Annotated in this window: 177 protein-coding genes, 2 tRNA genes, 3 rRNA genes and 5 pseudogenes (2 of these 187 running past the window's edge); 105 read left to right on the top strand and 82 right to left on the bottom strand. The window is 38.1% G+C overall.

Features of this window, described 5'->3' with window-relative positions:
- From prfA to IPP61_06725, 3 genes and pseudogenes are all read left to right on the top strand, one after another.
- Positions 1-156: the end of a peptide chain release factor 1 gene (gene prfA / locus IPP61_06735; GenBank protein ID MBL0324861.1), read on the top strand. Its footprint begins 915 nt before the window's first position; the window shows 156 of its 1,071 coding nt (coding positions 916-1,071); the start codon falls outside the window, past its left edge; the stop codon is at positions 154-156.
- 15 nt (positions 157-171) lie between these two features.
- The gene (gene rdgB / locus IPP61_06730; protein ID MBL0324860.1) at positions 172-753 is read left to right on the top strand and encodes an RdgB/HAM1 family non-canonical purine NTP pyrophosphatase; all 582 of its coding nucleotides are present in this window, start codon (positions 172-174) and stop codon (positions 751-753) included.
- Between the two features lie 191 nt (positions 754-944).
- Positions 945-1,786, top strand: a pseudogene (locus IPP61_06725) (helix-turn-helix domain-containing protein).
- Between the two features lie 27 nt (positions 1,787-1,813).
- Here the strand turns inward: IPP61_06725 and IPP61_06720 are convergent.
- From IPP61_06720 to IPP61_06705, 4 genes are all read right to left on the bottom strand, one after another.
- Entirely contained in the window at positions 1,814-2,755 is a 942-nt protein-coding gene (locus tag IPP61_06720; protein MBL0324859.1) for a M20/M25/M40 family metallo-hydrolase, read from the bottom strand.
- A 102-nt stretch (positions 2,756-2,857) separates the two neighbouring features.
- The gene (locus IPP61_06715) at positions 2,858-4,345 is read right to left on the bottom strand and encodes a hypothetical protein (protein ID MBL0324858.1); all 1,488 of its coding nucleotides are present in this window, start codon (positions 4,343-4,345) and stop codon (positions 2,858-2,860) included.
- A gap of 229 nt (positions 4,346-4,574) precedes the next feature.
- The gene (locus IPP61_06710; protein MBL0324857.1) at positions 4,575-5,108 is read right to left on the bottom strand and encodes a hypothetical protein; all 534 of its coding nucleotides are present in this window, start codon (positions 5,106-5,108) and stop codon (positions 4,575-4,577) included.
- Positions 5,109-5,195: 87 nt separating this feature from the next.
- On the bottom strand, positions 5,196-5,513 hold the full coding sequence (locus IPP61_06705) for a DUF3467 domain-containing protein (protein MBL0324856.1): 318 nt from the start codon (positions 5,511-5,513) through the stop codon (positions 5,196-5,198).
- A 313-nt stretch (positions 5,514-5,826) separates the two neighbouring features.
- Between IPP61_06705 and fusA the strand changes: the two genes are divergently transcribed.
- Positions 5,827-7,938, top strand: coding sequence for an elongation factor G (gene fusA, locus IPP61_06700; GenBank protein MBL0324855.1), 2,112 nt, complete (start codon positions 5,827-5,829; stop codon positions 7,936-7,938).
- Positions 7,939-8,129: 191 nt separating this feature from the next.
- Here fusA and uvrA read toward each other — a convergent pair whose 3' ends face one another.
- Both uvrA and IPP61_06690 read right to left on the bottom strand, forming a co-directional pair.
- Positions 8,130-10,985: an excinuclease ABC subunit UvrA gene (uvrA, locus tag IPP61_06695; GenBank protein MBL0324854.1), complete on the bottom strand. Its 2,856-nt coding sequence runs from the start codon at positions 10,983-10,985 to the stop codon at positions 8,130-8,132.
- 300 nt (positions 10,986-11,285) lie between these two features.
- Positions 11,286-12,911 carry a hypothetical protein gene (locus tag IPP61_06690; GenBank protein MBL0324853.1) on the bottom strand — a complete coding sequence of 542 codons (1,626 nt, stop codon included), beginning with the start codon at positions 12,909-12,911 and terminating at the stop codon, positions 11,286-11,288.
- A 124-nt stretch (positions 12,912-13,035) separates the two neighbouring features.
- Between IPP61_06690 and IPP61_06685 the strand changes: the two genes are divergently transcribed.
- The 3 genes from IPP61_06685 to IPP61_06675 all read left to right on the top strand — a co-directional run bounded on the left by IPP61_06685 (position 13,036) and on the right by IPP61_06675 (position 19,734).
- Complete coding sequence (locus tag IPP61_06685; protein MBL0324852.1) at positions 13,036-13,878, top strand: 1,4-dihydroxy-2-naphthoyl-CoA synthase; 843 nt, start codon at positions 13,036-13,038, stop codon at positions 13,876-13,878.
- Positions 13,879-14,061: 183 nt separating this feature from the next.
- On the top strand, positions 14,062-18,183 hold the full coding sequence (locus IPP61_06680) for a hypothetical protein (GenBank protein MBL0324851.1): 4,122 nt from the start codon (positions 14,062-14,064) through the stop codon (positions 18,181-18,183).
- A 642-nt stretch (positions 18,184-18,825) separates the two neighbouring features.
- The gene (locus IPP61_06675) at positions 18,826-19,734 is read left to right on the top strand and encodes a hypothetical protein (GenBank protein MBL0324850.1); all 909 of its coding nucleotides are present in this window, start codon (positions 18,826-18,828) and stop codon (positions 19,732-19,734) included.
- Positions 19,735-19,853: 119 nt separating this feature from the next.
- Here IPP61_06675 and IPP61_06670 read toward each other — a convergent pair whose 3' ends face one another.
- Complete coding sequence (locus tag IPP61_06670; GenBank protein ID MBL0324849.1) at positions 19,854-20,717, bottom strand: AraC family transcriptional regulator; 864 nt, start codon at positions 20,715-20,717, stop codon at positions 19,854-19,856.
- A 226-nt stretch (positions 20,718-20,943) separates the two neighbouring features.
- Between IPP61_06670 and IPP61_06665 the strand changes: the two genes are divergently transcribed.
- From IPP61_06665 to selD, 13 genes are all read left to right on the top strand, one after another.
- Entirely contained in the window at positions 20,944-22,098 is a 1,155-nt protein-coding gene (locus IPP61_06665) for a Gfo/Idh/MocA family oxidoreductase (protein ID MBL0324848.1), read from the top strand.
- Between the two features lie 13 nt (positions 22,099-22,111).
- Positions 22,112-23,494 carry a Gfo/Idh/MocA family oxidoreductase gene (locus IPP61_06660; GenBank protein MBL0324847.1) on the top strand — a complete coding sequence of 461 codons (1,383 nt, stop codon included), beginning with the start codon at positions 22,112-22,114 and terminating at the stop codon, positions 23,492-23,494.
- 253 nt (positions 23,495-23,747) lie between these two features.
- Positions 23,748-26,780: a TonB-dependent receptor gene (locus IPP61_06655; protein ID MBL0324846.1), complete on the top strand. Its 3,033-nt coding sequence runs from the start codon at positions 23,748-23,750 to the stop codon at positions 26,778-26,780.
- Between the two features lie 30 nt (positions 26,781-26,810).
- Positions 26,811-28,484: a RagB/SusD family nutrient uptake outer membrane protein gene (locus IPP61_06650; protein MBL0324845.1), complete on the top strand. Its 1,674-nt coding sequence runs from the start codon at positions 26,811-26,813 to the stop codon at positions 28,482-28,484.
- 95 nt (positions 28,485-28,579) lie between these two features.
- Positions 28,580-28,972, top strand: coding sequence for a hypothetical protein (locus IPP61_06645; GenBank protein ID MBL0324844.1), 393 nt, complete (start codon positions 28,580-28,582; stop codon positions 28,970-28,972).
- A gap of 63 nt (positions 28,973-29,035) precedes the next feature.
- Positions 29,036-29,275 (top strand): sugar phosphate isomerase/epimerase, encoded by a 240-nt coding sequence (locus IPP61_06640; GenBank protein MBL0324843.1) that lies wholly within the window; start codon positions 29,036-29,038, stop codon positions 29,273-29,275.
- A 114-nt stretch (positions 29,276-29,389) separates the two neighbouring features.
- On the top strand, positions 29,390-30,730 hold the full coding sequence (locus tag IPP61_06635; protein ID MBL0324842.1) for a DUF1080 domain-containing protein: 1,341 nt from the start codon (positions 29,390-29,392) through the stop codon (positions 30,728-30,730).
- A 35-nt stretch (positions 30,731-30,765) separates the two neighbouring features.
- Positions 30,766-31,776: a class 1 fructose-bisphosphatase gene (fbp, locus tag IPP61_06630; GenBank protein ID MBL0324841.1), complete on the top strand. Its 1,011-nt coding sequence runs from the start codon at positions 30,766-30,768 to the stop codon at positions 31,774-31,776.
- A complete protein-coding gene (locus IPP61_06625) occupies positions 31,769-32,746 on the top strand; it encodes an alpha/beta hydrolase (GenBank protein MBL0324840.1) in 978 nt (325 codons plus the stop codon). The genes fbp and IPP61_06625 overlap by 8 nt, the downstream gene beginning before the upstream one ends.
- 13 nt (positions 32,747-32,759) lie before the next feature.
- Positions 32,760-33,173 (top strand): VOC family protein, encoded by a 414-nt coding sequence (locus IPP61_06620; GenBank protein ID MBL0324839.1) that lies wholly within the window; start codon positions 32,760-32,762, stop codon positions 33,171-33,173.
- Between the two features lie 153 nt (positions 33,174-33,326).
- Entirely contained in the window at positions 33,327-34,664 is a 1,338-nt protein-coding gene (locus tag IPP61_06615; protein ID MBL0324838.1) for a Gfo/Idh/MocA family oxidoreductase, read from the top strand.
- A gap of 162 nt (positions 34,665-34,826) precedes the next feature.
- Complete coding sequence (mnmH, locus tag IPP61_06610; GenBank protein MBL0324837.1) at positions 34,827-35,891, top strand: tRNA 2-selenouridine(34) synthase MnmH; 1,065 nt, start codon at positions 34,827-34,829, stop codon at positions 35,889-35,891.
- Positions 35,888-36,934 (top strand): selenide, water dikinase SelD, encoded by a 1,047-nt coding sequence (selD, locus tag IPP61_06605; GenBank protein MBL0324836.1) that lies wholly within the window; start codon positions 35,888-35,890, stop codon positions 36,932-36,934. Before mnmH ends, selD begins: the two co-directional genes overlap by 4 nt.
- A gap of 8 nt (positions 36,935-36,942) precedes the next feature.
- Here the strand turns inward: selD and IPP61_06600 are convergent, their stop codons facing one another.
- Positions 36,943-37,410 (bottom strand): hypothetical protein, encoded by a 468-nt coding sequence (locus IPP61_06600; protein MBL0324835.1) that lies wholly within the window; start codon positions 37,408-37,410, stop codon positions 36,943-36,945.
- A gap of 112 nt (positions 37,411-37,522) precedes the next feature.
- On the opposite strand from IPP61_06600, the gene rlmF reads away from it, so the two are divergent.
- The 8 genes from rlmF to IPP61_06560 all read left to right on the top strand — a co-directional run bounded on the left by rlmF (position 37,523) and on the right by IPP61_06560 (position 51,221).
- Positions 37,523-38,440: a 23S rRNA (adenine(1618)-N(6))-methyltransferase RlmF gene (rlmF, locus tag IPP61_06595; GenBank protein MBL0324834.1), complete on the top strand. Its 918-nt coding sequence runs from the start codon at positions 37,523-37,525 to the stop codon at positions 38,438-38,440.
- A 90-nt stretch (positions 38,441-38,530) separates the two neighbouring features.
- Positions 38,531-40,432 (top strand): helix-turn-helix domain-containing protein, encoded by a 1,902-nt coding sequence (locus IPP61_06590; protein MBL0324833.1) that lies wholly within the window; start codon positions 38,531-38,533, stop codon positions 40,430-40,432.
- Positions 40,433-40,596: 164 nt separating this feature from the next.
- On the top strand, positions 40,597-41,721 hold the full coding sequence (locus tag IPP61_06585; GenBank protein MBL0324832.1) for a glycosyl hydrolase 53 family protein: 1,125 nt from the start codon (positions 40,597-40,599) through the stop codon (positions 41,719-41,721).
- A 36-nt stretch (positions 41,722-41,757) separates the two neighbouring features.
- Entirely contained in the window at positions 41,758-44,763 is a 3,006-nt protein-coding gene (locus IPP61_06580) for a SusC/RagA family TonB-linked outer membrane protein (GenBank protein MBL0324831.1), read from the top strand.
- Positions 44,764-44,783: 20 nt separating this feature from the next.
- The gene (locus IPP61_06575; protein ID MBL0324830.1) at positions 44,784-46,391 is read left to right on the top strand and encodes a RagB/SusD family nutrient uptake outer membrane protein; all 1,608 of its coding nucleotides are present in this window, start codon (positions 44,784-44,786) and stop codon (positions 46,389-46,391) included.
- 76 nt (positions 46,392-46,467) lie between these two features.
- Positions 46,468-47,775, top strand: a complete 1,308-nt coding sequence (locus IPP61_06570) for a SusF/SusE family outer membrane protein (protein ID MBL0324829.1) — start codon at positions 46,468-46,470, stop codon at positions 47,773-47,775.
- A 121-nt stretch (positions 47,776-47,896) separates the two neighbouring features.
- Positions 47,897-49,273 carry an alpha-amylase gene (locus IPP61_06565; GenBank protein ID MBL0324828.1) on the top strand — a complete coding sequence of 459 codons (1,377 nt, stop codon included), beginning with the start codon at positions 47,897-47,899 and terminating at the stop codon, positions 49,271-49,273.
- A 121-nt stretch (positions 49,274-49,394) separates the two neighbouring features.
- Positions 49,395-51,221 carry a glycoside hydrolase family 13 protein gene (locus IPP61_06560; protein ID MBL0324827.1) on the top strand — a complete coding sequence of 609 codons (1,827 nt, stop codon included), beginning with the start codon at positions 49,395-49,397 and terminating at the stop codon, positions 51,219-51,221.
- A 56-nt stretch (positions 51,222-51,277) separates the two neighbouring features.
- Here IPP61_06560 and IPP61_06555 read toward each other — a convergent pair whose 3' ends face one another.
- The 3 genes from IPP61_06555 to IPP61_06545 all read right to left on the bottom strand — a co-directional run bounded on the left by IPP61_06555 (position 51,278) and on the right by IPP61_06545 (position 57,325).
- Positions 51,278-52,138 carry a dienelactone hydrolase family protein gene (locus IPP61_06555; protein ID MBL0324826.1) on the bottom strand — a complete coding sequence of 287 codons (861 nt, stop codon included), beginning with the start codon at positions 52,136-52,138 and terminating at the stop codon, positions 51,278-51,280.
- A gap of 74 nt (positions 52,139-52,212) precedes the next feature.
- A complete protein-coding gene (tnpA, locus tag IPP61_06550; GenBank protein ID MBL0324825.1) occupies positions 52,213-52,647 on the bottom strand; it encodes an IS200/IS605 family transposase in 435 nt (144 codons plus the stop codon).
- Positions 52,648-52,798: 151 nt separating this feature from the next.
- Positions 52,799-57,325 (bottom strand): hypothetical protein, encoded by a 4,527-nt coding sequence (locus IPP61_06545; GenBank protein MBL0324824.1) that lies wholly within the window; start codon positions 57,323-57,325, stop codon positions 52,799-52,801.
- 335 nt (positions 57,326-57,660) lie between these two features.
- Between IPP61_06545 and IPP61_06540 the strand changes: the two genes are divergently transcribed.
- From IPP61_06540 to IPP61_06525, 4 genes are all read left to right on the top strand, one after another.
- Positions 57,661-60,402: a glycoside hydrolase family 2 gene (locus tag IPP61_06540; protein MBL0324823.1), complete on the top strand. Its 2,742-nt coding sequence runs from the start codon at positions 57,661-57,663 to the stop codon at positions 60,400-60,402.
- 145 nt (positions 60,403-60,547) lie between these two features.
- Entirely contained in the window at positions 60,548-60,739 is a 192-nt protein-coding gene (locus IPP61_06535; protein ID MBL0324822.1) for a type II toxin-antitoxin system VapB family antitoxin, read from the top strand.
- Positions 60,739-61,146, top strand: coding sequence for a PIN domain-containing protein (locus IPP61_06530; protein ID MBL0324821.1), 408 nt, complete (start codon positions 60,739-60,741; stop codon positions 61,144-61,146). The genes IPP61_06535 and IPP61_06530 overlap by 1 nt, the downstream gene beginning before the upstream one ends.
- Positions 61,147-61,231: 85 nt before the next feature.
- Positions 61,232-62,044, top strand: coding sequence for a metallophosphoesterase (locus IPP61_06525; protein MBL0324820.1), 813 nt, complete (start codon positions 61,232-61,234; stop codon positions 62,042-62,044).
- Between the two features lie 328 nt (positions 62,045-62,372).
- On the opposite strand, the gene IPP61_06520 is transcribed toward IPP61_06525, so the two are convergent.
- The 7 genes from IPP61_06520 to IPP61_06490 form a co-directional block, all read right to left on the bottom strand.
- Positions 62,373-62,627 (bottom strand): Txe/YoeB family addiction module toxin, encoded by a 255-nt coding sequence (locus IPP61_06520; protein ID MBL0324819.1) that lies wholly within the window; start codon positions 62,625-62,627, stop codon positions 62,373-62,375.
- On the bottom strand, positions 62,627-62,878 hold the full coding sequence (locus tag IPP61_06515) for a type II toxin-antitoxin system Phd/YefM family antitoxin (GenBank protein MBL0324818.1): 252 nt from the start codon (positions 62,876-62,878) through the stop codon (positions 62,627-62,629). Before IPP61_06515 ends, IPP61_06520 begins: the two co-directional genes overlap by 1 nt.
- Before the next feature lie 198 nt (positions 62,879-63,076).
- Positions 63,077-64,069, bottom strand: coding sequence for an SDR family oxidoreductase (locus tag IPP61_06510; protein ID MBL0324817.1), 993 nt, complete (start codon positions 64,067-64,069; stop codon positions 63,077-63,079).
- Positions 64,070-64,093: 24 nt separating this feature from the next.
- On the bottom strand, positions 64,094-65,152 hold the full coding sequence (locus IPP61_06505) for a hypothetical protein (protein ID MBL0324816.1): 1,059 nt from the start codon (positions 65,150-65,152) through the stop codon (positions 64,094-64,096).
- 217 nt (positions 65,153-65,369) lie between these two features.
- Entirely contained in the window at positions 65,370-66,038 is a 669-nt protein-coding gene (locus IPP61_06500; GenBank protein ID MBL0324815.1) for a DUF1080 domain-containing protein, read from the bottom strand.
- A 223-nt stretch (positions 66,039-66,261) separates the two neighbouring features.
- Positions 66,262-66,675: a hypothetical protein gene (locus tag IPP61_06495; GenBank protein ID MBL0324814.1), complete on the bottom strand. Its 414-nt coding sequence runs from the start codon at positions 66,673-66,675 to the stop codon at positions 66,262-66,264.
- A 69-nt stretch (positions 66,676-66,744) separates the two neighbouring features.
- Entirely contained in the window at positions 66,745-67,791 is a 1,047-nt protein-coding gene (locus tag IPP61_06490) for a hypothetical protein (GenBank protein MBL0324813.1), read from the bottom strand.
- A 156-nt stretch (positions 67,792-67,947) separates the two neighbouring features.
- Here IPP61_06490 and IPP61_06485 point away from each other — a divergent pair, with 156 nt between their 5' ends.
- The gene (locus tag IPP61_06485) at positions 67,948-68,778 is read left to right on the top strand and encodes a winged helix-turn-helix domain-containing protein (GenBank protein MBL0324812.1); all 831 of its coding nucleotides are present in this window, start codon (positions 67,948-67,950) and stop codon (positions 68,776-68,778) included.
- A 249-nt stretch (positions 68,779-69,027) separates the two neighbouring features.
- Here IPP61_06485 and IPP61_06480 read toward each other — a convergent pair whose 3' ends face one another.
- Entirely contained in the window at positions 69,028-69,222 is a 195-nt protein-coding gene (locus IPP61_06480) for a hypothetical protein (protein ID MBL0324811.1), read from the bottom strand.
- Positions 69,223-69,268: 46 nt separating this feature from the next.
- A complete protein-coding gene (locus IPP61_06475; protein ID MBL0324810.1) occupies positions 69,269-70,018 on the bottom strand; it encodes an NIPSNAP family protein in 750 nt (249 codons plus the stop codon).
- Positions 70,019-70,153: 135 nt separating this feature from the next.
- Between IPP61_06475 and IPP61_06470 the strand changes: the two genes are divergently transcribed.
- The 3 genes from IPP61_06470 to IPP61_06460 all read left to right on the top strand — a co-directional run bounded on the left by IPP61_06470 (position 70,154) and on the right by IPP61_06460 (position 75,925).
- Positions 70,154-71,041 (top strand): polyphosphate kinase 2 family protein, encoded by an 888-nt coding sequence (locus IPP61_06470; protein MBL0324809.1) that lies wholly within the window; start codon positions 70,154-70,156, stop codon positions 71,039-71,041.
- 189 nt (positions 71,042-71,230) lie between these two features.
- Positions 71,231-74,587, top strand: a complete 3,357-nt coding sequence (gene mfd / locus IPP61_06465; protein MBL0324808.1) for a transcription-repair coupling factor — start codon at positions 71,231-71,233, stop codon at positions 74,585-74,587.
- A gap of 66 nt (positions 74,588-74,653) precedes the next feature.
- Positions 74,654-75,925 carry an SUMF1/EgtB/PvdO family nonheme iron enzyme gene (locus tag IPP61_06460; GenBank protein MBL0324807.1) on the top strand — a complete coding sequence of 424 codons (1,272 nt, stop codon included), beginning with the start codon at positions 74,654-74,656 and terminating at the stop codon, positions 75,923-75,925.
- A 36-nt stretch (positions 75,926-75,961) separates the two neighbouring features.
- Here the strand turns inward: IPP61_06460 and IPP61_06455 are convergent, their stop codons facing one another.
- Positions 75,962-76,654, bottom strand: a complete 693-nt coding sequence (locus IPP61_06455) for a ComF family protein (GenBank protein MBL0324806.1) — start codon at positions 76,652-76,654, stop codon at positions 75,962-75,964.
- A 20-nt stretch (positions 76,655-76,674) separates the two neighbouring features.
- Here IPP61_06455 and IPP61_06450 point away from each other — a divergent pair, with 20 nt between their 5' ends.
- The 11 genes and pseudogenes from IPP61_06450 to IPP61_06400 all read left to right on the top strand — a co-directional run bounded on the left by IPP61_06450 (position 76,675) and on the right by IPP61_06400 (position 91,049).
- Positions 76,675-77,034: a hypothetical protein gene (locus IPP61_06450; GenBank protein MBL0324805.1), complete on the top strand. Its 360-nt coding sequence runs from the start codon at positions 76,675-76,677 to the stop codon at positions 77,032-77,034.
- A complete protein-coding gene (gene xth / locus IPP61_06445; protein ID MBL0324804.1) occupies positions 77,031-77,795 on the top strand; it encodes an exodeoxyribonuclease III in 765 nt (254 codons plus the stop codon). Before IPP61_06450 ends, xth begins: the two co-directional genes overlap by 4 nt.
- A 28-nt stretch (positions 77,796-77,823) precedes the next feature.
- A pseudogene (locus IPP61_06440) lies at positions 77,824-81,119 on the top strand (ATPase).
- Between the two features lie 55 nt (positions 81,120-81,174).
- The gene (gene mnmG, locus IPP61_06435; protein ID MBL0324803.1) at positions 81,175-83,037 is read left to right on the top strand and encodes a tRNA uridine-5-carboxymethylaminomethyl(34) synthesis enzyme MnmG; all 1,863 of its coding nucleotides are present in this window, start codon (positions 81,175-81,177) and stop codon (positions 83,035-83,037) included.
- A 3-nt stretch (positions 83,038-83,040) separates the two neighbouring features.
- The gene (locus tag IPP61_06430; protein ID MBL0324802.1) at positions 83,041-84,618 is read left to right on the top strand and encodes an Ig-like domain-containing protein; all 1,578 of its coding nucleotides are present in this window, start codon (positions 83,041-83,043) and stop codon (positions 84,616-84,618) included.
- Positions 84,619-84,993: 375 nt separating this feature from the next.
- On the top strand, positions 84,994-86,796 hold the full coding sequence (locus IPP61_06425) for a tetratricopeptide repeat protein (protein ID MBL0324801.1): 1,803 nt from the start codon (positions 84,994-84,996) through the stop codon (positions 86,794-86,796).
- A gap of 90 nt (positions 86,797-86,886) precedes the next feature.
- Positions 86,887-87,795 carry a hypothetical protein gene (locus IPP61_06420; protein MBL0324800.1) on the top strand — a complete coding sequence of 303 codons (909 nt, stop codon included), beginning with the start codon at positions 86,887-86,889 and terminating at the stop codon, positions 87,793-87,795.
- A 4-nt stretch (positions 87,796-87,799) separates the two neighbouring features.
- Positions 87,800-88,743, top strand: a pseudogene (gene nadA, locus IPP61_06415) (quinolinate synthase NadA).
- A gap of 23 nt (positions 88,744-88,766) precedes the next feature.
- A complete protein-coding gene (locus IPP61_06410; GenBank protein ID MBL0324799.1) occupies positions 88,767-89,486 on the top strand; it encodes a 3'-5' exonuclease in 720 nt (239 codons plus the stop codon).
- 137 nt (positions 89,487-89,623) lie between these two features.
- Positions 89,624-90,706, top strand: a complete 1,083-nt coding sequence (locus IPP61_06405) for a Gfo/Idh/MocA family oxidoreductase (GenBank protein ID MBL0324798.1) — start codon at positions 89,624-89,626, stop codon at positions 90,704-90,706.
- Positions 90,707-90,791: 85 nt separating this feature from the next.
- Positions 90,792-91,049, top strand: coding sequence for a hypothetical protein (locus IPP61_06400; GenBank protein MBL0324797.1), 258 nt, complete (start codon positions 90,792-90,794; stop codon positions 91,047-91,049).
- A gap of 409 nt (positions 91,050-91,458) precedes the next feature.
- On the opposite strand, the gene IPP61_06395 is transcribed toward IPP61_06400, so the two are convergent.
- Together IPP61_06395 and IPP61_06390 are read right to left on the bottom strand one after the other, a co-directional pair.
- Positions 91,459-92,475: a hypothetical protein gene (locus IPP61_06395; GenBank protein MBL0324796.1), complete on the bottom strand. Its 1,017-nt coding sequence runs from the start codon at positions 92,473-92,475 to the stop codon at positions 91,459-91,461.
- A gap of 9 nt (positions 92,476-92,484) precedes the next feature.
- Positions 92,485-94,566, bottom strand: a complete 2,082-nt coding sequence (locus IPP61_06390) for a PDZ domain-containing protein (protein MBL0324795.1) — start codon at positions 94,564-94,566, stop codon at positions 92,485-92,487.
- A gap of 159 nt (positions 94,567-94,725) precedes the next feature.
- On the opposite strand from IPP61_06390, the gene gcvT reads away from it, so the two are divergent.
- The gene (gene gcvT / locus IPP61_06385) at positions 94,726-95,820 is read left to right on the top strand and encodes a glycine cleavage system aminomethyltransferase GcvT (protein ID MBL0324794.1); all 1,095 of its coding nucleotides are present in this window, start codon (positions 94,726-94,728) and stop codon (positions 95,818-95,820) included.
- Positions 95,821-95,995: 175 nt separating this feature from the next.
- On the opposite strand, the gene IPP61_06380 is transcribed toward gcvT, so the two are convergent.
- The 6 genes from IPP61_06380 to IPP61_06355 form a co-directional block, all read right to left on the bottom strand.
- Positions 95,996-96,853 carry a hypothetical protein gene (locus IPP61_06380; GenBank protein MBL0324793.1) on the bottom strand — a complete coding sequence of 286 codons (858 nt, stop codon included), beginning with the start codon at positions 96,851-96,853 and terminating at the stop codon, positions 95,996-95,998.
- A gap of 343 nt (positions 96,854-97,196) precedes the next feature.
- A complete protein-coding gene (locus IPP61_06375; GenBank protein ID MBL0324792.1) occupies positions 97,197-97,478 on the bottom strand; it encodes a hypothetical protein in 282 nt (93 codons plus the stop codon).
- Between the two features lie 11 nt (positions 97,479-97,489).
- Complete coding sequence (locus tag IPP61_06370; GenBank protein ID MBL0324791.1) at positions 97,490-97,855, bottom strand: DUF2200 domain-containing protein; 366 nt, start codon at positions 97,853-97,855, stop codon at positions 97,490-97,492.
- Between the two features lie 160 nt (positions 97,856-98,015).
- Positions 98,016-98,588 (bottom strand): dihydrofolate reductase, encoded by a 573-nt coding sequence (locus IPP61_06365; protein MBL0324790.1) that lies wholly within the window; start codon positions 98,586-98,588, stop codon positions 98,016-98,018.
- 196 nt (positions 98,589-98,784) lie between these two features.
- Positions 98,785-100,035: a toll/interleukin-1 receptor domain-containing protein gene (locus IPP61_06360; protein ID MBL0324789.1), complete on the bottom strand. Its 1,251-nt coding sequence runs from the start codon at positions 100,033-100,035 to the stop codon at positions 98,785-98,787.
- Positions 100,036-100,266: 231 nt separating this feature from the next.
- The gene (locus tag IPP61_06355; protein ID MBL0324788.1) at positions 100,267-101,883 is read right to left on the bottom strand and encodes an ATP-binding cassette domain-containing protein; all 1,617 of its coding nucleotides are present in this window, start codon (positions 101,881-101,883) and stop codon (positions 100,267-100,269) included.
- Between the two features lie 193 nt (positions 101,884-102,076).
- Here IPP61_06355 and IPP61_06350 point away from each other — a divergent pair, with 193 nt between their 5' ends.
- The 6 genes from IPP61_06350 (at position 102,077) to IPP61_06325 (ending at position 111,622) form a co-directional block, all read left to right on the top strand.
- Entirely contained in the window at positions 102,077-102,553 is a 477-nt protein-coding gene (locus IPP61_06350; protein MBL0324787.1) for a hypothetical protein, read from the top strand.
- Between the two features lie 29 nt (positions 102,554-102,582).
- Positions 102,583-105,039: a serine hydrolase gene (locus IPP61_06345; protein MBL0324786.1), complete on the top strand. Its 2,457-nt coding sequence runs from the start codon at positions 102,583-102,585 to the stop codon at positions 105,037-105,039.
- 97 nt (positions 105,040-105,136) lie between these two features.
- Positions 105,137-107,836 carry a DUF1553 domain-containing protein gene (locus IPP61_06340; GenBank protein MBL0324785.1) on the top strand — a complete coding sequence of 900 codons (2,700 nt, stop codon included), beginning with the start codon at positions 105,137-105,139 and terminating at the stop codon, positions 107,834-107,836.
- On the top strand, positions 107,836-109,311 hold the full coding sequence (locus tag IPP61_06335) for a DUF1501 domain-containing protein (protein ID MBL0324784.1): 1,476 nt from the start codon (positions 107,836-107,838) through the stop codon (positions 109,309-109,311). Before IPP61_06340 ends, IPP61_06335 begins: the two co-directional genes overlap by 1 nt.
- Positions 109,312-109,363: 52 nt before the next feature.
- Positions 109,364-110,272 (top strand): sugar phosphate isomerase/epimerase, encoded by a 909-nt coding sequence (locus tag IPP61_06330; protein MBL0324783.1) that lies wholly within the window; start codon positions 109,364-109,366, stop codon positions 110,270-110,272.
- Positions 110,273-110,278: 6 nt separating this feature from the next.
- Positions 110,279-111,622: a hypothetical protein gene (locus tag IPP61_06325; protein MBL0324782.1), complete on the top strand. Its 1,344-nt coding sequence runs from the start codon at positions 110,279-110,281 to the stop codon at positions 111,620-111,622.
- Positions 111,623-111,714: 92 nt separating this feature from the next.
- Here IPP61_06325 and IPP61_06320 read toward each other — a convergent pair whose 3' ends face one another.
- The 6 genes from IPP61_06320 to IPP61_06295 all read right to left on the bottom strand — a co-directional run bounded on the left by IPP61_06320 (position 111,715) and on the right by IPP61_06295 (position 117,549).
- The gene (locus IPP61_06320; GenBank protein MBL0324781.1) at positions 111,715-112,182 is read right to left on the bottom strand and encodes a LytTR family transcriptional regulator; all 468 of its coding nucleotides are present in this window, start codon (positions 112,180-112,182) and stop codon (positions 111,715-111,717) included.
- A gap of 206 nt (positions 112,183-112,388) precedes the next feature.
- Positions 112,389-112,868, bottom strand: coding sequence for a hypothetical protein (locus tag IPP61_06315; GenBank protein ID MBL0324780.1), 480 nt, complete (start codon positions 112,866-112,868; stop codon positions 112,389-112,391).
- Positions 112,865-114,142 (bottom strand): adenylosuccinate synthase, encoded by a 1,278-nt coding sequence (locus IPP61_06310; GenBank protein MBL0324779.1) that lies wholly within the window; start codon positions 114,140-114,142, stop codon positions 112,865-112,867. Before IPP61_06310 ends, IPP61_06315 begins: the two co-directional genes overlap by 4 nt.
- 30 nt (positions 114,143-114,172) lie before the next feature.
- A complete protein-coding gene (locus tag IPP61_06305) occupies positions 114,173-114,637 on the bottom strand; it encodes a transcriptional repressor (protein MBL0324778.1) in 465 nt (154 codons plus the stop codon).
- Between the two features lie 82 nt (positions 114,638-114,719).
- Entirely contained in the window at positions 114,720-115,271 is a 552-nt protein-coding gene (locus IPP61_06300) for a hypothetical protein (GenBank protein ID MBL0324777.1), read from the bottom strand.
- 10 nt (positions 115,272-115,281) lie between these two features.
- Positions 115,282-117,549 (bottom strand): bifunctional (p)ppGpp synthetase/guanosine-3',5'-bis(diphosphate) 3'-pyrophosphohydrolase, encoded by a 2,268-nt coding sequence (locus IPP61_06295; GenBank protein ID MBL0324776.1) that lies wholly within the window; start codon positions 117,547-117,549, stop codon positions 115,282-115,284.
- Between the two features lie 317 nt (positions 117,550-117,866).
- Here IPP61_06295 and IPP61_06290 point away from each other — a divergent pair.
- The 5 genes from IPP61_06290 (at position 117,867) to IPP61_06270 (ending at position 121,484) form a co-directional block, all read left to right on the top strand.
- A tRNA-Leu gene (locus IPP61_06290) sits at positions 117,867-117,948 on the top strand.
- Between the two features lie 81 nt (positions 117,949-118,029).
- Positions 118,030-119,373 (top strand): trigger factor, encoded by a 1,344-nt coding sequence (locus tag IPP61_06285; protein ID MBL0324775.1) that lies wholly within the window; start codon positions 118,030-118,032, stop codon positions 119,371-119,373.
- A gap of 176 nt (positions 119,374-119,549) precedes the next feature.
- On the top strand, positions 119,550-120,173 hold the full coding sequence (locus tag IPP61_06280) for an ATP-dependent Clp protease proteolytic subunit (GenBank protein MBL0324774.1): 624 nt from the start codon (positions 119,550-119,552) through the stop codon (positions 120,171-120,173).
- A 259-nt stretch (positions 120,174-120,432) separates the two neighbouring features.
- Positions 120,433-120,765 (top strand): PadR family transcriptional regulator, encoded by a 333-nt coding sequence (locus IPP61_06275; GenBank protein ID MBL0324773.1) that lies wholly within the window; start codon positions 120,433-120,435, stop codon positions 120,763-120,765.
- Positions 120,762-121,484 carry a hypothetical protein gene (locus IPP61_06270; protein ID MBL0324772.1) on the top strand — a complete coding sequence of 241 codons (723 nt, stop codon included), beginning with the start codon at positions 120,762-120,764 and terminating at the stop codon, positions 121,482-121,484. The genes IPP61_06275 and IPP61_06270 overlap by 4 nt, the downstream gene beginning before the upstream one ends.
- A gap of 6 nt (positions 121,485-121,490) precedes the next feature.
- On the opposite strand, the gene IPP61_06265 is transcribed toward IPP61_06270, so the two are convergent.
- A complete protein-coding gene (locus IPP61_06265) occupies positions 121,491-121,934 on the bottom strand; it encodes a hypothetical protein (GenBank protein ID MBL0324771.1) in 444 nt (147 codons plus the stop codon).
- A gap of 336 nt (positions 121,935-122,270) precedes the next feature.
- Between IPP61_06265 and IPP61_06260 the strand changes: the two genes are divergently transcribed.
- Genes IPP61_06260 through IPP61_06245 form a run of 4 tightly spaced genes read left to right on the top strand, consistent with a single transcriptional unit; the run spans position 122,271 to position 126,157 of the window.
- Positions 122,271-123,437, top strand: coding sequence for a glycosyltransferase family 4 protein (locus IPP61_06260; protein ID MBL0324770.1), 1,167 nt, complete (start codon positions 122,271-122,273; stop codon positions 123,435-123,437).
- A 20-nt stretch (positions 123,438-123,457) separates the two neighbouring features.
- On the top strand, positions 123,458-124,663 hold the full coding sequence (locus IPP61_06255; protein MBL0324769.1) for a glycosyltransferase family 2 protein: 1,206 nt from the start codon (positions 123,458-123,460) through the stop codon (positions 124,661-124,663).
- A gap of 13 nt (positions 124,664-124,676) precedes the next feature.
- Positions 124,677-125,534, top strand: coding sequence for a glycosyltransferase family 2 protein (locus IPP61_06250; protein MBL0324768.1), 858 nt, complete (start codon positions 124,677-124,679; stop codon positions 125,532-125,534).
- On the top strand, positions 125,534-126,157 hold the full coding sequence (locus tag IPP61_06245) for an acyltransferase (GenBank protein ID MBL0324767.1): 624 nt from the start codon (positions 125,534-125,536) through the stop codon (positions 126,155-126,157). The genes IPP61_06250 and IPP61_06245 overlap by 1 nt, the downstream gene beginning before the upstream one ends.
- Here the strand turns inward: IPP61_06245 and IPP61_06240 are convergent.
- The 7 genes from IPP61_06240 to IPP61_06210 all read right to left on the bottom strand — a co-directional run bounded on the left by IPP61_06240 (position 126,149) and on the right by IPP61_06210 (position 135,234).
- On the bottom strand, positions 126,149-127,378 hold the full coding sequence (locus IPP61_06240; GenBank protein MBL0324766.1) for a glycosyltransferase: 1,230 nt from the start codon (positions 127,376-127,378) through the stop codon (positions 126,149-126,151). The two genes, IPP61_06245 and IPP61_06240, sit on opposite strands and share 9 nt — an antisense overlap.
- 117 nt (positions 127,379-127,495) lie before the next feature.
- Positions 127,496-128,680 (bottom strand): glycosyltransferase, encoded by a 1,185-nt coding sequence (locus IPP61_06235; protein MBL0324765.1) that lies wholly within the window; start codon positions 128,678-128,680, stop codon positions 127,496-127,498.
- A gap of 1 nt (position 128,681) precedes the next feature.
- Complete coding sequence (locus tag IPP61_06230; protein ID MBL0324764.1) at positions 128,682-129,620, bottom strand: glycosyltransferase family 2 protein; 939 nt, start codon at positions 129,618-129,620, stop codon at positions 128,682-128,684.
- Positions 129,617-131,065 (bottom strand): O-antigen ligase family protein, encoded by a 1,449-nt coding sequence (locus IPP61_06225; protein MBL0324763.1) that lies wholly within the window; start codon positions 131,063-131,065, stop codon positions 129,617-129,619. Before IPP61_06225 ends, IPP61_06230 begins: the two co-directional genes overlap by 4 nt.
- Positions 131,062-132,384, bottom strand: a complete 1,323-nt coding sequence (locus IPP61_06220) for an oligosaccharide flippase family protein (GenBank protein MBL0324762.1) — start codon at positions 132,382-132,384, stop codon at positions 131,062-131,064. The genes IPP61_06225 and IPP61_06220 overlap by 4 nt, the downstream gene beginning before the upstream one ends.
- 13 nt (positions 132,385-132,397) lie before the next feature.
- Entirely contained in the window at positions 132,398-134,491 is a 2,094-nt protein-coding gene (locus tag IPP61_06215) for a hypothetical protein (protein ID MBL0324761.1), read from the bottom strand.
- Positions 134,488-135,234: a TolC family protein gene (locus IPP61_06210; GenBank protein ID MBL0324760.1), complete on the bottom strand. Its 747-nt coding sequence runs from the start codon at positions 135,232-135,234 to the stop codon at positions 134,488-134,490. The genes IPP61_06215 and IPP61_06210 overlap by 4 nt, the downstream gene beginning before the upstream one ends.
- A 468-nt stretch (positions 135,235-135,702) precedes the next feature.
- On the opposite strand from IPP61_06210, the gene clpX reads away from it, so the two are divergent.
- The gene (gene clpX, locus IPP61_06205) at positions 135,703-136,962 is read left to right on the top strand and encodes an ATP-dependent Clp protease ATP-binding subunit ClpX (GenBank protein ID MBL0324759.1); all 1,260 of its coding nucleotides are present in this window, start codon (positions 135,703-135,705) and stop codon (positions 136,960-136,962) included.
- A 33-nt stretch (positions 136,963-136,995) separates the two neighbouring features.
- Complete coding sequence (locus IPP61_06200; protein ID MBL0324758.1) at positions 136,996-138,450, top strand: hypothetical protein; 1,455 nt, start codon at positions 136,996-136,998, stop codon at positions 138,448-138,450.
- A gap of 93 nt (positions 138,451-138,543) precedes the next feature.
- Here IPP61_06200 and IPP61_06195 read toward each other — a convergent pair whose 3' ends face one another.
- Positions 138,544-140,004: a tagaturonate reductase gene (locus tag IPP61_06195; GenBank protein ID MBL0324757.1), complete on the bottom strand. Its 1,461-nt coding sequence runs from the start codon at positions 140,002-140,004 to the stop codon at positions 138,544-138,546.
- A 238-nt stretch (positions 140,005-140,242) separates the two neighbouring features.
- Between IPP61_06195 and IPP61_06190 the strand changes: the two genes are divergently transcribed.
- From IPP61_06190 to IPP61_06155, 8 genes are all read left to right on the top strand, one after another.
- Positions 140,243-141,001: a (Fe-S)-binding protein gene (locus IPP61_06190; protein MBL0324756.1), complete on the top strand. Its 759-nt coding sequence runs from the start codon at positions 140,243-140,245 to the stop codon at positions 140,999-141,001.
- Positions 141,002-141,066: 65 nt separating this feature from the next.
- Complete coding sequence (locus tag IPP61_06185; protein MBL0324755.1) at positions 141,067-142,359, top strand: Gfo/Idh/MocA family oxidoreductase; 1,293 nt, start codon at positions 141,067-141,069, stop codon at positions 142,357-142,359.
- Between the two features lie 176 nt (positions 142,360-142,535).
- Entirely contained in the window at positions 142,536-144,497 is a 1,962-nt protein-coding gene (locus tag IPP61_06180) for a KUP/HAK/KT family potassium transporter (protein MBL0324754.1), read from the top strand.
- A gap of 123 nt (positions 144,498-144,620) precedes the next feature.
- Positions 144,621-145,577: a YitT family protein gene (locus IPP61_06175; protein ID MBL0324753.1), complete on the top strand. Its 957-nt coding sequence runs from the start codon at positions 144,621-144,623 to the stop codon at positions 145,575-145,577.
- A 301-nt stretch (positions 145,578-145,878) separates the two neighbouring features.
- Entirely contained in the window at positions 145,879-147,159 is a 1,281-nt protein-coding gene (nhaD, locus tag IPP61_06170; protein MBL0324752.1) for a sodium:proton antiporter NhaD, read from the top strand.
- 164 nt (positions 147,160-147,323) lie between these two features.
- On the top strand, positions 147,324-148,082 hold the full coding sequence (locus tag IPP61_06165; protein MBL0324751.1) for a ThuA domain-containing protein: 759 nt from the start codon (positions 147,324-147,326) through the stop codon (positions 148,080-148,082).
- A 63-nt stretch (positions 148,083-148,145) separates the two neighbouring features.
- Entirely contained in the window at positions 148,146-149,621 is a 1,476-nt protein-coding gene (locus IPP61_06160; GenBank protein MBL0324750.1) for an amino acid permease, read from the top strand.
- Between the two features lie 36 nt (positions 149,622-149,657).
- Positions 149,658-150,296 carry a GNAT family N-acetyltransferase gene (locus IPP61_06155; GenBank protein ID MBL0324749.1) on the top strand — a complete coding sequence of 213 codons (639 nt, stop codon included), beginning with the start codon at positions 149,658-149,660 and terminating at the stop codon, positions 150,294-150,296.
- Here IPP61_06155 and IPP61_06150 read toward each other — a convergent pair.
- On the bottom strand, positions 150,282-150,962 hold the full coding sequence (locus IPP61_06150) for a TetR/AcrR family transcriptional regulator (protein ID MBL0324748.1): 681 nt from the start codon (positions 150,960-150,962) through the stop codon (positions 150,282-150,284). The genes IPP61_06155 and IPP61_06150 overlap by 15 nt on opposite strands.
- 128 nt (positions 150,963-151,090) lie before the next feature.
- Here IPP61_06150 and IPP61_06145 point away from each other — a divergent pair, with 128 nt between their 5' ends.
- The 3 genes from IPP61_06145 to IPP61_06135 all read left to right on the top strand — a co-directional run bounded on the left by IPP61_06145 (position 151,091) and on the right by IPP61_06135 (position 155,540).
- Positions 151,091-152,722, top strand: coding sequence for an ABC transporter ATP-binding protein (locus tag IPP61_06145; protein MBL0324747.1), 1,632 nt, complete (start codon positions 151,091-151,093; stop codon positions 152,720-152,722).
- Between the two features lie 39 nt (positions 152,723-152,761).
- Positions 152,762-154,084, top strand: coding sequence for an HlyD family efflux transporter periplasmic adaptor subunit (locus IPP61_06140; GenBank protein MBL0324746.1), 1,323 nt, complete (start codon positions 152,762-152,764; stop codon positions 154,082-154,084).
- Positions 154,085-154,157: 73 nt separating this feature from the next.
- Complete coding sequence (locus tag IPP61_06135; protein ID MBL0324745.1) at positions 154,158-155,540, top strand: TolC family protein; 1,383 nt, start codon at positions 154,158-154,160, stop codon at positions 155,538-155,540.
- Positions 155,541-155,549: 9 nt separating this feature from the next.
- Here IPP61_06135 and IPP61_06130 read toward each other — a convergent pair whose 3' ends face one another.
- From IPP61_06130 to bglX, 4 genes are all read right to left on the bottom strand, one after another.
- Entirely contained in the window at positions 155,550-156,320 is a 771-nt protein-coding gene (locus IPP61_06130; GenBank protein MBL0324744.1) for a hypothetical protein, read from the bottom strand.
- A 58-nt stretch (positions 156,321-156,378) separates the two neighbouring features.
- On the bottom strand, positions 156,379-156,726 hold the full coding sequence (locus IPP61_06125; protein ID MBL0324743.1) for a HopJ type III effector protein: 348 nt from the start codon (positions 156,724-156,726) through the stop codon (positions 156,379-156,381).
- A gap of 10 nt (positions 156,727-156,736) precedes the next feature.
- The gene (locus IPP61_06120; protein MBL0324742.1) at positions 156,737-157,189 is read right to left on the bottom strand and encodes a thioredoxin family protein; all 453 of its coding nucleotides are present in this window, start codon (positions 157,187-157,189) and stop codon (positions 156,737-156,739) included.
- A gap of 129 nt (positions 157,190-157,318) precedes the next feature.
- Complete coding sequence (gene bglX, locus IPP61_06115) at positions 157,319-159,589, bottom strand: beta-glucosidase BglX (GenBank protein MBL0324741.1); 2,271 nt, start codon at positions 159,587-159,589, stop codon at positions 157,319-157,321.
- A 161-nt stretch (positions 159,590-159,750) separates the two neighbouring features.
- Between bglX and IPP61_06110 the strand changes: the two genes are divergently transcribed.
- From IPP61_06110 to IPP61_06090, 5 genes are all read left to right on the top strand, one after another.
- Complete coding sequence (locus IPP61_06110) at positions 159,751-162,543, top strand: hypothetical protein (GenBank protein ID MBL0324740.1); 2,793 nt, start codon at positions 159,751-159,753, stop codon at positions 162,541-162,543.
- A 263-nt stretch (positions 162,544-162,806) separates the two neighbouring features.
- Positions 162,807-164,792 carry a YgiQ family radical SAM protein gene (locus IPP61_06105; protein ID MBL0324739.1) on the top strand — a complete coding sequence of 662 codons (1,986 nt, stop codon included), beginning with the start codon at positions 162,807-162,809 and terminating at the stop codon, positions 164,790-164,792.
- Between the two features lie 51 nt (positions 164,793-164,843).
- Positions 164,844-165,071, top strand: a complete 228-nt coding sequence (locus tag IPP61_06100) for a hypothetical protein (protein MBL0324738.1) — start codon at positions 164,844-164,846, stop codon at positions 165,069-165,071.
- Entirely contained in the window at positions 165,068-165,472 is a 405-nt protein-coding gene (locus IPP61_06095) for a putative toxin-antitoxin system toxin component, PIN family (protein ID MBL0324737.1), read from the top strand. The genes IPP61_06100 and IPP61_06095 overlap by 4 nt, the downstream gene beginning before the upstream one ends.
- A gap of 111 nt (positions 165,473-165,583) precedes the next feature.
- Positions 165,584-166,708, top strand: coding sequence for a hypothetical protein (locus IPP61_06090; protein ID MBL0324736.1), 1,125 nt, complete (start codon positions 165,584-165,586; stop codon positions 166,706-166,708).
- 272 nt (positions 166,709-166,980) lie between these two features.
- Here the strand turns inward: IPP61_06090 and IPP61_06085 are convergent, their stop codons facing one another.
- The 8 genes from IPP61_06085 to IPP61_06050 form a co-directional block, all read right to left on the bottom strand.
- Entirely contained in the window at positions 166,981-168,294 is a 1,314-nt protein-coding gene (locus IPP61_06085) for a hypothetical protein (GenBank protein MBL0324735.1), read from the bottom strand.
- Positions 168,295-168,406: 112 nt separating this feature from the next.
- Complete coding sequence (locus IPP61_06080) at positions 168,407-169,168, bottom strand: hypothetical protein (GenBank protein MBL0324734.1); 762 nt, start codon at positions 169,166-169,168, stop codon at positions 168,407-168,409.
- A gap of 138 nt (positions 169,169-169,306) precedes the next feature.
- The gene (locus tag IPP61_06075) at positions 169,307-169,675 is read right to left on the bottom strand and encodes a hypothetical protein (protein MBL0324733.1); all 369 of its coding nucleotides are present in this window, start codon (positions 169,673-169,675) and stop codon (positions 169,307-169,309) included.
- A 208-nt stretch (positions 169,676-169,883) separates the two neighbouring features.
- The gene (locus tag IPP61_06070; GenBank protein MBL0324732.1) at positions 169,884-172,553 is read right to left on the bottom strand and encodes a family 78 glycoside hydrolase catalytic domain; all 2,670 of its coding nucleotides are present in this window, start codon (positions 172,551-172,553) and stop codon (positions 169,884-169,886) included.
- 190 nt (positions 172,554-172,743) lie between these two features.
- Positions 172,744-173,724 (bottom strand): polysaccharide deacetylase family protein, encoded by a 981-nt coding sequence (locus IPP61_06065; protein MBL0324731.1) that lies wholly within the window; start codon positions 173,722-173,724, stop codon positions 172,744-172,746.
- 71 nt (positions 173,725-173,795) lie between these two features.
- The gene (gene rnc / locus IPP61_06060) at positions 173,796-174,533 is read right to left on the bottom strand and encodes a ribonuclease III (protein ID MBL0324730.1); all 738 of its coding nucleotides are present in this window, start codon (positions 174,531-174,533) and stop codon (positions 173,796-173,798) included.
- A 9-nt stretch (positions 174,534-174,542) separates the two neighbouring features.
- A complete protein-coding gene (gene fabF / locus IPP61_06055) occupies positions 174,543-175,796 on the bottom strand; it encodes a beta-ketoacyl-ACP synthase II (GenBank protein ID MBL0324729.1) in 1,254 nt (417 codons plus the stop codon).
- Between the two features lie 89 nt (positions 175,797-175,885).
- Positions 175,886-176,122: an acyl carrier protein gene (locus IPP61_06050; GenBank protein MBL0324728.1), complete on the bottom strand. Its 237-nt coding sequence runs from the start codon at positions 176,120-176,122 to the stop codon at positions 175,886-175,888.
- 130 nt (positions 176,123-176,252) lie between these two features.
- Here IPP61_06050 and kdsA point away from each other — a divergent pair, with 130 nt between their 5' ends.
- Complete coding sequence (kdsA, locus tag IPP61_06045) at positions 176,253-177,068, top strand: 3-deoxy-8-phosphooctulonate synthase (GenBank protein MBL0324727.1); 816 nt, start codon at positions 176,253-176,255, stop codon at positions 177,066-177,068.
- On the opposite strand, the gene IPP61_06040 is transcribed toward kdsA, so the two are convergent.
- Entirely contained in the window at positions 177,069-177,614 is a 546-nt protein-coding gene (locus IPP61_06040) for a YqgE/AlgH family protein (GenBank protein ID MBL0324726.1), read from the bottom strand.
- 203 nt (positions 177,615-177,817) lie between these two features.
- On the opposite strand from IPP61_06040, the gene IPP61_06035 reads away from it, so the two are divergent.
- Complete coding sequence (locus tag IPP61_06035) at positions 177,818-178,249, top strand: hypothetical protein (GenBank protein MBL0324725.1); 432 nt, start codon at positions 177,818-177,820, stop codon at positions 178,247-178,249.
- Positions 178,250-178,273: 24 nt separating this feature from the next.
- On the opposite strand, the gene IPP61_06030 is transcribed toward IPP61_06035, so the two are convergent.
- The 6 genes from IPP61_06030 to IPP61_06005 form a co-directional block, all read right to left on the bottom strand.
- A complete protein-coding gene (locus IPP61_06030) occupies positions 178,274-179,977 on the bottom strand; it encodes a GMC family oxidoreductase (GenBank protein ID MBL0324724.1) in 1,704 nt (567 codons plus the stop codon).
- Positions 179,978-179,994: 17 nt separating this feature from the next.
- Positions 179,995-180,489 carry a gluconate 2-dehydrogenase subunit 3 family protein gene (locus IPP61_06025; GenBank protein MBL0324723.1) on the bottom strand — a complete coding sequence of 165 codons (495 nt, stop codon included), beginning with the start codon at positions 180,487-180,489 and terminating at the stop codon, positions 179,995-179,997.
- Between the two features lie 79 nt (positions 180,490-180,568).
- Entirely contained in the window at positions 180,569-183,028 is a 2,460-nt protein-coding gene (locus IPP61_06020) for a carbohydrate binding family 9 domain-containing protein (protein ID MBL0324722.1), read from the bottom strand.
- A 141-nt stretch (positions 183,029-183,169) separates the two neighbouring features.
- Positions 183,170-184,150 carry a GTP 3',8-cyclase MoaA gene (gene moaA / locus IPP61_06015; GenBank protein MBL0324721.1) on the bottom strand — a complete coding sequence of 327 codons (981 nt, stop codon included), beginning with the start codon at positions 184,148-184,150 and terminating at the stop codon, positions 183,170-183,172.
- Between the two features lie 181 nt (positions 184,151-184,331).
- Positions 184,332-185,060 (bottom strand): nucleotidyltransferase family protein, encoded by a 729-nt coding sequence (locus IPP61_06010; GenBank protein ID MBL0324720.1) that lies wholly within the window; start codon positions 185,058-185,060, stop codon positions 184,332-184,334.
- 127 nt (positions 185,061-185,187) lie between these two features.
- Entirely contained in the window at positions 185,188-186,636 is a 1,449-nt protein-coding gene (locus IPP61_06005; protein MBL0324719.1) for a phosphotransferase, read from the bottom strand.
- A gap of 174 nt (positions 186,637-186,810) precedes the next feature.
- Between IPP61_06005 and IPP61_06000 the strand changes: the two genes are divergently transcribed.
- The 4 genes from IPP61_06000 (at position 186,811) to IPP61_05985 (ending at position 190,988) form a co-directional block, all read left to right on the top strand.
- On the top strand, positions 186,811-187,398 hold the full coding sequence (locus tag IPP61_06000; protein MBL0324718.1) for a hypothetical protein: 588 nt from the start codon (positions 186,811-186,813) through the stop codon (positions 187,396-187,398).
- A 2-nt stretch (positions 187,399-187,400) separates the two neighbouring features.
- A complete protein-coding gene (locus tag IPP61_05995; protein ID MBL0324717.1) occupies positions 187,401-188,258 on the top strand; it encodes a hypothetical protein in 858 nt (285 codons plus the stop codon).
- Positions 188,259-188,332: 74 nt separating this feature from the next.
- The gene (locus tag IPP61_05990) at positions 188,333-189,184 is read left to right on the top strand and encodes a sugar phosphate isomerase/epimerase (GenBank protein MBL0324716.1); all 852 of its coding nucleotides are present in this window, start codon (positions 188,333-188,335) and stop codon (positions 189,182-189,184) included.
- A gap of 118 nt (positions 189,185-189,302) precedes the next feature.
- Positions 189,303-190,988 carry an FAD-dependent oxidoreductase gene (locus IPP61_05985; GenBank protein ID MBL0324715.1) on the top strand — a complete coding sequence of 562 codons (1,686 nt, stop codon included), beginning with the start codon at positions 189,303-189,305 and terminating at the stop codon, positions 190,986-190,988.
- A gap of 56 nt (positions 190,989-191,044) precedes the next feature.
- On the opposite strand, the gene IPP61_05980 is transcribed toward IPP61_05985, so the two are convergent.
- From IPP61_05980 to IPP61_05965, 4 genes and pseudogenes are all read right to left on the bottom strand, one after another.
- Positions 191,045-192,322: an amidohydrolase family protein gene (locus IPP61_05980; protein ID MBL0324714.1), complete on the bottom strand. Its 1,278-nt coding sequence runs from the start codon at positions 192,320-192,322 to the stop codon at positions 191,045-191,047.
- A gap of 113 nt (positions 192,323-192,435) precedes the next feature.
- Positions 192,436-192,852, bottom strand: a complete 417-nt coding sequence (gene arfB / locus IPP61_05975) for an aminoacyl-tRNA hydrolase (protein MBL0324713.1) — start codon at positions 192,850-192,852, stop codon at positions 192,436-192,438.
- Positions 192,849-193,568, bottom strand: a complete 720-nt coding sequence (locus tag IPP61_05970) for a glucosamine-6-phosphate deaminase (protein ID MBL0324712.1) — start codon at positions 193,566-193,568, stop codon at positions 192,849-192,851. Before IPP61_05970 ends, arfB begins: the two co-directional genes overlap by 4 nt.
- Before the next feature lie 39 nt (positions 193,569-193,607).
- A pseudogene (locus IPP61_05965) lies at positions 193,608-195,064 on the bottom strand (PLP-dependent aminotransferase family protein).
- A gap of 86 nt (positions 195,065-195,150) precedes the next feature.
- Here IPP61_05965 and IPP61_05960 point away from each other — a divergent pair.
- From IPP61_05960 to IPP61_05950, 3 genes are read left to right on the top strand one after another with little or no spacing between them, the layout of a single operon-like run.
- The gene (locus tag IPP61_05960; protein MBL0324711.1) at positions 195,151-195,576 is read left to right on the top strand and encodes a GNAT family N-acetyltransferase; all 426 of its coding nucleotides are present in this window, start codon (positions 195,151-195,153) and stop codon (positions 195,574-195,576) included.
- Positions 195,573-196,364, top strand: coding sequence for a GNAT family N-acetyltransferase (locus tag IPP61_05955; protein ID MBL0324710.1), 792 nt, complete (start codon positions 195,573-195,575; stop codon positions 196,362-196,364). Before IPP61_05960 ends, IPP61_05955 begins: the two co-directional genes overlap by 4 nt.
- On the top strand, positions 196,361-196,999 hold the full coding sequence (locus IPP61_05950) for a pyridoxamine 5'-phosphate oxidase family protein (GenBank protein MBL0324709.1): 639 nt from the start codon (positions 196,361-196,363) through the stop codon (positions 196,997-196,999). The genes IPP61_05955 and IPP61_05950 overlap by 4 nt, the downstream gene beginning before the upstream one ends.
- Here the strand turns inward: IPP61_05950 and IPP61_05945 are convergent.
- Together IPP61_05945 and IPP61_05940 are read right to left on the bottom strand one after the other, a co-directional pair.
- Positions 196,982-197,521 carry a hypothetical protein gene (locus IPP61_05945; protein ID MBL0324708.1) on the bottom strand — a complete coding sequence of 180 codons (540 nt, stop codon included), beginning with the start codon at positions 197,519-197,521 and terminating at the stop codon, positions 196,982-196,984. The genes IPP61_05950 and IPP61_05945 overlap by 18 nt on opposite strands.
- Positions 197,522-197,532: 11 nt before the next feature.
- Entirely contained in the window at positions 197,533-199,155 is a 1,623-nt protein-coding gene (locus IPP61_05940; GenBank protein MBL0324707.1) for a S41 family peptidase, read from the bottom strand.
- 265 nt (positions 199,156-199,420) lie between these two features.
- Here IPP61_05940 and IPP61_05935 point away from each other — a divergent pair, with 265 nt between their 5' ends.
- Genes IPP61_05935 through IPP61_05925 form a run of 3 tightly spaced genes read left to right on the top strand, consistent with a single transcriptional unit; the run spans position 199,421 to position 201,646 of the window.
- On the top strand, positions 199,421-200,017 hold the full coding sequence (locus IPP61_05935; GenBank protein ID MBL0324706.1) for a hypothetical protein: 597 nt from the start codon (positions 199,421-199,423) through the stop codon (positions 200,015-200,017).
- Positions 200,018-200,050: 33 nt separating this feature from the next.
- Positions 200,051-200,536: a cyclic pyranopterin monophosphate synthase MoaC gene (moaC, locus tag IPP61_05930; protein MBL0324705.1), complete on the top strand. Its 486-nt coding sequence runs from the start codon at positions 200,051-200,053 to the stop codon at positions 200,534-200,536.
- A 24-nt stretch (positions 200,537-200,560) separates the two neighbouring features.
- Complete coding sequence (locus tag IPP61_05925; protein ID MBL0324704.1) at positions 200,561-201,646, top strand: NTP transferase domain-containing protein; 1,086 nt, start codon at positions 200,561-200,563, stop codon at positions 201,644-201,646.
- 34 nt (positions 201,647-201,680) lie between these two features.
- Here IPP61_05925 and IPP61_05920 read toward each other — a convergent pair whose 3' ends face one another.
- Both IPP61_05920 and IPP61_05915 read right to left on the bottom strand, forming a co-directional pair.
- The gene (locus IPP61_05920; GenBank protein ID MBL0324703.1) at positions 201,681-203,213 is read right to left on the bottom strand and encodes a SusD/RagB family nutrient-binding outer membrane lipoprotein; all 1,533 of its coding nucleotides are present in this window, start codon (positions 203,211-203,213) and stop codon (positions 201,681-201,683) included.
- A 14-nt stretch (positions 203,214-203,227) separates the two neighbouring features.
- On the bottom strand, positions 203,228-206,326 hold the full coding sequence (locus IPP61_05915) for a SusC/RagA family TonB-linked outer membrane protein (GenBank protein ID MBL0324702.1): 3,099 nt from the start codon (positions 206,324-206,326) through the stop codon (positions 203,228-203,230).
- A 225-nt stretch (positions 206,327-206,551) separates the two neighbouring features.
- On the opposite strand from IPP61_05915, the gene IPP61_05910 reads away from it, so the two are divergent.
- The 3 genes from IPP61_05910 to IPP61_05900 are packed head-to-tail and all read left to right on the top strand — an operon-like array spanning position 206,552 to position 208,342.
- Positions 206,552-207,586 (top strand): molybdopterin molybdotransferase MoeA, encoded by a 1,035-nt coding sequence (locus tag IPP61_05910; protein MBL0324701.1) that lies wholly within the window; start codon positions 206,552-206,554, stop codon positions 207,584-207,586.
- A complete protein-coding gene (locus IPP61_05905; protein ID MBL0324700.1) occupies positions 207,529-207,744 on the top strand; it encodes a hypothetical protein in 216 nt (71 codons plus the stop codon). The genes IPP61_05910 and IPP61_05905 overlap by 58 nt, the downstream gene beginning before the upstream one ends.
- Positions 207,745-207,748: 4 nt before the next feature.
- The gene (locus IPP61_05900) at positions 207,749-208,342 is read left to right on the top strand and encodes a 5-formyltetrahydrofolate cyclo-ligase (GenBank protein MBL0324699.1); all 594 of its coding nucleotides are present in this window, start codon (positions 207,749-207,751) and stop codon (positions 208,340-208,342) included.
- A gap of 42 nt (positions 208,343-208,384) precedes the next feature.
- Here the strand turns inward: IPP61_05900 and IPP61_05895 are convergent, their stop codons facing one another.
- Positions 208,385-210,157, bottom strand: coding sequence for a glycoside hydrolase family 9 protein (locus IPP61_05895; GenBank protein MBL0324698.1), 1,773 nt, complete (start codon positions 210,155-210,157; stop codon positions 208,385-208,387).
- Positions 210,158-210,507: 350 nt separating this feature from the next.
- Between IPP61_05895 and IPP61_05890 the strand changes: the two genes are divergently transcribed.
- Positions 210,508-210,696 (top strand): hypothetical protein, encoded by a 189-nt coding sequence (locus tag IPP61_05890; protein MBL0324697.1) that lies wholly within the window; start codon positions 210,508-210,510, stop codon positions 210,694-210,696.
- 114 nt (positions 210,697-210,810) lie between these two features.
- Here IPP61_05890 and IPP61_05885 read toward each other — a convergent pair whose 3' ends face one another.
- On the bottom strand, positions 210,811-211,908 hold the full coding sequence (locus IPP61_05885) for a hypothetical protein (protein MBL0324696.1): 1,098 nt from the start codon (positions 211,906-211,908) through the stop codon (positions 210,811-210,813).
- Positions 211,909-212,162: 254 nt separating this feature from the next.
- Between IPP61_05885 and IPP61_05880 the strand changes: the two genes are divergently transcribed.
- Together IPP61_05880 and IPP61_05875 are read left to right on the top strand one after the other, a co-directional pair.
- Positions 212,163-213,155 (top strand): aspartate-semialdehyde dehydrogenase, encoded by a 993-nt coding sequence (locus IPP61_05880; protein MBL0324695.1) that lies wholly within the window; start codon positions 212,163-212,165, stop codon positions 213,153-213,155.
- A gap of 66 nt (positions 213,156-213,221) precedes the next feature.
- On the top strand, positions 213,222-214,103 hold the full coding sequence (locus IPP61_05875) for a DMT family transporter (protein ID MBL0324694.1): 882 nt from the start codon (positions 213,222-213,224) through the stop codon (positions 214,101-214,103).
- Positions 214,104-214,131: 28 nt separating this feature from the next.
- Here IPP61_05875 and uxuA read toward each other — a convergent pair whose 3' ends face one another.
- From uxuA to IPP61_05860, 3 genes are all read right to left on the bottom strand, one after another.
- Complete coding sequence (gene uxuA, locus IPP61_05870; protein MBL0324693.1) at positions 214,132-215,331, bottom strand: mannonate dehydratase; 1,200 nt, start codon at positions 215,329-215,331, stop codon at positions 214,132-214,134.
- A gap of 212 nt (positions 215,332-215,543) precedes the next feature.
- Positions 215,544-217,139, bottom strand: coding sequence for a Gfo/Idh/MocA family oxidoreductase (locus IPP61_05865; GenBank protein ID MBL0324692.1), 1,596 nt, complete (start codon positions 217,137-217,139; stop codon positions 215,544-215,546).
- Positions 217,140-217,167: 28 nt separating this feature from the next.
- Entirely contained in the window at positions 217,168-217,641 is a 474-nt protein-coding gene (locus IPP61_05860) for a DoxX family protein (GenBank protein MBL0324691.1), read from the bottom strand.
- A gap of 958 nt (positions 217,642-218,599) precedes the next feature.
- Here IPP61_05860 and IPP61_05855 point away from each other — a divergent pair.
- From IPP61_05855 to rrf, 4 genes are all read left to right on the top strand, one after another.
- Positions 218,600-220,103: ribosomal RNA gene (locus IPP61_05855) — 16S ribosomal RNA — on the top strand.
- Positions 220,104-220,247: 144 nt separating this feature from the next.
- Positions 220,248-220,321: transfer RNA gene (locus tag IPP61_05850), tRNA-Ile, on the top strand.
- 170 nt (positions 220,322-220,491) lie between these two features.
- Positions 220,492-223,306 (top strand): 23S ribosomal RNA (locus IPP61_05845).
- A gap of 196 nt (positions 223,307-223,502) precedes the next feature.
- Positions 223,503-223,614, top strand: a 5S ribosomal RNA gene (rrf, locus tag IPP61_05840).
- The 16S, 23S and 5S rRNA genes sit together here with 1 tRNA gene alongside, the layout of an rRNA operon.
- Positions 223,615-223,743: 129 nt before the next feature.
- On the opposite strand, the gene IPP61_05835 is transcribed toward rrf, so the two are convergent.
- Both IPP61_05835 and IPP61_05830 read right to left on the bottom strand, forming a co-directional pair.
- Positions 223,744-223,932: a hypothetical protein gene (locus tag IPP61_05835; protein ID MBL0324690.1), complete on the bottom strand. Its 189-nt coding sequence runs from the start codon at positions 223,930-223,932 to the stop codon at positions 223,744-223,746.
- Between the two features lie 220 nt (positions 223,933-224,152).
- Positions 224,153-225,070: an IS5 family transposase gene (locus IPP61_05830; protein MBL0324689.1), complete on the bottom strand. Its 918-nt coding sequence runs from the start codon at positions 225,068-225,070 to the stop codon at positions 224,153-224,155.
- 430 nt (positions 225,071-225,500) lie between these two features.
- On the opposite strand from IPP61_05830, the gene IPP61_05825 reads away from it, so the two are divergent.
- Complete coding sequence (locus tag IPP61_05825; GenBank protein ID MBL0324688.1) at positions 225,501-226,133, top strand: endonuclease III; 633 nt, start codon at positions 225,501-225,503, stop codon at positions 226,131-226,133.
- A 108-nt stretch (positions 226,134-226,241) separates the two neighbouring features.
- Here the strand turns inward: IPP61_05825 and IPP61_05820 are convergent, their stop codons facing one another.
- Positions 226,242-227,270: a hypothetical protein gene (locus IPP61_05820; GenBank protein MBL0324687.1), complete on the bottom strand. Its 1,029-nt coding sequence runs from the start codon at positions 227,268-227,270 to the stop codon at positions 226,242-226,244.
- A 194-nt stretch (positions 227,271-227,464) separates the two neighbouring features.
- On the opposite strand from IPP61_05820, the gene IPP61_05815 reads away from it, so the two are divergent.
- Positions 227,465-228,937, top strand: coding sequence for an ATP-binding protein (locus tag IPP61_05815; GenBank protein MBL0324686.1), 1,473 nt, complete (start codon positions 227,465-227,467; stop codon positions 228,935-228,937).
- 88 nt (positions 228,938-229,025) lie between these two features.
- Here IPP61_05815 and IPP61_05810 read toward each other — a convergent pair.
- Together IPP61_05810 and IPP61_05805 are read right to left on the bottom strand one after the other, a co-directional pair.
- Positions 229,026-229,834, bottom strand: a pseudogene (locus IPP61_05810) (ThuA domain-containing protein).
- Positions 229,835-229,864: 30 nt separating this feature from the next.
- Positions 229,865-230,686, bottom strand: the 3' portion of a protein-coding gene (locus tag IPP61_05805; protein MBL0324685.1) for a hypothetical protein. It continues 150 nt past the right edge of the window; only the last 822 of its 972 coding nucleotides appear in the window; its start codon lies off the right edge, out of view; the stop codon is at positions 229,865-229,867.

Genomic DNA, 230,686 nt, shown 5'->3' with positions numbered 1-230,686 from the left:
AGGACATATAATTATCCTCAGGGAAGGGTGACCGACCATCGTATTGGTTTCACGGTTTATAATCTTCCAACTGTGATGGAAGGCCAGATAGGAGAGTTTATCGAAAAACTCAGAATAGCCGAAAACGCTGAAAGAATGAAGGAAGGGGTGGCTTAATTTATTTTGCAAAATATGGAAATCTGTCTGGCATCAAACAATCAACATAAAATAGAAGAACTTAAACAGCTCCTTGGCAATCACATTTTGCTCAAAACCTTAAGTGAAATTGGTTGTAATGAAGACATAGAAGAAACAGGGAGTACTTTTGAAGAAAATTCCAAAATAAAATCTGATTTTGTATTTAACAAATTCAAAATTAACTGTTTGTCTGATGATTCCGGCTTGGAAATCGATGCCCTTGAAGGCAGGCCGGGTGTTTATTCAGCACGTTATTCCGGAATTCATGGAGATCATCCATCAAATATCAGGAAAGTATTGGAAGAATTGAAGGGAGTTGAAAACCGGGCAGCGAGGTTCAGAACGGTTATCTCTTTAAATCTTGAAGGAGAAACTATCCAATTTGATGGAGTAGTTGAAGGGAAAATAAATTTTGGGCCCGCAGGCACCGATGGATTCGGATATGACCCTATTTTTATTCCCTTGGGTTATGAAACTACATTTGCCCAGATGAGTTCTGATGAAAAGAACAAGATAAGTCATAGGGCCGAGGCAATCAAAAAACTTGTAGATTATTTAAAGGACAAAAAAAAATAGCCGGAATATATTTCCCGCTATTTTTATTATCAAGGTTACCTTAAGTATTATTCGTCATAGAAAGGCGAAGCTTTCTTTTTCAATGCAAAATTGCATCTATTTTTGTAAAAAAAATATTACTGCATTTTCCAATTTTTGTGTTATATTAACATCTTGATATTTTTATTTTTTACTTTAAGGGTAATTAAGGCGTGAAAATAGAATTTGAAAAAATAGCACCTGATCAGGGCAGCTCCTTCAAGGTAATACATTGGAAGTCAGAAAATGATCGTTTTTTTTGGCATCAACATCCTGAGCATGAGATTATTTTCGTAAAAAAAGGCTCCGGGAAACTTCATATTGGCAATCATTTAGGTGAATATGCCGAAGGAGAAGTAATGTTTTTAGGACCTAACCTTCCTCATACCGGATTGGGTTATGGAGTTATAGGTGAGCATGAAGAAATAATTGTACAGTTACACCAGAATTTTCTGGGTCAGGACTTTATGAATGTTCCTGAAATGGTTAAAGTAAAGAAGTTATTTGAAAAAGCCGCATTTGGTATTAGTTATGCCGGAAAAACCCAAAAAATGGTTTCGGAATTGATGGAAAACCTCTCTCAGCAAGCTGGCGTTCAAAGGTTAATTTCATTACTTGAAATCTTTAAAATCATGTCAGATTCTGAAGAATATCGGGTTTTGAATGACCCGCGGTCAAGATTTGATTTCAGGCACAAAGACGAAGACCGCATCAACCGCATTTATACTTTTGTAGAAGAGCACTATACTGATGAGATAAAAATCGAGACGGTTGCCGAAATCGCCAATCTTACCGTTCCATCTTTTTGCAGATATTTTAAAAAATGACTCACTTGACTTTTACTGACTTCCTTAACGAATTCAGGATTAACAACGCCTGCAAGCTTTTACACACGGGTGTACCTGTTTCAGATGTATGCTTCAGTAGTGGTTTCAATAGCATTTCGCACTTTAGCAAGACCTTTAAACAAATCAAAGGTCAAAGCCCAAGGGAATATAGGAGGGAACTTTTGTAATTATAATAATATGATAAAACTATTTTATCACTTTTTATCTGTACTTCTGAAATTCATTTTTCCGACATCAAAACTGCGGACAATTATTTCTTTTTCCAGTTCCAAAATACCTTTCAAAGATTCATAGTCCACTTTATTAGCATCGTCGGTGGGTTTGTGGTAATCTTCGTGCCCTCCCGTATGGAAAAACAGCACAGGAATGTCTTTTTCATAAAATGAAGTTTGGTCTGAGCCTCCCCGACCTTCATATCCCGTGTAATATTTCACATGATTTTCTTTGTTTATGCCCGAAAATATGGATTCAAATTGGGGCGAACTTCCATAACCAATAATTGCCACTCCACTTTCTTTGTTAAGCCGGCCAATCATATCCATATTGAGCATAAAATGTACTTTGGAAAGGTCAGTGGTAGGATGAGCCACAAAATATCTGGAGCCCACCAATCCCAACTCTTCGGCTCCAAATGAGATAAAGAGAAAATTAAAAGGTTCTTTTTCAATATTTTGTGTAAAATGTCTGGCCAATTCCAGTAAACCGGCTACTCCTGAGGCGTTGTCGTCGGCACCATTATGGATTTTACCATAGGCCGTGGAATCTTTCAGACTTCCTTGTTTGCCTTCACCTATATGGTCATAATGTGCCCCTATAACGATTGTATTTTGGCTACCATTGTCCAGAAAACCAATCACATTTCGGGAGTCACGTATGCTGTCAGGCACCACTACTTTTCTCACTTTGGCTTTGAAGTTTTGATAATAGCCATCGGTTCCAAGTGGTTTCAAACCATATTTTTTAAATTCCTTCTTCACATATTCTGAGGCCTTCATGGCTTGTTTGCTCCCTGTACCACGTCCTTTCATTTTGTCATCGGCCAGATAAAAGATGTGTTTTTTGAGGACTTTGATTTCTTGAGAATATGAGCCAAAAAATATCGTAAAAACCAGAAAAATAGAGAATAAATATTTCATTTAATAAGTGATAAAAATCGATGATACAAATGTAAATGTTATAATGCAAAAAGGTGGAGCATTATTTACTCCACCTCAAAAAATTAAATTATAAAACCAATTTTAACCAAAAACCAATGAAGCCGATTTTGTTATCACCGTGCCATCGGCGGTAGTGACGGTTACGGTTATTTCGTCTCTTACACCCTTATCTGCACCAGGAATCGCCAGACTAAAATTGCCGGAAGATTGTGACACATCACTTACGGTAAAAGTTTCAGAATCTGAATAACCGTCGCTACCTGCCATGCTGATGGTTACTGTGCTTCCCACTGGCAGGCAATAAACACCTGCAGTTATTGTATAGTCCTGACCTTCTGAAGGCGATGATGGCGACAGCTCAAGGTATTTGACCATTGGCTTTGCATTTTCAGACATTTCAGCTTTCAAGTTGGAAGGAACACCATCAGCAACATTAAATCCAACTATTTTAGTACCACTTGAAACACCTTCGGTAAATACTTTAAAGTAAACATGCATCCTTATTCCGCCTGTTAATTTGAAGTAATCCAAAAACTTCAATTCCAACATTTTATCCAAAACGGAGGCGGTTTCAGGTGGGCCTGACGCACCCAAAGTGGCACAATAAACAGCCATAGCAGATGTGATCCCCGTACAAGCAGCCCCAACTGTAGGTGCAACAGTAACACCAACTCCTGTCAAAGCCAGTTTCCCGGAAATATATGCACATGCACTAGTAGTAAGTAATATTTGTTCAGACACTCCACCTACAAGCCCAGCTGCATCACAATATTTTGAAAGAACTTTTGCAAGTGCTTCTGCTGTTTTTTGCGGATCTAATTCGGGGGCCAATCCCGATGGAACAGTTATGGTATATTTTCCTTTTCCAACCCAGACCGCGTTGAGTTCTTTCAGTACCGTAATTCCAGCCTGATCTACTATATTTACCCTTAGTACATCATAATTTGAAAGTGCACCACAAGAAGTGACGGTCAAATTATGCACCGTCCCATCCTCATAAACTTTTGCTGATTTGTTAAGTAAAGGTTTTTCTACCGGGCTTTCAATCGGTGAAAACCTTATTTTCGAATTAACCCCTGCATTACTTCTGATTTTTGCGGTAGTATTAATTTTTATGCTTTTGGGCTGAATTTCTGCCAAATCAATCTCTGTATCAATTTGGTTTTTGCCGTCGTTACAAATGATATTTAATGCTACCTTATTGTTTCCCAGCCATTTATAATTAAAGACAGTACCGTTGTCAGCTACTGCGGTAGTTAGTTTGCCGTCATTATTATAGAAAAAAGAATAATCCTCCCCTTTTGAGTCTTTAATATTGATTTGTTTAATTTTTGAAGGTAAGCCATTGGCATCTCTTACTCCAAAAACACTTACCTCTTCGTCTTTATCCGTAATGAGCTTAACAAACTGAGGGTCCGTAGGATTTGTACTAATAAATGAACCTTCTTTTACATCTTTATTTGATTTTTTGTTGAGAAAACCAAAAAGATTGCAACTGGTAAAAAGTAGAACAGAACCTAGTAAAACTAAAGCATAAAGAATAATTTTAGATAATTTGGCCGTTTTCATTTCAAAAACTTTAAAGTTTGAAAATGTCATTTATTTATCCAATCCCGGGCAAAATCTCCGACTAAATATTATTAATTATTTATCACTATTCTACTGATTTATATACAAGTGAATATATGATTTATTGCAGGTTTTTAGAGGATTAAGGAGTTTTGGAAGAAGGTTTTTGTGGAAAGAAAAAGGATTGTTATGAAACAAAGGACGGTTTTCATTTTTTAATTGTTACGAACTATTTTAACTTATATATTTTATTAAAGTCAATAGTATCTTTTTGAGGTAATAATATTAGTATGTTGCTATTTGGGTTAAAACTAAAAGTTTTTATTTCAGAATCCGAACCGAAATAAAATATTTTCTTTTCAAAGATTAAAAATCTATCTTCTACTAATTGATAGCTCCCTGCCGTCCCCATAAATCCCCGATATGGTATTTGAATTTTAAAGTTATCATTTGAAGATTGGGTTCTAGGTCCAATAATTGGCAATAACATTAATGCTAAAATCCCTGACAAAAAAACCCCTCCAATTGCAACGATAATAGCAGAAACCAAAAAATATCCAATACTTGCCCACCCAAAAGATTTTGTGATATCAATCGAAGTTTTTTTACCTGAATAAACAAAAGCAGCAATAAATGAACTTAAAAATAAAATGAAGGTAATTCTTATAAACCAAAAGTTAAACCGCCAACCATAAACTTCAAACAAGGAAAAGAATAAAAATGCCAGAAAAGAGTAGATGGATATTTTAAATGATTTTTTCATTAAAAAGTTGCTTTGTTTATTAATTAAAAAATGCCACAAATTCACAAATTGAGTTTCATGAATCCATGGCAAATAATTTAGAATCTCTTAAGCCTCACCCATAGGCCCGCCAAAATTCATTGGAAAGGGAATAGGGTCGTTGGACTGGCGTATTTCACCAAAATTGGCCTCGTATTTTCTGATATTATCTTGCAGAGCCAACAATAACCTTTGGGCATGCTCGGGTGTCAAGATTACCCTTGACTTCACCTTAGCTTTGGGTACTCCCGGCATCAAACGGATAAAATCCAGCACAAACTCTGAATTGGAGTGGGCAATCATGGCCAGATTGGCATAAACTCCCTCGGCCATTTCTTCAGAAAGTTCTATATTGATTTGATTTTCTTCTTCTTCTGATTCCTTCATAATGGATGGTCTTAAATATTTGGTAAAACTATAAAATGTTTAATGATTAACGAAAAAATATTTACAATTCTTATTCCATGGAAACCACTAAAACTCCATATTTTCAAATATTTAGGCTTAAAAACAAGGTTGGTTCACCAGAAAAATAGAAGCAAATCGTATTTATATCCAATATTTTACAATTTCTTAAACTATTAAGCCCCAATCTGTTTCGTTTTATGCATTTTTTTTATAATTTTGCAGCCCGAAACAAAAAGTCAATAAATTTCGAATAAAACTGAATAAAAGCAATTCAGAAAAAAACAATTAAAAAATGGCTCGCGATTTAAAATTTACAAGAAACATTGGTATTGCCGCCCACATTGATGCCGGTAAAACCACAACCACTGAGCGTATCCTTTACTACTCTGGTGTGAACCATAAAATAGGTGAGGTACACGATGGAGGAGCTACCATGGACTGGATGGAGCAGGAGCAGGAAAGAGGTATCACTATTACTTCGGCTGCTACTACCGTAAACTGGAAATACAGAGACAATAACTACCACATCAACATCATTGATACTCCGGGTCACGTGGACTTTACTGTAGAGGTAAACCGTTCTTTGAGAGTATTGGACGGTCTGGTATTCCTTTTCAGTGCTGTTGACGGTGTAGAGCCACAATCAGAGACTAACTGGCGTTTGGCCAATAACTATAATGTTGCTCGTTTGGGCTTCGTAAATAAAATGGATCGCTCTGGTGCCGACTTCCTTAACGTGTGCAAGCAGGTGAAAGAAATGTTGGGCTCAAATGCAGTGCCATTGCAGTTACCAATTGGTGCAGAAGAAAACTTCAAAGGGGTAGTTGACTTGATTAACAACCGCGGAATGGTTTGGAACGAAGCAGACAAAGGAATGACTTTTACCGAAGTGCCAATTCCTGACGATATGATAGAAGAAGTTGCAGAGTGGAGAGAAAAATTACTTGAAGCAGTAGCTGATTACGATGATACTTTGATGGAGAAATACTTCGAAGATCCAAACTCAATTACTGAAGATGAAATCCTTGCTGCTCTTCGTGCTGCTGTTATTGATATGAAAATCGTACCAATGTTGTGCGGTTCTTCTTTCAAAAACAAAGGGGTACAGACTATGCTTGACCTTGTGATGGCTCTATTGCCTTCACCGCTTGACAGAGACGGTATCAAAGGTACCAACCCTGATACCGGTGCTGAAATCATTCGTCAACCAGATTCTAAAGAGCCATTTGCCGCACTTGCTTTTAAAATTGCAACTGACCCTTACGTTGGTCGTCTTTGTTTTGTAAGATCTTATTCAGGAACACTTCCTTCCGGATCTTATGTATTGAACAACCGTTCGGGTAATAAAGAGCGTATTTCTCGTATCTTCCAGATGCACGCCAACAAGCAAAATCAAATCGACGTACTTGAAGCCGGTGACATCGCCGCTGTTGTAGGTTTTAAAGATATCAAAACAGGAGATACCCTTTCTGATGAAAAGAATCCAATTGTATTGGAATCTATGGTATTCCCGGATCCGGTAATTGGTTATGCCATTGAGCCTAAGAAAACTGCCGATCAGGACAACTTCTCTAAGGCTATCGGTAAACTTATCGAAGAAGATCCTACCCTTACAGTTGAAACTAATGAAGAAACGGGTCAAACTATCATGAGAGGTATGGGTGAGCTTCACCTTGAAATTATCATTGATCGTATGCGTCGTGAATTCAAAGTGGAAGTTAACCAGGGTGCTCCTCAGGTGGCTTACAAAGAGACTTTCACCAAGAATGTTGAACACCGTGAAGTTTACAAAAAACAATCAGGTGGTAAAGGTAAATTCGCTGATATCGTATTTGAATTTGGTCCAAGAGACGACGATGAGGAAGGAAAAGAGAAAAAAGTTGGTTTGCAGTTTGTAAACAATATCGTGGGTGGTGTTATTCCTCGTGAATTTATCCCGGCCATCGAAAAAGGTTTCAAAGAGGCTATGAAAAACGGACCTTTGGCTGGCTTCCCTGTTGACTCATTCAAAGTGAGATTGTATCATGGTTCCTTCCACGATGTCGATTCAGATTCATTGTCATTTGAATTGGCCGCTCGTATGGGCTTCCGTGAAGCCGGTAAATTGGCCGGAGCAAAATTACTTGAACCAATCATGGCTCTTGAGGTATTGACTCCAGACGAATACACCGGACCTATTACAGGTGACCTTAACCGTCGTAGAGGTATGATGAAAGGTATGGATACCAAAGCCGGTTCACAAGTAATCAAAGCTGACGTGCCTTTGTCAGAGATGTTTGGTTATGTGACTGACCTTCGTACTATGTCTTCAGGACGTGCTACGGCAAACTTAACATTCTCTCACTATGATTTTGTTCCAAACAACATAGCTGAAGAGGTGATTAAGAAAGAAAAAGGATCGTAAGTGTTTCTATATAGATTGTTATTAAGAGCAGCTCTCCGGCAACGGGGGGCTGTTTTTTTTATATGGAATAGGAAAAACTAACTCTTTTAAGATTTGTCAGTTCAAACAATTTTTTAGTTAATAAAAATTAAAATGATGACCTAATGATTAAATTTTCAACAAGTCATTAGGAAACCATCGCTGATTTTCATTTATCCTTTCATACTCAATTCCTTTTTCAAAAAGTAACCTGTATAGCTGGCTTTCACTTTGGCTACTTCTTCGGGGGTGCCTTCGGCTACCATATTTCCACCTTTGTTTCCTCCTTCGGGTCCCATGTCGATTACGTGGTCAGAAACCTTGATAACATCGAGATTGTGCTCAATAATCAAAATGGAATTACCTTTATCCGCAAGTTTCTGGAGTACATCGAGCAGTTTTTTGATATCCTGAAAATGCAGTCCGGTGGTAGGTTCATCCAGGATATAAAGCGTTTTTCCGGTGTCTTTTTTGGATAATTCCTCCGAAAGTTTTACCCGCTGGGCCTCTCCGCCAGAAAGCGTGGTGGCATGCTGCCCCAGGGTGATATATCCCAAGCCTACGTCGTTCAGAATCTGTACCTTACGGTTGATTTTTGGATGTGCCTCAAAAAACGGAATGGCTTCTTCCACGGTCATGTCCAGCACATCGGCAATCGATTTACCTTTATATCTTACCTCCAGGGTTTCACGGTTAAAGCGTTTTCCTTTACAGGTTTCACACTCTACATGCACGTCAGGCAGGAAGTCCATCTCTATTTTCTTCATACCCGCTCCTTCGCAGGTTTCGCAGCGACCGCCTTTAACGTTAAACGAAAAACGGCCGGGTTTATAACCTCTGATTTTGGATTCGGGGAGTTCAGAAAACAAGGTTCTTATATCAGAAAACATACCGGTATAAGTGGCAGGGTTGCTCCTTGGTGTACGGCCAATCGGGCTTTGGTCCACCTCGATCACTTTGTCGATATGCTCCAGACCTTCTACTTTTTTAAAAGGTAATGGTTCTTTTTTGGCTCTGAAAAAATGATGGTTTAAAATTGGAAACAGCGTTTCATGAATCAGGGATGATTTCCCGCTTCCACTCACGCCCGTTACGCACACGATTTTGCCCAATGGCAGTTTCATATTTACGTTTTTCAGGTTGTGGCCGGTTGCTCCCTTGATAGTCAAATGGTTACCATTACCAGCTCTTCTTTTTTTCGGAATCTCTATTTGTACCCTATCGCTCAAATAATCAGCAGTAATGCCTCCTTTTGCAATAAATTCGGCGGGCGATCCATGACTTACCACCCTGCCGCCATGCCTACCTGCACCAGGGCCAATATCAAGAATATAATCTGACTCCAGCATCATGTCTTTATCGTGCTCAACTACCAGTACAGTATTGCCCAGATCACGCAGATCTTTCAATGCCTGTATGAGCTTCACGTTGTCGCGTTGATGTAAACCTATACTCGGCTCATCCATGATGTAAAGCACTCCCACCAGCTGGGTACCGATCTGAGTGGCCAGACGAATACGTTGGGCTTCTCCCCCTGATAGCGTTCTGAGAGGACGGTTAAGCGTCAAATAATCCAGGCCTATTCCAAACAAAAATCCCAGACGTTTTCTTATTTCCTTCAGGATTTCGGCAGCAATTTGATTTTGCTTTTCATTAAGTCTGATTTCGATGTTTTCAAACCAGGCGGAAAGGTCTGCGATATCCATATCAGACAATTCGGCTATGTTTCTATTGTCAATTTTGAAATGCAGAGATTCTTTTCTGAGGCGTTGTCCGTTACACTCAGGGCAGGTTTTTATGAGCATAAAATCCTTGAGCCAATCCTGAATCTTGTCAGAGTCAGAATCCTGCTGGCGTTTCAGGAAATTCATGATACCCTCAAAACTAGTGTTCCACTCCGTCCCCGGGTATTTTTTGGAAGGCACCGCCACGGGGTCTTCAGAGCCGTAAAGTAGTATTTTCAGTGCTTCTTCAGGTATTTTTTCGATAGGAACACTGATAGAGGACTTATATTTTTTCAGAATAATCTCAATCTGCTTAAAAATCCAGAGGTCACGGTATTCGCCTAGCGGAGCTATTCCCCCACGGGTTATCGAAAGGCTTTTGTCGGGAATAATAGAATCTTCAGTGATTTCTTCAATGGTACCCATGCCGTTACAGCTAGGACATGCACCATAAGGCGAGTTAAACGAGAAGGAGTTGGGCGAAGGGTCTTCGTAGCTGATTCCGGCCTCGGGGTCGGTCAGGTTTTGAGACAAGTATTGTACGTTTCCTTTTTCATCAAGCAATAAAACCGAACCTTTGCCTAATTTTAAAGCCGTACCCACCGACTGACTTATACGATAGCGATCCTCTGCTTTGGGTATAACCCTGTCCACCACAATTTCAATGTCGTGGATTTTGTATCGGTCAAGCTGCATTTTAGGACTCACGTCGAGTACCTCACTGTCAACCCTGACTTTCTGATAACCCATTTTGGCTATTTGCACAAAAAGTTCGCGGTAATGTCCCTTGCGACCTTTTACCAATGGTGCCAAAATGCTCACTTTTTTGCCGTCAAACTGCTCAAAAATCTGTTCAATGATCTGATCCTGAGTTTGTTTGACCATCGGTTTACCGGTCACGTAGCTATAGGCTATACCTACTTTTGCGAAAAGCAAACGAAGGAAATCGTAAATCTCAGTAGTAGTGCCTACGGTGGAGCGGGGGTTTTTGGAAGTAGTCTTTTGCTCGATGCTGATTACGGGCGAAAGGCCGTTGATTTTGTCCACATCGGGTCGTTCCATGTCGCCGATAAAACTACGGGCATAGGAACTGAAGCTTTCCATATAGCGACGCTGACCTTCGGCATAGATGGTGTCAAATGCCAGTGACGATTTACCGCTACCGCTAATGCCGGTTATAACCACCAGTTTGTTGCGGGGAATCACGGCATCGATATTTTTGAGGTTGTGCTCCCGGGCACCGAAAACCTCTATTTGTTCATGTCCTGTAAGCTCTACGTCGTTGAGTTTTTTGTCTATCGCCACCGTTTTTTCGGAAAAAAATGTAAGAACCTCAAATTTAACTCAAAAAATGCCAGCGTGTTTTTTTTGTGAAAAAATAATGAAGAAAATGCTAAGGAAATTGGAACATCAAATACTTTTTCTTAAAAGTTAATGCTTCTATTTTTTTATTTATTTAAAAACCAAAACCAAGTAGCAATTTTAATCACAAAATAGACGATAAAATCTAGAACTTTTTAAAGTCCTATTTTTAATCTCAACCTATGTCAAGGTTCACATATATATTTTAGTGACTACCTTGAGACACCAAAATAATTTTAAAAACTACAGCTCTATACTATTCAAACCGTAAACTTCTGCACTTTGGGGGTCAAATCCTTCAAAAAAGTCAAAATAATAGGTGTGACTTAGGTAATTGTATTTTTTGGGATTTCCAGATATTTTCTGACGAAGCGACTTAATGGGAGGCATTAAAAAATAAATGCCATGTTTTCCATTTTTTAAGGTAAATTTTATAATATAATAATTATACCTGGGGAAACTTCCATTTACGGTGATTCTTTGTAAAGGAATTTCCATTTTTGCCCAATCCCCACGATTTAAAGGATCATCCAGTTTTTCCGATAAATTTATATCTTTAAATTCCAATTTTTGAGAATCATCAAGTAATTTCTGAATCTTATTTCTGCTATCATAAAAATCAAAAATCCCATTTTGTTTTAGTTCCAGGGCATGTTGATTGGTGGTTAAATATCTAATAGCAAAATCTTGTTTTAAGCTACCTTCTCCAATATTATATGTATCAGTGATTTGGGTTAATTGTTGGCCTTCAAGGAGAAATATTCCTTTATAAACTCCTGCAGCAAAAATCAAGACGCTTGTTACGACAATTAATCCATTAATAAATTTGGATTTAAATTTTTCGTAAAAAATTGAAAACGCGATAAGTATAATTGTAACGCCGTAAATTTTATATCGTGACTCAAAGATGCTGCTATACCCCGGAAGCCAATAATTATATCTTAGAGTCACTATTGCCGCTAAAGATAGGGCTGAAAATAAAAAAAGTAAGCTTTTAAAATTGACAAAATCAGGTCTTTTGATAAATAAATAGTAGGCGGTAAAAGAAAAGAAACCAAAACCCAAAATCGCAGAAATTATTTGAAAAATGAAAGAATGATTGAGGTTAAAAATGCCTCCCAAACTCATAAAAAATGCAATTACTAATTCATAATTATATCTTTTTATATTTTCAAATAAACTGATAGATTTACCTTCATCACTTAGAAAATAAAAAATAATTATCTGGGCTGAAAATAAGATTAATGAAATCCATAATGCCCTTTTTTCCTTTTTAATGCCCAAATAAATGATAACTAGACCATTTGCAATAAAACCATTAATACTTCCTGTTGGAGCCAGAAAAAAAACAACAAAAAACAAAAATTTCCAATAAATCGAGGAGTTTTTGTATAAAGTTGAGGCATATAAAACAAATACCGAAAGTCCGAATGTCGCCATTTGGTAGGTAGCAACATCAGTTCTGAAAAATAATTCATATAACAATAGGTTTAAAATCCAAAGCCCAAAAATTAGCCTGAAAGTTTTAGATTTTGACAAACCTCGAAAATATATCCACCAAACAATAACTATAAATACCCAACAGAATATCAAAATATGCTGGAAGTTTATTTCACCATCAATATAAGTTTGAAGAACTGACAAGGTCCTCATAAATATTGGATGACTCTCATTATCAGGTATTAAAATTGTTTGAAGTTTTGCTAAAAAAGTATCAGCTTTAAAATAATATTTTTGAAAACCAATAAATACCCTGTGGTCATCCCTTACGGGCAGGTTTAAAGAATATTTATAGAAAAAAAACACCAAGGTTAGCCAGGGAAATAATATACCAAGTCTGTAAAAAATCGGACCAATTTTTTTTTGCATAATTATTGAGAATTATATAATCATTAGATTTTTTGTTGTGTCATAATACAATTAGCTTGCAATTTAAAGGGTTTCGTTTAAAATTCTTATCGGTTTATTATAGTTTTGTAAAAAAACCGAATCAATGTCAAATATCGCCTGGGAAACCGCCAAAGTTTACGAAGACATCACCTATAAAAAATATATGGGCGTTGCACGTATCGCCTTCAACAGACCTGAAATCAGAAATGCCTTCCGACCTAAGACCACTTTTGAGCTACTTGATGCTTTCGACGACGCCACTCATGACCCCAAAATAGGTGTTGTATTACTTTCTGGTGAGGGCCCTTCACCCAAAGATGGCGGCTGGGCATTTTGTTCCGGTGGCGACCAAAATGCCAGAAAAAAAGGAGGCTATCGTGCTGAAGATGGTCGCGACAGGCTTAATATTTTGGAAGTTCAACGACAAATTCGGTTTATGACCAAACCGGTGATTGCAGTAGTGACCGGCTGGGCTGTTGGAGGGGGCCATAGTCTTCATGTGGTGTGTGACTTATCGCTAGCTAGTAAAGAACATGCTGTTTTTAAACAGACTGATGCCAACGTTGCAAGTTATGATGCAGGATATGGTTCTGCATATTTGGCTCGTCAAATAGGGCAAAAGCGTGCAAGAGAAATATTCTTTTTGGGCAGAAACTACTCAGCTCAGGAAGCTTTCGAGATGGGTATGGTCAATGCTGTTGTGCCTCATTCCGAGCTAGAAGAAACCGCATTTCAGTGGGCACAGGAGATTTTACAGAAAAGCCCAATGGCTATCAGAATGCTCAAGTTTGCTTTCAATCTCATTGATGATGGATTGGTGGGTCAACAAATTTTTGCCGGTGAGGCCACCCGACTAGGTTATATGACTGAAGAAGCAGAAGAGGGCCGCAATGCCTTCCTCGAAAAACGACCACCCAACTGGGATAAGTTTGAGAGGTATTCGTAAGGTTTAAACCACTTGTTTTAAGTTTAGTAGAACCTAAAAAATAAAACTTGGACTCTTCAAAATGTTTCACACACTTTTCTCTAGGTCATATTATTTTTTTGTTGTTTAAATTAAAAAAAAATTAAAAACTTCAAAATGAAATAGTACTTTTAATAAAAATTGAATCACCAAATTTTAAACAATATGAAAATCAAACATTCTTTTATCCTCCTAGTTCTGTTTTTTTCAATAATTAAGGCAAATGCCAAAACAGATACATTAATCAACCCAACACTTAAGTCTTTTAAATTAAATCAAGCAAGGGTTGCAACAAGCTGTTATAATGTGGTTAACTTAAGTACCACTCAAGAATCGTCAGTTAACACATTAAATTTAAGTAGCTATTTTAAAACTTATGATTACAGCAAGTTTATTGCAAATTATGGCTTTGGAGCACCAGTTTGGAAAGGTGACGGAAACACCCCAGTTGAACCATTAAAAGCTGGATGGAGTGTATGCGACATGGGTTCTCAATATCCTTTAAATCAAATTCCAGAGGTAAATAGTGGAGTTTTTGAAGGATTTAATTACACTTTGGGCGGAAACTTGGGTAGTGCAGGAAATACAGCGTTAAACAATGGATTCCCGAATGCTATAAATGTCATTAATGCAACCTCTGCGTCATTGGGAAACATCAATCAAGATTACGCTACACTTAATGCCATTGCTGAGTATTTTAAATCTTCAATAGTTACTATTGATGTTGGTGTTACAGCAAGAAATCCTCAACCTTCCTATAGGTCAGCTGGATATCTAATGCTTGATAGTGAAGGTCAGGGTGGAGTTAGGGATATTATTTTTGATATGAATTTTTTAACAGAAGTAAGTAAAAAAGCTCCAGATAAGAAAATTTTGCTATATGGAACTTCTCCTTCGCAATTTTCAACTTGGGATTATATTTATGGGTATTACTCTAGTCTTTCTGAGCAAGACATAAATGTATTAAAAAGGCCTTCGTCACCCGGAAGCGGATCATCAAGTAGTATTTTTTGGAATGAACATTTAAAAACTGGCAAATTGTATTTTGATGGGCAACCTGGGTATGTAAAATCTCCTTTGCCTACAACAGCAACTCTATACCAAAAGGACAATTTAGGAAATTACATATTAAATAACGGGAAAAGAATACTCAGAACTGATGAATTCTCAGAATTCCAATTTGGGATGAAAAACACTTGGCTTCCTATTGCTCATCCTTCAACTGATGGCTATAGTGATAATGTTTTGAGAAATATTTCTGATGTAAAATGGGCCATTGGAACACCTTATAGATTTATGACATTCTGGGAGTTTTGTCAAACCAACAATGCCAGTTTTAATAGCCCTGATGGCCTAAACGTGGATATTACACGTTGGAGAGATTACCCAAATAAATTTATATCTGTTAACTCATTGCTTACTGAGCATTATACTTTAGGTGGAAATTCCATCTACACAAGATGGCTGGGAGAAGAGCAAATAAAATTCAATGTAATGGCTCCGCTAATGTTGGGTTATGCTGGTGTGGAGTTATGGGAAAATGGGTGGCTTTCTGATCAATTTTATAATCCTGATTTTAATAACCCCATCCCATGGCATGGTAGACCTCTTCCATCTAAAGGGGGAAAACTATACGCACAGTGGACTAGAGAAGGGGGAGGCACTGATGTAAATACCACAGCCGATGATAACTGGACCAGATATAAATGGGCAACAGCTGCTGTTTCTACGATGCGTGATGTCATGAATTATTACACTTTAGACACAACTTTAAGATATTTTAATTTCACAAGATATGGAACAGCTGTGGGAGACAAAGAAATTATTATATTGGGAATGTACCAAAACTCTAACTTGCATTTGATGGCCTATTATCCATACCATGACCCCCAGGATAATACAAATGTCGACTTTTATATAAATAATAACAAACATACATTTACGGTAGAAGGGCGGAAGGTTTTGTTATTACATTTTAACGGTTTAACCACTACCAATTTAAGTCCTAATGACTTGATCGTTAGCTATCAGAATATCGATGGAGTTTCAAAAATTCTAAGAGGAAATTTGGAAAATCATACCGCATCTTCTGTACCTTCTAATCCAAATAGTTGTCAAACAGATCCATGTGCCTTTTCTGTTGCAGCAACAAGCTCAATCCCTACTCCAAATACGGGCCAATCAATTGAGCTAACTGCAGTTTGTACAGGGACAAATTGTACAGGTGTAAGCTATTCATGGAGTGGAAACGGAATAAGTGGTACAAGTTCTTTAATTACGATAAATGCACCTACAGCTGCTGGTAGTTACACATATACTATTACTGCCAGTAAAACAGGCTGTGCAAATAAAACGGCAGCTGTAACCATTAATGTTATTAATACAACATGTAACTTTACAGTGGCTGCAACAAATTCTAACGCAACACCAAATCCTGGGCAATCATTTCAGTTAAGTTCAAGTTGTACCGGGACAAATTGTTCGGGTGTAAGCTATTCATGGAGTGGAAACGGAATCAGTGGCACAAGTTCTTCAATAACGATAAATGCTCCAGCAACAGCAGGTAGTTACACATATACAATTACTGCCAGTAAATCAGGCTGTGCGAATAAAACAGCTACGACTACAATCAATGTTTTTGTTAACAATTGTCTTAATCTTACAAATGTAATTGTGCCTGCTAATTGCACAATTGAGGGTAATACTAAGAAACAAATAAAATTTGATATTTCCGGTGGCTCGGGTACTTACCAAATAGCTATTAATTCTGGATCATATTCTAATATAGGTCCAAGTTACGAGCTTTGGTGGCTTCCTGCTTGGGGAAATCCTGTACTTTCAGTCAGAGATGCTAACAATAATTCTCTTGCCAGAACTATAACTGTTACCTCAAATGCTTGTGGTGTGGCAGGTTCTTACTCTCTGAATACTTGTGGACCTTGTAGTGTAAATCCTCCTTCAACAATAAATGCAACCGTAAATCCTGTTGTTTCGGGTCAACCTACCACATTATCTACTTCTTGTCAGTCGGGTGCAACAGTTAAATGGAGTACAGGAGCAACCGGAAATTCAATTACTGTTAGTCCTACTATTACCACAACATATTCTGCATATTGTGACAATGGTTCCTGTTCAAGCACTTCAGTTTCCAAGACTATTTCCGTCCCTATTAATTGTCTTAATCTAACTAATGTAATTGTACCTGCTAATTGTACAATTGAAGGTAATACTAAAAAGCAAATAAAATTTGATATTTCCGGTGGCTCGGGTACTTACCAAGTAGCTATTAATTCTGGGGCATATTCAAATATTGGTGCCAGTTATGAACTTTGGTGGCTTCCAGCTTGGGGAAATCCTGTACTTTCTGTCAGAGATGCAAACAATAATGCTCTTGCCAGAACAATAACAGTTACCTCAAATGCTTGTGGTGTGGCTGGTTCTTACTCTATGAATACTTGTGACCCTTGTAGTGTAAATCCTCCTTCAACAATAAATGCAACGGTAAATCCTGTTGTTTTGGGTCAAGCTACCACATTATCTACTTCTTGTCAGTCGGGTGCAACAGTTAAATGGAGTACAGGAGCAACCGGAAATTCAATTTCTGTTAGTCCTACTAGTACCACAACATATTCTGCCTATTGCGAAAACGGCTCATGTACCAGTACAATAGTTTCCATGCCAATAACTGTTATTCCTCCTCCCAATTGTCTTAATTTAACCAATGTAATTGTTCCAACTAATTGTACTGTTGAAGGTAATACCAAAAAACAAATTAAATTTGATATCTCAGGAGGTTCAGGGACTTACGAGGTAGCAATAAATGGAGGTACATTTTCAAATACTGGAGCTAGTTCTGAATTTTGGTGGTTACCAGAATGGGGAAATCCAGTTTTTACAGTAAGAGATGCAAGCAATAATTCAAAAACAAGATCTTTAACTGTTACCTCTAATGCTTGTGGTGTGGCTGGTTCATATACCATTAATACCTGTGGAAATGGGGCTAGGATCTCAATGGAAGAACCTATCAATAATCTTAGTAGAGATAATGATAAGGAGAAAAGTATTGTTATTTTCCCTAATCCTGTATCAGAGAATACCTTTTCAATTAAAGCAGATTTTCGTATTAAAGATGTCATTATTTTAAATTCGCAAAATCAAATCGTAAGGAAAAATATAAAAAATCTCGAAAACATTGATGTAACAAATCTGATTTCAGGAGTTTATAATATTTGCTTTTTTAACGAAGAAGGCGAAGTGATTTTTAGAAAGATTGTTATTTCTAGATAAGTAGAAAATCCAAATACAGTAAATACTATTAATTTAATTTGCTGTATAACTAAATTGAAATAACAGCAATATCAAAAATCTTGATGTTGAAAAAATAAGAACCCCGACAAAGCCATTATAAGGAATAGTCGGGGTTTTTCGTTTATCCTGAAAAAAGAAGAGTTTGATGATTAATTAATTAATTGAGTTTTTTGTTGTTCAAAATAGAAAAACCTTAAAGGAGCTAACCCTTACTTTTTTGCTTGATACAAATTTTATTTAAATAATATACCCATACATTCAGCAGAAAAAACCACAATTACAAGTTCAATATTAAATGCTTTTGGTATCTTACTTTGATTAAAAACTTTTCTTGTTTGTTCAACTTCTCTTAATCCATTCTTATATAATATTTCTTTTTGCTTTTATCCAAATGCTGATTGGTTTAACATTTAGAAACGATAACCGGCAATTGACTTAATGGAATGATTCGATTTTTTAATTTATTAAAACATCGTACCTTCGGGTTTTATTATTCTTTATAAGAATTTAAACCATATTGAAGTCGGTTGGAATTAAGTTTTCAAAGCCTGACTGCAAATTTTCATTCTTCAAAAAAATTAATAAAGGTATTTAAGACAGATAATAATAGGTTATTTTACCATGTTACAGATAATTAACCAAGCAACAGATTTCGAAAGAGGAAAGGAAAAAACTGTTAATCTAAACTTAGCAATCTGTGGATTGGCAAGAAATGTTGAGCATTCCATTGGAAAAATCTTCGAAAAATTTGAGGAGGTAAAATCTTACTTTTCAGAGGTTTATGTAGTTATTGTTGAAAACGACAGCACCGATAATACAAAAAGTATATTAAAAAATTGGTCAAATACTAACGCCAGACATATTCTTATTTCTGAAGATCTTAATGAAAACCCCGTTAATAAAGGCCCTTTTTCCGAGCACAGGATCTCATTAATGTCAAGTTTTCGAAATAAATACTTAAAAGAAATAAATAAAATTCCTGGTCTTGATTATGTAATGATGGTTGACCTTGACATTTTTGATTTTTCAGTAAGAGAAATAATCTCAACTTTTAATCATACGGAAAACTGGGATGTAGTTTCTGCAAATGGTCAAAATTTGGTTTTACAATTTGCCTTTCCTGTGTACTTTGATGTTTTTGCGTTGAAAGAAATTGGCAAAAATCCAATCGAATATTTCGATGATATTGTCCCGATGCAAAAAAAGTATACAGCTTTATGTAAAAGAAACGAATGGATAAGAGTAGAGTCTGGTTTTAATGGATTGGCTATATACCGAGCTGCATGTTTTAATTTCGATATTAGATATGAAGCTAGGATATCAGAAAATGAAAGTGAGATTTCGGTATGGTGTGAGCATGTAAGCTTTAATCAGGATCTAATAAAAGCCGGATTTAACAGACAATTTATTAACCCAGGTTTAAAGGTTAAATACTTAGAAATTGACTCAAAAATATTTTGGTCTAATTTTTACAAATATTTCAAATACCTGGTAGGAACTCTTTTAAATAAAATCAAATCAAAATTCTAGACATCAAGTTTTTCATATTCATAAAATTTTTCGAAAACCAAATATCTCATTATAAGAACTATTAAAAATTTCAATTTGCTTAACAACAGCAAATTAATTCGAAATAACATCCTTTCAATTTAGTCAATATAATTCATCCTATATGCCAGTGGGGTAATTTTCTTGGTAGTTTTAAACTGACGGTTAAAGTTTGAAAGGTTGTAAAATCCACTGTCAAAAGCTATCTGCGAGATACTCAGTTTGTCATTTTGCAATAATTTACATGCAAATTCGATTCTGATATCGGTCAAAAAACTTGAGAATGTTTTTCTGGTTCTTTTTTTGAAATATCTGCTAAATGCCGACTCACTCATATTGGCCAGTTGTGCTACATCATCGAGTTTAATCGGATTTCGAAAGTTTTCACTTACATGTTCCAATACTTTTTTGATTCGATCGGAGTCCACCTCATTCCTGATTTGAATGGGGTCAGAAGACAAGAATTCAAGATTTTTGCTTTTTGCCAAATCGTCTAAGATTTCTAAAAACTTTACCAATCTTGGCATTCCTTCCAGGTCAAATACACTTAGCAACTTGGGATATATTAAGTCCGCGGTTTCTTTACAAAATTGTATTCCCCGTTTTGATCTTTCCAAAAGGTTTTTGATACCATAGCTCTCCGGCGAATCCCAAAATGCTGCTCCCAAAAAATCGTAATTAAAGTGAATCACCATTGAGCGAGCTTTGAGTGAACTATCGGGTTTTAAATACTCTTCGTCGTTTTTATAATAATGTGGAAGATAGCTTCCAATCATACATAAATCACCCGGTTCAAAATCGGTTATACTACTTCCAACATACTTTTTCCCGGTGCTTTCCTGAATCAAAACCAACTCTATTTCGGGATGATAATGCCAGGGAGTAGGGAAATTAGGACCTGATAATTTTAGTAAATTAAATGAGGTATCGGCTGGGTTTGAGATTTTAAGTAACTGAGGTTTCATCTAACTTATGATATTTTTTTTCCAAATTTATTTTATTTTAGGAATATTTGTATCACGTACTCTCATGTTTTTAAGACTTTTTTTACATATATAAGATTTTTGATGTCAAAATTTCACCAGAAATAGCATTTATAATTGCACCAATTCAATAATTTCAAATGTACTTTTGTTAAAATTCTTATAATAACTTGTAAGATTCATAGTCATTATTCAATCAAAAATTAAAATGTCGGACAAACTTCATCGCCGGAATTTCCTGATCGAAAGCGGCTTAAAACTTTCAGGTCTTGGGTTTTTACCCACTTTTGTTTCCAATACCTCTCCTTCATTTTACAAAGAAAAAGCCTCAACGCCTTTAATATATTCAGCACCCAGAATCAAATTCGGAGTAATCGGAATCAACCATAACCATATTTATGGAATGGCCGGCTCTGTGATTAGAGGAGGAGGCGAAATGGTAGCTTTTCATGCATTAGAAGACGATTTGGCTTCAGATTTTCAAAAAAGATTTCCAAACGCAAAAAGAGTCAGTGATAAAAAAGAAATTCTGGAAAATAAGGATATTGCCTTAGTATTAAGCTCCATCATCCCCAACCTACGCGGGCCTCTTGGTGTAGAAGTAATGAAGCATGATAAAGACTACATGGTCGATAAGCCAGGAATCACCGAACTGAAACAATTGAAAGAAATCAGAAAAGTGCAGAAAGAAACCGGTAGAATTTTTTCTATTTCTTATAGCGAACGTTTTGAAAACCGTGCAACAATGAGAGCATCTGAGTTGGTAAGATCCGGAGCCATTGGAAAAGTAATTCAGACCATTGGAATGGGGCCACACAGAATGAATCCTAAGTCGCGGCCAGCCTGGTTTTTTGAAAAGCAATATTTTGGTGGAATTATTACGGATATCGCTTCACATCAATTTGATCAGTTCCTGCATTTTACCGGCTCAAATCAGGCCAGAATATTATCTTCTCAGATCGGAAATTTTAATAATAAGAAATATCCCACATTTGAAGATTTTGGTGATGTGACACTTCAGGGAAATAAGGGTTCAGGGTATATCAGGGTAGATTGGTTTACGCCAGATGGGTTAAAAACCTGGGGCGATGGCCGCCTCACAATTCTTGGAACAGAGGGATTTATCGAGATCAGAAAGAACATAGATATTGCAAAATATGATACCGGAAACCATTTATATATGGCAAACAACAAGGAAACCGCTTATTTCGATTGTTCCGATTTTCCGCTTACTTACGGCACATTGCTTGTTGATGATGTAATAAACAGGACAGAAACGGCCATGTCTCAGCAGCATTGCTTTCTTGCTACAGAGCTAGCCCTTACCGCCCAGAAAAAAGCCAGAAATATCAGTGATTTTTAAATAATATTTGAAAATGAAAAGAAGAGATTTTATAAATAATTCGGTAAAAACAGTGGCAGCTGGCCTTGTATTTCCAACAATTGTGCCCTCTACTGTATTTGGAAAAAATGCTCCAAGCAATAAGATAAATATTGGACAAATAGGATGTGGTCGTATAGCACGTGACCACGATTTGCCAGGTACCTGGCAACATGAGCAGTCAAGAATTATAGCAGTTTGTGATCTGGACCGAAACCGCCTGGAAGACGGAAAGAGGCTGATTGATGGTTTTTATGCAAAAAAAACCGGAAATTCAGGATATATGGATACCAAAATGTATGACGATTACCGGGAATTATTACAAAACAAAGATATTGATGCCGTGATGATCAGCACGCCCGACCATTGGCATTCGCAACCGGCCATAGAGGCTGCTTTGGCCGGAAAACATATTTATTTACAAAAACCTACTTCTTTGACCATTTCCGAAGGCAGGTTGCTTAGTCAGATTGTTACAAAAAAAGGAATTGTATTTCAATGCGGCACTCAACAGCGGTCCTCTGACCAGTTTAGAATTGCTGCTGAGCTGGTAAGAAATGGCCGTATTGGAAAACTTCATACTGTAAAAATTGGCCTTCCCGGAGATCCGTCGGGCCCGGTAGCACCCGCTATGCCAGTTCCCAAAGGCTTGAACTATGATATGTGGTTAGGCTCAACGCCGATGGTTCCATATACCGAAATAGGCGTACATCCTCAAAAAGGATATGGCAGACCCGGTTGGTTAAGACTGGAACAATACGGTGCCGGAATGATCACCGGTTGGGGACAACACCATTTTGACTCTGCAGCATGGGGTATGGATACCGAATTGACCGGTCCGATTTCAGTAGAGGCTGTGGCTGAATTTCCAAAGTCAGGTCTTTGGAATGTACATGGTGACTTTATGGTCAAAGCTGAATATGCCAATGGAATCACAATGTACACAAGTGGTGGTTACCCCAACGGCATAAGATACGAAGGAACAGATGGTTGGATATTTGTATCGAGAGGCAATTATGTAGCCTCCTCAAGTGACCCTGTGGCAGCGGCACAAAGTGCCAAAGCATTGGATGCCAGCGATCCAAAAATCCTGAAATCAGAAATTAAAGAAAACGAAATAAAACTACAGGTAAGCAAAGAACACCACCTCAACTGGCTCGAAGGTATTCAGAATGGCACTCCGGTTTTATCTCCGGTTGAAATTGCTCATCGGGCTTGTTCGGTTTGTCTGGTAAGTCATATCGCCATGAAAATCCCGGGTAAGTTAAACTGGGATCCTGCAAAAGAGCGGTTTACGAATAATGATGCTGCCAACAAAATGCTAAAAAGAACCCAAAGGTCACCTTATGGCACTGAGCAATTTGCAAAGAAATTATAAAGTCTGCCCCATTTTTAAAATTATTTAACAACTGCCTTGCATTTGTTTATTACAAATTTTTATTGTCAAAATCCTATTAGAAATAGGCATTATTAAGGATGACAATTGTCTTTTGGGCAATTAATTTTGTATAAAATCTGTAAAAAACATACTTTTTACAAGATTGCTGGAGAATAAAAATTAATCTTAATCTATTTTTTTTATCACAATCGGGAATTCAAGGACCCGGAAAATTTAACCAATCTATTTTACTATGAAGAAAAATTTACTTTTTCTCTTTGCTATCCTTATGTGCGTAAATTCGTACGTATGGGCACAGTCACGTACTATTTCTGGAAAGGTGACAGATGCGAGTGGAACCGGCTTGCCGGGTGTTAGTGTAACAGTGAAAGGCTCTACACAAGGAGCAGTTTCTGATGGAGTTGGAGGATATTCGCTTAATGTACCTTCAAATAAGAACATTCTAGTGTTTTCTTACATTGGTTTTGTTGGTCAGGAAATTGAGATCGGAACTCAAAGTACAATTAATGTGTCGCTTCAGGAAGACGCAACTAACCTTTCAGAGGTCGTGGTTGTGGGCTATGGAACACTGAAAAAAAGTCAAACAACAGGTGCTATTTCACAAGTTACATCAAAGCAAATAAGCGAAATGCCTTTGACTAATCTTGGACAAGCTCTTCAAGGAAGAGCAGCAGGTGTTGATGTATCTCAGTCGGGTTCAAAACCTGGATCGACGCCCAAAATCTTAATTAGGGGTCGTCGTTCATTCAGGGCAAGTAATGACCCTCTTTATGTGGTTGATGGCATACCTCTTTCCGCTGGTTATGAAGACTTTAATCCCAATGATGTTCAATCTATGGAAGTATTAAAAGATGCAACTGCAACCGCAATCTATGGTGCCAGAGGTGCAAATGGAGTAATTTTAATAAGCACAAAAAGGGGAGCTGTAAAAGGAAAAACTACTGTGACCTATGATACTTATTACGGAAATTCAAAAGCGTTGAATCAAATCGAATTATTTTCGGGCCAAGAATTTGCAGAGTATGTAAGAGAAGCCTACAGGGCGACAGGTATATATAAAGATGCATCCGGTAATATTGTTGGGACAGGTAAATCTGATCCGGTTGCTGATTCTAAAGTAGCGGTATTAGGTGGAGACCCTAACGTTGTTGCCGGATTAGCGGCAGGTAGAAATACTCAATACCAGGACTTGCTATTGAAAAACGGTATTATCCAAAACCAAACTATAGGGGTTCAGGGTGGAAACAACAAAACTCAGTTTTATGTTTCTGGTGGTTTCTTCCAAGACAAAGGTATAACCGATGGACTTGACTATACAAGATACAATGTAAGAGCTAATATTGATCATGATATTAATAGCCGCTTAAAAATAGGTTTGTCATCATATGTTATGTATTCCGATAGAAATGGAGAAAACCTTAACCCTTACTCGTTCACGCTACAACAAAACCCTTTAGGTGCGGCTTATAAAGACGATGGCTCTATCAATTTTACCCCCACGAACGATGCACTATTGACAAACCCTCTTGCTGAAATTGTACCAGGGGCCCAGATAGATAATACAAAAAAATACAGAATTTTCAACAGTGTATTTGCTTCTGTAAAAATTATGGAAGGTCTTACATATAGAGTGAATTTTGGCCCCGACTTTACATTATCACGCTCTGGAAGGTTTGTGGGCGGTCAAACAAATGCAAGAAAAGGTGGGGATGCTCAAGCAAGTAGTACTTCCAGATTTGGGTTTGACTATACATTAGAGAACATTGTAAATTACACTAAATCTTTTGGATTGCACAATTTTAATGTTACTGCTTTACATTCCCTTCAAAAAGATACTTATGAAGAGTATGCAGTAAATACACAAGGTATCCCGGCGGAATCTCAAGTTTTCTATAACTTAGGAAATGCAAGCACAGTTACAGGAGTTTCCAGTAATTTAATTGAATGGACAATAAATTCTTACATGGGTAGAATAAACTATGACTTTAATGATAAGTATTTACTTACTGCTACTATTCGTCGTGACGGATCAAGTCGTTTTGGTGCAAATACAAAATATGGGAATTTTCCTGGTATTGCACTGGGGTGGAATGTAAGTAACGAAGGTTTTATGAAGGAAATCACTTGGTTGGATTTATTAAAACTTAGAGCTGGATGGGGAAGTGTTGGAAACCAGGCTGTAACCCCATATCAAACCCAAGGCTTGTTGGCCAGGACAGTTTACGCCTGGGATGCGACGGCTGCTTTTGGATACCGACCAAATACTATTGGCAATCCGGATCTGCAGTGGGAGAGCTCTGCTACAGCAAATATCGGTGTAGATTTTAGTTTATGGAGAGGCCGGCTACAAGGATCTCTAGAATTTTATCAAACCAATACTACCTCATTATTGCTGGCAGACCAATTACCAGGCTCAATAGGGTTCAGTCAGGTGACAAGAAACGTTGGAGAAACAAGAAATAGAGGTATCGAGCTCGGATTTACAACTGTCAATATGAATACATCTTCAGGATTTAGATGGTCTACCGATTTCCAGTTTACAAAAAATAAAGAAGCAATTGTGTCATTGTACAATGGCAAAATAGATGACCTGGGCAACAGGTGGTTTATTGGCCAGCCATTAAACTCTTTCTATGATTTTAAGAAAGCAGGAATCTGGCAATTGGGTGAAGAAGAATTGGCAAAATCTTTTGGTAGCCGTGTTGGTCAAATTAGAGTTCAAGATACAAACGGAGATGGTAAAACAACTGCGGATGATAGGGTATTGATAGGTTCTGATGTCCCTGATTTCAGTGCAGGTATGACTAACAGGTTCTCTTACAAGAACTTCGACTTGTCATTTTTCTTGTTTGGTCGTTTCGGAAACACTATTGTTTCAGGCTTCCACCAAAACAACAATGCATTGGCAGGTCGTTATCAACAAATAAAAGTTGACTATTGGACCCCACTGAACCCAACAAATGAGTTCCCCCAGCCATTGAGTACTCAAGAGTTCCCTGTATATAATACAACTATTATATACTACGATGGGTCGTTCATCAAACTTAGAAACATCAACTTTGGATATAGTTTTAATCCAAGAATTGCTAACAAATTGAAAATGGAATCGTTGCGATTATTCTCAAGCATACAACAACCAAAAATCTGGTCTCAATTTATCAGCAAATATAATGGCGTTGACCCTGAAACTTCAGGAACAGCTGTAAACAACGGAATAACACCTGCAACCAAGGTGTTCACTTTGGGCCTTAACGCTAAATTCTAATTGATAATTAAATTTTTAATTTTTGAAAAAATGAATCTAAGAAATATATTAAAACCAGTAAAAATTCTAGGAATTTCAGTTTTAATGCTGACTGGTCAATCTTGTAAAGATCTATTGAAAGAAACCGTAATCTCAGGTATACCAAATGATTACATGAATACTCCAAAAGGATTTGAAGATGCTGTAAATGCTGCATATTCTACTTTGAGATATTTTTATGGTACTCAACAAGGCCTAACCTTGACAGAGTATGGAACTGATATTTACGCAACCGGGGCAGATGGTGGTTATAAAGGATTCCACTTTTATGATACTCAGATGCAACCTACGGTTGACTATTTAGGTAATACATGGGATGAACTATACAGAGGTATAAACACCTGTAATGCCATTATTGAAAGAGCACCTGCATCTACTGTAGCTGATGCTACAAAAAAAGTAAGGGTGGCTGAAGCAAAGTTTCTAAGAGCTCAATATTATTTTATATTATTCCAGCAATGGGGTGGTGTAGATCTTAGATTAAATGAAACATTGGCTCCTACAAAAACTACAAAAAGAGCTTCTGACACCGAAATGTTTTCAGCAATTATCAAAGACTTTACTGAGGCTATTGCAGATTTACCCTCTACACAATCTCAATATGGAAGAGCCACGAAAGCCGCTGCAGAAATGGCTCTTGCCAAAGTGTACCTTGCAAAAGCCTATTCTACTTCCAAAGCTGCCGACGATTTCTCAAAGGCCGCTACATTGTCAGAAAGTGTAATCAAAAACTATGGTTTCAAATTGTTAGATGATTTTGCAAGTGTATTTGATGAAAACAATCAGAAAAATTCAGAAATAGTATTTGCTGTACAATATACTTCTGATTTGTTAACCAATCTTACAAATAATACTGGTAATGTAAACGGTGGAAATAATCTTCACTTGTTTTTTGGAATGCAATATGACGTTCAGGCTGGTATGCAACGTGATGTATTCTATGGAAGACCCTTCAAAAGGCTAAGGCCAACAGCATATTTGATAGATGTTTGTTTTGCAGATAGAGAAAACGATTCTCGTTATAAGAAAACATTCCGTGATACATGGAAATCAAACAAACCAGGCACCTATAATACTGCTTTCGATGATTCAAAAGCCAAAGTTACTTTTGCATCTGGAGATACAACAATTTTCATTCCTGGATATGAGATGTCAAAAGAAGAAAGGGCAAAAAGGCCATATCAGGTTTTGGTACCTAGCAAATATAATGAAGCCTTATTCCCAACTTTGACTAAGTTTTTTGACACAAAAAGACCAGATATGACTTATGAGTCTGGCAGCCGTGATTATTTCATGTTCCGTTTGGCTGATACATATTTAATGTTAGCTGAAGCACAATTAGGTGCAGGCAAAATACAAGAAGCCACTGATGCCTTAAATGTTGTGAGACAAAGGGCAGCATGGGCAGGTAAAAAAGATGCTATGAAAATAACATCTGACAAGATGAATATGGAAATGTTGATGCAGGAACGTGCACGTGAGCTAGCCGGAGAGCAAACCCGCTGGATGGATTTAAAACGTTGGGGTAACTTAGTAGAAAGAGTAAAACTTTACAACCCACAAGCTGCACCAAACGTTGCAAGTAAACACCTTGTAAGGCCAATTCCTCAAACTCAGATAGATAGATCTGAACCTGGTGCTTTTGCACAAAACCCAGGATTCTAAATATTCTCAAAACCACTTAAAAACCCCGGAGAAATTCGGGGTTTTTTTGAATTTGAAAAGATTAATTAATTAATTGTTAAATTATAATCCTTAACATGAACAGAAGAAAATGTACTCAATCTACGCCTAGCCTACTTTTGTCTTTTCAACTTGACACTTTCGCTGCAAAATACCATCAAAAAATGACTTATTTGGCCATCACCTGCAGTGGTAATAATCTGGTGGCCAACAAAGAAATTGCGGCTCAGGGTTTTAAAGGTAATCAGCTGAGAGCCACCACTTATCCTGTTTTCAAAGACAGTCTTCCAACAACTGAAGAGCCGAAAACTTACTCAAAAAACAAGTCAGCGGAAGTTAAAGCCGTTTTCGAAGAAACAGGAATACAACCCACATACCATAATCACATGCACCAGCTGGGCGAAACTCCTAAAGAAATCGACCTCATATTGCATGAAATGGATACAAGATACATCAAACTTTTACATTAGGTAGCACACTATCATCAGGGTGGTGACGTACCCGTTGAGCCAGTATTAAAATATAAAGATATTTTGTATGCTACTCATATAAAAGATACTAATCCCGATACTGAAAACAAGGCTGGCTACATGTTTGTAGAGTTGGGAAAGGGCAAAGTGGACATCCCTTTGATTTTTAAAAATCTTGAAAAAATTGGATTTAATGATTGGAATATTGTAGAACTCGATGCGTTCCCGGTCAAAGATCCCAAAGCATTGGAGTCGGTACAAATAAGTAAAAAGTACCTAAAAAAATTAAAGATGAAATTTTAACTCCTTTTTATTATTTATTGGAATATTTTCATCAAAAATTCAGGGTTTTTCGCCTTTTGTACATTATTTTGGAAAAATAATATTGGATACTTTTGTAGGTAAATTTTGATAAATATGAAAAAAATAATATTCGTTCTCATTTTAATCAGCTCACAGGTTTTTGCCCAAAAATGGATCAAACTTTTTGATGGAAAAAGCCTGAATGGCTGGACCCAAAAAGGTGGACAGGCAAAATATAAAGTTGAAAAGAAGGAAATTGTAGGAGAAACCGTAGCCAATACACCTAATTCTTTCCTTTGTACAGAAAAAGAATACGGCGATTTTATTTTGGAAATGGATCTGAAACTCGACGATGAAATGAATGGTGGGGTTCAGTTTAGAAGTCTTTCAAAACCAGACTATCAAAATGGCCGGGTACACGGCTACCAAATGGAAGTTGACCCATCTCCAAGAGCCTGGTCTGGAGGAATTTATGATGAAGGCCGCCGTGACTGGCTATACAATCTGAATCAAAACTCCGAGGGTCAAAAAGCTTTTAAAAAACTGGAATGGAATCATTACCGTATCGAGGCCATCGGCAGCACCATCCGTACGTTTATCAATGGTATTCCCACCGCTCATCTGATTGATGATATGACAGACAAGGGTTTCATTGCCCTGCAGGTACATAGCATATACGCCGACATGAAGCCCGGTATGAAGATTCGTTGGAAAAACATCAGGATTCAAACCGAAAACCTGATTCCTAGTCCGCTGGACGATTGCCCGGTTGTAAATTTGCTTACCAACAACATTTCGGAACAAGAAAAAGCCCAGGGGTATAAACTTCTTTTTAATGGCAAAAACTATGACGGATGGCATGGCCAGAGAAAATCGATAAGCCTCGAAAGCAGATGGAAAATAGAAGATGGCATTTTGGCAATTACAGCCAATACCGACAAAAAACCCGGCATTGATTTGTTGTCAGACAGCCTTTACAGTGCCTTTGAACTGCAGTTTGATTTTAAGTTAACCGATGTGGCCAATTCCGGAGTAAAATATTTTGTGGAAATGCTGGGAGAAGAGGGTAGAAAAACTGCTCTTGGACTGGAATATCAGGTACTTGACGACGAAAATCACCCCGATGCCAAGCAAGGCGTGGTAGGCAACCGCACCATGGCCAGTTTGTATGATTTGATTCCTTCTGATAAACTCGACAAACGTTTTCAACGTAAAACAGGAGAATGGAATCAGGCAAAAATCGTGGCCTTGCCTGACAATACCGTACAACACTGGCTCAATGGCTTCAAGGTTTTGGAATATAAACGAAAAAGTAATATTTATAAAGCACTGGTGGCCCGGTCAAAATATGCAGTAAATGAAGGTTTTGGTATGGGAGAGAAGGGGTATATTCTAATGCAGGATCATAGCGATTTGGTGTATTTTAAAAATATAAAAATTCGGGAATTGAAATAATATTCATTAAATTCACTCATTAATTTAATGAATATATGTACACACCTGATGAAGAAAAACTAGCCGTACCTGTAGGTACAACTTTAGACAGATTTATCAAGCAACATCAGCAGGCATTTCCGCATGCTTCGGGCGAGTTATCACAATTGTTGAGAGATATCGCACTGGCCGCTAAAGTGGTAAACCGGGAAATCAACCGGGCTGGTCTTGTCGATATTATCGGTGGTTTTGGTAGTGCCAATGTACAAGGTGAAAATCAGCAGAAACTCGACGTCATTGCCGACATCAGGTTTATCAGAGCCTTAAAAAATGGAGGGGAGGTTGCGGCGATAGTTTCTGAAGAAAAAGAAAACATTATTTTCACAGGCAATGATCACGGAAAATACGTAGTGGCCATTGACCCACTCGATGGTTCCTCCAACATTGACGTAAACGTATCCATTGGAACCATTTTCTCTATTTACCGCAGAATCTCACCGGTAGGTTCTCCACCTACAATTGATGATTTTTTGCAAGGCGGAAGAAAACAAGCAGCGGCTGGCTATATTTTGTATGGTTCTTCCACAATATTGGTTTTTGCTACGGGACATGGAGTAAACGCGTTCACTTATGAGCATTCATTGGGTGAATTTTTTCTTTCTCACAAAAACATGCAGATACCTCTTTCCGGAAATATTTACAGTTGCAACGAAGGCAATTTATATGATTTTCCTGAATATGTCCAAAAATATATAGCAGACTGTAAGACAAACAGATATGCTGCAAGATACATTGGCTCTTTAGTTGGTGATTTTCACCGAAACCTCCTTAAAGGTGGTGTATATCTTTATCCTCCCACTAAAAAAACACCCGGTGGAAAACTTAGATTACTTTATGAATGCTACCCACTGGCGTATCTGATAGAGCAAGCGGGTGGCCAGGCTTTTTCTGATAAAGATCGGGATATTTTGGATATTAAACCGACGGATGTTCATCAGAGAAGTCCATTGTATATCGGTTCAACCGAAATGCTTGATGATCTTCACAAAGAGATGCAGAATGATTAGGGCTTTATTAAAATATAAAATTTTTGCACTAATTATATTTTGCTTTTCGGCAAATGCCCAGAGTCTTTCAGGCATCACTAATGTACCTGATACCTCGTATTCCAATTGGTCGGCTTATATAAATTCTAAAAAGACCAATCCCGAAACTAAATGGGTTGGTGAATTCAAATTTAAAAATGTACAGGAAAGAAGAAACATTGTTTATCAGATGTTCCCCGACAAAAGTCTTTCTCTTGACGCATTTTACGATTCTTCAATAAAGCAAAAACCTGCAATTGTCATCATTCATGGCGGAGGCTGGCGGTCTGGCAATAGGTCCCAGCATATTCCCCTGGCTCAAAAGTTGGCCTCCAAGGGGTATGCTTGTTTCATGGTTGAATATAGACTTTCCACAGATGCCTTGTTTCCGGCGGCTGTTCAGGATTTAAAAGCAGCCATAAAAGGAATTAAAGCCCATTCCGTAGAGTTTGGTCTGGATACCAATAAAATTGCAGTTTGTGGTTTTTCGGCGGGTGGGCAATTAGCCGCTTTGATTGGAAATACCAATGGCAATTTGTTTTTTGAACCCACAAAATCGGAAAATCAGCCTTCAAGCACAGTGCAGGCAATTATAGATTTGGACGGCATCCTGGCTTTCATCCATCCCGAATCTGGAGAAGGTGATGATTCCAAAAGAATTTCAGCTGCAACTTACTGGTTTGGATATTCAAAATTTGAAAACCCCAACCTCTGGAAAAAAGGCTCAGCATTGACTTATGCAGGCAAAAATTCACCTCCAACCCTATTTATCAACAGTTCGGTTCCACGTATGCATGCCGGCCGTGAAGATTATTGTGCAATACTGAAAAGTCAGGGCATATATACAGAAATCAAAACTTTTGATGGATCTCCCCATTCTTTTGTGCAGTTTGAACCCTGGTTTTCACCCATGGTAACCACTATTGATAATTTTTTGAAAAAAATATTTTAACTTTTTATACCCTATGAATTTAAAAATCAACAGTTTGCAGCATATCGGTATACCGGTTTCAGACGTCGAAATTTCAGAAGTTTTTTATTCAAAATTAGGTTTTGAAAACGTAATGGAATCAACTTTTGAGCACAATGGTGAAAAAGGGGGTAGGGTGAAGATGATGAAATTGAATGAAATCATTGTCGAAATTTACCAGTTTCCGGCTTCTGAAATCCCTGCCATTAAAAACAGAAAAGATGGGCATATAGATCATATCGCATTTGATGTTTCGGATATCGACCAAACATTTAATTTACTCAAAATCAATGGTTATAATATTCTCGAAAATGAGCCGGTCTTTTTAAATTTTTGGGAAAAAGGCTGCAAATATTTCAATATTTTAGGCCCTGATGGAGAGCGACTGGAGTTTAATCAGATTTTATGAATATACCCAATTAAAGTCTGAGTCTTTGTATCCAACAAATTGATACTATTTTGTCTTTTTTCTTTACCACTTTGTCGAATATATATTTAATGATAGGATTCGAACACAATTATTTTTTAAATTGAGAAGTAATTTCAACCAAAATAAAAAGAAATGACAACAAGAAGAGAATTTGTAAAAAAATCAATAATGGCCGGCGTAGCTACCGGGTTTTCAGTAAAAAGTTACGGTAAAATAATTGGTGCCAATGACCGTGTCAGAGTAGCGTGCGTAGGTTTTTCTGACCGTTTCAGAGCGTCACATTTGCCTCCTTTCAAAGCATTGCACAAAGATATGAACTTCGAAATGGTAGCCCTTTCCGACATCTGGAATCGCCGACGTGAAGAAGGAAAAGCAGTAATTGACAAAGCATTAGGTTCTGATATTAAGGTATTTAGAAACAATGATGAATTATATGCTTCAAAAATGGTGGATGCCGTTTTTATGAGTACAGCCGATTTTCAACATGCCCTGCACACCATCGAAGCCGTAAAAGGGGGCTGTGATGTTTATGCCGAAAAACCCCTGTCAGAAACCATGGCCGACAACCGTGCCGTTTTGAAAGCAGTGAAGGCTTCAGGCAAAATTGTGCAGATAGGCTCTCAACGCCGCTCAGGAGGAAACTACCATGCTGCTGCAGATTTTATTAAGTCAGGAAAATTTGGCGATATAAAAATGGTAGAACTCATGTGGAACGTAAACCAGCCCGGTCGCTGGAGAAGGCCCGCATTGGTCAAAGACCTCAAAGAGTCAGATGTGGACTGGAAACGCTACCTAATGAACCGCCCAATGGTGCCATTTGACCCACGTAAATACCTGGAATACAGATTGTTCTGGCCGTATTCTTCAGGCATTCCCGGCCAATGGATGAGCCATCAAATTGATACTGTTCACTGGTTCTCTGGTTTGGAATATCCCCGCTCAGTGGTTGCCAATGGTGGTATTTATCAATGGCAAGATGGCCGCACCAATGCCGATACCCTTACGGTGGTGTTTGATTATGGTCCTGCTGACCAACCTCAAAATGGTTTCCAGGTGCAGTTTACTAGTAGATTTTCCAACTCTGCCGGAGACACCAAGGAACTGTATTATTCCAACGGCGGCATGATTAACCTCGACACCAATGAGATTTCGGACACCGGCGGACTAAGAGAAAGAGAAGCCGCAGCCATGGGATTGAAAGCCAACCTTTTGGCTCCCATGAAACTGGAAGGTGAAAAAGTAGCCACTGATGCCAATACTGGTGGTGACGCTCTTACATTTAACCATATCAAAAACTTTATGGAGTGTGTGCGTAGCCGCAAAACTCCTAATGCACCTATTGAAGCGGGTTATCAGCACTCTATTGCTACCATGATGTCAAATGCTGCTTATCGCACCGGACTTAAAGTGACCTTTGACCCGAAAGCTCAGGAGATTTTGGTGGGCGGTAAGCCTTGGAAGCCGTATTGAGAAAAATTTTAAATTATGATATAAAGGTCGTCTTTTTAGGCGGCCTTTTGTTTTTTAAGAAAATCAGAACCCAACTATTTTCCTTATCTTTGAATAGTTTTGACAATCGTCATAGGTATTTTCATATCTCTGGGATTATTTTCGAAACTTAATTCAGGATAAATGCCAATCACCTCCTTAAACATAGATTCTTTTCTCGAAAAAGCACAAAACCACCCTGTTTTTGATGTAAGGAGCCCGGGGGAATATCTGCATGCACATATTCCGGGTGCTGTGAGTTTTCCGCTTTTTTCTGATGAAGAAAGAGCAGTAATTGGCACTACCTATAAGCAAGTCAACCGCGAATCTGCCATTAAAATCGGACTGGATTACTTTGGGCCCAAAATGCGGTATATGGTCGAAACCGTGGAAAAGCACACCGAAAGCCTTTCTGAAAACCGAAGTAATTTCACCCCTGCTCCCAAACCTGTAGTATTGGTGCATTGCTGGCGTGGAGGCATGCGTAGTGGTGCGGTTGCATGGCTGCTTGACCTTTATGGGTTTGAGGTGTATCTCCTTCAGGGTGGATATAAAGCGTTCAGAAACAAGGTTTTGGATACTTTTCAAAAAGATTATTCTCTGAAAATAATTGGTGGATATACCGGCTCAGGTAAAACTTATATTTTGCAAAAACTTTCAGAAAAAGGCTTTCAAACGGTGGATCTGGAGCATTTGGCTTCACACCGGGGTTCGGCACTGGGTGGTATCAACTTGCCTCCTCAGCCTTCGCAGGAGATGTTTGAAAATCTACTGGCAATCGAATTGTTGAAATTGAACCCAGCTTCTGATATATTTTTGGAAGACGAAAGCCGTCGTATAGGACAACTGAACATTCCCGGGGATTTTTACGAAAAAATGAGCCCAAGTCCTTTATATTTTCTCAATGTACCATTCGAAAATAGACTTGATTTTTTAGTGTCAGAGTACGGCATCATGCCACAAGAAGCCTTGTCAGATTCTATAACCAGAATAAAAAAACGGCTGGGTGGATTGGAAGAAAAAAATGCACAACAGCATTTGGCAGAAGGGAACATTAAGGAGTGTTTCAGGATATTGCTTAGATATTATGACAAATTTTACAAAAAAGATCTGGAACATAAACAGGAAGTAGGCACTCCTACTGTATTAATAGAAACCCAGGATATGAATTTAAAGGAAAATACAAACTTTATAATCAGCAAATTATGATTGAAGAAGAAATAAAATTAACCCAGTATTCGCACGGTGCGGGTTGTGGTTGTAAGATTTCACCCAAAGTACTGGATGTAATCCTAAAAGGCAATTTCGCATTACCTGATAATCAGAAATTGATAGTAGGTAACTCAAGTCGTGATGACGCCGCAGTGCTTGACCTGGGTAACTGTCAGGCACTCATTTCTACCACAGATTTTTTTATGCCAATCGTCGATGACCCTTTTGACTTTGGCCGTATAGCCTCCTGTAACGCCATCAGTGACGTGTATGCCATGGGTGGCAAACCCATTTTGGCCATCGCGATTCTGGGCTGGCCTATCGATAAATTGTCGCCTGAAGTTGCTCAAAAAGTAATAGATGGTAGCCGAAGTATCTGTCTCGAAGCCGGAATAAGTCTGGCCGGTGGTCATAGTATTGATTCTCCCGAGCCTATTTTTGGTCTGGCGGTGAACGGTTTGGTGGATACTGATAAAATAAAACACAACGACAAAGCCAATGCCGGAGACCTTTTGTTTCTGACCAAACCACTCGGTGTGGGTATTTTGACTACCGCCGAAAAAAAGGGCATTTTGAAACCCGAACATAAAAACCTGGCAGCCGCACAAATGATGCGGCTCAACAAAGTCGGAGAATTTCTCGGCAAAATCAACGGGGTATCAGCCATGACCGACGTGACTGGCTTCGGGCTTTTGGGGCACCTTACCGAAATGGCAGAAGGATCGGGCCTGACGGGAGTAATTGACTATCAAAAAGTTCCCAAAATTTTGCCCGAACTATTAGATTATGTTTCGGCTAAGTCGGTACCTGGAGGTACCAAACGTAACCGTGACAGCTATGGACATAAAATCGCCCCGATTTCTGAGGAGCAATGGTCTCTCCTGGCCGACCCGCAAACCAGCGGAGGCTTATTGATTGCCGTAAACCCCAATCAGAAACAGGAAGTCATAGATATTTTGTCACAAAACCAACTTTCTGACTTTATTGAACCTATTGGTTATCTGAAAACAAAAAGTGAATTTGTGGTAGAGGTGATTTAGGCTTGGGTTTATTTCATAAAAGCAAAAATTCCGCCTCCGATAATTGCAAAAAGAATAGCAATACCATAAATGGCTAAAATCACTATGGTAAAAATTCCAAAGAATTTAAACATTGATTTCTGATTGAGAAATGCCTCCTCAAGGTCTGAAGCGTCAGAATCTTCAACAGCGGTTTTTGCTTTCTTTGAAAATTTAAACAAATAAAAACAAGGAATCAAATAAATGGCTGCAATGGCAACATACATGGCTCCCATAAAAAAGCCCATACCTTGAACTTGTGGAGCAGCCTGAGATTCGCCCAAGGCTCTGTTCATCATTCCATTATAGATTGTGCCAAAAAAAACTCCAAAAAGAACTAAAATACCAGATAAAATAAAGCCGGCAATTGCCAGAAACTTTCCCCATTTAGCGGTTTCCAGTAAATAACTTTTGGCAGAATCGTTGACTTCTAATTTTTCAAAATCGGAGAGACTCATGATATTAATTTTTTAAATGTGATAAATTCAGATATACTTATGCAAATTAAAAAAATGAAATCTTTAATCAAATATCCCGGAAAATTGTTTTTTACTTTTGTCACCAAGAATAATTGATGTTTTGATAAATAAAAAGGAAAAGATAAGCTTTCATCCCAGAAACAAACATAATGGGAATTATGATTTTGAATCTTTGAAAAAAGTCGTTCCTGATCTTGAAAGTCATGTTTTTACCAATGTTCACGGTACTCAAACTATCGACTTTTCGGATCCTGTTGCAGTAAAAATGCTCAATAAGGCACTTCTTTATCATTATTACAAAATTCCGTTTTGGGATATTCCTGCCGGTTATCTTTGTCCTCCTATTCCCGGTCGTGCTGATTACGTACATGTGGTAGCCGATATTTTAGCCGAAAGCAATGCTGGCCTTTTTCCCACCGGAAAAGCAATAAAGTGTCTTGATATAGGAGTAGGAGCCAACTGCATTTATCCTGTTTTAGGGCATGAAGAATACGGCTGGAGCTTTGTAGGAAGTGACATTGACCCGGTTTCGGTAAAATCAGCGAAGGCTATTGTCGGCTTTAATCCTAGCTTGAAAGGAGAAATTGAGATCAGACATCAGGTCAATTCAAAGCACTTTTTCGAAGGCATTATTTTACCAGAAGAATATTTCCAGGCCACTTTTTGCAACCCACCATTTTACGGTTCTGCGGAAGAGGCATTGGAGACCAATCTGAAGAAACAAAAAAACCTGAAAGACAAGAATATCAAGCATGCTGTCCGTAATTTCGGAGGAAATGCAAATGAACTTTGGTATGAAGGAGGAGAGTTGAAATTTGTTTTGGAAATGATCAGAGAAAGTCAAAAATTCGCCAATAACTGTCTATGGTTTACAACTTTAGTTTCGAAAAAAGAAAATCTGGAACGTATTAAAAAGGAATTTGAAAAACTTCAAATTTTAAATATTAAGATCATAGAAATGTCTCAGGGGCAAAAAGTTAGCAGGGTGGTGGCATGGTCTTTTTCGTAATAATATTTTTCACTATTCTCAATCATATAATATTCAGGATTAATAATTAAAAATCACATTTTTATTACCTTTGGCAAAACGTTTTCGTTTATGGTTATAATAAAATTCTTTGAGAGGCTTTTGAAAAAGTCTGGTAAGGCTTTATTTGGCTTTCTGATAGGAATCTCCATGACTTCGTTTTCGCAAACCAAAATCGAGGTAGAGGTGCTCCCCCCCCTACTCAACCCCGACAAGCCTATTTTCATAGCATTGGATTATAACAACTGGAATCCCGGAGATAGTAAATATATGCTGAAAAAGGAGTCTGAAAAAGTATATAGTATAGTTCTGGAAAATTCCCCTGCAAGTTTTGAATATAAGTTTACTCAAGGTACCTGGATGTACGTAGAAGGCACTCCTGACGGTCAAAGCTTGCCCAATCACAGTTTCGATCGGACGGTACAAAAAGGCAACTTTCAGAAAACCAGTATTTTGGGCTGGGAAAGACAGGTTTTATATGACATAATTATCGAACAAATTCCGGAAAATACTCCTCAGGATTCGAAAATATTTATCGCCGGAAATTTTAATAATTGGGATGCCGGAAACCCTGATTTTGAATTAAGAAAAAATATTAATGGCCAGTATGTTTTTAAGCTTTATACTGATTTACAAAAAATAGAATATAAGTTTACCAGGGGTAGCTGGGAAACAGTTGAAGCACGTGAGAGCGGTAAAGCCAGACCCAACCGCACTATTTTTCGCGATTCAAGCATTGACAATAAAGCTGTAACCTGCCAAATCGAAGGCTGGGAAGACCTGCTGGGCACATTACATGTATATTCTATCTTTGATTTTTTGCTTCTGTTTTCTGTTTTTCAAGGTATATTGTTATTGATAACAGTTCCTTTTACTCAAAAATCCAATACTGAAGCCAACAGATGGCTGCTAGGTTCAGTTGCAATTGCTTCATTGTCAATACTTTTATATCTGACTTCTAACTTTCAGGTATTTGTTAACCGATTCCCAAGAATGGTAGTCCTGGCTGACTTCGTTTATTTTCTTTATGGACCATTTTTTTATTTTTATCTGATTAAACTGCTTTTTCATAACAAAAAACTTCCGGGTCGCTGGTATTTGTTTTTTATACCTTTCCTACTCCAATTTTTTTCTTATCTCCCATTCATAATTCAGAATGACAAGACCTTCCTGCTTGAACTGATGGATCAAAAACCACTATTGCAGGAAATATTTGGTGGTGCCGGGATATTGGGACTATTTTGGAACATATTTTTCTGGATTTTATACAGGAAATTGATATCTGCTTATAAAAAGCAATTTGAAAACACCTTATCTTATGAGCAAAACCTCAATTATCTGAATGTAGTACTCGTTTTGCAATTTCTGGTGCTGTGTTTTTGGGCATTCTCCATGGTTTTGACACTAACCGGAAAAGTTACAAAGCTTGAAAATGTAATTTTGGTTGAAAACAGTACAGACCTCATCTGGTTAATGTTTTCATTTACCACTTTTATCGTTGGATTTTTTGCGATTCATCATAATGAAATTGAACAGGTACCCGGTCATGCAGCCGGAGTGGCTTTTGAAGACATGCTCGAAAGTCGCATTTCAAATACCCCTCAATTTAATATTCAGACCCAACAGGAAGATTTGAGTGAAGAAGTAGAAACGTTGGAAAAATATATTGAAAGTGAAAAACCCTATAAGAATCCGAAAATCAGCCTTTCAGAACTGGCCTCCGAGATTGGGATATCTTCGCACGTACTTTCAAAAATTATCAATGAACATTACAGCCAAAACTTCTTTGATTTTATCAATGGCTACAGAGTTGAAGAGTTTAAGAAAATGGTAAAAGATCCCAAAAATCAAAACTTCACTTTTCTGGGACTGGCATTTGAGGTTGGCTTTAACAGTAAGACCGCTTTTAACCGTGCATTTAAGAAAATCACCAATCTTACCCCTAGAGAATACCTCGATTCCTTCAAAAATTGATTAAAAAATTGGTGCCATTTTATAAATTGGCACTTTTGATTTCTGTAAAACACAGTAAATCAATCACTTGAAATTATTATTTTTTTTATTGGAAAAGTACAAGTGGGGCGATTGCTGCTTATGGCCGCCGTACTTTTGCATCTGAAAATACTTTAAAACTTTAGGTGCAAAATACAATTTCTAAAATATTGTTGTTGTTGGTCATTACCGGCTGGAGTTTCTCGGCTTGCTATAAAAAAGCATCTCCTGCACCTGATTTTTTTATGGGTGGTGACATGTCTTATGCCAATGAAATGGTTGACTGCGGCGGTATTTTCAGAGAAAAAGGTCAAAAAGTTGACCCCTATAAACTTTTTGCCGATAAAGGCTCCAATATTATCAGACTCAGGCTGTGGCATACCCCTGAATTTGGAAATTATTCCAACCTGAAAGATGTCATCAGGTCGATTCAAAAGGCCAAAAACAACAACCAATACGTTTTGCTGGATTTTCATTATTCTGACAATTGGGCTGACCCACACAAACAGATCATGCCACATGCCTGGAAAAAAATCAAAGATCTGGAAGTATTGGGTGATTCGGTTTATCTATATACCTACTCAGTTTTAACTACACTTTACTTACAGCAACTTACTCCGGATATGGTCCAGGTCGGTAACGAAACCAATATTGAAGTAATGCAACACCCCGATTCGGCATCTGATGGCCCTATTAACTGGAAACGCAATGTCTTTTTGTTAAATAAGGGATTATCAGCAGTAAAAGATTTCAATACAAAAAACAATACCAAAATCGAAACTATGCTCCATATCGCCCAACCCGAAAATGCAGGGTGGTGGTTTGAAGCAGCTCATAAAAATCAGATTGAAAACTACCAATGGATTGGGCTAAGTTATTATCCCAAATGGTCAAAGTACAATATGGATCAATTGAGTTCCACCATAAAAGACCTCAAAAACAAGTATAATAAACGGGTGATGATAGTAGAAACAGGTTATCCTTACACTTCTACCAACTTTGATGGAGCCAACAATGTGCTTGATTCAGGAGCTTCGCTCGACAAATATCCGGTTTCTCCGGAGGGGCAGTTGAGTTATATGCTCGATTTAAAAAATATATGTCAGAATGCCGGTTGTGAAGGTATAATATATTGGGAACCGGCATGGATTTCGACTTCTTGTCGTACACAGTGGGGTACTGGAAGTCATTGGGAAAATGCTACATTTTTCGATGCAGCCAATAACAATGAGGCCTTGCCCGTATTTAAATTTTTTCAAACCAAATTTTAATTTTTTATATACTTTAACTTTAAATTTTTTTTCCAGATGCAAAAAAACAAACGCTATCGAAATTTAAAGTCATCAATTACCGGTACCAGTAGGCTATGGCTGTGGATATTAGGTTTTGTGATTTTAGGAAACACTGCATTTGCACAAAAAACCATAACCGGTAAAGTGACAGATGCAACAGACAAATCTGAGATGATTGGAGTGACCGTATCGGTAAAAGGAACTACCATAGGTACCCAAACAGACCTCAGTGGTAACTACACCATCAAAGTACCCGAAGGGCCCGCTACATTGGTGTTTAGTTTTATTGGAAAACTATCTCAGGAAGTAATCCTGGGCAATCAGACCACTATCAATGTGGCTTTGGTTGACGATTCAAAACAATTGGAAGAAGTGGTAGTGGTGGCTTACGGTACCCGTAAAAAAGCCGACCTGACAGGTTCGGTTATCGCCATTAACTCAAAAGACTTCCAGAAAGGTAACATTCAGTCAGGCGAACAATTGCTACAAGGTAAAGTGGCCGGTTTGCAGGTAACGAGTGGCGGTGGACAAGCCGGTGGCGGTAGTACCATCCGTATTCGTGGTGCGGCTTCTTTGAATGCATCCAATGACCCACTAATCGTAATCGACGGTATTCCGGTAGAGGGTAATAGTATTTCGGGTTCTGCCAACTTGCTGAATACCATCAACCCTAACGACATCGAAAGTATGTCAGTATTGAAAGATGCCTCTGCTACAGCACTTTATGGTTCAAGAGCATCAAACGGTGTGATTATCATCACCACCAAAAAAGGTGCCGCTGGTAAGCCAACTTTCAATTTCAATACATCATTTTCTGCCAGTCAGATTTATAAAAAGGTAGAAATGTTGACAGGTGATCAGGTAAGAGAAATCATTACCGCCCAAGCCGCTCAAAATGGCGATAATACCTACAAAAATCTTTTGGGAACAGAAAACACCAACTGGCAAGATCAAATTTTCAGAACGGCCATTGGTACTGACAATAACCTGAGTGCAGGTGGTACATACAAAAAAATACCATTCAGGGTTTCTTTGGGTTATTCTAATCAAAATGGTCTCCTTAAAAAGAATAATTTTGCCCGTACTTCAGGTGCATTAAGTTTAAGTCCGAAATTCCTTGATAATGCATTAGCAGTAAATGTCAATCTGAAATTGGCCAATACTCAAAATAACTTTAGTAATGAGGATGCCATCGGTTCTGCCTTAAGATTTGACCCTACTCAGCCAGTTTATGCCAATAATGCTTACGGTGGATATTGGGAATGGCTTGATGCAACCGGAAAATACAAACAACTATCAGGTAACAACCCTGTTGGACTAATCGAGCTTCGCGATAATACTTCTTCTGTAAATCGTATGATTGGTAACATTGAATTGGATTATAAACTGCCTTTCCTTCCTGATTTACATCTAAAAACTAACCTTGGTCTTGATAATACAAAAGGAAGTGGATCAGACGTTTACAGTGCTCTTTCATCTACAAATTATCTTACAAACGGAAGATTGACTGATTACAACCAAAGCAAGTCAAACAAACTTTGGGACGTGTCTTTGTATTATGAAAAAGATTTGACCGCTATCAAAAGTAAAATTGATGTATTGGCACTTCATTCCTACCAGGATTTCGTAACAAACGTTTACAATTATCCTTCATATAGTGCCGATGGTAAAACAGTGGTACCGGGTACAGAGCCTATTTTTGCAACTGACAAACCACAATATCGTCTGGAATCGTACTTGGGTCGTGTAAACTACTCATTTATGGGCAAATATCTGGCTACTGCTTCTATTCGTCGTGATGCTTCATCCAAATTCTCACCAAGCACCAGAGTTGGTTTATTCCCAGCTGCAGCTTTGGCATGGAAAGTAAAAGAAGATTTGTTTAAAAATACTAAAGTGGTTTCTGATTTGAAACTTCGTGCAGGTTGGGGTGTAACGGGTCAGCAGGATTTCGGTCAATACTACCCATATATGGCCCGCTACAGTGTTAGTACTTCTACAGGTCAGTATCAGTTTGGTGATAAATACTATAATTTCTATCGTCCGGCTGCTTATGATGCCAATATCACCTGGGAAACTACCACAACTAAAAACCTTGGTCTGGACTTCGGATTTGCCGATAACCGTATCACAGGTACAGTTGAGTTATTCCAGAAAGACACCAAAGACCTTTTGGCAACCGTTCCTGTGGCTTATGGTTCTACATTTGACATTAATTTGTTTACCAATGTAGGTAGTCTTACCAATAAAGGTGTTGAAGTTGTACTGAACACTACTCCTATTAAAAAAGATAAATTCCGTTGGGATTTGGGTTTCAACTTTACAAAAAGCAATACAGAAATCACTGCTCTTCGTAAACAGGAAGATCCTAACTTTACAGGTATTCCGGTTAGTGGAATTTCCGGAGGAACAGGTAACACCATCGGTATGCATGCCATTGGTCAATGGCCTTATGCTTATTATGTATATCAGCAGGTATATGATGAAAACAATAATCCTATAGAAGGTGTGTACGTTGACAGAAACAAAGATGGACAAATCAACGACGCAGACAGGTATTTGTATCAAAAACCAGCTCCAAACATTTTATTTGGTATAAATACTGCATTGAATTACAAAAACTTTACCATCAGTGCTTCGGGTCATGCTATGGTTGGAAACTATCTGTATAACAACTTCCAATCTGAGCGTTCAGTGATGAGAAACCTGCTTAATCCTGTTCAGGTAATCAACAATGCCAGTGCATTGCTTCCTACTCTCAATTTCTTCAATAACCAATATTTGTCTGATTATTATGTTGAGAATGCTTCATTCTTCAGATTGGATAATATCAACGCAGGTTATTATGTAGGAAAAGTATTTGGAAATACTACTTTGAGCTTAAACGCCAGCGTAAACAACGTATTCTTCATTACCAAATATTCTGGTTTGGATCCTGAAAATTCGGGTGCAACAGGTGTGGACAACACTATTTATCCTCGTCCGCGTGTGTTTACATTTGGTTTAAACTTTGATTTTTAATTTTAAAGAAGAGAATAACAATGAAAAATATATTTAAGAAAATCTCAGTTGCTTTGCTCACGATGACGTTTATCACGTCGTGCTCAAACAAACTCGATTTGTTCCCTCAAAATGACTTCACTCCTGATAAGGCTTATGCCAATGCTGCCGGATATACTTCAGTATTAGCTAAAATCTACGGAACCTTATCATTGGGTGCCAATGCCGGAGGAAACGAAGGACAAAATGACATCACTGGTTTGGATGGTGGTTCTCAGATTTCGTTTATTCGTCCGTTTTTTAACATGCAGGAGCTTCCAACTGACGAAGCTGTGGTAGCATGGAATGACCAGACTATCAAAGACTTCCATGATATGAAATGGACAAGTACCGACCCATTTATTAAAGGTATCTATGCCCGTCCAATCTGGAATGTAGCTTTGATCAATGAGTTTATCAGAGAATCAACCGATGCTAAGCTTAGCGAAAGAGGAATCACTGGAGCTGATGCAACCAATATCAAAAATGCAGTTGCAGAGGTAAGATTCCTCCGTGCATTTAATTATTGGGCAGCAATGGATTTGTTTGGAAAATATTCATTCCTGACCGAAGCCGATGCTGTAGGTACTACTCCTGTAGAAAAATCTGCCTCAGAATTATTTACATATATCGAAAAAGAGCTTTTGGAAGTTGAAGGTCTATTGCCAGCAGCCAAATCTGCAATTTACGGTAGAGTAGATAAAGCAGCAGCACAGGCACTTTTGGCAAGATTATATCTCAATGCCAAAACTTATACAGGTACTGAGAAAAATACAGAAGCTGCCACTTATGCCAAAAAAGTGATTGATACTGGCTATACTTTGAGCTCGAATTACAAAACTCTTTTCCAGGCTGATAACCATACTCAAACCAATGAGGTGATTTGGGCTATCAACTGTGATGGTCTTAAAACTCAAGGTTACGGTAACACCTCATTCCTTGTTCATGCAGCTGCCGGTGATGATTTCGCCGACTTCAACGTTGGTGGTGGATGGTACGGTTACAGAGCCACTAAAGGGCTATCGAGTAAGTTTTATGCAGGAAATGCAACAACAACTCCGGATAAAAGAGCTCTTTTCACTACTTCAAAATTTAAGATTGATCCAGTTGAAAACGAAATCGATGATATCAGTTTCTTTGGAAACGGAGTGCATGTTGCCAAATGGACAAACAACTACACTAACGGACAAAAAGGAAATGATGTAAGCGGCGTATTTGTGGATACCGATTTTCCTGTATTCAGAATTGCTGAAATGTATTTGATTTACGCAGAAGCAGTTTTGAGAGGTGGCACAGGCGACAAAGCCACTGCGGTTTCTTATATTAACAAATTGAGAGAAAGAGCCTATGCGGGTACTTCAGGAAACATCACTTCCAGTGACCTTACATTGCAGTTTATTCTTGATGAGCGTGCAAGAGAGTTGTATTGGGAAGGACACCGTCGTACTGACCTGATTCGCTTTGACCTATTCCATACAGGTACATATTTGTGGCCCTGGAAAGGTGGCGTAGCTGCTGGTAGAGCTGTTGATGCAAAATACAAATTGTATCCAGTCCCTGCCGAAGCTCGTACAGTGAATACCAATTTATCTCAAAATACTGGTTATTAAATAATATTTCCGCCTGAAAGTCCCTCTCCTCTGGAGAGGGATTTAGGGTGAGGTAAAACTTTAAAAACATTTCAAAATGAAAAAAATAAAATTATTAATAGCTCTGCTGGCCACTGTGAGCCTTTGGTCATGCGAAAAAGATGAAATCAGAGCTATCCTCAATACTGCGGCAACTCCTGCGGTGTCATTTTCTACCCCATCGGTAGTATTGACCAAGGATACCGAAAACAACAATGTGCTCACAATTACCTGGGCTAAGCCCGACTTTGGTGTAGATGTTGCCCCTTCATATACGCTTTATATCGATAAAAAAGGCGGCGGATTTACAAAAGGTTATACTGTAAATATGGGTTCGGCTTTGCAAAAAGTTTTCAAAGGAACAGAACTTAACAACATGCTCCTTAACCTGGGTTTAAAACCAGCCGAAGTTGCAAGCCTTGATGTAAAAGTAGTAGCACAATTGGGTGCAAAATCAATGTTCAGCTCAGTGGTTTCTCCTTTGTCGGCTACTCCATTTTTGGACAAAATCGACAGAACCACCACCTGGGGTGTAGTAGGAAGTGCTACCCCGGGATCCTGGGATGGTCCGGATATTCCTTTCTTTAAAACTGACCAAAACAACGTATTGGTAGCTTATGCCAAATTGGTTGACGGCGAAATCAAATTCCGTGAAAATAACGCATGGGATAATAACGTAGGTGACAACGGTGCTGATGGTACTGTAGAAAAAGACGGAGCCAACATCGTTGCAAAAGCCGGAAATTATAAAATCACGTATAACCTCAATACCAAAACCTACAAACTGGAGAAATTCATGTGGGGTATTGTAGGTAGTGCTACTCCAAGTGGTTGGGGTGCTCCTGATGTATATCTTGATTACGATCCATTAAATAATGTATTTAAAGCAATTGCTCCTTTGATTGTAGGTGAAATCAAGTTCCGCAAAAATGAAGACTGGGCTGAAAACTATGGTGATACCGGTGCAAATGGTACACTAGACGCTGGTGGAGACAATATAGCTGTAGCCAAAGCCGGAAATTATCTTGTTACTTTTGACCCTGCAAATGGTAAATATAAAGTTGAGAAAATCGACGTTTACGGGATAGTGGGAAGTGCAACTAAAAATGGCTGGAACGGCCCTGATGATAAGTTTAAACTTGATTTTACTCAGGAAAATGCATGGGTCCTTAATGGAGTTGCATTGGTAGATGGAGAAATCAAGTTCCGTACCAACGACGATTGGGGTCTTAACTATGGTGACAACGGAGCCGACGGAACCCTTGAAAAAGACGGTGCAAACATAGCAGTGAAAGCAGGTACTTATAACATCACCTTGAATTTCAAGGATGCCAATAAGATTACCTACAAACTGGTTAAAAAATAAGATAGCGAATTCATTATAGGTAAATCAAAATCTGCATGGAGTATCTCTGTGCAGATTTTTTTGAAAATTTATTTCATTTTTCTCTCAAAAATTCTTTTTGAATGTTCTTAAACATCACAAAATGACCAAATCAACCTTGCTCCTTATATTATCATTTCTGATTTTGGCCTGTACCAAATCAGACCAAACTCCCGATGCAGGGGCTCCGATGGATTTGTCAAAAATCGAAAAAACCGGCGGAGTAATGATGCAGGGGTTTTATTGGGATGTAGAACCCAAAGGTGACTGGTGGAATACGATAAATTCGAAAATAGAATCCTGGAAGAAAATCGGTGTGAACAGAATTTGGCTTCCTCCAGCATCAAAAGGTGCTTCGGGAGCATTTTCGATGGGCTACGATCCAATTGATTACTTTGATTTTGGGGACTATGACCAGATGGGCACCACTGAGACCCGATTTGGTTCTAAATCTGAATTACAAACGCTCATTACCACCGCTCATAATGCCGGCATACAGGTCATTGCCGATATCATTCTTAATCATAACAGTGGTGGGCAGATTCAATTTAATCCTTACCGCAACAAAAACACCTACACCTTATTTCAACCGAAATCGGGAAGATTTTTCCGCACATATAAAGATTTTCATCCCAACGACATTCATTCCAGAGATGCAGAAGCCTTGTTTTTTGAAGAACAGGATCTGTGCCATGATCAGCCTAATGTCCAGAAATGGTTCTGGAAATCAGATTCTTCCGTGGCTAAATATTATAAAAATGTGTTGAAGTTTGATGGTTGCAGATTTGACTATGTAAAAGGATTTGACCCCTCAGTCATCAAATCATGGATGACAGAAGTGGGAGGTTTTGGAGTAATAGAAGCATGGGACGGCAATGCCGATTATCTCAAAACTTGGGTCGATAAAACCGGAGCAAAGGCCTTTGATTTTGCGGCATTTTACAACATGGAACAGGCCATTGAAGGCAATAATCTTAAAATTTTACGCGACAGAAGTGCATTATTTAAACTTTCTCCTGAAAATGCAGTGACCTTCGTGACCAATCACGATACCGAAAAGGACACCAACCAGGGCAACCGAATTGGCACTGCGGAAAACAAATTGCTGGCATACGCTTACATTCTTACGCATCCCGGTTATCCCTGCATTTTTTATTTGGATTATGAACAGCAGCTGGCCAAATGGAAACTGGAAAGGTTGATTCTAATCAATCAGACTCTGGCCAAAGGCGACCTTTCGGTACTTTTTGCTGATACTGAATATTATGTAGCCCAAAGATTAGGCTCACCGGGTTTAGTAGTAGCTATTAATAACAGTACAGTTACCAAGTCCCAACAAGTGTTTACCAATTATAAAAACGTCACACTATATGATTACTCTGAAAATACGGCAAAAGCTATCCAGACCGACGCAAAAGGTCTGGCAACGATAGAAACACCAGCCAAAAGTTATACAGTTTGGTCTTTAAAGAAATTTTGATTAATCTCTGTCAAACTGAGCTTGTCAAAGTTCAATTAGCGGTAATTTCTCTGATGATGTAAAAAACTAATATTAATTATCTGTGATTCCATTTTGAAGGAAAATAACGATACATATACCTATGAAAAGAATAATTTTAATTCTATTGACATTAAGCCTGAACACTTTTGCTCAGGAAATTCAGCATTTTGAGCCTTCTTCCTGGTGGATAGGCATGAAAAACCCCAAACTTCAGGTTTTGATTCATGGAAAAGATATTTCTACTTTCAGCCTAAATGTAAATTATCCTGGAGTGAAACTGGTGAAAATAAATAAGACCGAAAACCCAAATTACCTTTTCGTTGATCTTGTGATTTCAACTTCAGCAAAAGCTGGTAAAGTGCCATTTCATTTTTCGAAAGGAAACCAAAAAACAGATTATTTTTTGGATTTAATAAACAGAAAACCAAATTCGGCAAAAAGAGAAGGCTACAGCACCAAAGATGTAATGTACCTTATTACTCCTGATAGATTTGCAAATGGAAACGTGGCAAATGACAACATTGCCGACTATCCTGATGCTCTAAACCGTGCAAGAGATTATGGCAGGCATGGTGGTGATATTGAGGGGATTAAAAATAACCTTGATTATATCTCCGAAATGGGCTTTACGACCATCTGGCCTATGCCTTTAGAGGAAAACAAAATGAAAGAAGCCAGCTACCATGGCTACGCCATTACCGATTTTTATAAAATTGACCCTCGCTATGGCACCAATGAAGAATATCTAAATCTGGTAAAAGAAGCTAAAAAACGTAACCTGAAATTTATCAGAGATGTGGTGCTGAACCATTGTGGGCTCAACCACTGGTGGATGCATGATTTGCCTTCAAAAGATTGGATCAATAATGAAGGAAAGTTTACTCCAACCAACCACCAGAGAGAAACCATGCACGACCCATATGTAGCCCAAGCCGATCTGGACAAAATGACTCAGGGATGGTTTGTAACTGCCATGCCTGACATGAACCAACGAAACCCATTTATGGCCAACTATCTTATTCAGAATACGATATGGTGGATAGAATACGCCGATTTGGATGGACTGAGAATCGATACTTATCCTTATTCAGATAAAACTTTCCTTTCAAACTGGTCAAAAGCCGTGATGGACGAATACCCCAAACTCAATATGGTAGGTGAGGAGTGGTCCACCCGTCAGGCAGTTACGGCCTATTGGCAAATGGGACAAAAAAACAAAGACGGATATAGGTCATTTCTGCCTTCGATGATGGATTTCCCACTTAACAATGCCCTGATTGAGGGGCTCAAAGAAAACGAAAAAGATTGGGGTAAAGGAATGCTGAAAGTATATCAATGTCTTTCAGATGATTATCTATATGCTGACGCCAACAAACTGGTGACATTCTGTGATAATCATGACATGAACCGCATATACACCCAGCTGGCCGAAGACAAAGAATTGCTCAAGATGGGACTTGCTTTGGTATTTACAACCCGTGGAATTCCGCAATTGTTTTATGGAACCGAGTTGGCGTTTACCTCGCCTTTGGAACGCAACGATGGCCTCATCAGAGCCGATATGCCGGGTGGCTGGGAAGGTGATAAATCGAATGTATTTAAAAATGAAAACCTTACACCGTTACAATCAGAAATGCGGGCTTTTGTGAAACAACTGCTCAACTGGCGTAAAACTGCCACGGCTATTCATGATGGTAAACTCCTGCACTTTGCTCCGCATGAGGGTATTTATACTTATTTCAGATACAATGCAAAAGAGAAATTCTGGATTATTTTCAATAAATATGACAAAGAAAAAACCATGAATTTGGCTGATTATAAGGAAATTATTCCGGTAAATGCCACATTTGAAGATGTGTTCACCACCAAAACAGAATCAATAGTGACTGTTCCTGCCAAAGGATTCAGGATATTGAAAGTGAAATAACAGGACTTTAAAAATCCGGTCTAACCTTTGGTAATGACCGGATTTTTGAAAAATTCTCACCCCAACTCCTTCCTAAAAAACTCCAAAGTTCTCGCCCAAGCCAGTTTGGCCACCTCGGCATTGTAGCGTGCGGGCGAGGAGTCATTGTTGAAAGCATGCTGTGCTCCTTCATATACAAAAACCTGGTAATCAATTTTATTGACTTTCAGAGCTTCCTCATAAACAGGAATTCCGGCATTTACTCTTTCGTCAAGACCCGCATAGTGCAGCATAATTTTAGACTTGATTTTGGGTACATCGGCGGCATCTGCCTGGCGGCCATAGTAAGCCACAGATGCATTGATTTTTGGGTCAAGCGTTGCCAAAGAATTGACCATTCCGCCACCCCAGCAGAAGCCTACAGTTCCTGTCTTTCCATTTGATTTTTTTAGTCCTCTCAAATATTCCAAGCCACTTAGCAGGTTTTCAAGGTTTTGTTTGGCATCTAATTTCGGAAAAAATGCCCTGGCTTCATCTTCATTAGCCGGTGTACCACCATAAGGCGAAAGGGCATCAACACCCAGAGCTATAAATCCTTCCTTGGCGATGCGGCGGGTTACGTCCTTAATATGAGGCGTGAGCCCGCGGTTTTCATGAATCACCAAAACCGCACCCAGCTTACCTTTTGATTTTGAAGGTATCGCCAGATAACCTTTCATGGTACAGTTTTTTGAAGGGAAACTTACTTCTTCAATTTTTAAATCAATATCTGATTCTGTTGTTTGGGCTGTAGCTGAGTAATTCCCCTCCAAAACCGGCAGAATCGCCATAGCTGCAGCAGTACCTCCAGCCATTTTGGCCAATCTTGATAGAAAATCCTCTCTTTTGAGCGGTTTATGGGTGTATTCGTCGAAAAGATTGATAATGTCCTGATTCATAAGCTTTTTTTAACAAATTAAATAAACCACTATGGACTAAAAGTCCATAGTTTTCTTACAGACTGAAAGTCTGCCTACTCAACTATGAAATTTGTATTGTCATTAGAATCAGGATTTCTATGATGTTCCAAATATTCATTTACCATCTCATCTGTAATATTACCTGTACTCCAACAACCAAATCCTATGGCCCAAAAGTGACGCCCCCAATATCTTTTCTTTAACTCCGGAAATTCCATTTGCAATTTCCTAGATGAACGCCCCTTTAATAACTTTACAAGTGTACTCAAATCTTGCGATGGCCTATATTCTATATGCATATGAATATGATTCTTTGATACAACTCCCTTCAAAATCTGTACTCCTTCTGCCTCACAGATTTGTATCAAAATTGTTCGACAACGTATCTTAATATCTCCTTCCAAAACTGAATATCTATACTTTGTTGACCATACAATATGTGCAGTCAATCGGGATACTGTATGTCCGCCGATTCTTTGAAATTCCATAACTTAAAGTTACAAAATTTTTAGAAACTAAAGTGAGATGCAATAAATTGCATAGTTTTAACTTTATTTGTGACCAATAAAACAAATCCACAGTAACTCAATTATCGACCTTTCAGTCATTTTTATAGGTAAAAATCAAAAATTGAAATGCCTATAAACCTCCGCATCCATCTACCTGGACTTTAAAAACTGAGCCGGAATTAGCCGTAAAACCGGGACTTAAAATTACTGCTTGCTGAGCGTCAAAAGTAATGTTTGCCCCTGAGCTAATTTTGTTCATTGCGGTCAATATTCCTGAGGTTTCATATTTTTTGGTTTGCCCCGAAATATGATTAAGCGATACCATCTGGTTTGCCGGACAAGGACCGACAGTAATAGTAGCCGAAGCTGGATTACCGATGGTTCCTGCCCCACATTCACTGGCAATAGCCGTAATGGTGTATGTAGTGGTTAAGGTAGGGGCTCGTAAAACGGTAGTTTCCAAAGCACCTGCCGTCCAGACCTCTGTGGAAGTTCCATTGTTAATGGTCACATTGGTTGTACCAGAAACCGAACTTAATACCAGAGTCAGTGGTGTTGAAGTACCCGGAGTAGTAATGTTGGTTGAGCCGAGAATTTTAACAGTGGGAGCTCCACCACCAATACCCAGCCCGATTGGACTGAATGAGCCTGTTGCCACAGGTAAAGTACTTCTTACTCTTATTCTGTAATAGCTGTCCAGGCCATACCCATTTATACCGCTTGTGGTTGGAAAACCATTTGGGATTACTACTGAAATATTATTTCCCGATTTTGTACCTAATAATGTCTCATAATTAGAGCTAAAATTAATGGTATTATTATAAGGTATCACTTTGATGAAATCAACATAATATTGACTTAAGGGGTCAAAGTTTCCGGTAAATGTAACAGGAATATTGAGCGTTTGTCCATAACATAAGTACACTGGCACACTACCCGCCTGTAGGTTTACCACATTGACTATCGCTGAGCCAGAATTGCTGCCAGAGCCACAAGAATTGGTTAAAGAATTGATTGTATAGGTTGTAGTACTTGCCGGATTTACCATTATAAAGTGAGGATTAGAGTTAGTATTTACCGGATTGTTCACCACTCCATCGTTTAGATTAAATGTATAGGGTCCCTGTCCTGAAAAATCAACTCTAAGAGCCACATAGTCAGATACATATCCGGGAAAATTAACATTTTTCACTATTACTCCGCCGCCACCTAAGGTAGCTGTGGCTGTGGATTTTAAAGTAAGTGCAAATGGGTTCACCAAACTAAAGGTTTGTCCACCACCCGTAAGATTCCCTTTGATTCTGATTCTGTAATTGATACCTGCTGGTAGTCCGTTTGGAACTGTAGCAAGTAAATTTCCTGAAGATAAAGTGGTTGACAAATCAACAAAATTCTGACCATCTTGATCTGAAAGTTGAATCACAAATGAATCATAAGATCCATTAGAAATAAAAGGAACGGTAATACTACTTCCTCCACAAATTCCACTAAATGGCAGCTTAAGGATTTCTATCCCTTGTTTTTTTTCAATTAAAGTGATGTCAGGACCTGAATTTAACGCAATAGCAGGACAAAAAACATCGTTCATCGATTTTAATCTATAATTAAAAGATTGTTGGGGTGTTACTGAATAAATAGCTGAGGTACTGACCGTATTTCCAGTAATATCGTTATCTGGCATAATAATTTTATAATCAAAAGGGCTGTTTCCATAGAAATAATATTCCAGATTGACGCTTTGACCTTGTTCAACTTTTTGCTGGAATGGAAGGAAAGAGTAAGATGGAGATGGGTGCAAAGTAAAACTTTGCACATTACTATAGGCGTACGGTTGAGATGAATACACTTTTACATAAAATGTGGTATTAGCCTGTGGCACAGAGGTTGACGGAAACTCAATCTGAAATTTTTCTCCAATTTTCTTTATGGTAACACTTGAAACATATGCCGAATATCCATAATAGGTATGCCATACCTGAGCAGAAAAAGTATTTTCATCTGCAAAACTAAAAGTAGAACTAAATGGAATCGAAAGTTTCTGTGGTGTACAATTCTGACTTAACTCAGGAGTATTTAATGTAATTGCCGGACTCGCCACAATATTTACATAACCTGCACCAGTCTGAGTTCCTGCTCCACAGCTGTTCGGGCTTATATTGGCATTGTAAGTAAGGGTTGTTCCCGGAGTTGCAGCTGGGGGAGTTTCTACTGAAAATGGCGTATAACTGGTTAAACTGTAAATGTTTGAATTGATAGAGGGTGATGTATACCCCGAGCTATTATTAAGTGTAAAATTAAATCCCGGATAATTATTGGTTGAAATCAGGACTTTGGCATTCTGTCCAGCCTCTACATAAGCCGTACCGGAAAGTTTTACCAGCGGAGGTCTGGGAGAAACACTAACCCAAGTCGAAGATGAACTTCCCAAGACCATTGAATTGGTGGAAATAACTCTGACTTTGTAGTAGGTGTATAAATACCTTTCAAGTTCTTTCGGGAGAGTCGCTATTAATTCTCCTGGGTTTAATCCAGGGGTCGTCGGTACGGTAAAGAAATTGCTGAAAGGTTTATTGTCAAAAGTATTATTGTATGCCTGTAATTGAACAATAAATAAATTTCCCGGGTTAAAAGTGCCTGTATGGGTAAATGGAACTACAATTGTTGCTCCTCCACATAAATCAGTCGCATTATTTATTATTCCAGTACTTATTGATCTCAAAGGGTCGGGTGCTACAACATTCACTTTAAGTGTATCTCTATAGGTTGAAGCTTGCAAAACACATGAGATATTACCAGCCGCGGCAGTAGACGCCATCACATTTCCAAGTCGGTAATACATGGTTTGGCTAACTGTATCAACCCTTGATTGCCCTGTTAGAGTAGAAAAACCATTGCCATTTGGGTTATAATTATTATATTCAATAGTTTGCCCTGTACTCGTAATGAGTGTAGGTTTATATGCCAAAACAGATCCCAGATCGTAGTAATCCGGACCTCCCGAAAATTTGTAATAAATATTGAAAGCTTCATTGGGGGAAATATATATCTGCTCATCACCTGTTATTTCTCCGGAAACGGGATCCATCAGAATAAAATCAGTTGAGGGCGTAGTGGCGTCATTGATTTGGGAATAAGCATAATTCAGAAAGGTATGGCTTGGGTTTCTGGGTATTAATCTAAGTGAATACCTTCCTTTTCTTAAACCCGAAGGCATCTTAACCCGATACATGTGGTCTGCTTCTTTTTCAAAAGTAGCATTTACCCAGTTTTCTATTCCATTGAGCAAATCATCCCTGTATGCAACCTGAACATAAACACTATCAGGAGATTGCACTGTGCGGGTCATGTAATACAGATGAATGTATTCATTTTTGCAAAAATTTCTGAACTGGCTATAAATATCCAGGTTATTATTTTCTTCTATTCTTAGTTTAAAAATATAATCCTTTACTTCGAGGTCAGAGGTATAATTGTTGTTTGAAAAACACCCGTTTTGATCCTGTAGAGGCCCATATGTGTATCTGGTATCAATTACCGGTGCTGCCGAAAACACGATAGAATCAACAGAAGAAGCAAAAATTTCATCATTGATGTTTAATAAATAATCTGGTGTTCCCTCAAACTTTACGTTGATTTTTATGTTTTCTCCTTTGGCTATTACTCCCGGATAATTGTTATCAATCAGATTTAAATAGGAAACTGAGCTTATTTCAGGTTTTTTGATCAAAGTCAAAGTTGCTACTGATGCCGCACTAAAATAGTCACCATTAAAAGTTGAGGTTTTTACCCTAAGTTTATAGCCCGCACCTGCTGGTGAAATATACTGGGGAATTGTAGCTACCAGATTATTTGGGTCGCCAAAAGAATCATATTCTGTTGTAATATCCTGAAAATTGCTTCCGGTATTATCTGAAATCTGAACTGTGTACGAAAAACAACTTTGATTGGAAGTAAAAGGTACTTTAATTTTTCCTCCCATACACACCTTATCATCACTGGGAGTTCCAATAGTGAGCACAGGGGCAATGGCACTCACCACAGCTGTGTTATTTGGTGAAGCAGCCACAGTACCTGCTCCGCAAGCATTTCCGACAGCTTGAAGAACATAAGTGCCGGCACTACTAACGGTCTCAACCGGTGAGTTGGATAAAATATTACTTCTGATGATTTGATAGGCATCTCCGGTACGTTGATAGGTATATTCAAACGGACCAAAACCGCTGATAATTATGGGAAGGTTAATGTTTCCATTACATGCATTAAATCCCAAAGTACCTGTCATTGACGCTGAAGGCACACTTGTGGCAATTGAAAAGTTACCAGAAGCGTAATTATTTACTTCGGGAACTCCCGGGGCTGATGCTTTTACTTTATAGTTATCACCCTGAGTAAGACCATTAGGAATTAGGCAGTTAACCGGCAGGCTATATTCTCCATTATAAGTAGCTGACCCAATGGTTGTTGAAGTCGAAAAATCATCATTACTCAAAAGTACACTCACTGTGGTTCCATTGGTAAAACCGCTGATATAAACCGTTACCTGGTACTGGGTATTAATACAAGCACCTGAGGGATAGGGTAAGCCAATACTTGAAAACTGGGCAAGTAATTTCTGGGAAAATAAAATCAAAAAAAGTAAAGTTTTTAATACTCTCATTTTCAACAAAATAATATTTTATCAAAAATCTCATTCAGAAAAAAGATTTCATAATTTTTGAAAAGAATTTTACCTAGTGGTAATCAGAATTTGATTTTATGGCTGAAGTGTAAGTGTTTGGTTTCTTTCAATAATCTGAATAATACTAATCACTTCCCTTTTTATGTTTAATTTGAAATAATAATATGACCCTCTATGTGTTTGGGATTTTCTATTTATAATTAGGCAAATGTTCTGGAGAATTCCTTTTTTAATTTATTTTAAAAATTATATCCTCAGGTAAAAGGATAAATCCGTTTTTTTATCCGAATTTGCCATTTATTTATTCAAAACTTATGAGAAAATTACTATTTATATTTTTTACTACCGCTCAGTTAACATTTGCACAACAGATTCCGCTGCCCGAACATCCCAGACCTGATTTTGAACGATCGGAATGGCTCAATCTCAATGGCCAATGGGCTTTTGAGTTTGACAGTCTCAATAAAGGATTAACTCAAAACTGGGCCGACGGCAATACCAAATTTTCGAAAAATATAATTGTGCCTTTCCCCTGGGGTTCCAAGCTATCCGGCGTGAAAGACGAAGCCGATATTGCCTGGTATCAAAAAGAACTTACCATTCCCGCTGCCTGGACTGGCAAAAAGGTGTTCTTTATCATCGGAGCTTCTGATTGGGAAACTACCGTTTGGTTTGACGGAAAACTCCTGGGCAAGCATCAGGGTGGTTATACACCTTTTGATTTTGACCTTACTCCCTTTGTAAAAGCCGGAGAAAAGCAGAAAATTGTGGTCAGAGTAGATGATATTCGCAGAGACTTTACACTTTATGGAAAACAAGGCTATGGCAATGCTCGAGGAATCTGGCAAACCGCCTATCTCGAAGCCCGTGGGAGTTCTTTCTTCGAAAACATTCACTTTACTCCCGATATCGACAATGGTTCAGTGAAAATAGATGTGCTTTTAGGTGAAAAAACCAAAGCCGATCATGCCGTTTCTTTCAAAATTTATGGACCAAAAGGTGTAATTGAAGCCACAGGACTTATTGCAAAAGGAAGGGAAAAAGCTACGGTTTATGTTAATATTCCGGAAGCCCGCCTCTGGACATTGGAAGACCCTTATCTTTATGAAGTAGAGGCTTCTACTGGCGGCGATGTGGTGAAGTCTTATTTCGGCATGAGAAAAATATCGGTCACTCCCCTACCCGGTACCAATATCCCTTATGTGGCCCTGAACAACAAGCCGGTCTATCTTCAACTTACTCTTGATCAATCTTATCATCCTGAAGGCTTTTACACTTTTCCGTCGGATGAATTCATGAAAAATGAAATACTTTTGGCAAAAAACATTGGCCTGAATGGAATCAGAACACATATCAAAGTAGATATTCCAAGAAAACTCTATTGGGCTGACAAGCTGGGTCTGTTTGTGATGAGTGACCTGCCCAATTTCTGGGGTGAGCCTGACGAAAACGCTCAAAAAGAGTCAGAATTTACCTTGAGAGAAATGATCAAAAGAGACTATAACCACCCGGCTATTTTCTCATGGATTATCTTTAATGAAACCTGGGGTCTCCGTTCTACCGTGACCAATCCTGAAACCGGCAAAGAAGAAAGTAAATACACGCCAGCTACCCAAAAATGGGTTACATCGATGTATTATCTGGCCAAATCATTGGATCCCAGTCGTCTGGCAGAAGACAATTCTATATGCTGCGGTGCAGGGCATACCGTTACCGACATCAATTCATGGCATGAATACCTGCCGGGGTATGGTTGGGAAAAACACATGCAAAGCATAGACAATGGCACCTTCCCGGGCAGTACTTTTCATTATGAAAAAGGCTATGCCGAAGCTCCGAATACTCCGATGATCAACTCAGAGTGTGGCAATGTGTGGGGCTACAAAGGCAGCACCGGCGATGTGGACTGGAGCTACGACTACCACCGCATGATGAATGCCTTCAGGATACACCCCAAAATGGCGGGTTGGTTATATACCGAACACCACGACGTTATCAACGAATGGAACGGCTACTGGCGTTTTGACCGAAGCAAAAAATTCACCGGTCTGCCAGAGATTCTTCCCGGCATGACCGACAAGGATTTTCATTCCGAAATATACCTCAGCACCGGCCAGGATATCACATATACTGCAAAAGCTGGTTCTGACGTGATGGTTCCTTTGTATCTGTCCGCAATGACCGACCGCCAGATTGCCGACAACAAGCTGACTTTGGTTACCCAATTGACCGGGACCGACAAGCTCGGCAGGGCAATGGCTACCGAAAAAATCACCTCTACCCTGCCCTACCGCCCCTGGATGCAGGAAAAACTCAGCCCACTTAGTGTTCACATGCCTGAGATAGATGGCATTTATACCCTGGCTTTGGTGCTTCAGGATGCTTCAGGAAGGGTGCATCACCGCAATTTTGTGAATTTTGTGGTGACTGATGGCAAAATTCCTGATACGTACAAGGTCTATGATATAGCCCCAAACAACTATAAAAAGTCAGAATTTTCTCTTAAAAAATGGGAAGTAATGGGTGGAAAAAAAGTGAACGGTGCCGGAAAGGGTTATATAGAGTATGAGTTTAACACCAAAAAACTATTGAAAGCCCCTACCGGCTATTTGATGTTTGAGCTTGGTGCTAAAGAGCTTTTCTTCAAAGACCGCGAAGGCTCTGAAATAAAAAATACTGACTATATGCTGGGTGCCAAAGCCGAGCCTAGTCAAAATCAGAACTCTTACCCAATGACCGACGAAAAGGCGTTTCCATCTGCCATTAAAATACTGATTGACAACAAACTGGCAAAAAAAGTAACGCTTGACGACGACCCTGCCGACCATCGGGGTATCTTGAGTTGGCATAATCAGAAAGAGGACGGAACCTTGAGCGAAGCCGGAAGCTACGGCTATCTGGTAAAAGTTCCTTTGACTGGAGCACAACTGGCAAGCCTGAAAGTAAAAGGCAAAATGAAAGTCAGAATTGAAACAGAGGGGCTTGGAGGTTTAGCAGTTTATGGCAAAGACTTCGGTCGCTATGGAATCAACCCCTCACTGGTAATCCAGGAATAAAGATTAAAATCACCAGAAGAGCTCCGGGTTAGAATATTTCTCCTAAAAATGGTGAATGTTGGGCTCGGAGCTTTTTTGTAATATTCTGAAAAACACTTGCTTTGTACATAATTTTAATTATTTTTGTACAAAAACAATACTATAAATGCTTACTAACATTGATATTGACGATCGGAAAGTAAAAGAAATCATGACGATGATGAATATAAAAACTAAAAAAGAAGCCGTAAATACAGCTATCGATGAGTTTTTGAGAGCTTTGTCTGCCAAAGAATTATTAAAACTTAAAGGTTCCAATGCCTGGGAAGGAAATCTGGATGAAATGCGTAGGGATTGATGGAATACGCAATTTTTGATACTTCAGTTTGGATAAATTTCTCCAGAGGATTTGAAAATAAAGAAACTGCTCTGCTAGAAAAATACCTTTCAGAATACCCCGATTTAATAATTCTAACTCCAACAATTATTCAGGAATTTCTGATGGGCTTAAAAACCGAAAAACATCTTATCCAATTTGAAATTCATTTTAAAAGGTTGACCATTTTAGAGGATAACTGGCTTGAAAACTCAGTTGCCGCCGCCAAACTATACTTCAACCTTCGTAAAAAAGGAATAAGTGTTAGAAAAAGTACTGACTGCCTTATCGCCCAATTTGCCATTAAAAATAATTTCTTGTTGGTTCACAATGACACCGACTTTGATTTGATTGCCAAAGGCACAAACCTAAAAACTATTATTTTATAAATTCATTATAATTAATTTGTAAACCCCATCAAAAAATCTCAAATAATTACTCAGCAAAAGTTATTTTTGATAAAAAATAAAAATCATGACCTCAAGACGCTCATTTCTTCGCTCAATCGGTGTAAGTAGTGCATTTTTGTTAAATGGCGGTGCTATCTCGGCTGCCGAATATCTGGCGGGAAGGAGCAAAGTGAAGTTTCGGTTTGTGGTGGCCTCAGATGGTCATTATGGCCAACCCAACACCGATTTTGATGGCTTTCATAATACCCTCATCCAAAAAGTAAATGCCTTTAACCAGCAGCAAAAAGTAGATTTTGCTATCATTAACGGCGACCTTTTTCATGATAAAACTGAGCTATTACCACAGGTAAAACAAAAACTCGATGGTCTGGCTGTACCCTACTATGTAACTCGTGGTAACCACGACCATGTAAGTGATGAAGGATGGGCCGAAGTATGGAAAATGCCATTAAACCATAGCTTTATACATAAAAACAATGCCTTCATTCTGGGTGATACATCCAACATAAAAGGTGAATATCTGATGCCCAACCTCAACTGGATGCGAGCTGAGCTGGAAATGGCTAAAAGTCAGAAAAACACCTTTATTTTCCTGCATATACCTCAGATACCTTGGGTGGAGCATTGCATAGATAGCCCCGAACTTATCAAACTTTTTGCTGAATACCCCAACATCAAGGCGGTTTTTCACGGGCATATTCACTCACTCGATGGCATCAAAAAACACCAGAGCATCAGTTATCTTTTTGATGCCCACTTTGGCGGAAACTGGGGCACCGAATACCGCGGTTTCCGTGTGGTAGAAGTCATGAAAGACAATAGTATTTTGACTTATATGATGAATCCAGAAGTACGGATTGGGGAGGAGAAGATATAGGTTTCCTAAACTCCAATAATAAAGTAATTTGACTAAAGTCAAAAAGGTTGCAACTTTCCACCATCCACTGGCTAAAGCCAGTGGTAATTAAAATCCCGAGGCTTAAAATTAGATTGATTTAGTATTGAATTCCCACCAGCTTTAGCTGGTGTTTGTCAAATAATTCTACAATTAGGCTTTAGCCAAATTCTTAAAATCATCCCTTTCCCCCACTTCGCTATCAAGCCATCCAACAGCTTGTTGGTCTGGGGGTTAATATGTGTATAAAAATAGAAAATATGACTAAAAATTTGTACTCCTAATGCTTTAATTTCCAACAAAATCTCACTCAATAATGAAACCTACACTGAATAATATGTATTCTTTGGTCTAAAACTTTGTAAACCAGGCGGTGTTCGTCGGTGATTCTTCTTGACCAGTAGCCACTAAAGTTTCCTTTCAGGGGTTCGGGTTTTCCTTTACCTTCAAATGGCGTTCTTAATGTCTCTCTGATAAGTTCGTTGATTCTTTTTTGTACTTTTTTGTCAATCTTGGTCCAATACACGTAGTCTTCCCAAGCTGCAATATCCCAGGACAAGTCCATCAGTCTATCAAATTGTGGGTTTCAAATACTCCTGTTTTTTCTCTTTCTATGGCTTCATTTAAGCGTTGAAGGTTTTTCTCACTACTTGACAAATGAATGGTTTCGAGCATGGAATTATACTCTTTCAGGGATAGCAATACCGCATTATCATTTTTCCCTCTGTTGATAATTATCGTTTGAGCATCTTGTGTAACAGCATCCAGGCTATTTTTTAGATTTAACCTGAATTCGGTGTAATTAACCACTTCCATTGTAATAGGTTATTATTTAAGTACAATATTAATAACTTGTTTAGGTTTCTCCAAATTTCCTAAGTATTAAAATTGTATTCATTGATGTAAATTCACAATGAAAAATTAAGCAATATTTTAAAACTTGAAAAACTTTGACACTCTAACGTATCTTCGTCAGCCTGAGCTAGTCGAAGGCTCAGGCGGACTTCATAGCCCTCACCCCCACTTCGCTATCAAGCCATCCAACAGCTTATTGGTCTGAGGGTTAATGATCATTCGGGCGGGGTCGGCTTCAAACCAGGCAAGAGTTTCTTTGATGCCTTCGGCAAAAGGTATGGTGGCCACGTAGTCAGGTACCAGTCGTTTGATTTTACTGTTGTCAAAAATCGCACAATGTGATTTGTCGCCCCAAAGGCCGCCTTCTTCCGACTCAAAACCGTTCTCATCAGCATATTGGATGATTTTCCTGGAAGGTACATGCATGATGTCGGCCTTTACCCCTGCGGCATCGGCCAACTGGGTGTATATTTGGTTCCAGGTCAATACCTCGTCAGAAGTAATGTGGTAGGCCTCCCCAATCGCTGACGGGCGGCCCATCATACCCACAAAAGCCTTGGCAAAATCACGTGCATGGGTAACGGTCCACAGTGAGGTGCCGTCGCCTTGCACCACAATGGGAAGGCCTTTACGCATACGATCCACAGCGGTGTACTCTGTCCAGCCCGCCAATGAGAGCGGAAAAACCGAATAATATGTATGCGATGGCCTGATGATGGTCATCGGGAAATTATGCTCCCGAAAGGCTTTTACCAATAAATCTTCACAGGCAATCTTATCACGGGAATATTGCCAATGAGGGTTTTTGAGTGGTGTTGACTCGGTAATGATATAATTGGTAGGTGGCTTTTCATAGCACGACGCCGAGCTGATGAATACATACTGCCGGGTTTTCCCGGCGAAAAGCTGGATGTCCCGCTGCACCTGCTTAGGCGTAAAGGCAATCCAGTTGACCACCACGTCCCACTCGTGCGTATTTAATGCTTTTTCGGCCTCAATGGCATTTTCGATATCACAAACGATGTTTTTGACACCCAAAATTGGCTCGCGATTTCCACGGTTAAGATGATACAAATCTATCCCCTTTGCAATTGCCAACTCGCTCACCGGGGTGCTTATATTTCCGGTGCCACCTATAAATAAAACTTTCATTCAACCTTTGGAATGTTTTCTAAACTATTTTTTAAAAACTCTAAACCCATAAATAATCATAAATCTTTGATGATCAGACCTATAGTACGTATAAGCTCTTAAAATATTTGAGTTTGTTACATACCTGAATTCTAAACTTGATCTACCTTTTTCATATCCCAAACCAAGTGAAAAATTGTTTCCTGGAAATATGAAAAAGTCACTAACCTTTCTTTCAAAAACCAAAGCGTCTAGATTTGTCCCAAAATCATATAGACCTTTGTAGAATATATTCCCTTTATTTTCTAAAAATGTTTTCCCTTTTATCCCAACTGGAAATGTTACAAATTTAAAATCAATATCTTTCAAATCTAAATTTCTGGTGTCTTTCCTGGAAGGGCTTATATAAATATTTGGTTCGGTAATTAGACTTAAAGAATTATTGAAAAAAGGAACTGTAATTCCAAATTCAAAACCAAACCTATAGTCTATTTGATTTTGAAAAGGATATCTGTTTTTATCACTAATTAAGGTCAAATTAGAATAAGAAACACCCGGGATAACTTTTAATTCTATTTTGTCTCTTTTCTCTTTTCTTGTATATTCTTTTACCCCACTATCATTGAAAGATTTAACAATATCAATTATTTTTTTTTCATTATAACTCATATTTAAAATCTTTTGACTTTGGTCATTTCCTAATAAATCAATAAGTTGTGCCTTATAAGCCAAATTGTGTGAGATTTTAGTATCAATTACGATATATCTTTTAAAAATTAATTGTTCTATCGGCTTAATGTTGGTGGAAAAAAGCAATCTACTATAATTAAAATCATTATAATAAAATAAAGATGCCTTCTCTCCTTCAAATAAAACTTTTAGAAAAACTTCTTTCAATTCCCAAACAGGTACTTTCTCATAATTTAATTTCCTGACGTCATCGGGAGAAATATCTATATTAACTATTCTACTTATATATTTAGAATTTTCATAGATTTCAAACTCGTCAATATCTTTGGCATAAATCGTTGTTGCTTCGGCCTTGTCACTTGCTTTTGTTTCTATAAACTGGGGGTTATTATTCCAATCTTTGTCAAGAATCAAACATTCGACTCTCAATCCATCCTTTTTTAAATAATAACCCTTTTTAAAGATTGTTTGAGAAAAAACCTGATTTGAAATAAAAAATAAATAAATAAAAATTATTGTGCTTTTTATTGTGGGAGAAGACATTTTATTTATAAAAAAGTGATGTATCAAAATTGATTATTTAAAGGTAAAAATATCTTTAAATAAAATCATATTTTTCTTAAAATTTCTCTCACAAACCCATCAATTCCACTTTTCTAAACTCCACCTCAGAGCCTTCGGCTTGCAGAGCAATTTGACCTTTACTGGCAGTTGAAACGCCTTCATTTACAAGGTCTCCATTTACCCAAACAGTGATTTTGTTCCCTTCACATCGCACTTTAATGGTGTTCCACTCTCCAAGTGGTTTTTCTGAATTATCCGTCAAGTTTTTCACCCGTCTTTCTTTCCCTTCGGTCACACCCCAATCCTCTTTTTTACCCCTTCGAGCTTCCATATCGGGCGTAACCACATCCTCTCCTATGCACCAGAAATCTCCGGCGTTATCGTGCATGAGCTGGCATTCGATAGACTTTGGAAACATTTTATAAAGAATTCTTGGCGTAGAAGCATGCACCAGCACGCCACAGTTTCCGGGCTTTCCGGCGAAACGATATTCTACGGTGAGTTCGTAGTTTTCATATACCTTGTCGGTGATAATATGCCCTTGTGGCTCGGCCAGGCAAACCATTTTACCGTCTCTGACAATAAATGGCGACTTCCCTGAAGGGTTATTATCCAGTGCCGGAACATCAATATGCCATCCGGTGTGATCCTTACCATTAAAAAGGCTAGTGGGCGATTTTTGAGCAAAAATATTTCCTGTAATAAGCAGAAAACTCAAAATGATAGATTTTTTCATTAAGGTTGAATTTTACCCGAAATTTCATCAATTATATGTGAATTTTAAAGGTTTTTGTAAAAATAAAAAAGAACCAACAAGTGCCGGCCCTTTTCAAAATTGATGTTTTTATACTTAATAAACCAATGTCGTTTAGTTAACACAAATTTTAAGTCCCTCTCACTCTGGAGAGGGATTTAGGGTGAGGTTTAAGGTAGTATTTTTCTTAACTAAACGCCATTTATTAATAAACCAAAATCTCATTGTGCGGCAGAGCATATTGATCTTTGGTGGTAAGAATTACAATGGCATCGCCTTTTTTGCATTTGGAAAGGATTTTGTCTGCTTCAATTTTCTTAAAAGTTTGGGCTGAATACATCATAATCGTACCCGTGTTTCCATCTTTGATGGCTACGCCAAATTCAAATTTTCCTGTGATTTCGGCTTTCTTTTCACCTTTTGAAACATCCCCCAAGCTTACAGTTCCGGCCGAGATTAGCCCTTGGGAATCTTTCGAAATCCTGGCTTTAGCCACATCAGAATATTCCTCCACAATCATTTGGTCATTAAGGAAAACCGCAGAGCAATTGGAAAACTTTTCCTGAGCACATGCCATAAAATTAATGCCTGTAAATAAAATTAAAATTAGCTTTTTCATAAATGTAATTGTTTGATTTTGTGTTAATTATGTTTTAATTCCCAAATAATTAATTAAAAGGTTATGATCTTAACAGCCGACCAGCATATCCATCGGGATATTTTGGACTTTCTCTCCCTCCACCCGATATAATCCACCGGAAAAACCCAACCACATATTTCCTTTTTTGTCTTTCAAAATACTCTGAACATGATTTTTGGTTTGTCCTTGAGTCTCTTTAAAAGTCTTAAATTCCTTACCGTCATATTTGATGGCCCCACCTCCCCCTGTTCCGAACCAAATCTGATGATTTTTGTCTTCGTATGCGGTCCAAATGTTCAGGCTGGTAAGACCCTCTTTTTCACCAAAATTCCTGAATTTTTTACCATCAAATCGACTCACTCCCCCACCCTCGGTACCTAGCCAGATATTTCCCTGATGATCCTCCAAAATACATCTGACATTATTGCTTTTTAAACCGGCATTGGCAGTATAAGTATATATATTTTTGCCATTAAACATTTTGAGTCCGCCACCGTCGGTGCCAAACCAAATATTTCCCTTTTTGTCCTGCATCATATTCCAGACCACCTTTTGATTAAATTTCGGGATGCCTCCATTTTCAGTTTTGGGCATATCAAATTTCCTGAAAGCCTTGCCATCAAATCTATCCACACCGGTCATGGTACCCAGCCAGATAATTCCTTTATTATCAATCAAAATACTCCAAATCACTTCATTTTGAAGACCTTCCTTTTTTGCATATGAGGTAAATTTCTTTCCGTCAAATTTGCTTAGACCGCCATCAGTTGCAAACCAAATATTGCCTTGCTTATCCTCAGAAATGCCATTTACCTGATTTCCGGCCAACCCTTTCTTTTTATCAAAAAAATCGAGGCTAGTGCCATTATATCTGCATATGCCATCACTGTTAGTTCCAAACCAAAGGTTTCCAGACCGATCCTGATAAATTTCTCTGATATACTCACTTAACTGTTTGGGGGGAGGTGCAAAACAGTGTCTGTTTGGAGAAGTCAAACTGAAAAAATTAAATTTTGGGCTTGTTTTTTCTTTTTGGCCAAATGAAACCCCAAAATTCAGTATTAAAAAAAATGCTGTTTTAAAAAGCTTTTCCATTTTTGTCATTTTTAAAATAATAAGCAAATCTGTGATATGCTTTGATGCCCAAAACTATTCCGAAGATCGGCAAAAAATGTAAATAGAATGTAAATTATTGCAAAACTGAGGTAAATCGTATGTAAAAGAGCTTTTTTTAAAATAACTTGCGGTCGTATGATTAAAAGGTATTTTTTGCTATTTCTGGCCTTTGTAGGTCTGTCTTGTAGCTCATCAATTGATGACGACAAACACCGTATTGTACAGTTTCGTACCATCGGTCACCAGCTTTTATTGGCCTGTGGTGACTCTACCTCGCGAATTTTGCCGGTTGAAAAAACCAATCCAAACACCTACAGGATTACGTTTGAGCAACAGTTTGAGATTATGCCCGACAGCCTGGCGAATATTGTAATCGCAAATCTGAAAAACTCTGATCCAAAAATTCAATACCGGGTAAGTGTTTATACCTGCAACAAGCCTAAAATGGTTTACGGATTTGAATGGAGCTCAAAAAGTACCGATGATATCACCTGCATGGGCCGAAAACTACCGAATAATTGCTATTGGGTTGAAATCGAAGTGATAGAAACCAGCAGCTCATTATCAATCCTTTGGGTGCTTTTACCACTGGTTATCGTTGGGCTTGGTTTCTTTTTTATGCTCAGGAAAAAAACAAAAAAAGAACTTTCTTTTACCAAAAATGACGGTGATTCACTAAAAATCGGGGCATTTGATTATTACCAAAAAACAGCTGTCTTAGTCATAGAATACCAAAAAATTGAGCTTTCAGAAAAGGAAAATAAACTGCTCAATCTTTTACTCGAAAAGTCCAACGAAACTGTTTCACGTGAATATCTTTTGAAAGAAATCTGGGAAAATGAAGGGGTATTTGTTATCAGCCGTAACCTGGATGTGCTCGTTTCCAAACTGAGAAAAAAACTCACTGCCGACCCTGTAATTAAAATCACCAACAGCCATGGGAAGGGGTATAAATTGGAGGTGTGAGTTTTTACATGCCTAAAAAAACAGTTTTCAAAACAAAATATGCATAACCCCGTCGGGGTGAATTATTTATAACACTAAAAAACTTTAAAATAAAAAACCCTCGTCAGGGGTGAGTTTTTACATTACTTAAAAAAAACAGTTTTCAAAACTAAGTATTCATAACCCCGTAGGGGTGAAATAATTATATCAAAAAAAACTACTTTAAAATAAAAACCCCGTCAGGGGTGACATTCTCAGTATATCGGCCACCTATTCCAGTTGACTCATTACTTCCTCTTTTGAAACCAATTTCCCTGTCTTTTGCTTTTCCATTAAGGAACCCAAAATATAATCCTCTGCAGCTTCTTTTTTCAAAACATTTGCTTTTGATCCTAATTTTTTTGCTAAATCAATCAAAAGTTTACCTGTGCTTTTTGATTCGGTTTGAATTATTATTGTTTCCATATTTTAGCGTTTTTACAAAAATAATATAAAATCTTAAAAATATTCTCTACCTAATCGGCGAAAAATCAGTCGGTTTCATCATGATGGACTCTACTTTTTCTACAATCTTTCCCGATTCCTCTGAAGCATCTCTCGCTTTGATCCAATTGGGGTCATTCCTAAAACCATCCCACGATTTCTTGGCGGCATCGGCATCTTTATGGGCAAGAAAATACAATAATGTAGGCTGAGCACCGTCTTTTTCGATCGTCTCAAAATACATGATATTCTCCATACCATGGTTTTCAAAAAGTTTGCGGGTATGATCTCTGAACCTGGCCACAATATTGGGGTATCTGCCCGGCAAAAGATAGTAAGTTCTCATTTCAAAAAGTCTTTCAGAACTGGCTTGTATTTTCTTGATTTTCCTGGTCAATTCAGGGTTAATCTTCATGAATTTCGACTCAACTTTAGCCACAATTTTGCCACTTTCTTCCGATTTTTTCTGAACATTTTGCCATTCAGGATCTGCCATAAATGCCTTCCATGAGGCATCACGGGCATCTTTACTTGGGTAACCCAACATGTAATAAAGCACATTGTTGTTTTCAGTTGCCGATGTCCAGTATCCTATATTTTCCATACCGTGCTTTTCAAAAAGCTTGGTAGTATGGTCTCTAAATCGGGTTTCTAGAGCGGGTAGCTTGCCCTCGTTACAATAGTAAATCCTTAATTCGAAATACTTTGATGGCTTGGCTTTTGCAAATGTGCCAATCGATATAAGTGAAGCAAAAAATAATATTATTAGTTTTTTCATTAAAAAAATGGTTGAATATTTGACCAAAGATAAGACTTTACTTGTAGCCAAAAAATTCAGACTTGCATTTTGGAAAACTTTCCTAAATTGCACCTAATTCCTACCATTAAAAGTAAGACAATTTTCAAATTATCTATGAAAAATTTCGACATAAAAGACTACAAGGTAAACGATAAAGATTCTTTCAAAATCAAAAAATATCCTACCATAATCAAGGATTTTTATGAAGATAAAACAGAATATGAAACCCTGCTAAGCGAGCTGCAAACTGAAATGGACGAGCTGCAAAGTATGATGTACGCCCACAACCGCTATGGAGTCCTGGTGATTTTTCAGGCAATGGACGCTGCCGGAAAAGATGGCACCATGAAGGCTGTTTTTCAGGGTGTGCATCCTTTGGGCTTGAGTTTTTATTCTTTCAAAAGACCGTCCGAAACCGAGCTCAATCATGATTTTATGTGGCGTTGCTACAAAGAGTTGCCTGAGCGTGGTAAAGTCCAGGTTTTCAACCGGTCTTATTATGAAGAAGTTTTGGTGGTGAAAGTTCACCCCGAAATCCTGCACAATTATCAGAAAATGCCGAATGAAATCAAATCTGAAAAAGATATTTGGGAAAACCGCTATCAAGACATTGAAAACTTTGAAGATTATCTGGCAAACAATGGAATAAAAGTGATCAAGTTTTTCCTGAATGTATCAAAAGAAGAACAAGGTAACCGGCTGATAGAGAGGATTGAAGACATCACAAAAAACTGGAAATTTGAGGAAGGTGATATCAAAGAAAGAGGATTCTGGAAGGAATATCAGGAAGCATACGAAGAAATGATAAACAAAACTTCGACCAGGGAAAACCCCTGGTATGTGGTACCGGCCGACGACAAAAAAAATATGCGGTTGATTGTGGCAAAAATCATGTCAGAAAATCTTAAATCTCTGAAAATGAACTATCCTGAGCCCGATGAAGCCCGGAAAAAGACTTTGGAGGGCTTGATTGAAACTATAAGACAACAGAATAATTCCTGAACCCGGGCAGTACCGAAGGTCAGACTGGTATTTAGGTCAGCACCGAAGGTCAGACCGGTTCACAAAACCGTATCAATTTTAGATTTTCACAAAAAATATTACCCTACTAACATCGCAAACATTATCTTTGCATCCAAATCGGGTCAAATACGTGCTTGTGTACCCTGATAAAACATTAAAAAACTCCTTTTGAACGCCCGGGATTTAATAAAAATATACCAGGAAGATGCGTTTGTGCAACATATCATTGCGGCACAAAAAGGGGAAAACTCTGTTCATATTTCAGGCTTATCAGGTAGTCTGGATGCCGTGATTGCCTCCGCAATTTTTGAAAATCAGCCCGAAACCACTGTATATATTCTCCCCGACAAAGAAGATGCCCTGTATTTCTTCAATGATTTTCAGAATATTCATGGCTTTGAAAGTCAGAAAATTGCCTATTTCCCGGCTTCTTACAAAAGACTTTATGAGTTTGATGCCATAGAAAACGCCAATCTTATTCAACGTGCCGAGCTACTCAACAAACTCAATGCAGCCGCTGACACTTTGATGATCGTGACTTATCCCGAAGCACTGGCCGAAAAAGTTGTCAGCAAGAAAACACTGGTGGCCAATACTTTACGCATCAAAGAAGGGGATACGCTAGACCTCAATTTTGTAACCGAATTACTCGTTTCTTACAATTTCGAAAAAACCGACTTCGTTTATGAACCCGGCCAGTTTGCCATTCGTGGGGGTATTTTTGATGTATATTCTTATGCTGCAGATGTGCCTTATCGTATCGAACTTTTTGGTGATGAGATAGAAAGCATCAGGGCGTTTGAACCTGACAGTCAGCTTTCAAATCAAAAACTCAAGAGTATCAATATCGTTCCTAATCTACAGGAAAAAGTACATAGAAGCGAAACCGTTCCTTTATTCAATTTTTTTACAGAGAAAACTAGGCTCTGGATTAAAGATTTTGACTTTTTACTGGATAGGGTAGATGAAAATTTCAATAAAGCCCAATCACTTTTTGAAAAACAAATAGGAGAGGGGGGAGACATCAATCTTTTATTCGGACCCGAACATAACTTCCTGACCAGAAATGAGTTTTCTGATTTTTTGAATAATTACAAAAAAACTGAATTTGGTCGGAAAGCCCAACTTGAAAACCATAAAACCATTGATTTTCCATCAAAATCTCAACCTGGTTTCCATAAAGATTTCAATCTGCTGATTGACGATATCGCTCAAAACCAAAGTAGCGGATACAGTTGTTTTATCAGTTCTGACTCACTGAAACAACTCAACAGACTGGAAACTATTTTCACCGAAATAAACCCCACCATCCATTTCAAATCGGTGGCGGCCAATTTCCGGGAGGGATTCATTGATACTCAGAACAAAATTCTTGTTTATACCGATCATCAAATTTTTGAACGTCTCAACCGATACAAAGAAAAAGACCGGTTTTCAAAGTCTAAAGCACTCACGCTTAAAGAATTAAAAAACCTTCAGATAGGTGACTATGTAACGCATGTAGATTACGGAATAGGGCGTTTTGCCGGTATGGAGGCAGTTGATATTGGTGGGAAAAAACAAGAAGCTATCCGGCTGGTTTACAAAGACAACGACCTGCTTTTTGTCAATATTCACTCCCTGCATAAAATTGCCAAATACTCGGGCAAAGAGGGCGAACCGCCGAGCATGAGTAAGCTTGGATCAGGTGATTGGGAAAATAAAAAATCGAAAGTTAAGCGGCAGGTTAAAGACATTGCCAAAGAACTCATCGCCCTTTATGCCAAAAGAAGGGAAGTACATGGCTTTGCGTTTACACCTGATAATTATATGCAAATCGAGTTGGAGTCCTCATTTATGTACGAAGACACCCCCGATCAGGCATCAGCTACTGCCAAAGTAAAAGAGGATATGGAAAAACCCTACCCTATGGACAGGCTGGTGTGCGGCGATGTGGGGTTTGGTAAAACGGAAGTGGCCATAAGAGCAGCATTTAAAGCGGTAAATGACTCCAAACAAGTGGCTATTTTGGTTCCTACCACCATTTTGGCAATGCAGCATCACCGTACTTTTTCTGAAAGATTATCCAAAATGCCGGTAAATGTCGATGTTTTGAACAGATTCAGAACATCTGCCCAGACCACAAAAACACTCAAAGACCTGAAGGAGGGAAAGGTGGATATCGTAATAGGTACCCATAAGCTTCTGAATAAAAATATCGAATTCAAAAACCTGGGTTTACTGGTTATTGATGAAGAACAAAAATTTGGTGTAAAAGCTAAAGATCGTATCAAGGAATTGAAACTGAATGTGGACGTCCTGACACTTACTGCCACCCCAATACCCCGTACTTTGCATTTCTCACTTATGGGTGCCCGCGACCTTTCGGTGATTGCCACTCCTCCGCCTAACCGTCAGCCAGTGACCACTCAGGTAGAGGTTTTCAAAGAAGAAATAATCCGCGATGCAATCAGTTATGAGCTCAGTAGGGGAGGGCAGGTGTTTTTTGTACATAATCGTGTCAACGACATAGAATCTATCGCCAATATCATTTACAGGCTGGTTCCCGATGCTAAAATCGGCGTTGCACATGGACAGATGGAGGGCGACAAACTTGAAAAAGTGATGATGCGATTCATCGAAAACGAAATCAATATTCTCATTTCTACCAATATTATCGAATCAGGGCTGGATATTCCAAATGCCAACACCATCATCATCAACCAGGCACACATGTTTGGGCTATCTGACCTGCATCAGATGCGGGGTAGGGTAGGGCGATCCAATAAAAAAGCTTATTGTTTTCTGTTGGGACCTCCCACTTCCGGCCTTACAAAAGATGCACGAAAAAGACTTCAGACACTGGAAGAATTCACCGATCTGGGCGATGGTTTCAAAGTGGCAATGAGAGATTTGGATATTCGCGGTGCCGGAAATTTATTGGGATCTGAGCAAAGTGGTTTTATCAACGATCTTGGTTATGAAATGTATCATAAAATCCTGGATGAAGCCGTTTCGGAACTGAAAGAAAAAGAATTTAAAAATCTTTTTCAGGATGAGCTTTCAGCCAAAACATTCAGTATTGATGATTGTCAAATCGAAACTGACCTACAGATTTTGATTCCGGAAACCTATATTACCAATATTTCTGAAAGACTTTCTGTCTATAATGCTATAGATGACCTTAAAAATCAGGAAGAATTAGATCTTTTTCAAACTTCACTGATTGATAGATTTGGGAAATTACCAACTGAAGTTGAGGAGCTTTTCAAAATTGTAAAAGTCCGCTGGTTGGCCAAAATAATAGGTTTTGAAAAAATAACTCTGAAAAATAATAACTTAAAAGGCTATTTCGTTTCAGAAAAGCATCAGGAATATTATCAAACGGATAAGTTTGGCAAAATTCTTGATTACATAAAATCGCATCCTAAAGAGTGCAGTTTAAGGCAATTAAAAGATAAACTCATTTTTTCGGTTGAAAATGCCAGAGATATAGAACAAATAAGGACCGTTTTTGAGAAAATCGTAGCCTTTATTGGAGAATAATTGGCTGGTAGTATGTTTTTTAAAGTATTTTTGCGTTTTAATTTTGAAATAAACAAAATAAAAAGAATGAAGAGAATTATTTTGGGTGTGTCTTTCCTTACACTCACTCTTTTTGCAGCTACTTCTTGTACTAACAAAAAAGCAAGTAGTTTACACCCTGGCTCTAAAAGCCGCACCACCGGACAAGCCTATGCCAAAAAAGGCAAAGAAGGTTTTCAGGTTACTTCGTTTTCGGGACAACCTGCAGGGCCAAACATGGTCTTTATTGAGGGCGGTCGCTTTACTATGGGTACACTAGAGGAAGATGTAACCTATACCCGCGATAATATCGAGAGAACTGTTACAGTTGCTTCTTTCTATATGGATGAAACCGAAATCGCCAACATCGATTATCTTGAATATCTGTATGCTGTAGGACAAGACTCCACCCGTGAGTTTTATCAGTCTGCATTACCTGATACTACCGTATGGGCCAACGAAATGTCATTCAATGACCAATATGTAGATCAATATTTAAGATATCCGGGTTTCCGCACCTATCCAGTTGTTGGAGTTTCATGGGTACAAGCCAACGATTATTGTAAATGGAGAACCAGCGTAGTAAACAGTGCACTTTATACTAAATATGGTGATACAGGTGCTAAGAAAAAAGGCGGTTTACCGTTTGGCAAAAAGAAAAAAGGTGCTGAAAGCGACGCTTTGACTGCTGCTCCAAAAACCAATGGCAGGCTAGCTATTGAATCAGGAAACGTAATGCCCGACTTCCGCCTTCCAACAGAAGCCGAATGGGAATATGCAGCAAAAAGTATGATTGGTACTCAATATATTGATGAAAACCAGTCAAATCAAAGAATATATCCTTGGGATGGTTCAGCAATGCGTAAATCAAAAGGAAAATCAAAAGGTAACATGATGGCCAACTTCAAAAGAGGCCGTGGTGACTATGCAGGTATTGCTGGAAAACAAAACGACAAAGCCATCATTACTGAGGAAGTTTATTCTTTCCAACCAAACGATTTTGGCTTGTATAATATGGCCGGAAACGTAAATGAGTGGGTTTATGACTTATACCGTCCTAATTCCTATCAGGATTTCAATGATTTGAACCCAATCAGAAGAAGTGATTATCTTGATGAAGCAAAAAATTATGATAAAGAAAATTTTAACTCTTTGATTGACAACAAGAAAAGAGTATATAAAGGTGGTTCTTGGAATGATGTGGCTTATTGGTTGTCCCCAGGTACAAGAAGATACCTTGATCAGGATTCATCAACTGCTACTATCGGTTTCCGTTGTGCTATGATTTCTGTTGGTCCTAAAGGAAAAACCAAGCTTTAAGAATTACTTATTAAATTATAGAATAGCCTCGGTTTATCAATAAGCCGAGGCTATTGTTATTATATACAGCTCCTTACATCCATTTCCCAATAATAAATTACCGGCAATTTCAATTGTTGAACCCGTTGTCAAAACATCATCAACTATCGCAATTCTTTTTCCGATGATCTCTTCCGGATTTTCAATTTCAAAAACACCCTTAATGTTTTCATGCCTTTTAAAACGGCTTCCCGTTTTTGTTTGTGAAATAGTAAAAGTATTCCGTTTAAGACAGGTTGTTGAATAAGGAATATCCAAAACCTCTGATAAACCCTTGGCAAACATATCCGACTGGTTGTATCCTCTGAATTTCTGACGGTCCTTATGAAGTGGAATTCCTATCAAAAGGTCAATTTTTTCATGCAAATTCATCTCTTTTAAATCATTTGCATACATTTTTCCAAGATATTCTGCCAATTCAGGCTTATTTTTGTATTTAAGTGCATGTAGTATATTCTGAACTTTTCCTTTTTTTGAAAATTTTAAAAAAGAATAGGTGTGTTTTACAGCTAATTTGCCCCAAAACTTTCGCTCTATTAGCTCGATTTGCTGGAAATGAGAATTAGTCTTGGGAATATCAATCAGGCATTCATAACAAATAAACTGTTCGGAGCCAAGGTGGTTTTTTTTACATGCCACACAGACTCTGGGGAAAAGAAAGTCTAAAAAATAGTCAAATAATTTTTTCATATCGGACCTAATAGCAAATGATGGATAAAGAAATCAAAGATAATAAAGAAATATGGAACAATTTGATTCGTTTTTTACATCAGAATACCGGTAAAAAACCCAATGACATCAATTCCGTATTATTTTTGATTGGTGTCCAGGAGTTGGGTAAGGGAAATATTAATTTTTCCAAAGAAGAAAAGCAAGATTTAATGCACATTGCGATGTGCAAAGTCTTGAGTTTTGGCGATTTTTACGAATTAGAAGGTATTGATAAAGATGGGTGGCCACATTGGAAAAACATAAAACCTTTACCAAATGTTGACCTAAAGATTCAGGAAGAATTTATCAAAAATTACATTATTGAGTATTTTAAAAAAGAGATTGGACTACATATATGAAAATTACTACTTTTAACCTCAACGGGATACGCTCTGCCTTAAATAAAGGACTTGCAGAATGGCTCAAAAATCATGAGGCAGACATACTGTGCTTTCAGGAAATAAAGCTTTCTGAAACCGAGTTGGTTGAAAGTGTATTTGTTGATCTGGGCTATCATTGTACTTGGTTTCCGGCTCAAAAAAAAGGATATTCGGGTGTGGCCCTTTTAAGTAAAATCAAACCTAACGAAGTAAAATATGGTGTTGGAATTGATCAATACGATAGCGAAGGACGGACCATTTTGGCCTCATTTGACCATTTTCATGTCATGAGTGCCTATTTCCCTTCCGGTACTACCGGAGACATAAGACAAGACCTGAAAATGCGTTTTCTCGATGATATTTATAACTATGTTCATCAATTTGAAAAGTCAGGCAAACCTTTAATTTTATGCGGGGATGTGAACATCTGTCATAAAGAAATAGACATCCATAACCCAAAATCCAATGCCAACTCTTCGGGATTTCTGCCTGAAGAAAGAGCCTGGGTTGGCAAGTTTATTGATAGTGGATATGTGGACTGCTTTAGACATAAAGTATCTGATAATCAGCAATATACCTGGTGGTCGTATAGAGCAGGAGCAAGGGCTAAAAACCTTGGGTGGCGTATTGATTACATTTTTACAACAACAGATGCCTCTGACAAAATTAAGAATGCGAAGATTCACTCCGATGTGGTATTTTCTGATCATTGTCCGGTGTCTGTTGATTTTGAATTTTAATATTTAAAATATTGATTATCAATTAAATATGAAAATATACTCAAAGGAATTTAATCAATTAATTGATCAGGTTTCTGAATACAAAAACAAGTATTATAAAAATTTACTTATCAAAGGCTTATTAATAGGTCTTGGATTAGTATTGGGTGTATTTGTTGTAATAAATTTTATAGAGTATTACGGAAGATTGGGTTCCACGTTTCGGGCCATTTTATTAGTTTCATTCCTGGCAGTTTCGGCTTATACGCTATTCTTCATGATTTTAAAGCCACTATTTTATCTTTTTAAAATTCAGGAACCACTTTCTGATACTGAAGCTGCATCTCAAATCGGTAAGTTTTTTCCAAACATTAAAGATAAACTACTGAATACCATACAGTTAGCTTCCGGAAATGCTGATAATACAAATGCCTTAATAGAAGCAAGCATAGCTCAAAAAACGAAAGAGCTTAAATTGGTAAAATTTGCCGATGCCATCAACTTTAAAGACAACAAAAAATATTTGAAATATGCCTTACCTCCAATGGTAGCAATTATTTTCATTTCGGCCATAGCTCCTTCATTTTTCAAAAGCACTGAACGCATCGTATATTTTCAGAAAAAATTTGCTGAGCCTGCTCCTTTTCAATTTCAAATTGTAAACAAAAATCTAAAAGCTATAAAAAACGAAGACTTTGCCTTGAAACTCAGTCTTACAGGAAACGCCCTACCTGAAGAAGTTTTTCTGGTATCCAATGGTCGTAAATATAAAATGGCTTCTCCTGATCTTAGAAATTATGAACATGTTTTTTCAAAAATTCAGGAAGGCACTTTTTTTCATTTTGAAGCCGGAGGATTTGGCTCTGATACGTATGACATTAGTTTAATTTCAAGACCTGTAATAAATTCGTTTACTGTAAGTCTGGATTATCCAGGTTATTTAAATAAAAGCTCTGAAGAATTTGAAAACGTTGGTAACCTCATAGTGCCTGAGGGAACCACTGTAGAGTGGAAATTTAAAACCTCCGATACGGATTCTCTGAAAATGAAATTCAATGACGAAAAACCATTTAACGTCAAAAAAAGTATTTTCACAGACTTCAGTGTTCAGAAAAAAATGAAAGCGTCGAGCAATTATCAGATGCTGCTTCAAAACAAAAATGCTGTGAATCCTGAGGCTATGTCATATTTTATAAATGTGATTGCCGATAAACATCCTCAGATAAATCTCGAACAAATAAAAGACACTACCCTGTACAATTACATTGGCATTGGAGGCACAATAACTGACGATTACGGCATTTCTGATTTTAAATTTTTCTACAGAGTAAAATCTAAGAGTAAAACTTTTTCTTCAACACCTATTCCCTTTAACAAATCCTCTCTTTCGCAAACATTCTTTTATCAAGTAAATATCAATTCTCTGGGATTGGAAAAATCTGATGACCTGGAATATTACATTCAAGTCACTGACAATGATGGAGTCAATGGACATAAATCAACTAAAACTACACTCATGAGTTTTGGGATGCCCACAGCTAAGGAATTTGACCAGGAGGTTGAAAAACAAATAGAAAAAACAGAAGATAAATTTGAAGATATCTATCAAAAATCCAAACAATTTAAAAAAGCTCTGGAAAACTTGGAATCCGAATTGAAAAAGAAAAAAGAACTGGATTTTCAGGATAAAAAAGAAATAGAAGAACTCACAAAGAAAAAAGATGAACTTCTTAATGATATAAAAGATTTACAAAAACAGCTACAGGATTTGCAGGAAAAACAAAATCGCTTTGAACAACAAAGTCCTGAACTGCAACAAAAAATGGACATGCTTCAGAAGATGCTCAATGAACTCATGAATTCTGAAGACAACAAAATGCTTGAAGATTTGAAAAAATTAATGGATCAGCAAAATAATGACAAGACTATTGATAAACTGAGCGACTATAAAAAGAACCAGCGTAACCTTGATAAGGATATTGATCGGACCATGAAACTTTTTAAAAACCTACAACTTAAACAAAAAGTAAACGAGGTAGTAAAAGATTTGGAAAAACTGGCTGAAAAACAAGAACAACTTGCCGATAAAACTGAAAAAGAAAATAATCAGGAAAAAACAGGTGACCTTAAAAAAGAGCAGGAAAAACTCAATAAAGAATTTGAAGATAAAAAAGAGAAACTCAAAGACGCAGAAAAATTAAGTAAAGAGCTAAAAAAAGATCTGGATACTCAAAAAGAAAAGCAGGATGAAATATCTGAAGATCAGAAAAAAGCTCAAAAAGAAATGGATCAAAAAGATAACAAGGCTGCTTCAAAGTCTCAGAAAAAAGCTTCTAAATCAATGAGGAATATGGCTGGTCAGTTGGCAGAAGCCATGCAAGATGCCGAAATGAAACAGCTGGATATTGACATGGATGCTCTGAGAGATATTCTTGAAAATCTGGTTAAAATTTCTTTGGATCAGGAAAAAGTAATGAAAAACTTTAAAAATATTTCTGTTTCTGACCCTAAGTTCATTGCATTATCTCAGGAACAATTAAAGATATCAGACGATGCAAAAGTAATAGAAGATAGCTTATATTCTCTGGCTAAAACGGTTATGCAAATTGAAGCATTCGTAACCAAAGAGGTTACTTCAATGAAAAACAATATTGATGAGTCAGTATCTTTTATCAGAGAAAGAAAACTTCCTCAGGCTGCTTCAAAACAACAATTCTCAATGACCTCCATGAATAACCTGGCCCTTATGCTGAGCGAGACATTTAAACAAATGCAACAGATGATGGCCATGTCAATGCCAGGTTCCGGGAAAGGAGGAAAAATGGAAATGCACCTTCGGAAGGAATGGGAGAACAACAGAAGGAACTAAATAAGAAAATTCAAGGTTTGGGTTCTCAAGGGATGAACGGTAAACAAATGTCAGAAGAATTGGCAAAAATTGCCAATGAGCAAGCCAAGCTCAGAAAACAAATCAAAGATATTCAGGATCAAATGAATGGTACAGAGCTGGGTAAAAAGATAGGTGATAATCTCCAGGACTTACAGAAAAAAATGGATGCTTCTGAAAATGATTTGGTAAATAAACGTATTACTCCTGAACTGATGCGTCGCCAAAAAGAAATAGAAACCCGACTTCTTGAAGCAGAGAAAGCAATAAAAGAACAGGAGCTTGATCCCAAAAGAAAATCAAACACAGGAGTAACTTTTAGCAGAGTTAGTCCGCCTGATCTGGAAAAATTCAAAAAAGAAAAAGAAAAACAGGTGGAATTATTACGTACCACTCCTCCAAATTTCACACCTTTTTATAAAAAACAAACAGATAATTATTTCAAAAAGATAAATTAGATATTGGGTTTCACGTGAAACATAAAAAATAGTTTCACGTGAAACATAAAAAAATATGTTTCCAAAATACGATGTTATAGTAGTAGGAGCTGGGCATGCAGGCTGTGAAGCTGCCCATGCAGCAGCAACGATGGGTTCAAAAGTTTTATTGGTAACAATGAACTTACAAACTATTGCCCAAATGTCATGTAACCCGGCAATGGGCGGGGTAGCAAAAGGTCAAATTGTTAGAGAAATTGATGCGATGGGTGGAATGTCAGGAATCATTTCTGACGAAACAATGATTCAATTTAGAATGCTCAATCGTTCAAAAGGTCCTGCAATGTGGTCGCCAAGATGTCAATCTGACAGAATGAAATTTGCATTAAATTGGAGGGAAAAACTTGAACAAAATCCTAATGTAGATTTCTGGCAGGAAATGGCAGTGGGTATTATTGTAAATGATAATAGGGTAGAGGGAATTAAAACATCACTCGGTCTAGAGATATTTTCAAAATCGGTAATCCTTACAAACGGGACTTTTCTTAACGGAATAATCCATATTGGAGAAAAAAAATTTGGTGGAGGCCGGACTGGTGAATCAGCTGCCTTCGGAATTACCGAACAACTAACTCAACTTGGTTTTGAATCAGGAAGAATGAAAACCGGAACTCCACCTAGAGTTGATGGTCGTAGTATTAACTACTCGGCTATGGAAGAACAGAAAGGAGACGAAATTCCTGGTAAGTTTTCTTATACGAATACACCCCCATTGCTAGAACAAAATAGTTGTTGGATTTCATTTACTAACCTAAACGTACACGATGAACTCCGAAAAGGTTTCGATAAATCACCCATGTTCAACGGTAGGATAAAAGGTATTGGTCCAAGGTATTGTCCATCAGTTGAGGATAAAATCAACCGGTTTGCTGATAAAGACAGTCACCAAATATTCCTGGAACCAGAAGGTAAGACAACTATGGAAATGTATGTGAATGGGTTTTCCACATCCTTACCCGAAGATGTCCAATATAATGCATTGACAAAAATTCCCGGATTCGAAAATGTAAAAATGTTAAGACCAGGTTACGCAATTGAGTACGATTATTTTCCACCAACCCAGTTAAAATTAACTCTTGAAACTCAGTTGATAAATAATCTCTACTTTGCAGGTCAGATCAATGGTACTACCGGATACGAAGAGGCAGCAGCTCAAGGATTAATGGCGGGTATAAATGCTCATAGAAAAATCAATGAACTGGACGAAATAATTCTAAAACGGGATGAAGCGTATATAGGTGTTCTGATAGATGACCTGGTAACTAAAGGTACTGAAGAGCCTTACCGAATGTTTACCTCAAGAGCAGAATTCAGAACTATTCTCCGCCAGGATAACGCAGACGTCAGACTTACTCCTTTAAGTAATAAAATAGGATTAGCTAGTGATGATAGACTTAAAGATGTACATCAAAAAATACAGAATTCAGAAAGACTTTATCAGGAACTCTTGCTTTCAAAGGTAACACCTTTAGAAATAAATGATACTTTGCAAAACCTTAACTCAACTGCCCTAAAGGAAAAAAATTCATATTCCAGTTTAATAAAAAGACCAGAATTGGATATTAAACTCCTGGCCGAAAACTATGAGCCATTTAAAAATATAATTTTAAACTATCAGGATAAAGTAATAGAACAGGCAGAAATAAGAGTGAAATATGAAAAATACATAGAGAAAGAATTATTGTTGGCAGAAAAACTTTCTAAATTTGATGATATGAAAATCAATCCTGATTTTGATTATTCACAGTTAAAATCAATTTCAATTGAGGCAAGACAAAAACTTTTAAAAATAAAACCAGGTACACTTGGACAAGCATCCAGAATAAGTGGTGTTTCTCCTGCTGATATATCAGTTTTATTAATTCACCTGGGAAGATAAAAAATGAACAAATTATATATCTTAATATTATTTATACTCACCTCTTGTGCACAATTTGTCCCTCCGACTGGTGGACCAAAAGATATTGTTGGCCCCAAAATACTGGATACTTTCCCTAAGTCGAATACAAAAAACTTTAAAGAAAAAGAAATACAACTAACCTTCGACGAATTAATAGATGTAACATCACTAAAACAGGAAATAATAATTACTCCTCAACAAAAAGGTACTTTTCAAGTTAAACCAAAAGGAAAATCAGTAAAACTCATTTTCGATGAAAACTTTGAAGATTCCACTACATATACAATAAATTTTAGAAACGGAATAAAAGACCTAACAGAGAAAAATCCTGGAAAAAACCTAAAACTGGTATTCAGTACAGGACCTATAATTGACTCTCTGAAACTCGAAGGAACAATAGTAGATATAAACACAAAACTACCAGAATATGAAACAACTGTAGGGCTTTATAAAAAAGATACTACAGCCTTTTTAAAAAGAAAACCTACCTATTTTACTAAAACTGATTCTTTGGGGAAATATACTTTTGAAAACATAAAAAAAGACAAGTATTCAATAATTGCATTTAATGATAAAAATCAAAACCTCACATTTGATCAAAAAAATGAGAAAATAGGTTTCGAACCCGATACCATATCATTATTCCAAAACTATCAACAAAAACCAATAGAAATTTATCCAGCAAATTTCACAAAAAACAGAATTAGGAAAACTACAAGCAGAGAAACAGAATATATCATACAAACAGACAAACCATTTTTATCGGTTAAAACAAGCCTGGACACATTATCTCAATTGCCTTACACTTATACTCAAAACACCATAAACATTTTTAAACTTTCAGATTTATCAAAAGACACACTAAATACTCAAATTATCCTGATTGACTCCTTACTCAGGTCTGATACATTAAATCAAAAGATATATTTTACAAAACCTTTAAAAACGCAAAAGATTAAAATTCAAACTCTTTCTTTACAATCAAATATAAAAAATGGTGAAGAAAAAACATCAAATCTAAATTTTCACATAAAATTTGATTCTCCTATTACAAAATTTGATTCTACAGGCATAATATTTAAAACTGATACAGTTATTACAGAAAAACCTGAAATAAAATGGATAAATAAATTTGAACTAAATATTCAAATAAAAACCAAAGCAAAAAATCAGACTGAGCTAATTTTTAAACCCAATACATTTATAAATTATAAAGGAGATACAAACAATCAGATTAGTATTAAAAATATCATTCTTCAACCTAATGAAACAGCCAAACTTCAGGGAAGAACGGAAGAAACTACAGGCACTAAAATTGTACAGTTAATCAATAGCGATAATAATAAAATATATGATCAAAAGTTATTCACAGACAAATTCACATTTGTTGACATCATTCCAGGAACATATATTATCAAGATAATTTTTGATGATAATAGAAATGGTATTTGGGATCCGGGAAATATTTTCAACAAAAAAATGCCTGAAAAAATAATAGTTTCTAAAGAGCCAATAAAGATCAAAGCTAATTTTGAAATTAAAGACATGTTAATAAAATAAGCTGTGGAAAACTATGTTAATTGGTATAGATAAGTGTGGAAAAACACAAAAACAATCCACAGTTAAATAGCTTAAACAAGAAACTTAACACCCAAATCCAATTTTTTAAGTATAAGTATGGGTTTAATCATTTTTATAAACAAAATCTATACACACCAAAAAAAACGTTTTACAAAGAAATTAATTAATAAAAACTTATAAACAAAAAATATAAATAACTTAAAATCAATAATTTAAATGTTTATAAACAATATAGTTATCCACAAAGAAATTTATTTTTCAACCCTAAAAACTAAACTAAAAAACAATAAACATATTAACAGGCATAAAGAATATTAACAATAAATTTAAATTAATATCTTATTATATATTATTATGAAATTCATCTTTAAAACAATAATAATTTTGGCGATTGGTTTCGGCAGCGTTTTCGCTCAGGATACCGAAGTAGCCAGCTTATACTTTAAACAAGGTGAATATGAAAAAGCTGCAGAAGTTTACAAAAAAATAGTAAGCAATAAAGATCAGGCAAGAATTGTGCACAGCAATTACCTGACTACTCTCACAAGATTGAAAGACTATGATACAGCAGAGAAATTTCTTAAAAGTCAGATTAAGTATAATGAAAATAACATTGTTTACAGGGCAGAATCAATAAATATAACCGAGCTGCGTGGTAAACCCGAACAGGCATCGAAAGATCTGGAAGAACTCATAGAAATGGCCAGTAAAAATGATGGCTGGGTATATGAACTTCAAAACTACTTCTATAAAGCCAATAAACTCGATCTGGCGGTCAAACTACTACTCAAAGGTAGAGAGAGAAGTAAAGACCCAAATAAGTTCGACACACAGCTTGCACGGGCTTATTTATATCTCGACTTGAAAGACAAAATGCTTGAAGAAGTACTTAATTTTGGTGTAAGAGCCAAAAACTTCGATTATGTTCAAGGTACTGTTCAGGATAACATAAAAACAGAGAAAGAGATTGAAATGCTAGAAAATACCCTATACTCCAGAATACAGGCTAATCCGGAAGAAACTTACTATTCTGAAATTTTAATTTGGCATTATAGCCAAAAATCTGACTTTGCCAGAGCCTTTATACAAGCCAGATCTTTGGATCAGCGACAAAAACTTCAGGGATTCAAAATATTTGAGTTGGCCGAGAAAAGTTTTAAAGCTGGTGATTATAAAAATTCAGTTAAAATGTACCAGTACATTATGGCTGAGTATCCTGACGGGGAACTGTATCCTTATGCAAGAAAATGGATGATTCAAAGCAAAGAAGAACTGGTAAAAAATACGTTTCCTATTGATAATGAACAAATTAAGGAATTAATATCCGAATATAATTTGCTCTTAGCTGACGTTGGAATTAATAATAAATCGGTAGAGGTATTACGGAATATGGCACTATTACATGCTTTTTATCTGCATGATTATGATAAAGCCATTGAAATACTTGAAACAGCTATTAGAGCTGCAGGAAACAATCAAAAATTTAAAGATGAATGCAAATTGGATCTTGGTGATATATTTATTTTAAAAGATGAACCCTGGGAGTCAACCCTGCTTTATATGCAAGTCGAAAAATCTCAAAAAGAAGATCAATTGGCAGAAACAGCAAAACTCAAAAATGCCCGTCTTCAATATTATACAGGTCAATTTGAGCTTTCCAAAGAAATTCTTGATGTATTAAAAAAAGCGACAACCCGGGAAATTGCCAACGACGCCATGCAGCTAAGTCTGTTAATTCAGGACAATACCGGCCTGGATACTTCAGAAGTAGCTATGAAAGAGTTTTCAGCAGTTGATTTATTGATATTTCAAAATAAATATACTCAGTCTATTCAGGTATTAGCAGGCTTATATCAAAAGTATAAAACTCACAGCCTAGCCGATGAAATATTATGGTTAAAAGCCAATACCTTATTGAAAATCAATAAAATAGGGGATGCAGTAAAAGATTTGAATGAGATTATCGAAAATTACAAATATGATATTCTTGCCGATGATGCTTTATTTACACTGGCCAAAGTGACAGAAGAAAATCTCAGAGATAAAGAAAAAGCAATGAACCTTTACAGGACATTACTCAAAGATTACCCCGGAAGTATTTTTGCATCTCAGGCCAGAATACGTTTTAGAGAGTTACGAGGAGATTATCTTAATTAATTGATTTATAGATATTTGAATATTATTTGTATTTATTATTATTTGTTTTTTTAATAAATGGTATATTTGGAAAACATTTTGAAGGCCTCAATGAAGAACTTATTATTATCATTAATTCTGTTTTTTATAGGGACAAATATTTTTGCACAATCTTCTGTTTCTTGTTTTCCGGTTGAACTCGTTTCAATGAAAGGAAGCAAAATTCAAAATAAAATAACCAGGGAATTTGATAAATTTGGTAATTTATTAGCAGTTTCTACTTTTCAGTATTATTCCGAAAATCCGGTAGTTTCTTCTGTCAAAAATGAATATAATTCTAAAAATCAATTGGTTAAAACCACAAACTATTTTGCCGGCAAATTAGTCAGTGAGGTTTCACATCAAATCGACGAGCTGGGAAATCAACTTTCTTTTTCAAGCATTGACAATAATGGCAAAACCATTCAGACTTCAAATATTATAAATGGTGAAAAAACAATAAACAACTTTGACGAAAAAGGGGCGATATCTTCTGTGGAAAAGATAAAATTTTATAACAATAAAAAAAGTATTGTATCGAAATATAATGCCAAAAATATCCTGATTTCTGAAGAAAAATATGTGTATAACCCTGAGGGTTTGTTGATAACCAATGAAAATAACGATATTTTGGCGGGTGTAAAAATGACATCTAAAACCATTTATAATTCGATTAAAAGTCCTGAAATAATAGAAGAATTTGTAAATGACAAATTTGTTACCTCTGTCAAAATTTTATACAATTCAGCCGGAAAGATTCTAAAAAGAACAAAATTAGACTCAAAAAATAATGAAGAATATCGTATCGAATACCAATATGCTGATGGCAAAGAAATAGAGGAAATCAGCTTTTACAGAAATGAACTGGTTGGAAAAAAAACAAAAACTTATGACGAAAAAAATAATGTCATAAAAGAGACCCAAACCGATAAAATAGGTCAAATAATATTAGAAACTTTTTATAAATATTCTTGTCAATAATTGCATGGACTTCGTAGCAGAAATCAATCGTCTTAAAAAAGAAAAAAACGCCGTAATTCTGGCTCATTATTATCAAACAGCTGATATTCAGGACGTAGCAGATTATATAGGCGACAGCCTTGGGCTTTCTCAACAAGCAGCCAAAACCAAAGCCGATCTGATAGTTTTTGCAGGTGTAAGATTTATGGCCGAAACAGCCAAGATACTTTCGCCGGGTAAAAAGTAGTTTTACCTGATATGAATGCAGGTTGCTCGCTCGAAGAGTCGGCTCCCGCCGACAAATTTGCAGCTTTCAAGGCACAGTATCCCGATGCCGTAGTAATTTCTTATGTCAATTGTTCAGCAGAGTTAAAAACCCTTACCGATATTGTTTGTACCAGTACCAACGCCATCAAGATCGTGGAAAGTGTTCCGGCTGATAAGCAAATCATTTTCGCTCCTGATAAAAATTTGGGTGGATACATAAATCGTGTTACTGGCCGAAACATGATTCTGTGGGATGGAGCCTGTATGGTGCATGAAGCATTTTCTTCAAGATTATTGAAAGAAATGCGTGAGCAATATCCTAACGCCACAGTGATTGCTCATCCGGAATCTGAAAAACCTGTTTTGGATCAGGCAGAGTACATTGGTTCTACTACAGGTTTACTAAAATATACCATCAATAGCCCCAAAAAAGAGTTTATTGTGGCAACAGAATCGGGCATTTTGCACCAAATGCAGAAAGCTTCGCCAGATAAAGTGTTCCACGTGGCACCAACTTCACAAAACGGTCGGGCTTGTCAGGCATGTCAGGACTGCCCTCACATGAAACTCAACACCATGGAGAAATTGTATAATTGTCTAAAAGTTGAAACTCCGGAGATAATTTTGCCTGAAAACACCATCCGTGATGCACGTGCAGCTATTGACAGAATGCTTGAAATATCCGAAAAACATGGTTTATAAATGAATTAAAAAACACCAATATTATGTCTGAATCCCGTCTTTTATTAAAAAACATACTCTTTATTGACCTCGAAACAGCTTCACTTACAGAGGATTACAATGAATTGCCTGAAAGACTGCAATATCATTGGAAAAGAAAAGCCTCAAAAATTAAAAACGATGAAAACATTTCACCGGACCAACTGTATTTTGACCGGGCGGCAATCTATGCCGAGTTTGGCAAAATCATTTGTATAGGGGTAGGGGGGTTTTATGATCAGGATACAAAATTCAGAGCAAAAACACTTGTCAGTACAGATGAAAAGTCACTGCTTCTGGAATTTAAAAAGCTGGTTGAAGAGCATCCCGCTCAGGAGCAATTGATACTTTGTGCACACAATGGCCGCGAATTTGACTTTCCATACTTATGTCGCAGAATGCTTATAAACGGAATAAAACTTCCCGAAGTATTAAATATAACCGGTAAAAAGCCTTGGGAGGTTATGCACATTGATACCCTGGAATTCTGGAAGTTTGGGGATTTTAAAAATTATACTTCGCTTGATTTGTTGGCTTCGGTCTTTGATATACCAGGAAGTAAAAGTCAGATGGATGGCTCCGAAGTTAACACCACCTATTACCACCAGAAAGACATGGATAAAATCGCTGTTTATTGCCGTGAAGATGTTGTTGTACTTGCTCAGCTTTATTTAAAAATGAATGGTCGGGAAATACTTGAGGAAAGTAAAATATCACGGGTTTAAAAATTTCCGTTTTTCGATTATAAAAATTACTATTTTTGAGAAATGGTTTTCTATCTACAGAGACCATTAATAAAATTATTCAACCATTAAATTTTCGATTCCTGAAAAATCTTCCGGGAAAGAAAGACCTTATTATCATGAAAAGAAATGATTTTTTAAAAGCCGGAGGTTTTCTGGCTGCTTCGGCAATTTTCTCGCCCAATACCCTTTTAGCAGCAACAAGAACTAAAAAAGAAAAGCTGAGGATTGCTTTGGTGGGTTTGGGTTATTACAGCACCGACTTATTGGCTCCCGCCTTAAAACTCACTCAAAACTGTGAACTTAAGGGGATTGTTACCGGGACACCCTCAAAAATTGAAAAGTGGCAGCAAAAGTATGGTATTGCTGACAAAAACATTTACAACTATCAGAACTACGAACAGATCGCCAACAATCCTGATATTGACATAATCTACGTGGTTTTACCCCCTTCAATGCATAGAGAATTTACAGTTAGAGGGGCCAATACCGGTAAGCATATTTTCTGTGAAAAACCCATGGCTCCTTCGGTAGCCGACTGCCAGGCCATGATTGATGCTTGCAATAAAAACAAAGTCTCATTGGCAATTGGCTATCGTTGTCAGCACGATCCCAACATTCAACAGATGATGAAAATAGCCAAAGAAAGGCCTTTTGGAAAACCCAAAATGATCAACTCTGCCGCCGGATATTTCGATAATCGCACCACGCATTGGAAGCAAAACAAAGCAATGGGTGGCGGTGCAATGGGCGATATGGGTGTATATGCCCTCCAAGGGGCCAGACTCGCCACAGGCGAAGAGCCGATTTCGGTGTTGGCACAAGCTTCAACTACTCGCCCCGAAATCTATAAAGAAGTAGAAGAAACGATGATGTTTCAGCTTGAATTTCCATCAGGTGCAAGGGCAGCATGCCAGACAAGCTTTGGAATAAGCATGAATCATCTACAGGTAAATTATGAAAAAGGCTGGCTTAAAATGGAGCCTCAGTCGGCTTACAACGGCATCAATGGAAGCACTTCTGACGGAAAAATTATCAAAATCCAGATTGAAAATCAACAAGCCAAACAATTGGATGAAGACTGTCGGGCCATCATAAATGGCACTTCTCTTATCGCTCCCGGAGAAGAAGGTATGCGTGATATCAAAGTGGTAGAAGCCATTTATAAATCTGTGGCTACTGGCAGAGAGGTAAAAATTTGAAATTAACTTTAGGTTTTCATATATAAGTACCTAATATCACCAAATATACAATTTGCAGACCTGAATTTTACAAGAAAAAAAGGTTTTGAAATTCATTTTTGCAATAATACTGTTTCTTAAAATCCAGTTTTCTCTTGCCCAGATAGCACTCTATATCTGGGCAGGAGTAAATTCACATTCTGCAATTTTGCCAAAGGTAGAATTAAACTCCAATCTTCAATCCTTATTTTCGGGTGATGCCGTTTTGAAAGGGGTTCCTCAATTGGCTCAAATCAACTATAGTTTTATAGGTGGGATAGGTGTAAAATTCAATGACAGGGTGGGGGTACTTTACTATCCGTAGGATATTCAGAGAATCATTTACATAAAGATCTCACTGTAAAAAACAACAATTGGCTTCCCGGGGCTTATACTTATGCTACCCTGGATCGTAAATTTTGATTGTTACATTTGTTTTTAGATCGAAATTTGGCTTTGGGTTATAAGCGAAAATTCTATTTTAACATGGGTACAGGAAGTTCTTTTTTTATTCATTATTCGGGTAAAGAGACAACCAATGATTTTATATGGACCGCTAGTTTTGGAATAGGACAAAAACTAGGCAGGTTTTTAGATATCAATATAAAACCTACCCTCTCAATCAATGAAATCTATTCAAAATCCAAAATTCACCTTATTACAGTTCCGGTTTTTGTAAATGTATATTTAAAATAAAAGCCCGAAATTTTTCAATTCGGGCTTTTATAATTTTTTCAGTATTTCGGCATATGATAATCGAGAAATTTCGAAGTTGATTTATTCCATTTCTCTATAAGTGTACTTCTTTTTTTGTTAAAATCGTTATTTAATGCATTAAAATCATTCATGGCGGCATTGAGTTCATTTACCGTTTTGTTGTAGTTATCCACATCGGCCTGAGTTCGCGATTTGGCTGGTTTTGCATTAAATGCCTTGCTCATTTTAGCAAAATTTTCCTCTTTCAGAAAATAATCAGTTATCACTTTTGATTTTGAAGCTTCATCCATATAAAAAGCCATCAGTTCTTTCAGTACAACCACTAAACTCCGGTCATTCATAAATGCTTTACTGGTATCCAGGACGCTAATAGCCTGTTTTGCGTATTTTTCAAGAGTATTTTTGTTTTGCTCAATACTGCTGATATTTTTTCTATTTTGGGCTTCAATCAAATAATCTTCCTGTTTGAAAGACTTGAAAAACAACAAATAGATGTTGTGATAATACTTTTCCACTTGTGATGCTTTCAACAATTTCTCAGAAAAGGTCGACTTAGATTCCACAATGTTGATATTATTTTTTTTTGCAAAAAGGTTATAGCCATTAGCAAATTTATCAAATGCCTCTTTAGATTTTTTATCGGCCAAATCCTGAGCCAAAAACAGAGCCTCCATTCCATCATAGGATTGCTCCGCCACTTCTTCCATGTTTACTATTTTTCCATAATCTTCATTCAAAACATTATTAACTATTTCCAGATAGCTTTTCAGGGCATCTTTTAGGCTTAAATCACCTTTAAATGCATGCATATTTACCGCCTTGGCTTTGGAAATTTTGACAGTAGTAATCAAATCCATCCTTTTGTTTTCTACTTTTCTGGCACTTTTTCCATGTGAAACCGAACTGATATAGCTTAGATATTTTTTCGAAATATCATTTTGTAAGTCTGAGATTTGATTGAGATATTCTAAACTTTCCTGAGCATAAGAATTAAAGGATAAAAACAGGATGAGGAGAAAAATTACTTTTTTCATTGGAGTGATTTATTCGTTTATGTTATTTAAAATTTCAAGGGATTCGTTTATATAAATATCTTTTGATATCTGTTTGGTGAGTTTCTCATTCAGTGCATTCCAAAATTGATCAAATTGTGTCCGGTTTTTGTCATGGGAAGGAATGTTAACCCCAAACAAAGGGCCATTGATATTATATATTTTATTTAGACTTTGAAAGTTTTTGTTTTCTACCTTTTGAATTTCGCAAAAATTATTCCAATTAAGTTCAATTGGGAGTTTTTCGTTTTCAGAATATTTTATCAAAAAATCACTTATTTCTTCAATTCCCCTGAAACTCACGCTATTTTCTACTCTGGTTTTGCTTTTTTTTGCAAGAGTCATAACATCAATTTTTTGGCCTGGTTCAAAATGCAATGTTCTTTCCAACGGAACCGGTAAAAGAGAAAAAGGTTGTTTATTTTCAGATTCCACTATATTTTTCAAGATTGAGGGCAATTTGATATCTGGCTCGACGCCTTGGTGCTGGATGGCACTTCCAGACGGTCGGAATACTCTCCAGATTGTTGTTTTCGCATAAAACTTTGGTTCCTTGGCATTACTGTCAAGTGCAAACACCGATTGTGCCACTCCTTTTCCAAAAGTTGGAGAACCCACAATAATCGCCCGGTTATAATCTTGTAGTATTGCTGCCAATATTTCGGAAGCCGATGCACTTCCTTCATTTACCAAAACCATCATAGGACCATCATATACTGCCCCACGGTTGGGATCTTTCATCAGGAAGCTTTTGGCTTTATAAGGCTTTGCAGCACCAAATACCCCCTGATCAATAAATATTCCGGCCAGATCTAGGGCTTCTTCTACTGACCCGCCACCATTTAATCTCAAATCCAGTATCAAGCCCTTGATACCCTCATCTTTCATCTTTACCAGCTCTTTTGCTACGTCATTTGAGCAGCCCGACTCATTCTCAGTCTCTTCATCCCCATAAAAAGCGGGCAGATTGATATATCCGTAATTTCCATTTTTTTCCAGAATAAAACCCCTAACAATCTCATTTTCCTGTAAAATCAGTTCTTTTCTAAGGCTTACAGAAATTATTTCTTTGGTCGATTTTCTTAAAGTCAGCGTGATAAGTTTGCTTTTTTCTTCTCCTATTTTCTGATTGATTTCTTCAAAGTCTTCACCTACTGCATTTATGGTTTTTCCATCTTCAAATGAAAAGCTAAGTAAAAGGTCCCCTTCGTTTATCAGTCCGCTTTTCCATGCTGGACCACCCGGGAAAAGCTCGCTGATTAATATTTCACCTTTTTTGTTTTCGTCCAGGCTGAATCCAAAAATCTCGTTTTCCGGACTTAAAGCATCAATAAAATCTTTAACTTCTTCATTTTCAAAAAATTCGGTATGAGGATCGTAGATTTTGGCGATGGTTTGAAGAAATAGATTTTCATAATTTCTAAAAAACACTTCATCTTTAGATTGAATAATCTTTGAAATTTGATTCCGGAATTTATCCAAAACCCGTTTTCTGGCTTTTTTTTCTTCCAAAACAAGATTCTGAGGATTCAGAAAGTGGTCGGAAATGCTATTCGTGCTTGTATCTAAAACACTCAAATACAGTTGATTAAAAATTCTGTATTTTAATTTTCTTTGAATTCTGGTCTTAAGTTCGGCATTGTCAACTGACAAAGAATCATAAAATGGGAAATAGGTAAACTTAGAATTTAAATTGACTGGTTTTTCAGATAAACTTGCCAAAAGTGTATCGATTGAAAGCAGTCTGGACTTAAGGATTTGAGTAATTTTTGGAATAAAAACAATGTTTTTTGATTTGATTTGATCGTCGAGAAGCAGCTTTTGGGTTTTGATTTTATTCAAATCTCCTTGAGTAAAAATATCTTTTTCAGGATCAATATTGAGAATAAAACTATCAAACAAGACCTCTGAAAATGTATCATTGATTTCTCTTGGTTGGCAATGTTTTTTATTGAGAACATCTACCAGTAATGAAGCTTTTTGGCCAACAGTAAGCTCTGAAGTGTTTTTTTGTGCGAAATTAATTTTTACAAAAAATAAAAAAAAGTAAGTCGTGAATACTGCTCTCCACATTGTTTTGTAGAATTTTTTTCAAATTTATGGTTTTGGAGAAAACTATTGATAAAGTAATTTTAATTATTTCGAAAAATTTAAATTTAAAGCCCTGAAGGACTCCAAAATTTACTATTCCGGTTCAAACCTTTATCTTTGCAAAAAAAACATTATCAACAAATGGACGCTAAAAAAATTACCCTATCAGACTTTCACGAATCCATCGGCGGCAAAATGGTGCCATTTGCGGGCTTCTATATGCCGGTCAGATATTCATCTGACAACGAAGAACACCGCTGCGTGCGTGAAGGCGTAGGGGTTTTTGACGTGTCACACATGGGCGAGTTTCATCTCAAAGGCGAAAAAGCCCTCGATTTGATTCAACATGTAATCTCCAATGACGCCTCGGTACTTTTTGATGGAAAAATCCAGTATGCATATCTGCCAAATACTGAGGGTGGGGTAGTAGATGACCTTCTGGTGTATAAAATCCAGGATAATGAATACATGTTGGTAGTAAATGCCGGAAATATTGAAAAAGACTGGAATTGGATCAGCAGCCACAATAGCTTTGGGGTGGAAATGACCAACCTTTCTGACGACACCAGTTTGTTTGCCATACAAGGCCCAAAAGCGACCGCTACACTGCAAAAACTCACCAGCATAGACTTAGCCTCAATGGACTATTATACCTTTGTTACAGGCGATTTTGCGGGCCATCAAAACGTTACCATTTCTGCCACCGGATACACCGGAGCAGGCGGATTTGAAATCTACTTGCCCAATGCAATCGCTGAGGAGGTTTGGAAGAAAATATTTGAAGCCGGAGCCGAATTTGACATCAAACCGATAGGTCTGGGAGCAAGAGATACGCTAAGACTAGAAATGGGCTATTGTTTATATGGCAACGACATCACCGATACCACTTCGCCATTGGAGGCCGGACTAGGTTGGGTGACCAAATTCACTAAGAAATTTATCAACAGCGATAGTCTTTTGGCTGAAAAAACTGCCGGGCTCAAACGCAAACTGGTAGGATTGGAAATGATTGACCGCGGTATTCCTCGCAGCCATTACGAAATATGTGATGCAGAAGGGAACACCATTGGCGAAATCAGCTCAGGCACGCAGTCGCCCACACTCGGAAAGGGCATCGCGATGGGATTTGTAAAAACCGAATTCTCAAAAACCGGCACTGAAATCTTCGTAAAAATCAGAGAAAAGCTCCTTAAAGCTCATGTAGTAAAAATGCCATTTGTGAAGCCGGGGGTGTAGCTTTGAGAGAACAGGCAACAGAAGTTAGGCACCAGTTGGAAAGTTTGTAAGTTGAAAAGAAATTACACTAGTGCAATCTTTTGATTTGGAAAGGTTATCATAATGCCAAAAATTTTGGTTTGATATCGTGAAATAAGAAAATTATTTATACCGAAAGCAGAAATCAGTAAATAACTCACTTCTTAAAAAAACCTTTAGGATCATCTTTTCTGGTAAGTAGCTCGGCAAGTACTTCGCGGTTAAGTTCTGTGGGGTTGAGTTCATAGCCCTTATGAAATTGAGTCCAGGCTTCATCGGGTTGATTTTCAAAAAGATAAACTACCGCCAGTTGCAAATATGCCAGCGAATAGTTGGGTTGTATTTTTACCGCATTTTCGAGTAACTTTTTGGCCTGATTAATCTCAATCACCGAATTGGTATTGGCCAGAGCAGTTTTAATATATACGGTGGCGAGATCCACCATCAACACATAATTCTGACCATCAGAAAGTTCAATGCCTTTTGACATCAACTTTATGGCTGAAGAGTAATTTTCTTGCTGATACTCTATCACTCCCAACCCCCAATAAGAATCAATGATTTCATTATCAAGTAAATACGCCAAATTAAAGCGATTGATAGCAGTATTTTTATCGCCTTCAGAGAGGTAATCCCAGCCCATTTTGGCAAAAAACTCACCAGCATCTTTACGGGTAGCAAAATTCTTGTCACAGTCAGAAAGGAAAAGCTGGTCGTCAACTTGCTGACTTTCAGTTTTTTCAAAACCACCAAAAAGCGGCAAAAAGTTGACATCAACACCTACAGGTGCATTTTTATTAACAATTATTACTTTTTCGGCTTTGGCTTCTTCTTCTGCAGAGTTGAGTTGAGGGCTAAGGTTGGGGCTTTCTGTGTAGTTTTTCTGAATACTTTTAGCAGTTGCTACTCTGCTGGTGGTTTTATGGCTTATTGACTGCGACCTAAGCACAGTTTGCTGGCCGGATACTTCCAGACCAACCAAAATAAAACCAATTAACCAATAATTTTTTTTCACAGAAATCCTAAGATTTTTAAAAAGCATAGTATTAACGAAATTATTAGGAAAACTTATATACACTAATAATTTATTTGAAAAAACTATGCCAAAAATTTCAAATACCTAATCGACTGAAAATTAAGGGATTCAAATATAATAAAAATTGAAACAGAAAAAAAGAAATGTTTAAATAGTATTGAAGCTATAGAAACAGGATGAAATGGCGAATGTTTTTAGAGAATATACAAAAACCACCTCATCTATGAAAAAATAAAATAAATGTCAGATGATTTAGTGAATCCAGACCTGGGTATCCTGATGGGCCTTTGAAAAAAGCAATATTAACGAATTGATCATGAGTTCATTTAAAACCGAGACCTGCTTTTTCGAGTTCAAGTTTTAACACCGGAATACTTGACTTTCCTATGCCGTGTAGATTTAAAATTTCTTTTTCAGAATATCCGGAGAGTTTTTCCAGAGTGTTAAGGCCGGCATTTTCAAGGGCCCTTCTGGCCGGAGCCACAAGTTTTGACAAGAAACCCGAATCAGGCTTTTTTTCGGAATCGCATTGAGGACAAACCGGACAATCGCTGCTTTTAAAGTACCGATGCCCCTTTTCACATATTCTCAGACTTGTTTCCATAACGGTTATTATTACTCACTTCTCAGAATCTTCTCCATCTTTTTGCCTTTAGCCAACTCATCGACCAGTTTGTCAAGATATCTGACTTTCTGCATAAATGGGTTTTCGATGTCTTCCACACGGTAGCCACAAATCAGACCGGTAATCAGCCGGGCGTTGGGATGCAAGGTGGCACCGTCAAAAAAATCCTGAAAACTCATTTTATCGGCTATCAATTTCATCAGCTGGGCATCATCATATCTTGTCAGCCACTGGATAACTTCGTGTAGCTCGGCGACGGTCCGGCCTTTTTTCTCCACTTTGGCCACATAATGAGGATACACCGATGCAAATGACATCTTTGCCACCCGCTCATTTTGTTTGTCGTTATTTGTCATTGAGTTTTTTGCTAAAAACGTTTGAATAATAGGAATTCCAATCCTTTTACAAAAATAAAATCAGTTTTCTCAAATCTTAATTTTGATGTAAAAAAAGTATTTGAGGTTTGTTCAGAATGGAGTTTTTAAATTGATTACCATCGGATTATTGGAAAAGATTTCACTCTTCTTTTCTCCCATAATGGAGAGCAATTACACCACACGAAAACGTTTTGGAGGCGATCAGCCTGAGTTTTACCAATTCATTGACTCCCTTAAAAAGAGGAATCCCTTGCCCGAGCAAAACAGGATTGACAAACAGCCAGAACTCATCTACCAAACCCGCCTCCAGCAGAGAATGCGATGCCCTCGGGCTTCCAAAAATCAGGATGTTTTTACCAGGTTTGTTTTTTATGTGATTGATATTTTCCTCGAGATTGCTGTTGATGACAGTCGTGTTTTCAAGGCCTTTCTGACTAAGGGAGGTGGATAAAACCACTTTTGGGATGTTTTTGTACCAAACCGAATGCTCTTTGTCATGCTTGGAGGAATTGGGTTGGTCGCCTGCAGTAGGCCAGTAGCCCTGCATCATTTCATAAGTGGTGCGGCCATAGAGTGCAGTGTCGGCATTGGCAGTGAGGGTAGCCACAAAGTCAAAAATCTCCTCATCCACACTTATCCAGTTCATTTCGCCATTGGGCCCGCCCACAAAGCCGTCGAGCGAAGTATGCATAAAATAGACCAAATTCCTCATTTTAATTATGTTAAAGGGTTGAAAACTGTTTTACCAATCAGGCAAAAATAGGGAAATATCAGGATTGTTAATACTAAGAATCTGTAAGTAGCTTTTAGTTAACATAATTTCTGACAAATTTCATTCTGGATTTGAAATGCATAATGTTCAAAGTTCCATTGAAGAATTTAAACTCATGAAAAATAGTAATTCACTTTCAGTAAGTTTTTCTAATCCCTATTTTAGGTTTTCTTATTGTTGGTTCATCATATATTTCTTTAAGCAATTCTGAAAACCAAACTGAATAATTTTCATCTTTTGTTATGTCTAAATGAATTAATTGTCTCATATAAGTTGGAATACTATCAACAGGTTTTCCATTTCTTAAAATTGGAATAATACGTTCACTTTCGGATTGGTTTTCATAAAGTTCTTGATTCAAAATAGAATATTCAAAACCAACCCCACCTTGCCTTTTTTCTGCTTTTTTCTTGTAGTTTTCAGTAAAAATTATAAGCACCTTATCAACAGCACCAATATTGGTTTCTAGAAACTTAGTTAAACTTTTGCCCGCCTTTAAATAGTATCTATCTAAAATTACGTTAATACCTTCTTCACAAAGTGAATCTGCCAAATCTAATACCCAATTTTTATGTTCTTCAGAATCCCAAGAATATGAAATGAAAACGTTAGGTTGTTTATTACTTAATAAAATATCTTCAGTATTTGTCTTGATACTTTTACCATTCATAAGCTGTTTTATTTCATCTACTTTTTCTTTGTTGAAGGGTTCAATAGTAGTGAGGATTCTATTTAAAATATTGTTTCTCAAATTTAAATTTACACCTGATAAAATATCGTAGTAAAAAACCTTTCTACTTGTGCTTTTCCCTTCATTATTTCTTAATTCAATAAATTGAGCGTAATCTGGGAAATAAGGTTCAAATTCACGAACAACACTAATGAATCTTTGACCAGAATAATAAGTTGCAGAATTACTTTGTAAATTAATTAATTCAAAAAGTCGGTTGAATATTTCTATCCAATTTTTTGTTAAGTCTTTTTTAGATTCTAGTTTATAACCCTCTTTCTTGATTTTTTCAATATTGAAATTAGAAATAATCTGCCTACAAATCATTTCTGTGGGGAATTCTAGTGCGTAATTATATGCATTTTTTAATTCAATTCTTTTCACAATACTTAAAACTATGGCTTTATAATTTTCTTGTTCAAGAGAATAAAAATTTCCACAATGTAATAAATAAAGGTTTTCTAAAATTTCAACTAATTTCACCTTTTCTATTGATAATGTGTCTATTTTACCTACAAATTGTGTTTCAAAAACTTTGCATGCTTGTTTAAGCAAGGTGTCGCTTTTTATTAAGTTTTTGTTTTCATAAATTATTTTCAAAATGGTTTCCCAATTTTCCTCCAATAAATTTTGATATAATTCTTCTTGGTCTAACATGATTTATTTTTTGGAAATTGCAATTAAGACATAAACACCCATAAAATTCGTTTTAGTCCTTAGATTCTTTTCGTCTTTTCTGAAGACCGTTGCATTTTGATTTGAAAACTTATTATAGCTTTATTTCTAAAAATCAAATCTACAAAAATTATTTACTTTTTCTAAAAAATAACCCACTAAAAAGCCCCAAATCCATGAGGATCAGGGGCTTTTGAAAATATATGCTTACGATCAATAGATCGCTTTACGTTGTTCTTTGATCTTTTCGTCGGTCAGATAATCATCAAAACTCATCAGCTTGTCGAGGCAGCCTTTTGGTCCCAATTCTATGATTCGGTTGGCCACTGTGTTGGTCAGCTGGTGGTCATGCGAGGTAAAGAGTATTGTACTTTCGTAGTCTTCCATGCCTTTGTTGAGAGCCTGAATCGACTCCAGGTCAAGGTGGTTGGTAGGCTCGTCAAACAGCAACACATTAGAGTTGGAGAGCATCATTTTCGAAAACATACAACGTTGTTTTTCTCCTCCCGATAGCACCGTACACTTTTTCAGGGCCTCTTCGCCTGAAAACAGCATCCGTCCCAGGAATCCACGCACAAAGGTCTCGTCTTTGTCGGTACTGTATTGTCTCAGCCAGTCCACCAGGTTGAGGCTGGCATCCTCGAAATAATTGCTGTTGTCATTGGGAAGATAATCCTTCGTGATGGTTACGCCCCATTTAAAACTACCGGCGGAGGCTTGTTTCAGGCCCATCAAAACATCAAAAAGGGCCGTCACAGCCAGACCATCTTTACTCAGGAAGCCAATCTTGTCGTTTTTAGCAATCTGAAAGCTCAGGTCTTTAAACACATATTCGCCCTCTTCGTTTTTATAGCTCAGGTGCTCCACCATCAATATCTGGTCGCCCACTTCTCTTTCAGGTTTAAACCCGATAAACGGATATCGTCTCGAAGAAGGCTGAATAGCCGCAATATCGAGCTTTTCAATCATTTTCTGGCGGGCAGTAGCCTGTTTCGATTTGGCCACGTTGGCCGAGAAACGACGAATAAAATCCTCCAGTTCTTTCTTTTTCTCTTCGGCTTTCTTGTTTTGATCAGCCTTTTGGCGGGCTGCTAGCTGGCTTGATTCGTACCAGAACGAGTAGTTACCCCCATACAGTGTGATTTTCTTAAAGTCAAGATCGGCCACATAGGTACACACGTTGTCGAGGAAGTGACGGTCGTGAGAAACCACTATCACGGTATTTTTGAAGTTCATCAGGAAGTTTTCCAGCCACAAAATCGACTCGATGTCGAGGTTATTGGTAGGCTCATCGAGGAGCAATACGTCAGGATCACCAAATAAAGCTTGAGCCAGTAGAACCTTTACTTTTTCCGAAGGGTTGATGTCGGCCATCAGAGAGTAATGAATATCTTCTGTGATGCCCAGTCCCGATAGGAGGGAGGCGGCGTCAGACTCGGCTTCCCAGCCGTTCATTTCTGCAAAATCATGCTCCAATTCTGCAGCACGGTGACCATCTTCTTCCGAAAAGTCGGGTTTCAGATAGATGGCGTCTTTTTCCTGCATGATTTGATACAGTTTTTCGTTGCCACGCATTACGGTGTCAAGCACAGTAAACTCATCGAATGCGTTTTGATTTTGCTTCAAAACAGACATTCTTTCACCCGGATCCATTGACATATTTCCGGTGGTGGCATCAATTTCACCCGACAATATTTTCACAAAAGTGGTTTTTCCGGCTCCGTTGGCACCAATCAGGCCATATACGTTGCCCGGAACAAACTTCAGGTTTACTTCTTCAAACAAAATTCGCTTTCCAAACTGCAGCGAAAGATTAGAAACTGTTAACATTTATAATTACTTGATTATTAGTGTTTTCTTAATTTTTATAGAAACAAAATGCAAATTTACGATTATAAACCCAGAATCTAAACTCCTAATTTTTAAATCAATATATTTCTTGATACAATGCCATTTTGAATGCATAAATCTTAATAATTCAATTATTATTGTCTTTTTTTGTAAAAAAACTACCCAAATTAACTTGGCAAATCATTTTCAGAAAATACTGTTTCTACCTTTAATACTTTTGGTTGCATTGTTCCAATCTTTTTGGTTTACCGAAAATCAAAATATTGACAGACAGCTTAGCTTTGATAAAGTTGATTCAAAAAAAATCAGGCTAAATATCTGGGCTGACAGCATTTTAGCCACCATGACACTGGAACAAAAAGTCGGGCAACTTTTTATGATTTCGGCTTTTTCAAACCGCAACGAAACCGACTACAATTACCTCGAAAACCAGATTAAAAAATATCATATTGGCGGTCTCATATTTTTCCAGGGAAACCCCATGCAACAGGCCGTGCTCACAAATCGCTATCAGACTGCGGCCGATATTCCGTTGTTAATTGGTATCGATGGCGAATGGGGCCTTGGAATGAGACTCGATCAGGCGGTTTCCTTCCCGAAAGCTATTACTTTGGGAGCCACCTATAATCCGGAGATTGTTGAAAAGTAGGATTTGAAATAGGCCAGCAATGCCGCAGAATGGGAATTCATATCAATTTTGGCCCTGATGCCGATATCAATTCCAACCCTAAAAATCCTGTAATTAACTATCGGTCGTTTGGGGAGGCTCCTCAAAATGTGAGTAATCTGGCATCGGCCTATGCCCGTGGACTCAAAAAAGCGGGCATAATGGCTAGTGCCAAGCACTTTCCGGGTCATGGCGATACCGAGACCGACTCGCACCATGCTCTGCCTTTGCTAAAACACACCAAACAACACATTGATGACATAGAATCGGTACCGTTTCGCAGACTGATTCAGGACAGCATCGCCTCGGTGATGGTTGGTCACCTGGAGGTGCCCGCACTTGATCCTACGCCTAACATGCCTGCAAGCGTATCAGAAAAAGTAATCAATCAGTATCTGAAAAAACAATTGGGGTACAAAGGATTGGTGATCACCGACGCCATGAACATGCGGGGTTTGTTGAGGTATTTTCCTACCGGCAAAGCCGAAGTGGAGGCTTTTAAGGCTGGCAATGATATCTTGCTGCAAACGGCCAACATCGAAACCGCTTACAATGAGCTCCTGAAAAATTTTCAGGACAGCACTCTTTCGGTTACAGATCTCGACCAAAGAGTTTTGAAAATATTAAAGGCAAAATATCAGGCCGGATTGAATCAATACAAACCCATCGATTATTCAAATCTCCTGCAAGACTTGAATAAACCACATGTTTCAGATCTTATTCAGCAGGTTTTTGACGAGGCCACCACGCTGGTCAGAGACAATGAAAGTCTGGTTCCAATACAAAATCTTAACAATCTCAATTATGCTTTGCTCACGGTAGGAGCACCGGCCAACCATCCAATCCATCAGATATTTGATTTGTATGGGGTAAAAAAATCATTCAACATCCCGTTTAAACCCGCCAAACCCGACGATTGGGAGGCCGTGGTGGAGCAAGCTGCTCAAAATGATCTGGTGATTGTGACTGTGCATGGTCTGCATAATCTGGAATCGAGAAATTTTGGATTAACCAACGAAACCCTCGATTTGATTGGAGAATTACAATCTCAAACCAAAGTGATAGTTTGTGTTTTTGGGAATCCTTATGTTTTGAAAAACTTCAGTGATTTTGATACTATAATCTGCGGTTTTGAAGATGAAAAGCAATCGGCGATAGCCGTGGCTAATATGATTTTTGGAGTAAAACCGGCAAAAGGAAAGATTCCTGTAAATACACTATCTTTTGACGGAAAAATTGGGGATGGTTTGAAAACACTTACCAAAAATCGCATAGGCTTTGGGGCGGCATTGTCAGAAGGAATGGATGGCGATCAGTTGGCCACCATAGCCCCAATCATGCTAAACGCCATCCGGAATGAAGAATTTCCGGGGGCACAGGTTTTGGTAGCAAGAAATGGAAAAGTAGTTTATTTTGAAGCATTCGGAAACATGCGGTACGGTTTTGATGAGCCGGTGACGCTCAAAACCGATTTCGACCTGGCATCTCTTACCAAAGTCATGGCGACACTCCAGGCTGTTATGATGCTTTATAACCAGAAGAAACTGGATATTGAGAAACCACTAAAATATTATTTGCCCGAAATGGATTCTACTGACAAGGGCAATATTCCGATAAAAGATTTGCTTATGCATCAGGCCGGTTTAAGGCCTTTTATTCCCTTTTATACCAAAACCATTTCCGGAGGGCAATATTCACCGGAATTTTACGCTGAAACCAACCCCGAAAACAAGCTTCTGACGGTTTACAATGGTCTTTTTATCAAACCTGCCATAAAAGATTCGGTACTTAACTGGATCAAAAATAGTACCCTTATTAGTTCAGGAACTACCAAAAGATACGCATATTCCGACCTGGGGCTGATATTACTTCAACGGGTGGTCGAAAAAATCACAAAAAGAAACCTTGACGATTATTTGTATTTCTCACTTTATCAGCCACTGGGCATGGAAAGGACGGGTTTCAATATCCTAAAGAAACTGCAAGTTACAGAAATTGCTCCTACCGAAATTGACAATCATTACCGTAAAGGTCTGATCAGAGGAACGGTTCATGATCAAAACGCTGCATTACTGGGCGGAGTGGCAGGCCATGCGGGGCTATTTAGTAATGCCTGGGATTTGGCTAAACTCTTTCAAATGAATCTCAACAAAGGCAAATACGATGGAAAACAGTATTTTTTACCTGCTACTATCGATTATTTCACAAAAAACCAATCAGACGTGAGTCACCGTGGATTGGGTTGGAATAAACCACCCGAAGAAGCCAGTCTTTCTGAAAATGCTTCAGAAGATACTTATGGTCATACAGGGTTTACGGGCACCGCTGCATGGGTCGATCCACAAAAAAACCTCATCTATATTTTTCTTTCAAACAGGGTGTATCCTTCGGCAGACAACAATAAACTCATCAAATTTAGAACCCGAAAGAAGGTTCATGACGTGATTTACAAGGCAATAGTGAAATAGTTTTTGCCATTAAAAAACATTTCAATTTTTATTCCACAAAAAATAATTCTATATTTCGAAGGGTATTAAACCTAAATATCAACCTTAACAAATAAAAATGAAGAAAAATTACCTCCATGTTTTCTTCTTGGTTTCGCTATATCCCTTTCTTTGGTCCTATAACCAAAAGAAAATTGATTACAATACACAGATCAAACCGATTCTGAACAAAAACTGCATCAGTTGCCACGGAGGAGTTAAAAAACAGGGTGGTTATAGTTTGCTTTTTCAGGAAGAAGCTTTTGGAAAAGGGAAATCCGGTAAAATTGGAATAGTGCCGGGTGATGCCGATGCTAGTGAGTTGTACCAAAGATTAATCACCGACGACACTGAAGAGCGGATGCCACATGAAAAAGCCGCTCTTTCTAAAGAAGAAATAAATACCATTAAATCATGGATTGATCAGGGGGCCAAATGGGATTTACATTGGGCTTATAAACCGGTGAAAGAAGTTGAAATTCCTGATGAAGAAGACGATTGGATTAAAAATGATATTGACAGATTTATTCTGAAAAATGCAAAGGAAAAAGGCCTGAAAGTTTCAAAACAAGCCATTTCTGAAGATTTGCTCAGGCGTTCTGCACTTGATATAGTGGGCTATCCCCGGGATTCAAAACTGAAAGGCGAATTTCTGAAAAACTCTTCAGACAAAAATTATGAAAATTGGGTTGAGGAACTCCTGCAATCTCAGTCTTATGGAGAAAAATGGGCCGGAATGTGGCTGGATCTTGCCCGTTACGCCGACACCAAAGGTTATGAACGGGATGGAGGCCGGAATATTTGGAGATACCGCGACTGGCTTATAAAATCCTTCAATGAAGACAAACCCTATGACCGTTTTGTAACAGAACAATTGGCCGGAGATTTACTCCCCAACCCTTCTGAAGACCTATTTATAGCGACGGCTTTTCATCGTAACACCATGACCAACGATGAAGGAGGAACCGATAATGAAGAGTTTAGGGTGGCTGCAGTAATTGACAGGGTAAATACCACCTGGGAAACACTCATGAGTACTACTTTTGCTTGTGTACAATGTCATGGTCATCCTTATGACCCTATTTCACAGGATGAATACTACAAGTTTTTTGCATTTTTCAACAATACCCGTGACGAAGATACTTATGACGATTATCCGGTCTTCAGGCACCTGAATGAAAAGCAAAATGCAGAATTGGGTACTTTGGATCATTGGCTTACCCAAAAAGTTTCTGCAAAACAAAAGAAGGAATTGGTTGGTTTTATCCGTACACTCCAACCCTCACACAATTCGCTTAAATGTGATCAATTTGCCAATGCCGAGCTCAATGACACAAAATGGCTGGCAATGAGAAATAATGGCATAGCCAGACTAAAAAATGTGAACCTTTCAGGTAAGAAAAGCATATTAATGCAGTTTGCCATTTACATTCCGGGCGGAACCTGGACCATTAAAATTGATAAGCCAACGGGTAAGAGCATTGCACAATTATCGTCGAAACAGTTAAAAACAACCCAAAGCTGGACACAGATTGAAATTCCGGTTGAGTCTACTCAGGGAGCCCATGATTTGTATTTTCTTTACCAAAACCCAGGGCTTAAAGATCCTAATCAAACAGGGATTTCTTTCGACTGGTTTTATTTTTATGAAGGTTTTCCTGCCGGAAATGAGTCAGAAAAATTTAGAAATAAATTTAAAAGTTTAATAGCTGCCAAACTCGAAACCACCCCTATAATGGTAGAAAATCCCGATGATTTTCACCGCAAAACTAATATTTTCATTAAAGGAAACTGGCTGTCTCCCGGAAAAGAAGTCACTACCGGAGTACCCAAATACATTGGCAAATGGCCTCAAAATGCACCTCAAAACCGATTGGGCATGGCAATGTGGATGACCTCGAACGACAACCCTTTATTAGCCAGAACGATGGTTAATCGCGTGTGGGAACAGCTTTTTGGGACCGGCCTGGTCGAAACTCTCGAAGACATGGGCTCACAGGGTGCCACACCTGTAAACCAACCCTTACTTGATCATTTGGCTTATAAATTTATGAATGATTATGGTTGGTCTGTTAAGAGACTTATTAAAGAAATTGTTCTTTCAGCTACCTACCGACAGGACTCAAGGGCTTCTCAGGAACAATTGGAAAAGGACCAACAAAACAAATTTCTCGCACGAGGAGCCAGAGTAAGGCTTTCCGCTGAACAAATTCGGGACCAGGCTTTGGCAGTGAGTGGGGTAATCAATTCTGAAATGTACGGCCCCCCAGTGATGCCATATCAGCCCGAAGGAATTTGGAATTCGCCCTGGAGTGGGGATTATTGGAAGCGTTCAGAAGGTGGCCAACAATACCGGAGGGCCATTTATACTTTCTGGAAACGTACCAGCCCCTATCCCAGCATGATTACTTTTGACGCCATGGGCAGAGAAGTTTGTACCTCCCGACGTATCAAAACCAATACCCCACTTCAGGCATTAGTCACACTTAATGACTCAGTGTATGTCGATTTGGCTGAAAAATTATCCCAAAGAGCCCTTAAGTTAGCAAACGGGAGATTTAAAGAAAGTATTCCGTTTTCATATAAATTGGCTACAGGAAAGGTAGCCAGTGCAAAAAGTCTTGCCGTACTCAATGATTTTTATCTGAAAGCGTTGAATGATTTTAGAAAGAAAAACCCCGGAGATTATCCTAAAGGTACCCAAACACCGGAAATTGCGGCTTTGGTATTGGTAAATAATGTAATTCTCAATCTTGATGAAGTAATCACCAAAAGCTGATGGAAAAGATATTTAATGAAGCTCTTATTAAAAAACTGGAAGCCGACACCCGACGGAATTTCCTGAAACAGAGTTTTCTGTCACTGGGTGGTTTGGCTCTGGGAAGTCTTTTGGCATGTGAGAACAGACACCAAGATCAGGCCGCCGATTTGATAAATCCCTTAGGGGCGAAATCACCACTTTTTGCCCCGAAAGCCAAAGCGGTCATATACTTACACATGGCAGGGGCACCATCGCAGCTGGAATTATTTGAATATAAACCCGATCTCGATAAACTTGACGGGCAGGATTGTCCTCAATCCTTTTTAGAGGGAAAAAAATTTGCATTTATTCGCGGTGTGCCTAAAATGCTGGCCTCGCAGGCAAAATTCGGGCAGTTTGGTCAATCAGGTGCCTGGCTAAGTAATTACCTGCCCCATTTGACCAACGTAGTGGATGAGCTGAGTTTTCTGAAAGGTGTTACCACTGACCAGTTTAACCACGCACCGGCACAATTGCTCATGCAAACAGGCAGTGCAAGGCTTGGTAGGCCATCTATGGGCTCATGGGTGACCTATGGTCTGGGCACAGAAAACAGTAATCTTCCCGCATTTGTGGTGCTTACTTCGGGCGGAAACAATCCCGATGCAGGTAAAAGTATCTGGGGGAGTGGTTTTCTCCCATCGGTTTATCAGGGTGTTCAATGTAGGTCTGAAGGTGATCCTGTATTGTTTATTGAAGATCCTAAGGGCATTTCGCGTGATTTGAGGAAAGCTTCGATTGATGCAATCAACAAAATTAATCTGGAAGAATATGGCACTTATCAGGACCCTGAGATTTTAAGCAGAATAAGCCAATATGAACTGGCCTACAGAATGCAGATTGCTGTACCCGAAGTAATGGATATTAACAATGAGCCCGAATATATTCATAAAATGTATGGCACTGAGCCGGGGAAAACCTCACTGGCCAATAACATTTTACTGGCTCGCAAACTTGTTGAAAACGGAGTACGATTTGTTCAGATTTACGATTGGGGTTGGGACAGCCACGGTACAGATGCCGACCTGGCCATTGATATTGGACTGAAAGCCAAATGCAAAAGCATGGACAGGCCTGTCACAGCACTAATTATGGACTTAAAACAGCGTGGCATGCTCGATGATGTACTGGTGGTTTGGGGAGGAGAATTTGGTCGAACTCCTATGGCCGAAAATCGGGAAGGAAAGCCCAACGCTTTCAAGGGCCGCGATCATCATGGGGAGGCTTTTACCATGTTTATGGCGGGTGGAGGCATAGCCAAAGGAGTAACGCATGGAGAAACAGATCCGATAGGTTACAGTGCCATCAGCGGAAAAGTGAATGCTCATGATATTCAGGCCACAATTTTGAATCAATTGGGTACGAATCACGAAAAACTCACTTATGATTTTCAGGGCAGGCAGTTTCGTTTGACCGATACCGAAGGAAAAGTTATCAATGAGATTTTAGGTTAAAATCTCTGAAAATCGAGATCTTTTAAAGATATTTTTTGCATATATAAAAAACATGAACCGTAGAAATTTTATAAAAAACTCAATTTCAGGAGCCTCGGCTTTGACCTTTAAACCGGAATTTATTAAAAAATTTACTCAGGATTACGAACTGATAATCCTTGCCACCAACTGGGGCTTTGGAGGTTCATTGGAGGATTTTATAAAAAAAGCCCAAAAAGATGGCTATAATGGGGTAGAGCTGTGGTGGCCGGCTGATAAGAAGGATCAGGAAGCGTTGAAAAGCCTGATTACCAAATATGATATGAAACTGGGCTTTTTATGCGGTGCCTGGACTACAGATTTTAAAACCCATTTCTCCGATTTCTCAAAAAGCCTGAACACCTTACTTTCCTCTGATTTTCAGCCACTTTATGTCAACTGCCATGCCGGGAAAGACTATTTTTCGTTTGAAGAAAACAGCCAGATCGTAGAATTTTGTATAAAAAAAATGAAAGAAACCGGGGTAAAAATACTTCAGGAAACCCACCGCAGCAGAATGTGTTTTTCTACCGTTGCAACCAGGAATCTTTTAGAAAAATTCCCAGAAATGAAACTCACACTTGACATTTCGCATTGGTGCAATGTGCATGAATCTTTGCTTGATGACCAAAAAGAAACAGTAAGTCTGGCCTTGAGTCATACGGCCCATATACATGCCCGCATTGGGCACGAAGAAGGCCCGCAAGTAAATGACCCCCGGGCTCCTGAGTGGAAAACCCATCTTGAAAAACACCTTGACTGGTGGGATAAGGTCGTAAAAAACAGGCTGGAAGCCGGTGCAAAGAAAATTACATTTCTTACTGAATTTGGCCCGCCAACCTATCTTCCCGCATTGCCTTATACCCGTCAGCCTCTGGCCGACCAATGGGAAATCAATGTTTTTATGAAGAATCTTTTACAGGAGCGATACGGAAAAAAATAAGGTTTGATGATACAGTTTTTTGGTAAATTTCACCCATTGTTTGTCCACCTTCCCATAGGGATTTATTTGTTTGGTTTGTTCCTGAAGGCTTACGGATGGTATAAAAAGTCAGAAATTGATTCCGGAATTTTCAAGCTGGTTTTGTTGGTAAGCACTTTTTCATCAGTTTTGAGTGTAATTACAGGTTTGATTCTTTTTTCTGGAGGAGATTATGAAAAAGATACTGTCGCATTCCACCGAAATGCCGGAATAGCATTTACGGTTTTTTCAATACTGCTTTATTTTTTCAATGATAAAAAATGGTCACTTTATCTTTGGATTTTGGGTTTGATACTATTGGTGCTTACAGGCCATTTAGGGGGAAATCTTACTCATGGAGAGGAATACTTATCATTTGAAACACATAAAACAGAAAAAAAACCAATTGTCAACGTGCAGGAGGCCTTGGTTTATGAGGATATCATTAAGCCTATTTTTGAAGAAAAATGTGTCTCGTGTCATTCGGCTAAAAAACAAAAAGGCAAATTGAGGCTCGATGAAAAAGATTTTTTGTTGAAAGGTGGAAAAAATGGGGAATGTTTAAATCTTAAAAACCCAGGAGAAAGTTTGTTGCTTGAAAGGCTTAATTTGCCTGATGGCGAAGAAGAACATATGCCACCCAAGGGCAAACCACAATTAACAGGAGACGAAAAGAGAATCATTGATTGGTGGATCAAAAGCGGGTCAGATTTCGAAAAAAAAGCGAAAGAACTGAAACAGACCGAATCAGACAAAAAAACGCTACTGACTTTTCAGTCGGGGCATGAGCGGGGCCAGTCGGCATCAATAATTCCCGAAGCGGAAGTCTCTGAGCCATCAAAAAATGCAATTGAAATATTGAAAAAATCGGGAGTAATAGCTCTACCAGTCTCCGGAGAAACCAACTATTTGTCGATAACTATTTTTGAAAATAATTTTAGTGAAAAAGAGATAGCTGCTTTTAAAGAAATCAAAAACAATATTCTGATTTTAGATGCCCGCGGATTGAAAAATAAGGCTTTTTTTCAGATTTTACCTCTTTTCAATAACATTAGGAAGCTGAATTTATCTGGTGCAGATCTGGGAGATTCCGATGTTCAGAAACTTTCTGCTTTGAAAGAATTGCAATCCTTAAATCTCAGCAAAACGGGTGTGACAGAGAAAGGAGTAGCTTATTTGAAAGCAAATCCTAAACTCAAAAATATCTACCTGTTTGATTCCAAATTTGACAAAAAGCAATTTAAAACCCTTAAATCGCAATTTCCCCAAACCGTTTTGGATACCGGAGGATACAACATTTCAGATTCAGATTCTTTAAAATTTGGGCTTTAAAATTTAATATTAATAAAAAAAAATGAAGTGCCGCAAAACAGCACTTCATTGCTAGTAACCCAAAAAGTAAAAATTAACGTCTAAGTGTCTTATTAAGACACTCTCAGTTTAGTCTTCATCCTTATCGTAGAGCTCACATTTTCACCTGATGCAGTCAAAAATCTTCTGAATTTTCTCCTGAAATCTGCGGCTTTTCTACGTGAAATATTAATAATTTCGGACTCCATAAACAATTCTCCACCTCTGCAATTAAATCTCAAATCTTTTACAAAATTGAAATTCACGATATATGATCTATGCGGGCGAACAAAATTTGATACTCCTTTTAACTCATCTTCGAAGATTCCGAGAGTTTTAGAGCTAATCAATTCTTTACCATTTCTTAATTTAAAAATGGTGTAATTCTTCGAACTCTTCAGATATACGATATCATTCAGGTCGATTAAGTTCCTTTTACTAGCTACCCTCATCTGCATTTCGGTTTCGGTTGATAACACACCCACCGAAGGAAGCCTCATCGAGGTACTAATTGCCATTGGTTTTGTATAAAGTAGTTTCATGATAATTAATTAAGTATTTCCAGAAAAGCGATCAATTATTTTGATGCAATAATGCTACCGTAAAATATTTATTCATAGTATGATTCGATAAATGGTAAGTAATCGAAGATAAGTGACGGCATTATTTTCAAATGCAACAATGTAGCTTAAAGTTATATGAAAAATCAGGTGTTTTTTGTCAGAAAATCCGCCCAAAACCCTTTCAGTTAGGCACTAAACATGTTTTTCAATATTCCCCACAATCTACGTTTTTCGTCGTGGAGGTTTTTTTGTATGTCAGATAAAGAATCAATTACCACTAATCTATGTGTAAGATAGGGAATGATTGTATAGGGTTGAGAAGACACAACTATTTGTATTTGATTGGGATTTACTCCAAATAAAAACACATCTTTTCCCAGTTGCGGGAGACTGTGGCTTACATCTTGTACTTTATGAACACTAACATTCGTAATAGGTTGATTTACAGCAGATAGTATTTTTTCCAAAAATGAAGTTTCTTCAACAGAAATATCATTTACAAATATTGAAATTGGTTTTAGAGGAACATTGCTTATTTCAGACTTGTCAGGATAGGTTTTTTCAGCCGAATTAACAGAATTGTCTTCGAAGCGATTGTTTTTGTCAGATTCTAACAAAAAAACCGCTTCGTTAGCAAAAACATATCCTGCAAGCTGCTTTGTCATAAACCTGATTTACGCTGCAATGTGGCTGTTCTGTCAGGGCTGGTCGAAACATACGTAACCGGCACACCCACTTCTTTTTCTATATATGAGGTATATTCCTGTAGTTCAACAGGCATTTTTTCAAAATCAGTTATTCCCACAAGGCTTTTTGCCCAGCCTTTCATAGTTTTATAAACTGGAGTAATCTCTATATCACAAATATCATAAGGTAGTTCTTCTGTGATAGTTCCGTCGGGTAGTTTATAGTGAGTACAAATCTTAATTTCATCAAAAATATTCAGGACATCAGCCTTCATCATGATAAGCTGTGTAACTCCATTGAGCATAATTGAATACTTCAATGCAGGTAAATCAAGCCATCCGGTACGACGAGGCCTTCCTGTGGTACTTCCAAATTCACGCCCTTCCTGTCTCATTCTTTCACCTTCATCGTCTAAAAGTTCGGTAGGAAAAGGTCCTGATCCAACGCGGGTACAGTAAGCTTTGAAAATGCCATAAACTTCGCTGATTTTGGAAGGGGACACTCCTAGACCCGAACAAACGCCCGCCGCAGTGGTATTTGAGGAGGTTACAAAAGGATATGAGCCAAAATCAACATCGAGTAATGAGCCTTGTGCACCCTCAGCCAACACTTTTGTACCGGCTTTGAGTTGTTCATTAAGCAGGTATTCGCCATCGACCAGGTTAAACCCTTTGATAAATTCTACCGCTTCAAAAAACTCTTTTTCAGCTTCTTCCAGTTCATATTCATGCTTATAGAAGGCCAGTATCTGTTTATGACTGCTTACAAGTTTTTCATATTTTTCTTTGAAAGTATCAGAAAGAATATCTCCAAGTCTTAGACCTTGACGAGAAATTTTGTCAGAATATGCCGGTCCGATACCTTTAAGTGTAGAACCAATTTTTGATTTTCCTTTCGAATTTTCGTACGCAGCATCAAGAATCCTGTGTGTTGGGATAATCACCGCCGTTTTTTTCGAAATAAAAAGGTTTTTAGAAAAATCAATATTATAATCTTTTAATCCTAAAATTTCTTTCTTGAAAATTATAGGGTCGAGTACAACGCCATTTCCGATAATATTTATGCAATCTTCTCTGAAAATCCCGGATGGAATCTGATGAAGTACATGTTTTTTTCCATCAAATTCCAGCGTATGACCGGCATTAGGGCCGCCCTGAAATCTAGCTACAACTTTATAATCGGGAGCAAGTACATCCACAATTTTCCCCTTTCCTTCGTCGCCCCATTGAAGTCCTAATAGAATATCAATCATTAATTTAAAATTATTTTTTTATGTTATATTTTATTTTTCTGCCCTGTTTTCGCAATGTTCTTTTTTGCAATTGCCATAGAAGATTAAAGAATGGTGCATTACCTCAAATTCCAGAAAATCTCCCACCATGTTCTGAATGTTTTGAACCCTGGGATCACAAAATTCCAGTACTTTGTTGCAGTCCATACAGATCAGGTGATCGTGCTGTTTAAAACCGAAAGATTTTTCGTACTGAGCAAGATTACGGCCAAACTGATGCTTTGTAACGAGGTCACACTCCACCAAGAGGTCAAGAGTATTGTAAACAGTAGCCCTACTTACCTGATATTTTTTATTTTTCATAGAGATGTAAAGGTCCTCTACATCAAAATGGTCTGTCCGGTTGTAGATTTCTTCCAGAATAGCATATCTTTCAGGCGTTTTTCTCAATTGTTTGTTTTCGAGATACGCAGTGAAAATTTGTTTTGCCGAAAGGAAATTTTTATTGTTTTCCATCAGATAAGTTCAAAGAAATACAATTCAGTATTTTTAAAAAGCAAAATTAAGAGATTTTAAAAGGAATTGTATGAATATTTAATCAAAACTCCAATTTTAAACCAAATCTATCATTTGAAGTAAATCCCAAGTTTAAATCAAATTCGTTTTTGGAGGTTTTTTTCTTGTTACTATTGTTGTAGATGTTAACGGATTTTTCCCTGAATTCATTACCGTATTCCAGCAGGCTTACCCCCAAAGAAAATACGGCTATTCCTCCCAATACCTGAAAAATGGGTCGTTTATAATACACATATGTTTTTCCATCAATCTCCACTTCCATTCGGGTACCTTTAATAGCATCATAAGCCATATAAACACCTCCAGCCATCAATCCGCAGCCAGAAGGAATAAAATATTTTGAACGATTAATCAGAGATATGGGTTTTTTCATACCTTTTTCTAGGTACATTTCGGTGACTTTTTTGTCTGAAATCTTTATGCCGTTCCGATAAATTTTGGTGTTAACAAATACCCTTTTTGCAATTAAAATATTAGTGCTGTCGCTATTTTGAGAAAACGATACCCGGGGAACTCCAATGGAAATCCCAACCGAAAGATAGAAAACAAAAATTATCTTGTCGAATTTTTTCATTTGGTGAATGTTATTCCGTGGCCGCTCTTATTACAGAGTTTACACCTTCAATCTCTTCCAGTTTACCTATCAGAATATCAAGATGTTTTGTGTCAAATACGTAAACTTTTATTTTTCCCTCAAAAATACCATCAAAAGTCTCAACTGACAAACCCCGCATGTTAATATGGAGTTCACCCGAAATTACTTTTGATATATCCTGAATCATACCAACCCTGTCAATGCCACTTAGTTCTATTGTCACGAGGTAGGATTTCTCCAATTGGCTTGCCCATCTTGCTTTAATTACCCTATTTCCATAGTTTGACAACAATTGTTGGGCATTTGGGCATAGATTACGATGGATTTTTATTCCTTCGTTGATGGTTAAGAATCCAAAAACGTCGTCTCCAGGGATGGGATTACAACAACGAGACAGAGTAAAATCAATTTGCTGCATATCGTCACCAATGAGCAAAGTATCATTTCCTTTTACTTTCTGAATTTCTTTTTCAAAACTTTTGGCGTCTTTAAAAGCCTTTTCGTCAATCACAATTTTTTTCTGACGATTGGCCATTGCCTCTCTTTCCTGCTTAAATTTCTTTATTTCATCGGGTTGTATATAAGTTTTTCCAAAGAAATAAAACAGTTCATTATAGTCTTTTTTATTGAAAAAAGCCCTTAACTGATTGAGAACTTCCAGGGTAGGTTCTATACCCAGATTTTTGAGTTTTTTGTATATTATCTCTTTACCTTCGGTAACATGGGTTTTATTTGATTCTTTTAATATGTCTTTTATTCTGGCTTTGGCTTTTGAGGTAACAACAAACCTTAGCCAGTCTTCAGAAGGTTTTTGATTTTTTGTAGTCAAAATCTCAACCTGATCGCCGTTTTGTAAAACATAGCTGATAGGTACCAGATGGCTGTTAACTTTCCCTGCGGTACATTTTTTACCGATTTCAGTATGTATGTCAAATGCAAAATCGAGCACGGTTGCCCCTTTTCTAAGTACTTTAAGGTCTCCTTTTGGTGTAAATACAAAAACTTCTTCACTAAAAAGATTACCTCTGAAGTCTTCTAGAAATTCAATAGCCGAATTGTCTTTGTCAGCCAGGGTATCCCTAACCTGATTGAGCCATTGATCTAAAGGCTTATCGAGTGAAGTGTCTGCTCCTTTATATTTCCAGTGTGCCGCATAGCCTTTTTCTGCAATTTCGTCCATACGTTCCGTCCGAATCTGAACTTCAACCCACACCCCTTGATTGCTCATTACGGTTGTATGAAGAGATTCATAACCATTTGCTCTGGGTGTTGATATCCAGTCTTTTAGTCGGTCAGGATTGGGGCGGTATTCATCAGTTACAATAGAATATGCCTGCCAGCAAGCTGCTTTTTCTTTATCGTGCTCAGATGGAGGGATACCTTTGATTATAATACGAATGGCAAAAAGATCATAAATATTCTCAAATGAAACGTTTTGCGTTGTGAGCTTTTTCCAGATTGAATAAATATGTTTTGGCCTGCCTTTGATATAGAAATTTAAACCTGCTTCTGTAAGTCGCTTATTAAGTGGTTTCATAAATCCATCAATCAATCTCTTTCTTGCGATTTTTGATGAACTTAATTTTGACGATATCTCCTTATACTTTTCCGGTTCAGTATATTTTAAATAAAGGTCTTCCAGTTCTGATTTGATCTGATAAAGTCCAAGCCTGTGTGCAAGTGGTGCATATATATAAATTGTTTCGTGTGCAATCTTCAGTTGGGAGTTTCTGGCCATGCTACCAAGTGTACGCATGTTGTGCAGCCTGTCAGCTAATTTTATCAAAATCACCCTTACATCTTGAGATAGTGTAAGTAGCATTTTTCGAAAGTTTTCGGCTTGTGCACTTTGAGTTTGCTCAAAATTCTCAGCGATTTTGGTGAGTCCATCAATAATCTGGGCTACCTTAGGCCCAAAGTCTTTTTCGATTTCTTTGAGTGTAATATGTGTGTCTTCAACTACATCATGCAATAAAGCACAAATAATCGACGTGGGCCCGAGACCAATTTCTTCAACACAAATCAATGCAACCTCTAATGGGTGATAAATATAAGGCTCCCCTGATTTTCGACGCATTTCTTTATGAGCATCCATCGAAATATTCAGAGCTTTTCTTATCAATTTGGTATCACCTTCTTTTATATACTCTTTGGCTCCAATAAGAATTTTACGATACCTTTTAGATATCTCTTTCTTTTCAGATTCAGAATAATATTCTTTTTCTGGTACAATATTTTGATTTATCCCTACACTCATAAAAACTGCTGAAAACGGAAAACATAGTTAATATGCTAAAGTAAACAAAAAATAAAGAGTGCAAAAGAATTGAACACTTTTATAAGAATCCGATTATCCTTAATATTATTAATCAGAAGAAATCCTAACAAAGATTTAGGGTTTCGCCAGGGTATTCATTTTTGTATAAATTTTTATCGGATTAGAATAATTGTATTGTTTCAGGTATGATAGTTTTATCAAAAACATGTATTTCTTCAAAAAAAGAGAAAGATTTTTTGAATTATAAAAAAATAAAAATAACTTTGCAGCCCGAATAAGAAACGGTCTTATTCTATGCGGGCGTGGCGGAACTGGTAGACGTGCTAGACTTAGGATCTAGTGCCGCAAGGCGTGGGGGTTCGATTCCCTCCGCCCGTACTTCTAACCCTTCAAACCGGATACCCAGTTTGAAGGGTTTTTGAATTTTTATGAACTTCTGTAAAAAAAATCGATTAATTGATGCAAACAAAATTTGACAAAATATCTTCAACTTTCGCTAATCTCACGGTGGAAGTTTCGGAGGCCGACTATGCACCCGCTGTAGATAAAAAATTAAAAGAATATGCCAAAACCGCACAAGTGAAAGGGTTCAGACCTGGACATGTGCCTTTGCAATACATAAAAAACATCTATGGAAAAAGCGTGTTGATTGATGAGGTGATAAAAATTGCATCAGAACAAGTTAACAAAGCCATTGCTGACAATAGTCTGAAAGTTGTTGGAGAACCTCTTCCGAAAGAAGATGCTTACAAAGTTGACTGGGCAGCCCAAAAAGACTTCACATTCGAATATGAAGTAGGTTTTGCTTCAGATTTTACCGTAGATGTTGATACGCTTCCTGCAATAACTCATTATGAAATAGAACCTTCAGATGAGCAAACCGAGAAGTCTATAGAAGATTTGAAAACCCGCTTTGGAAAAGAAACCGAGCCGGAGGAGGTAGAATTGGGAGATTTGGTTTTTGGAAAATTGAGTCAGGAATCAACCGAATTCTTTTTCCAATCGGGAATTCCTACTGATAAAGTGAAAGAAGCGTCGCAATTTATATTCAAAGGGCTGGAAAAGGGAAGCAAAGTAACTTTTGATATTCAGTCAATTTTTGAGACTGTAAAAGAATTAGGTTTTGCTACCGGAAAATCAGACGAAGAAGCAGCTGCTTTGAGTGGTGAGTTTGTGTTTGAAGTTGAAAAGATTACAAGAATTCAACCTTCAGAATTGGATCAGGAGTTTTTTGATAAAGTTTTGGGTGGAGCCGGAAAAGCAACTGATGAAGCGGATTTTAAAAAACAAGTGAAGCAAATAATAAAAGGAAACTACAGCAGAGAGGCAGATTTCCTTTTAGATTTTGACATAGACAATCTTTTGGTGAGCAATACGGCCATTGAGCTTCCGACAGAGTTTTTGAAAAGATGGTTATTGGATCTTAACGAAGGAAAAGCTACCCAGGAAGACATTGACCGTGAGTTTGATGCCATTGCGAAAGGTTTGAAATTAGATTTGATTAAAACCGAAATTGCCAAACAACACGATTTAAAACTGGAATACAACGATGTGTTGGAAGAGGTGAAAGAAGAAATCAGAGGATATTTCGGTGGTCAGGGTTTTGAAGGTATGGAAGACTTCATTGACCAAATGGCCAAAAAACAACTCGCCGAGAAAAAACAGGAAGATGTAAGAAAATACACCGACAAAGCGTTTGGTCGTAAAGTGGTGAATTTCCTGAAAGAGAAGGTCAAAAAAGATCAGAAAACTGTAATGGTTGAAGAATTTACTGAAATTGCCAACGAAAGGTTCAAAGCATAATTTCAGTATAAATAATATTAAAAATCGGGTATTTGACTAGTTCAGATACCCGATTTTTGGTTTATAATATTGAACTTTTAAAAACTTTACATAGTTTTGATTCTAGATATTTAAAAAACCGAATAATCATGCATTTAGGAGAAGAATTTAGAAAATATGCCGTACACCATGTAGGAATGAGCGGTCTCACCATCGACGACTACATGAAACACAATGTGACCAACATGACTCCCAATATCATCGAAGAGCGTCCGATGCGTTTCGCTGCCATTGATGTTTTCTCGAGATTAATCATGGACAGGATCATTTTCTTAGGTACTGGGGTCGACGACCAGATAGCCAATATAGTAGTAGCTCAACTCTTGTTTCTCGAATCTGTTGATGCCAAAAAAGATATTTTGATGTACATCAATAGCCCGGGTGGATCGGTTTATGCCGGTTTGGGAATGTATGATACCATGCAATATGTAAGACCCGAAGTAGCTACAATCTGTACTTCTTTGGCTGCTTCGATGGGTGCTGTATTATTAGCAGGTGGTGCTGCGGGAAAGCGTACCGCTCTTCCTCACGCCCGTGTGATGATCCATCAACCAAGTGGCGGAGCACAGGGTCAGTCAAGAGACATGGAAATCACTGTTAAACAAATCATTGAGCTTAGAAAAGAACTTTATGAAATATTGGCCATCCATACCGGAAAGCCATTTGAGCAAATTGAAGCCGACTCAGACCGTGACTACTGGATGAAAGCCGAGGAGGCCAAAACTTACGGTCTCATTGACGAAGTATTATATCGCAATTGATAAGTTAAATTAGTTGTTATAAGAAAGAAAGCTCTTCCATTTGGGAGAGCTTTTTTTGAATATTAGCTCCCGAAAAATTTCTAAGGAGGGTCATTTCCGTAGGTTAGACCGGTTATATTTGAAAATGTAGGTCAGTACCACAGATCAGACCGGTCAATTCCAACCAAATTTTAAAATCTAGTCTAATTTAAATCTAAAAAATATACCCAATTTACTTATGCATAACAAAACTATGCATATATTTGAGAAAAATATTCCAATGAATCAACATATAAAGGGCAGCCTGAGTACGATTATCTTAAAACTTCTGCACGACAACGGCAGAATGTATGGCTATGAGATAACTCAAAAAGTAAAAGAATTAACACAAGATGATATACAAATCACTGAGGGTGCCTTATATCCTATACTTCACAAGCTTGAGTCTGAAGAAGTTCTTACGTCTGAGTCAGAAAAAGTAGATGGAAGAACTAGAAAATACTATAAGATTACACCCAAAGGCAATGCCGTTGCTGTAGATAGAATAGCGGAATTACGTGCTTTTGCCGAAAACCTGAATCATATTTTAAACCCTAAAATTGCATTTTCATGAAACTTACTGAACCACAAATCGCTGAAATTGAAAAATATATTCTGGATTGGGAGATAGAATATCGTGAGTTTTTTGATGAAATGGTTGACCATTTTGTGACAGATATTGAAGGCCAAATGAACAACGGCTCAGATTTTTATTCTGCATTTCATATTACAGCCGGGAAGTTTTCGGGAAAAACTTTCGACAAACGAAAAAATGTGGAATATTTTGGTTTGAAAGCCTTTGAAATGGAAAGTATTTATGATTACGAAAAATCTTATAGCTCGGCATTTTGGAAACAGGTGCTTCTTCAATTTTATACTTTTAGGATCTTGTTTTGGGCAGTTTTCGTATTTTTTTTGATTCAAAACCCTCTACTTTTTAAACCGTATTTTATAGTTTTGTTAATACTTATGCTTGGAATTTATGCCTTGCTTTATATAGCAACACCTCCGAAACTTACTATAAAAAATATTTTTAATAAGAAAAATTCAAATATAGATGACCGTAAGAAACTACTAAAGAGTAATATGAAAATTCACGCAATATTTTTGCGGAATAATGCCCTTTATGCCTTAATTCTAAATTCATTTAATATTATAAACATGATAAGAACAGAGAAGGACATGGGAATTTTCAATTTTATTTTTATGATTGTGATTTATCTTGCTTTAGTAAGTAACCTGGAAGTAATTTTACGTTTTAGGCCACTAAAACTCAAAATACAATGGCCTTAAATAATCTCACCTCTTAAAAAAAATATAATCCGTTACCGGTGGTTCGCCTCCAAGCCTTCTGATTTCTGAAAGCACTTGTCCCCGGTGATGAGTTGCATGGTTCACCATATGGAAAAGGATATCTCCTACCTTACTAATCATCGGGATTCCTTTGGAAGTTTTATAGCTAATCTTTTCATTCAAATCACATTTTTGAATATAATTCTGGCTATTCAGGTGGTTTTCTTCTATCAGTTTACTCATATTTACAGGTTCAATAATATCCCAAACGCTCAAAACAGGCACTGTACACTCTAGACGGTTGTTCCAGATGTGATGTGCGTCAATTATATGACTGAATATCCTGGAATTATAACCGTTAAGTAAATGAGGGTTCTCAAGGAAAAGATCAGTCAACTTTTGATTTTGAACGCGTGTGTATTCAAATTTATCATTAAAAAAATCTTTCATAATTATAGCCTGTTAGTTTTTTACAAAACTAAAAATTGTAAAGAAAAATTTCAATTTTACATATCTGGCAGAGGGTTATAGATTTTTACCAAAAGGTATATTTGCAAAAATCAGATTTCCAAATTCAGAATTTATTCCAAATAATGGAAAAGACATTATTGGGCGGTATCATTTTTATATACTTAAATAACTAATTATCAATATTTTATTTTCAAAGATTTTATTTCGTCTTTTTGGCATAAGTATTGGATTGACCTATCAGCAATGAGAATATTATGTCGGGAAGTTAGTGTTTGATATCGACCTCCGGCTAAGTTCAATAAATAATTTACAAAAATGCGGATAGGTATTGAAGCTCAAAGGATTTTTCGGCCACACAAACATGGCATGGATGTGGTGGCTTTGGAGCTGGTAAAAGCCATTCAGAATATTGATACAGAAAATCAATATTTTATTTTCATAAAAAAAGATGAAGACAGCGGCTGCCTTAAATCTACTCCAAACGTAAAAGTGATTGAAACCTCATCGTATCCTTATATTATTTGGGAACAAATAATTCTTCCCATTTATGCCTGGTACTACAAAATTGATTTGTTGCATTGCACTTCTAATACAGCTCCGTTTTTTTGCCCTTGTCCGATAATTCTCACGCTTCATGATGTGATTTTTATGGAAAAAAGAAAAGGAAAAAATACCATGAGCTGGTATCAAAAGTTTGGCAATTTATACCGAAAATGGCTTGTTCCGGCAATCATCAGAAGCACGACCAAAGTGATTACTATTTCACATCAGGAAAAGGAGAATATTTTAAGCTTGACAAAAATTGAAAATTCAAAACTGGAGGTTATCCACAATGGCGTAAGTAGAAATTTTGGACAAAAGATACCCGAAGCACTGGCTTTTGAAATATCCGAAAAGTTTTTACTTAGCGATGAGTTTGCCTTGTTTTTAGGTAATGTAGAACCCAGAAAAAACACTCCCAATCTATTAAAAGCATTTGTTGCTTTTGCACAAAATCACCCGGATTTTCAGTTGGTAATAACGGGCGTAAACCGAAAGTTTATCGTCGATCATATGCCGCCAAACACCTCAAATATTCTGAAACGACAAATCATTACACCGGGCTTTGTAAGTCAGGACGAGCTGACATTCCTTTATAGCTATGCAAAGGTATTCCTGTTTCCCTCTCTTCGTGAGGGATTCGGGTTACCTATTTTAGAAGCCATGAGCCAGGGTACACCGGTAATCACCTCCAACACTTCGAGTATGCCCGAGGTTGCGGGAGAAGCGGCCATTTTAATTGACCCCAATAATCCAGATCAAATCACTTCTTCCATGGAAAATCTGATGAATAATAACGCACTGAGACAGGACCTCAGGTTAAAAGGACTTGAAAGAGTCGGGCATTTTAGTTGGGAAAATACCGCAAAGAAATATTTGGAACAATATTATTCAATAATGTCATTAAATCCTCATCAAGAGGTGCTTTTGCAGTCAGCATAATTTTAAAAAATTAAAGTCTTATGAATACATTTTTAGAAATATCATTTTGGTTTATAATCTTTTTGGTTTTTTACACTTATATCGGCTACGGAATTGTGGTTTGGGTTTTGGTAAAAATCAAGAATCTATTTAAAAAACCGGGACCTAAATACATTGAAAACGCCTATGAACCCAAGGTCACGCTTGTAATTCCGGCTTATAATGAGATGACTTGTATTGAAGAAAAACTACGTAATACTTATGCGATTGATTATCCTCAGGACAAACTCGAGGTGTTATTTGTGACAGAAGGTTCTACCGACGGCACTACCGAATGGCTTGAGAGTAAAAGAGGCGAATATCCCAACTTGCGTCTGCTTAGCGGTAACGTAAGAAGAGGAAAAATAGAAGCGATGAATATTGCTGTTAAAACGGTGACAACGCCGGTAGTAATCTTTTCTGATGCCAAAACACACCTCAACAAATTGGTTATCAGGAATATCGTAAGGCATTTTATTGACAAAAAAGTAGGAGCCGTGGCTGGCGAAAAGCGTGTAATGATGGATGCCTCTGAAGCAGCAGCTGGTGCAGGAGAGGGGCTTTACTGGAAATACGAATCTTTCCTGAAAAAACTTGATACCGAACTTCACACGGTAGTAGGAGCAGCCGGAGAATTGTTTGCTGTACGTACCGAACTTTTTGGAGAAGTAGAAAAAGACACATTGCTTGATGATTTTATAATTTCACTGCGTATAGCTGCCGATGGTTTCAGAGTTGTATATGAACCCGATGCCTTCGCTTCTGAGCGTCCTTCTTTCTCAATAGCCGACGAGATGAAACGCAAAGTGAGAATCGCTGCCGGAGGATTTCAGGCGATGGCCAGATTAATGCCTCTGCTTAATATTTTCAAATACGGATGGCTCTCCTTCCAGTATGTATCGCATAGGGCGATGCGTTGGGCAGTGACACCTTTTTGTCTGCCATTGTTAGTTGTAATCAACAGCCTTTTGATAAATCAAAATACATTTCTCGATAACCGAATCTATCAATTATTACTCGCGGGGCAATTTCTGTTTTATGCCCTTTCAGTCTTAGGATACTATCTTGAAAGCCGTAAAATCAGAGTAAAGCTGCTATTTGTTCCATTTTATTTCAGCTTCATGAATTACTGTGCCATTAAGGGATATTTCAGATACAGGAATGGCATTGGTTCGGGAATTTGGGAAAAAGTAAATAGAGCCGCTTAAATTTTACAAAATCATGACAGACTTTGGAATGCCGGTTTGGGTTAAAAACCTTTTAAAAAAACCTCTGAATATTGCCGATTATAGTTCTGAAGAAATTCAGGAATTAAAACAAAAATTATCACGATTCAGAGTTGAAAATCCTTTGGTGAGTATGGTGATTCCGGCATGGAATGAAGAATTCGGTATTCTACACACCCTTTGGTCACTTGCGAATTCCGATTTAAAATATCCTACCGAATTAATCATTGTTGACAATAATTCAACCGATGGCACATCTAATCTGTTGCATGATTTGGGCATAAAGACTGTTTCAGAAACCAAGCAAGGTGTTGGCCATGCCCGTACCACAGGTCTTGCCGTAGCCCAGGGAAAATATGTTTTAACCGGTGATAGTGATACTTTGTATCCTCCTCATTGGATTAATTTGGTGATTGACGCATTTCAGTCTTCTGATGTTAAACCAGTTTATTGTGTTCACAGCACCTATTCATTTATTCCCGAAAATCCGGGCCAAAGGTGGATGTATGGGATTTATGAGTTGCTGAGTAGTTTTATTTCAAAAAGAAAAGAAAAAAACGAACCATATCTCAATGTATATGGCTTTTACATGGGTTTTGAAGCTCAAAAAGGCAGGGATGTAAATGGTTACGACATTGAAGTACAGCGAACTTTCAGAGGAACGGTGGGTCAGCTGGAAACCAATGCTACTGAAGATGGTATGATGGCTCTAAGGCTCATGCAGGCGGGAGGAAAAATAAAAGCGGTACATGACAGCAAAGCGAAGGTCTGGACCAGCGATCGCCGAATTCAATTAGATGGTGGTATAGTAAATGCGTTCAAAATCAGATTTAAGAAATATCTTTCCAGATAATGAGTATTGTTTCAATAATAAAATCAAATCCCGGCATCAAGCGATTTGTACATTGGTGCTTGATTCCGAGTCACCAGGCCAGGCCGAGAGTTTGGGTCAAGTGGTTTGTCAATCCATTTTTCCATAAAAGAGGGAAAGGTACTCTGATTTGCAGAAGAACCCGGGTGGATGTTTTGCCTTTTCAGCCTTTTGAAATGGGAGACTATTCTACTATTGAAGACTTTGCAACTATAAACAATGGTGTAGGCCCGGTTAGAATCGGCAAACATACCCGAATCGGTATCGGAAATGTAGTCATAGGACCGGTAACAATTGGTGACAATGTGATTTTTGCACAAAATATTGTAATGAGCGGGCTCAATCATAACTATAAAGATCCTAACACTCCTATCTATTTGCAGGGTGAAACCGTATCTGAAATCACAGTGGAAGATGACTGTTGGATTGGTGCCAATGTGGTAGTCACAGCCGGAGTAAAAATTGGAAAACATTCAGTGGTGGCGGCCGGAGCCGTTGTAACAAAAAGTATTCCTCCTTATAGTGTAGCCGTGGGCAATCCCGCCAGAGTTATCAAGCAATACGATGCCCAATCCGGTGAATGGATAAGCTTAAAATCAAACTGATTTTTTCTCAGAATAGGTATTAAAAGCCAGATTCCAGAACAATTCCAGTCGGTTTTCCCAACTATTTTCCTGTGAGGCAAGATATCTCCCTTCGAGTTTTTCGTCTTTTGCTGAAATAGCCTCAGGGATAGCTTTCAAAAAATCTTCATGTGTGGCTGCCAGTTTGATATGTTTTCCAAACTGATTAATGTCTTCCGAAAAATCGGTTGATACTACTGACCTTCCAGCAGCCAGGTATTCGTTTATTTTCAAAGGATATATACCACCTGTCAGATTATTTTTTCTGAAAGGAATTATAGCACAATCAAAATATTTTAGATATGAAGGCAGTTCTTCGATTCTTTTGGGACCTGTAAACCTGATATTGGGATACTGATCAAGATTGATTTTGGTAAATTCTTTATCCTTCCTTGGACCTACCATTACCACGGTTTTATCCTTGTTTTCTTCAAGAATTTTTACAAGCAATTCATAATCAATTCTTTGGCATAGTGCCCCTGTATAACCGATTATTGGGGTTTTAATATCTTCCAGTTCCCTGGGTTTTGCAAGACTTTCATTGACCGCAGTTCTGAATAACTTTACATCACCGCCATTGGGGAAATAATTTATAAACCGCTCGTTTCGCTCTCCGATTTTCCGGCACAACTGTTTTGAAGTGGCCATTACAAGGTCATAATTTTTGATGCAAATATTTTCCTTTCTTAGACCATGCCCAGGCACTTCTTCAATGGCGTCGCGACTATGGTACACGCTCAATGTGGGATCAAGGTAACGGTTGACTTCAGAAAGATACAGAGGATTGAATGAGTTAATAAGAATATAATCTTTTATGCCATTTTTTTTACAAATTTTCTTAATTATACCTGCCAGGATGCGATTATTAATATCACTGGTCCATTCATATAAACTGCCCTCAGCCATAGAGTAATTCGGGATTACTGCTTTGGGAGTAACAGCTGTAAATTTTTCAGGATAACCGGTTACTTTCCGCATGAAATTTTTACCCCAAAGCAGTGCTTTCATTCTACTTTTCACGGTTTCACTTTTCCTTTCTCTCCAGACATCTGCTAAGGAATAAGGAAAATCAATATAGTAAACTTCATTTTCACGGCTTAATACCTTCGCCAAAGAAAGCGATGCTGACGATACATCACCATCCCAACGTGACATGCTGGTGATAAAAACCGGAAGTTTTCTGAATATATTTTGATCAATCATGATTAAAAAGGCAAATCTTTACGCGTTGCACGAGGTTTGTTTTTGTGGTTTTTTCCAGACTTAAAACCCCAGATAATCGCAAATATGATAAAAGGAAAAATAACACTCCAGGGCATATTAACTATGATTTTGGTTGGAATCGCCATGAGGCGTATGAATAAATTGTTTTCGGGCCTTTCCTATTTGAGTTAGTGATTTCAGAATGCCTAAAATCGCACCGGGAATCTCCAGAAATGCCTGCAAAAGGTTTCTGTTATACCAGTTTCGGGGAATTCCTATCAGCAAACTAAACATAAGCAAAAAACACAAAACCAGATTTATAAGAAGCAGGTTTTTGCTTATGAAAAAACTAATAAAGATTAATGCCAAAACTGCCACCACCAAAAGCACTCTGGGAAGCAGATAAGTCTGAAAAACTTTATTAAAAAAAGCCACATTTCCTTTAAAGAGCTGTACCCAGCTTTCGAGGAAATATTTCTGAAAAAATTCTACTTGGGTTGCCAGCCATCGGCTTCTTTGTTTTGAGAATACGTCACTTTGGGCTACTTTTTCATCCAAAACATGTGAATCATCGAGGAAAGCAATAGGAATTCTTTTTCTGACGATTCTAAACTCCAGCTCTTTATCTTCACCGGATGTATCACCGATATTCTGCATGATTTCGTTGAACAGTTTCCAGTCGAATGCCATGCCGCTTCCAATCAAAGCCGATGGCAATCCTAAAGCCACATGTCCGCGTCTGAAGATATGATTGTTTATCTCCTCGGTACATGCATCCAGCAAGGCAAACGGGGTATTGATGTTTTTTGCAATTCTATGGCCTTGAACGACCTTATAACCAGACGCATAGGCATTATTGAGTTCTTTCAAAAATCCGGGCTCCATATGGTTATCAGCATCAAGAATAAGCACGAGATCCACTGGGACATCCTGGGTAAGTTCAAGGGCATTATGCAGAGCCTTTCCTTTGGTACTCTTTTCAAAATGTACCTCTATCACTTTAATCGGGAGTGATTTCAACGTGGCCAATGTTGAGTCAGAAAACTGGTCGGCAATTACCACCATTTCATATTTTTCTTTGGGATAATCTTGCAACAAAGCATTTTGGGCAGTATCAATTATTACCTTATCTTCTTTGTAACCCGGAATAAATATTCTGATTTTGTGAAAAGTATCCGCTTTGGTAAATTTTTTCCTTGATCCAATATGTCCTGCCAAAGAAAATATCAGCAAATAAAAAACCTGAATGGCTGCATAGCAGGTTAGAATAGTAATAATTATCAGAAACATGTTGTAAGCCATTTTAGTCGATTTTTAATTGTCTCAGAAAATTTGATGAATGTATGGAAGGTTCTTTATTTGCCGAATGAGTTAAATTCCACTTTAAGGCATTGAAAATAGCTTTTGAGTGTCCCCATTCTTTTTTAAGAGCATGTTTGAGCATATGGACTGGTGTGGAAACCAGAGTAAAAAATCCTGCTGCCATCAGAAATTGTAAAATCGGGTAGTTCCGTCTGATGTACAAAAGGCGGTTTCGGAAAAGATAATAAGATTTAAAAGCCGAGTTTTTTCCTGTCGATACCGATTCTTTATGAAAAATAGAAGCTGTACCTACATAATGCACCTCCAAACCAGCCTTTTTAAATCTGTAAGCCCAATCCAGTTCCTCGTAATACAAAAAGAATATTTCGCTCATTTGGCCTACTTTTTCCAGGTCTGACCTTCGCATCATCATGGCGGCACCATTGGGTAAGTCAGTCCTACGACAATCGTCAAATGTTCCATCATCTTTTTTCAAATAACCGATATCATAGCTTCGGCTGGTCAGCGGGCTAAGACCCACCGCACCGGCATATTGAATAGTATCCGGCATGAAGTGATATTTGATTTTGGGGCAGGCAATTCCACATTCAGGGTGGTTTTCAAGATATTCAACTAATGTACCCATAAGATCCGGCGTAAACTCGGTGTCGTTGTTGGCCAAAAATATGTATTCTCCTTTTGCAAAAGCCAAACCCAGGTTATTCCCTCCCGCAAAACCAAGATTCTTAGGAGATGAAATGTGTATTATTAATGGAAAATCTTTCTTCAGATGTTCAGAAGTAAGTTTGGGAGATGCATTATCAACCACAATAATCTCAAAATTGTCATAATTCTGAGTATTTAAGGATGTCAGCATCTCTGCCGTAACTTTTGGAGTGTCATAATTGACAGTAATTATCGAAACCAAAGGTTTTTTCATGACTGAATCAGTTTTGATTGTGGTGTGTCCCATTTTCTACTTATAAAAACCAAAGTCCAGGATATAAATACAATAACGGATGAAGGCAGAGCATTCATTACTTCATTTCCATAGCTTGCGAAAAGACTTCCAAACGACCCTGCACATAGAGCAATCACCTGGTTTCTTAAGACGGGATCTCGTGTGTACCAGGCTATACCAGAGCCTTTTGCAATTATAAACATCATGATTCCAAACCATAGTATAAAGCCAATGATGCCGTACATTACCCAGATTTTTACATACAAGCTATCAGGTGGTATTTTCGCAGTGGGTATATGTTTGTTATACGTGGTTCCCCATTGACCGATTGTCCCTACACCAGTACCAAAAGGCTTACTGGCCAGCATATCTTTTAATATTCTCTGATTGATGAGCCTCACTTGCAATGATGCATCGTTGGGGTCGAGAGAGGTTCGCATTCTACGAATTTGGTCATTTCCCTGACCGATGTAGGTGAATTTTAGCATTCCGAAAAACCCCACGCCAACCAACAATCCCATAACAAGAAGTTTGGTTTGTCTAATTAAGATTAAAAACAATAAACCACCACCTAACAAGGCTCCCATAGCTCCTCTTGTCCCGGAAATTAGCATACCATAGAAAATAAATGCTGTTGCGACCCAATAAAATAGTTTCCTTCGGAAAGAATATGGACCTGTAGCCAACACGCCACTAATTACTGCAATATGAGCCTGTGAGGCACCAAACTGAGCTGCTTCATTATAAAATGAAAACACCCTGAGTTTACCAAATAAAATGTGGGTCTTTCTTGCACCGGCCTCAAGCCAACGATTTTCGGCAGCATCCACACCAAAATAGAGCTGTTTTATACCATATAGAGCTCCAATCAGTGAGATAATGATAATGATATTTAAAAATAAAGTCATATCTGACTTCTTTTTCATAATCAAAATAGTGAGTGGAGTCATCAGAAACCAATAGAGAGCTGCCGACCGCATTTCCTGAAACCATCCCTGAATACTTGGTCTCGATGGATTAGCAATTTGAAGCACAGTAAGACCCATCCAGAATACAGCCAACCAAACCAAATTATTATTGAGGTGTCTTAATCTGAATTTGTGAGTTCTGAAAAAGAAAATTGCCAGCCATGTAATAACCATCAGCCCATCAACTAAAAGACCGACTTGTAGTCCGGGTATGTGTTTCCCTATCGTAGGCATAAAAAAACCATAGAGCAATACGCTTATAAAACCAACTTTAGGATTGTAAAATACCCAGATAATATATGCTATTGCAAAAGGAAGGACAATAATTGCGGCTCCTGCAGCCACTCCGCCATTTGCCAGAAAATATCCGAACATTATGGTAGCAGCAATCACCATCAATATGACAATTGATTTTTGATAAATGTTTATTTCACTATTTGAGGATGACGCAATCATCTCGAAATGGCCAGTTTTATTTTAACCTTTTCCAATATTTCCTGAAAATTTTGGCCAACTAAAGGCATTATTTTTTCATCATTCAAAACTCCTGCTTTTTTGATAAATAAAATACCCAGAAAACATCCTGTTGCTGCATTGATTACAGAAGCAAATGCAACCCAACGCAAGTCTCCTGAAAAATATAAGGCGGCTATATCTGCCACAATATTTACAAGTGCCATCATGGCAACTTTCAGGAAGTTTAATCCAGGTTTTTGAATAGCATCCAAAACAATTCCTGTGATACGGTTTAGTGGCAGAAACGCTCCAAAAAATACAAATACTCTGAAAATGTCTGCCGAACTGGCATATTTTTCACCTCCAATAATTAAAACAAGAGTAGGTGCCAAAATAAATGCCAGAATCAGCCCGGGGATATACAAAATATAGGCCCAGGTTAAATAACTAATAAATGCATTGTTAAATCTATGTTTTTCGCGGGCATTATGATATGCTGCCAATTGTGGAAATGCCGTGGTGCTTAAGGTTCGCAATGGTATTTCAAACAATTCGGTGAGTTTTTGAGGAATCGCATAAAGGGCCACAAAAGTTGGTCCCAGAAATGACCCAATCAAAAATGTATCAGCACTTTTGAGAATATTGGTCGTTCCTAATGTTGCTAAAGTATATTTAATTAGATTCACCAGACCCTTAACTTCTTCTTTAGTTTTTTTAAAAATATTTGCAGGGTTGGTTTTTTTACTAATTAAAACATACAAAAGAAGGATAAAATTTACTCCCACATGTACCGTGGCCAGCCATTGCAATGAATTAAAACCCAAAAAAGCAAATGAGGCAACTATCAGTGGATTAATACTTTGTAATATTCGTAATAATAACAAAAAAATGAGATTCTGATCGGCAACTGCCTCAGCTTCTGCAATGTGAAGAGGTAGGGTAATTATTCCTAAAACAGAATACCAAACGCAAAATACCTTAAAACCGGAATCAGCAGAACCAAAAGGCAAAAAATAAGTTACTACCAACGCAATTCCGGAAATCAACACAACAATACTTCCTAACCAATAAGCACTACCGATTACCCGGTTCCTTTTTTCGGAGTCTTTTTCTGAAACCTTCATAACCAGGGCTGATTGTAAACCTCCCGACTTAACCATTTCAAATAGCACAACTGAAGTCATATAGATCAAATATTCTCCTAAAATTTTAGGATCTAATATTCTCACCAACCACATAAACGACACCATGCCAAGAGCCGCTGGCAATACTTGCCCTGATAATGCAAGAATCTGATTTTTTACAACTTTTGATGACATGATTATCGCACGTTTATTTAATTTTCCGACGTTGACCAAATTGGAATTTCACAATTTGTTTTAATATCCTTCTGAAATAATTCCTGTTTTTAGGTACTTCGCCAATGTACTCCTCCGCAAAATCGGTTTCAACTCCATTGAGTAAAAGCCAAGGTTTTGTGCCTGTAGTATTTCTGAAGATTGCCAACATTTCTTTGTCAATCCGTGTCCAGACTCTGTTGGCCCTTGCTAAAAGAATTGTAAGATCCAAAACAGGGAATGTACCAGGTTTAATGATTAAGCTATCAAATGATGGTAATTCATAAATAATGACCTGAGCGGAATTATTACTTTCTAGATCCTTAGAATTCATGGGTTCCCATTGGATTATTTCGATTTCGTATCTAAGTTTTTCAAGCTCATATTTTATTATTTCTGCAATTGTTGATTTTCCTTCTCCTCTTTCAGTACTTGCCAGACCTATTTTTATTACTTTATTGTCTGAAAACTCAATTTTTGAAAGCAATTGCTGTACTAATCTTAATTTTGACATTTTCATAAATCTCGGGCTTTCACTGGTCAAAGGGAAAAGCCCCAAAAATGGTATATCGATTAATTTTGCTGCCCTTTGTGGCTCCAGTAAGGTTTTGTTAATGAGTGCATTAACAAGAATAAATGCCAGAACCATTACAAACCCCACCACAAAAGACAAAGCAACCTGAAGCATTCTCTTTGACCTGTTGGCCTGAACAGGTAAATACGGCGGATCCACCACATTAAGTTTTGTGGTGAGTTCCGCATTTTGCTGATTAAGTCTCGCCATGCTCAATCCATGCAAAAGTTCGAGATAAGCCTCTTCCGATACTTCAATTTGCCTTTCAATTTTTTTGAGCATAGCTCCTAGCGGAGCATATCTTTTATATTCCTGATCAAATTCTTTCTTCCTTTCATCCATTACAGCCAGGCGAGCTTTGCTTTGTTCAAAGGTCAGCGTGGTTTTCAGCCATTCATCCAAAATGTCTTTCGTTGGAATACCTTCTACTGTATTGGTTTCCTTGTAAAGGCTTTCCAAAGATTTTTTCAGATTTTTTTCTTTGTCAGCGACTTGTGCCTTATAGTTTTCCAAGTCATGTTTCTGTGATTCTGTCGCATTACTTCCGGCTAGCTGAAGGGTAGTAATCTGGGTATATAATTTCGATAGTTCCTTTCTTTCTTCAAGTATTTGGGTATTGTAAATATTTTGATAAACCCGATTCTTGATACTGCTATTTACTTTTTTCAATGAAACATCAGATGCATGTTTATCCATTTCCAATGAATGATTCAGAGCATATAAATCCTCTTTTTCACCTGCGATGGCCTTTGTTTGTTCGTAATAGTTGATGATATCGTACTGTTTGTTAAACTGTAGAAACAACCTTTCAGAAGAATCAAGTTTTGCGAAAGCCTTTTCGGTTTCTTCTTCAAAATACTTTACAACAGACTCCGTTTGGCCCTCTTTTAACAGCCTGTGTTTTCGCATAAAGGAATGTTCCAGAAGCTCCAATGTTCTTTTACAAATTCCCGGATCATTGGTTTCATAACTTATTTTTATCAAGTCACTATTCGAAATCCTATTAGCTTTGATGGTATTGAGTGCTTTAAGAGAATAGTAAGGATTTGTTGAATTGATGATTTCAATTATCAGATTGTCATCTGATGAATTCATCATTTTCAATATATTCTCCTTTGTTTTCTCTACGGTAGCACCTTTAAGTTTTTTCTTAGTTTTTTCGTCAATCAAATTATTCAAATCACCCAGTGCTTCATATCCAATTTCTTCCGAATTAGATTTTGTTTTTTGTAAATGTTCGGCCAATAGGCTAATACTTACATCTTCTTTAGTCTCACGTGAGTCAATCAGAGAAATAAGGTTGTCAAAAGCATTGCTGGTAGAATAAAAATCAGCCTTGTTGGTTCCATTCAGACTATATCCTGAAGCGATTCCGGTATAAATTATTGATTCTGAAGAATAAACCTTTTTTTCATTTCTGGTAAAAAAATATACCGAAGCCGCCAGAATGACAGGAATAGAAATCAGCCATATTAAATTTCGAAATAATAATTTTATGAAATGTAAAAAGCTCATTTTAAGGTATTTAATAATTCATAAAAATCAACCCCTGTGATTGCCTTTAACTGGAGCAAGCTCTGCTGATATCTGTTGAGATTGGTTTCATAATCGCTTTGTGCTTTGATACTGATTTCCTGAATCCGGGAAATCTGATCTAAAGTGAGTTGACCATTCAGAAATTCTTTTTCAGCCATGGTATAGTTTATTTCTGCAGAGTTTTTATTGAGGCTGCTGTTTTGCATCAGCTTATAATATAGCTTCAGTTCCATGTAGTAATCTATCACTTGCTGTTTCACCAGAAGTTTGGTCTTATCGATTTCCGACTCCGCCATTTTTATTTGGGCATTTCCGGCTCTAATGGTATGTTTTCTGTTTAAAACCTGATTCAATGGTAGCTGCAATCCTATTCCAATGTTATAAAAACCCGTTTGGGTGTTGGTTATCAGGCTTCCCTGGTCTTCGATTTGTGCACTATTTACAGCAGCATAGTTGGTGCCATACATATAGCTCGACCTTAGTGAAAGTGAACTATAAATTGAATTTCTGGCGATGACAGCATTGGAACTCACAAAATCACGTGATGACCTTATTCTGTTTACTTCTGGAGAAATGGCTTGAGCAGAATCTATCAGGGCATCCAGCAATAAATCCGAATTGAAAGCATTATCAATCAGGAGTGTAAGATTTTTCTCCTGAGCAGTAGCTTGAAATCCGGCAGTTGCCAGCAATAATACCATGTATATCTTTCTAATTTTCATACTCTGATTTTTTAAAGGACTTATCGGTGAAATCATTTCAATCCTAAAAGAAAATACTTTTTCACAATCCTTTTTCCAAATAAGGTACTATCCAATATTGTGCCATATTTAGGGCTTTGAAAACACAATCAATTGCCTAGAATGTTAATTTTCAAACAATTAAAACTTTCAATTGTACTTAACCAAGATTTGTAGCCACTTAATAAATTTTTTTTATATTCTGGTTTTGGGACGCCATTCCAAAAATTGGAAAATTGGAAAATATTTAAAAAAAAGATTTTTTTTAAGATTTATTTTTCAAAAAAAGATAGTTCTGGTGATACTACGTATTATTGAAGAGGAGGGTCTTTTTTGAATTTTATTATTTGCTAAATAAAAAAGGGAGGCTATTAATGGCTAAAAGCCATAGCAATTTTAAAAACGGAACATATTTTGATGTAATTTTGTAAAAAAATAAATAAGAACAGAATGGCTTCAAATAAAGAGCCCCATTGCTCCTTTTGTGGAAGAAAGAAAAATGAAGTTGAGATATTGCTTTCAGGTACCGACGGCCATATATGCAACAATTGTATAGAACAAGGATTTGACTTAATACAACAAGAGCTTGGCGTTTCCAATTTTAAACCTGGGAAAAAGAAGAAAAGTGCAGCACCCAAATTTGATATAAAACCACCCATTGAATTAAAGAATTATCTTGACAAATATATTATTGGTCAAAATGAAGCCAAAAAAGTTCTTTCGGTAGCGGTATATAATCATTACAAAAGGTTGTCTCAGCCAAAAGGAGAGGAAGATGTAAATATCGAAAAATCAAATATTATAATGGTGGGTGAGACTGGTACCGGTAAGACTTACCTTGCCCGTACCATAGCTCGTATGCTTCAGGTGCCTTTTGCAATTGCCGATGCAACTGTGCTTACTGAAGCCGGTTATGTGGGTGAAGACGTTGAGAGCATTTTGAGCCGTTTACTCCAGGCTGCAGATTTTAATCCGGAACTTGCCGAAAGAGGGATAGTATATATTGATGAAATCGACAAAATCGCACGTAAATCAGATAATCCATCTATTACACGAGATGTAAGTGGAGAGGGAGTTCAACAAGGATTATTAAAACTCTTAGAAGGCTCTATCGTAGGTGTTCCGCCACAGGGAGGTAGAAAACATCCGGATCAACAGCTGGTACAGATTAATACCGAGAATATACTTTTTATTTGTGGAGGTGCTTTTGACGGAATTGCCCGTCATATTGCCAAACGTATCAATAAAGCTCCGATTGGTTTTAAAGTAGATGTAAACTCAATTGATTTCAATAACGAAGACAGTTTGTTGCGATTTGTTACACAACAAGACCTTAAGTCATTTGGTTTGATTCCTGAACTAATCGGAAGGCTTCCACTATTAACCTACTTGAATCCTTTGGATAAATCAACCCTAAGGAAAATCTTAACTGAGCCTCAAAATGCTTTGGTTAAGCAGTATAAAAAACTGTTTGACATGGAAAGCATCAAGCTCATTTTTGAAGAAGACGCCCTGGATTATATTGTTGACCAAGCCATTGTTTTCAATTTAGGAGCCCGTGGTTTACGGTCAATTTGCGAAGCCATTCTTACTGATGCCATGTTTGAGTTACCATCTGATAAATCAATCAAAACATTTGTGGTTTCTAAAGAATACGCTCAAACCAAATTTGAGCATTCGACTTTTTATGAAGTAAAATTGGTGGCTTGATCAATTATAATCCTAATCTTTCTTTTGAGTTATATGAATAAAAATTTTAAACCTTTATTGATATCTTTCTTTTTTTGGTTTTTATTAGATTTCATATTACAACTTAACATTCATAGATCTTTTACTCTCATTGATGACCACACCATCATTGCTGCATTGGATTATTTTGATAGTCAGGGCACTTTTAATTATTTCAAAGAAATCATTAATGACTCAGGCAGATTCCGGCCATTATTAGGTATTCACAGGATATTTTATGCTAAACTTTTTGGCACAAATATTCAGTTAATCGGATACTATTATCTTGTTCTTGCAGGTATAACCACATTTACACTATATAGTTATTTTAAATTATTAGGATTAAAGATAATTGAGGCCACGGTGATCACATTATTGATAATGTTTGGAATGCAAGGGATAATTTGGTGGTCGTTTGATTCTGCAGAATATAATGGAATGTTATTTTTCTCAATAGTATTGTTTTCAGGCCATAAATGCTTTGAAAGCAGGCGTTTGATTTGGTTGCCTGTTTTTTGGATCTCTATTATTTTGATGAGTATTTCAAAGGAGAGCTTCATTTTTGTTTTACCTTTTTTAATGATTTTGTTTAGAAAGAATAAAATTGCTTTTGGGGGCATATTTTTAATTTTCCTAATTGAATTAATTTATTTGAAATTTTTCCTTGGAACTACCTACGGCACTGTTGGTGTGGACAATTCCTCATATAGTTTTTATAATTTGTTAAAAGTATTTGTTCAGTACTTGATTCGGGGTTATGGAATTCCGTTTCTTATTTTATCAGGTTATTTAATTTATGATAACCGTAGAAATCTTAATGACTTTTTGTTTGAGAATAAAATTAATATTTTGATCTATATAGTAGGAGTTTTGCCTTTTTTATTGATTTATTCTAAGTCTGGCCTGAATGTCGGCAGATATTTGTATCCATTGCTTATTCCTCAATTTTTGGTCTTTTATTATTTACTAAAACAAGTTTATTCTCAAAGAATTAAAAACCTTTTGTATTTGATAACGATGGTTTTGTTCACGTATCATTCTTTTAAGTTTTTTCAGATTCAAAAAGAATACGCCAATGAAAATATCAGATTAACGAGGTTTTATAGTTTAATCAAAAACAAAACCAGAGAGTCAGAGAAAATACTCCTTTTAGCCAATCCTACAGAAGATTTTGAGAAAGCCGGGGCTTTAATGAGTTATTTTCATTCAAAGTTGATGTTAAATAGAGGAAATGCAAAAATGGACACTGTTCAAATTTCCAGAGTTCCAATAGATAGCCCAATTAACGATTCATTTATGGGGTTTTATAAAAAGTATCTGAAAGAAACTAAAGAGCCCGAAGAAGATTATAAGTATTGGATTGTAATCAATGATGAGGTTTTAAAGACCATTAAAACTAGTAATAAGTTGAAAAAACCTTTTGAAATTTTTTCTGAAGACAACTATTCAATTCTCATTTTTCAAAAATAACAAAAAAGAAAACGGATTTTTTGCCCTGTTTTTAGAGTTAAATAAAAGCCCTTGATTCAATAAAATCAAGGGCTTTTTATATGTCTTCCCCAATTAGGCATATACATTTAAGGCCGATATCGCATCTTTTACTCCCAACATCATCATATTTGAAAGGTGACTGGCCACATTGCTTTCAAAATCTTTCAATATACTCAAATCATATCCCCAAAGTTCTTTGTTTTTTAATACTTTAGAGACAATTTCCTGAGCAGAATATTGGTCCCATAAATCTTTAAAATATGGAGCTGCGTCACAATTAATAGGGTATTCCTGGCCATCATATTCTCCAAAATATTTTCCTTCTGAAGTATGACTCACTTTCATAAACAGTAAATAAGCTGCAAAACATCGTGCAAAATACTGTGGAACGGTTTCAAAAGTTTTATAATAATTTATCAAAAGTGGTATGGCCCTCATTTTCATTTTTGTGGTGTATTGAAGAGTAATACTTATCCATTGGTGCTCAAGATAAGGATTCCTAAACCTGTCCATTACTTCTCTGCCATAACGATGGGTGGTTTTAATATCGAGTTCCATTGGGATAGAGGGTCCCAACTCCGTCAACATCAAAATTGTCAAATACTTTTCCATCATTTCATCATGAAGGGCATCTTTAACCAGTTTAAAACCACTTAAAAATGCCATTCCGCTCAAAAGTGTATGCGTGGCATTGAGCATACGTAGTTTTAATTCACGGTATTTTTCAATATTTGAGCTAATCACAACTCCTTTATCTGCTTTTGCAAAACCAAGAACATCTTCCAGATTATCACCCTCAATAGCCCAAAGCTTGTAAACTTCAGCTTTGAGAATTAATTTGTCTTCATATCCCAATTGAGAATAAAGGTTGGTAAGTTCTTCACTCTGTGGCTTACCGGGCACAATTCTATCAACCAATGAGCTGCAGAACCGCACTTTTGACAAAATCCAATTTTCAAATTCCTGACTCAACTGATTAAATTTCAAATGCTTTAAAACTGCCTCTTTCAATATTTTACCATTATCCACCAATAGTTCAGTTGGAATAATCACAGTTTCTGATTTAACTGTACTAAATCTTCTGTAGAGCCAGGCCGTGAGTTTTCCGGGAAAAGAATCGGGGCATCTGTCAATTATTTCTTCTTCTACATAATTCAGACCCACTTCTGTGGTGTTCGAAATCACCAGGTCGATTACGGGATTTTCAGCGGTTTTCAATACGTCTTCCCAATTGGTTTTTGTACTTAATACCCTGCTTATGCTTTCTATTATTACGTTTTCTTCAATGGTTTTGCCATTTTCAATGCCTCTTACGCAAACCGTATAAAGATTATCCTGATTGGTAAATTCTGAAACATCAGGACCAGTAGTCTTAACTACCACAATCCTACCTTTGTATATTTCACTTTTATTAGCTTTATCAATCAAAAAATCACACAATCCCCGCAGTAGAACCCCGGTTCCAAATTGTAAAACTCGTTCGGGATATTCGGAAATTTTTGAAGATGTTGTTATCGTATTTCTGTTGAGCATTTTGAAAAGAATAATTCCCCAAAATTACCAAAAGACTATGAAAATATTTAGTGTTTTAATACCTATGTTCTGTAAAATTCTGACAATTTTTATTTCATTTTTGTCAAAATCATATCACATCCATTAAACCTTAAATTTTTGAGTATAATAAAATTAACGAAATATTTTTGCTTTGTTATGCAAGCATACTATTTTTGTTAAAAAGGTTGTTAGAATTATGGAATTTCAGGTAAAAACAATGGCCGAAATGGCCGCCAATGGAGAAAGCCCCGACGTGCTTTTCTGGGTGGGTTGTGCAGGTTCTTTTGACGACAGATATAAAAAAGTAACCAGGGCCTTTGTTAAAATTCTGAATCATCTGGACATAAAATTTGCGGTTTTGGGTACAGAAGAATCTTGCACCGGAGATCCTGCACGTAGGGCTGGAAATGAGTTTACCTTTCAAATGCTTGCCCAGCAAAACATCCAGGTTTTGAATGGATACGAAATAAAGAAAATAGTAACAGCCTGTCCGCATTGTTTTAATACTTTGAAAAACGAATATCCTGAACTGGGAGGCAATTACGAAGTGTTGCATCATTCTGAATATCTGCAGGCTTTGGTAAATGAGGGCAAGCTGAAAGTTACAGGTGGAAATTTTAAAGGCCAGAAAATCACGTATCATGATTCCTGTTACCTTGGTCGGGCCAATGAGATTTATGAAGCACCCAGAGACCTGATCAAAGCTCTCGATGCTGAGCTGGTAGAAATGAAACGCTGTAAAACCAACGGCCTTTGTTGTGGTGCCGGCGGAGCTCAGATGTTTAAGGAACCTGAAAAAGGCAAGAAAGATATTAATGTGGAACGCATTGAAGATGCTCTTGAAACCGGAAGCAATACTGTGGCTGTGGCTTGCCCTTTCTGTATGGTGATGATGTCAGATGGTATAAAAAACAAAGAAAAAGAACACGAAGTTAAAGTATTTGATCTGGCAGAGCTTTTGGCGGAAAATTTATAATTTTTTAAAAAATCTCCCAAAAACCTATTACTTTCATATTCAGATATTTCAACCTTATATCGAATATGAAAAACCTAAGCTCTCGCAGAGAATTTCTTCAGAAAACAGCCCTCGCCATCCTGGGAATGGCGGCATTTCCCTCTTTAGCCCGAAAAGTAGCAGCCAGTGACAAATTAAGGGTAGCCCACATTGGGGTAGGAGGTATGGGAAACGCCCACCTCAACTGGTTTGCAGCACTGCCCGAAGTCGATGTAGTGGGTATATGTGATGTGGACAGTGACCACCTTTCAGGTACCGCCAAAAAATATGCGGAAAAATATCCTGATCGCAAACTCGAGCTTTTTAATGATTTCCGAAGGGTACTTGACCGTAAAGATATTGATGCCATTACCGTAGCTACTCCTGACCACTGGCATGCTCAGTTGGCGATTTTGGCCTTCGAGGCAGGGAAAGATGTTTATGGTGAAAAACCGCTTTCTTACAGTGCCCGGGAAGGTCAGCTGATGCTGGCTGCCCAGCAAAAACATAATAAAATATTTCAGTTAGGCACCCAGATACACGCAGGAGAAAATTACCATCGGGTGCAGGAAATTATACAGTCGGGAGTTCTGGGGAAAATCAAAACTGTTAGACTTTGGAAAACAGGACTTCCTCCGGTACTGGGGCCATCAAATTATCAAATGCCACCGGCCAATCTTAATTACGACATGTGGCTCGGGCCGGCTCCCTATCATGAGTATTCTCCCGAAAGAGTGCATTTTACTTATCGCTATTTTCTTGATTATTCCGGGGGCGTATTTCAGGATTTTTGGTGCCATATCGCTGATATTGTCTGGATGTCGATTAACCCGCAAAATCTGAGAAGAATAACGGCCAATGGAGAAAAACCGGAAGGCGTAGCCGATGCTCCCCAAACGATAAATATAGAATATGAATTTGATGACCTCAAAATATTCTGGACTTCGACCCCTCCAGATGTACCCGGAGCGGATTCGAGAGGCATTGGGGCATATTTTGAAGGTGAAAAAGGAACTTTGATTTGTGATTATAGCAGCAAAGAAATAACTATTAATGGCGTCACGATGCTCGATGCACCCGATGTGCCGGTATCAATCATAAGATCGCCCGGGCATCAGCAAAACTTTGTGGACTCGGTTAAGAGCCGGAAACAACCCGAAAGCAACCTGGAATATGCCCGGAAAATGACATTGCCCATGCATTTGGGATTGATTTCTTATCGACTAGGAAAGTCTTTGAAATGGAATCCTGAAACAGAGAGATTTATCAAAAATAAAAAAGCCAACAAGCTTCTTTGGAGGCCGTACCGGGAAGAGTGGAATCTGATAAGGGCAAAATAGTCTTTAATTTAAAAATCTTTGAATGCTATTTTTTTAATTCACCATACGAAATGGTACTTTTTAAATAAATAATATTGAATTTAACATAGCAGGTTGATTTATTGATTTTTTATTAGAATAAGATTAAAAAATGAAAATCAGAAGTGATATAACTTTGTAGTCTAAAATAAACTAAGATGACTACTACTCACGTAAGCCACTCAAAAAAAATAACTGCTGGCACTTTATTAGTGGCATTGGGTATTATTTATGGTGATATTGGTACCAGTCCCCTTTACGTTTTGAAAGCCATTATCGAACATAGACAAATATCCGAAGAACTAGTTTATGGTGGAATTTCTCTTGTATTTTGGACACTCGTTTTCCAAACATCCATAAAATATATCTGGTTAACATTACAAGCTGATAACCAGGGTGAAGGAGGGATTTTTTCACTTTATGCTTTGGTAAAAAGATATGGTAAAGGTTTAGTAATTCCTACTATTTTGGGAGCCACTACACTACTTGCCGATGGCATAATTACTCCACCCATTTCAATTTCTTCTGCAGTTGAAGGTCTCAAAATGGTACCCTTTCTTGATCATCTGCCAACTGTACCTCTTGTAATAATAATTTTATCGGTTTTGTTCTTTTTCCAAAGATTTGGCACCGAGAAAGTAGGTAAGTTTTTTGGGCCCGCTATGGTAATATGGTTTCTGATGTTATTGATTCTTGGCATCAACCAAATCATCCTGCATCCCAATATTTTTAAAGCACTCAGCCCGGTTTACGGATATCACCTTTTAACTCATTATCGTGATGGGTTTTGGATTTTAGGTGCTGTATTTCTTTGTACCACCGGAGCCGAAGCACTTTACAGTGATTTGGGCCATTGTGGAATTGGAAATATCCGTATCACCTGGTTTTTTGTAAAGACCTGTCTGGTAATCAATTATTTGGGTCAGGCAGCATGGTTAATGAACCAAAATGATTTGCATCTCCACGGTCGTAATCCATTTTTTGAAGTTATGCCACATTGGTTTTTATTACCGGGCATTTTTATAGCAACTATGGCAGCAATAATAGCCTCACAAGCTTTGATTACTGGTAGTTTTACCCTAATCAACGAAGCCATGAACTTAAACTTCTGGCCAAGAGTAGGAGTAAGGCAACCCTCTGAAAGTAAAGGTCAGATTTTTATTCCAAGTGTTAATACCATGCTTTGGATAGGCTGTATTATGATAGTTTTGATTTTTAAAAATTCCGCCCGCATGGAAGCCGCATATGGTTTGGCAATCACACTTACGATGTTGGTTACCACCTATTTACTTTCTTTTTTTCTGCATTTCAAACTCAAATGGAACAAGCTCATTGTAGCGGCCTTTGTAACAATATTTTTTTCAATAGAATTGGCCTTTTTTGTTGCGAATATTAAGAAATTTCCTGATGGTGGATTTATCACCCTGATTATTTCGGGAATCTACTTCTTTATAATGTTTTCAGTCTTTTCGGGAAGGAAAATAAGTAATAGGTTTACCAAGTTTGTCGATATTGAAAAATATGAGGATATTTTCTCTGAATTAAGTGAGGATGATAGCATACCCAAGTTTTCAACTCATTTGATTTACATGACCAAGGCCAATTCTCATCATCAGATTGAAGAGAAAATCATGAAATCAATACTGGCCAAAAAACCTAAACGAGCCGATGTTTACTGGTTTTTGCATATCAACCGAACCAATCAACCCTATACACTTGATTATGAGGTGTTTGAATTATTGAATGACAAGATTTTCAAAATCAATATCAACATAGGTTTTAGAGTTATTCCAAAAACGGAGGTTTATTTTAAAAAGATTATTCAGAAATTGGTTGAAAACAGAGAACTAAATCTCCATATCAGGCCCGATGGCAGTACAAAATATAACCCTGAGCCAGACTTTAAGTTTGTCGTAATTGAAAGATTCTTATCGGTAGAAAATGAATTTACCCTGAAAGATGGGGTTATTCTTAATACATTTTTCTTCCTGAAAAGAATAAGTTTGAGCTATGCCAAGTTTTTCGGACTTGAAAAAAGTGATGTTGAGGTCGAGAATATTCCCTTGGTTTATCAGCCAATTGCTGTTCCAGAGCTTAGAAGGATCAATCAGCATGATTAATAAATTTTCTTGCAAAGAATAATTTAAAATTTACATAAAAAAGAAATTAGAATCGGGATTGGTCTGTTGCAGAGAATAACAAAAAATGCTTTCATTTGTAGCTTTTTACCAAGAACCTAAAGAATGAAATCATTTATAAAGAAAATATTTTTACGCAAATCGGTTTTAGATTCTGAAGGTGTTTCAGGTTTCCGGAAAGCTAAAGAAAATCGGGAAGTAATCATCACCGCCAAGCATGCCTTTAAGGATTTCTTTTTGATTACTATCGGAATTTTTTCTGCTTCTTTTGGCTTCAAAGGGTTTCTTCTTACCAATCATTTCATTGATGGCGGAGCTACCGGTATTTCATTATTGATTTCAGCCCTAAGTGGCATTCCACTTTATTGGTTGATTATCGCTGTTAATATTCCTTTTATAATTTTGGGATACAATGTGATGGGTCGCAATTTTGCTATAAAGACCTCATTGGCCATTGCAGGACTTTCATTGGTTCTGGCAACGGTGAGTTTTCCAAATGTTACTGATGATAATCTTCTGGTTGCCATTTTTGGTGGATTTTTTTTGGGTGCCGGAATTGGTTTTGCGGTCAGAGGAGGAGCGGTGATTGATGGTACTGAGGTATTGGCTATTTATTTGAGCAGAAAATTGGGTACCACTATTGGCGATATTATCATAATTATCAATGTGATTATATTTTCTGCAGCAGCCTATTTTTTGGGTGTCGATATCGCCATGTTTTCTATGATCACCTATTTAGCCGCCTCCAAAACGCTCGACTTTTTTGTCGAAGGTATTGAAGAGTACATCGGCGTAACGATAGTATCGGGGCACTGCGAAGCCATAAGAGACATGATAATCAACAAAATGGGCAGGGGTGTAACTGTGTATAGTGGCAAGGGAGGCTATGGAAAACATGGCCCAACCAAAGAAATAGATATAATTTTTACAGTTATCACTCGTCTTGAAATCAATAAATTAAACACAGAACTTGAAAAAATTGAACCTAATGCATTTGTGGTAATGCATAGTGTAAAAGATACCAAAGGAGGGATAATAAAAAAGCGACCCTTACAACATTAAAATTTAAAAATATTAATCAAGAAACGACCTGTATTTTAAAAATGAATCAAAATTTATAAAGATTATGTGGCAATTTTATCATAAAAAGTCAATAAAAAACCCCTTATAATATATTAACTAATTGCCTTATTTTTAATTGTTTGTGTTTTTTTAGTATTGTATCATCTTGATAATTATCATATTTAGCTATGATACGTAAGCAATTTTAATCAAACAAAAGATGCAATTTTTAGAAATATTTTAACAAACTTTGGAAGGTCTAACCTAAACCATTTTTGATTTTTAACTTTAACAAATTTATATGGAAGCATTAATTATTATCATTTTTATCGCCGGTTATGTGGCTATTGTTCTTGAACACAAGCTATCAATTAACAAGTCCGCCTCAGCACTTTTGACCGGGGTTTTAACCTGGGCACTTATCGCACTAAGTTCAACCAATATGGAAAAAACCAATGAGGAGTTGCTCCACCACGTGAGTGACATCGCAAGTATTTTGTTTTTTCTGATGGGTGCCATGACTATTGTGGAGATTGTTGCTACTTATGGAGGCTTTGAAATAATAACCGAAAAAATTAAAACCAGAAAACAATCTACACTTTTGTGGATAATCGCAATTATTGCTTTTTTTATGTCTGCCGTATTAGACAACCTTACTACCACTATAGTAATTGTAGCTTTATTAAGAAAACTTATTGCTGATTCCAAAACCAGATTGTTGTTTGCCGGTATTGTTGTAATAGCTGCAAACGCCGGTGGTGCATGGACACCCATTGGTGACGTAACCACCACCATGCTTTGGATTGGCGGACAAATCACAACCGGAAATATAATGAAGCAGTTGTTTGTGCCATCTATGGTAAGCTTATTGGTACCATTGGCCGTTACTACATTTACTTTAAAAGGTGAATTACCTCCGATAGTTGCAGACAAACATTCGCATGATTCTCCAAGTGCACATTTTGGAAAAGTCATTATTTTCTGGGCCGGTATGCTAGGTTTACTATCTGTTCCTGTATTTAAAACGCTCACCCATTTGCCTCCATTTATGGGTATGATGCTTTCATTAAGCGTGATTTGGATTATTGGTGAGTTTTTGATTAAAGATAAAGACGAGCATACACAAAGGAAATTTAATATACTGAGAGCTCTGGAAAAGATTGACTTACCGAGTGTTTTATTCTTTTTAGGAATTTTACTGGCAGTTTCATCTTTAGAAAATATTGGTGCGTTACATCATGCAGCTGAGTGGCTTGATGCTCATGTTTCTAATCAAACTCTGGTTGTTACGATAATTGGTCTTCTATCATCAATAGTTGATAACGTGCCATTAGTAGCTGCTTCTATGGGTATGTACAGTCTGGAGCAATTTCCTGTTGACCATGAATTCTGGGAACTATTGGCATTCTGTGCAGGTACAGGTGGTAGTATTCTGATCATCGGTTCGGCTGCAGGCGTAGCTGCTATGGGTCTTGAGAAAATTGAGTTTTTCTGGTATATGAAAAAAATCAGTTGGTTAGCACTTATCGGTTATTTTGCCGGAATAGGTGTGTTTTTACTTCAAAAAATGATTTTTGCTTAATTTTTTCTGATAATATTAACCCTCGATCTGCTTTAGGTCGGGGGTTTTTGTTTTTTACACAAAATCACATCTTAAAATCAATTCAAATTTTCGGTTTAAATTGCATTTGATTTTGTTAATTTGTGAGTTTATTGACATTATTCAACCTTTTGATCATTATTTCTATGAAAAACAAAATTTCTATTCTCGCTATTCTCCTTTTGATATCGATTGGAGGATACGCCCAAAAACAATTCAAGGCATTTCTGTTTTCACGTACTGCAGGCTGGCATCATGAGTCTATTCATGAAGGCGTAGAGGCCATAAGAAAACTTGGAGAACGTCATTTTTTTGATGTGGACTGGCAGGAAAATCCGGCCTTTGTAACTGAAAAAAACCTTGAAAACTATCAGGTGATTATTTTTCTAAATACAACTGGTGATGTGTTGAATGCCGAGCAGCAAAAAGCCGTTGAGAAGTTTGTGCAATCAGGCAAAGGTTTTGTCGGAATACATAGTGCATCTGATACCGAATACGACTGGGAATGGTACACCAAAATGATCGGGATGATGTTTAAGATTCACCCCACCAACCAAACCGCCTATCTCAATGTTGTAGATAACAATTTTCCGGGCATGGAGCGGTTTCCAAAACGTTTCCTTTGGACTGATGAATGGTATGAATTTAGAGATCAACTATCTCCCGACTTAAAATTCTTGGTAGCAGTTGATGAAAAAAGCTATAATCCAGTTGTAAAATGGGGGAAAAATGAAGGCAAAGGAATGGGCGTAATGCACCCCATCAGTTGGTACCATCCTTATGACGGAGGAAGAGCATTTTACACAGCTTTAGGGCATATTCCGGCAACTTTTTCTGACCAAACCTTTCTCGATCACATTTATGGAGGAATATATTGGGCTGCCACAGGCAAAGGAATCAATTAAAGCTTTTATTTTTAGCAAAAAAGATGCATTTTTGAACTTTTTAAAAAACTAAATAATTAATAAATGTCTATTTGGAGAAAGAAATCTATCAGACTACTACTTTCTGAGGCGGAGGGCAATGAGAAAAGTCTGAAAAGAACTTTGACCGCCTGGTCTTTGGTTGCTTTGGGGGTTGGGGCTATTATTGGAGCTGGTTTATTTGTAAGGACAGCCGCCGCCGCCGCCAATAGTGCAGGACCATCTGTAACCATTGGATTCATAATAGCTGCAATAGGTTGTGCATTTGCTGGCCTTAGTTATGCCGAATTATCATCATCTATACCGGTCTCGGGGAGTGCTTATACCTATACATACGCCACCATGGGAGAGCTTCTTGCCTGGATCATTGGCTGGGACCTTATGCTGGAATATGCCGTAGGAGCCGCTACCGTAGGTATTGCCTGGAGTGAATATCTCAACAACCTGCTGGTCGAAGTCCTGCACGTCAGTCCGATTCCCTACCAATTTTCACATTCTCCCTTCCAGACATCGGCGGATGGAATTCAGGGAATAATCAATTTGCCGGCATTGTTTATTGTTGCTGCCATTAGTTTGCTTTTGATAAAAGGGATTCAGGAGTCAGCTTTTGTAAATGGAATCATCGTGATTCTCAAAGTAGCTATCGTATTGATGATTATTGTTTTTGGTTGGCAATTTATCAATCCTCTCAACCATGAAGTTTATATTCCTGAAGCCACAAAATATATCGATGATCAGGGAATAAGCCATAATTTTGGAAGTTGGAGAGGCATATTAGGTGCTGCCGGCACGGTATTTTTTGCCTTCATAGGATTTGACGCCGTGAGTACTGCAGCACAAGAAACAATTAACCCTAAAAAAGCCCTTCCGGTTGGGATTTTAGGTAGTTTAGCTGTTACTACGGTTCTTTATATTTTATTTGCTCATGTGCTTACCGGAGTGGCCTCTGTGGAGGATTTCAGAACAGGAGGCAAAGAGGCTTCAGTGGCTTTTGCAATCAATAAATACATGACCGGCTTCTCCTGGTTGGGTGATTTTGTGACTATAGCAATTTTAGCCGGTTTTTCTTCGGTTATTTTGGTGATGCTTTTGGGCCAATCGCGGGTGTTTTATTCTATGGGTAAAGACGGCCTTCTGCCAAAAGTTTTTGCTGAGTTACATCCCAAGTTTCGTACTCCATACAAAGCCAACCTGATTATTATGGTATTAGTAGGGGTATTTGCAGCCTTTATTCCAGGAGATATTGTGGGCGATATGACCAGTATCGGTACTTTGTTTGCCTTTATTCTGGTTTCTGCTTCTGTAATTGTTTTGAGGAAAACAGAGCCTAATCTGATAAGACAATTTAAAACACCATGGGTACCGTTAGTACCTGTCTTAGGAATAATTGTGTGTCTTGCAATGATTTATGGTTTGGGCTGGACCAACTGGCTGAGGCTAATAGCCTGGATGGCCATAGGAATAGTAATTTATTTTACTTATTCCCGAAAACATAGCAATCTCAATAAGGATGAAGAATAGAAAATTTTAGGGACATAGAAATATGTCCCTTTTTTTATGGAGATAGTTGAAATAAATACACTGGACAAAAACCTTCTGACGCAATTTGAAGAAGTTTATACTGATGCTTTTCCTGCCAACGAAAGACAACCTCTACGGGTAATACTCGATCGTATAAACCATAAAAAAGAAACTCTTCTAGCTGCATTTATTGATGTAGAGCTGGTTGCCTTCGCCTTATTGTTTGAACTTCAAAACACTGAATATTATCTATTGGACTATCTGGCAATTAAAAAAGATCATAGAAGTAAAGGCTTAGGTGGAGAAATGTTGAAGAAAGTTTTGGAGTTTTCTTTTGCAAAAAATAAAAGTATTTTGCTTGAAGTTGACCACCCAAATAATTCCGAAAACGAATTGCAGAATACAAACAGGATAAAGTTTTATCAGAAATATGGTGCAAAAATTATTGACAATCTCATTTATGAACTTCCGGATTTGGAAAAAAAGAATAATCCAACTTTTCAGTTTTTAATGATTATTCAAAAGGACAGAACAATAGACAAAATATCGGGAATGGAAATTAAGGTTATACTAGAACAGCTCTATTATCAATTATATGAAGGAATATTTGATGAAGACAAGCTAAAAAAAATGAAAACCGGCCTGCATGAAATCAATCCATTATTTACGATTTAGTTCTAGCGAACCAAAAACCAGGTGCTCCAGGTACGCCTCGAGACTTTTAGGTGTTTTTTCTTTTAGGTCAGTTAACCTTGGCAAATGGTGCATAAAATAGTATTGTAAATGCGAAAGTTCTACCAAAGAACTCGCCAAAGAACGAGGGTATTTGAAATTTGGCTTGTATTCTGAAAAAACTCCGGCTATCATTTCTACCAGCTCTTTATAGGGTTCAAAAAGTTTTTGTTGATTCATGGCTTCCACTTCTTTTGACAAAAATGCTTTGCTTCCTTCGGTAATACATATTTTATATAAACAAGCTTGATCATACCCTCCAAACGACACATCCTGGTTGTCTTCCCATACAAGCAAATCAATGATTTTTTCGATTTTTTTACGGCTATCATTTATTTCTCTGATTGCCATCAAAACTTGAAAGTGGATATATGACCAATAGAGTTCCATGATATATACCAAAATTTTGTGTTTATTTTCAAAATAACGGTAAATGGTAGCCTCTGTTGAATTAATCTCGGTGGCTAATTTTTTAAAAGTAAAATGCTCATAGCCCAGTTCACTTATTAATAAAATGGAGCTTTTTATTATTTTTTTACCTATTTCGCTACCTTGAGGGTCTTTGAGATAGGTATTATTTTCGAGTTTAAGAACAATTTCTAGAGCCATAACATCCTGAATATTTTTGCAAAAATAACAATATAAATAATATTAAAAATAAAAGTTAATATTTTTTTAATGATAGTAATACTATTATAGTTGAAATTATTTTATACATTTGCATCAAAATCTAACTTATGGCACAGGAAAAAAGCATAACAGTAGCAATAAGTCGCTTACTTGACTTAGTCAAAAAAGACAAAAGAGATGTTTACAGTATTTATTTGCTGTCAATATTGGCAGGTATTGTATCCTTATCTCTTCCACTAGGAATACAAACCATCATAGGATTTGTAATGGCGGGGTCATTATCAACATCAATCGTAATTTTGATTGTATTGGTGTTGATCGGTACATTTTTAAGTGGATTCCTGCAAATAAAGCAGCTAGAATTTATTGAGAAAATTGAACAAAAAATATTTGTCAGGTATGCCCTGGAATTTGGTAGTAAACTGCCTCATCTCAACATCGAAAAACTCGACAGCCATTACTTACCAGAGCTTGTAAACCGGTTTTTTGATGTACCCACTTTACAAAAAAGCTTGCATAAATTATTGGTAGATATTCCAGCGGCTTTATTTCAAATATTGCTGGGAACTTTACTCTTGTCGTTTTACCATCCGCTATTTATCGCTTTTGGTATTGTTTTACTACTTATTGTTATAGTGGTTTTAAAAACTACCTCAGCAAAAGGCTTCGAAACTTCCATATATACAAGTGACTACAAATACAATGTGGTTTCCTGGCTTGAAGATATTGCCCGCAGTATTAAAACCTTTAAGTTTGGACGCGAAAGTATGATTAATATAAACAGAACCGACAGTATCAGTGCTAAATATATTGATGCCCGTACAAAACATTTCAAGATTCTGAAAATACAGTTTTGGAGTTTGGTGGCATTCAAATTACTGATTACAGCGGCAATGTTGATTTTAGGAGTAGTGTTATTGATTAATCAGCAGATAAACATCGGACAGTTTATTGCGGCAGATATAGTAATAATTGCAATTATGGCTTCTATTGAAAAGCTCATTGGCAATATGGATCAGGTGTATGAAGCACTCACTGCGGTGGAAAAACTCAATAAAGTAATAGGGTCAGAGTTAGAGAAGGGAGGTAGCTTGAAGTTAAGCTCAGCAAACCAGGGACTATCGGTGGTATTTGATGCCGTTTCTTTTAGTTATCCCGACACCGGATTGGTTTTTGAGCAACTAAATTTCGGATTAAATTCCGGTGAATGGATGTTGATTACAGGAAAATCGGGTTCCGGGAAATCCACTATTCTAAGGTTATTATCCGGTACTTTCACCGATTTTAAAGGCAAAATTTTTGTGGATGGACTACCAATCAAAAATTATGATCTTCACAACCTCAGATCTAATATGGGAATGCTTTTTGGGCAACTTGACCTTTTCTCAGGAACACTCTTGCAAAACATTACACTCGATAATCCGAATATTGATTTGGAAAAAGTAAAGGATATGACCTGTATGGTGGGTTTAGATGAATATGTAAAAGATCAGGAGTATGGTTTTGATGCTATGATTGACCCAATGGGAAAACGACTTCCAGCAATAGTAAAAAATCAAATTTTGCTTTGCAGAGCCCTTATAATGCCATCAAAACTCTATATTCTTGAAGATCCTTTTGGATGCCTGAAAGATAAAAATACTGTGGCAGTAATTGATTATTTGAAAAATACCGGAGCAACTGTTATTGTTACCGGAAACCATCAGAGTGGTGATTTTGACAAGGTTTTAGAATTATAAATTATTTAGTCAAAAATGAAAAATTATATAGAAATAGATTTGGAAAATGAAAACTTCAAATCAGACCTAAAATCAGTAAAGGGTATTTATAAAATTGGGAAAAATAATGGCAGGAAGTGGTGGTTTTGGGGCTCTTTAGCTGTTGCGGCTCTTGTTTTGGTTTTGCCATGGACACAAAATATTAGAGCCAAAGGTTTTGTAACTACTTTGTTTCAGCAAGATCGCCCGCAGCAAATCAATGCGGTGATTGGGGGTAAAGTTGAAAAATGGTTTGTGAAAGAAGGGGATTTTGTAAAAAAGGGTGATACATTGTTGAGACTGGGTGAAGTAAAAGTGGAGTATTTTGACCCAAATCTAATAGACAGAACCCGTCAACAGATTGAAGCTAAAAATCAAAGCATAGATGCCTATCAGGGAAAAGCGGCAACCGCTCAGGCTCAAATGGAAGCTTTGGGGAACTCATTAAAGCTTAAACTCCAATCTTATGATAACAAAATAGGCCAGCAATTGTTGAAAATTAAAAGTGATAGTGCTGATTTTTCTGCAGCAAAAAATGCCCAACTAGCTTACCAAAGGCAATTTGAATCTGCCCAAAATTTGTATGACAGCGGTGCTATTTCTCTGACTGATTTTGAGAAAAGACGGGTTGCTTTTCAGGACGGAAAAGCCAAACTGAATGTAACGGAAAACAAGTTTTTTCAAAGCAAGCAAGAATTGATAAATCTTAAAATTGAAAAAAACCAGATAGAACAGGAGTACCGGGATAAAATTCTGAAAACCGAAGGCGACAGATTTGGCAGTATCTCTGCAGCGACCAGTACGGGTTCTGATGTTTTTAAACTCGAAAATCAGCTTTCAAATTATGACATAAGACGTCAGTTTTACTATATCACAGCTCCTCAGGATGGTCAGGTAACCAAAGTTGCTAAAGCCGGTATTGGAGAAATCGTCAAGGAGGCCGAAATTTTGGCCGAAATAGTACCGCAGGAAGTTACAAAAGCAGTCGAATTATATGTTGAGCCACTAGACCTTCCTTTGTTGTCAAAGGGCCAAAACGTTAGATTTGTCTTCGACGGCTTCCCCGCTATTGTTTTCAGTGGCTGGCCGGAAGGGTCTTATGGTACATTCGGTGGTAAGGTGTCTGCAATAGAGACATCAGTTGCTGAAAATGGAAAATTCAGGGTGCTAATCGCTGAGGACCCTGATGATAAACCCTGGCCCAAAGCTCTGAAAATGGGCGGTGGGGCAAATGGTATAATGTTGCTTAAAGATGTGCCTATTTTCTATGAATTGTGGAGAAACATCAATGGTTTCCCTCCTGATTTTTATAAGTCTGAGACTGTCAAAAAAGAAAAGAAGTGAAAGTGGGCATTATGACTGTTTGATGAAATTTAGGTTATGATTTAAGAATATTTTGAAAACAAAAATGAGATCTTTGAAAATAACAATTTTGGTATTCTTCATTTTGATATTAAGCTACAATAGCTCTGCACAGGAAGTATTGACTTATAATCAATTTATGGAGCAATTAATGGCTTTTCACCCTGTGGCAAGGCAAGCAGATTTGCGTGTAGGGCAGGCAAGAGAAGGCGTGATGGCAGCCAAAGGTGCATTTGACCCGGCAATTGTTTTTGATCATGACCAAAAAGTCCTGAAAGACAAACAGTATTACAATTACTCTAACGTGCAAGCCAATTATCAAACCCCGTTTGCAGTTAAATTAAAAGCAGGAATTGATAATTCAGCCGGTAACTATATTAACCCTGAGCTTACTAATGGCCGGTTGGGCTATTTTGGCATCGAAATGCCCTTGCTCAAAGGACTTTTGATTGATTATAAAAGGGCAGAATTGAAAAACGCGGAAATATTTGTCAACCAAACCGAGCAACTAAAAAGGACGTTTCTAAATAATTTGGCTCTGGAAGCCTCAGAAATGTATTGGGACTGGTGGGGAAAATTCAGAGTTATGTCCAATTTTTCTGATTATCAAAAAAATGCAGAGAAGAGGCTGGGCCTTACAAAAATTTTGTTTGAAAACGGTGACAGGGCGTTAATAGATACCGTGGAGGCAGCCACTCAGTTGCAGAATGTTCAATTACTGCTCAATCAGGCACGGCTTGACTATTATGCTGCCGGAATCAATTTGGGTAGATTTATGTGGAACAAAGAAGGAATGCCTTATTTTTTATCAGAAAAAATAATTCCTGATACAACCGCCGGGAATATACTTAAATTAGAATCCCAACTTTCCGGTGGCACAGATCTCAATAATCACCCCGAACTTAAGGAATATCAATTTAAAATTGAAGGTCTGAATGTATATCGGAATTTGAAAAAACAAAGTCTTTTGCCAGAACTCAACCTCAAAGCCAATCTGCTGAGTTCTGAAGCAAGTGCTTTGAATTTTTTTGGAAATAGTATAAATGAAAACTACAAGTTCGGCTTAGGATTTAAAGTCCCATTATTACTACGAGAAGCACGTGGAGAGTACCGCATGGCTGATTTGAAAGTTAAAGAGTCGGTTTCGGTTCTAGACCAGAAAAAATGGGAAATCAACACCAAAGTTTTGGCTTATGAGTTGGAAAGAAACCGCCTTTCAGACCAGCTTAAACTTTTGGAAAAATTGATTGAAAACAACGAAATACTTCTCAACAACGAAGATTTGAAATTTAGACAGGGAGAAAGTAGTCTTTTTTTAATCAACAGCAGGGAAAATAAAATTTTGGAGACAATCCAGAAAAAATTTGAAACGCAGGTAAAATACAATAAAACAATGGTTAAACAGCTTTGGGCCGGCGGCACTTTAATGGAAATATAACACAATCATTTAAGGCTGGATAACCTCTAAAAAGTTATTTTTCAATTCCTGATTTTCGATTATAAATTCTTTAAAATCAGCAGTTTTTGAAGATAAAATCATTTTTCCCATTACTTCTACCGAACGCTCAGTGAGTATCTGGTCAAATTTATCTTCTACACCCAAAAATTTCGTAAAGTTTATAAGCAGTGCATTCATTTTTGCTTTTGCTTCGGTCAAAGTATGATTTTTAATCAAAATATATGCTACCCGCAGGTGTGCCTCATGCGTAAAAATGGCAGGATGTAGGGTACAAGCTCGCAGTGATTCCAGAATAGTCTGATCATCAAGGGCTTCGTGCATTTCGAAAAATATATCCCGATCTTTGATAATAGGAAAAGTTTTAACGTCTGGTTCCAGCCAGTTTAAACGCCCTCTGACCGAAAATAATTTTTTTTGAGAATAATATTCAAGAGCCAACTGGCGGCTGGTCCATTTCGAAAGTAAAAATTGATTACACAATTCGTCAAAATCAATAATATCCGGATTCTGCTCAATAAAATGCCTGGAAATTACCAGCCAAAATCTGGTGATAGTTTCATGATATCCCGAATTTTCCGAGTTTTCAGTGCCTGTGGTTTCATTGAAGGCTTTAATCTTTTCACGCATCAAATTCAGTGCCTTCAAATTGGAGTATGAGAAAGCGTGCCACAGCCCAACCACCAAGTGTGCTTCGTGGGTCCATTCAGATTTTGGAAGAGTTTTATCGTTAAATCCGAAAATTATTTTTTTATAGGTCATTTTGCGAATAATAGTTAGCAAATGCCATTCAAATAGTGGAAGTCAGCAAAAAGAAATATTACTTTAAGGAAAGAGCAATCCCATCAAAACTGATTCCGGCCCAACCAAATTTCATAAAATTACGAATATTCTGATGGTCTGTGCCTTCTGGATTGTTCAGAACATCAATACGGTAATACTTACCAAAGCATGCCAAAGTTTCACTTTCTGAAAGCTGATTTATTTTTGAAAAATAAAAAATTTTGCATGAGCCATTGTTTTGACCGGCGTCATTTATTTGGTCGCCATTTTTAAACATGGTTGGTGAAAATAAATAATACTCATCAATAAATGCAATGACTTCGTCAAATGAAATGCTTTTTAGATTGGATTTTATTTTCTCCAAAAAAACTCCAAGATTGCTCATTTAAATGGTTTTATTTAATCGACTCTTTGATTGTTTTACCAAGTTTTATCAAATCGCCCGAAGACCTGAAACCCGGGCTTTTTTGAATAACATTTCCGTTTTTATCCAAAAAAATCAATGTTGGATAAGCCATAACTTCAAATTTCTGAGCCAATTCAGCCCCTTCAGCCTGTTCACCATCCAGGGCAACATTGATGTAATTTTGGTTAAAATAATCGCCCGCTTCTTTATCGGCAAAGGTATATTTTTTTAGTTGCTTGCACGGACCGCACCAGGTGGCATAAATATCCATGAAAATCGGCTTGTTTTCTTTTTGTGCTCGTGCAATTGCCTCAGCCCAGGAACCTTTATGAAATTGTATTCCTCCTTCTGGGTCTTCCTGAAAATTTACGGCAGGATTTCTAAGCTTGCTTAAGCCCCAAAAAGCCATTAAGGCCAGTACAATTATGATAATATTAGTCATCTGTTTTTTAGTTAATTTCATTTCGGATTATTTTTATGTAAAACTATAAAAAAGAAGTTATAAGTTCATTTTAAAAAAATAACCCGACCTATCAGGCCGGGTATTTCCGAATAATAGCCTATGATCTACTTACTTTAATATAAAATTTGCTTTTTTAACATCATCAGAATTTGTACCTACCATTACCTGGAAATCACCTTTTTCGGCAACCCATTTCAAATCAGAATTATAAAACTTGAGTTCTTCCACACCGATTTCAAATTTTACCGTTTTGGTTTCGCCTTTCCTGATTAAAACTTTCTGGAAACCTTTCAATTCTTTCACAGGTCTGGCCACTGAACCTACCAAATCTCTGATATACAATTGCACCACTTCTTCACCATCATAGTTTCCGGTGTTTTTAACATCAACCGAAACTTTAATCTTCTGGTTTTCAGTTATAGACGATTTATCAAGCTTCAGGTCACCGTATTCGAAAGTCGTATAGCTCAAGCCATAACCAAATGGATAGAGCGGTGAATTGGGTACATCGATATAATTGGAACGGAATTTCTCAAATCCCGGCTTGCCACTGTGGGGGCGACCGGTGTTTTTGTGATTGTAATAAACAGGAATCTGACCTTCATTTCTCGGGAAAGAAGCCGTTATTTTTCCCGAAGGATTAACTTTACCTATAAGCACATCAGCCATTGCATTTCCGGCTTCACTTCCCGCAAACCATACGTTCAAGATGGCATCGGCTTGCTGACTTTCGGTTTCAAGTACCAACGGTCGACCTGTAAAAATCACCAAAACCAAAGGTTTGCCCAGTTTTGAAAGCTCTGAAAGAAGTTTTTGTTGATTCTCTGGCAAACCTATTTTCGAACGACTCGAGCTTTCACCTGACATTTCGGCGGATTCTCCCAGGGCGAGTACTATTATTTCAGAAGCTTTAGCAGCCTCAACAGCTTCTTTTAACATGACTTCGTCAGACCGGTTTTCACGTCCTGTTGATTTTCCAAAAGGTGAGGCATTGGCATCCAACACAGGATCTGAGTAAATATTTGTTCCTCTGGCCATTTTTATTTGGGTTGATTCGCCCAGAGCATTTTTCAAACCATCATAAAGTGTCAGACTGTTCCCTCTGTTTTCTGACACAGCCCAGGTACCGCCCATATTTTCTTTGTTATTAACCAATGGTCCGATCAAGGCGATGCTTTTAGGAGAAATTAGCGGCAAAACATTGTTTTTGTTTTTAAGCAAAACAAAAGACTTAGCGGCTATTTCTCTGGCAAAAGCACGGTTTTCAACTGTGAAAATCTCATTTTTCGCACGGTTCTCATCACAATATCTGAAAGGATCTTCAAAAAGACCCAAATCATATTTAGCTTCGAGAATTAATCTACAAGCTCTGTCGATTTCAGCTAAAGATACTTTTTTCTCATCCAGAGATTTTTTCAATGTGGTCAAAAATCCTTCACCTACCATATCCATATCAGTTCCTGCGGTAAGTGCTTTATAAGTCACCGTCTGCAAATCACCCAAACCATGGTCAATCATTTCATTGTTTCCGGTGTAATCAGTCACTACAAAACCTTTAAAGCCCCATTGTTTACGCAAAAGGTCAGTTAAAAGCCATTTATTAGCGGTGGCCGGGATACCGTCGATTTCGTTGAATGAAGCCATGATTGAACCCGCACCTGCGTCAATAGCCGCTTTGTAGGGTGGCAGGTATTCATTGTACATTCTGATACGGCTCATGTCAGTGGTGTTGTAGTCACGACCTCCTTCGGCTGCACCATATAGAGCAAAATGCTTCACACATGACATCATAGTATTATTGGCCTTGAGGTCCTTGCCCTGATATCCTTTTACCATTGCAGCGGCTATTTTTGAGCCTAAAAAAGCGTCTTCACCTGAGCCTTCGGCTATGCGTCCCCAGCGTGGGTCACGAGCGATATCGACCATTGGGGAGAATGTCCAACAAATTCCATCAGCAGTGGCTTCCTGAGCAGCGATTCGTGCTGATTTTTCAACTAAAGAAAGATCCCAGGTGGCAGAGATACCCAGCGGAATAGGAAAAGTAGTTCTGTACCCATGAATTACATCCATACCGATGATTACCGGGATTTTCAACCTGCTTTTCATGGCCAATTCCTGTACTTTTCTGATTTTTTGAGGAGTTGAAATGCTAAAGAGTCCGCCTATTTTCCCTGCAACTATTTTTGACTCCACGTCAGTACTTACAGCAGTTCCTGTTGTGGCCTCACCGCCAGTTAACAAGTTAAGCTGACCAATTTTCTCCTCAATGGTCATTTTGGCCATTAGATTTTTTACGAATGCATCTCTTTTGGTGTTTTGAGCTTTTGCCCCACCCAATACCAATGTCAGCAACAACATCAGTAAATAATTATTTTTCATTTTATTAAGGTTTTTAAATAATAATTGCGGTCAATTTTTTGTCAGACCCAAAAATTAACACAAATTTAAAATTCTAATTGGTTTTAGGTTAATTTTGTCGTACATCAATACTACATCAAAACCGGGTTAAATAATTGTTTTTATTAGAAAAAGGATACATCATGGCATTTCACAAACAAAAATATCGTCTGATACTCCCAAAGCTGTTTTTGCTTGTATTTTGTTTTTTTGCGGAAAGCCGTGCCCAGGACATTGAAACTATTGGGAATCCACTTATTAAAAACTTTAAAAGAGCCGATTATCAGGGAAGCCGTCAAAATTGGGACATTTCCCAATCTCCCAAAACCAAGTACATTTATTTTGCCAATTCTAAGGGCTTACTGGAATATGATGGCAGCAAATGGCGTCTTTTTAATTTTCCCCATGTTTTGAGGTCTGTTCTGGTTGATTCAAGAGGAAGGATATTTACAGGGGCTTTAGGTGAGTTTGGTGAATGGAGTAAATCGGAAAATGGGAATCTGGAATATCATTCATTAAAAAATCAAATAAATGATCAGGCATTTTTAACAGAGTCGGTTTGGAATATAATTGAGGTACCCGAAGGGGTTTTGTTTCAGTCATTTGCACAGGCTTATATTTTTAAAAAAAACAATAAAATAGAAAAACTGAAGGTGCCCACCAACATTCATTTTTTCAATCAAATTTATAATAGAACTGTTGTGCCGAGTATCGAAAAAGGTATTTATGAGTATTCGGCTGGGAAATTCCTTGAAATTCCCGGGAGTAACACCTTCTTTAAAAATCACAGTTTCGCGACAGTGATGGAAGGAAATGCCAAAAACGTTTTTTATGGAACTTCGAGAGGTGTTTTTTCCCAACAAGATAAGGAATTTAAACCCTTCAATTTATCTCTTAATAGTTTCCTTGAAAAAAATAAACTCAACAAATCTGCCAAAGTCAATGACAGCACCTTTGCTTTTGGAACACTTTCAACAGGTGTGATTCTTACCGATAAAGCAGGGGAGATTAAGCATATTTTCAACAAAAACAATGGATTAATCAACAACACAGTGTTATCGATGCTGGTTGATTTGGAAGGAAATCTTTGGGTTGGTTTAGATGATGGTATCAGTCAGATTCAGCTCAATAATCCTGTCAATTTTTTCGAAGATATTTCGGGGGAAATAGGAACGGTATATGATGTTGTAAAGTTTGAAAATCAATTTTTCATTGGTTCTAATCATGGACTTTTTAAATATGACCAGGCCACAAAAAGGTTTCATTTGGTTGCTGGCACTCAAGGACAGGTTTGGAAGCTTGAAGTTATTGATAATCAACTTATCATAGGCCACAATGACGGGACTTTCAGGTTAGCAAAAAACCAACTCACTAAAATCTCAGATATTACCGGAGGGTGGTGTATTTCGGCTTTAAAAAACAATAAGAATGTATTTATTCAGGGCACTTATACTTCATTGGTACTTTTTGAAAAAAATCAGGATGGTCTTTGGATTCAAAAAAATCGGCTTTCAGGGATAAACGAGGGCATTAAGCAACTTTTTGAGGATGCTAAAGGAAATATTTGGATAAATAAAGCTACCGGAGGTATTGCACAAGTCAGACTAACCGAAGACATGAGCAGGGTTAAAGTAATGGAAGAGTTTAAAGGAGCCAACTTTGAATCCGGAACGGTTGATCTTTTCTATTTTAATCAAAAAGTATGGGTTTCTGGCCCCGGAGGTACAATGTGGTACGATAAAAAAGATAAAAAATTTGTAAAAACGAAGGATGTTCCATTTTCGGGGGAAAACGCCAGATTCTACAATTTTTACGAAAAGTATCTTTTTTCAGTAAATAAAAACGGCAATATTAAACTCTGGACGGGCGGCAAAGGCAGGATTTATTCCTGGCTGGCTGACAGAAGCTTGGTGGAAGAATCGGAGAATATCAGGATAATCAAAAACAAACAACTGGTTCTTTGTCTGGAAGATGGCTTTGCTGTGGGTAATCTGGATGAAATGATAAAAAGAGATTCGAAAAAATTTTCACCCCCCTCGGTCAACGGATTATTTTTTGAGAAAGGAAGTTCGTTGAATTTGCGTTTTGACTCACTTCAAACCCAAAAAACGGAAATCCCTTTTTTAAACAACTCTTTTTGCATTCAATTTTCACCCAACACCTTTTCACATTCGGCGAAATTCTCTTACCTGCTTGATGGGGTCAATAATTCCTGGTCAGAATTTGAATCTACTCCGCAAACCTGCTTCAACAACCTAAGTGCCGGAAGTTATAAATTTTGGCTAAAATCTAACCTTTCCGATGAGATCACTTTATTCGAATTCGATGTGTTGCCACCCTGGTACTGGAGTATTTGGAGTAAAATTTTGTATCTTTTATTGTTGGTTGGGCTGGTGTGGCTGCTTTACTTTTTGCAGGATAAAAATATCAAAAAACAAAAGCAAAAACTAGAACTCAAACACCGCGAAGAGGTAGAAAAGCAGCAGCAGGAAATCATAAAAATCAGAAATCAGCAACTGGAGCAGGATATCATCAGGAAATCAGAAGAGTTGGCCAATTCGACCATGGTTTTGATCAAAAAGAACGAATTGCTCACCAAAATCAAAGATGAAGTGGTGAAAGAATCGAAAGAAAAGAAAAGCCTGGTAAACCTCATAGATAGCAATATTTCAAGCAGCCATGACTGGAAAGTATTTGAGTCAAACTTTAATCAGGTGCATGAGGAGTTTCTGAAAAAGCTACAACTGGAGCATCCACAGCTTTCTCATGGCGACCTCAAGTTGGCGGCATATCTGCGGATGAATCTTTCAACCAAAGAAATCGCCCAATTACTTAACATCACCGTCAGGAGTGTTGAACTAAAACGCTACCGCCTCCGCAAAAAACTCAATATCACCACAGATGAAAACCTGAATGATTTGATGATGAAGATTTAATGTGCTAATGTGCTAATTAGTGGGTATGGAAACAGTGAGCAGGAAACATTGAAAAGGCAATAGTATTTTTTTCTTCGCAAGATATATTACTCCTAACCCTTCACCCTTTACACAAATCTCGGATCTAGTAACTCGCAACCCTGCACTACTTTCCAACTTTCTAACTTACCAACTTATCAACTTTTTAAAACTAAAACCCCCAAATATCAGTTCTATAAAAATATTTAAGGAACTTTGCAGCTGAATTAAGCCCTGATTGGCAGATGATCATAAGAAAAGAAAGACCCGTTACAGATTGGCTACCGATTACCAAAAAAGAAATGGAAATGCGTGGCTGGGAGGAGCTCGATGTCATTTTGGTGTCGGGGGATGCTTACGTGGATCATCCTTCTTTTGGTTCAGCTGTGATCGCCCGTATCATTGAGAGCGAGGGCTTTAAAGTGGGGATTATCCCTCAACCCAACTGGCAGGATGATCTCAGAGATTTCAAAAAATTTGGAAAACCAAAATATTTCTTTGGAGTTACAGCAGGCTGTATGGACTCCATGGTCAACCACTATACTGCCAATAAAAGAAAACGCTCTAACGATAGCTATACACCCGGTGGAGAAGCAGGTTTCAGACCCGATTACGCCACTACTGTATATTCAAAAATCCTGAAAGAGCTCTATCCTGATGTCCCGGTATTGATCGGAGGCATAGAGGCTTCCCTTCGTCGTGTGACCCATTATGATTATTGGAAAGACGAACTTATGCCTTCCATTCTGGTTGATTCTCAAGCCGATTTGCTGGTCTATGGCATGGGCGAGCAACCCTTGAGAGAGATTCTGAAACTGGTGCAAAAAGGTGTTCCTCTTGGAAGTATCAAAGATGTAAATCAGATAGCGTATATTGAAAAAAGCCAGGAAGTTAAGCCCCACAAAAACTGGGAAACCTTACCCTTGGCCAGCCATGAAGTTTGCTTGTCCGACAAATTAAAGTATGCCTCCAATTTCAAGATCGTAGAGGTGGAGTCCAACAAATGGCAGGCCAACCGCATCACTCAAGCAGTGGGTCAGGACACATTGGTCATAAATCCTCCTTTTGTAACCATGAACGAGGAAGAAATGGACCGTTCTTTTGACTTGCCCTATACCCGTTTGCCGCACCCAAAATATGCCAAACGCGGCACTATTCCGGCTTATGAAATGATCAAATTCTCAATTAACATGCACCGTGGGTGTTTTGGAGGGTGTAGTTTTTGTACCATCTCGGCACATCAGGGCAAATTTATCGCCTCAAGATCAGAAAAGTCGATTCTTAAAGAAGTCGATGAGCTGGCAAAACATCCCGAATTTAAAGGATATCTCTCTGATCTCGGCGGGCCATCGGCCAACATGTACCGCATGAAAGGCAAAGACGAGAGTATTTGTGCCCGATGCCAGGCTCCAAGTTGCATTCATCCGGTGATATGCTCCAATCTCGACACTTCACACAAGCCGCTTACAGAAATTTACCGGAAAGTGGATGCACACCCGGCCATCAAAAAAGCCTTTGTGGGCTCTGGTGTGAGATATGATTTGCTGGTGGATGATTTTAATAAAAACAATCAGGACGGCAACCATGATGAATACATGGAGCAGCTCGTCACCCGGCATGTTTCAGGCAGATTGAAGGTCGCCCCAGAGCATACTTCAGACGCCACATTGAGAGTTATGCGTAAGCCAAGCTTTAAATATTTCAGGAAATTCAAACAGAAATACGATAAAATTCAGGAAAAGTACGGATTGAAGCAACCCTTGATTCCGTATTTCATCAGCTCACATCCCGGCTGTGAGGAAGTGGATATGGCCAATCTTGCAGCAGAAACTAAGGATTTAGGCTTTCAGCTCGAGCAGGTGCAGGACTTTACACCTACGCCCATGACTGTGGCGGAGGTAATTTACTATACCGGAGTTCATCCTTACACATTGCAACCCATCAAAACCGCCAAAACGAAGGAAGAAAAACAGAATCAGAATAAATATTTCTTTTGGTGGAAATCAGAAATGAAAGGCTGGATCAAAAGTCGGCTCCTGAAATTAGGCCAGAAAGAGCTTGCCAACAAGCTACTATCGCCTATGAAGCCTCAGCAGCCCATCAAAATAGAAGAGCCAACAAAAAAACCTAAAAAGCCAATTTTAGTAAAAAAGCCCAGACCGGAACCCATAGTCCAGGAGCCTATTTTCAAAAAGAAAAAGCCTTTAAAAAAGAAAAAAGGCTGGGCGTGAGGATAATTATTTTATAAATATTTCACATATTTGTATAAATCAAAAGTTAATATGGGAGTAGGTCATAAACTTTCGAACCTTCAATTAGAACTATTGAAGCTTTATTCTGAAGATATTTCAGATGATGATTTATTAGTTTTCAAATCCTTTATTTCCAGGCATTTCGCTGAAAAAGCGATAAAGGAAGCCAATAAAGTTTGGGATGAAAAAAAATGGGATGAGGCCAAAGTCCAGGAAATTTTAGAATCAAATTTTAGAAAGTCCTCATCAGTCAAATGAAAATTGTAATTGATACAAACATACTTTTGGTTTCAATTTCAGACCGGTCTCCATACCATATCATTTTCAAAAACTTTATAGACGGAAAATTTCAACTCTGCGTAACCACTGACATTTTATCTGAATATGAGGAAATCATTGGGAGATTAATAAATCAAATTACCGCAGATGCAGTTTTAAAGGCTATAGAAAATTCACCTAATACTATTTTAATTGAGAAATTCTTTCGATTTGATTTAATTAAGGCTGATGCTGACGATAATAAATTTGTCGATTGTGCTATAGCTTCAAATGCTGATTATATTGTAACCAATGACCGCCATATCCAGGCTTTAACCTCAATTCCATTCCCCAGAGTTAATATTTTAAAAATCGATGATTTTATAAATTTACTTCGATAAGAAACAAAATAGAAACTCATTTTTGACCCTCATCATTATTTATTTAATCCTTAAAACTTAAATTGCGGTCTCGGAAAGGTTTTCTTTCCTACAAACTAAGCTCTGACCAATATGAACTATACTATTCAGGAAGTAAAAACCAAAAAGCAGTTTGACCAATTTATTAATCTGCCGGCGGCCATTCATAAAAACCATAAAAATTGGGTGCCACCCATTTATGCCGATGACCGGGCTTTTTTTGATCCAAAGAAAAACTACCTTTTTGAGTCTTCTGATACCATATTGCTCCTGGCATATGAAGGCGAAAAACCTGTGGGCCGAATCATGGGCATCATTAACCGCAAATACAACGAGAAACACGGCGAAAATGATGCAAGATTTTGTTTTATAGAAACATATGATAACCCGGAAATCGCAAAAGTTTTGATTGAGTATATAGAAAATTGGGCCAGAGCACATAAAACCGAAAATCTGGTAGGTCCGCTGGGATTCTCCGACAAAGACCCACAAGGCCTCATGATTATGGGTTTCGACGAGCCACAGGTGATAGCCACCAACGGCAACTTTGAATATATGGTTAGGTTTGTTGAAGCCGCTGGTTTTACTAAAAAAACAGACCTCGTAGTATATAAAATGGACATCCCCGACCAATTGCCTGAGTTTTATTATAAAATCAAAGAAAGAGCCCAACGCAACAACCCCAACCTCAGGGTGGTCGAAATCAAATCGAAAAGGGCGATAAAGCCGTTGGTGAGGCCGGTATTGAGTTTGGTAAATGAGACCTTTAAGGATATCTACGCCTTTACGCCCATGACCGACAAAGAAATGGATGAGTTTGCCGACCGCTATCTGATGATTCTTGACCCACGGTTTTTGAAGATAATAAAAAACGAAAACGACGAGATTGTGGCCTTTGTGCTGGGTATGCCCGATATAAGTGAAGGCATAATCAAATGCAAAGGGAAGCTGTTTCCGTTTGGGTTTTTGCAGATATTGTGGTCGCAACGTAAAACCAAACAACTCAACCTGCTTTTGGGTGGCATAAAACCTAGGTATCGCAACACGGGCATCGACACCATCATGGGTGTAGAGATGCTCGAGGAAGCCAAAAAGGCCGGTTTGACCCACATCGACAGCCACCTAGAGCTTGAAGACAACCTAAAAATGCGTGCCGAAATGGAAAAACTTGGCGGCGTGGTCTATAAGAAATTTAGGGTGTATCAAAAGCGGTTGTGAGTGGGGTGTGATACTTGAATGTTTTTTATTGGAATGCTAAGGCATTTTATTTTAGAAATTTGGTTGTAAAAAAAAACATAAGTAGGTCGTTTACTTATAATTTATTGGTTTGAAAATAATATGACTTAATATTAAGTTTACGTTTTTTTAGCAGTTAAAACTATCGTTTCTCTTAAACTAAACGCACTATTAATTTTACCCATAAAGCACCAAGCCGCTTATAATTAAGCAATTGTACAATCTTTTTGTTCTCCAGTTTTTTATCAAAAAAACTATTTTGCAATTAACTCTAATGGGTATATCACCAAGGGTTTAATTTGATTGAGATAAGGCACAAAATATTTCTCTTTTCTGTTTTCTGCAACTACCAGTGTGTTATCGTCTATTCCTTTTTGAAGTGTTAAACCTGCGGTGGAAATACTTTTGGCTTTTTCCAGTACAAAAAACTGCCAATCACTGTTAACCACAATGTATTTGCCTGTTGGGGAGTTGTAAGCAATTAGATCGTACCATTGGTTTTCAGCATACTCGTTTGTATACAAATTAAATAATACAGAAACTTCGTTGTTTTTTGCATCGAAAAACATAAAGTCTTTTTCCTCCAAAATCAAACCTTCCGAAGGTTTCAAAGAAACAATTTCGCCCTTTCTGTTTTGTACATCAAATGTTTTTGAGCCGGTTTTTCTAACCTTATATCTGTCTTTTGGGTTTTTGTTAAATGGCTGCTGCAACAAAGGAAGTTGTACACCAACTGAGAAATACGGAGCGAAATCGGTACTTCCTGAAGTTATTCCATTTTGAAACGTGACTTTTGAAAATTGGGAAAAAAGCTCCTGAGCACTTTGACTTCGTTCTTTTATTACATTGCCCTTTTGATCATAACCCAATGACGTTTCATAGCTGTGGCCGTCTTCAAAAGTTTGTTTAATAAGGTTTTTGTAATTGTCATAGAATAATCGACTGTTGGTGATTTTACCATCTTTTGTAATTATTTTCTGGTAAGAGATATTTAAACCCTCTTTGTATTCTCCTTTTTCTGTAAACAGTAACTCCTTGCTTTTGTAATTAAATTTTCGGCTTTCGTACACATAATCGTTGGGAGTAGAAAAAGATAAAATTGTTTTTTCGTCATCAATAAACTCTCCATTTCTTTTTGTCCAGCTTTTCAAATTTCCACGAGTGTCATATACAAAATCCTGGATTATCGGGGTTTCATTTTTTAAATCCTTTCTTATTTGGATTAGGTGGTCATTTTTATCGTAAATATAGTTTTCAGGGATTTTCCCTACCTCTTCTATCTTCAATATCTGACCTTTAGCATTGTAAAGATAGGTTTTATCCGAATTGTACAATGCACTAAGCATACTGTTTTCTTTATGGATTTTCCTGGTCAGTTTCCCTTCTTTAAACTCCAGAATATTAGAATTTGAGGGTTCAAATTTCCTTGAAACACTATTGTATTTATATTCTACAGATTCGTATTTAACCACATCGGATGTCAGATTAAATTGGGAACTAAGATGTTTTTCCTGAGCAATTGAGGAGGCAGAAATCATGCATAAAAAGCCAATGATTTTTGTTTTCATTTATAATTAAGATTTTTAGTTTTCTTTTTGACTTTATAAAAAAGTTTAATAAATGGTTTTTTGGAGTTAAAACATTGAACTACTAAGATTGTAGTTTCTTTAAGCAAAATACTCAATAATTCAAAAACACCGCATTCTGCTCAGAGAGGGTTTCTTCGTCTTTGGTGATGGTCAGGATGGCATCGATGCCTTCTTCTTCTACTTCAAAGTTGATCTCAAATTCGTGGCCATCATTTTTGAAAACATAGCGGGTGGAGCCGGCTGTACCTTCTATTATTTTTTCGCCTTTTTCTATCAAAAGATCGGGTTTTTCGCTCATTTTGCGGCCGTTTTTCCAGCTCGAATAGCGGTAAACGCCTCCTTTCATTTCATCGATTCTTATGATATGTGTTTTGGTTTTTATCTGGTAAACCGGGAATTCGTAATTGCGGAGCGGCTCAAAAAGCCAGCCCTTATCCCTTTCAATGAGGGTCTTTTTGAGTGATTTGGTTTTTGATGTTTCGTAGTTTACACTAATCAAATCTCCCGCTTCATCGATCCACAAATCGCCTTGATTGAGCATAATACCCCTCCAGCCCACTTGAGACCAATCTCTTCTTGGGCTTGATTTTAGGATGATGTTTTTAAGGTTTTGGTCAAAAACTTCATCAAAACGTGCCACAAACTCTGCCTCGTTTTTGATCCTTTTTACAGGATAATCTCTTCTGAAAGGGTAAATAACTTGTGCAGCTATGGACTGCCGGTCGTTGTTTTTTATTTTTTCGATAAATTCCTTCACCACCGTCACATGGTCGATATGGGTGAGCTGTGCGAAAACAGGATACGAAAACGAAACAAAAAGAATAGCGAAAAGGGTGAGTTTAAAGATTCTCAAATTATGTTTTTTTTTCAAAGATACCAATTTCAAATATTTTATGTCAAATAAAAACTCAAATTACTGCTCCCGGCAAAATGAGAGCAGTAATTTTAAAAAACGATACCTAAACTTGAATATTTTTAATGAGGGAATCGATTACTCAAATTCCGGAATTTCGATATCTTCCACCGGTTCGATTATTTCCTGATCACCTGACATTTGGTTTTCCCAGAGAAATGTAAAAATTGCAACAGTTTGATCTATTTTCCTGAGTTTTGCTTCAGCATGTGAGTCTTGCTTTTCTTCGAGATGTAGTTTGATCTTAGCGGCTGCTTCGAGAAACGCTTTTTGTTCATCTTGACTCGTATAATAAAAATCAACATTGGAATGGTGGTAGGCCTCAATCACACTCTTAAACTCTTCCCAGGGATTTTGGGTCTTTTTTTCAGACGTTGAAGCCATCAAATCAGTAGATAACAAACTTATTCCTAAAAGAACTAATGTAGAGATAACAAACTTTTTCATAATGTAAATGTTTAAATTATTAAATGATTTGTTTCTTTGACACAATTCTAAAGCCCATGGTTTAGGGTTGATTATCAGTAATCTACCGATGGTATGATATAATCGACACCTGACTAATTAATATCTATGTTTTGAATTTTTGCAAAAATAAAGGATAGCCAAAATGATTTGACTATCCTTGATATTTTAGTTCAATTTTTCTATTTTCTCACATCTCCCCCTCAAAAACATATTTCCCTGAACCCACTTTCATTTTTCCCTTTTCTAAAACCACAGACTGACCGTTTTCTTTAATATTTTTGGCCGGGAATGTGATTTCGGCTGAGGAATTAACAGGTATTTCTACAGTCATAAAGAATTTTTTACCTTCGATTTTCCACTCTGAAGATACTATGCCATAACTGGTCAAAAGATTGCCTTTGGCCTGGGTTAATCCTCCGCCGGGAATTGGCTTGATTATGATTTCTTTGTAGCCCGAGCCAGTGGCATCTTTTGTGTCGATACCTGCTACATTCCGGTACATCCAATCACCCACCGCACCATAAGCATAATGGTTAAAGGAGGTCATTCCCGGGTCCTGAAAAGTGCTGTCGGGCTTCATACTATCCCACCGTTCCCATATCGTAGTGGCTCCATGGGCCTTGATAGGATACAGCCAACTGGGGTAAGTATCTTGCAAAAGCAACTTGTATGCGGTTTCATGCTGCCCAAATTTTGATAAAACCGGATTCAAAAACGGTGTTCCCAGAAAACCGGTGGTCAGGTGAAAATCATAAGATTTAATATTATCAACCAATCTCTGTACGGCCTGCTCACGAAGATTTTCTGGAATCAAATCGAAAGCCAGAGCCAGTACGTAGGCGGTTTGGGTTTCGGAAATCAACCGGCCTGAAGCGGTCATAAATTCATTTTGGAATTGTTTTTTTACTCTTTCCAAAAGATGAGAATATTCTTTGGCGTCTTCTGATTTGCCTAAAATAGTGGCAGTTTTTTGCATTATATCAGTGCAGTAGGCGAAAAATGCCTGAGCAACGAGGTAATTATCCGTCACAGCAGATTTTTGCCCAATCATACCTTTTGAATCATCCACACGATAACTCAGCCAGTCGGCAAACTGAAAACCTGTGTTCCAAAGGTCATTTTTCGCAACACTCCTGATGTAATTAATACTCGCTTGCATACTAGGGTATTGCTCTTCAAGAATTTTACGATCACCATATACTACATACATATTGTAGGGGATAATCATGCCTGCATCGCCCCAACCGGCGGCTTGTTGCGGCTGGTTTTTGGGGTCTCCCCTGAGTACATCGGGTATCACATGTGGCACGGCACCGTTGTCTCCCTGGTCGAAAGCCAGGTCTTTGAGCCATTTTGCAAAAAACTGATTTACGCCATAGTTGTAAGCAGCAGTACGGCTAAAAACTTCTGCGTCACCGGTCCAGCCTAATCGCTCATCTCTTTGCGGACAATCAGTAGGTACATCAAGGAAATTACCCCTTTGGCCCCATTGTATGTTTTTTTGAAGCTGATTTACGAGAGGATTGGAACATTCAAATGTCCCGGTTTGATTCATATCGGAATACAATACATGCCCGGTAAAGTCATTAAGGTTAATATTTTCGATGCCTTCGATTTTGACATATCTGAAGCCGAAAAAGGTAAATTTAGGCTCAAAAAAGTCAGATTTCCCACTCAGAATAAAATTGGCCTGAGCTTTTGCTGAGCGATTATTTTCGAAATAAGGATTTCCATATTTATCCAGCATTTCGAAATGCCTGAAAGTCACTTTGCTGCCTGCCGTACCTGTAATATTTGCAGAAATCCAGCCTACCATATTCTGTCCGAAATCCAGCACTTTGTCACCTTTTGGAGTGATAATCAGTTTCATAGGCTTCAATTCCTGATGTTTTTTGATAGGCTCGTTTATGGCCAAAGTTAGATAGTCGGTTTTGAAATCCTTTTCTACAGCATTTTGCCAGTTTTTATTATCAAATTTAATACTGAAGGCCTCAGATTGCATCTTACGAGCATCGATGGTTTCGCCATCATAGATTTCGGAATAGATGATCTGACTTTCGGTTACTTTCCATGAGCCATCTGAAATGATAGTTTGTCTGCTGCCATCTTTGTATTTGATGTTGATTTGGGCCAAAAGTGCGGTTTCTTTTCCATAAACATTCTTTTGATTTTCCCAAGCCAGGCGGGTGCGATACCAGCCGCTACCCAGATAGGCTCCTATGACGTTTTGACCTGACTGCATCTGTGAAGTGACATCATAGGCATTGACCTGTAGGTGTTTATTGTAGGTCGTCCAGCCGGGAGCGAGTTGAGCATCGCCCACACGCTTACCGTTGAGATTAAGCTCATATAAACCTCGGGAAGTTACATATACAGTGGCCTGAACTATGGTTTTTTTAGCTGAAAATGTTTTTCTAAACATCGGTACGATACCATTCACGGTATCTTTTTTAAGACCGGAATTAATCCACTTGGCCTGTATTTCGCTTGCTTTGATGCCGGATTGAAATGTAGCAGATGCCGAGGCATTTTGCCCGTGATTGTCGGTTACTTTTACTGTCCAACTATATCGGGTATCTGATTTCAGAGCCGGGCCGGCGTATTTTACAAAAACCGATTGGGCATCATTGATTTTACCTGACCTCCAGGTGGATTTTCCCGCTTCCTTTACTTCGATTTCATAAGAAGTCTGAACTGTATTTTTTTGAGAGGTTTCCAGCACCCAGTTGAATCGGGGAGCTGAAGGCTCTATTCCAATGGGATTGGTGAGGTTATTGGTTTTGAGGTGGCTTAGGTTTAATTGAGCAAATGCACCATTAAGGGTAAAAGCCAATACGAGAGCAAGTATTTTTTTCATTTTATTGAGGTTGAAAGAGTCTAAATTTAATAAAAGAATTCAGGTGTTTTCCTCTAACACTATGATTTTTTTTGGAAGACAAACGCCAGTGGCAGGGATAGAAGTGAAAAGCCCGTAGTGTGGCTGCCTGTGGCGTGGACGGACTTGCAACGGATAGCCCGGTCACGCCTTAGCGTGAGCCACCCAAAAACTATTTAATCTTGTCTCTTCTTTCTTTTAGTTCTCGCCAGGTGGTCAGTATTATGTTCTGGTTTTTCAGATAAGTTTTGAATTCGGGATCAAGCATGACCAGCGTATCACCTTTCCGGACGGTTCCTGAGCTTGAAATGTGCTTAAACACCTCTGTAGGCCAGGTACAGTGCATGATGAGCATAGAAATGCCCGGTTTTAATTGATTTATTGATGAAATATAATTTCTAACTTTATGCATTTTCAGCTCTTCTTCTGTACAATCTGCCTTGTCTTCAGGGCAACCCCAGCCGTAAGTGATATTGTGAAGGTCGTCTAGTACCGGTAGGCCGGCATCCCATAGTTTTTTGCCAATGGCAGTGGTCATATCAAGTGTAAGACCGGTGGCTTTGGTGGTCTCCATGATCATGGTATTATGGCCGCCTGGAAACATCACAGGTATTTTGTTTTCGATCCCAACTTTCAGGTATCTTTCCAGATAATCCTGCCGGGCGAAAACGGTGCCCATGTGGGTGTCGAAGTGAGTCGGCTCCCAACCCATTGTGCGGGAACGATCAAGCTGGGCTCTGATTTCTTTTTCAACTTCATCGGCTGAAGCGTGCATGGCGGTAGCTTCAACACTCGGCCAGATAGCCCCTTCTTTATCTACAAGACCAGGAACGGTGGGTTTACCAGCCAATGGCCCCCATCGGTAGTTTTCCCACTCCGATGTAAGTGTGAGGTGCAGTCCGGCATCGGTTTTGGGATGGGCTTTGAGGTATTTCATGAAACCCGGAATCCAGGGACAGGGCATCATGAGGCTCAGGGAGTTGGCAACTCCTTCATCGAGGGATTTGATGGCACCGATATTGGAATCGTAAGACATACCCACGTCATCAACATGCAAAATTAAGACTTTGGCATCTTTGGGATAACCGAGTTTCTCGGCATAAGTTTGAGCTTTAAGGCTGAATATGAGTAATATACCGACGAGGGTAAGGATTGGAGTTTTCAAAAGGTTGATATTTTATACCAACAAATCTAATTCATTTTTTTAGACAAAAAAGTGTAGCATCAGATTTTCAAAGCTTCACATGCACGTCTGGATGCGTCTTGCTCGGCCTTTTTCTTGTTCCAGCCACTTCCCGATGATATTACTTCAGAATCAACCAATACCTGAGCGATGAATTCTTTACTGTGATTTTTACCTTTTTCTTCAACAATTAAAAATTCCACTTTGCGGCCGTCGGCTTGAGCCCAGCTCAATATTGTTGATTTGTAGTTAGTGTTATTGGAAATTACTTCGTTGAGGTCATAATGATTGGATAAAAGTTTGGAAACGATAAATTTCCGGGCAAATGCAAAACCTTTGTCCAAATAAATGGCTCCTATGAGTGCTTCCATAGCATCGCCAAACATGGAGGTGCGATGGAAATTACGCTGACCGTCAAATTCGACAAGGTTGTCGAGGCCAATGCGGCGAGCCACAATATTCAATGACTCGCGGTTTACAATTCGGGAACGGATTTCGGTTAAAAAGCCTTCGTCTTTGAAAGGATATTTTTTGAATAGATATTCGGCAATGACCATACCCAAAACAGCATCTCCCAAAAATTCAAGACGCTCGTTGGATTCTTTGAAGCCATTAAACGAAGTTTGTTTTGATGCCGAAGTATGCCGAAAAGCCAGCTGGTAGAGCAAGTCATTGGTGGGTTTTGATCCTATGATTTGTTCAATAGATTTACGAAACTCCCTTTGTTTGGGGTCCTTTCTTATAAAACCTATTAATGACTTACCTATTTCCTTCAAAATAAAGATGTTTTAATCAGAAATTTTACGGAATATGAGCGTAGCGTTATGTCCGCCGAATCCGAAACAATTGCTGAGTGCAACGTCAATTTTTCGTTGTTTGGCTTTGTTTGGTGTCAGGTCTATACGGGGATCAATGCTTTCATCAATATTAACCAAATTGATGGTTGGAGGTACCGTTTGATGAACAATGGAAAGAACCGAAGCAACTGATTCTACTGCCCCTGCACCTCCGAGTAAATGACCGGTCATTGATTTGGTGGAGCTGATCGAAAGTTTATAAGTATGCTCACCAAACAATTGCTCTATGGCTTTAATTTCCTGTGGGTCACCCAGAGGAGTTGATGTGCCGTGAGTATTGATATAATCTACTTCTTCAGGGCTAATATTGGCATCTTCAAGAGCATCTTTCATCGAAAGATAGGCTCCGTAACCTTCAGGATGTGGAGCGGTAATATGGTATGCATCTGATGAAAAACCACCACCTATAAGTTCACAATAGATTTTTGCACCACGTGCTTTCGCATGCTCATATTCCTCAAGTACAATTGCACCGCCTCCTTCTCCCAATACAAAACCATCCCGGTCTTTGTCATACGGTCTGGAAGCAGATTGTGGGTCGTCGTTTCTTTCAGAAAGGGCTTTCAGGGCATTGAAACCACCGATTCCGGCAGCTGCTACGGTAGCTTCGGATCCACCAGTAACACATGCTATCATTCTGCCTAAACGAATGTAGTTGAAAGCATCAATGATGGCGTTGTTTGCCGAGGAGCATGCTGATACGGTTACGTAATTTGGCCCACGAAATCCATGACGGATAGATATTTGACCTGAAACGCCGTCGGCGATCATTTTGGGAATAAAAAATGGGTTGAACCTCGGAATTCCATTGCCTGTGGCAAAACCGGTTACTTCTTCCTCGAAGGTTCTTAATCCTCCGATTCCTGAGCCCCAGATTACACCAACTTTATTTTTGTCGAAGTTGTCTTCAGAAATTCCTGCATCGGCGACGGCCTGATCGGCAATAACCACCCCGAACTGGGCGAAAAGGTCCATTTTGCGTGCATCTTGTCTGGGAATAAACTCAGTTACTTCAAAGTTTTTTACTTCGCATGCAAACTGGGTTTTAAATTGGCTGGCGTCGAATCTTGTGATGGGAGCAGCTCCGCTTACACCATTTGATAAACCATTCCAAAATTCCTCTACAGTATTACCGATTGGGGTTAAAGCCCCTAAACCGGTGACAACAACTCTTTTAATTGACATTTTGTATAAAATTAAAAGTTCAATATCCGATTGAAAATGCAAGTTAACATTTTACAAATGAATATTGAACTTAGATTAATTAGAAAAAATTACTTTGAGTTTTCTTCTAAATAAGTAATCGCCTGACCTACAGTTTGAATATTCTCAGCTTGATCATCAGGAATAGAAACATTGAATTCTTTTTCGAATTCCATGATTAGTTCTACTGTATCAAGTGAATCGGCTCCAAGGTCGTTTGTGAATGAGGCTTCGGTAGTAACTTCAGATTCGTCAACTCCAAGTTTCTCTACGATGATTTTCTTTACTTTTGATGCTATTTCAGACATTTTAAAAATGTATTTTGGTGAAAAACAGTGCAAAGAAAGATATTTTAAATGAAACCAACAAAATGATTTAAGTTTTTTTGAATGATATATTGTTTGGATATTTGTAAAAAAAATCAAAAAAAGAATCTTTATGAAATTAGAAATAAAGAATTTGGCACAAAATGACAGCAATAATTTTTTCCTAATGGCCGGTCCATGTGCAATAGAAAGCAGAGATATGGCTATGAGAATTGCTGAAAAAGTAAAGGTAATATGCGAAAAATTGGAGATACCGTACATATTTAAAGGGAGTTTTAGAAAAGCAAACAGAACCAAAGCCGATAGCTTTACGGGTATTGGAGACGAAATAGCATTAAAGATTTTAGCAGAAGTAGGAGAGACTTTTCAGATTCCAACTGTTACAGATATTCATGAAACTCACGAAGCTGCTTTGGCTGCCGATTTTGTTGATATTTTGCAAATTCCTGCATTTCTTTGTCGCCAGACCGACTTACTTGAAGCCGCAGCTAGGACGGGGAGAGTAATAAATATCAAAAAAGGACAGTTTCTTTCTGGAGCATCCATGAAGTTTGCGATTGAAAAAATAAAAGCCGTCAACCCTAATGCTCAGGGAGTTTTGACTGACAGAGGAAATAGCTTTGGTTATTCTGATTTAGTGGTTGATTATCGCAATCTGGTTGAAATGAAGGCTTTTGGAGCCCCTGTCGTAATGGACTGCACCCATTCTTTGCAAAAACCTAATCAGACCTCAGGTGTGACAGGAGGAGATCCCAGAATGATAAGTACCATAGCCAAAGCAGCTATTGCTGTGGGTGCCGACGGCCTGTTTATTGAAACCCATCCGGAGCCACAAAATGCTAAGTCTGACGGTGCCAATATGTTACATCTTGATAATCTGGAAAAATTATTGACTGATTTGGTTAGAATCAGACAAGCAGTGATTTAATCAATTTAGTCTCGGATCAATGGGGTAATTTGCCATAACTTTAAAATTGCCTCCCATATCCCTAAGCACTTCTCTCCAGAAAGTAACCGACTTGTTTTCAAATATTTTTTCAGAAGAAATTTCTGTCACCATCCAGGCTTTTTCATCGATTTCTGACTCAAGTTGACCTGGTCCCCAGCCGGAATAACCCAAAAAGAATTTAATGGAATCAGGCTTTAAAATTCCTGTATTGAGCAGGCTTTTGGCAGTATCAAAATCTCCCGACCAGTATAAATTGTCAGAAATATTAATGGCCTCATCAATCAGTGAACCTGAAGAATGTACAAAATGGAGGGTATTTTGTTCGACCGGCCCACCAATCCCCAGTGGAAAATCGGCATAGATTTCATCAATGACATCCGCAAGTTTTTGCTTAATGGGTTGATTCAAAACCAAGCCAAAAGACCCTGCATCATTGTGTTCACATATCAGCACTACTGCACGCTCAAAGTTTGGGTCACCCAAAAATGGCTCTGCAATAAGTATTTTTCCGGTCAGGTCTTTCATCTTGTGTAATTTTTAGGCTCAAATAAATGATTTTTTGTGAATGTACTATTGAAATATTTATTTTTTTCAGAAATAATTCAGAAAAAAAAATCTGATAATTACAGAGCCCGGGCAACGAACAGGTTTATTTTTCTCGTTTGTAATTTTAAACCAAATACTATTTCTATCTGAAAAACGCTACCTCATTAAAATTTACAATGAAAATGAAAAGAGAAGATGCAATTAGCAGAAAGGAGTTTTTGATGAAACTGGGATTTAGTGGCACAGCTCTGATAGCTGTACTTACAGCCTGCTCCACAGAGGACTCAACAGTAGTACCCAGTACATCAGGTAGCTTTTCAATCAATCTTTCTGAATCGGCATATTCCGCCCTTGGGACTGTTGGCGGATATGTAAAAATCAATAATGTTATAATTGCCCGGATATCATCAGGTAGCACCTCATCAGACTATGCTGCCATTGCCCGCATATGTCCACACGAGAAAAAGGACAAAATGATTTATGAAAAATCGACCGGTGAGTTCAGATGTACTGACCACAACTGGTATTTCAAGACTTCAGGAAAAGGTGACGGAAACGCCAGTACCACAGGCTTTACAGTAAACATTAGTGGCACAACAATGACAATTTCCTGAGATTGAACCCGCTATCAAAAAGTATTAAAGTTCTTTTCTTTTCAAAAGCTCAACTGCATGGTTTGCTGCACGGGCAGTAAGTGCCATGTAAGTGAGCGAAGGGTTCTGAGTGCTGGTTGAGGTCATGCAGGCTCCATCGGTCACAAAGACATTCTTGCAATCGTGTAATTGATTCCATTCGTTAAGCAGAGAATTTTTAGGGTCTTTGCCCATCCTTACACCACCCATTTCGTGGATATCTGAGCCGGGATTAGCTCCGGTATCCACTGCTGAGATATTTTTGAAACCCGCAAGTGTAAACATTTCGGTGATTTGCTGTTTGAAATCCTCCGTCATTTTATCGTCATTTTCATTCCAACGGGCCGAGAGAATTATTTTTGGAATGCCATATTTGTCTTTTTGGTCAGTTGAAAGTCTTATGTGATTTTTTTCAACCGGTACCGATTCTCCCTGCATCCAGGCACTGATTTGCCAATCACCCAATTTTGGAAATAGAATAGAAGCTTTTAAACCTTCGCCCAATAAACTGTGATCAGCGTTGGCCGACCTTCCACCCCCGATTCCTATAGAATAACCCCTTAAAAAGTCGGTTTCTTGTTTCTGTACGTTTCTGAACCGAGGCATATAGGCAGAACCCGGGTTTTTTCCGTCAGTTTTTTTGTCTTTTAAAGCATCAAATGATGCATTGGCTTTACCGCGATAATTGTGGCTTGACAGGTATTTTCCAAGCAATCCTGAATCATTTCCAAGGCCGTTTGGAAAACGATTAGAAACAGAGTTTAGCAAAATGGCATTGGAGTTGATAGTAGAGGCATTTACAAAGATAATTTTTGCAAAATAGTCTATCATTTCACCTGTATTGGCATCGATAATTCTCACCCCGGTGGCTTTTTCTTTTTTATCATCAAAAATAATAGAATGAGCAACTGAGAATGGCCTGAGCGTAAGGTTGCCTGATTTTTCAGCCCAGGGCAGGGTAGAGGAATTACTGCTGAAATACGCTCCATAAGGGCATCCTCTTACACAAAGATTTCGGTTTTGACACTTGGTTCTGCCTTGTTCATTGTGGATTGGTTTGGGATCGGTGATATGAGCACATCTTGATTGAATTACCTGACGGTCTTTATAATTTTTGGCTACTGCCGATTGCAGATGAGATTCAATACAACTCAGCTCAAAAGCCGGAAGAAACTCTCCATCTGGCAGGTGCGGCAGGCCGTCTCGATTTCCTGAAATACCTGTAAATTTTTCCACATAACTATACCAGGGAGCGAGGTCTTTATACCTGATGGGCCAGTCAACAGCAAATCCGTCACGAGCCGGACCCTCAAAGTCAAAATCGGACCATCTTTGAGTTTGTCTCGCCCATAGCAGAGATTTTCCTCCTACATGGTATCCACGTGTCCAGGTGTAGGGATGTTCCTGAATAAATGGTTGCTCATCGGGCTTAATGGCCCAGTGGAGGGTTTCCTCCCTCATAAATGACCTGATGTCGCCATATTGTTTTCTGGTTTCGAGAGGGACTTGTCCTCTGTGTTCAAAATCCCATGGGTGCATCATGGCAGTAGGGTAATCTGCAACGTGTTTTACATCGCGTCCTCTTTCCAGCACCAGGGTTTTCAGGCCTTTTTCACAAAGTTCTTTTGCCGCCCAACCTCCACTGATCCCCGAGCCTATCACTATGGCGTCAAAAGTGTTCTTTTTATTGCTTTTTATATTGAAATTCATCTTGGAATCGGGTTAAATCAAATAGTTACACATCCGTAAAAATGGCCAGGTGCCATTTCATAATTGAGAAATTGGGTCATTACCTGCTCAGAAGTGCTGTAACCCTGGATGCACAGGCTTTTGATTAGTATCATGGAATCCCGAAAGGATTTTTCGGGCGATTTTTGCCAGGTTTCAATTAATCCAATTTTTTCTGATGTGGTTTTTTTGTCAAAATCTTGTTTGCTGACCTCATTAAGAAATTCCTCCACACTTTTTCTGACTTCTGAAGAATAACAATCGGCCAACATTTTTTCTATAAACTTGTCGATTTCCAAATCCTTTGCTCCGGGTATTTCACCTCCGGGAATTATGGTATCAACCAGTAAAACAAGGGAATTTGAATTCTCCTTTGAGAGAAAAAAGTTCTTTATTTCCAGATGATCTGAACGCCACGAAGAGGCCCAGGATGGTAATTGAGAGAATGTAAGGATTGAAATCCCAAAGTTTTTCAGGGCATTCCTTCTTTTCATATTTTTTTAGGTTGAATAAAAAATGAAATTAGGAATTTTTCGAAAAAAACTCCTAATTCATCTTAAAATTATTTCTTTTTCAACCTTTTCTGATCCAGTTTTTCATGGTGAGGTAATCCAGAAAGTAGATAACCTTGAGTGATATGTTGTTGTTCTGGTCGCCGTTAAGTGTGTTTCTTAGGTTTTTGCCATAAGTAAGGTCAGAAATAGAGTCCTGAGCAAAAGCGGCATCTTTCCATACAAAATTTAGGAAACTACCCGGTGCGAATTGCCAGGTGTACACCATGTCAATATTGAAGAAGTTTACGTTTCGATTGTAATTTTCACTCAAACTATGGTGTAGGGCGAGTTCGCCATCCGATTTTAAATTATAAAACTGTCGGTTATTAACACGGCTGTTGTAGTGACGTGTTCTGAAAGTCATTCCCATTTTGTTGGTAAAATTGTATTTCAGGAACAGAATATTTTCAAATGTTTTCACATCTCTGAGAGCAAAAAGCGATTGTCCGTCAAGATTGGTTGCAAAACCAACACCGTTGAATCTTGGTTGATAAGACAAGTTGTGACTTACAGAGAATTTTGGGTTAAAACGATAAGTCTGGTTTACACTTGCATCTAAGGCAGTCTGGTTATAAAAATTGAAATATTTTCTCAGGAAAATCTCAGATGATAAATAATATTTTTTGGCCGAATTACCTTCTGTAAAGATTCCAACAAGTGCACTACTGCCTCTTTCAAAATATTTTCCTTCAATTCTTGGCTCATAAAAGTCATGTTGTTTTGGCATAAAGTCATTCACAAGCCCCAGCCAGAAAAGCTTTTTGGTTTGAGTCACTATGCTGGTCTGAATCCTGGAGTTTTGATAGGTGCTTTCGATGGCTCCGATTGGCGAAAATAAAGTGCTCAAAGACAGATTCATGTTATAATGCAGCCGGTTGTAAAATTTCTTGGGTTTAGTATAGCGATAACCCACATATACCCCATGATCAATAAAGTTATTATTGGTAAAATATCCAAGGTCATTATTTGAAAACTTAGTATCAGTGAGCTCCTGATTGTATTGAAACAAAAACCTTCCGCTCGATTTTCCTATACCAAATGAGTGTCCGTAACCAAGTTTGTTCTCGTCAATATATTTGAGCTTGCTTACTCCTGATTTTCCGGTAATAAAATAGGTGTTCTTTTTGTCAAATATACTAAACATGGCCACGCTCAGATTAGCATCATAGGCCGAACCGGCACGGGTCACATTTGAATTAAAAAACGTAACACTGGAGTTGTTTTTAAGGTTTTGATCCAAAACCACAATACTGTAATTGGTAGCAGGGTCGGTTTCTACCTGTCTGATTTCTCCTGTTTCAGTATTTCTTATTTCGGCGTGCTGGGCATGTGTTATTGCATTTAGAATCCCAATTCCCAGCCCCCCTTGGGTACGTCCCGATATCTTTGAAGCATTAATCAGTTTTGATTCAGAAGGATTATTTATGACCTCTTCATTATTTTTCAACTCATCATAAACTTTACCTGCATATATTGGTGAGCCACCAATTCTACGGGAATAAAAAAGGTCACCTTTGTTAAAAAGTTCGGTACCTTCGGTAAAGAAATTACGGTATTCGTTGAATTTAACTTCGAACGGGGTAAGATTCAGCACACGATTATCGCTTTGTACTTGTCCAAAATCCGGAATTAATGTAGCATCAAGGGTAAATGACTGACTTATACCCAACTTTAAATCAAGTCCACCTGAATACTGGTTTGTCCAGCTTTTGATTTTTGGGTCAGAGCTGGGGAAGTGGTTTTGATACACCGAAAAATAAGGAAATAATTGCAAACGTAGCGGCGGTTTTATGTCGGTGATTCCCGTCCAAAAGCCTTCCTGAGTAAGGAAACCATTTACGTTTATATCGATGGGGTTCCAGGTATATTGTTGCTCAGTTTTTCTTTTTCTACGGGTAATATTTATACCCCAGTCCTGTATTTTGTCTTTACTAAATCTAATGGCCGAATACGGCAGGAAAATCTCAAATGTCCAGCCTTTGTTATGAAGGATAACTTTACTTTTCCACACGGCATTCCACGAAAAGTCCTCCCCGCCGTTATTGGAATTTTGGGCGGAAGTCATTTTAGCATCCCACTGTTCGCCAAGTGGAGTTACGAAATATTCAAAACCGTTAAGCTTGTCTTTATAGGTATCAAAAATAATCCCGATGTAGTCGTTGGTGCCGAAACCATCCCGGCCGGTGAGCTCTCGTGACACGCTGTCTACGTTTCTCTCATGGCAGATCCCCCCAAAATAAATGCCCTCATCGTCGTACATTAAATAGGCTTCGGTGTGGTTTCCAAATTCTTCTTTCCGGCCCATAACTGGTCTGAACTCTACCATTTCATCAAATCTGGCGGCATCTTTCCAGGCTAATTCGTCAATTTTCCCGTCGATCGTAACTTTCTGGGAAGTTTTTCGTCCAGGAATGTTTTTAGGGCTGGTCTGTGCATAAGCAGACGAAGCCATCAGGAGGGCAATTAATAATTTTTTCAATGATTTATAAAGTAATAGCTATACAAAAGTATTCTAGCGAAAATTCTCTTCCAATTAAAAAATGTTAAACGGTCGCTTCGCTTGATTTTTAGAGATAGATGTAAATAAAAATGGGAAGGTTGCAGAATTTTCGAAAAGATTTTAACCGCCGATTGTAGTCATGCTTTCATGTACAGTGGTGGTACGATGGATTTCCGCTTCAAATCCATCCTTTGCACGGTGTTGAAATGCGTTCAAAATTTTGTTGGAAATAAGTTCATCCTCGGCATTATTGCGAAGTAAATCCCTGAGATTAAGTGCGGCATCGGCATATAGGCAGGTTTTGAGATCGCCAATGGGCGTGATACGCATGCGGTTACAAGTACCACAAAATGTACGGCTATAGGCGGCGATTATCCCGATATTACCCTTATAGCCCGGTATCGAATAGTTATATGAGGTAGAGAATGGTTCGTCTTGAATTTTGGTTATATATGGGTGACGGCTTTTTATTATTTCAAGAATTTTTTGAAAAGAAAGAAAATATTCTGGCTTTGCTCCTTCACCATTAAACGGCATCTCTTCAATAAACCTAACATCAACTGCTTGATTTCTGGAGAGTTCAATCAACGAGAAAATATCTTCTTCATTTTTGCCGGCCATCATTACCGAGTTGATTTTTAGCGGAATGTTATGCTCCAGGATAGCCTCGTAAGTTTTCAACACATTGGGTAGCTCGTCACGCCGGGTCATTTCGAAAAATCGCTTGCGATCGAGGGAATCGAGGCTCAGATTGATGGCTGAAATGCCCATTCGTTTAAGTTCAGGCACATGTGGGGCGGTCAATACGCCGTTGGTGGTGAGGTTGATTTTTTCGATTCCCGGGATTTCAGAAAGTTTCCAAAGGAATGCCATCAAATCTTTTCTTACAAAAGGCTCCCCACCCGTGATCCTTACCTTGCTAATGCCCATTTTGGCCAGAATGCTCACCAGCCTGATCATCTCTTCATAGCTGAGCAGGTGGTTTTTGGGCAAAAAATCGATGCCATCGTGTGGCATACAGTAAAAACAACGCAGGTTGCACCGGTCAGTCACTGCCAATCGGAGATAATTTATGGGGCGGCCGTGGTTGTCGGTGAGCAAAATAGATATTAATTATTTTATCGAAACAGTAATTTGACTTAAAAGATTGCCAAAAATAGAAAAGGGAGCTTAACATTTTGGATTAGTACGGAATATATTTCCAGTTAGTAATTAGATTTATTAGTCAATCCTTAATTTTTTATATCCAAAAAATCCTTGTTAAAGTTGTCTAAGAATTTTTCTACAAAAACATCTCTTCCGCCTTCAAAATAGCCTCCGGCTTCCCCACATCCAGCACCATATCGTTGCTGTGGTCATAGGCCATGATTTTGTTTTCGGCACAGAGGTCAAGATAGAGATCTATCATGCTGAATTTGCCTGTAAAGTTTATTTTGTCAAAAATGCTGCTGGAAATCACATGTATGCCACTGAAGGCCATGGGAGTGGGCGAGGCATTGCCCAGCTTTTCTTTTGCGGGCAGTTTTATTTCTTCGGTTTTTATGTTTTTCCAGCCTACCAGTTCATGGTTTGGGTTAAATAGCAGATAGCGGCTGGTCTCTCTTTTTGCCACTGCCAGAGTAGCGAGTGCATGATTTTTCTGGTGCTGGTTTATCAATAAGTTCAGGTCGAGGTTTGTCAGGATGTCGCAATTCATGAGTACGAAATTCTCACTTCCTGCCAGCAAGTCTCTGGCTTTCAAAAGTCCTCCACCGGTTTCCAATACCATATCCGTTTCGTCACTGATGCTGATATTGCTCCCCCAGCCTTTGTGGGTTTCTATGGCTTCAATGATTTGGTCGGCAAAATGGTGTACGTTTACCACCACATCCGTAATGCCAAACTTTTGAAGATATTCAACGTTGCGTTGTAGCAGAGATTTTCCATTGACCACCGCGAGTGCTTTGGGTTGGTGGTCGGTCCACGGTTTCAGACGCGTTCCGAGACCTGCTGCCAATATAAATCCTGCAATATTTTCTGCCATAAACTGATTTTTTTACCTTAAAGTATTTACAATGTGGTATTTTCCGACCATTTAGAATGTTATTAATAAAAATTTCTTACCAACTTTCTTACCTACTAACTTACCAACTTCATATTCAATACTTAACCTCCTTAATCCCCTGCTCCACATGCTCCAGCTCCACTTTTACTTTGTATTTGTTGCGGAGGTGGCGGGCAGTTTGCTCGGCGGCATATACGCTGCGGTGCTGGCCACCGGTGCAGCCAAAGTTTATGGCGAGGCTGTCAAACCCGCGTGCCATATAGTCTTCCACCGAAATGTCCACGATATTGTAGATGTTATTCATAAAATCAGGCATTTTGGTCTGTTGCTCCAGAAAATCTATCACTTCTTTGTCTCTGCCGGTCAGTGTTTTGTAGGGTTCATACCTTCCTGGATTCAAAATCCCTCTGCAATCAAATGCAAAACCGCCACCATTTCCGGTTTCGTCTTTGGGAATGCCACTTTTCTTATAACTAAAACTCTTGATTTTCACCACCAAAGGGGTGTTTTCATCTGCTTTTTTTGGTTCGAATCTGTGTATGACTTCGTCGGAAGTAATTTGTGAGAGGATGTCGTCCAAGGTAGGAACAATGAGGCCCACTTTACGGTTACTCAAAAACCATTTCAAATTTCTCAAGGCCAGAGGAATGCTCGTCAGGAAATGTGCTTTTCGCTCAAACAAACCCCTGAAACCATAAGCTCCAAGTACCTGCAGCATCCTGATGACCACATAGCCGTTATATTGACTTATAAAGACCTCTTTTTGGACAGGAGTGGGCAAAAGGTCATCGATTACCGAAATGTAATATTCCAGGAGTTCATTTTTCCAGTTTTCGGGCAGGTCGGCCTTGGCTTGCCAGAGCAGGGAGGCAACGTCATACTGCAATGCCCCTTTCATACCTCCCTGATAGTCGATAAAACTTACTTTCCCGTCATTCACGATTATGTTGCGGCTCTGGAAGTCGCGGAACATAAACATCTTGTATTCGGTGCGGGTCAGATAGGTGGCAAGAGCATCAAAATCATCGAGCAATTGCTGTTTGTCGTACGGGATTTTGAGTGTATCGACAAAATAATATTTAAAATACAGCAGGTCGCTCAAAATGGCCTGCTTTCCAAACTCCTTGGCGGTGAGGGCACGTTCAAAATCCAGGTCTTTGGCACCCAGAATCTGCATTCTGGCAATCTCTTTCAGGCTTTTTTTGTACAAATCGAAAACTTCATCACATAAGCCTTTGGCTTCCAGATTATTGAGTAGCGACGCTTTGCCCAGGTCTTCCAGAATATATATTTTCCGGTCGGTGTCAATGGCCAGGACTTCGGGTAAAGGCACGTCAATGGCTCTGAAATGATTGGTATAGTAGAAGAAAACCTCATTTTCTTTGATGTTTTCGTTGTAACAGCCGATGTAAGAGTTTTTGGAAGTATAAAAACGGAAATATCGTCTGTCACCTCCACTCAGAGGGATGATTTCGGTACTGGTGATGGTTTCATTGATGGCAGAATCAAAAAAATCCTGAACGACTTTTAAAAGGGGTTTCATATTGAGACATTAAGATGCAAAGATAAATAAGTCGGAGGATTTGAATGGAAAAATGGGGGTTTTATTGAAAATTGAATTCTGATAGACAAAAAATTTACCTTAAAATAAGTTTTTATTTGATATAATATTTCATTCTAATTTTATGTTTTATTTTTATAAAAATTGCTAATCCAAATGATCAGAAAAATTATCTACATCAATCTTTTCTTTGTATTCCTTAATCTGCTTTTTGCTTGTTGTAAATGTGATGAAGAGCCCGTTGGGAATATTGAAATCAATAGAGCAAAAATCGAAGAAATTGTACCGCAAAAAGCCTCAATAAAGGGGATTGCTTTCCGCTTGAAAATGGAAGATAGCACCGCAAAAGTATATTTTTCGCCCAACGCGGTTACACTTTATCCAGCTGCCAATGCCATGACCCGCTGTGATTGTATTTCAAGGAAAATTTTAAAAGAAAAAATCGAAAGTATTAAAATATTTACAGTGAAAAACTTATCAGAAGATTTTCCTCAAAAATCTGATGTTACTGAGCTTTTTGTTAGCGATAAATTGGAACAAGTATTCGGCACCAATGTACTCAAAACCTCTCTTTCAGAAAGTATCCAATATTTTAATAACCTCGGATATATCAATGATAATTATATACCGTTTTTCAACTTATATCTCACACTAAAGGAGCCTGTGCTTCCTGCACAATTTTGGGTTGAAATATCGCTGATTGGAGGAAAGAAATTTATAGTTTTAAGTCCGGAATTTAAATAATTATGAAAAATACAGCTTTTACAATAATATTGATATTCAGCACATTATATTCTTTTTCCCAAAAAGAAATAAAAGCAGGGAACAGCGTGGAGCTAATGTTTGGAAACAGAAAATTTGTGACCAGGAACACCGGGATTCGAATAACCGGGGCCGATTTTTTTAGTTATATCCCCGTAAAAACTAATTCATATCAATACTTGGGTATAGGTGTAAGAAAAGAAATTAATGATAAAAACTTCGTTTCAATCCTTGGAACAACCCATGATGACATCATTCCTATAAATTTTGAGATTGCTTTCGGAAGATTTTTGACAAAAAACATTGGTTTGGAAGTTGGAGCAAGTGTTTTCAATATTCCTTCAAAAAGGGGCTATCCTTTTGATTTTGAAAATGAATTTTCAGAATTTAAAACTCTGGAGTTGATCTGGAGTTCTGACGACATGGTTTACATAAAAAACATCACCGGCTTTATCAGTCCTTTTTACAGATTTCGCTACAAATTGATAATGCTTAATCTTTCTTTGAAAGCCGGAGTTGGAGGATTGCTAAAAAATTCTATAACTTATGGAGGACAAAGCACAAAGAGTTTTGAAGTTATAAATGTTGACTATTCGGCCAAACTATCTCCATTTCCATTTGTTCAACCCGCATTTCAAATAGCATTTTTCCCTTTTCATGCTCAAAACTCCGGATTAGGCTTTCAGTTAAAAGGAAATTTTTTACCTTCAAAGAGACAATATAATTATGACCGGAGAATTGATATCTGGACTGATCAAAACCCGGGTTTCGAATCATTTTCCGGTTCCAAACACCGAATTAACCGGTCAGAAATTGAGTTTGGTTTGATCTGGTCAAAATAAAATCCTTAGTTTCTTCTGATTCAGGTTGGAATTGAATAATTTTATCAAAATTCTTATTTCAACCTCAATTTATCATGAAAAAAACAGCTCTATTTTTATTGCTATTATTGTCTTTTTCGGGAACAAACCTTTTTGCCCAAAAGAAATTATATACTTTTCCGCTAGGTGTACAGGCTTATACATTTCGTAATCATTTCCCCAAAGGCACCGAACACACCCTCGATATCATCCAGAATATGGGCTTTACTGAGCTGGAAGGCGGCCCACAAAAAGGTCAAACGCCCGAAGAATTTAAGAAAATGTGCAATGATCGCGGTATCAGCATCCCATCGACAGGTTGCGGTTTTGAAGAGTTGCGTGACAACCCACAGGCAGTGGCCGACAAAGCCAAAGCATTGGGAGCCAAATATGTAATGTGTGCCTGGATACCTCACAAAGGCAACGATTTCACACTGGAAGACACCAAAAATGCCGTGGAGGTATTTAACAAAGGTGGCAAAGTGCTGGCTGACAATGGCCTCATTTTCTGCTATCATGACCATGGCTACGAGTTTAGGCCTCACGAAAAAGGCACATACATGGATTACATCATCCAAAACACCGACCCCAAATACGTTTCGTTTGAAATGGACGTACTCTGGACCATCCATGGTGGAGGAGCAGCCAACCCGCAGGAATTGTTAAAACGCTACGGCAACCGCTGGAAACTGATGCACGTTAAAGACCTCAGAAAAGGAGTTGTCGGAGATAAATCTGGCCACGAACCTGCTGAAAACGATGTGGTTTTGGGTACAGGACAAGCAGACTGGAAGAAAATATTTAAACTTTCTAAAAAAATAGGAATACAGCACTATTTCATCGAAGACGAAAGCAATAAGGAACTTGAAAATGTGCCCAAAAGCATTGAGTATTTGAAGAGTTTGTAAAGCAAATTTTTGCTTGAAAAATTATTTCAATTGATTTGATTGTCTTTTGGTAACGTGACAATCATTACAATTTTTTAAAATTCCAGTATCTAAGTTTGTATCAAAATTTAGAAAAAGAATGAACAGAATTGTAATAATAGGCGGGTTATCTGCCGGTCCATCGGCTGCAGCCAAAGCCAGAAGAGAAGACGAATTTGCCGAAATATTGATGTTTGAGAAAACCGCAGATATCTCCTACGCTACCTGCGGTATTCCTTATGCCCTTTCAAAACATATCAAAACCCGCGAAAAACTGCTGGTAACGGATGTGGAATTGCTCAGGAAAAGATTTAAGATTGACGTTCACCTCAACGAAGAAGTGACCGACATTGATGTAGAAAATCAGAAAGTAATAACCCCGCAAGGTGAATATCCTTACACAAAGCTTGTTTTTGCCACCGGAGCGAAATCTTTTGTACCTCCTATCGAGAACCTTAACGATGCCGACAACTGGTCAACATGCCGTAGCCTTGGTGATTATGACCATATTATGCAGCATGCACTATCCGATGAAGCCGAACATATCACAGTGATGGGTGCCGGACTAATTGGTGTGGAAGTGGCCGAAAACCTTTCATTAGCGGGTAAAAAAGTTACGATAATCGAAGGTGGAGCTACTGTTTTGCCGATGTGGACCCCAAAATTCTCGGCAATGGCCCAAAACGTGCTGGAAGACAAGGGAATTCACGTTATCAAAAACACTTTTGTAAAAAAAGTAAATGTAGAAAACGGAAAAGTTAAAAGCATAGACCTTGGCAATGGTACATATCTGAATACTGATTATGTAATTATGTCGGTTGGAATCAAACCTAACACCGATTTATTAATTACTAAGGGAGCCAAAGCTATACCCAACGGAGCTTTAGTGGTAAATGAACATTTTGAGACTTCTTTGCCTAATATTTATGCTGCCGGTGACAATGCTTCAATTTTGAATCTACAAACACATCAACATGATTATTTGCCTTTAGGGACTCACTCCAATAAGGGTGGCCGTGCTGCAGGATTTAATGCAGTAGGAGGCAATGAAACTTTAAGTGGTGGATATAAAACCGCTATCGTACAGCTTTTTGATCATACTATGGGTCGTACAGGATTGGGACCAAGAGATTTGGAAAAAAGCGGAACAGCCTACAGAAAGTCTTTAATTGTTGCCAATAGCACCCCAAGTTATTTTCCTAATCCGAAGGATATAATAGTAGAGACTTATTACGATGCCAATGACCTAACTCTTCTGGGAGCAGAAGTATTTGGGCAGGTGGGAGTTGATAAAAGAGTGGATGTATTGAGTACAGCGATTTTTGCGAAATTAAAAGTTACAGACCTTCCGCAGCTTGATTTGGCTTATGCACCACCTTACTCTCCTGCAAAGGATGCGGTGGTAGTAAATGGATACACAGCCACTAATGCAATAAACCATGGTTGTTCACCTATTTCTGTTGAAGAACTGCATGATATGATTTCCAATGGGGTAGATATGGAGATTCTGGATATAAGAAATCCAGGCGAGAGAGCTAATGGAAAGTTTATTGAAGGTTCGGTTAATATTCCTTTAGATGAATTGAGGGAAAATCTGGAAAAAGTGGAAAGAAACAAACCAGTGATAGTTCATTGTGCCAGAGGTTTGAGAGGATATATTGCTGCAAAAATACTTTCACAGCATGGTTTTACCAATATCAAAAATCTGGCGGGCGGATATAAAGTATGGGGCGAATACGAACGACAGTATCCGATACAATACAATATCGAAAGCGAAATGATTTAAATAAGGGCGATTATACTTCAAAACATAAAACCTTCCTGAATTTCGGGAGGGTTTTTTTATTTCGATTTGTAAACTTTTCCGTCTTTCATTACAAAAGTTACATTCATAAGCGAAAGTACATTTTTCTGAGGGTCTTCATCAATTGCAATGATATCGGCCAGTTTTCCGGCTTCAATGGCTCCCAGTTCGTTCTCCATGCCTAACACTTTGGCGTTGGTTATAGTGGCAGCATTCAGAGCTTCCATAATTGGCATTCCGGCTTCTGTCATGTATAAAAACTCCTTGGCATTATACCCATGAGGAAATACCCCGGCATCGGTACCGAAACAAATTTTCACACCGGCTTTGTAAGCTCTCGCAAAAGCATCCTGAATCATTGCACCGGTTTCAATGGCTTTTTTCACTACAAATGGATGATAATATCCGGGTATTTTTGCTGAATCGGCAACAGTTTTCCCGGCAATAATCGTTGGTACCAGATAAGCTCCTTTTTCTTTGAATAAAGCAATACATTCGTCGTCCAAAAAAGATCCATGTTCAATAGTTATTACGCCTGCCCTGATTGCTCTTTTTATCCCCTCGGCACCATGAGCATGTGCTGCTACACCGAAGCTGTAATCTTTGGCCGTTGCCATAAGGGCATTGAGTTCATCATCCTGAAACTGTGGGCCTTTTCCGTTTTTGGCAATACTCAGCACTCCTCCGGTTGCAGTTATTTTAATCCAGTCGGCTCCGTCCTGATACCTTTGTCTGATTGCCTGGCGAGCCTCGTCAGCAGAGTTTATAACCCCATCCATTCGGTTTTCATTGGAAAGCATATAATTGGGGCCAATTCCATTTGATGGGTCACCGTGGCCTCCGGTGGTAGCAATGGTTTTCCCTGAAGTAAATACTCTTGGACCAACAACCGAACCCCGATTGATAGCCCCCCGAAGAGATATGTTTACGCCGCTTCCACCCAAATCACGAACGGTAGTAAAACCAGCCATCAAAGTGATATTGGCATATTTTTGGGCTTCAAAAGCCACATCGGCTTCAGAATATTGAATTCTTTTCTGAAACTGATCTTTGGCGGTTTGGCTTTCCAGATGCACATGCATATCAATGAGACCGGGTAGAACAAATTTCTTTTTCAGATCAACGACCACATCTGTGGAAGAGCCTTTCTGAAAGCCACTTTTGACTTCTACTATTTTGTTTCCTTCAACTACCACAGTCATTTCTTTCAGCACTTTTTGTGACCGTGTGTCAATCAGATTTCCACATTGGATGTATGTTTTCTGGGCAAATACACTGCTACAGGCCAGGCTCAGGATAAGGAGAGTTTTTTTCATTTTTGGTTAGTGTTAATGATAGAATTTTACGAAAATAAGAAAATTAAGGGCTTAATAAGGGAATGTCTAATTTAGAAAGCGGAAAATATTAGAATTTTTTGTTAAAAATCAATTTAAAAATCCACTTTGCCCCGATTTTGTTTTTTTTCACCGGCTATTTTCTTGGCTTTTAATCTTTCCAGAATTTTTTCCTGACTTGGTTTTGTGGGTTTTCTGGGTTTGTTTTTTTGAAAAGCTTTTTCCAAAAGTCCCAAAAACTTTTTATAGGCCAGTTCTTTGTTTTTTAGTTGCGAGCGGGATTCCTGTGAGGTAACTATAATTTCATCTTCCAGGTTTATATGATTTTTTAATTTTAGCCTACAAACTACTTTTTCTTCTTCATTCAAAAATTTTGACTCAGAAATACTAAATCTCAACTCCACTTTGGTTTCGACCTTGTTGACATTCTGTCCTCCTGCACCAGAACTCCTGGAGGTATTTACCACTAATTCCGACCAAAAATCAATATTTTTTACTTCTTCAGGTTTCATTCCAGGCCTTTTGCTGCTGCTTTATCAATCCACAGTTTTCCATTGAAATGCTTTCTCAGAACCGTTGCCGGCAGCATTTCAGATACCGGTTCTGTACTCATTTGTCTTACAATGTCCGATTTGGCTTTGCCGGTGGCAATAACCATGGCTTCTTTTGCTTCCAGAAGATGCTTTAATCCCACTGTGATTCCCTGCGTAAGTGGTGTGGCCGAATTGAAGTATTTTTGGCCGATAGTTATCGTTATTTCTTCCAGATCTGTCACCTGACAATAAGAATCAAAAGATGAGCCCGGCTCATTGAGGCCAATGTGGCCGTTAACTCCCAATCCTACTAAAATAAAATCCAGCCCACCTTTTGAAAAAATCAGCTCGTCCACCCTTTCACATTCAGCCTGAAGGTCTGTGGTCATGGAGTCAAAAAAAGTATATTGAGAGGCAGGAATTCCCAGTGGTTTCAATAAATTTTCCTCTACAATATATTTACAACTCCCTTCGCTTTCGCCTGATACACCTACCCATTCGTCCAAACCAATGATGGTCGCATGTTTAAAAAGATCTTTCGAGGCCGTTTTGGCAATATGCCGGTAAGCAGCTATTGGCGTATTTCCTGAAGTCAAGACCATGGTGGCATTGGGTTTTTCTTTCAAAATACCCATAATATGCCCGGCCAACGCAATGGCCAGATCCTCAGAATTTTCAAAAATTTCGGTTTGCATTATTATAAAAATTTCTCAAAGAAAAGAATAAATTAATTTTTAGCTGAACGATTCCCTCAAAATCTTCAAACATCGGTCTAATTCTTCAACGGTTGAGCTTGCAAATCCCAATCTGGTGCAATTTTTAATTTTATCAGTATCATGAGTTGCCCCATCACTGAAATACATTCCTTTTTTGAGTGCCGTTTCAGCAGTTTTCTTCATATCAATTTTAGGATCAAACTGAGCCCAGACCGACATTCCGCCTTCTGGAATCTGAAATTCAATTTTTCCGGAAAAGTCACTACTTAGTTTTTCGCAGAAAAAATCTCGCCTGGTTTTATATTCCTTCAATGACCTACGCAGATGTTTCTGAATTATTCCCTCATGAAGAAGCTGAGCCAGAGCATTTTCGAGCATATTGTCGCCCTGCCGGTCAATCAGTCGCCGGTGATGCGATAAATGCTGAATAACATCTTCGGTAGCCACCAAATAACCCACCCTGAATCCCGGTGAAATACTTTTGGTAAACGAACCGGAATAGAGCACCCTTCCATTACTATCGGCACTGGCCAGAGGCAACAGCGGGCGGCTCTGATAATGAAAGTCATAATCGTAGTCATCCTCAAAAATGATAAAATCGTATTTTTCGGCTAACTGAAGCAGTTTTACCCGTCTGTCGGCTTTCAAAGTGTAAGTGGTAGGGTAGTTGTGGTGAGGGGTAACGTAAAGCAATCTAATTTTTTGTTTTTGGCAAACAATTTCCAGGGCGTCGGTGTCAATACCATATTCATCGGTTGGAATTTCAATTACTTCGGCACCGGCTTGTAAAAAGCTTATGCGGGCACTCAGCCAACCCGGCCAGCCCATAGCTACTTTGTCGCCTGTTTTTACTAAACCCAGATTGGTCAGATATAGGGCCATAATTGTACCCCTTACTATCAAAATATTGTTTTCATTGATTTTCAGGCTCCTGCTTTCATTGAGATAAGACGATAATTCTTTTCTCAGCCAAAGCAAGCCCGCAGTATCTCCGTAGCCCAGTTTTTGGTAGCTGTTTCCATACAATAAATTGCTGCGATAGGCCCGGGCTAGTTCAGGTAATGGGGCTAGTCGTGGATCAGGAAAACCATCATCGAGGTGTAAGAGGTCGGTTGCTTTTATGGGTTCTCTGATCAGAAATTCCTTTTCGCATAAAAAAATCCGGCTTTTTTAGGTCTTTCTCCTGTTTCAATCAGAATTTTTTGTGGATTTATAACCGGAATATTCCTGGGCACAAAAGTGCCGCTTCCCGGCAGTGTTTCCAACCAACCCTGCATTTGCAATTCACTATATACCTGGGTGATGGTCTTTCTGTGCACCGAAAGCAACTCACTCATAATTCTGGAACCCGGCATTTTAAACCCCGGAGGGAGCAAACCGGATTTTATCAAACCAATGATTTGAGTGCCTAACTGACTGTAAACAGGCACTTTCTGGCCTTTCTCTATTTTAAGATGCGATTTGAAAGGAAACATAAACCGGACTACTAGTTATCTAAAAACTGGACGACAATGCCCATCCGGTAAAGATATATTTTTGTATCAGGAATTCAAAAAAACAAATGGAAATAAAAATTGCCCGCTCCGAACAAGACTACCTCAAGTGTTTGGAAGTTTTGAAACATCTGCGTCCTCATCTATCTGCCGAAATTCTTTTGAACCTTATTACCGAGATGGAAAAAGAGTCTTACACACTCATTTACGCAGAAGAAAAAGGTAAAGTGACCTCAGCTTGTGGGTTTCGTTATTTGACCACACTATTTGAGGGTCGGTTTATTTACATTGATGACCTGACCACCGCTCCCGAATTCCGGGGGAAGGGTTATGCCGGAGCTTTGTTTGACTTTGTAGTCGAAAAAGCAAAATCCGAGGGTCTCAATGCGGTTCATCTCGATTCGGGGCATCAACGATATGATGCTCACAGGTTGTATCTCAACAAAAAAATGAAAATCGTTTATCATCATTTCAGATTAGGCCTAAAAGAATGATTCTACTGGAAAAAAATAAATACTTTCTCTGCGAAAAAGCTCTGGAATCAGTTCAGATAAATCATTTTTTTGCAATGTCAGTTATCAGGAATCATGTAAATGGGCAGGTTTTTGTAAACCATGCCGATAATCCTGAGGTTTTTTATGTGAAACATCCTTATGGAATGTCTCTATTGTTTGGAAAAACGGATGATGAAAACTTTAATAATTGGCTTAAGAAATATATTTCGGGCGAAAAAACCAATCATGAATATTTGCAGGCTAGCCCAGATTCATGGGACGAAATATTCCAGGTTTGGTTTTCAAATATTTGGTCAGAAACCGAAAATAAACAAAAAATCTGGCTTCAAACCCGTGCAAATTTTGAGTTCTTGCCCAATGAATTCCATAAATATTTCCCTGAAACGGGAAACCGCGAAATTGTAAAAATTGATAAAGAAATATTCGAAAGTTTCGAAGGCTCTGTGGTTCCCAATGTTTTTTGGAATAATGCTGAAGATTTTTTGCAAAAGGGCCTAGGTTTTTGTCTGAAAGTCAAGGGCAAGCCGGCTTCCATTGCTTTTTCATCTTTTGTCCATGAGCCCTATTTTGAGATTGGCATCGAAACGGCTGAAGAATTCAGGGGAAATGGGCTGGCAAAAATCGTGTGTTCAGAGTTAATTGATTTCTTGCAAAATAACCGGTTTATTCCCGTTTGGTCATGTAGAAAAGGCAACTCTCAGTCTTATTATTTGGCACAAAAACTTGGTTTTAAACCCTCATTTGAAATACCTTATTACATATTATGATAAAGCAAACTCCCAAAACCACCCCCAGTCGCTCGGCAAAAAGAGCCTCATATGACGAAGCCACAATTAATTCCATATTGGATGAGGCCATGTTCTGTACAATCAGCTATTCGGTTGACAACCAGCCGTTTTCGATTCCAACGGCTTTTGTCAGAAAAGAGGATAAACTATACATCCACGGCTCAGTCGGAAGTCATTTTTTAAGAGAAATAGAAAAAGGGATTCCGCTGTGTATTTCGGTCATGCTTGTAGATGATCTGGTAGTGGCCAAGTCGGCATTTCATCATTCAGTCAATTATCGTTCTGTGATAATTTTCTCAAAAGCTGAAAGAATCAATGATTTTGATACCAAATGGGATTTTTTCAAAGAATTGACCGAAAAAATTGTACCCAGCAGCTGGGAATATCTACGCCCTATGAAAGCCGGTGAAGTTAACAAAACTATGCTTTTGAGTTTTGATATTTCGGAAGCTTCGGCCAAAATCAGACAAGGAATGCCCATCGATGATGATGAAGATCTTAGCCTTCCGATTTGGTCAGGATTAATTCCCGTTCCACCCAAAAGACTGACGCCTATCGCCGATGAATTCAGCAAAGATATTCCGTTGCCCGATCATTTAAAAAATCACGCCTAATTTCAAAGAGGCTTCAGGATAAAGCATTGGCAGCGTATAGGTAGTTTGGTCAACCGGAACATTTTGGTCGCCACCCACACGAAGGCTCATGCCGGCCCAGGGTGAAAGGTAAAAGTGTTTGTTGAGCTTAAGATTGTATCCAAGACTTCCGTTAAGCAATGAATTTTGGAATTTGGCGGTTTGTTGTTTGGCTTGAGTTTGGATTTTACTTTTCCAATACACCAAACCACCGCCAAACCACAAGCCTGACCAGCTTTTTTTGAAAAATCTATCCACCACAACAGCGTATGCCTCCACATGGTTGTTAGAAAAATTCTTATTGATACTCCAGTCAGGTTTGTTGACTGAAGCTGTCAAAACTCTTAATCTCCAGTAACCTTTCCCGGCAAATCCCGCTCCGAAGTATCCTCCGGTAATGTAGGGAAGGGCGTCAAGTTCAATCCCAGCTTTTATTTTTTCCTGAGCTTTAATTTCAAAAAAAGAAACCAGAAACAGGTAGAAAAATAATCGTTTGATTTTCATATTTACGATAATTAGAAACTTGCGAGGCCTTTTCTGATCATAGGGTCATCTTGATTGAAGACCTGATAAAACTCATTGGTAAGGCCTTCTTTTTCATTTCGTTTCCAGATGTTCCTGGCAATCAGAGCTTTGGTATAAAGTTTTATGTAATCTTTAGATAAAGCAAAATCTTTTTCTGAGAATTTTATTCCTTTTTGTTGAGCCGTTAATTTCAGGCCGGCCAATACTTTTTCGTCCAGATTATATGAAGAAAGGTACTTTTGGAAGCCCATAGCTTTAAGCTCATTTTGATGCTCTTGCGTATATTTCATAGAAAACTCCCTGAAAATATTCTGGGCAAAAAGTTCAACAAGGTATGGCGTATAATAACTCGTGTCCTGAGGTACAAAAACGTCTGGAGTGATTCCACCACCTCCATACACGGTGCGACCACCTTTTGTTTTGAATTTCAGTTTCTGATTAAACTTAATGCTATCTTTTACAAACAATTCTTTTTGACTGAACCTTTTGTGCATGTCTTCCATGTATTCTTCACCATGACCCAACGTGTAGGGTTTCTGGATACTTCTGCCACTGGGTATGTAATATCTCGAAATCGTCAGGCGTAGTTCTGAGCCATCAGAAAGTTTGATAGGTGCCTGTACGAGTCCTTTTCCGAAAGTTCTTCTTCCTACAATAGTGGCTCTATCATAGTCCTGCAATGAGCCACTTACAATCTCTGAAGCAGAGGCACTGCCTTCGTCAACCAATACTACAATTTTACCTTTTTCAAAAATCCCGTCTTTTTCTGCTTTAACTTCATAGTTATTGGCTTTATCTTTTCCTTTGGTATATACGATGACACCATTTCCACCGACCAACTCATCCACAATGTCAGTTGCTTTGTCCATATAACCGCCAGGGTTATCTCTCAGGTCAATCATCAGCTGCTGCATTCCGGCAGATTTGAGGTTTTTGAGGTGAGTTACAAACTCATCATAGGTGGTTTCTGCAAAACGATTAATTTTGATATAGCCCGTCTTTTTGTCGGCCATCAGATAAGCTGCATCGATGCTGAATGTCGGAATCTTATCTCTTTTTACATTGAAAAATAGCGGTTTTCCGAATCCCTTCCTTTTTATTTTAAGTTTTACAATAGAGTTTCGGGGTCCACGGAGACTTTTGAATACTAAATTATTATTGAGTTTTTTCCCGGAAAGATTCATCGTATCGGCCTGAAGAATAATATCTCCTGTTTTTATACCTACGGCTTCAGATGGTCCTCCACTAAGGGCAGTGACCACGTAAAGTGAATCATTGAAAATATTAAACTCTACTCCAATTCCATCAAAACCATCATGAAGGTCAGAACTAGCTAATTCAGCCTCCTGTGGAGGTAAATAGGCAGTATGTGGATCCAACTTTTCAAGCATTTTAGTAATACCAAATTGAGAAAGGGAATCTATATCCACTTCGTCAACATAACTTTTTTGAATATTTAATAATACTTCATTAAAAATTTTACCAGACGAAAATGTTTGAGAATTGAAAGTCTTTTTTCCGAAAATCGTAGCTCCCAGAAAAATCCCTAAAGCTACCGAAACGGAAATTATTAAAGGGATAGAAGCAGTTTTTTTGTCGCTATTTTGATTCATCAAAATCTTTTTAGAGTGTTAGAACCACAAATTTTGAAAAAAATTGTCGTAAATAATATTCTAAAACCAAAAAGCTAGCAATTGGTTTATGGAAAAAGATGTTTCTTCGCAAATATTAGAATCGATTTAACGTTTTAATACTGACCATAAAAGAAAATTCCTTCATATTGTTTGAATATTCTTAAAAAATTTAAAACCTTTGGAAAAAAATTGGTTATCAGTGTATAACCAATCAAAACGTGCTTTTTAAAAAATATAATTTTAAGTGAAAAACCAATTAATTGCTTTCACTCTTTTTTTCTTTATTGCCTCTTATTCCAGTGGTCAAATCTCTTATCGTACAAGATATAAAAAGGCATTGACTGTCGAGGTTTTTGGTGTAAGTCCAATTGCATCAATAAACTATGAAAAAGCATTTAATCGAAAAATGAAATCCTTTAATACATTTAGAGTAGGGGCTGGCTTGGTACCCGGGTCTATGTCATGGATTGGCCTTAAAGATGGCGGACTATCACTACCAATTGCTGTAACTCAAAACGTTAATCTTAATAATCTGAAAAAGAGGGTAAAACACAGGGTGTCATTGAGATGTAAAGCGACTCCATCAAAAGTATCAGTCGAGTGGTTCGGTGAATTTGGATTGAGTTATACGCCAGTTTTATATGCCAATGAAGTTCCACGAAATTATATTTTTGGAATCGTAGGACTCAGACAACAAATTGTAATTGATATTCCACCCAAACCTAAAGTAATATTCCTCAAGATTCAATATACACCCAAATATTATCAAAAGCACTTTTCTTATTTTATTGATTCTCACACCAGTAGTATTGCGGGAATTTCACTTGGATTCTCTATTTAAAAACAAATCCTTTATTTTTGGGAAAAAATTATAATGGCTTCTTTTACCCATCTTGATGCTTCGGGCAATCCGTCAATGGTCGATGTTGGCGATAAGACGGTAACACACCGTGTTGCAGTTGCGAGAAGCATAGTTCATATTTCGGATGAAATCATGGCATTATTTCAAAATGACGAGATTCAAACCCAAAAAGGGCCAGTTTTTCAAACCGCAATTATAGCAGGTGTTATGGCTGCAAAAAAAACCGGTGATTTGATCCCTCTTTGCCACCCTATTGGAATGGATAATTGCCAGATTAAAATAAAAGTTACAGGCAAAAACACCATTGAAATTATTTGTGAGGCATCGGTAAATGGCAAAACAGGCATTGAAATGGAAGCATTGACAGGGGCTAGTGTTGCTGCATTAACAATTTACGATATGTGCAAAGCTCTTTCTCATGATATAGTTATTAAAGAAACCAGATTAATCAAAAAAACCGGGGGAAAGAAAGATTTTGTTTTGAATGAAAAGGTGTGAAAAATTATTTTAGAAATATTTCTATTGAAAAAACACGAAAAACATCCGTTTTTGACTAAGCCAAATATTGGAAACTGGGGAAGGAATGAATTTGCACTAATTGGGGCTCCATGTGAGGTAATAAATCAAATTGCCGGAGAGATTATTTCTGCACTTTCAGGAAAATATAAAATTGCTTTTGTTGATGCTGATCACAAAGCCGACCAAAGTTTTGATTCTATTGATTTTACAAAATTTCAGGATAAAATTTCTCATTTCAATATTAGCAAAAAGGAACTTTCTGATTTTGGTAAAAAAGCCTTGTTGAATGATTGTGATATAATTCTGGTAAACGGTAATCATTTCACCGCAGAAAAGCAGGTTCTATTAATCAATCAAATGAAAGAAGATTCTTTAAAAAAGAGAGAATGTCAATTAACAGATGTAATCGCAATACTTAAAACCGATGATTCGCCTGTTTTTGATTGGTTAAAAATGACAAATCAGCCTGTTTTGTCAAAAGAAAATACTTTGGAGCTTATTCCGATTATTGAAAAAAGTTTGAAACCAGTACCCTTGAATGGTTTAATTTTGGTGGGAGGCAAATCGGAACGAATGGGTGAAAGCAAGGCAGATTTGTGTTATTTTGACAATCTTCCCCAAAGGGATTACCTATTTAAAATAATGGAAGAATCCGTAATAGAAACTTATTTTTCTGTTGCGGAAAATCATAATAAACATAATGAAATTGCTGATAGTTTTCTACAAATGGGACCTTATGGAGCAATACTTTCGGCATTCAAATTTAATCCGAATGTAGCCTGGTTGGTTCTTGCCTGCGATATGCCTCTTGTCGGTAAAAATGAAATTGATTTTTTAATACAAAACCGTAATCCATCCAAAATTGCAACCGCATGCTACAATCCCGAAACCAATTTTCCTGATCCACTTTTCACCATTTGGGAGCCCAAAGCTTATCCGGTATTATTACAATTTCTGTCACAGGGATATTCCTGTCCAAGAAAAGTTTTGATAAATTCAGATGTTCAGCTTATAAACTTGCCCAATCCGACAGTTTTAAAGAATGTGAATACACCGTTGGAAATGATGACTCTTTTAAAAAACAAATAAAGAGCCGACCAATCTGGTCGGCTCTTTATCGAAATTATTTCTGACTAAACCACAACTCTGTGGTATGATACTCAGGTTTATCTCCACCGTATTTTTTCAAAGTTTCAAGATTCCATACATATTCAGAATTGTATCTTGGACGAATTCTGTAGGCCAACTTGCCGGCATTGTCGGGGTACAAACTTGAAGTAAATGTCAAACCTTTGTAAATATTGGCATCATAATGATATTTACGCATATCATTCCAGGTTTCGAGGAATCCAAAACCAAATAATGCTATATATTTTTGCGTCATTATCTGACTTAGAGATAACTCAGAAGCACTGGCCGGGACAATTGAAGGCTTAGCCAAAAACGCTGCTTTAGCTGCTGCATCGATTTTAGGTGTTGGATCAATCGTATATTTATTCACCATATCAATACTAGCAGAAATGCCATTTTTATAGGCAGTAAGTGCCATTTCTTTGTCACCTTTAATAAATGCTGCTTCAGCTTTAATGAACTGCATTTCGGCATAAGTCATTAATGGGAAAGGTGCGGCATTTCTAAATAAATATTTACCAGGTGTAGCTGCAGTTGGAGCTCCTACTATACCCCATGGCGTTGGAATACGAACCGCAGCAGTAGTAACTTCAGCTGTATTTGCAGTATGTCCTCTGTAAACACCATCAGTTGAAGGAACCAAAATACTGCTGATACGAGGGTCTCTGGCTCCTTTAAAAACAGTGCTATCCATTAACCCTACTATGAATTTTGTTTGCCTGAAGGCATTCATATTGGCACGAGTAGGTCCCCAAAAACTAGAATTAGTTGAAACTGTACCATCAAAAGCTACCATTGCATCATCATTGATACTTGCCATAGCTTTGTCTGCATATTCTATCACTTTATCTGGATTGTAAGATGATTTATTAATCAAATTATTAGCATTCCTTGCGAGTAAACCGTAAGCAAACTTAGTCCATTTTGCCCTATCACCTGCATAAATTTTATCCCCTCTGGTCATATAAGCTTGTGAAACAGCACCATCGGTTTTTGCCAAAAGACCAATACCTTCGTTTGCAAGTTTAACAACCTCTGCATAAACTGCTTCCTGCGAATCATAATCAAAGGTTTTACGTGTCTGGTCGAAAGCTTGAGTAAGAATGATTTCTCCATGCATATCGGTGGTCATTTGCCAGGACCATGCTCTCATCACTTTGCCTAAGCCGAGTAAATCCCAACGGGATTCATTTTCTGCACCTTCCATCATAAGACTTAAGTTTTTGCCTAAATCCCAATAGGCCATACGCCAAATCTGGCCCCCATTATCACTACCAGGGTCATATCCATACCTATCCCAGGTATTTTGAGCTGTACTATGAGCAAAGTTTTGCACATATTTACCTAAAAACCTTCCATCAAACTGTACTGCCAGAGCCATTTGTGCCTGCATCGCAGGAATCAACACTACGGGTTCAACTACCTGTGGGAAATTGGGATTAGTATTTACGTCAACAAACTCCTGACATGATACCAACAAGGTAAATCCCAATCCAAAAGTTAAATATTTTAATATTTTTTTCATTGTTAATCTCATTTTTATAGTCCTACTTTCACACCAAAACTTAAACCTCTCGGGGTACTGATCACACCATAATCAATACCAGATCCGCCACTTCCTCCAACACCAGCAGTTACACCATTTACAGAAGGATCTGCACCTGTATAATTGGTAAGCATAAATAGATCTGTACCTGTTACAAATACTGAGGCTGATTGAAATACTCTGGTTTTTTGAATAATAGAAGTTGGAATTCTATATGACAAAGTAATATCTTTTAGTCGAAGCCAATTGATGTCTTTTTCTATAAAATCTTCTTCAATAAAAGTAGTTCTATAATAGTCATTTAAAGTATTTGGTACTATTTCTTTAGTATTTGGCGTAGGCGTGTCGGTATTTTCTTTTCCATCTCTTAAAACACCTTTGATAACTCTAGGAGTTTCCCTGTCAAGGGTTTTAATACTGATCCCATTGTTATATAAATAGAGTTCATTTCCATTAAAAACATCTCCTCCTTTTCTAATATCAAATAAAAATGAAAGATTAAAATCTTTATAAGTGATATTATTACTTAAGCCTATCATAAAATCAGGATTTCGATCACCAATGTTTGCGAAAACTGCAGTGTTTCTAATTGGAAGGCCAGTAGTTGGATTTATTAAAATATCTCCAGCGTTATTTCTGGTATATGCAGTACCTGTTAAAGTTGTTAAAGGAAAACCTGGCTTAACTCCGTTCCTAACATTTTGATAAACCCATGTGTCTGACACGTAATATTCTGGAAGGTCTTGTGGTAAACTCAATAGTTTACTATTGGTTTTTGTAAAGTTAACCAACATATTCCAGGTTAAATTGTCCCTTTTTACAGGAATACCGGAAAGTTGAATTTCAAGTCCTTTGTTTTCCAAAGTACCACCATTAAATACTTGTAATACAAACCCTGTTCCATAACTTAGTCTGAGGTCTTTTACAATTTGATCTTTACTTGTTGAATGATAATATGCAACATCCAGACCTAAACGGCCTCTATAAAACTTCAATTCAGTTCCAATCTCTTTTGAAGTAGTTAATTCTGGTTTCAAATCAGGGCTGGGTCCTGTAAATCCATATCCATAACCGCCACCAGTAGTAGTTTTATTTTCTAGTCCAGGGTAAAGACTATAAGCCGGTGCATCTTTTCCAACTTGGGCAATAGAAGCTCTTAACTTTCCAAAAGTAATTACATTTGAATTTTTCAAAGCAGGAAGTTCGGTAAATACAAAACTAAACTGTGCCGAAGGATAGAAGAAGCTATTGTTAGCTCTTGGTAATGTAGAGGTAATATCATTTCTACCAGTAAATGTCAGATAAACCATATCATCATAGTTTAGGGTAGCATTTCCAAAAACCCCAACCAGTCTTTTTCTAACCAGATTATTTAATGCCCTGTGAGTAGTTAAATCTGTATTGTTTATGGATGTAAATTCATAGTCAATAAATTTCTCACCCCTAACCGAAGCAACTGTATAATTGTTATCATAAATGGCACTACCCAACATTAAAGAAGTATGCAGTTTTCCAAATGATTTTTTTCCTGTTGCAAAATACTGGAAGTTGAAGTTTCTGGTATTGTCAACATAAGTATCAATACTACCACCCACGCTTTGGGCCCTTTGTGATTCAGGGTGATATTTTAATAAACCCTGAGTGGAGGAGACATCCAAGCCCACTCTGGCAGTCAGATTTAACCAGGAAAATGGATTATATTTAAATGCAAGATTTGTGATAACCCTGTTATTTTTATCTGAATTTTGATTTTTATTTACATCATAAAACGGATTATCAACATCGGCATCACTACTCGCATCAGAAACAAGTCTTCTTCTGGTACCTGCAGGGGTTAAATATACACTTGCGTCGTCATTGGCAGGCCAACCTAAAAGCCCCAACAAATAACCACCTGTACCTCTTGCTGCTTTTATGTTGTTTGAATTAGAATAAGCCATCGAAGCTTCAGAAATAAATTTATCACTAAACTTTGTGGTTCCAGATAGAGTTATATTCATCCTATCATATTTTGTATTAGGAACAACTCCAGTTTGTGTCAAATATGCTGTGGCCAAGCGATAAGTAGTCATATCGTTTCCACCTTCTATTGAAATCGAGTGATTTTGTTTGGAACCGGTTTGAAAAAAGCTTCCAATATTGTCATACATCTGAGTGCCTTCGGGATATGCAGCTCCAAATTGTCTTCTAACATTCAAATCTGTTACACCATTAACGCCTTGAGCATATTTAGTTTGAATTTCAGGGAAACGATAAAGTTCATCAAATCTAAAAGTATTACTATAGGTAACTTTACCTCTTCCTTTTTGGCCTTTTTTGGTGGTAATAATAATTGCACCTGAGGCAGCATCAATCCCATACAAAGCAGCAGCTTCTGGCCCTTTCAATACAGTGATTGATTCAATGTCCTCTGGATTTATGTCCGCACCCCTGTTAGTATAATCATTTGTACGATTAAAAACTGAACCGGTAACTGTTCCTGGTCTGTCTGATGAAAGATATCCGGTGTTAAAGGTTTTGTTATCGACTGGTAAACCATCAATAATATATAAGGGCTGATTACTGCCGCTTAATGAGTTAACCCCTCTAAGCATGATTGAGGTTGAAGAACCCGGAGCTCCGGAAGTACCGGTTACTGTCAATCCGGCAACACGGCCTTGAAGTGCATTGGCAAAGTTTTCACGCTGAGTATCAGCCAAATCTTTACCTTTTACTTCCTGAACAGCATGACCCAATGACCTTTTTTCTACTTCAGTTCCAAGAGCAACAACCACAATTTCTTTTAGGTCTGAAATAGTAGATATCAATACAACATTGATTTCAGAACTATTTCCAACTGTTACATTTTGTGGAGCATACCCAACAAAACTAAATGTAAGCTTTGACCCGGGTTTTGCAGAGATCTTGAATTGACCATTTGCATCTGTTATTGTACCTTGATTTGTGCCGTTAACTGTGACACTCACGCCTGGTAATGTAGAGCCATCATCAGAAGATGTAACATTTCCGGTGATTAATTTTTCCTGGGCTAATGCATGTTGAGTAACAAACATAAACAGCACTAGTAACCCAAATAGGAGAGTTTTTTTCATATTGTTAATAGTTTATTAAATGAATAAAGGCAATTTATGAAATTAATCCTTTTCTAATCTTAAAAAAATAAAATATTTTAAAAATTTAAGCAATTTGCAATTTTGGAAAATGGGTGTTATGATTATTAATAGATTGGGATTATAAAAATTACTTTTTTGGTTTACTTTTGATGTTTTCAAATTAATTTCGAATAGTTTTATAGATATTTATTTGAAAATGCAATAATGATTTCTCCTCAAGCTGCTTTAAAAATCGTTCTTAACACAATACTTCCTAACAAAGTTGAGAAAATACTATTGGAAGATGCATTTGGGAGGACTCTAGCAGAAGACCTTATTGCCGACCGACCTTTCCCCCCATTTGACAGAGTGACTATGGATGGTATTGCAATCAATTTTCAAGAATTTGAAAAAGGGAAAAGGGAATTTGAAATTTTAGGAATACAAACTGCAGGTGAAGCCCCAATAGGAGCGAAAAACAATTCCGGATGTATTGAAATTATGACCGGAGCAATGCTACCTGATGGTTTCGATACAGTTATTAGATATGAAGATTTGAAAATTTTCGGAGGGATTGCGAATGTCATTTCCGAAAAAATAAAACCAGGTCAAAACATTCATTATAAAGGTTCTGATGCCACCTTGGGTCAGGTTATAGTCGAAAAAAGCACTAAAATTAATGCAGCTATCATGGCAGTGGCTGCCACCATTGGTAAGTTGGAATTGTTAGTAACCTCAAATCCAAGAATTATCATTTTGGCAACCGGTGATGAATTGGTGCAAGTAAATCAAACTCCAAAAGACTATCAGATTAGGGCATCAAATACTTGGGCGATAAGCTCGATATTGAAAAAAGAAGGTTTTGATGCAGAAATGTGTTTGCTGAAGGATGAGCCCCAAATTCTTGAAAGAGAAATTTTTCAAATGCTTCAAAAATATGATGTTTTGATTTTTTCAGGAGGTGTATCGATGGGGAAAAAGGATTATTTACCAGAGATTTTAGCCTCATTAGGTATAAAAAACATTTTCATAAGATTTCACAAAAGCCTGGTAAACCTATGTGGTTTGGAAGTACTGAACAAAATATCATTTTTGCTCTTCCCGGAAATCCTGTTTCTTCCTTTTTATGTACGGCTCATTATGTACTTCCCTGGCTACAAAATCATGTGGGGGAAAAATCAGAAATATTTCAAAAAGTTAAATTGGAATCTGAGGAAAATAATCCCTTTGACCTTACTTTTTTTAAGCAGGCAAAATTAAAAAACGAATCAGGAAATCTGCTGGCAAAAAGCCTTCCAAACAACGGCTCAGGAGACTTTGTAAACCTTTCAAAATCAGATGGTTTTATTGTTTTTCCTCCCAAAGCAGAAGGTCGGTATTTAATGGGTGAAATTGTAGATTTTCTTAAAATCAGTTGATTGTATGTATAAACACGAATTAAGAAAGCTATATAAAGCAAAACGGCTGGAGTTAAGCCCGGAATTGGTGGCAGAAAAAAGCAAAAAAATCCATGACCTGCTTTTCTCCAGACTGATGATTCACCGTTACTCTCCGATTCATGTTTTTTTACCAATTCATGAAAATGCTGAGCCAGATACTCATTTAATAATCAATACTTTACAAAAAGATTTTGCCCCGGAAATTTTTATCAGTAAAAGTTTGCCTGATGGCGAAATGATTCACACACTATATGTGCCCGGAATGCAGCTAATTAAAAACAATTGGGGAATAGAAGAGCCAAAAGAGGATTCTGACTTTTTGAATTCCAAAGAGTTCTTCCGGAAATATGAAAATGAAGACATTCTGGTTTTGGTCCCACTTTTGATTTTTGATAAAAAAGGCCATAGGGTAGGTTATGGAAAGGGTTATTACGACCGTTTTTTAAAATTTGGCGATGATTATATGACAACAGTCGGACTCAGCTTTTTTGAGCCGGTTGATCTCATTGAGGACCTCAACGAATTCGATTTTCCTCTGAGTTACTGCATTACTCCGGAAAGAATCTGGCATTGGTGAGAAAACTGTGAGGGTCAGACCGTCGGTCAGACCTCTACTTGGCTATTTCATCTCAGAATTCATGTAAGCTAACCATAAAATCATATCGGCAGAACCATCCATAGTGGGTTCATTGGTTGAATAATCCTGGTAATCATCCCAATATTTGATATGGTCTGGCTGCAAGTGGGCATATTCGTCAGGTTCAGAAAGTTTGATAGCCAACATTTTGTCATGAATTTTTGACCACAGAGGTCCATCTGTCAGACTACCTTTGATACTTTTTTTCTCCAAAATCCAAAAAGGCATGTGTACGTCTTTGGGGCTATCTTTTCCTTCGGGTATTTCGGTAATCATACTTGTGCCCCATGGGTTTAGCCCCAAAAGCCAGTTGGTATGGTTTTGTAAAAGGTCGTCATAATCATGGCTTCCGGTCATTTTATTAAGCAAAATAGCTTGTGTAGCCACCGCAGTTGCGAGGTTATTGGAACACCAGATAAACAAATGACCCACACCATAAGCGTTCTGATTGGCCTTTTGCCTGATTCTTTCCAGATTTTTTTGATAATAATCTATAGCCAATTTTTTATCATTCTTGTTTCCGGCCTGCCAAAGAGCAAAGTGTCCCATATTTACAAATGGATACATTTCATAATGTGAAGCAGTGTCTCTTTCCATCCACGACCAAGTGTTGATTAACCGGGCATATCTTCGGGCATCTTCAAGATATTGTTTTTTACCGGTACATTTATATAGCTCGGCGGCAGCCCACTCCATATCGTCAGCCCAGGTGTTTTCTTCATAGCGGTATGGTGCACCAAACGAATTTCCTTGCTGATATCCCTCCTGTTTTTTGCCCATTTCATAAAGCTCTTTGGCTGCTTTCAGACATTTTTCTGAATATGATTTTTTTTCAGAAAAACCTTTAAAAACCTGATAACCCAGTGCCATAGCTGCGGCTGACCGCCCCGCTACATTGGCGATTCCGGTGGCTTTACTTTTATATTTCCCAAGGCCCTGAGGTGTGCCCGTGGCACCATAAACTGGTCTGAAACTATTTTTTCCCCATCCATAATTTGCCTCATCTTCGTGAGGAAGTTTAAAACCACGATGGTCACGGTCGTCGGCTACCTGATGATACAATGAGTTGGCGGTGGGATGTAACCTGAAAATCCAGTCAAGTCCCCAAGTGGCCTCATCAAGTACGTCAGGGGTGCCATTAGGGGTGCTTTGAGCCAGAGAATCAGCCATGTCTTTAAAACCTTTGGGGTACATAAGGTAGGCCTGAAGCATTCTGGCCGTTGCATTGCTACCGGTAATTAGATATTTGAGCTGATCGCCCGCATCATGCCAGCCTCCTCGGGCATCAATTTGGGTTGAATCTTTTATATGTCCATAAAATGCAAGTCCATCTTGCTGATGACAGGGCTTTCCGGTATAAGCATTGAAACCGCAGCGTTGGGTTTGCATAAACCGCACCACATCTTCCTGCCAGGCAGAATATTGACCTATTTTGAAAGTTTCAGATTTCTTATTTTCTACTGTAAAATAGTATTCGCCGGTTTGTTTTTCCTGAGAAAAATCTATTTCATATTCAAAAGAAAAAGGTGGCAAGGGGCTTGTATTTTTTAATTTTGCAGGAAATGACTTTTCAAAAGTCCCGGCTGTGTTTTTTAAGATTACCGAGCTGTTTTTTATTTCATTTTTACACAAAATCAGGGCTCTCTTAGGTAAATCAGGTAAATATCCGGCCAGATTGACTCTTATTTCGATTTCTTGCGAAATGGCTGAAAATGAGATAAATAAGAATATCGCAAAAGTAATTATTTTATTCATGCCGGTTTATTTGATCGTTTTTCGTTTAAGATTTTATTTTCCTGAAATTTTTCAGAAGGAGATTTTTAAAACGAAAATATAATTTTGTTTTATCGAAACCTTCTTAAATTTGTTAAAATTCGGATTTTATGGAAATCACTTTAAAAGAAATAGAAAAAAACTTGCTGACACTTCCAGATAATCTTTGGGGGCAAGTTAATGATTTCGTAATTTTTCTAAAGCAAAAATATTCAGACGATTTGCCTCAGTGGCAAAAAGATGAATTAAAAAAAAAGAATATTTTATTTCTGAAAACCCCAGTTCAATTATTAAAGAGGCTGAAATGGAATATTTTTTAAACAGTTTAGACAATGAAGGCAAAAATTGAATATTTGCCTTTTGTTAAAAATGATTTAGAAGAAGCTTTTATTTGGTACAAAAAAATAAATCCAAAATTAGCCATCGCTTTATTCAAGATTATAAAACTCAAATTAAACATATTTCAGAATTTCTACTTTCCTGCGAACAAAAATTTAATTCAATTAGAATCTCATTTTTGAACTCGTTCCCTTTTGGAATTCATTACAAATACAAGAAAATAGAAAATATTGTTGTCGTTTATGCCGTATTTCACACTTCTAAAAATCCGGAATTATTTGAAACAGTAACTAAGATTACTTCGTAACAGCCAACCCCACAAAAGAATCAGCCGTACCATAATACAAATACCATTTCTTTTTGTAAAAAACCAAGCCTTCTGAAAATGTAGTCCCTGCTTTATATTGGCCGGTTACCTCATGGGGCAGACTGGGTTTTAGAAAAGGTTTTTCTGATCGTTTTTTAACAGTGTGCATATCTTTTGCGTCAAAAACTACATAACCCACCGAATACGTACCCGTTGGCAGCTCATTGCTTGCCATTTCGGGTTTATCATGATTTTTACCGTTGTAAATGAGCGTAATGCCTTTTTTGGTAATGATGGCGGGAGGGCCACATTCAGTGAGGTTACTGTCAAACATCCCTTTGCGGGTGGTAATCACATATTTTAGATTTCCTGATTCATCGAGTTCGGGGTACCAGTCAATCAGATTATCAGACCAGGCTAGATTTACTCCCAATTCGCCCCAATACATCCAGTATTTCCCATTGATTTGGGCTGCCACGTATTCATTTCCTTCTTTTCGGGTCAAAATAGAACCCGATTTGCTGGCCATATTTTTAAATTTCTCGTCATAGGCCTTCTGAAAAGCCGGTCCTTGTTTTTCCCATTTCAATAAGTCTTTCGAAAACGCAATGGATAGTCGCGGAGTGTCATAATTCCATGAAGTGTACGCCATCACATAAAGGCCTTCTTTGGTTTTTACTACCCTTGGGTCTTCACATCCGCCGGGTGCATCCCATTGCTCAAAGCCATCTTTTGAAGGAAATAAAACCGGCGTAGGGTATTTTTTAAAATTTACGCCATCGGTACTTTCTGCCAGACCGATGCGGCTGGTTCTGCCTCCCAAATGTGCTTTAGGGTTATCTTCAGCCCTAAATAATACCATAATTTTGCCATCTTTTACCACTGCCGCCGGGTTAAAAACATCAGCTTTCTGCCATTTTACCGGCCCGCTTTTCATAGGGCAATCAAAAACAAAAGAGGAGTCAGCCGACAGTACAGGGTTGATTTTGGTTTTTTGAAATTTATGGAATGGGATTTGAGGGTTTTGAGCTAAAGAAAATAATAATATATTGTTAAAAAGAAATACCAGTAAGACTTTCAATTTCATATCATTTTAAGGTTTTTACAAAGTAAAAGTAGATTCTTTATTAAAACCAGACTATCAAAAAATAGAATTTCTTTTTCTAAATTCCATTTCTTCATTTTATTTTTTCTTTCCTCATCTCTTTCCATTATTTTTGCAGTCCTTTTACACCCATCATACAAACTAACAAATAAATTACAAAAGGAATAGACCTCTCCTTTTGATTTTTAGTAAAATACCCTGCCATGGGTCGGGGGGTACCAAATTACAAAAACAAAATGAAAGTTGCAGTTGTAGGGGCTACAGGATTGGTTGGTAGCGAAATCCTCAAAGTTTTGGCGGAAAGAAATTTTCCGGTAACAGAAATTATTCCGGTGGCATCAGAAAGAAGTATCGGAAAGAAGGTCACATTTAAAGGTAAGGAATATACCGTAGTAGGTTATGATACTGCTATTTCGATGAAACCCGATGTAGCGATATTCTCAGCAGGAGGTGATACTTCTACTGCTATTGCTCCTAAGTTTGCCGAGGCCGGCATCACCGTTATCGACAATTCATCGGCATGGCGTATGGACCCCACCAAGAAATTGGTTGTACCCGAAGTTAACGCCGATGTGCTTACCGCAGAAGACAAAATCATCGCAAATCCTAACTGCTCAACCATCCAAATGGTCGTAGTAATGAAGCCTTTGCACGATAAATATAAAATCAAAAGAGTGGTAGTTTCTACATACCAGTCAGTAACCGGAACCGGAAAAGCTGCAGTTGATCAGCTTTTTGCAGAAAGAGCCGGTGACGAAAGTGTGACTAAAGTTTACCCACATAAAATTGACCTCAATGTTCTTCCTCATATTGATGTTTTCCTTGAAAATGGATATACAAAAGAAGAAATGAAAATGATATTGGAGACCAACAAAATCATGGGTGACGATAGTATTAAAGTGACAGCCACTACTGTACGTATTCCTACTATTGGTGGTCACTCCGAAGCGGTAAACATTGAATTTGAAAACGATTTTGATTTAGCAACGGTACGTGAGCTATTGGCAGCAACCGAAGGCGTGATTGTGCAGGATGACCCGGCTAACTTTGTGTATCCGATGCCGATAAACGCACACGGTAAAGACGAAGTTTTTGTAGGTCGTATTCGCCGTGACGAATCACAACCCAAAACGCTCAACCTGTGGGTGGTAGCTGACAACCTGCGTAAAGGTGCCGCAACCAATGCCGTTCAGATAGCGGAGCATTTGTTGAAAAAAGGATTGATCTGAAACAGAATATCAATATGAATCAACGAAGTCCCGCTGGAAAACCGGCGGGATTTTTTATTTTCAAAAATGAATCAAAAACACAAAGGTATAATTCTGATGGCTATTGGGGCGATTTGCTTCTCTGCCAAGGCAATATTTATAAAACTCACCTATCAGCAATTTGATATTGATGACATCACCTTGCTCACTCTTCGATTTGGAATGTCATTGCCATTTTTTATGATTATTGGTCTTTTCAGATACAAAAAGGGGCATTTCAAGGCAGTATCTGGAAAAGACTTCGGGATAATCGCATTGCTATCCCTATTGGGATACTACTGGGCCAGCTGGTTTGACTTTCGTGGATTGCAATATATTTCTGCCGGATTGGAAAGAATCATACTTTTTAGTTATCCTACCCTGGTCATTATATTTTCAAGTATTTTTTTGGGTAAAAAAATCAGCCGGAATGGCGTCATCGCATTGGTTATCACCTATCTGGGAATCGCTATTATTGCATTAGATCCTAAAATTTTAAGTTCAAAAAACTTCGCATTAGGTGCCGGGTTGGTTTTAATCAGCTCTGTTACATATGCCTTGTACCTTACATTCGGGGGTGAAATGATCAAAAAATATGGCTCTATTAATTTTAATACGCTGGCAATGATATTCTCTTCAGTTTACGTCATTATCCACTTTAAAGCCTTTACAAATGTAGCAATATTTGAACTACCCGACGGTGTTTACCTCTATGGATTGGCTTTGGCTATTGTCAGTACCGTGATTCCTACTTTTTTGGTAATGGAGGGTATAAAATTGCTCGGTGCCGGGCTAGGCTCAATAGTTGGAAGTATCGGGCCTGTGGCAACGGTTATTTTGGGATATATTTTCCTTGGTGAAACTTTAAGTTTACAGGAGATTCTGGGTTCTGTATTGGTGCTAATTGGAGTTTTGATCATTGGGAAATAAAACTTCACAGAACCCAATAATTTAAACTTCACAACATCCTGTTCACCGCCAACTCCACCCCGCGTAATTCGGCCAACCCTTTTAATCTTCCTATTGCTGAGTACCCAGGATAGGTAGTTTTACTCAGGTCGTCCAGCATCTGGTGCCCATGATCAGGACGCATGGGTATTCGGTTATTTTTTAAACCCAGACTTTTTCGCCTCCTTTCTTCTTTAACTACTATTTTGATAAGCTCTACCATATCGACATCGCCGGTAAGATGGTCTGCTTCATGAAATATCAGAGGACGTCCCGAAATTTCGTCTGTCAACTCCCTTTTTGTAGCTCTGAAATGTAAAAAATGTACCCTATCGGCAAATTTCTCTAAAATTCCAGCTAAATCATTGTCTGGCCTTACTCCCAGAGAGCCAGTACAAAAAGTAATCCCATTGGCATTTACCTCTGATGCGTTCATTAGAGCTGATAAATCTGCTTCCGTACTTACAACTCGTGGCAATCCTAGAAGCGGAAAAGGAGGGTCGTCGGGGTGAATACACATTTTTATTCCCAGTTCTTCTGCAAAAGGAGTCACCTCTTTTACAAAAAAATGAAGGTTTTCTCGAAGCAATTCCTGACTAATATATTTATAATTATCAAGTAAACTCTGGAAAGTTTCCAGATGAAAAGCCTCCATGCTACCTGGGAGTCCCAAAAGTACTGTATTTTGTAATTCAGCTTTTTCTTCGGAGGTCATTTGGTCAAACCTTTCTTTGGACTTTGAGATTGTTTCCTCTGTATAGTCAGAGTCAGCCCCCGGTCTTTTTAGAATATACAAATCAAAAGCAGCAAAATCATTCCAAACATACCTCAGTGCTTTTGAGCCATCAGGCATTTCATGATCCAGTTTTGTCCGGCTCCAGTCTAGTACAGGCATGAAATTATAACACACCGTTTTTATCCCGGCATCTGCCAGATTTTTTAAAGATATTTTATAGTTTTCGATAAATTTATTTCTGGAAGGAAGTCCTTTTTTGATGTCTTCGTGAACCGGCAAACTCTCCACTACTTCCCATTTTAGTGGTATGTAATGGTCATTTTCTGCTTCTATGATATCAATTCTCTCTTTTATAGCCTCCCAAGTCCATACTTCCCCTACAGGTATCTGATGTAGTGCACTTACTACGCCTTCACAACCCGCTTGTCTAAGATCCATCAAACTCACCGGGTCATTAGGCCCAAACCACCTCATTGTATGTATCATCGTATTTTTAGTTGATATAAATAATGCTACAAAATTAAAGTTCATTTCTGCTATTTCAGCAATATTTTAGTGAATTCAATAATACTATTCAATCACAAGTTTTATAGTAATGTGAAGTTATGAAAAATTGGCTTTCCCATTTTTCAAAAAAAATCCCCTCCCATTTTAAAACAGGAGAGGATTCTCATTAAAACCTATTGTCAGGCCATACCAACCGACCTAAGTTCTGCTTCGCTTACATTGGACATTCTTTGTTTTTCATGATCCCAAATAATTTTTTTACCCAATCTCAACGAAGCGGTTGCCATATGAGCCGATATCGCTTCTTCAAATCCCTGCTGAATATTACAGCTTGGGGTTCCACCATGTCTGATGCAACTCAACCATTCTTTAATATGCAAAAACGTTGAGTCTACGCGTTTGCCGTCACGATATGTATACATCATACCTTTGTTGGCAAAATATTTCGCGGTAGCACCAGACACAGCATCAACACCCTTAGCTGATGGATTATAGCTATACATTGGAACGTCGGTTTTTACCAAACCCGACTCTATCATTTCTTTATATCTGGTTGACCGTGGGTCAGCCATTATAGTCAGTTGTGCACCCAATTCAAGAGTGGCATCATGACCCATAACCAAAGTACCTCTGTCGTATTGGTTACCCAAAGTAGATGTATAAAGAAATGTCATACCTTTTTCTTTGCCTTTTTCTTGTGAAGTTCCTGTAGTAAAATTCGGAAATTCCATCACAACCTGTAATACATCCGGGACTTCTCTACCATCAATATGAGTATATACACCACCAGAAGCCATCACTGAATCAGGAATTCCCATTTGCAAAATAGTATTAATCCTGTCATAATCGTGTGTCAACAAGTCACCCGATAATCCGGTGCCGTAATCCCACCATTTTCTCCATCTGAAAAACCTCTCTGCATCAAACTCCCTCTTAGGGGCATTTCCTAAGAATTGTTGCCAATCTATGGTTTTTGGACTGGCTTTTTCATGTATATCATACTGCCAGGCACCATTATCATCGTTTCTGTTGGTAGCAACCTGAATCAATGATACGTGACCCAATACATTTTTCTTGATAATATCCTGAGCAGTTAAAAAACTCTGGGTTTGTCTGTGTTGGTGACCAAGCTGGAATTTCACCTTTGTGTCTTCAATAGTTTTTTTCAAATCATAGGTTTCCCCCACCTTGTGAGTCATACATTTTTCTACATATACATGTTTTCCGGCTTTAGCTGCAGCTTTGGCCATCGGAGCATGCCAATGGTCAGGAGTCGCAATAATCACGGCATCTATATCCGGGCTTGCCATCATTTCTTCATAATTCAAAAACCTCTTTGGCTTGTTACCGTCAACAGATCCCGCCTCAATTGCCGCCTCGGCTCTTACATCAAAAACATCACAAACACCATTCAGCTTGATATTTAGTTTTTCTTGTTCCAAAAACTCTTTCAATCTCAAATCTTTCGGATTTTCAAGATTGTTTTTCTTCATATCTTCTTTCCATTGATTGGTTGCAAAACCAGCTGCCCTGAGTAGCTGCTCACCCCTGATACCAAAACCAATAATACCAATTCTGAGGGCTTGTCCATCCATCGCTCCACTTACTGGTGGTTTGGCAGCTTCAATATTTAATTCTTTAAAAATCTGTTCTTTAACTGATGCGTCTGTATTTTTTTTACTTTGAGCCACACCCCAAAAAGCACCTAAAACCGGTACTGTAGCCAGCCCTTTCAGTACATCCCGTCTATTTATTTCGTTATTATCTTCTTTCATTTTAATTCATTTTTTAGTTTTAATCCTCTTATTTTCTTTTTAAAAACTGGTCAAGTCCAACCAAACCACTTGTCGGAAACAATGCCAACACCACTAAAGCAGCAGCTTCAATCAGATTTTTGTTAATAATCAGATAACTCCCCTCACTAGGCATAGCAAATGTGTACCCTATCATAGGTGGGTGAGACAAATAATAAAAAACCAATAAAACAACACCACCCCAAATCGCCGGTTTAACCAAAAAACCAACTATTAATGCCAAACCAATCAAAATTAACCCCCAAATATTCATTGTATCTACCACCTTCATCAAACTCGCATTGGCTGCCATCGACTCAAACATTTTGGCAAAAAGCCCCTTAGAGTCCACCAGGTATCCCGATGCCGACCAGTTGTCATTCCAGAGCTTAACCACTCCTTCATACAAAAAATGCCATCCTATAAAAAGCCGCAAAACCACCAGCGACCACAGTTGTCCTTTAGAATATCCACTAATTTTCATACATACATAATGTTATAGTTTAAAAATCGGCCAATCCCTGACCGGTTGAAACAATCAACAACGCAAGCTAAAATCCACCAAACGTCCTTCCTATGGTTTTTGCCATTTCATATCTTGACATTCCTCACAAATTTCCCCTAATTTTTCGTCAAATATTTATATCAACCTGTTTTGTATTTAATTTTTTCATGGCGAGCCCCCTTTCCCTTCTAAGGTCGGTCAAGGGGTCGGGCTATTCGTTACAAGTCCGTCTACGCACCATCCAGCCGCACTACGGGCTTTACACTACTATCCCTCTCGCAGGGAATGAGTTTTAAGCTTTAAGAGAAAACGTACTTTTTGTCCATCCACCCCAAGACATATAAATAGGAAGGGGCTTTAGCCCCTTGAAGAAAAATTCGGAAAGATTAACTGGGTCATTAGCCCCACCCAAGATCCGTTTTAAACGTTTAAACCCCAAAAAGGGATTGGAAGGAATTGTTATTTTTCACATCAAAAATATTAAGATGAAAACAATTAGGGCAAAACAATAGAATTAGGCTGGAAACAATACATATAAAAAAATCAAGAAAGGTTATAAATAAAAAGGAGTTAAAGAATAATAAGTACCTGGTTTACAGAGGAGGTGATGTTGGGGTAAAAAATAAGGTAAAAATAAATTTGGAAAAGGGGGATAGAGGGTATTATCTTTGCAGTCCCAAAACGGGGAGGCGAATTGGGGACAGGAAGCGGGTTCAAAAAAAATAAAATTTTTTCTTGCAAAAATTTGGATTTAGGAAAACGGCTTACTACTTTTGCACCCCGATTGAGAGTAAAGGGATAGGGAATCGGGAAGAATTAGCGATAGAGGAGTGCTAAACGAGCTCACGAAAAAAGTGGGATAAAGTTCATTAACTTGTTGGGGATAGGATAAGAAAACGATTGAAAAAAAGTTGGGATCTTTTCGTAATAAGAAATTACTATGGAGAGTTTGATCCTGGCTCAGGATGAACGCTAGCGGCAGGCTTAATACATGCAAGTCGAGGGGTCAGCAATGACACCGGCGGACGGGTGCGTAACGCGTATGCAACCTACCTACATCAGGGGGATAGCCCTAGGAAACTGGGATTAACACCGCATAATATTATTAATGGCATCATTGATAATTGAAATATTTATAGGAAGTAGATGGGCATGCGTAAGATTAGCTAGTTGGTAAGGTAACGGCTTACCAAGGCTACGATCTTTAGGGGCTCTGAGAGGAGTATCCCCCACACTGGCACTGAGATACGGGCCAGACTCCTACGGGAGGCAGCAGTAGGGAATATTGGGCAATGGAGGCAACTCTGACCCAGCCATGCCGCGTGCAGGAAGACGGCCCTCTGGGTTGTAAACTGCTTTTGAATGGGAAGAATGTGTGGCTTGCGAGCTATAATGACGGTACCATTAGAATAAGCCACGGCTAACTACGTGCCAGCAGCCGCGGTAATACGTAGGTGGCGAGCGTTATCCGGATTTATTGGGTTTAAAGGGTGCGTAGGCGGCTTAATAAGTCGGTGGTAAAAGGTAGCAGCTTAACTGTTTTACATGCCATCGATACTGTTGAGCTTGAGTTATTTGGAGGCAGCTAGAATTTCCGGTGTAGCGGTGAAATGCATAGATACCGGAAGGAATACCGATTGCGAAGGCAGGTTGCTACGAATATACTGACGCTGATGCACGAAAGCGTGGGGATCAAACAGGATTAGATACCCTGGTAGTCCACGCAGTAAACGATGATTACTAGATGTTGGTAGCGATATCAGTGTCCAAGGGAAACCGATAAGTAATCCACCTGGGGAGTACGCCGGCAACGGTGAAACTCAAAGGAATTGACGGGGGTCCGCACAAGCGGTGGAGCATGTGGTTTAATTCGATGATACGCGAGGAACCTTACCTGGGCTAGAATGTGAGCGAATGATTCAGAGATGGATCAGTCAGCAATGACGCGAAACAAGGTGCTGCATGGCCGTCGTCAGTTCGTGCCGTGAGGTGTTGGGTTAAGTCCCGCAACGAACGCAACCCCTATAGACTGTTGCCAGCACGTAAAGGTGGGGACTCAGTCGAGACTGCCTACGCAAGTAGAGAGGAAGGAGGGGACGACGTCAGGTCATCATGGCCCTTACGCCCAGGGCGACACACGTGCTACAATGGCAGGTACAGAGTGCAGCGAGCTTGTAAGAGTAAGCGAATCACAAAAAGCCTGTCACAGTTCGGATTGGGGTCTGCAACTCGACCCTATGAAGCTGGAATCGCTAGTAATCGCATATCAGCCATGATGCGGTGAATACGTTCCCGGACCTTGTACACACCGCCCGTCAAGCCATGGGAGTTGGGTAGACCTGAAGCGGAAGGTAAAAGACTTCGTTAGGGTAGAACCAGTGACTGGGGCTAAGTCGTAACAAGGTAGCCGTACCGGAAGGTGTGGCTGGAACACCTCCTTTTTAGAGATATTCTGATAAAATCAGAAGAAACATAAACAAGGAAAGACGACAAACAACAATTGTGAGTAAGATTTTATCCCCACCGACAAGTTAACCAAAGACTCGGAGGCGAGCCAATCATTTGAGAAGCTTACTTCTGATAGCGGGCTTGTAGCTCAGGTGGTTAGAGCGTTACACTGATAATGTAAAGGTCCCTGGTTCGAGTCCAGGCAGGCCCACAAATTTAAGAATAATTAGTAATTAATAATGTGCTAATTATGAAGTAGAAAAATAGAGAGAGGTATAGATAACGGACATATACCACAAAGGTGAAAGCAGGAAGTGTAAAGCAGATAGCGATAAGCCGTAAGAGTACATTGACATGATGGGAAAGACTGAGAAGAAAAAGAGAGAGCAAGAGAAGGGCGTACGGGGGATGCCTAGGGTCTCAGAGGCGAAGAAGGACGTGATAAGCTGCGAAAAGCTACGGGGAGGAGCACATATCTGTTAATCCGTAGGTATCCGAATGGGGCAACCCTCCAGGCTGAAGGCCTGGAACCGCACGATAAGTGTGGAGCGAACGTGGGGAACTGAAACATCTAAGTACCCATAGGAGAAGAAAACAACAGTGATTCCGAGAGTAGTGGCGAGCGAAATCGGATTAGCCCAAACCGGAATTGTTACGGCAATTTCGGGGTTATAGGACTGCATTTAGGAAAGTTTTTAAATTTGAATGACATGGGAAGGTCAGCCACAGAGTGTGATAGCCACGTAAGAGTAAATGAAACTGGACCAGCAGTATCCTGAGTAGGGGGAACCAGAGGAATTCCCTTTGAATTCGGCAGTACCATCTGCCAAGGCTAAATACTCCTGAGACACCGATAGTGAACAAGTACTGTGAAGGAAAGGTGAAAAGCACGGGGAGTACCCGGGTGAAAAGAACCTGAAACCGTACGCCTACAAGCGGTCGGAGCCATGCGATATGGTGACGGCGTGCCTTTTGCATAATGATCCTACGAGTTACGGTCACCGGCGAGGTTAACTTTTTAAGGAAGGGAGCCGAAGCGAAAGCGAGTCTGAAAAGGGCGTTAAGTTGGTGGCTGTAGACGCGAAACCTAGTGATCTACCCATGGTCAGGTTGAAGGTTGGGTAAGACCAACTGGAGGACCGCACCGGTATACGTTGAAAAGTGTTCGGATGAACTGTGGGTAGGGGTGAAAGGCTAATCAAACTGGGAAATAGCTCGTACTCCCCGAAATGTATTTAGGTACAGCGTGGAGGTAAGTATTATTGAGGTAGAGCTACCGATTGGATGCGGGGGAGTCACATCCTACCAAATTCAGACGAACTCCGAATGCGATAATATATACTCTGCAGTGAGGGCTCGGGTGCTAAGGTCAGAGTCCGAGAGGGAAAGAACCCAGAACTACAGCTAAGGTCTCCAAATCTATACTAAGTTGAACAAAGGAAGTCTGACTGCCGAGACAGCCAGGATGTTTGCTTGGAAGCAGCAATCATTTAAAGAGTGCGTAACAGCTCACTGGTCGAGCGGGGCGGGCATCGATAATAAGCGGGCATAAAGTATAGTACCGAAGCTTAGTCAAGACGTAAGTCTTGGGTAGGGGAGCATTCTAATTACGGTGAAGGTGATCTTTGAGGGTCATTGGAGTGATTAGAAAAGCAAATGTAGGAATAAGTAGCGATAATGAATGTGAGAACCATTCACACCGAAAGACTAAGGATTCCTCCGCTATGTCAATCAACGGAGGGTAAGTCGGATCCTAAGGATAATGCGAGAGCAGAAGCCGATGGGAAACAGGTTAAGAATCCTGTACCAGTGTATATTACGAAGCGGGGACGGACGCTAGAGCTTAATACGAACCGACGGAAATGTTCGTTGAGAGGAGTCTTCGGACGAATCGAATTAGGGGATAGAGTTCCAAGAAAAGCCGATAAGTTATGGATATACAGTGACCGTACCGTAAACCGACACAGGTAGTCGAGGCGAGAAGCCTAAGGTGCTCGAGTGAATCACGGCTAAGGAACTAGGCAAATTAACCCTGTAACTTCGGGATAAAGGGAACCATCAGCAATGGTGGTCGCAGAGAAATGGCCCAGGCGACTGTTTAACAAAAACACATGGCTATGCGAAGATTAATGTCGACGTATATGGCCTGACACCTGCCCGGTGCCGGAAGGTTAAGAGGGGATGTCATCGCAAGAGAAGCATTGAATCGAAGCCCCGGTAAACGGCGGCCGTAACTATAACGGTCCTAAGGTAGCGAAATTCCTTGTCGGGTAAGTTCCGACCTGCACGAATGGTGTAACGATCTGGGCACTGTCTCAGCCGTGAGCTCGGCGAAATTGTAGTGACGGTGAAGATGCCGTCTACCCGCCACGGGACGGAAAGACCCCGTGAACCTTTACTATAGCTTAGCGTTGTGACTGGGTATCTGATGTGTAGGATAGGTGGGAGACTGAGATGCGGCGTCGCCAGGCGTCGTTTAGTCAACGTTGAAATACCACCCTTTGGATATTTGGTTTCTAACCCTGGAATGGGGACACCGCTTGGTGGGTAGTTTGACTGGGGTGGTCGCCTCCAAAAGAGTAACGGAGGCTTTCAAAGGTTCCCTCAGCACGCTTGGTAACCGTGCGATGAGTGCAATAGCAAAAGGGAGCTTGACTGCGAGACAAACAAGTCGAACAGGTACGAAAGTAGGATATAGTGATCCGGTGGTTCTGCATGGAAGGGCCATCGCTCAAAGGATAAAAGGTACTCCGGGGATAACAGGCTGATCTCCCCCAAGAGCTCATATCGACGGGGAGGTTTGGCACCTCGATGTCGGCTCGTCACATCCTGGGGCTGGAGAAGGTCCCAAGGGTTCGGCTGTTCGCCGATTAAAGTGGCACGCGAGCTGGGTTCAGAACGTCGTGAGACAGTTCGGTCCCTATCTGTGGTGGGCGTAGGAAGTTTGAGGGGTTCTGATTTTAGTACGAGAGGACCGAATTGGACATACCGCTGGTGTATCTGTTGTCTTGCCAAGGGCACGGCAGAGTAGCTAAGTATGGATGGGATAAACGCTGAAAGCATCTAAGTGTGAAACCCGCCTCAAGATGAGACTTCCCTAGAGGAACGTTGGAGATTACGACGTAGATAGGCTACAGGTGAAAGTGCGGTAACGTATGCAGCCGAGTAGTACTAATGAACCGACTGAGCTCTTTATATTTTTAAAAAAAAACTTATTCTTCACAGTCTTTCCTTATCACAATGTTATATGAGTTGCGAGTAATGAGTTACGAGTAGCGATTAAAGACATAAATGTCAAAAAGAAAACAAAACGCCGGAGCCGACAGCAAAAGCTGAAAGCAACAGCCATAAAGAGATAAAGCAAATTCGAGAGATTAAAGCTTAAGGACCTTCATGGTGTTAATAGGGCGGGTGAACACCTCTTCCCATTTCGAACAGAGCAGTTAAGCCCCGCACCGCCGATGGTACTTGGATCAAACCCGGGAGAGTAGGTAGATGCCAGTTAATTACTAAGCCCCAGTCATATGACTGGGGTTTTTGTGCTTTAGGGAGTTGATAGAAGATCTGAAAAATTAACATTACATTAATCTCACACCGTCTTTATTTTTCTTCAATAGCTTATTTAGTCGTCCCTCAAAAAGTCATTTTTAGAAATTGGGCAAAAATATTTTGGTAAATATTTACGATGTACTTGTAAATAAGTTTCCAACGGAAATTTGCCTCTGTATTCCAGAGGTTAATGACTCGTTTAAAGTTCATGGCGGATGCACTTAATAGCAAATTTATTGCATCTCCTATTGTTCCTTTGAGGTAATTTCTCATGAGCCTATAGTCATATTTGAGGTGTCCAATTACGGGTTCGATGGAGCTCTCCTTTTATGATTATGGACTTTTTGTTTTGTAATATTTTTGTCTGGTTTTGGTACATGTATTTCTACTTCTGACACTTTTTGAGGTCTCGATATCCTCGGTCTGCATATATGGCTTTAGGCTTTTTATCATTTAATCTTTCATATTGTTCTATTGCAGCCGGTAAAGTTTTCTAATCATGGATGTTCTCATTAAAACTTAATGCACCTACTATTACGCCTGTTTTTTGCGTAACCAATATAGAGGCTTTGCTTCCAAACTCAAACTTCTTGTGCTCTTTTCCTTTGGTGTAGCATTTTACCTCCGGTTCATGAAGGCTATATATTTTGTCTCTATCTGCTCGCTTTTGGTTTAATATTTTTTGATATGTATCTAGTTGTTTTTCAAAAAGTTCCTTACTGGATGGGTTGATTTTCCTTCCTAATTCACGCACGAGCCTTCCGGCTATTGTCTTTATTCTCTTGCGTGCTTTCCTCGCTGGTTTGCTTCCATTTTTATTATGCTGGAAACGAAGTAGGGTGTTGAGCTCCTTCAAAGTAAACTTGTAACTTTGTCTCAAAACAATATTTTCAGCTTTCGCTATTCCGATACATTTAGTGATGATTTTTTTATGAAGTTTTGTGTCAGTTGGATACGTAATATTCTTCTCTTGAACAGTGGTGTCTGCACTTAAAGTATCGTCATCACTATCTTTTCCATTCACTCGGATACTTTCTTTGAATATTAACTCGACTCCCTCAATTCCGATCCTTTTTCTAAACTCAACTAATTCAGTTGAACTACATGGTGTTTTGGGTACAAAACTTTCTTGTCCCGAAAAAAACTGAAAATATAAATTTTCAGACCAAGCCAGCACTATATTCTCATCGCTTAAATTCCTTAATTGTTTCAAAATTAAAAGAGAAACCATCAGCCTGATTGGCTTGGCTGGCTTACCCATTTTTGAGCTATAATGTTTTGAAAACGCATCTTCAAAAACACTCCAATTGATACTTTTAGAGAGACGAATTAATGGTTGTTTTGTGTCAATTTGGTCCGCTAAAGAATAAAAAAAACTGAGCTGACCACTGGGTTCTGGCTTTTTCAACATACCGAAATTTGCAAGGTTTTATAAATTTAATCACTTTCCTTGCATATTTCAAAATTAAAAAACAGCTAAAAATCTATTTGAAAACAACTTTTTTGGGTATTTGAGGAACGACTATTTAGTCATAAAAAAGGTAGAACACCACCCGGCCAGGGATAGCAACGGAAAGCCCGAAGTGCGGCTGGAATGTGCGGAAATCGGACTTGTAGTGTATAGCCCGGTCACGCCCTAAGCGTGAGGACGCTAAAATTTAATCTTAGATAATGATTTTGGGTTGCGTTTTATTTTTTTTAGCCATTTTCAGCCGAAATTATAATACTTCCCTTATTTTTTAAATTTTGTAATAACATATTTATTTATGGATGCTTTGAATTTTAGCAATTTTTTAGAATTTGTATTTTGATTATTACTTTAGTATTTTGATTAAAGAGATATGAAAGATTGGAATGAATTGTTAAAGCCGTTGTTATTTAAGTATAAGGACACCAAACATCCTTTAATGTACAACAACCTGTATGAATTGTTGGTTATGGTTGTACTTTCTGCTCAGGATTCGGATGCCAACATTAATAAAGTTGCCCCACTTTTTTTTAACGATTTCCCAACATTAAAGAGTTTGGTTGGAATAGATTCAGATGTCATTAATTCTTATTTTTTAAAGGTTAGAAATAATAGAATTAAGACTAACTATATCATAAACATAGTAGAAGCTATAAAGACGGATGAAAATATTCCGCAAAAACTTGATGAACTTATTAAGTTGAATGGTATTGGGCGAAAATCTGCAAATGTGATTTTAAGAGAAATCGGTAAGGAGCCGGAAGGTATCATTGTTGATTTGCATGTGATAAGAGTTGCTCCAAGACTTGGTGTAGTAAGTGAAAAAGTTGATGGGAATAAAATTGAAAAACAACTAATGCAGGCTATTTCAAAAGAAATGTGGAATGTTGGGATGGCAATTTCGTTCTTAGGTAGAGAAATTTGTCGTCCTAAGAATCCAAAATGCGGAGAATGTTTACTGAATGAAGTTTGTGATTTTTATAAAAACTCTGATTTGAATTTATGATGGTCTGTTTTTTTTAAAAGTAGAAGATATTTTTGTTTCTCTATTTGGTTTTTTACGGAATTAATAATTTTAAAAGTGAATTGATCCTCACGCTATATTTGAAATATTTTATTTGTTATTGGCTTTATTAAATTTAGTAATAGTACCATTTTCTTTGTTTAGAGTAAAGAAGAGGTCATTATTTAAGTTTTTAGTGTTTTCAGTCGAAAGAATAAAATCCGGTGAAAAGTGAATAAAAAAACCGGTTGTTAATAGTTTCTTTAAATCCGCTTTTGCAAGATTCTTGTCTTTTAAGTCTATATTTTTTAAGTCAAAGTAAAAAGTATCGTTATATTTCATGATTTTTACAAAGAAGTTTCCATCAATCCTCATGAAAATATTTTCTCCGTCAGAATAGCCCCAAAAATTTTCTTCAATCTCTTTTTCTTCCCAATAAATTTTGGTTTTCTTTAATTTTCCCAATCGAAAATTCATTTTCTCATTTTTTGGCAAAAAATCGTAGTATTTTTTTGTTAAGGAATCTGAGGGAAACCCGGTTTTGAAATCTTCATAAAAACGATAAATCCCTGGAACTGGTTTTGTGAAATCATTTTGAAAAATGGTTTCAATGTTATTAATCCCACTAGCAGGATATTCTTCAACTGTATTTATCAATTCATCATTAATTATTGAGAAAACATCGTGCATAACCGAATAAGGATAATTATCAGGCTTACCATATATTTTTGTTCCATATTCAGCAATTAACTGATATTTGCCGTTCTTAACTAAATATACATTAATCATTCCAGTACAACTGGATAAATCATTATTTATCCGATTTTTAGAAACAGAAATATCCTGAATCTTGACTGCAATATTCGGTAATTTGGGATTGACAGGGAATTTTTCAATGTACCAATCTTTAACTTCTCGGGCAAAATCAGTATGGTTTACTAAATTAAACTCGTTTGAAAGGAAATATTCTTTTCCATAGATATGTGAAAAATCGCGGTTATCAATGACTTCAACCAGATTGAAAACATGTTTATCAAGTTTTAAATCGAAGGAATAAAAGTCATAATCTTTATTTTTTAATTGAGGAAAACAGAAAAAATGAATACTAGTGAAAAGTATTGTGAGGGTGTATTTCAGCATATAAAATAGAGACTTTCAGAAGAAAATACAAAAATCATGCTAATAAAAAAAAGAATAAATGTTGTGAATTTATAACGTTGGCTTTTTACATTTAGAAAAACCTTTAACAAATCATTATCAAAAATCAGTCAAATGAAACCGCAACAATTTAAAAAAATGCAGTCTAATGCATTGAATTAAATTTAATTGCAAAAATGCTGATTCCGGATTTTTTGAAAGGTGGGGCGATTATTGGGGTTGTGATTGGTTTTTGGGACAAAATTAAGGACATTCTTTGGCGAATTACGGCCATTTTGGTGCAAAGGGTAGAGATAAGTACCGAAGATGCTCATGATGCAATTATCGCTTATTTGGTGACCCACTACAAGAAACTCAATACTTATGATAAAGTGTATGGTGCCAGTAATGAGACTTACAGAAATGGGAAGTTTGGTTTGGTTGCATTTGAAAAGTTTGGACAGAACACCATTTTCTTCCTTTCTAAAAAAAGATATCTTGGCTTTGTAAGGATTCCTTTTTTATTTAGTCAACCCAAAGAAAAACCACAAACCGACACTACTCAGTCAGGCATCAACAGCACCAAAATATTTTCGGTGATTACTTGTTTACGAGGTACGATTGATATTGATGCGATTGTAAAAGAAGCTGCTCAAAAACGAAATAATATCAGCTGGCAGATTGAAGAAGCCGAAGAATCGGCCAACCGTTTTGATATTTTTTATCTGCCAAGCAGGGAAAACGATAATCATGCTTATTTATACAAAAATAACGTGGGATATTCATGGTATCGCCAGAACCAATACCGCCTCCTGGGAGTTTCGGCGGATGAAATTGGTCGGGAACTTACCACCCAAGGAAGTGCTCTGGATAATTTGTATTTTCCCGATGAGGTTAAAAAACTCATAGAAGTGATTGCACTATGGGTAAAAAGTAAAGATTGGTACAAAGAAAAGAATATTCCCTGGAAACGAGGCTGGTTGCTTTATGGCCCTCCCGGCACAGGAAAGACTGCTCTTGCCCGTGCTTTTGCTGAAGACCTGAATATGCCGGTGTATGTGTATCAACTTTCGCAGATGAGCAACCAGGATATGCTTACCGCCTGGAGAAATATGCAGCTAAATGTGCCTTGTATTGCACTTATTGAAGATATTGATAACGTATTTCATGGCCGCAAGAATATTATGCAAAATACGGCCATGATGAGCCATTTATTTGACGGTGACGAAAAAGATAACGGGCAGGAAAATGGGGGAGGTTCGGGCAGATTTTCGCCATTGACCTTTGATACCCTGCTCAACTGTATCGATGGGGTAGATAAATCAAATGGGGTTTTTACGATTATTACAACCAATGATATCACAAAAATTGACCAGGCCATTGGGCAACCCACCACGCTTGAAGACGGAACCCCTACATTTATTTCGTCGCGTCCCGGACGGATTGACAGGGCAATTGAATTGACCTATATGTTAACCGAAAATAAAATACAGATGGCCGGCAGGATTTTGGGCGAATTTGAAACCGCAATGAATAACGTACAAGCTCATATTGCCACCAATCAGAAAGAAACCCCGGCTCAGTTTCAGGAATATTGCTCGCAATTGGCGATACAGGAATATTGGAAGCAAAAGGAAGCCAAACCGGAAATACACATCGGCAAGGGATAGCAACGGAAAGCCCGCAGTGCGGCTGGGATGTGCGAGAGTCGGACTTGTAGTGAATAGCCCGGTCACGCCCCAGCGTGAGGCCGCCAAATTATCTCCCTGATTTTAATAACCACGAAACGGTATTAATGACCAGTTGGTTTTGGGTTTTGATTTCAAAAGTATGGGATAGCTCACGTTTTGTGCCGTTTTCGTAGTCGATATCATTGTGGCCCATGTTGAAATAAACCATTCGGAAGCGGGTGTTGGTCCAAACTACCGGATAGTCGCCTGAATGCCAGATTTCATGGGGTTTGGGTCCGGTTCCAGTGGAAAACTCTTCGGGTCGATGGACAATAGTACTTTAATGTCAGGATTTTGTCTGAGGTCATTTTCCCACCGGTACCATTCGTTGGGCGACGAGTGGAAGATTTCAGGGATGTTTTTGCTGGTCGGGTGATTTTTGTCCTCTATTTTAAGGATGGCCGAGGTAGGCCTCCAGGTGTTGCTTTTGTATTGACCCGAGCCCAGAAACTTATTGTGGTACCAGTCCCAATCTTGGGGATATTTGGAATTGTTGAGTGCAAAGGCTGAAAAATGAAAGCCGATCCAGGCACCGCCTTCTTCGATATATTTTTGGAATGCCAGCCGTTGTTCGAGGACTTCGGGGCGGGTATCCAGGTAAATTACGAGTTGATATTTTGAAAGGAATTCGGTATTGAGATTATCCCAATGGCTGGTAGTATCATAGGAGAAACTACGTTTTGTGGATATTTTATTAAACCATTTGTTGGCTTCGCTTACAAAACTTATATGAGCCTGGTCGTTTTTGGCTGTGAAAAATGCGATGACTTTAGGTTTTTGGCCGAATGTCAATAGGGGAAACAGGCAAAATAATATGATTTGAAAGAATTTTTTCAAGGGCAATTTTTTGAATAAAATTACTCATTATCATTCAACATTTCCCATTTTGACCACTTCAAAATCGGAGGCTTTTACATTGGCGAGCTGATGTAAATCATCGTTGTTCCATCTGTCATCAGGAGCACCTGTGATAAACATGTCGGAGCCGATGTCGGTGAGCATGAGGCCATATTTTTTCATGGCTTTCAAAATGATCTGGTTTTCTTTCGAAAAACCCGAAACATCGTAACCTGCTTTTAGTCTAAGCCTCAGTCCCATCGGTGTTGGGGCATTGGAGTTGGTATTGGTGCCGTTGACTTTATGATTTGCTGGGCTTACAAAGCCTTTGGTGACCTTTGACTTTGAAAGGGTAAAACGAATGGCATGGTCAATTTCACCTTTCAGGATTTCTTCATATCGAACCAGAAGCGGAAAAATAGGCATCCCTGCCGCATCGCAAGAGGTATAGCCTTTTGGGCGTGAGGGGATGCTTTTCAGGTCCCATTTTACTCCGGCAGAGGCTTGCCATGAAGTTTTGGTTTTAGTGGCATTATAAAGTTCGTAAAGTACCAAATTATCAGTGTCCACAGCTAGGACGTGTTTGTCTCCATCTGCAGTTCCTCCTTCGACAGGAGCATTGAGTGGGATTCTGAATGGACCTGCATCACTTTCATCTCTGTAGTTGTCATCGTAGTTATTTCCTCGATACTCAATGGACACCAAAGGTTGAGTTCCACAAACCACCACATATGGAATCCCCATGGGATTGCCTTCATAAAGTCCACTGCCAAAGTCGGGATGCAGACCAGGCGTTCCAATCAATTTAATAATATTTTGAGAATTGGGGTCTAAGCTTTGAGCAGAAATATC

It is taken from the genome of Cytophagaceae bacterium (assembly GCA_016722655.1).
GTDB lineage: Bacteria > Bacteroidota > Bacteroidia > Cytophagales > Spirosomataceae > Leadbetterella.
The sequence above is the reverse complement of the archived record's forward strand: the minus strand, read 5'-3'. Positions and strand labels throughout refer to the sequence as shown.

Bases quoted from the DNA above. Each gene is read 5' to 3' on its own strand.
- rdgB (MBL0324860.1), top strand. From the start codon at position 172: ATGGAAATCTGTCTGGCATCAAACAATCAACATAAAATAGAAGAACTT.
- IPP61_06720 (MBL0324859.1), bottom strand. From the start codon at position 2,755: ATGAAATATTTATTCTCTATTTTTCTGGTTTTTACGATATTTTTTGGC.
- IPP61_06715 (MBL0324858.1), bottom strand. From the start codon at position 4,345: ATGAAAACGGCCAAATTATCTAAAATTATTCTTTATGCTTTAGTTTTA.
- IPP61_06710 (MBL0324857.1), bottom strand. From the start codon at position 5,108: ATGAAAAAATCATTTAAAATATCCATCTACTCTTTTCTGGCATTTTTA.
- IPP61_06705 (MBL0324856.1), bottom strand. From the start codon at position 5,513: ATGAAGGAATCAGAAGAAGAAGAAAATCAAATCAATATAGAACTTTCT.
- fusA (MBL0324855.1), top strand. From the start codon at position 5,827: ATGGCTCGCGATTTAAAATTTACAAGAAACATTGGTATTGCCGCCCAC.
- IPP61_06690 (MBL0324853.1), bottom strand. From the start codon at position 12,911: ATGCAAAAAAAAATTGGTCCGATTTTTTACAGACTTGGTATATTATTT.
- IPP61_06685 (MBL0324852.1), top strand. From the start codon at position 13,036: ATGTCAAATATCGCCTGGGAAACCGCCAAAGTTTACGAAGACATCACC.
- IPP61_06680 (MBL0324851.1), top strand. From the start codon at position 14,062: ATGAAAATCAAACATTCTTTTATCCTCCTAGTTCTGTTTTTTTCAATA.
- IPP61_06675 (MBL0324850.1), top strand. From the start codon at position 18,826: ATGTTACAGATAATTAACCAAGCAACAGATTTCGAAAGAGGAAAGGAA.
- IPP61_06670 (MBL0324849.1), bottom strand. From the start codon at position 20,717: ATGAAACCTCAGTTACTTAAAATCTCAAACCCAGCCGATACCTCATTT.
- IPP61_06665 (MBL0324848.1), top strand. From the start codon at position 20,944: ATGTCGGACAAACTTCATCGCCGGAATTTCCTGATCGAAAGCGGCTTA.
- IPP61_06660 (MBL0324847.1), top strand. From the start codon at position 22,112: ATGAAAAGAAGAGATTTTATAAATAATTCGGTAAAAACAGTGGCAGCT.
- IPP61_06655 (MBL0324846.1), top strand. From the start codon at position 23,748: ATGAAGAAAAATTTACTTTTTCTCTTTGCTATCCTTATGTGCGTAAAT.
- IPP61_06650 (MBL0324845.1), top strand. From the start codon at position 26,811: ATGAATCTAAGAAATATATTAAAACCAGTAAAAATTCTAGGAATTTCA.
- IPP61_06645 (MBL0324844.1), top strand. From the start codon at position 28,580: ATGAACAGAAGAAAATGTACTCAATCTACGCCTAGCCTACTTTTGTCT.
- IPP61_06635 (MBL0324842.1), top strand. From the start codon at position 29,390: ATGAAAAAAATAATATTCGTTCTCATTTTAATCAGCTCACAGGTTTTT.
- fbp (MBL0324841.1), top strand. From the start codon at position 30,766: ATGTACACACCTGATGAAGAAAAACTAGCCGTACCTGTAGGTACAACT.
- IPP61_06625 (MBL0324840.1), top strand. From the start codon at position 31,769: ATGATTAGGGCTTTATTAAAATATAAAATTTTTGCACTAATTATATTT.
- IPP61_06620 (MBL0324839.1), top strand. From the start codon at position 32,760: ATGAATTTAAAAATCAACAGTTTGCAGCATATCGGTATACCGGTTTCA.
- IPP61_06615 (MBL0324838.1), top strand. From the start codon at position 33,327: ATGACAACAAGAAGAGAATTTGTAAAAAAATCAATAATGGCCGGCGTA.
- mnmH (MBL0324837.1), top strand. From the start codon at position 34,827: ATGCCAATCACCTCCTTAAACATAGATTCTTTTCTCGAAAAAGCACAA.
- selD (MBL0324836.1), top strand. From the start codon at position 35,888: ATGATTGAAGAAGAAATAAAATTAACCCAGTATTCGCACGGTGCGGGT.
- IPP61_06600 (MBL0324835.1), bottom strand. From the start codon at position 37,410: ATGAGTCTCTCCGATTTTGAAAAATTAGAAGTCAACGATTCTGCCAAA.
- IPP61_06590 (MBL0324833.1), top strand. From the start codon at position 38,531: ATGGTTATAATAAAATTCTTTGAGAGGCTTTTGAAAAAGTCTGGTAAG.
- IPP61_06580 (MBL0324831.1), top strand. From the start codon at position 41,758: ATGCAAAAAAACAAACGCTATCGAAATTTAAAGTCATCAATTACCGGT.
- IPP61_06575 (MBL0324830.1), top strand. From the start codon at position 44,784: ATGAAAAATATATTTAAGAAAATCTCAGTTGCTTTGCTCACGATGACG.
- IPP61_06570 (MBL0324829.1), top strand. From the start codon at position 46,468: ATGAAAAAAATAAAATTATTAATAGCTCTGCTGGCCACTGTGAGCCTT.
- IPP61_06565 (MBL0324828.1), top strand. From the start codon at position 47,897: ATGACCAAATCAACCTTGCTCCTTATATTATCATTTCTGATTTTGGCC.
- IPP61_06560 (MBL0324827.1), top strand. From the start codon at position 49,395: ATGAAAAGAATAATTTTAATTCTATTGACATTAAGCCTGAACACTTTT.
- IPP61_06555 (MBL0324826.1), bottom strand. From the start codon at position 52,138: ATGAATCAGGACATTATCAATCTTTTCGACGAATACACCCATAAACCG.
- tnpA (MBL0324825.1), bottom strand. From the start codon at position 52,647: ATGGAATTTCAAAGAATCGGCGGACATACAGTATCCCGATTGACTGCA.
- IPP61_06545 (MBL0324824.1), bottom strand. From the start codon at position 57,325: ATGAGAGTATTAAAAACTTTACTTTTTTTGATTTTATTTTCCCAGAAA.
- IPP61_06540 (MBL0324823.1), top strand. From the start codon at position 57,661: ATGAGAAAATTACTATTTATATTTTTTACTACCGCTCAGTTAACATTT.
- IPP61_06535 (MBL0324822.1), top strand. From the start codon at position 60,548: ATGCTTACTAACATTGATATTGACGATCGGAAAGTAAAAGAAATCATG.
- IPP61_06530 (MBL0324821.1), top strand. From the start codon at position 60,739: ATGGAATACGCAATTTTTGATACTTCAGTTTGGATAAATTTCTCCAGA.
- IPP61_06525 (MBL0324820.1), top strand. From the start codon at position 61,232: ATGACCTCAAGACGCTCATTTCTTCGCTCAATCGGTGTAAGTAGTGCA.
- IPP61_06520 (MBL0324819.1), bottom strand. From the start codon at position 62,627: ATGGACTTGTCCTGGGATATTGCAGCTTGGGAAGACTACGTGTATTGG.
- IPP61_06515 (MBL0324818.1), bottom strand. From the start codon at position 62,878: ATGGAAGTGGTTAATTACACCGAATTCAGGTTAAATCTAAAAAATAGC.
- IPP61_06510 (MBL0324817.1), bottom strand. From the start codon at position 64,069: ATGAAAGTTTTATTTATAGGTGGCACCGGAAATATAAGCACCCCGGTG.
- IPP61_06500 (MBL0324815.1), bottom strand. From the start codon at position 66,038: ATGAAAAAATCTATCATTTTGAGTTTTCTGCTTATTACAGGAAATATT.
- IPP61_06495 (MBL0324814.1), bottom strand. From the start codon at position 66,675: ATGAAAAAGCTAATTTTAATTTTATTTACAGGCATTAATTTTATGGCA.
- IPP61_06490 (MBL0324813.1), bottom strand. From the start codon at position 67,791: ATGGAAAAGCTTTTTAAAACAGCATTTTTTTTAATACTGAATTTTGGG.
- IPP61_06485 (MBL0324812.1), top strand. From the start codon at position 67,948: ATGATTAAAAGGTATTTTTTGCTATTTCTGGCCTTTGTAGGTCTGTCT.
- IPP61_06480 (MBL0324811.1), bottom strand. From the start codon at position 69,222: ATGGAAACAATAATAATTCAAACCGAATCAAAAAGCACAGGTAAACTT.
- IPP61_06475 (MBL0324810.1), bottom strand. From the start codon at position 70,018: ATGAAAAAACTAATAATATTATTTTTTGCTTCACTTATATCGATTGGC.
- IPP61_06470 (MBL0324809.1), top strand. From the start codon at position 70,154: ATGAAAAATTTCGACATAAAAGACTACAAGGTAAACGATAAAGATTCT.
- IPP61_06460 (MBL0324807.1), top strand. From the start codon at position 74,654: ATGAAGAGAATTATTTTGGGTGTGTCTTTCCTTACACTCACTCTTTTT.
- IPP61_06455 (MBL0324806.1), bottom strand. From the start codon at position 76,654: ATGAAAAAATTATTTGACTATTTTTTAGACTTTCTTTTCCCCAGAGTC.
- IPP61_06450 (MBL0324805.1), top strand. From the start codon at position 76,675: ATGGATAAAGAAATCAAAGATAATAAAGAAATATGGAACAATTTGATT.
- xth (MBL0324804.1), top strand. From the start codon at position 77,031: ATGAAAATTACTACTTTTAACCTCAACGGGATACGCTCTGCCTTAAAT.
- mnmG (MBL0324803.1), top strand. From the start codon at position 81,175: ATGTTTCCAAAATACGATGTTATAGTAGTAGGAGCTGGGCATGCAGGC.
- IPP61_06430 (MBL0324802.1), top strand. From the start codon at position 83,041: ATGAACAAATTATATATCTTAATATTATTTATACTCACCTCTTGTGCA.
- IPP61_06425 (MBL0324801.1), top strand. From the start codon at position 84,994: ATGAAATTCATCTTTAAAACAATAATAATTTTGGCGATTGGTTTCGGC.
- IPP61_06420 (MBL0324800.1), top strand. From the start codon at position 86,887: ATGAAGAACTTATTATTATCATTAATTCTGTTTTTTATAGGGACAAAT.
- IPP61_06410 (MBL0324799.1), top strand. From the start codon at position 88,767: ATGTCTGAATCCCGTCTTTTATTAAAAAACATACTCTTTATTGACCTC.
- IPP61_06405 (MBL0324798.1), top strand. From the start codon at position 89,624: ATGAAAAGAAATGATTTTTTAAAAGCCGGAGGTTTTCTGGCTGCTTCG.
- IPP61_06395 (MBL0324796.1), bottom strand. From the start codon at position 92,475: ATGAAAAAAGTAATTTTTCTCCTCATCCTGTTTTTATCCTTTAATTCT.
- IPP61_06390 (MBL0324795.1), bottom strand. From the start codon at position 94,566: ATGTGGAGAGCAGTATTCACGACTTACTTTTTTTTATTTTTTGTAAAA.
- gcvT (MBL0324794.1), top strand. From the start codon at position 94,726: ATGGACGCTAAAAAAATTACCCTATCAGACTTTCACGAATCCATCGGC.
- IPP61_06375 (MBL0324792.1), bottom strand. From the start codon at position 97,478: ATGGAAACAAGTCTGAGAATATGTGAAAAGGGGCATCGGTACTTTAAA.
- IPP61_06370 (MBL0324791.1), bottom strand. From the start codon at position 97,855: ATGACAAATAACGACAAACAAAATGAGCGGGTGGCAAAGATGTCATTT.
- IPP61_06365 (MBL0324790.1), bottom strand. From the start codon at position 98,588: ATGAGGAATTTGGTCTATTTTATGCATACTTCGCTCGACGGCTTTGTG.
- IPP61_06360 (MBL0324789.1), bottom strand. From the start codon at position 100,035: ATGTTAGACCAAGAAGAATTATATCAAAATTTATTGGAGGAAAATTGG.
- IPP61_06355 (MBL0324788.1), bottom strand. From the start codon at position 101,883: ATGTTAACAGTTTCTAATCTTTCGCTGCAGTTTGGAAAGCGAATTTTG.
- IPP61_06345 (MBL0324786.1), top strand. From the start codon at position 102,583: ATGGGAATTCATATCAATTTTGGCCCTGATGCCGATATCAATTCCAAC.
- IPP61_06340 (MBL0324785.1), top strand. From the start codon at position 105,137: ATGAAGAAAAATTACCTCCATGTTTTCTTCTTGGTTTCGCTATATCCC.
- IPP61_06335 (MBL0324784.1), top strand. From the start codon at position 107,836: ATGGAAAAGATATTTAATGAAGCTCTTATTAAAAAACTGGAAGCCGAC.
- IPP61_06330 (MBL0324783.1), top strand. From the start codon at position 109,364: ATGAACCGTAGAAATTTTATAAAAAACTCAATTTCAGGAGCCTCGGCT.
- IPP61_06325 (MBL0324782.1), top strand. From the start codon at position 110,279: ATGATACAGTTTTTTGGTAAATTTCACCCATTGTTTGTCCACCTTCCC.
- IPP61_06320 (MBL0324781.1), bottom strand. From the start codon at position 112,182: ATGAAACTACTTTATACAAAACCAATGGCAATTAGTACCTCGATGAGG.
- IPP61_06315 (MBL0324780.1), bottom strand. From the start codon at position 112,868: ATGACAAAGCAGCTTGCAGGATATGTTTTTGCTAACGAAGCGGTTTTT.
- IPP61_06310 (MBL0324779.1), bottom strand. From the start codon at position 114,142: ATGATTGATATTCTATTAGGACTTCAATGGGGCGACGAAGGAAAGGGG.
- IPP61_06305 (MBL0324778.1), bottom strand. From the start codon at position 114,637: ATGGAAAACAATAAAAATTTCCTTTCGGCAAAACAAATTTTCACTGCG.
- IPP61_06300 (MBL0324777.1), bottom strand. From the start codon at position 115,271: ATGAAAAAATTCGACAAGATAATTTTTGTTTTCTATCTTTCGGTTGGG.
- IPP61_06295 (MBL0324776.1), bottom strand. From the start codon at position 117,549: ATGAGTGTAGGGATAAATCAAAATATTGTACCAGAAAAAGAATATTAT.
- IPP61_06285 (MBL0324775.1), top strand. From the start codon at position 118,030: ATGCAAACAAAATTTGACAAAATATCTTCAACTTTCGCTAATCTCACG.
- IPP61_06280 (MBL0324774.1), top strand. From the start codon at position 119,550: ATGAGCGGTCTCACCATCGACGACTACATGAAACACAATGTGACCAAC.
- IPP61_06275 (MBL0324773.1), top strand. From the start codon at position 120,433: ATGAATCAACATATAAAGGGCAGCCTGAGTACGATTATCTTAAAACTT.
- IPP61_06270 (MBL0324772.1), top strand. From the start codon at position 120,762: ATGAAACTTACTGAACCACAAATCGCTGAAATTGAAAAATATATTCTG.
- IPP61_06265 (MBL0324771.1), bottom strand. From the start codon at position 121,934: ATGAAAGATTTTTTTAATGATAAATTTGAATACACACGCGTTCAAAAT.
- IPP61_06260 (MBL0324770.1), top strand. From the start codon at position 122,271: ATGCGGATAGGTATTGAAGCTCAAAGGATTTTTCGGCCACACAAACAT.
- IPP61_06255 (MBL0324769.1), top strand. From the start codon at position 123,458: ATGAATACATTTTTAGAAATATCATTTTGGTTTATAATCTTTTTGGTT.
- IPP61_06250 (MBL0324768.1), top strand. From the start codon at position 124,677: ATGACAGACTTTGGAATGCCGGTTTGGGTTAAAAACCTTTTAAAAAAA.
- IPP61_06245 (MBL0324767.1), top strand. From the start codon at position 125,534: ATGAGTATTGTTTCAATAATAAAATCAAATCCCGGCATCAAGCGATTT.
- IPP61_06240 (MBL0324766.1), bottom strand. From the start codon at position 127,378: ATGATTGATCAAAATATATTCAGAAAACTTCCGGTTTTTATCACCAGC.
- IPP61_06235 (MBL0324765.1), bottom strand. From the start codon at position 128,680: ATGGCTTACAACATGTTTCTGATAATTATTACTATTCTAACCTGCTAT.
- IPP61_06230 (MBL0324764.1), bottom strand. From the start codon at position 129,620: ATGAAAAAACCTTTGGTTTCGATAATTACTGTCAATTATGACACTCCA.
- IPP61_06225 (MBL0324763.1), bottom strand. From the start codon at position 131,065: ATGATTGCGTCATCCTCAAATAGTGAAATAAACATTTATCAAAAATCA.
- IPP61_06220 (MBL0324762.1), bottom strand. From the start codon at position 132,384: ATGTCATCAAAAGTTGTAAAAAATCAGATTCTTGCATTATCAGGGCAA.
- IPP61_06215 (MBL0324761.1), bottom strand. From the start codon at position 134,491: ATGAGCTTTTTACATTTCATAAAATTATTATTTCGAAATTTAATATGG.
- IPP61_06210 (MBL0324760.1), bottom strand. From the start codon at position 135,234: ATGAAAATTAGAAAGATATACATGGTATTATTGCTGGCAACTGCCGGA.
- clpX (MBL0324759.1), top strand. From the start codon at position 135,703: ATGGCTTCAAATAAAGAGCCCCATTGCTCCTTTTGTGGAAGAAAGAAA.
- IPP61_06200 (MBL0324758.1), top strand. From the start codon at position 136,996: ATGAATAAAAATTTTAAACCTTTATTGATATCTTTCTTTTTTTGGTTT.
- IPP61_06195 (MBL0324757.1), bottom strand. From the start codon at position 140,004: ATGCTCAACAGAAATACGATAACAACATCTTCAAAAATTTCCGAATAT.
- IPP61_06190 (MBL0324756.1), top strand. From the start codon at position 140,243: ATGGCCGAAATGGCCGCCAATGGAGAAAGCCCCGACGTGCTTTTCTGG.
- IPP61_06185 (MBL0324755.1), top strand. From the start codon at position 141,067: ATGAAAAACCTAAGCTCTCGCAGAGAATTTCTTCAGAAAACAGCCCTC.
- IPP61_06180 (MBL0324754.1), top strand. From the start codon at position 142,536: ATGACTACTACTCACGTAAGCCACTCAAAAAAAATAACTGCTGGCACT.
- IPP61_06175 (MBL0324753.1), top strand. From the start codon at position 144,621: ATGAAATCATTTATAAAGAAAATATTTTTACGCAAATCGGTTTTAGAT.
- nhaD (MBL0324752.1), top strand. From the start codon at position 145,879: ATGGAAGCATTAATTATTATCATTTTTATCGCCGGTTATGTGGCTATT.
- IPP61_06165 (MBL0324751.1), top strand. From the start codon at position 147,324: ATGAAAAACAAAATTTCTATTCTCGCTATTCTCCTTTTGATATCGATT.
- IPP61_06160 (MBL0324750.1), top strand. From the start codon at position 148,146: ATGTCTATTTGGAGAAAGAAATCTATCAGACTACTACTTTCTGAGGCG.
- IPP61_06155 (MBL0324749.1), top strand. From the start codon at position 149,658: ATGGAGATAGTTGAAATAAATACACTGGACAAAAACCTTCTGACGCAA.
- IPP61_06150 (MBL0324748.1), bottom strand. From the start codon at position 150,962: ATGGCTCTAGAAATTGTTCTTAAACTCGAAAATAATACCTATCTCAAA.
- IPP61_06145 (MBL0324747.1), top strand. From the start codon at position 151,091: ATGGCACAGGAAAAAAGCATAACAGTAGCAATAAGTCGCTTACTTGAC.
- IPP61_06130 (MBL0324744.1), bottom strand. From the start codon at position 156,320: ATGACCTATAAAAAAATAATTTTCGGATTTAACGATAAAACTCTTCCA.
- IPP61_06125 (MBL0324743.1), bottom strand. From the start codon at position 156,726: ATGAGCAATCTTGGAGTTTTTTTGGAGAAAATAAAATCCAATCTAAAA.
- IPP61_06120 (MBL0324742.1), bottom strand. From the start codon at position 157,189: ATGACTAATATTATCATAATTGTACTGGCCTTAATGGCTTTTTGGGGC.
- bglX (MBL0324741.1), bottom strand. From the start codon at position 159,589: ATGAAAAATAATTATTTACTGATGTTGTTGCTGACATTGGTATTGGGT.
- IPP61_06110 (MBL0324740.1), top strand. From the start codon at position 159,751: ATGGCATTTCACAAACAAAAATATCGTCTGATACTCCCAAAGCTGTTT.
- IPP61_06105 (MBL0324739.1), top strand. From the start codon at position 162,807: ATGATCATAAGAAAAGAAAGACCCGTTACAGATTGGCTACCGATTACC.
- IPP61_06100 (MBL0324738.1), top strand. From the start codon at position 164,844: ATGGGAGTAGGTCATAAACTTTCGAACCTTCAATTAGAACTATTGAAG.
- IPP61_06095 (MBL0324737.1), top strand. From the start codon at position 165,068: ATGAAAATTGTAATTGATACAAACATACTTTTGGTTTCAATTTCAGAC.
- IPP61_06090 (MBL0324736.1), top strand. From the start codon at position 165,584: ATGAACTATACTATTCAGGAAGTAAAAACCAAAAAGCAGTTTGACCAA.
- IPP61_06085 (MBL0324735.1), bottom strand. From the start codon at position 168,294: ATGAAAACAAAAATCATTGGCTTTTTATGCATGATTTCTGCCTCCTCA.
- IPP61_06075 (MBL0324733.1), bottom strand. From the start codon at position 169,675: ATGAAAAAGTTTGTTATCTCTACATTAGTTCTTTTAGGAATAAGTTTG.
- IPP61_06070 (MBL0324732.1), bottom strand. From the start codon at position 172,553: ATGAAAAAAATACTTGCTCTCGTATTGGCTTTTACCCTTAATGGTGCA.
- fabF (MBL0324729.1), bottom strand. From the start codon at position 175,796: ATGTCAATTAAAAGAGTTGTTGTCACCGGTTTAGGGGCTTTAACCCCA.
- IPP61_06050 (MBL0324728.1), bottom strand. From the start codon at position 176,122: ATGTCTGAAATAGCATCAAAAGTAAAGAAAATCATCGTAGAGAAACTT.
- kdsA (MBL0324727.1), top strand. From the start codon at position 176,253: ATGAAATTAGAAATAAAGAATTTGGCACAAAATGACAGCAATAATTTT.
- IPP61_06040 (MBL0324726.1), bottom strand. From the start codon at position 177,614: ATGAAAGACCTGACCGGAAAAATACTTATTGCAGAGCCATTTTTGGGT.
- IPP61_06035 (MBL0324725.1), top strand. From the start codon at position 177,818: ATGAAAAGAGAAGATGCAATTAGCAGAAAGGAGTTTTTGATGAAACTG.
- IPP61_06030 (MBL0324724.1), bottom strand. From the start codon at position 179,977: ATGAATTTCAATATAAAAAGCAATAAAAAGAACACTTTTGACGCCATA.
- IPP61_06025 (MBL0324723.1), bottom strand. From the start codon at position 180,489: ATGAAAAGAAGGAATGCCCTGAAAAACTTTGGGATTTCAATCCTTACA.
- IPP61_06005 (MBL0324719.1), bottom strand. From the start codon at position 186,636: ATGAAACCCCTTTTAAAAGTCGTTCAGGATTTTTTTGATTCTGCCATC.
- IPP61_06000 (MBL0324718.1), top strand. From the start codon at position 186,811: ATGATCAGAAAAATTATCTACATCAATCTTTTCTTTGTATTCCTTAAT.
- IPP61_05995 (MBL0324717.1), top strand. From the start codon at position 187,401: ATGAAAAATACAGCTTTTACAATAATATTGATATTCAGCACATTATAT.
- IPP61_05990 (MBL0324716.1), top strand. From the start codon at position 188,333: ATGAAAAAAACAGCTCTATTTTTATTGCTATTATTGTCTTTTTCGGGA.
- IPP61_05985 (MBL0324715.1), top strand. From the start codon at position 189,303: ATGAACAGAATTGTAATAATAGGCGGGTTATCTGCCGGTCCATCGGCT.
- IPP61_05980 (MBL0324714.1), bottom strand. From the start codon at position 192,322: ATGAAAAAAACTCTCCTTATCCTGAGCCTGGCCTGTAGCAGTGTATTT.
- arfB (MBL0324713.1), bottom strand. From the start codon at position 192,852: ATGAAACCTGAAGAAGTAAAAAATATTGATTTTTGGTCGGAATTAGTG.
- IPP61_05970 (MBL0324712.1), bottom strand. From the start codon at position 193,568: ATGCAAACCGAAATTTTTGAAAATTCTGAGGATCTGGCCATTGCGTTG.
- IPP61_05960 (MBL0324711.1), top strand. From the start codon at position 195,151: ATGGAAATAAAAATTGCCCGCTCCGAACAAGACTACCTCAAGTGTTTG.
- IPP61_05955 (MBL0324710.1), top strand. From the start codon at position 195,573: ATGATTCTACTGGAAAAAAATAAATACTTTCTCTGCGAAAAAGCTCTG.
- IPP61_05950 (MBL0324709.1), top strand. From the start codon at position 196,361: ATGATAAAGCAAACTCCCAAAACCACCCCCAGTCGCTCGGCAAAAAGA.
- IPP61_05945 (MBL0324708.1), bottom strand. From the start codon at position 197,521: ATGAAAATCAAACGATTATTTTTCTACCTGTTTCTGGTTTCTTTTTTT.
- IPP61_05940 (MBL0324707.1), bottom strand. From the start codon at position 199,155: ATGAATCAAAATAGCGACAAAAAAACTGCTTCTATCCCTTTAATAATT.
- moaC (MBL0324705.1), top strand. From the start codon at position 200,051: ATGGCTTCTTTTACCCATCTTGATGCTTCGGGCAATCCGTCAATGGTC.
- IPP61_05920 (MBL0324703.1), bottom strand. From the start codon at position 203,213: ATGAAAAAAATATTAAAATATTTAACTTTTGGATTGGGATTTACCTTG.
- IPP61_05915 (MBL0324702.1), bottom strand. From the start codon at position 206,326: ATGAAAAAAACTCTCCTATTTGGGTTACTAGTGCTGTTTATGTTTGTT.
- IPP61_05910 (MBL0324701.1), top strand. From the start codon at position 206,552: ATGATTTCTCCTCAAGCTGCTTTAAAAATCGTTCTTAACACAATACTT.
- IPP61_05900 (MBL0324699.1), top strand. From the start codon at position 207,749: ATGTATAAACACGAATTAAGAAAGCTATATAAAGCAAAACGGCTGGAG.
- IPP61_05895 (MBL0324698.1), bottom strand. From the start codon at position 210,157: ATGAATAAAATAATTACTTTTGCGATATTCTTATTTATCTCATTTTCA.
- IPP61_05890 (MBL0324697.1), top strand. From the start codon at position 210,508: ATGAAGGCAAAAATTGAATATTTGCCTTTTGTTAAAAATGATTTAGAA.
- IPP61_05885 (MBL0324696.1), bottom strand. From the start codon at position 211,908: ATGAAATTGAAAGTCTTACTGGTATTTCTTTTTAACAATATATTATTA.
- IPP61_05880 (MBL0324695.1), top strand. From the start codon at position 212,163: ATGAAAGTTGCAGTTGTAGGGGCTACAGGATTGGTTGGTAGCGAAATC.
- IPP61_05875 (MBL0324694.1), top strand. From the start codon at position 213,222: ATGAATCAAAAACACAAAGGTATAATTCTGATGGCTATTGGGGCGATT.
- uxuA (MBL0324693.1), bottom strand. From the start codon at position 215,331: ATGAGGTGGTTTGGGCCTAATGACCCGGTGAGTTTGATGGATCTTAGA.
- IPP61_05865 (MBL0324692.1), bottom strand. From the start codon at position 217,139: ATGAAAGAAGATAATAACGAAATAAATAGACGGGATGTACTGAAAGGG.
- IPP61_05860 (MBL0324691.1), bottom strand. From the start codon at position 217,641: ATGAAAATTAGTGGATATTCTAAAGGACAACTGTGGTCGCTGGTGGTT.
- IPP61_05835 (MBL0324690.1), bottom strand. From the start codon at position 223,932: ATGAGAAATTACCTCAAAGGAACAATAGGAGATGCAATAAATTTGCTA.
- IPP61_05830 (MBL0324689.1), bottom strand. From the start codon at position 225,070: ATGTTGAAAAAGCCAGAACCCAGTGGTCAGCTCAGTTTTTTTTATTCT.
- IPP61_05825 (MBL0324688.1), top strand. From the start codon at position 225,501: ATGAAAGATTGGAATGAATTGTTAAAGCCGTTGTTATTTAAGTATAAG.
- IPP61_05820 (MBL0324687.1), bottom strand. From the start codon at position 227,270: ATGCTGAAATACACCCTCACAATACTTTTCACTAGTATTCATTTTTTC.
- IPP61_05815 (MBL0324686.1), top strand. From the start codon at position 227,465: ATGCTGATTCCGGATTTTTTGAAAGGTGGGGCGATTATTGGGGTTGTG.